Source organism: Enterobacter sp. RHBSTW-00318, from assembly GCF_014101375.1.
Lineage (GTDB): Bacteria > Pseudomonadota > Gammaproteobacteria > Enterobacterales > Enterobacteriaceae > Enterobacter > Enterobacter ludwigii.
Genome location: NZ_JABXQH010000001.1, coordinates 568,631 through 798,828 on the forward strand (window position 1 = coordinate 568,631; position 230,198 = coordinate 798,828).

Sequence of the window (230,198 nt, forward strand, 5' to 3'; positions counted from 1 at the left end):
GAACGGCTCAATCATTACCGCGTGTTTATCTGGAATAGCATCCGGAACAACCCAGGCATTTTTTGCCGGTACGACGGCATACTCACTAAAGCCTCCGTCGCGATGAACGCCCAGCACCACCAGAGAGGTACAGACATTGGGTTTGCCCACGGAGCACGGATAGCAGTGTCCGCAGCTGATCACCGGGTCAACCGAGACGCGCTCGCCCACGCGGGCCGGGTCAACTCCCTCACCAACGGCATCAATCTCACCAAAAAATTCATGGCCAATCACGCGCGGGTATCGCGCAAACGGATTATGCCCGCGGTAAATATGGCTGTCTGAACCGCAAATACCGGCCAGTTTGACGTTGACGCGCACTTCACCTGCCGCGGGTTCCGGGAGTGGACGATCTTCAATCACCAGTGCATTGGGTTGTTGAATCACTACGCTTTTCATCGTTCGCTCCTCGTTTACCAGTTCCACAACGTGCCATCTTCGAGACGGGCAACCGGAAGATAGGCAGGATCGTACGGGTATTTCGCCGCCAGTTTTTCGTCAAATTCAATACCCAGCCCGGGTTTGTCGCCCGGATGCATATAGCCATTATCAAAGCGCCAGCTGTGCGGGAAGACCTCCAGCATTTGTTCGGAGTAACCCATATATTCCTGTACACCAAAGTTTGGCACCCACAGGTCAAAATGCAGCGCGGCGGCGTGGCAAACAGGCGACAGATCCGACGGTCCATGTGAACCGGTACGCACCTGATAAAGCGAGGCGAAGTCCGCGATGCGCCGCATGCCGGTGATGCCGCCCGCGTGGGTAATGGTGGTGCGGATATAGTCGATAAGCTGCTCTTCAATAAGCTGCTTGCAGTCCCAGATGCTGTTAAACACTTCCCCAACCGCAATCGGCGTGACCGTGTGCTGACGGATCAGACGGAAGCAGGCCTGGTTTTCCGCAGGCGTAGGATCTTCCATCCAGAACATACGGAATGCTTCAATGCTCTTACCGAATCGCGCCGCCTCAATCGGGGTCAAACGGTGGTGCATGTCGTGCAAAAGATGCTCATTAAAGCCAAATTTACTGCGCACCGCATCGAACAGCTTCGGTGTGAAATCGAGGTATTTTTCAGTGGACCAGAGCTGCTCTTCCGGCCAGTCACCTTTAGTGGCGGGCTCGTAGGCCAGCCCTTTACCTTTCGACATGCCATAGGTGGTTTTCATACCCGGCACGCCGCACTGGACGCGGATTGCCTTAAAGCCCATCTCTTTATGCCGGGCGTAATCTTCCAGCACGTCATCGATGGAGTGCCCGGTGGTATGACAATAGACCATCACCCCTTCCCGGGATGCGCCGCCCAACAGCTGGTAGAGCGGCATATTGGCCGCTTTGGCTTTGATATCCCACAGTGCCATATCCACGGCGGAAATGGCCGACATGGTGACCGGACCACGACGCCAGTAGGCGCCTTTATAGAAGAACTGCCAGATATCCTCAATGCGGTGCGCATCACGGCCGATCAACTGCGGGCAAAGGTGATCTTTCAGATAAGAGGCCACCGAAAGTTCACGTCCGTTGAGGGTGGCATCACCCAGGCCGACGATGCCCTCGTCGGTGGTAATCTTAAGGGTGACAAAGTTACGCCCCGGGCAGGTAACAAAGACTTCAGCCCCGACAATCTTCATAATCCATTTCCTTACATCGCTCATTGTGATGCTGGAAACTTACTCTTCTGCACTACTACCATACAAGTATAATGATCATAAAATCAGCGAACGGTCACAAAAAAATCGGGCGCTCAGGCGCGCCCCCATCCGGCAACAATAATCAACATGCCGCACAGTGCAACCAGCGCCCCGGCCCAGTCATACGCGCTGAGCTTCACACCATCCACCACGCGTAACCACAGCAGCGCGGTACAGACATAAACCCCGCCATAAGCGGCGTAGACGCGCCCGCTGGCCGCCGGGTGCAGCGTCAACAGCCAGACAAACAGGGCCAGCGCAATGCCCGCCGGGATCAGCAGGAATACAGTTGCCCCCTTCTTCAGCCAGAGCCACGGAAGGAAGCAGCCGATGATTTCACACAGCGCGGTGGCAAAAAAAAGCAGAGTGGTTTTGAGCATATTTACGGTCATGTGATGATTTATTTAGACATCATACCTGATGATATCGTTTACTTTTCCATACCCGTGCCGCGGGTATGCCGTTATTTCTCTTTGGTGTAGAATCTGAACGGGATAACTTAATTATCTGCGCCCATTTAAAAGGAAACGCTATGACTACATTAAGCAAACGCCTTTGTCTGACAGCCCTGCTGGCGCTGTCATCGTTCGCCTTTGCCGCCTCTGCCACCGCTGAAACCAACAAACTCATTATTGAGTCTGGTGACAGCGCGCAAAGCCGTCAGAACGCCGCCATGGACAAAGAACAATGGAATGACACCCGTAGCCTTCGCCAGAAGGTGAACAAACGTGTTGAAAAAGAGTGGGACAAAGAAGATGTCGCTTTCGACGCGCGCGATAAGTGTCAGCAAAGTGCCAACGTTAACGCCTACTGGGAGCCAAATACCCTGCGCTGCCTGGATCGTCGTACTGGCCGCACGGTCGCGCCATAATGTCAGTGCATTGTGACGTTAAGCTCCGCCCGCTGGAGCGTGAAGACCTGCGCTTCGTCCACCAGCTCGACAATAACGCCAGCGTGATGCGCTACTGGTTCGAAGAGCCTTACGAGGCGTTTGTTGAGCTGTCGGATCTCTACGATAAGCACATTCACGATCAGAGCGAACGCCGTTTTGTCGTGGAGTGTGAAGGTGAAAAAGCCGGTCTGGTGGAACTGGTTGAGATCAACCACGTTCATCGTCGGGCAGAATTCCAGATTATCATTTCACCTGAGCATCAGGGGAAAGGTCTTGCCACGCGGGCGGCGAAGCTGGCGATGGATTACGGATTCAACGTCCTCAATCTCTACAAGCTTTATCTCATCGTGGATAAAGAGAACGAGAAAGCAATCCATATCTACCGCAAGCTGGGCTTTATGGTGGAAGGCGAACTGGTTCACGAGTTCTTTATCAACGGTGAATACCGCAACACCATTCGCATGTGCATCTTCCAGCATCAGCACCTGGCCGGACACAAACCGTCAGGCGCCAGCCTGCTGAAACCCACCGCGCAGTAACCTGCGCGGCTTTTTCTCAGTAGTATTCAATACTGTTCTTAATGGTGTACTTGCGCTCAACGGCGGGCTTCACGCTGTTGTCGGTGATTGTCAGATCGCAACTCACCGGATTATTGTGTCGATCGTAATCGCAGCTCTGATTGACGTTGCCCAGCGGCTTGTCATTCAGCATGCTCACGGCGGAGTAATCCATTCTTTTGCGAAGGTCTTTAGACGGCGTCGACTGGACGGATAAATGCTGGTCCCCGGAGACGGTGGTTTTCCCCAGCGGATAGCCATCCGCATCATAGCGGTACTTCACTTCCATCTCTTTGCCGTGCGCCGCCACCACAAACCCATTATCGTCGGTATCCCACGTTACGCCCGCCGACGGCAATTCAGCCAGCTGGCATTTCCCCTGCAGTTTCACTTTTCGCTGCTGGGTTTCCGCATCAAGGTAGTAATTAGCATCCAGTACCAGCGCCACGCCGGTATTGGCCTCGAGGTCGTGCAGTTCGAGGGTATCGAAACACCCTTCCGTCGACATCGTGCCGGTTACCCGTTTGGAGACTTCACCTTTGTCGTTGAACAGTGTCTGGGTAAAGTCTTTTACCGGGCCGCGCAGAGGGTCAAAATCAAATTCATTGGAGAAGCTCGCCATCTCGGGCGTAAACGACAGCGGCGCGGAAGGGTTGTCGCACCCCACCAGTGTTGCTGCCAGTAGCGTTATCGCTGCGTAGTTCTTCACATCATTTACCGAATCAGGGAGAGTATTCCCGATCATATTAGCAAATACCGTTGTTCACACGATAGCAAAATGTCAGGCGAAAAGAGACGTACAATCAATGCATTAATCTCTCTTACCCTCTGCAAAACCTCGCCAGAACGAGAAGGCGCTGTGCCCGCCGTTGAACAGGAAACACACCTGCTTTGAGCGCATGACGGATATTCTGTGACATATTAACAACATGAAAACGCCGGCAGATTGCGCCATCTAACTTTATTCTTTGATATATTAAATGTTTACCATCCCCTTTCTTCCTCTATAAGGATGCGCTACCCTCACAAATGCGTTCGCGTCCAAAACCGCCTGGAATCTCTATGCTTTCTTTATTCATGAAAAAACGTAGGCAAAACGCTGATTTTTGATTGCTCATCAAAGGTTAAAAAAATGAAAAAAACAATCCCTGCATATACGCCTGTTGACTTATCACGTTGGGCCAGAAAAGAACATTTCGAGGTATTTCAGTCCTTTGCTCAATCTACATTTAATCAAACTGTTCAAATAGACATCACCGCATTGCTCAAGGATATAAAAGAACTGGGCTGGAAATTTTATCCGACGATGATTTCCCTCCTTTCTAAAATCGTCAACAACCATTCGGAATTCCGTATGGCCATGAAGAACAATGAACTTGTCATATGGAATGAAATTCATCCAAGCTATACCATTTTCCATAATGAAACGGAGACCTTTTCTTCTTTATGGAGTCACTTCGATGGCAATATTGATCATTTCCAGAACGTTTATTCGGAAGATGTTGCTCGCTATGGTAATAGCCTTTCTTATTGGCCGAAGGAAGAGTCGCGGGAAAATGTATTTTTTGTGTCGGCGATCCCCTGGTCAAGTTTTACCAGTTTTAATATCAACGTAGCTAATATGAAGAACTTTTTTGCCCCCATGTTCACGATGGGGAAATACGACAACCAGGGTGGAAAAGTATTGTTGCCCCTCGCCGTGCAGGTCCATCATTCCGTGTGCGATGGTTTCCATGTGGCAAGATTGTTCAATGAGTTACAGGCGATGTGTGATGACTTACGGCATCACTCCGGCGAACGCCAGGTGCAGAGCAAAACGCAACGCGCTTAGCGTCGCGATGCCGGGCGGGTATCACCGCCCGCAGGACGTGTTGATGGAAATTGGGGAAAATGAGCGCAGGAAACCTGTATAAGATTGTTCAGAAAGTTATCCCCAATAACAAAAGCTTACACGAACCCTGCTAAGCTTAACCGACACACAGAGAAAAGGAGCTACAGATGAAACGGTTACCCTGGATTACCGCCCTGCTGTTAATGAGCGCTTCTACAGCGGCTCTGGCTGCCCCGGATTCCTGCGAGCGCGTAAAAAGCGATATTCAGCAGAAAATCATCAATAACGGCGTGCCCGAGTCCGGCTTTACGTTGAATATTGTGCCAAACGATCAGGCTGACCAGCCGGATGCACAGGTAGTCGGTCATTGTGCGAACGATACCTTTAAAATTCTCTATACCCGCACCGGTAGCGGTGCCGCATCAGGGATGCAGGATAATGGTCAGGGCGAACCTCAGTGATTTTAATCACTTTCTCGCGGCCAATTCCCTTTGACTTGATGAGGATTAATATTTAATACCTCCAAATAAGTAACATTCACCCCATCATTAGCCCGGTTGTAATCACGGGCGAAAATAATACGCAATTAATACGCAATTAAAATGATGGGGTGAGTTATGTCCGATGTCGAAAATCACGGCGGGATCAGCCGTCGAACGTTGGTTAAATCCACTGCAATAGGCTCTCTGGCACTTGCCGCCGGAGGGATCTCACTGCCTTTTGGCCTCAAACGCGCCGCTGCCGCGGTACAAAACGCCGTAAAGCCCGCTGAAGACAAAGTGGTCTGGGGTGCCTGCTCGGTCAACTGCGGGAGCCGTTGTGCGCTGCGTCTTCACGTCCGTGATGAAGAAGTTTACTGGGTCGAAACGGATAACACCGGTGAGGATATTTATGGCAATCATCAGGTTCGCGCCTGCCTGCGCGGGCGTTCTATTCGCCGTCGGATCAACCACCCCGATCGTCTGAACTACCCCATGAAGCGCGTAGGGAAACGCGGTGAAGGCAAATTCGAGCGTATCTCATGGGATGAAGCCCTGGACACCCTTACCCGCAGCCTGAAAGATGTCGTCGAAAAATACGGCAACGAAGCGGTCTACATTAACTACTCCTCCGGCATTGTGGGCGGCAATATCACCCGCTCCTCCCCTTATGCTTCGCTGGTCGCGCGTCTGATGAACTGCTACGGCGGCTTTTTAAGCCACTATGGCACCTACAGCACCGCGCAAATAGCCTGTGCAATGCCCTACACCTACGGCAGCAACGACGGCAACAGCACCTCAGATATTGAAAACACGAAGCTGGTAGTGATGTTCGGCAATAACCCGGCAGAGACGCGAATGAGCGGCGGCGGGATAACCTATTATCTCGAGCAGGCCCGCGAGCGCTCTCACGCGCGCATGATCGTCATCGATCCGCGGTACACCGACACCGCCGCCGGGCGCGAAGACGAGTGGATCCCGATTCGCCCGGGGACGGACGCCGCGCTGGTCGCGGGTATCGCCTGGGTACTGATCGACGAAAACCTTGTCGATCAGCCGTTCCTCGACACGTACTGCGTCGGCTATGACGAAAAAACGCTGCCGGAAGGTGCGCCTGCTAACGGGCATTACAAAGCGTATATTCTCGGTCAGGGTGACGATGGCATCGCCAAAACGCCGGAATGGGCCTCGCGCATCACAGGCATACCGGCCGAGCGCATCATCAAGCTTGCACGGGAAATTGGCAGTACCAAACCGGCCTACATCTGTCAGGGCTGGGGCCCCCAGCGCCAGGCCAACGGCGAGCTGACCTCCCGCGCCATTGCCATGTTGCCGATTTTGACCGGAAACGTCGGTATCAACGGCGGTAACAGCGGCGCACGTGAATCGACCTACACGATCACCATTGAGCGTATGCCACTGCCGGATAACCCGGTGAAAACGCAAATCTCATGCTTTAGCTGGACCGACGCCATCGCGCGCGGACCCGAAATGACCGCCCTGCGCGACGGCGTGCGGGGAAAAGAGAAGCTGGATGTGCCGATCAAATTCATCTGGAACTTCAAGGACTTGAAGCGGACCCTTAGTAGGCCTGAGGTCCTGCATTGAGTCAAGACCTTGTGTCATTCTTTGTGCCAGACTTGTGTCATTAGACGGGATGTCTAGACGGCTGGTCAGGACCCCCGGTGGCCTCGGTCTGGACTTGAGGTGGGCCTATGGGGGGAAGTCTGCTGGCTTAATGTATTAGATGGTCATTCACATTTTTCTGTCAGAAACCATCGGTCCCACTGTGAGTCCAAACCTAAGGACCTAGAAGTCCACCCACAGCCTTAGACAGAGTGTCGAACACATCCACACCGAGTCGACCAGAGAGGACCATGTAGAGACCCACAGAGAGGAACACGAGTTTATAGACCAGAGTCAGGAGGGACTTCAGGTCTGCGGAAGTCATAGACATAAAGCCCCTATCTGTTATGTTATATTATTACATTAACAACAGGTCCAGACCATTGGTCCAGACCATAGTTAGTTAATCACAGTGATAGCCCACCACCTGAAGTCCTGCTGATATTCAGTCCAGACTTACCTCTGCTCATGGTCTTACCTCCCTCGGTCTCCTGACCTTGGGTATCGACTACAGCTTGCTGAGCGTCATCTGGAGGAGCTACAGGAGGAGCTACAGGAGGCGGGACCGAAGCCCCACCTTGAGTCCCAGCACCACCTGTCAGGCCCTTGGCGATGGACCTGAAGCCTTTACTAATGCTCTTACCCATTGGTCTTACGCTTCGGTCTTGGTGAACTTCAGGCGTTTGACTACAGGCAGGACGGCAGTAGCTGAGCCAGTGCCCATCTTGACGGTCGTAGCAGCTTCAGCGACAACGAACACTTTACCGAGGATTTCCAAGTCGTGGGACTGAGAGTCGCCATCACGTGAAAGGACGACCGTAATATTCTCACCGTCGTGACGGAAGCAGCCGAAGCTCAGGGCCGTGAAGCGTTTAGCCAACATGAACACACCTTTGTCCTCACCGTTGTAATACGCGATGTCGGTACCCAGCATATCCACGATAGCGTCTTCACCAGAGAAGCCCTGCTTAGCAGCCAGACGAGAGAGAGCCTTGATGTGTGACTCATGGGCGATAATGCCATAGTCAGAAACCTCAGAACCGAAAGATGGCTCGGTGTTGTCATACAGAGCGTCCATGATAGCGTCTGCCTTAGCGGTCAGGCTACCAGTCAGGACAGGAAGCTCTACGGTCTTCAACAGTTTGGAGGACTCCAGAACGTCGACCATGCGAGCGTTGATGGTACGGACCACATTCTCACAGATGTTCATAGCGTCCTGCTGAAATGTGCCCTGAGTGAATCCGGTGGATGACTTGGCGTCCCAGAGCTTGGTCTGCTCAGAGATGAGAATAGCCTGCTCGATTGGTTCGACCACGATTTCTTGTCCAGACGGAACGGTCACGACTTCAGGTCGCTTACCACCACGGACAGGAACGACCACAGAGCGATCAGCCAGAGTGTGAGCAATGATTGGAGTAGGCAGGCTATTGCGGGTAGGCAGGACTTCTACAGGGAACGGGATGTTCTCCTGAGCAGATTTCAGCACACCATTCAGCATTGTCTTAACCAGTTTAGCCAGCTCAAAGGCGTAGACCTGAGGGTCTGCGTTAGTTGGCAAACCTTCGTTAATCTGAATGTTGTCGGTGTCGGTGATACGTACTGGCTCAATGCCGAACTGGAAAGCGTCTTTAATCGTCATAATAATCAATCTCCTGAATTAGTTTGGATACTGTGGGTCCCGACATCGGGTCAGGACCACTTGTGTGTCTGTGTCTTAGAGGCTGTCCATCCAGTTGTCCGTGGACTCAATGTCAGCGACCATAGAAGCACGGGAGCGCCCAGCGGAATGGGTAGCACTGCGGAGGTGCTCACCATAGGTCCGGCGTTCAGCTTTGACCTGTTCACGGCGCTGTAGCTCTTTCTGCCACTCTGCATCAGTCATGTTCTCTTCACGCATACGCTCAGCCTGAATGCGCTGCTCTTTAGCAATACGCTCGGCTTCGACTCGCTTGTTCTGCTGGCGGCGACCATAGGCGGTCATCAGGTCATTACTGAAGAAGTTACCAATGGTCACGCCAGCTTCAGCCAGAGCTTCCAGTAACTCCATCGCCTCGCGGCTGGTGGACGGTAAGCCTGACAGGTAGCCCGGAATCAGGGTCTTAATCGCCAGAGACAGCGGATAGGACTGACCGTCCAGACTCACAGTATTTTCATAGGGATTGATGTCGGTGACTGATAGTTTCCAGTCGTTGTTGTTGAATAACATAAGGTAGTACTCCTATTGAGAAGGTGAGAACTATCGGTATCGCAGACACAGTTATGCCTACGGGTCTCCCCGCATCGGTCATTCTCAAAAGGTGTTTAAATTAAGGTGGTTTACCAGCAGGAAAACTTTTCCGTCTGGCTCAATGCGTCGAAACTTCGGTCAGCAGACGATAGGTTTATGCGGCGGTTTTTCTGCCCCATAAGGTTCAAGACTCCAGTTCACTAGCTGCGCTAGACTTCGCAAAGGCTCGGCGTAACTGATTGTCTAAATCACGGTCCACCAACATAGCTATCAGCTCGTCTCGACTGTAGTACGGGCGTTCGGGGTCTTCGACTCCAAGTCTCAGCAGGGACAGCAGATGACGTGTAGGCAGACCACGGTAACGAAGGGTCGCTTTGCCGATAGGTGTACGAGGGTCAATCATCTTAGAGTCCCTCCACTCGGGACGCCCAGACGCTCCCTGTAGGGATGAGACTCAGCGCCATACCTTTGGTCATGTGACCAGCTTTAACAGCCTTATACAGTCGCTCAGGCTTGCGTCCGTCCGCTTTGCTAAACAGGGTAGACATCTGGTGATGGGCGTAGTCTCGGTCAGCGTTAGAGTGTCGCTCCAGTAGCTCAGCTTCGGCGTGATAGCCCAGCTCAACCATCTTGTTAACGACAACGGTCTGGACTTCAGGCATTGCCAGAACAGCTTCAAAGGCAGCGTAGACCATGTCCTCGAAATCATGAGAGACCCATCCGGCATACTTCATGGTCACTTGCTTGTCAGCCAGAATATAATCATGACCCAGCTCATTACGAGCGGACCGCATTTTTTGCGGGACGGTAGAGAAACGCTTAGCGTCTTTGGTCCTCCACTCGGAGGGAGACTTCCCGCGATGCAGCTCCAGGGTCTTCCAGATTTCGGTCAGGTTCCACATCCCGTCCTCATTCGCTTTGAATGGTTGACCATCGATGTAGATGATGTGGTTAGCGTTAAGCTTTGACATATCGTTGTACTCCTTTTGTTATGTCTCCTGAAGTCACACCCTGAAAGCCTACTCAAGCCCCCAACGATAGGGAGACTCACAGGCAACAGGAGACATACAGAAAGACTTGAGGATTGATGAGGTCGTGTGAAAACCAGAGATGACCATAGCGGCTAATAAAAGGAAATTTTCCTCTTTTGAGGACTGCTCAGTTTTGAGCGCGTTAAGTTCTTCGACCATAGAGACGAAGGTTGCAGGCCGCATGTCAGGACGAGCTGTAAGGACTCCAGATGGTGAGCGGTGATAGACTTAAGCCAATGAGACGACTAAAGAACGCTAACGAGCTGGAGGTCGATACAGGAGGTCTGACAGAGGCGGACTGCTGGCCTTGCTTACTTAGGAGAAAGACTTAATGTCGGGAGAGCTTCCGCATAACTTGACGCATCAAGACCAGAGGCGGAATGTATGGTCTCCCGATAGTGAGGGTGTAATCTTTCTAACAGTGATAGTTAAGCCCTACCACTGGTCATACATACATACCCAACCGCAAGCAACGACCCAATGTATACAGGGTCCCGATGCTTGAAGTCTGGACTGTAGGTAGTAATAGGAATTGTGTTACCACAATCATAATAATGACTTTGGATGAGCCTAAGGTACTAACTTCAGTCTGCCTCCTTAGGTCTTAACTTAAGTCTAACCTTAAGTCGGCATCTATTGGTCTGCCCCCCTACCCCCCATCGCTGGTTGGTCTGGTCTCAGTGTCTGCCCGTTCTTCCTACTAGTGAGAGTTTATTACAGGCCAGAGCAGGCGCCGCTCTCAGCCTAATGACTCACAGTTGAATAAGGTCAGACTCAGCTACCGAATGTCGCTTACCATCGGCTGTTTGCCTGTACATTTGACCAGTAGCGCGGTTTAGTCGGACGTGAGCTGGCTTACCGCCAGTCAATACCTTACCGAGGACAGGTCCAGTCTGGTACTTGATGTCCGCAGCCTTCTGGTCCTTCTCCGTCCACTCGGTCCAACCATCAAAAGCAAACTCCTTGTGATGTTCTTGACGCAGCTCCTGAAGGAAGAGAATCAGGTCGGAGACTGAAGGCGACAACCGCGTGTAGTGTCGACCGCTAAGACGAAGCATAGCCCGATATTGGTCAGCTTTGGCGTAGTAGCTAATGCCCTTAGGCAAATAGTTCTGACGCTTACCGCCGTGACTATCTGCGTTCCATCGGTTCTCCTGATACGTGCAGACCCGTAGGTTGTCAGGATGGTCATTGAGACGATTACCGTCGATGTGGTCTACCACGTACCCGTCAGGGATGCGGCCTTTACACAGGCTGTAGATGACTCTGGAGCGACGATAGGTCTTACCCAGTACATTCACATTGGCGTAGCCTTGCTCACTTACAGCGAAACTCACAGGCTCTCCGGTTGCACGCCTGGATTTGCCGTAAGGTTTCTTAACTCGGAGTAGCTCCGGTATGGTTGAGTCGAAAGTTAGATAGTCGTACAGGCGAGTGCGGAAAGTGTCGGACTCGTAGCGTTTAGACATGTGATGTCCCTCCGTGGAAAGGTTAACGATGTGATTAGATTAAGTGTGGAAGACTTCCCGCATGGACGCTCCGCAAAGGACCAGAGGCGAGGCTGTGAGCTGGCGAGCAGCTAACGTTAATCTCCTGATAGTGAGGATGTAATCCATCCTACTGTGATAGTTAAGCCCCTCCTTATAGATTCCCTTGACAAAAGCATATAAATCATGTAGAGAGACCTAAGATGACTTTTATTTCAAACACTAAGCGAGTTCAACATGGCGACAATAATTGGGCTGGGTGTCATCCTGCTAGCGTTACTTGGGCATATATGGTCCCAGACAAAAAGAATAGAAAAGCTGGAATGGAACAACTGGCGGTTATCAGCAGAAAATGAAAAGCTGAAAAGTGAGCTTACCGCTAGGGACTAAGGGTCGCCCACCTTAACGACCCATCGCTTACCGCCCACTCAAGGACTACGGGGTCGACAACGCTACAGCCAGCGCATCAGCCAGACGTCCTACCGCGTGTCCCTTCCCGTACAGGTCGTAAGTGATTGACTGCGAGCTATGACCTAAGATGCCTTGAGCGTCCACCAGATTGACTCCACGCTCTTTCATACGGGTCGCCAGCCAATGCCTCAGACTATGAAGCGAGACGTTATCAGCGTCTGGCAGGGCCTCAGTCAGGACCCTTGAGTTAAACCAGTTAGAGTAGGCGCTCGGTGTCATCCCGAAGAGAGGACCATCATCAGGCTGAGCGTCTACCCACGACAGGAAGGACGTCAGGTCAAACCCATAAGCGCCATCGGTCAGCGGTACAAGTCGGACTGAATGCTTGTTCTTTACGGACTTCCCGTCCCCATCTTCATTAATGTCGATACAGACCAGTCCATTGTCCAAGGTTACAATGTCACGTTTAGTCAGGTGGCAGACCTCAGCAGACCGAGCACCAGTGACCACAGAGACCAGAGTCGCCCACCTGCGAGCCTCAGAGGTCGTGTGAGCGGTATGTCGTGTGAACTGATACTCAGCCTCTACCCGGACAAGAAGTCTCTCCAGCTCCTCGTCAGTGAATGCTCTACGCTTGGAGTCGATATCCTTGGTCAGCTTCATCCGTTCAATAGGGTTGCGGCCCTCAAGTTGCCCATTCATCAGGCCATAATCGAGACACATCTTCGCTTTGGTCAGCAGCTTGTTGATTGTCGATGGTCTCACCTCAGAAGCCAGCATAGCGTCCCTGACAGCCAGCCACTCAGAGCGAGACATCAGGTCCATGTCTTCAGGCAGGAACCGGGAGACAGTATTTAGTGAGGACGAGAGGTCCTTGTAGCTGGAGGACTTCAGGGTCTGGACCTTCTCAGCCAGCAGTGAGGACACAAGCTCAGAAAAACTACAGATAGCGACCTCAGGTTGGCGCTCCTGCGTGAATACTTCTGGGCTGACTCCCTGCTCGTTACTCAGAATTGCCATAGAGTCGCATATAGTTGAGTAATCCGTAGGGTTATTCATCACAATATCAATCAGGCCAGAGGTATCACCAGTGTCTACCCTCTGCTGTGCTGCGGTCAGGACTTCAAGCGCTAACCTTATGCCCTTCTGCTGGTCCAGACTCAGAGCCTGCGTAGCTGCTAGCTCCTTCAGGTTCGACTTCTCGTCCACCAGAGTAGCGACCTCAAGTCCATTCCAGTAGTCATCACTAGCGTCTGTCAGGAACTGCTCAGCCATAGACCGGAGGTGGTCCGTAAGCTCCTGTAGCGAGACTTCAGGTCTATCCAACATGAAGGCCTTAGCTGTGGCTGCAAGCTCTCTCTGACGCATTTTGGCTACTCTCCTGTCTGTGCTGCGGGTCGATACTGAAAGAAACGGTGTGGTCTGTCCCTTGAGTCTGAAGCGGATAGTATATCGACCATTGGCTCTACGGACTAACTGAGGCTTAGCTACGCCGAGTAGATTGATTTGTGTCAGCCTTGTGTCAGGACTTGAGGTGTAGACTTGCTGATACAGATAGGGAGACCCAGAGAAATAACTGGATGGATATACAGTGTTATCATGATTAATGTCAGTCATATCAGGACCTTAAGTAGCATTGAGTCAACTACTTCAAGTCCATCCATCCGTCTGGCAATGGAGTTCATCTGGAACTACGCTGGCAACACCATCATCAACCAGCATTCCGACATCAACAAAACCCACGATATTCTGCAGGACGAGAGTAAATGCGAAACCATCGTGGTGATCGACAACTTTATGACCTCGTCGGCGAAATATGCTGACATCCTGCTACCCGATTTAATGACCGTTGAGCAGGAAGACATTATTCCTAACGATTATGCAGGCAACATGGGCTACCTGATTTTCCTTCAGCCCGTGACCGCGCCGAAATTTGAGCGCAAACCGATCTACTGGATCATGAGTGAAGTGGCGAAACGCCTCGGCCCGGATATTCATCAGCGATTTACCGAAGGACGTACCCAGGCGCAGTGGCTGCAGTATCTGTATGCCAAAATGCTCGACAAAGATCCGCAGTTGCCGTCCTATAACGAACTGAAAGAGAGGGGTATTTATAAGCGTAAAGATCCGGCCGGGCACTTCGTGGCCTATAAAAAATTCCGCGATGATCCGCAGGCTCATCCGCTCAACACCCCCTCGGGCAAGATTGAAATTTACTCCAGCAAGCTGGCAGAGATTGCGGCTACCTGGGAGCTCGCCGACGACGAAACCATCAGCCCGCTGCCGGTCTACGCCTCGACCTTCGACGGCTGGGACGCCCCGGAACGCCATAAATTCCCGCTGCAGCTCTTCGGCTTCCACTTCAAAGCCCGCACCCACTCCAGCTACGGCAATGTCGACGTGCTGAAAGCCGCCTGCCGTCAGGAGGTCTGGCTTAACCCCGTGGACGCGGCGCAACGCGGCATCAAAAATGGCGATACGGTGCGCGTGTTTAACGATCGCGGCGAGGTACGCATCGAAGCGAAAGTCACACCGCGCATCATGCCCGGCGTGAGCGCGATGGGCCAGGGAGCCTGGCATGACGCCAATATGAACGGCGATCGTATCGACCACGGTTCATGCATCAACACCCTGACCACGCACCGCCCGTCACCGCTGGCCAAAGGTAACCCGCAGCATACCAATCTGGTGCAGATCGAGAAGGCGTAAGGAGTAAGTGATGACCACTCAGTATGGATTTTTTATTGATTCCAGCCGCTGCACCGGGTGCAAAACCTGCGAGCTCGCCTGCAAGGATTACAAAGATTTAACCCCGGACGTCAGCTTCCGTCGTATTTACGAATACGCGGGCGGTGACTGGCAGGAAGACAACGGTGTCTGGCACCAGAACGTGTTTGCCTACTACCTGTCGATTGCCTGCAACCACTGCGAAGACCCGGCCTGCACCAAGGTCTGCCCGAGCGGAGCGATGCACAAGCGTGACGACGGGTTCGTGGTGGTGGATGAAGATGTCTGCATCGGCTGTCGCTACTGCCACATGGCCTGTCCGTACGGTGCCCCGCAGTACAACGCCGCCAAAGGGCATATGACCAAGTGCGACGGCTGCCACACTCGTGTGGCAGACGGCAAAAAGCCGATCTGCGTGGAGTCCTGCCCACTGCGCGCGCTGGATTTCGGTCCTATCGACGAGTTGCGTAAAAAACATGGTCAGCTGGCGGCCGTCGCGCCGCTGCCGTCCGCGCACTTCACGAAGCCAAGCATCGTGATTAAACCTAACGCCAACAGTCGCCCGACAGGGGATACCACCGGCTACCTGGCAAACCCGAAGGAGGTGTGAGATGGGAAGTGGATGGCATGAATGGCCGCTGGTGATCTTCACCGTCTTCGGACAGTGCGTCGCCGGGGCATTGATCGTTATGGGGCTCGTCTGGCTTACTGAAAAAGACGACGCGGTGAAAACACGCCTTGTCCGCAGTATGTTCTATCTGTGGCTGGTAATGGGCATCGGATTTTTGGCGTCCGTGCTGCACCTTGGCTCCCCGCTCCGGGCCTTTAACTCGCTCAACCGCGTGGGTGCTTCGGCGCTCAGTAACGAAATTGCCGCGGGATCCGTTTTCTTTGCCGTTGGCGGTTTCTGGTGGCTGGTATCCGTTATCGGTAAAATGCCCCCGGCACTGGGTAAAATCTGGTTGGTCGTTAGCCAGATCCTGGGCGTTGTCTTTGTCTGGGCGATGACCCGGGTTTATCAAATTGATACCGTACCGACCTGGTACACGGGTTACACCACGCTGGCCTTTTTCCTGACGCTGGTATTGGGAGGGCCGCTGTTTGCAGCCCTGTTGCTGCGCGTGGCAAACACGACATTTAAAAGCACATTCGCGGCCTCTGTCAGCGTGCTGGCACTCCTGGCCTGTGTGGCGGTCATCGTGCTGCAGAGCAATGACCTGGCGACAATCCACAGTTCCGTTCAACAGGCGAGTGCCCTGCTGCCTGACTATGGCGCACTGCAAATCTGGCGTATCGTACTGCTTGCCGCCGGACTCGGCTGCTGGTTGTGCCCGCTGATGCGTCGGCAGGAGCCTAAAGCCCTCGCTCTTTTTGCAGGCGTGATACTGGTCGTCGTGGGTGAACTGATTGGCCGTGGTCTTTTCTATGGTCTGCACATGACCGCAGGTATGGCGATTGCGGGTTAACACAGTCGCGCGGGCTACTCCGCGCGAGCAAGGAAGGTAGTCATGAAAGAAGTCTCACAGCGTGATTCGTTCGCGTTCAGCGCCCGGGTACTGGGCGCGCTGTTTTATTTTGCTCCGGATAGCGAGCAGACTGCGCCGCTGGTGCAGGCACTCACCGCAGGCGACTGGATTCAGGACTGGCCGCTGGCGCCGGAAACGCTGCAGCCCGTTGCAGATGCGTTCAAAACGCCATCAGATGAAGCGTTGAAAGATGCCTGGCAACGTCTGTTTATTGGCCCTTACGCCCTGCCGTCACCGCCATGGGGTTCCGTCTGGCTGGATCGGGAATCCGTGCTCTTCGGCGACTCCACCCTCGCGCTGCGCCAGTGGATGCGTGAAAACAACATTGCCTTCGAGATGAAGCAGAACGAACCGGAAGATCACATCGGTACCCTGCTGTTACTGGCCGCGTGGCTGGCAGAAAATGGCCGCGACGCTGAACGCGACCAGCTTCTGGCGTGGCACCTGCTGCCGTGGAGTACCCGCTTCCTGTCCGTGTTTGTTGAAAACGCCGGGCACCCGTTCTACACCGCACTGGGCAAACTCGCACAGCTGACGCTCGCGGACTGGCAGGACACGTTAATTATTCCGGTCGCGGAAAAAACGCTCTACCGCTAACGCCAGCACCTGGCTTGCTCACTGTTTCCGGGCAAGCCAGGCTCTCCAGCCACCAAATTCCGTGATATCCCGTGCCCCCTCCAGGCCATACGCCTCGCAGATAAACCCGGTCAACCACCGTCCGTCCTGCAGCTCGATTTTTCCCAGCCCCAGAGGTGCGGGGATCCCGGCGAGAAACGACCCCACTTCGCTGTGCGGTAGCTCCCAGACTTCGACCGCAATCCCGGCCCCCTGGTCTGCCACCCGAACCATTCCGGCACGTTTACCGTCCGCCAGCGCATACAGACGGTAATAAGGTGCGCTGGTGGTCGCGTCTACAAGGCGTGCTCCGCGCTCACGTAACTGAACATTGAGCGCCAGACCGTCCATATGCGCACCGCAGACCACTATCCGCAGGCGGTCATGGGTTGCGGTGCAGGTCGGCGCGTCGTCCAGCATGGCACGATTGCCCGGTAACGTTAATTTTGTGTGACGTTGTAACGCATCGGCCAGACTGAGCAGATACTGATCGGTAAACGCGCGGCCAAACAGCGTGACGCCGGATGGCAGCCCATTGTTCATTTCACCGACCGGAACCGCTACGGCGGCATAGTCGAGCAGGTTCATAAAGTTGGTATAGATGCCCAGCGCCGAGTTGCTTTTAACCGGTTCATCGGCCAGCTCAGCCAGACTCACCGGGCGGGGATACGTCGGGATTAATACGCAATCCAGGTCGGCCATCATGGCATCGCACTCGGCTTTATACCGCTGGAGTTTGTACTGCGCGTCAAACGCCGCCACCGCAGTGGCTGCAGGCGCGTTTTGCAGGACATCACGGATAACCGGCAGCACCGCGTCGGGCTGGCGTTCAATCAGCGCACCCGCGAGGTGATAACGCTCGGCGACCCACGGGCCGTCATAGAGCAGTTTCGCGGCCGCCAGAAACGGTGCAAAGTCGAGAGTCACGGGCACGCCCCCCAGCGCGATAAGCCTCGTCTTTGCGCGGTGATACAGTGCCTCGCTTTCTGCACAGCCGAGAAACTCCAGCGTCTCCGGCACGCCAAAGCGAAAGCCCGCAGCAGGGACACCAAAAGCCTGCGGGCCGTTCCACGCCGGGTTGGACCGGCTGTATTCGTCACGCGGATCCAGTCTCGCCGTGAGTGCCAGCAGCTGGCTGGCCTCTGCTGCCGTCGTGGTGAAAAACGTGACGCAGTCCAGCGTGCGGCAGGCAGGCACAACCCCTGCCGTGGAGATGAGTCCTTTGGTTGCTTTGAGGCCGACCAGATTATTCAGCGAGGCCGGTACGCGCCCGCTGCCGGCCGTGTCCGTTCCCAGTGCGAAGCTCGCCAGACCCAGGGCGACCGCCAGCGACGACCCCGCGCTGGATCCACCGGACGGGTAATCCGGATGAACGCTGTTACGACATGGGCCATACGGCGAACGCGTACCGTTTAAGCCGGTAGCGAACTGATCTAGGTTAGTTTTCCCCAGAGGAATCGCCCCCAGCGCAATCAGCTGCGAAACTATCGTTGCATCCTGTTCTGCCCGATACGCAAATGCCGGACAGGCGGCGGTGGTGTCGATACCCGCCAGATTGATATTGTCTTTGATGGCAAAGGGCACGCCGAACAGCGGCAGCGCGTCCGGCGCTACGCCCTCCAGCGCGGCAAGGTACGGCTCCAGCTCTTCAGGGGTGAGCAGATAAATAAAAGCGTTAAATGACGGGTTCAGCGCCAGCGCGCGCTCGCGTAATGCCGTTATCACCTCACGCGGGGCGATCTGGCCTTCACGGTATGCCTCTGCCAGCACAGAGAGACGTAAATCATAAAGAGGCTTCATGCTGTTTTCTCCAGAACGACCACGCACTGGCCCGCCCGCACCGACGACCCCGGCTGGACACGGACCTGACTGACCACGCCGTCCTGAGTGGCAACTAACGGGATTTCCATTTTCATCGACTCCAGCACCACCAGCACATCGCCTTCGCGCACGGTGTTGCCGACCACAACGTTCACCTGCCACAGGTTGCCGGCAACCGGGCTTTCAACACCGGATTCTCCCGACCGTAACGGCGCGTCGTCACCGTCATCCGTCGTTTCGTCGCTGCTGTCAAAATGCGCCTGCCCGCCCGCTATCCAGCGCTCACGCTCGGCATTAAACGCCGCCTGCTGATGCGCACGGAATGCCTCAATCTCAGGTGCTTCGTCAGCCAGAAACTGCTGATACTCCGCCAGTTTCAGCGTGGTGTGTTCAATACGCAGCGGATAACGCCCCAGCGGGAAATCCCGGCGGATGGTTTGCAACTCCCCGGCTGAGACCGGATAAAAACGAATTTGATCGAAGAAACGCAGCAGCCAGGGCTTGCCGCCGAAATCCTCTACCGTGCGATAGCGATTCCACATCTGCAGGGTTCGCCCTACAAACTGATACCCGCCCGGCCCTTCCATACCGTAGATGCAGAGGTATGCCCCACCAATGCCCACCGAGTTCTCCGCCGTCCAGGTGCGCGCCGGGTTGTATTTGGTGGTCACCAGACGGTGTCGCGGGTCGAGCGGCGTGGCCACCGGCGCGCCGAGGTAGACATCCCCCAGCCCCATCACCAGATAACGGGCGTCGAACACCGTTTTATACACTTCATCAATGTTAGCCAGATCGTTTATGCGACGGATAAACTCCAGGTTACTCGGGCACCACGGCGCATCGCGGCGCACGGTGGTCATGTATTTGTCGATGGCTTTCTGACACGCCGGATCGTCCCAGGAGAGCGGCAGCCAGACGATGCGCGATGGCACGTCCAGCGAGTCCTGGTCACAAACGCCCTGCCACAGCCCGGCGATCACCTCCAGCAGGCTATCCAGGCGCAGCGTTTCCGGCTGATAATGAATTTGCAGGGAGCGGATCCCCGGCGTGAGATCGATAACGCCTTTCAGCGCCCGGTCCTCCAGCGCCTGCATCAGCGCGTGGCCGCGAAAACGCAGCACCAGATCCAGCTCAGGCTCGCCAATCTCCAGCAGCAGATGGGTATCACCCGACACTCTCGCCACCAGACGTTTATCGGCCGTCCCCTGCGTCAGCACAATCGGTGAGTCCAGCCCGGCAGGTTGCCACGTGACAGGTTGCGGGGTCAGACTGGCGATTTGGCGCTCCTGCGCCTGCGCCAGCCGTCGCGCGGTGGCAATATCCACCGGCACAAAGCGAACGTAATCTCCCGCCTTCAGTTGCCCTACCGCGTGCAGATCGGCCTCGATGATGGTGACCGGACAGACAAACCCGCCCAGGCTTGGGCCATCCGGGCCGAGGATCACCGGCATATCGCCGGTAAAATCCACCGCGCCGATGGCATACGGATTGTCATGAATGTTCGACGGATGCAGGCCCGCCTCGCCGCCGCTGTCGCGAACCCATTCCGGTTTCGGGCCAATCAGGCGTACCCCCGTCCGGCTGGAGTTGAAATGCACTTCCCATTCGGTGGCGAAAAACGTCGCGATGTAATCCGGCGTGAAATACTCCGGCGCACCGTGCGGGCCGTAAATCACCCGCAGTTCGCGCACCGCGTCCAGCCTCGTGTGCAGCGCCTGCGGCAGCGGCGCGTCCGCTACTGGCTCGGTTAACGGCGCCAGGTGCAAAATGTCACCTGTGCGGAGCGCCCGTCCGGCGTGCCCCCCGAACTGCCCCAGCGTGAAGGTGCTTTTACTGCCAAGATATTCCGGCACGTTAAACCCGCCGCGCAGGCAAAGATAGCTGCGCACGCCCTCACCGCGGATCTCTCCCATACGCAGCGTCATGCCCGCACGGACGCGAAAAACGTGATTATTGGCCAGCGGTTCACCGTCCAGCGTGAGCGCAATTTCAGCGCCCGTCACCACCAGCTGCGCATCGCAGTTGAATTTCAGCGTCGGGCCGCTGAGGGTGATCTCAAGCGCGGCGGCATCGTCTTTATTGCCCAGCAGACGGTTACCCAGACGCAGCGCCAGGCTGTCCATTGGCCCGGATGGCGGAACGCCAACCGCCCAGTAGCCTGTGCGTCCCGGGTAATCCTGTACCGTGGTCTGCGTACCGGCGCTGAGCACCTCCAGCGTGGACGCCTGGTACATCAGGTGCTCAACACAGCGGGTCCAGGGCTCACCTGCGGCAAACGGCGCGAAGGTCAGGATCTGCTGCAGATAACTGCGGTTGGTTTCAACGCCATAAAGACGGGTCTCCCCCAGCGCGGAATGCAGCACGCCGATGGCGGCTTCGCGTGTCGGCTGCCAGGCGATCATTTTGGCTAACATGGGGTCAAAAAACGGCGGGACTTCGCATCCGGCCTCAACCCAACTGTCGATGCGTAGCGTAACGCGGTCATCGGGCGGGAAAGCCACGTCGGTGAGCAGTCCCGGTGAAGGCTGGAACTGGCGGCCCGGGTTCTCGGCATAGATCCTGGCCTGAATGGCATGCCCCTTCGGTTTCAGGGTGTCACGCAGTGTCGCCAGTGGCGGCAACGTTCCGGCGGCAAGTTCGATCATCCAGCGCACCAGATCCACACCCCACACCTGTTCGGTCACGCCGTGCTCCACCTGCAAACGGGTATTCACCTCAAGGAAGTAAAAGCGGGCGGCGTCGCTGTCATAGACGAATTCAACGGTGCCCGCGCTGCGGTAGTTGACCGCTTTACCCAGCGTTATCGCCGCCTCGCACAGTGCCTGCGCCATGCCCGCCGGCAGGTTTGGCGCGGGCGTCTCCTCCAGCACTTTCTGGTTACGCCGCTGCACAGAGCAGTCGCGCACGCCGAGGGCAATCACCTCGCCCTTGCCGTCGCCAAACAGCTGTACTTCCAGATGACGCGCCCGCTCAATGTACTTTTCGATAAAGACACCCGCGTCGCTGAAGTTATTTTTCCCCAGACGCACTACCGCATCGAACGCGTCACGCAGCTCTTCTGCGTCATAGCAGACGCGCATACCGATGCCGCCGCCTCCCGCTGTGCTTTTCAGCATCACCGGATATCCCACCCCGGCGGCAGCGTTGACGGCCTGGTTAACATCGGCCAGCAGGTCGGTGCCCTCCAGCATCGGAACACCGTGCGTTTTCGCCAGCGCGCGAGCGGTATGTTTTAGCCCAAACAGACGCAACTGTTCCGGCGTGGGGCCCACAAAGGCAATCCCCGCGGCGTCACACGCTTCGGCGAACGCGGCGTTTTCCGAGAGAAAACCGTAGCCCGGATGAATGGCCTGTGCGCCGCTGGCTTTCGCGGCGGCGATGATCTTCGTGCTATCCAGATAGGTGTTCGCCGCCGGGCCATCGCCCAGACTCAGCGCTTCATCGGCCTCGCGAATATGCAGGCTGCTGATATCCGCCTCGGAATAGACTGCCACACCACGAATTTTCATGGTGCGCAGGGTGCGTAAAATGCGGCAGGCTATCGCCCCGCGGTTCGCAATCAGGAGTGTCGTCAACATAGGTCAGACTCAATCGTGGCGGGTCGTCCCGCCGAAAATCGGCTCACCCATGGTCGTCCATGGGGAAAAAGCGGTTACGGCAGAATGCGTCCGGCACGGACTTCAAACAGGCGGTACAGCGCCTGGCGCAGTCGCTGCCAGCGGGTGGGCGTCAGTTCCATACCAGCACCTCAGCAGGCGTTGGGTTCCAGCCGTTGCAGGGGTTATTCAGCTGTGGACAGTTGGAGATCAAGACAATGACGTTGCACTCGGCGCGCAGGTCGACGTATTTCCCCGGCGCGGAGATGCCATCTTCAAACGTCAGCCCCCCCTCTGGCGTCACCGGCACGTTCATAAAGAAATTGATGTTGGCCGTGATGTCGCGTTTTTGCAGACGTCCATCGTGCAGACAGGCGCAGAGGAAGTTATCGCGGCAGCTGTGCATATGGCGTTTATCGAGGGCGTATCGCACAGTGTTGCTCTCCTGGGCGCAGGCCCCGCCGAGGGTATCGTGACGCCCGCAGGTATCGTCGATAATGGTCAGCAGGGGGTTACCGAGGCTGGAGTACAGGACGCTGCCACGCGTGAGATAGGCGTTGTTCTGACGGCGCAATGTGCGCTGTGCATCGTAACGTTCACGCGGGTTATCGGCATTGTAGAACAGCGTGTCGACCGCCTGGTTACCTTCCAGGTCGAGCAGGCGCAACGTCTGCCCTTGTTTCACCTCGAACAGGTACGGTTCACCTGCCGGGATCACGTGGCGAAATACCGCGTCTTGCACATGCTTTTCAGAGATCATGGTCATTTTACTGCTCCTTACAGGGCGAAAATCCGGGTATTGGTCATGGCGCGTTCGTTTTCCGGGCGCGTCAGAAGTGCGTTAACGGCCCCCTCTTCATCCTCAGCCTGTCGCCAGCTCAGCGCGACCGGTCGTGGGGCATATTCCCGGGACGGATCCATCGGATGCTGCAGCGCGGTCATCACCACAAGCGTGTCCATGGGGGCGTACAGCTCCACGTAACTGCCCGGCTGCGAATAACCGCCGTGGAAGGTGAACTGACCGCGGTCATCGACGGTGACTTTGCTGAAGAAGTTGACCACCATCAGCAGATCTTCGAGGTTGAGATCCCACTTACCCATCTCCACCAGCAGGTTGTCCGTTCCGTTTCGGTAAAACCCGTTACGCAGTTCCTGATAGCGTCCCTGGCCATACTTTTCAGTCACCTCGGCGGCGTTCAGTACGCCGCCAAACGGGTCATGCCAGCCGCAGGTATCTGCGGTGATGCCTGCCAGCACGCGTCCCATGTCGGAGTAAAAGCAGTGTCCGGCGGTCAGACGCGCGGTGTGCTGGCCTTTCAGGGTGTCGGGCAGGTTCAGACGTTCACTTTTCTCGTGCGGATTCAGCATCAGCAGGCTGACGTTTGCTCCACCTTCAATGTCGGTCATACGCAGGATCTGCCCGCGCTTAAGCACAAACGAGAGGTGACCGCCGCCGGGCAGGATCTCTTCACGTAACATGGTCATGGTATTCACGGTGTTAACCCCTTAATGCATAAACGTTATCGGGAGCCGTTCCACTCAGCGCGGAGAGCCGCGTCTCGTTGAGCGGAATGTCGTAGGTAATACGGGCACCAAAGGCGTTGGGCGCCTGCGGGTCGAGGCGCACTTTGTCGAACACCAGTAAGCGGGTGCCGAGGTTAAAGCCTTCCGAAAGATCGTGGGTGACCATAAAGACGGTCATGCGGGTCTCCCCCCACAGCTGAAGCAACAAGGCGTGCATATCTTTACGGATACCCGGGTCCAGGGCGCCAAACGGCTCATCCAGCAGCAACACGCGCGGCTGCATAATGAAGGCCTGCGCAATGGCTAAACGTTGCTGCATACCGCCGGAAAGCTGGGCCGGGTATTTGTGCATCGCATGCCCGAGACCGACTTTTTCCAGCATCCCGGTGGCCCGCTCACGCGCCGCGCGTTTCTTTGCCCCAAACAGGCGCCCGAACAGCGGCGCTTGCGGCAGTTCGAGCCCTATGGTGACGTTATCCAGCACGCTGAGATGCGGGAAAACGGAGTAGCGCTGAAACACCACGCCCCGGCTGCTGTCCGGCTCGGCGCGCAACGGTTTACCGTCGAGCGTAATGGACCCTCGGCTGGGCGCTTCCTGACCGAGCAGCAGGCGCAAAAACGTGGATTTTCCGCAGCCAGAGGCCCCCACCATTGAGCAGAACTCGCCCTCTTTCACCTGCAGATTGAGGCGCTCCAGCACCACGTGGTCGCCGTACTCCTGCCAGATATTGTTGATGGTGATAAAGCTCATGCCTTCCCTCCTTCCGCCCAGGGAAACCAGGTTTTATGTAACTGGCGCAGGGCCAGATCCATCAGCCAGGCCAGCAGCGTGATCCACAGGACGTACGGAATGATCACATCCATCGCCATATAGCGGCGCACGAGGAAAATGCGATAGCCCAGCCCGGCGGTTGAGGAGATGGCCTCCGCCGAAATGAGAAACAACCATGCCGACCCCAGCAGCAGACGCAGCGAGGTCAGCAGCCGCGATAACAGCTGCGGAAGTACCACGCGCAACACCAGCGTCCAGCTGTTGGCACCCAGCGTCTGGGCTTTGATCAGAATCTCCGGTGGGATTTCGCACGCGCGATGCTCCAGATCGCGCGCCAGCATCGGAGTGATGCCGATGACAATCAGCATCACTTTCGACAGTTCATCCAGCCCGAAAACGATAAATAGCACTGGCAGGATCGCCAGCGGCGGGATCATCGACAGCACCGTCATCAGCGGCGAGAGCGACGCGCGCCACAGTGGGAAAACACCGGCGGTGACACCAACACAGAGGCCGATGATTGAGGCGATGACCAGCCCCGTCAGCAGACGGGCAAGGCTCATCAGCGTGTCCACCCAGAACAGATAGTCACCACTGCGTTTATCCGGGGTAAACGCCATGCGTGATAGCGCGTCCAGCATCTGCTGCAGGCCAGGCAGCAGCTTATCCTGCGGGTTAGCCTCCAGCCTGACCGCGGAACCGAAAAAGTATGCGGCCAGCAGCAGGACGAAAGGCAGCATCACGAGCATCAGCCGCATGCCGGGCGTGGGATGGCGATTAATTTGTCGCATGGATGTTCCGTCCGTTATTACAGCGTGCCGGCAGCGGCCATTTTCACGAAGCTGTCGTCAAAGCGCAGCTTCACGTTGCTGGCATCGCCCTGGGTGACATTGCCCGGGAAGCGCATGCCGATGAAATCCGCGCTTTGCGCCCCATCGCCCAGCAGCCCTTTATCGAACGAAAACGTGGCCACGCGCTGCATGGTTTTCGCCAGCTCCGGCGACGTTAAAAAGGCAATATTGTCCTGCGGGGTATAGAACAGGTGGGTTGTTTTCAGCTGCGCCTGATAACCGGCCAGATCGGTACCGGAGGCGGCGGCCATTGCGTTGAGCACGGTGGCATCCTGCGCTTTCATCAGCCCCATCATCTCGTACCATGCGCCGGTCAATGCTTTGCCAAGCGCCGGGTTGTCTTTCAGGGTTTCGCTGTTGACCACCATCATGTCGATAAGCTCACCCGGTACCTGAGAGGAGCTGAACACTTCAGTCGTTTTTGGCGTGCCTTTGATGACCGACAGCTGAGGGTTCCAGGCTACCGCCGCCTGCACATTTGCCGTGCCAAAGGCGGAGACGATGTCCGCGTCAGACGTGTTTACCACGGTGACGTCTTTTTCGGCCAGGCCGGCTTTTTCCAGGCCGCGCACCAGCAGATAGTGGGAAACAGAGAGCTCAGGCAGATAGACTTTCATCCCTTTCAGGTCGTTGAGCGTTTTGCCCTCGCCCTTCATCACCACGCCGTCGTTGCCTTCTGAATAGCTGCCGAGGATCAGCGCCGTGGTATCAACGCCGCCCGCGGCCGGTATGGTCAGCGCATCCATATTGGTCATGGTGCAGCCGTCAAACTGGCCCGCAGTGTACTGGTTGATGGATTCGATATAGTCGTTGAGCTGAACAACGTTGATTTTGATGCCGTATTTATCGGCCCATTTATCGATGATTTTGCTAGTGCTGAGGGTGCCCCAGGGCATCCAGCCGGCGTAGATGGTCCAGCAGACGTTGAACTCTTTCTTCACCGCAGCAAAGGTGGGGAGACTGACCAGCATCGCCAGGGAGAGTACCAGGGTGCGGAATAATGGCGTTTTCTTCATGCTTGACCTCTGAGTGGCACAAAATTAGGGGGCAGCGCGACACCTTCAGGTGCTGCTGTCTCCCGGGCTTTTGTCCCGCCGTGTAACCTCTCAGAGGTCGCCAGCTCTTGGACCAGCCATTCACCGCAGTGAACCGGAACCCTAGCCAGCTATTTTTCAAATTGTGGTGTGCTGCCCTTCAGTGTTAAGCGTTGCAAGGGATATGCCAGAATTTTTTATGTTAATTATTAAACTGTTAAGTCTGCCTGTGCAGGCTGTTTCACCGTTTTGGTGAGACACGGCGAGTTGAGTGCACCGTGCTGGTGCTCTTTGGGATGACGCGTGGTGCTGACGGCGTTGCCCACAATACGTGTCTGCGACAGCAGGAAAGGCTCAACATGATGTGCTGGTTTTTGCCAGGTCTTTCATCATCGTCGTCGTCAGGCTGAGCTGTTCACTTCCCATTTTACGTGACAATTCCTCTCTTGCGGACTGCCATACGGGGATCACGGATGTCAGAAGCGCCCACCCCTGCGCGGTCAGGCTAAGTTGTTTTCCACGGCGTCCGCGCCCCCCCGTTGATTCAATAACCCCACGGGACTCCATAATCCGTATGTTTCGGCTCAGTGTGGTTGCATCCACCCCGGCCTTTGATGCAAGCCCTGCCACCGTTTCATTTACGCCACCGCCGATCCCCACCAGCAGGCTGAACTGTTCTGCCGTCAATTCATAAGGTCTGAAGCAGGCGTTGTAATAACGCGTAATAGCCCGTGCGGTTGCACGTGCCTGATACGCCGGACAGGTTTCGGGGATGGTTTTTAGTAACGCCAGATCAACAGTGTTCATACTTTACGCTCGACAGATACGGTGAGATAAAATAGTGTATATACACTATTAACGCTATTCAAGGTATCATGATGCCCGCATTTATCCATATCAATTTACGTGTTATCGACCCTGCACGGCAGGCCAATCTTGCACCTCGCTTCAGACTGGCACTTGAAGAGGCCGGCGGCAAAATTCTGCATTTTGGTCCTGTTGTCGAACGCCTTGAAGGCGATGAAGAACCGCTACCCTTTGCTGGCATTTTTGAGTTCCCTTCACTGCAGCAGGCGCTGGCGTTTTATCATTCGGAAAAATATGCCCCGATCAAAGCTGAACGCCAGCTGGCACAGCAGGCAAAAATGTTCGTTGTCACCACTGACTAAGCGTTTCGTTTCCTTGCCTGCGGTATCGTTTCCAGATTTCTCCACCCGTTCGCCAGAACCGGTGTAGAGTTTTTAAACACTGCATCTCTAAAAGGACACCGGCATCATGTTAAGCATCCTGGGCAAGACAACCTCGATCAACGTACGTAAAGTGCTCTGGACCTGCGAAGAAGCGGGTATCGAGTATCACCAGGAAGACTACGGCAGCGGTTTTGCCTCCACGCAAACCGCTGCGTTCCGCGCCCTGAATCCCAACGCCATGGTTCCCGTGCTGCTCGATGACGAGTTCGTCCTCTGGGAATCTAACGCAATCTGCCGTTATCTGGCACGTAAAGCCGGCCGTGAGGATCTCCTGCCAACGGAACCGCAGGCCTGCGCCAACGTCGAACGCTGGATGGACTGGCAGGCAAGCGAATTTAACAATGCCTGGCGGTATGTCTTTCCGGCACTGGGACGCAATAACCCGGACTATAACGACCCGGAGCGTATTGCCGCCGGAATTAAAGCGTGGAACCACTGCATCGCTATTCTGGAGGAGCAGTTGCAACGCACTGCAGCCTATACGGCGGGCGAGGTGTTTACCCTTGCAGACGTGGTACTTGGTCTTTCGGTGAACCGCTGGAAAATGACGCCATTTGATAAGCCTGATGTGCCGGCAATTAACGCCTGGTTCGAACGGCTTAATCAGCGACCGGCATTTTTACGTCACGGGAATAACGGTATGGTGTAAGTTTTTCAGCCCACACACATTCAGCAAGGATATTTTATTTAATTACAAAACCCTGAATGCCGTTATCAGGATTAATAATTAAGCAATATCCTGGACAGCCCCTTGCACCGCTTTGCTAGCCTGAATAGTCAGGCAAAGCTCAACCCGGAGGTATTCTTGCTGATTAAACTCAAAAAAGAACGAACGCATCAGGAGGATCGCCTGCTCGCACTCTGGCTGGCGACCTCTGCAGGCTTGCTCAACGCCATCGCCCTCGGGGCATTTGGCTTTTTTCCCTCCCATATGACCGGCAATACCTCCCAATTATCCAGCGAAGTTTCCTCTACCGATCTGAATGATATTTTGTTCTTTGGCGCCATTATTCTGTCTTTTGTTGCCGGCGCAATCATGGCCCGTATCATCGTGTTATGGGGGATTATCCATAATATCAGGCTGGTTTTTTGCCAGATACTGTTGGTCGAGGGATTATTACTGACCGGCGTTTCCTGTTACGAGATGTATTTCCATGCCCTCACGACTAACCGTGAAATTATTATCTTTCTTTGTGGTCTGATGGGGATTCATAATTCAACATCGACCCAGCTTTCCGGCGGTCGGGTAAGATCAACCCATATTACCGGCACGCTGACGGACGCGGGAATATCTCTGGCCTCGGTCCTGGTGGCGATGCTCCGCCGGGATTATTCCAAAGATACGGAAGCGCAAAAAAGTCAGCTCAAAACCCACTTAACCACCATTTTCTCGTTTATTACCGGCGGTATCGCCGGGCTGCTCCTGTTCAGGTGGATTGGGTTTAACGCCATGCTGGCGCTTGGGGTGATGCTCGTCGTTGTCGCCGCCTTTTCCATCATCAGCACCTCAGTGCGCGTTCGCCGGGTTCGCGCCGCCTTCAGCCGATAATGAGGGTCACAGGCGTGAGGAGACGCTCCCGCCATGTGACACTGTCACATTTTAAATTACGCTTTAGGACAATTCTGTCTGCCCCACAGCCAGCCCTTGCTCCATAAGGCTTAACCTAAGGTTGTCACTAATTTCATAGGGTTACTGATTTTCCCCCTTCGCTGGAACCCATCCCAAACGCTTGCTATAGGTCAACTACCCCTGCCGAAACATGGCATAACAACAGGCAACCCGTGGTTGCTATAACGCATGCGCACAGGGAGACACATCGCAATGCACCCATTACTCAAACGTTCGCTGCTTTTTGTCGGCGCCATTATTGTGGTCGTTGCCCTCCTCACCTGGGGAATTGGGCTGGATACAATTAAGGCGCGTCAGGTTGACCTGATTTACCTCGGGCAACAGCATTTAATCCTGGTATTCTCCTCCATGTTCTTTGCCCTGCTGATAGGTATTCCCAGCGGCATTTTGTTGAGCCGCCCGTCAGCACGCGGTGTCGCTGAATACGTGATGCAGATCTTTAACGTCGGTAATACCCTGCCGCCACTGGCCGTTCTGGCGCTGGCAATGGTGGTGATTGGTATCGGTGATACGCCTGCGATTATCGCCCTGTTCCTCGCCTCGCTGCTGCCGATAGTGCGAAACACCTATGCCGGACTGTGCTCGGTTCCGGCGTCGTTACTGGAAGCGGCTAATGGCATTGGGATGACGAAATGGCAGCGTCTGCGCCAGGTCGAACTTCCCAACGCCTGGCCGGTAATGCTCTCCGGGATCCGCATTGCCACCGCCATCAACGTGGGTACCGCCCCGCTGGCCTTCCTGATTGGTGCCAGCAGCTACGGCGAACTGATTTTTCCCGGTATCTACCTCAACGACTTCCCGACACTGATCCTCGGCGCGGCGACCACCGCCCTGTTTGCTCTGATCCTCGACACCCTGCTGGCTGCGCTGGGTCGCGTGATGAGTCCACATCTCGCTCGATAACAATAACAAGGAGCTTTTATGAGACTGATATCCAGCCTGACGGCGCTGTGTGCCGCGGCACTGTTCACCAGCCAGGCGATAGCGGCCCCGCTGATCCTGGCGACCAAGAGCTTTACCGAGCAGCACATTCTCTCGGCCATGACCGTCCAGTATCTGCAAAAGAAGGGGTTTCAGGTCCAGCCGCAGACCAATATTGCCACGGTCATTTCCCGCAACGCGATGATCAACAAACAAATTGATATGACCTGGGAGTACACCGGCACGTCGTTAATCATTTTTAACCACATCAACAAACGCATGTCGCCACAGGAGTCTTACGAGACGGTGAAACGCCTGGACGCGAAGCACGGTCTGGTATGGCTCAACCCCGCCGATATGAACAATACCTACGCCTTCGCCATGCAGCGTAAACGCGCCGAAGCAGAACACATCAACACCATGTCTGAAATGGTCGCAAAGATTGAGCAGATCCGTAAAACCGATCCGGATAAAAACTGGCTGCTGGGTCTGGACCTCGAATTTGCCGGACGCAGCGACGGGATGAAACCGCTGCAGGCGGCATACAACATGGAACTGGATCGCCCGCAGATCCGCCAGATGGACCCGGGCCTGGTCTATAACGCGGTGCGGGACGGTTTCGTCGATGCCGGGCTTATCTATACCACCGACGGGCGCGTAAAAGGCTTCGACCTGAAGGTGCTGGAAGATGATAAAGGCTTCTTCCCGAGCTATGCGGTCACTCCCGTGGTGCGTAAAGACACCCTTGATGCCAATCCGGGTCTGGAAGAGGCGCTGAATACTCTCTCCGCCCAGCTCAATAACGACGTTATCACCGAACTGAATAAGAAGGTGGATATCGACCATCAGTCACCGCAGCAGGTCGCCCGTGATTTCCTGCGTAGCAAACAGTTGCTGTAGGAGGCGCTATGGAGACGATTCACTACATTCTGGATAACTGGGACTATCTGCTAACCCTGACGCTGCAACACCTGTGGCTGGTGGCGCTGGCGGTTGGGCTAGCCATACTCATCGGCGTCCCTCTGGGGATTTTGATTGTCCGCCACAAATGGCTGGCGACGCCGGTGCTGGGGATTGCCACCATTGTGCTGACGATACCGTCCATTGCGCTGTTTGGCCTGATGATCCCGCTCTTTTCGCTGATCGGTCAGGGCATTGGTGCCCTGCCTGCTATCACGGCGGTGTTTCTCTACTCGTTGCTACCAATTGTGCGTAACACCCATACCGCGCTGGACAGCCTGCCGCCGGGCCTGCGTGAAGCCGGACGTGGTATCGGGATGACCTTCTGGCAGCGTTTGCGCTGGGTTGAAATCCCGATGGCACTGCCGGTGATTTTTGGCGGTATCCGCACCGCCGTCGTGATGAACATCGGCGTGATGGCCATTGCCGCAGTGATTGGCGCTGGCGGCCTTGGCCTGCTGCTGCTTAACGGCATCGGCGGTAGCGATATTCGAATGTTAATTGCGGGTGCGCTGATGATCTGTCTTTTAGCGATTGTGCTCGACTGGCTGCTGCATCGTCTGCAGGTCGTCCTGACTCCAAAGGGGATACGATAATGATAAAACTGGAAAACCTCACCAAACAATTTTCACAGAAACACGGCCAGAGCGTTAAGGCCGTCGACAACGTCAACCTCAACGTGCCTGAAGGGGAAATGTGCGTCCTGCTCGGCCCGTCAGGCTGTGGGAAAACCACCACCCTGAAGATGATTAACCGTCTGATCGCGCCAAGCAGCGGCACGATCCTGATTAACGGTGAAGACACCAGCGGGATGGATACCGTGACCCTGCGCCGCAATATTGGCTACGTTATTCAGCAGATTGGTCTGTTCCCGAACATGACCATTGAGGAGAACATCACCGTGGTGCCGCGCATGCTGGGCTGGGATAAAGCCCGATGTAAAACCCGCGCTGAAGAGCTGATGGATATGGTGGCCATGGACCCGCATAAATTTCTCAACCGCTATCCGCGTGAAATGTCCGGCGGTCAGCAGCAGCGTATCGGCGTGATCCGCGCCCTGGCGGCGGATCCTCCGGTACTGCTGATGGATGAACCGTTCGGTGCGGTGGACCCGATAAACCGCGAGGTGATCCAGAACCAGTTCCTGGAGATGCAGCGTAAACTGAAAAAGACCGTGATGCTGGTCAGCCATGACATCGACGAGGCCCTGAAGCTTGGGGATCGTATCGCCGTCTTCCGCCAGGGGCGTATTGTCCAGTGCGCCAGCCCGGACGAACTGCTGGCAAAACCGGCGAACGAGTTCGTCGGCTCGTTTGTCGGCCAGGACCGTACGCTCAAGCGTTTGCTGCTGGTATCGGCAGGTGATGTCACCGACCAGCAACCGACCCTCACCGTGCGGGGCTCTACCCTGCTTTCTGACGCCTTTGCGATCATGGATGACAACGATATTCGCGCCATTACCGTCGTGGACGATCGGGGTAAACCGCTGGGCTTTGTGAAGCGTCGGGAAGCGCGTAATGCCAGCGGCACCTGTGCCGATATCCTGCATCCGTTCCGTATGACCGGCAAAGCGGAGGATAACCTGCGCGTGGTGCTTTCACGGTTGTATGAGAGCAACACCAGCTGGATGCCGATTGTCGACGAAGAGGGCCGCTATAACGGCGAGATCTCACAGGATTATATTGCCGAGTATCTCAGCTCCGGCCGTACGCGCCGGGCGCTGAATATTCACAGCGAGAGTTAAGCGAAAACACTCCGCCGGGCGGGCCAGACGTATGGCGCTGACCTGCCCGGCAGCACGCTCCCCCACAGCGCATTTGCTCAGGCCGACACGGTTCATCGCACGCATACCTTTTGCTAACCCCGCGATTTCCCCTCACAATATTGTATCTCCCACGTTTAATTGCGGCCCATGCAACGTCTTCACGCTTATCCCGACATCCGCGCGATGTTTCGCAGACTTCTGATTGCCACCCTTATCGGCATACTGGCCGCGCTGGCCGTCGCGGTGTTCCGCCACAGCATGTATCTGCTGGAGTGGCTGTTTCTCAGTAACAACAGCGGCAGTCTGGTGAATGCCGCGGCTGCGTTATCCCCGTGGCGTCGCGCGCTGACGCCCGCGCTGGGAGGGCTGGCGGCGGGGTTACTGTTGTGGGGATGGCAGCGGCTTACGGCGCAACGTCCTCATGCGCCGACAGATTATATGGAAGCGCTGGAGACGGGTGACGGCCAGTTTGATTATGGCTCGAGCCTCGTAAAATCCCTTGCGTCAATGCTGGTTGTCTCCAGCGGGAGCGCCATCGGCCGCGAAGGTGCCATGATCCTGCTTGCGGCACTGGCCGCCTCCTTTTTCGCCCAACGCTTTACGCCGAAATCCGAATGGAAATTATGGATTGCCTGCGGAGCCGCGGCCGGGATGGCCAGCGCCTATCACGCGCCCCTGGCCGGCAGCCTGTTTATTGCCGAAATTCTGTTTGGCACGCTGATGCTGGCCTCGCTCGGGCCGGTGGTGATTGCGGCGGTGGTAGCCCTGCTTACCACGCGACTCTTAGCGCCCGGTGCCGGTACGCTCTATGACGTCCATCTGAGTGGCCTACTCAGTGCGGCAGATTATGGCCTGCTTGTCGTGACAGGCCTGCTGGCGGGCCTGTGCGGACCGCTGCTGATGTGGCTAATGGCGTTCAGCCATTCGTTATTTCTGCGTCTCAGGCTCTCGCCGCCCTGGCAACTGGCGCTCGGCGGAGCGATCGTCGGGCTGCTGTCGCTCCTGACGCCTGACGTGTGGGGGAATGGCTACAGCGTGGTTCAGGCTTTTCTGCTCGCCCCACCGCTGCTGTCCGTGATAGCAGGTGTATTTATCTGTAAATTACTGGCGGTACTGGCAAGCAGCGGTTCTGGCGCGCCGGGCGGGGTTTTCACACCGACGTTGTTTGTCGGCATGGCCACAGGAATGCTGTTTGCACAACTCTTCGGGCTGTGGTTTCCGGGATCTGAAACGGTGATTTTGCTGGGGCTGGCAGGCATGGCGACGTTACTCGCCGCGACGACCCATGCGCCCATTATGTCTGCGTTGATGGTCTGTGAAATGACCGGGCAGTATTTTTTGCTGCCCGGTTTGCTGATTGCCTGCGTGATCGCGTCCGTCTTGTCGCGGACGTTACGCCACGACTCGATCTACGGACAACATGCGACCGAGGGAAGAGAGATCGATGTACTGCGCTAATTCACGCTGTTCGGCACGCGGCAGATAAGGCAGCTCGCCCACCAACGGTCCCGGCAGTTTTTTGCTGAGCACGTCGATGATTTCAGCGTAGTGCGCCAGGCCCGGGTTGATACGGTTTGCGACCCAGCCAATCAACGGCAATCCGTCATTGGCAATCGCCTGCGCCGTCAGAAGCGCATGGTTGATGCACCCTTCCTGAATACCGACCACCATGATCACCGGCAGTTGCTCCTGCACCACCCACTCAGAAAGCGGGCGCAGATCGTTCATCAGGCTGCGCCATCCGCCGGTACCTTCCACCACGACATGGTCGGCCATCTCGCTCAGGTTCGCCAGACCGTCGGACAACAGGGTGTAATTAATCAGACCGCTGTGCGCCACGCTGCTTTCATCTTCGCTTAAGGCAATGGGATTGATCGCGTGATATGGCAGTTCCAGTGACGAGACGCTTTGTAACACCAGGGCGTCTTTATTCCGCAATCCTTCGGGCGTCTCTTTACTGCCTTTTGCGACCGGTTTGTACCCTGCAACGCGTTTACCGCTTGCTGCCAGAGCCTGTAGCAACGCGCGGGATACAACGGTCTTGCCGACAGAGGTATCTGTACCCGTAACAAAGAAACGCTTAAGCATGACTCATTCCACCTCTTGGGTATGCTTCGAAAATATAAACCAGAGAAATAATTCAGTGGGGGAAGTCTACGGGATGCGTGCGCTACCCAGCTTGAGATAGCGCAATTTTTCGTACATCTGCGGAAAAGAGTTAACCCTGTAACAGGCGGATCAGCAGCGAGCCGTTGTACATGGCGTCCTTGACCAGGGCTGCACCAGCCATGGTGCCCTGATTGGAAAACTGGGTGCTTTCCACGGCAATATTTTTGCTGTAGGCCGGGAGCGCCTGTTGATGAATACAGGCCGAGATAGCCGGGAAGAGGATTTCCGCCGCCTGACTCAGCGGTGAGCCAATCAGGATTTTTTGCGGGTTGAAGAGATTCACCATAATGGCCAGAATGCGGCCAACGTTATTCCCCACTCCGGTAATAATATCCTTTGCCAGCAGATCCCCCTGACGCGCTGCGGCGCACAGTGAATCGACGGTCAACGGTTGTCCGTGCAGCGAAGAGCTCATGGACTGGCTGAGCCTGACCTGCGCCAGCTCCAGCACGCTTTCCACGCTGGCGATGGTTTCCAGACAGCCATGGTTTCCGCAGTAACAGCGCTTGCCGTAGGGATCGACCTGCGTGTGGCCGATTTCGACCAGGCTACTGCTTCCGGCATGCAGAAGGCGTCCGTCGGTGATGACGCCCGCCCCGACGTTATGGTCAATCACCACCTGAATCACGTCCCTTGCGCCGCGGGATGCGCCAAACAGCGCCTCCGCCATCGTCCAGGCGCTGATGTCATGCTGAATATAGACCGGCACGCCGGTGTGATTTTTCAGCACCTCGCCCAGCGGCATCTCTTTGACATCGTCGTAGAACGGCATGCGGTGCACGATTCCATTTTCGGTATCAATAATACCCGGCATGGTGATCGCAATAGCCGTTAAGCGTTCAAGGCGTTGCTGATGGCGAATAAAGAAGTGATCGATATGGGTGACAATGGCATCGAGGAGCGATTGTTCAGCCTCGAGCGGCAGTTCCAGCCGGTCTTCAACCACCAGCTTGCTGCTTAAATCGCGCAGGGCAAGGAAGATCTCTCCCCGGCTAATGCGCAGTGACAGGTAGTGCCACGCTTCGGTCTCCACCACCAGGCCGACCGCCGGACGGCCGCGGCTGCCCGGCTCCTGAATTTCCGTCTCCTGGACCAGGTGGGCTTCCAGCATTTCACGAACAATCTTGGTAATACTGGCAGGTGCCAGTTGTGCCAGGCGCGAAAGATCGATACGCGAAACCGGGCCAAGCTGATCAATCAGGCGATAAACCGCGCCAGCGTTGGTCTGCTTAATCTGATCAATGTGCCCTGGCTGACTATCAGCAACCACCTCGTACTCCCTTATTTTCGAGCATCGAAATAAACTGTGGGCTATGGTGAAGCACTTCAATGGCCGTCGTCAAATATTTACTTAGCCATGTGATTTACTGCACATTTTTACCCACTTTTCCCTCTAAATATTGTCCTGCAGAGGCGCTTAACAGCTGTGCTTTAAACCGCTGCGCTGCATGGCTCTGCTCATGATGTTTAGACCATACCAGCCACATTTCCGAAACAGCATCGTCTTCGGCGATAGCAACCCAGCGCATTTCACGTAATTGTACCCGTTTAAACGAGGCCGGAAGAATAGAGACGCCCAGCCCCGCCGCGACCAGCCCAATGATGGTCATCGCTTCCCCGACTTCCTGCGTAATGATCGGGGCAAGATCGTAGCGTCGTAACAGGCCCAGAATATCGTCGTACAGACCGGTACCTACCTGCGGGTCGAAAAAAACAAACGGCTCTTTTGCCAGCTCTGCCAGCGTGACCGCCGAACGCGAGGCGAGCGGATGCTCGTGCGGGATCATTGCCATCAACGGTTCGCGCAGAATAACCTGCCACGCCAGCGTATCCGGGAGTTGGGTGTTACGCATCAGACCTAAATCAAGAGAACCTTCATTCAGCGGAGCGATTTGCTCGCGGGTATTAATTTCGCGCGTCTGAATATGCACATCCGGAAAATGCCGGCGAAACGACGACAGGGTCTGCGAAACAGCGCTGATAAACGGTGCAGACGAGGTAAACCCAATCCGCAACTCTCCGGTTTCCCCGAGATAAAGCCGCTCTGCCCGGGCTGCCGCCTCATCCACCATACTGAGAATTTGTCGGCTGTCGGCCAGAAATTGCTTCCCGGCCGCCGTCAGGCTCACGCTGCGGTTGGTCCGTGCCAGAAGGCGCGCCCCGACCTGTTGCTCAAGGATCTGGATCTGCTGGCTTAGCGGGGGTTGTGAGATATTCAGTCTTGCCGCCGCGCGGCCAAAATGAAGCTCTTCAGCGACGGCGACAAAGTAGCGCAGATGACGCAGTTCGATATTCATATTTTTAAAGTATCATTTGAGATTATTAATATATTAGACAGAATATTTACATTTTCCTACTCTGATCGTGTGGTCATACCCGTCACCCGAAACCACGGGGATGTTTAAGCAAGGACATTGTGTGAGTCGTACATCTACCATTGATATCGATCCGGCCAGAGATATTGATGATTTACCCGCAGCATCGCAGCCGGTTCAGTTCATTAAACGTGGTACCCCCCAGTTCATGCGCGTCACGCTGGCGCTTTTCTCAGCGGGTCTGGCAACCTTCGCCCTGCTCTATTGCGTTCAGCCGATCCTGCCCGTTCTTTCCCATGAATTTGGCGTATCGCCTGCCAGCAGCAGTATTTCGCTCTCCATCTCTACCGGCATGCTGGCGATTGGTCTGCTTTTCACCGGGCCACTTTCCGACGCCATTGGCCGTAAACAGGTGATGGTTACCGCCCTGATGCTGGCTTCGATTTGTACGTTACTCTCCACGATGATGACCAGCTGGCACGGTATCCTGGTGATGCGCGCGTTAATTGGGTTATCCCTGAGTGGCGTGGCGGCGGTCGGGATGACCTATCTCAGCGAAGAGATCCACCCGAGCTTTGTCGCCTTCTCTATGGGGCTGTACATCAGCGGGAACTCGATTGGCGGAATGAGTGGACGTCTGCTGAGCGGGGTGTTTACGGACTTCTTTAACTGGCGTATTGCGCTGGCGGTGATCGGCTGCTTTGCCCTTGCGTCTGCGCTGATGTTCTGGAAAATCCTTCCGGAATCACGCCATTTTCGTTCCACCTCCCTGCGCCCGAAAACGCTGTTCATCAACTTCCGTCTGCACTGGCGTGACAAAGGGTTGCCGCTGCTGTTCCTGACCGGCTTTCTGCTGATGGGCTCATTCGTTACGTTGTTTAACTATATCGGTTATCGCCTGATGCTCTCCCCGTGGCACCTGAGCCAGGCGGTGGTGGGTCTGCTCTCTGTGGCGTATCTCACCGGTACGTGGAGTTCACCTAAAGCCGGAGCGATGACGGCCCGCTTTGGACGCGGTCCGGTTATGCTGGTCTCTACGGCCGTCATGCTGCTCGGCCTGTTGATGACCCTTTTCGCCTCCCTGTGGCTTATCTTCGCCGGAATGCTGCTTTTCTCTGCCGGTTTCTTCGCCGCTCACTCGGTGGCCAGCAGCTGGATTGGGCCACGCGCTCGCCGGGCCAAAGGCCAGGCGTCGTCTTTGTATCTGTTCAGCTATTACCTCGGTTCCAGCTTTGCGGGGACGCTGGGTGGGGTGTTCTGGCATAACTATGGCTGGAACGGCGTGGGCGGTTTTATTGCGCTGATGCTCTGCGGGGCGCTGTTGGTAGGGACCCGTTTACACCAGCGTCTGCACTGATTCAGGGTTTGAAATCGAGCGTGTAGTTTTCCCCGATACGCTCATCAGGTACCACTGGGAGCACATGATCGTCACTGGCAGACTGTAAGGCCGCAATGGCGGCCTTACACAGCTCAGAATCGCTGCCTTTTACCACCTGAATGTGGGTCACATAGGCCGCGCCTTTGGGCTGGTGAATCTTTAACGAGCAGAGCTTCCCTTCATACTGCTCTGTGGTTGTCATCCTTTGTTTCACTGTTTCCACATACGCAAACGCCCATGCGTGCGCGGAGTCTTCTTCGGTGTTGAACGGAATCACCTCATGATGATGTGTCTGGCATCCCGTCAGCAACACTGCAATCCCTACACTCACAACCTTGTTCATTTTCCATCCGGCAGTCGTTTTTTTAGGGTTATAACACAGCGTTACTGAACGAAATAGCACCAAACTCTAAGGGGTAATGGCTTGGATTCAGGTGGGAATTTTGATACTACTCACTCTTCATGCCTGAAACATCGCCTTGCAAAGAGAAAACGAAATGAGCGAAAACAGCCACTACCAACAACTCACCCGCACCTTCCAGCGCCTCTCCCGTTTCTCCCACCTCTCCGCCATCGCCAGCTGGGATATGTTTACCATGATGCCGCCGGGTGGCAGTGCCGCGCGCGGTGAAGCGCTGGCCGAAATGAGCGTTCTGCAACACCAGATCCTGACCGATAAAAAGGTGGGTGAATGGCTGTCCGCCGCGGCCGGTGAGGATCTGAATGATATTGAACAAGCCAATCTGCGTGAAATGACGCGTCATTACCAGCAGGCGTCGCTGTTGCCGGAAGCGCTGGTGGAAGCCAAATCGCTGGCAGGCAGCAAATGTGAGCACGCCTGGCGTACTCAGCGCCCGGCCAATGACTGGCAGGGGTTTGCCGCCAACCTGAAAGAGGTCGTCAAACTGAGCCGTGAGGAGGCTCGCCTGCGTGCTGAAGCCAAAGGCTGCAGCCCTTACGACGCGCTGCTGGATATTTTCGAGCCGGACATGACCAGCGCGCGTCTGGACGTACTGTTCGCGGATATGAAATCCTGGCTGCCGGACCTGCTGGCAAACGTTGTGGAAAAACAGGCTCAGCAGTCGTTCGTTCCGCCGCAGGGCCCCTTCCCGACGGCAACGCAGCGTGAACTCGGGCTTGAAGCCATGAAGATGCTCGGCTTTGATTTTAACGGCGGTCGCCTGGACGTCAGTGCACACCCGTTCTGCGGTGGCGTGCCGGAAGATGTGCGCATCACCACGCGTTATGATGAGGACGAGCTGCTCAGCGCGCTGTTTGGCGTGATCCACGAAACCGGACACGCGCGCTACGAGCAAAACCTGCCGCGAACGTGGGCCGGTCAACCTGTCGCGCTGGCCCGTTCAACGGCGATCCACGAATCCCAGAGCCTGTTCTTTGAGATGCAGCTGGGGCGCAGCGACGTTTTCCTTAAACATCTCCTCCCTGCGGTTCACGCCCGTTTCGGCAGCCAGGCGGCGTTCAGTGAAGAGAACTTTATTGCCTGGAACCAGCGCGTGAAGCCGGGCTATATCCGCGTCGATGCCGACGAAGTCAGCTACCCGGCACATGTGGTGCTGCGCTATGAAATTGAACGTGCGCTGATCAATGGCGATATCGAGGTGGATGACATTCCGGCATTGTGGGATGAGAAAATGCAGGCCTGGCTCGGGTTATCAACCAAAGATAACTACCGCAACGGCTGTATGCAGGACATTCACTGGACCGACGGCGGTTTTGGCTACTTCCCGTCCTACACGCTCGGCGCGATGTACGCCGCGCAATTGTTCCATGCGGCCAAAACGGCGCTGCCGGGTCTGCAGTCCTCCATCGCTGAGGGCGATTTCTCCGCCCTGTTTGACTGGCTGCGTCAGAACATCTGGCAGCACGGTAGCCGCTTCACCACTTCGCAACTGATTACCCAGGCGACGGGTGAAGACCTGAATATCCGTTACTTCCGCGAGCATTTGACGTCCCGTTATCTGTAATCCAGCGGCCGGAGTACGCTCCGGCCGTTTTCCTTTTGCGCACCCTGTACCGCCCTTTGTACATTCCGTTACACGCCGATACCAATCACTCACGGAAACCCCGAATTTACAGGGATATAGTTCTTTCAACGGCCCCGCAGTGGGGTTAAATGAAAAACCAAATTCGAGGGTATGAACATGAAAAAAGTATTAGCTCTGGTTGTTGCCGCTGCTATGGGTCTGTCTTCTGCTGCGTTTGCTGCTGAAACCACTGCTGCACCGGCTGCTGCTGCGCCAGCTGCAACGACGACTGCTGCTCCGGCAAAAACCGTACACCACAAGAAACACCATAAAGCCGCTAAACCTGCTGCAGAGCAAAAAGCCCAGGCTGCTAAAAAACACCACAAAAAAGCCGTTAAACAAGATGCCGCTAAACCGGCTGTAGAGCAGAAAGCGCAGGCCGCTAAAAAGCACCACAAAAAAGCGACCAAACCTGCTGTAGAACAGAAAGCCCAGGCGGCTAAAAAGCATCACAAAAAAGCAGTAAAACACGAAGCTGCTAAACCAGCTGCACAGCCAGCTGCGTAAGAGTACAAGCTTAACCGTGCCTTTCGGGGCACGTTGGTAAACCGGCGCTGAACCGGAAAGGTCCAGCGCCGTTTTTTTTATCCGGAGGGCGTATGCTGCGGCGCTATCGGTTTGAGCTGATTCTTATCCTGCTTATTTTATGCGCGCTCATCGCAAGCCATTTTTATCTTTCCTGATCGTAGCACGCTGATTTTACTCCCACTTTAGCGCTGTCCCGTCTATAGTATTTTCATAGGGTTCACTTTTAATAATCATAATTGCCCCCACCAGAGTGTGATATGCGTAAATCTGTTGTGTTGTTACTGGGAACGTTTGGTCTTTTTTCTGGATTCTCACATGCGGATGATGGCGGTGATGAAACCATTAGCGCGAAAGAGCTTAAAACGCTGTTTTTCGGTCATGACGATCGTACGCGCGTCGCCGATCCTACCCAGGCACCCTGGGACGCTATCGGGCAACTGGAAACCGCCAGCGGTAATTTATGTACCGCTACGCTGATTACCCCGCAACTTGCCCTGACGGCAGGCCACTGCCTGCTGACACCGCCAGACGGCAAGCCAGACAAAGCCGTTGCCCTGCGATTTGTGTCGCAAAAAGGGATGTGGCGTTATGAAATTCACGGTATTGAGGGACGGGTTGATGCTTCTCTCGGCAAACGTCTGAAGCCCGACGGTGACGGCTGGATAGTGCCTCCGTCAGCGGCATCCTGGGATTTTGGCCTGATCATTTTGCGCTACCCGCCTTCTGGCATTACCCCGCTTCCGTTATTTGACGGAGACAAAGCCGCGCTCACTGCCGCACTGAAAGCCGCCGACCGTAAGGTGACGCAATCAGGCTACCCTGTCGATCATCTGGACGCGCTTTACACCCACACGGACTGTATTGTCACAGGATGGGCGCAAAACAGCGTGCTCTCACATCAGTGCGATACGTTACCCGGTGACAGCGGCTCGCCGCTGATGTTAAAAACGGATAACGGCTGGCAGCTGATTGGTGTTCAAAGCTCTGCGCCAGCGGCAAAAGACAGATGGCGTGCAGATAACCGGGCCTTAGCCGTGACCGGGTTTCGTGACAAGCTGGAAGCACTGGCGCAGCAGTAGCTCAGCACTGTCTGACCTGACGTAACGCCCTGATTGATTCAATCGGCATCGGCTGGCTGAACCAGAACCCCTGCAGCTGATCGCAGCCAGCCAGTCGTAACAATTTCATCTGCTTTTCGTTTTCCACCCCTTCAGCGACCACCGCCATGCCCAGGGCATTGGCGATCCTCACCGTGCCGCTCACCAGCGCCGCCGCCTGCTCATCGTTGTCCACCAGCCCGGCCAGTGATTTATCGATCTTAATGGTGTCGAAATTAAAACGCCGCAAATAGCCAATACTCGAATAGCCCGTGCCAAAATCATCCAGCGCCACCGCGGTGCCCAGCGCTTTAAGGTTGGCAATCGCCGTGCGGGCACGCTCGGGGTTTTCCAGCACATAGGTCTCCGTGACTTCGAGCTGGAGTCGCCTGGCCGGGAAACGGGTGCTTTCCAGAACCCAGGCCACTTTTTCTTCGAATTCAGGATCGCGAAACTGCGCCGGGGAGATATTAACGGAGAGCTTTAATTCGCTGTACGGCTCCAGATCCTGGCAGGCACGCTGCAAAACAAACTGGCCCAGTTTGTAAATCAGCCCGCTCGTTTCCGCAATGGAAATGAAGGTATCCGGACCGAGTTCACCTTCCGGACGACGCGGCCAGCGAACCAGCGCTTCCACACTGCTCATTTTCTGACTGCGGGCGTCAATAATCGGCTGGTACCAGACCTCAAACTCGTCTCGCTCCAGTCCGTTACGGATCTGGTTTTCAATCGCAAGCTTGCGTTCCCGGGCGTTATTCAGCGCCGCGTCATAGTGGGTGACACGCCCTTTCCCGCTAATTTTGGAATGGTACATGGCGATATCGGCGCGGCGAAACAGCTCGGAACTGGTGCATTCAATCAGGGTTCCGCTGGCAATCCCGATGCTGGCACCGATATGAATGGTGCGCTCCCCCAGACGAATGGGGGTATTGAGAAAATCCAGTACGGATTCGGCAAAGGTGGTCGCCAGCGCTTCTGCCCCTTCACCGCCGATGGTCATGGCAAACTCATCGCCTCCCATGCGCGCCAGCATCCCACCCGGTGGAACGCATTCATTCAGCGTTTTGGCGATGGTCACAATGAGATCGTCACCGACGCTGTGGCCGTAGATATCGTTGACGTCCTTGAAGCCATCCAGATCGATAAACACCACGCTTTTGACGTCAATATCGCCACGCAAACTCACGCGGTCCAGCGCTTCAATGAGTGCTCGGCGGTTCGGCAGATGGCTTAGCCAGTCCGTTCTGGCGACCAGACGCGCCTGGCTTTCTCCGCGGGCCAGTTTGTACAGGCCCACACAGCTCACCATAATAAACAGCAGGATCAGCACCGATGCCAGCACCACTATCTGCGTGATATCAGATGATGCGGCCCGGGCCGCCTGCGCGCCAGGAAGGCGTGCCTGCCAGTTGAGGTAACCCAGTAACTCCCCAGCAGAACTGCGCAGCGGCATACTCAGACTGTTGATTTTATCCGGGGTAAAGTTGAGGTTATCAATCTGAAAGGTCTGCCCCAGATCGGATAATATGCCGCTATTCAAATGGCGGGTAATCACCAGATAGCGGCGTGTACCGTCGTTAACCTGCAATCGCCCGATCATCGGTCGGATCAGCCCTATTCCGACAAACGCGACGCCGTGACGCGTTCGGGTGATCCCGGCATAAATATTCTTCTGGCTGGGTAATTCACGTCCGTGCTGCTGAATAAGCGCTTGCAGGCCTTTGCCAAAAAAGTCGAGATTCGTTTCCGCAAAAGGCTGGCTTTGAAACGATCCCCAGATGACGTTGAAATGCTCATCCAGCACGAAAGTGCCGTCATAGAGGTTATTGACTTTAAAGCCCGCTCCCCAGGTGTTGTATAACCATTCGGTATCGAGCTTTGGGCGGTAGACCTCGCGTACCGCATCGTCCCAGACGGCATTATCAATCACCAGGGTCGAGACACGGTTAACCGACGTTTGTATCGCACCCTGCACGGAAAGCGTGGTGCGGTGCTCGTCAATTTCATTGGTTTTGGTGCTGATCAGGTGCAGAGATAAATAGAGCAGCGCGACAATGGAGATGATTAAGCCGATCCCCGCCATGAAGATCATGGCAAACAATGTTCTCGCGGTGGGAATATTGCGCCAGCTTAATGTGCGATACATTAGCCATCCTCTTCAATGTTTTGCTTTTTTTAAGAGTAATACAGGCAGCGAATTTCGCTGCCTGTAAATAATGGCTTAACGTGTATCAGGCGAGTTTTATCATGATCATGCCGGCAAGCAGCAATATCAGTCCAATCCAACCTTTGTTATTTAAACGCTGACCGAACAGCACCCAGCCGGCTGCCAGGGTGGCGGCAATACCAAACCCGCCCCACAGCGCATAGGCCACGGACAGATCGATACCCTTCACCGCCTGTGACAGGGCGCTGAACGCCCCCAGTACGGCGGCAATCGACAACAGTCCGTAAATTTTACGACGAAAACCGTCAGAGAATTTTAGCAGGACGTTCGCTAAAATCTCCAGCACGATGGCAAACCCCAACCAGGCCGCGTGGATCCATTCAAACTGCTGCATGGGTCTGCTCCTTCGGCTGCTTAGTCGGTTTGCGTGTACCCGATTTAATCAGCACGATACCTGCTACCAGCGTCGTTAACCCGGCAATCTTCATTGTTGATAATGTTTCGTCAAATAATAAGACGCTGAACAGGGTGATCAACAAAATACCGATCCCTTCCCACAGCGCATAGGCCACACCCAGCGCAATTTTCTTCACTGCAAACGACAGGAAAATATAGGAAAGTGAAATCATCACCAGCATTAAAATAAAGCCGGTATTGCCATCGCTGACGCTTGCCCATTTCATAGACAGCGTGCCGGTAATTTCAGCGATAATAGCAAGGGCTAATAAAATCCAGTAAAACATGTTTTTCTCCTGCTTGAGAATATAATCCATCGTGGCCTGCTGCGTGCAGCAAACCCAAAAATATGAAATTAAATCAGACAGCTAAGCGCGTAGCGCCAGCTCAGGCAGAAGATGTGACTATAGCGCGTTGCGCCAGTGTTGCTCACCAGAAAGAAGGCAGAAGGAAGTGAAAAATACAGCGGTGTTGTTTGAAGAATACGTCCTGAACAAATTGTCCATAAAATTACAATTATCCGCGTTGTTGCTTCTCGTCTTTGCGGATGAAAATTGTCCTCGGTAGTTGAACACGCCAAATTTGTACCATAAGTAAGGCTTTTACTCAAAGTCTTTTCAATTCTTTACCCATCCCGTTTGATTTTGGTTAGTTTATTGAAACGGCTTTCGCCTTTATTATAAATAAAAATATTATTCAGGACCCCCCATGGCTAAACCCATCATTACCCTGAACGGGCTAAAAATTGTCATCATGCTGGGCATGCTGGTGATCATACTGACGGGCGTTCGTTTTGCCGCCGACATCATCGTGCCGTTTATTCTGGCCCTGTTTATTGCGGTGATCCTTAACCCGCTCATACAGCGCATGACGCGGTTCCGCATCCCGCGCGTGCTGGCAATCACGATGCTTATCAGCATCATTATTATTGCCATGGTGCTGCTGGTCGCTTATCTCGGCACCTCCCTGAATGAACTGACGCGAACGTTACCGAAATACCGCTCGTCGCTGGCGATACCGCTGTTGCAGCTTGAACCCTGGCTGCAGCGTGCGGGAATCGAAGTGTCCGTTGAGGAGTTGCTGAAGTACATTGATCCGAATGCCGCCATGACCCTCGTCACCGGCCTGCTGGCGCAGCTCTCTAACGCCATGACCTCGATTTTCCTGCTGTTTTTAACGGTGGTGTTCATGCTGCTGGAAGTGCCGCAACTGCCCGCAAAACTGCAGCAAATAATGGTCCGTCCGGTTGAAGGCATGGGAGCGATTCAACGCGCGCTGGATAGCGTCTCCCGCTATCTGGTCCTGAAAACCGCCATTAGCCTGGTCACCGGGGCCGTGGTCTGGGGAATGCTGATGGCGCTGGATGTCCGGTTTGCGTTCGTCTGGGGATTACTGGCCTTTGCGCTCAACTATATCCCCAACATCGGTTCGGTGCTGGCCGCTATTCCCCCTATTCTGCAGGTGCTGGTGTTCAGTGGGTTCTATGATGCGCTGATTCTGCTGGCCGGGTATCTGGTGATTAACCTGGTGTTCGGGAATATTCTTGAGCCACGCATGATGGGGCGCGGTCTGGGATTGTCCACGCTGGTGGTATTTCTGTCTCTTATATTTTGGGGATGGCTGCTCGGCCCGGTCGGCATGTTGCTCTCCGTTCCGCTGACCATCATTGTGAAGATTGGCCTCGAACAGACGGCGGGCGGGCAAAGTATCGCCGTGCTGCTGAGCGATATGAGCCATAAGCCAGTGGAATAACCTCCGCAGATGCCTGTCTCGTCTCCCTTACCGGGGGTGACGAGACAGGCAGGCGTTACGGCCTTCGCGCGCGGCGCCCGGCGCACAACAAAATGGCTACTCGCGCCATCCCATTGCCGGTGCAACATGCTTCAGAATGGACTCGATAACATGCGCGTTGTAATCCACCCCGAGCTGGTTCGGCACGGTGAGCAATAAGGTGTCCGCTTCGGCAATCGCTTCGTCCTGTTTCAACTGCTCAATCAGCTTTTCAGGCTCAGCGGCATAGCTGCGTCCGAAAATTGCGCGCGTTTTCTCATCAAGGTAACCCACACTATCGCTGTCGTTCCGGCTTGCGCCGAAGTACATGCGGTCACGATCGTCCATCAGCGCAAAAATACTGCGGCTGACCGAGACGCGCGGCTGACGAGTATGCCCGGCTTCCGCCCAGGCCTGTCGGTAGGCGCGGATCTGTTTTGCCTGCTGAATATGGAATGGCTCACCGGTTTCATCATCTTTCAGGGTTGAGCTTTGCAGGTTCATCCCCAGTTTTGCAGCCCATACCGCTGTCGCGTTCGACCCTGCGCCCCACCAGATGCGCTCACGTAAACCTTCGGAATGTGGCTCCAGGCGCAGCAGTCCCGGTGGATTTGGGAACATGGGTTGTGGGTTCGGTTTTGCAAACCCTTCTCCGCGCAGCACCTCAAGCAGTACCTCGGTATGTCGGCGCGCCATATCTGATTCGTTTTCCCCTTCCTGCGGGACATAACCAAAATGACGCCAGCCATCAATGACCTGCTCCGGAGAGCCCCGGCTGATCCCCAGCTGCAAACGTCCGCCGGAGATTAAATCCGCCGCGCCCGCATCTTCCGCCATGTACATCGGATTTTCATAGCGCATATCGATCACGCCAGTACCGATTTCGATGCTTTTCGTTTTGGCACCGATCGCCGCCAGTAAGGGGAACGGAGAGCTGAGTTGACGGGCAAAATGATGCACACGGAAATAGGCACCATCTGCGCCCAGCTCTTCAGCGGCGACGGCCAGGTCGATGGATTGCAACAGGGTGTCCGCCGCGGAACGCGTGCCGGACTGGGGTGACGGTGTCCAGTGACCAAATGACAAAAAACCGATCTTTTTCATAACGAGATATCCTGATGATGCTTTGCGTTATCTCTACTTTACGCATTACCCGGGGAGAATAAATGCCCTTTATTTAACGGAATAATTCAAATAAATTGACAGAATTGAGCGGATCGCAATGACGCCCCATAATGAGATATAGTGCGTCTTTCTTTTTCCCTGGCAGGTAAAACCGGCAATGGCTCTGATCCCTAAAAACTACGCGCGACTGGAAAGTGGCTACCGTGAAAAGGCATTAAAAATCTATCCCTGGGTCTGTGGACGCTGCTCACGCGAGTTCGTCTATTCAAACCTGCGCGAGCTCACGGTTCACCATATCGATCACGATCATACTAATAACCCGGAAGATGGCAGCAACTGGGAGCTGTTGTGCCTGTTTTGCCACGACCATGAACACTCGAAATACACCGAAGCAGATCAGTACGGTACTACCGTTGTGGCGGGTGAAGACGCGCAAAAAGACATGGGCGTGGCCACTTTCAACCCGTTTGCCGATCTAAAAGCGATGATGAATAAGAAAAAATAATTCCCTAATATTGCCCCTCTTCGTCATATGGGCCTCACAGTTACAGGTAAAAGGATATGGATACACTCCGTTGCTACTGGGACGTTTTTTTCAATGCTTATGGCTCACTGCTCACGAAAACCGTGCTGGTATTACTGCTGGTGTGGTGGTGTCATCAAACCCTGCAGCGCTTCAGAAAAGAAGCCCCTGACGCTACCGGCCCCATTGCCGAGGCCAATGCCAGAGAACGCTACCAGTGGCGCTACTTGCGGTGGGCTTTAAGTAGCATCCAGGGCATCCTTTCCCTGTATATTATAGGGTTGATTATTACGACGCTTTTTACGTAGCGGATACGGTTTCTGCCCTGAAGACGTCTCAGGTAGCCTCTGTATTTAACAGTCCGCATTGTCGATGATAAGCCGGGGACGCATGCGCAGACTCGATACAGTCCAGCGTCCCCCTGCGGATCACTCAACCGTCAGCGCAAAACAATTTTTCAGTACAGAGGCAATGTCATCTTCTGCCAGCTGCTGCGTTTCCACGCCCTGCGCGGTGATCGTTTTCAGCACGTTACCCAGCAAAATCTGGCGTCCTTCCGGGCGATGCTGTACGACGAGCAGCTTCTGCACAAAAATGGCGTCCGGGTGCGTGGAGTTAAGGTAGTTGGCAGGCACGAAATCAATCCACTCCTGAGGAGAGAGGTCAAAGCCGTACTGACTGGCCCATTTACCCTCCATCCGTGCCTGAAGCAGATACTCACCCTCCGCGTTACGGGTCAGCCGGAACGTGTCGAAATCCTGCCGGATATCCGTATCAAGCATGTCTAACGCCATCGGCGCACGGATGCCGTAGCTACCGAACCCGAGGTCACAAAGCCACTGACGACCGTCAATCTCAGCAATGAGTGCCATATGGGTTTTAGGCCGACGCACCGGGTAGAACATCGGGCGCGCCGCGACAAAACGCCAGCGAATGCCCAATGCCTCCAGCGCCATCGCAAATAGCCCATTCACCTCATAGCAGTAGCCGCCGCGCTTCTGCCTCAACAGCTTATCGGCAATGTCTTCGGGGACCAGCGAGACGACTTTACCCGCCTGTACATCCCCATTTTCAAAGGGTATCGAAAAGAGCTGATGGCGCATAAGCGCATGCAGGGTAGCAGTATCGGCAGCCGCCGGGCCGGTATAGTTTATGCGCCTGAAATAGGCAGAAATATCGAAATTGTCGCTGTGCATAGTGCCTCCTTGTCTGGAACATGCCGGACACTATAGATGGGGCACTTCATTGGCTGTATAGTCAGTTTTATCGAAAATTTGACTGCACAGATCCCCATGGCCGCCCCGTCCCCCCATTACCGTCGGATTGCTGAGATGCTGCGTCTTACGCTGGCTTCAGGCGCGTTGCAAATCGGCGACCGGATGATCTCTGCACGTAAACTGGCCGAGCGCGAACAGGTCAGTCTCCCGACGGCACTGGAAGCACTACGCTGCCTTGAGGCCGAAGGCCTGATCGTTGCGCGTCCGCGTTCGGGCTACTACGTCCGTCAGACCCGCCAGTCCCGATGCGTGCAGCCCACCCGTTCCCTGCCCGGCCCCGTGCCTGTGACAATGTCAGCCGTCGCGCGATCGTTATTCAGTAGTGCAGAAGCCCGGCTGGTACCGCTGGGGGCTGCCTTGCCCGACCCCGCGTGGCTACCAGGCGATACCCTGCAACGTGCGCTGCAGTCTGCAGGTCGACGTCTGGAAGCGCGTGGGCAAAGCTATAGCCTGCCTCCGGGACGGGTTGATTTGCGCAGTAAGATTGCCGCCCGGGCCGCGCAATGGGGCGGCCGTTTTGGTGCAGAGGATCTCATCATCACCGCTGGCGCAACACAGGCGCTGCGTCTGGCGTTGCGGGCTGTGTGCCAGCCTGGCGACGTGGTAGCGATAGAACAACCCGCCTATTTCGGTACGCTGTTGCTGCTGGAAGATTTGGGCCTGAAGGCGCTGGAGATCCCAACCGATCCTCAAGAAGGGTTGTTGCTGGCGCCGCTCGCCGATGCTATTCGGTGCCATCATCCAGCGGCCGTTCTGGCCTCGCCCACCGTGCAAAATCCGCTGGGCGCCAGTATGTCCGTCCCCCGCAAGCAAAAACTGGTTGCCCTGCTGGAAGATGCAGGCATCCCGTTAATTGAGGACGATGTTTATGGCGATCTGGTCGGCGAAGGGCAACGTCCTCCGGCCTGTAAAGCGTTCGACCAGAGCGGGAATGTCATTTACTGCAGTTCATTGTCTAAAACGCTTGCGCCCGGATGGCGCATCGGCTGGATTGCGGCCGGACGTTACCACGCCCAGGTCCTGCAGGCGCGTATGGCCGGAGACTGGGCAGGCGCGCCGCTGTTTGAAGCCGCAACGAGCGAAATCCTGGCCAGTGGCGACTACGATCGTCATCTGCGGCGGCTAAAGCGGCGCATCGCAGAAGGGATTGGTGCCGTCATTGCGCGCGTCAAGGCAAGCTTCCCTCCCGGCACACGCGTTAACGTGCCGGCTGCCGGTTTCCTGTTGTGGGTTGAACTTCCACACCAGGTGAATGCACTGGAGGTGCACCGCCGCGCGCTGACACTGAACATTGGCGTTAGCCCCGGGCCGCTGTTTTCCCCCCGCGCACACTTAACGAATTTCCTGCGATTAAATTGTGCCAACGAACCCACGCCCCTCCTGCTGAATGCGGTGGATCGGATTGGCGCGCTTTGTCATGAACTGGCCGGCTCCTCTGGCCCTATTCCAGAAAGTGAACATTGAGCGTTCTTTACTCCCTGCATCCGGGTTCGCGTTTTTTACTGCCGTCAGAAACGCACTCCTTTTTTTCACGGAATAATACGTGTCGCTCTTAGCTGCGAGAACAGGCTGAAAAACATCTCATCGGTTGCCTGCATTCGCGTGAACCCTGACCGGCGGAGCTTACTGCCGTCGCCAAACATGTCGTAATTCCAGCTAAAGACAAAATCGGCAAAATGCCCGTCGTTCAGCTGCAAAATATCCGCCTCCACCAACCGCTCCCCGGCAATGTCGCGCCATAACGCACGATAGTCCTTAAACAGCTGATGGAATGACAATCTGACCGGCGGCGCAGAGTCCAGTTCAAACCAGCGTGCGATGCGCGGCCACAGCTCGCTCCAGCGCCAGATGTCCCCATTATTCACGTTGAAAGCCTGGTTGTTAGCCCTACGTGATGTGGCTGCCCACAGCGTTGCCTCCGCCAGCAATCCGGCGTCAGTATGATCAACAATGCTGTGCCAGGTCTGTTCCGAACCGGGAAAACGCAGAGGTAAACCCAGAGCCTTACACAGGGACGCATACAGTGCGATGCTCAGCGCAAGGTTCATGGTATTGCCTGGCACCGAACTGCCCACCACGCCTGGCCTGATGGCATTCCAGTGCCAGCGTTTTCCCCGCTGAAAATCACGGAGCCACGCGAGCTGAGCGGCGTTAAATTCTGCCCCGGGTACGCCCGGATCGCTTTCGCGTGCCGGGGTTTTGAACGGTCCCAGGTGCGCGCCATACACTTTGTATCCCTGCATCAGGCTTACCGTCTGCAAAGGCGCCGTTTTTTCAATATTGCTGACCAGGTTACGCAACATCGTGACGTTCGGTTCAACCATTTCCGCCCAGCTCCCGGCATTCATCCAGGCGCTGTAAAAAATATGGGTGATCTCGCCAGCGGCTTGCAAAGCCCTGGCGCTATCCTCCGCATCCAGTAAATCAACGTTGATCAGCGAAATAGCATCAGGATGGGATAAGGCATGGCGGCTCAGGCCAATCACCTGCCATTTATTGTCCAGGAGCGTTTTGACGAGCTGTCTGCCTACGATCCCGCTGGCGCCAGCGACCAGCGCGACGTTTTGTGGCTGCATCTTATTCACGGTGTTTCTCCAGTTAGGGTGACAGACACAGTGTGATATATTATTTTTTCCCTACATATCCCCTGAATTCGATGGCACTTATAAGAAAAAACATTAAATGAACAATAAGCTCAACGCCATTTCCACCTTTCTGCGCGTCGCAGAAGCGGGTTCCTTTTCGGCAGCCGCTCGCCAGAGCGGAATGAAGCAGTCTGCCGTCAGCCAGCAGATTGCCGCCCTGGAACAGGAGCTCGGGGTGGTATTACTGCATCGGACAACGCGAATGATGAAGCTCACCGAGCAGGGTGAACGTTATCGCCGTGATATGCAGCTTTTGCTGGATGCCATGCAGGAAGCGGAGAGACGGTTGAATCCTGCCGATCATCAGTTTCAGGGCAGCGTCCATGTTCAGTTGCCAAGCGGTCTGGGGCAGATCGTTTTGCCCCCTCTGCTGGCGCTTCAGCGCCTGCATCCGGCGTTGCACCTGACGCTGTCCCTCGATGACCGCATCGCCGACCTGGTGAGCGAAGGGGTGGATGTCGCGCTACGCCTTAGCGCTGAGCCTCCGCAATCGCATGCGGCACGTCTTCTGATGCGGATTGAAACCGCGCTGTTCGCTGCTCCCGGCTTTCAGGCGGTACACTCCGTCAGCGAACTGGCGGCACATCCCCATGTGCGATTTAGCGGCATTCCGCGGGATGCGCCTCTACGGTTGATCGCCGGTGAGGAAGCAATTGACGTGAAAGTGCATACCGTTTTTCGTGCCAACACCAGTGACGCCCTGTTACAGGCGCTGGAGTCAGGCCTCGGGATTGGCGGTATGCAGTTGCCGCTTGCGGCAAAGGCGTTGCAAGCCGGCACGCTGGTGCCGGTATTACCGGCCTGGCGGTTACCTGACCGGTATCTCTATGCCGTCTACCCCGACGCCCGCTTTATCCCACAACGCGTCAGAAGCGTGATACAGGTGATCGAACAAATCCTGCCGTCGCTTGCCAAATAACCGGCGTCTACTTCGCTACCGGCAAATCCGCGTACCGCGTCGTATAAGCCGGTGACAACATCTCGCGCTTCATCGCCCAGGATTTCTCAATCCCCTGCCCGGCAAACCATATCTTCCCTTTCCCGGAATGATTCACGCTGTCGATCAGCGCCATCAGCGCCGCGCTGTTGGCGCGCAAACGGTTATCGTCAAATAAATTCAGCTGGGCGACGCCGCTACTGAAAAAGTCCGCCAGCATCACCCCCGCTTTCATGTAGCGATAACCGTCAAGCCATATGCGCCCCAGCGCATCGGTGGCGGCACGGATGATATCGCGCGAGTCATTGGTGGGCGTCATCAGGGTGACAGACGCCTGATTGCCGTAATAAACCTCGTTGTCCGCATGCGGGCTGGTACGCAAAAACACGCTGATAAAGCGACAATATTGATGCTCGCTGCGCAGCTTTTCCGCAGCCCGTTCAGCGTAGGCGCAAATGGCCTGGTGCATCTCCTCGTATTGCGTAATACGGTGTCCAAACGAGCGGCTACAGATAATCTGCTGCTTCGTGGGCGTGAACTCTTCCAGATCAAGACAGGGCTCGCCGCGCAGCTCGCGCGCCGTGCGCTCCAGGACAACGTTAAAATGTTTGCGGATGACCCACGAGGAAGCTTGTGCCAGATTCAGCGCCGTGGTGACGCCCATCGCATTAAGTTTTTTGGTAATGCGCCGCCCGACGCCCCACACCTCCTCTACCGGTACGCGCGCCAGCAGTTTACGCTGCCGCTCGCGATCCGATAAATCCACTACGCCTCCCGTGCTGCTCCACCGCTTTGCCGCATAGTTGGCCAGCTTCGCCAGCGTTTTCGTGGGGGCAATGCCTACGCCAACGGTTAATCCCGTATTTTTAAATACCTGCGTGCGCATATGATGACCAAACGCCTCCAGCGCCATGCAGTTGCTGACGCCAGCAACGTTCACAAACGCCTCATCAATGGAGTAAATCTCTATGGCCGGGGCGAAATCGGTCAGCGTCTGCATCACCCGGCTGCTGAGATCGGCATAAAGCGCATAGTTCGAGCTAAAGACGTAAACCCGCGCGGGAAAGCGCTTCTCTTTGAATTTGAAATACGGCTCGCCCATTTTTATATCGAACTGCTTTGCCTCCCGCGACAGCGAAATAATGCAGCCGTCGTTATTGGAGACCACCACCACGGGTTTGCCCCGCAGATCGGGCCGAAACACCGTCTCGCAGGAGGCATAAAAGCTGTTCACATCAACCAGTGCGAACATGTTTATGCGTTTTGAGTGTGTGGGTGACAACACCGAAGATCTGCAGTTCCTCTTCGGACTGAAACGTGATCGGCTGATAGCGAACGTTATGCGGCACTAACCTCAGGATCGGGCGGGTCTGCAGCTCTTTGACCGTAAACTCACCCGCGACGGATGCCACCACAATATCCCCGTGCACGGCGTTTAACGAACGATCGACGACCAGCAGATCGCCATCGCCGATCCCAACGCCGATCATCGAGTCTCCGCTCACCTTCACAAAGTAGGTCGCGCTGGGATGCCTGACGGCCAGGCGGTTAAGATCGAGACGATCTTCCACATAATCCTGTGCCGGGCTTGGAAAACCACACGCTACGCGTTCTACAAATAACGGTAATTCAAGAGGTTGCTTTGGATAATAAGAAAAGAGAGTGTCCATAAATGCCTTTCTCGTCAGATACTGTATATAAATACAGTATTACGGATTATGGACAAGGATCAAGGTCCTTTACGGGGGTCACCCCAAACGCATTGAAGTGTGAGCGGATTTAATTCAGCCGTATCCTGCGCATCGGCGAAAGAATAGCCAGATAACGCCTGCGGCAGCGACATTCAGGTTTCAAGAGGGACAAAAAAGCCCAAAGCACTGCTTTGGGCTTATGCCTGTCTGGCTTAATCCGCCAGCGAATCGAGCGTTTCCAGCGCGTCAGCCGGGAGCACCAGCTCCGCCGCCGCAAGATTTTGTCGCAGATGCGCCACGGAGGAGGTGCCGGGGATCAGCAGGATGTTCGGCGAACGTTGCAGCAACCACGCCAGCGCGACCTGCATTGCCGTTACGCCCAGCGAATCAGCGACCGCCTGCAGCCCGGATGATTGCAGGGGTGTAAAACCGCCCAGCGGGAAGAACGGCACATACGCAATCCCCTGCTGCGCCAGCGAATCCACCAGCACATCATCGCCACGGTTCACGATGTTGTACATGTTCTGCACACACACCACCTGCACCATCTTCTGCGCTTCCGCAACCTGGGTGGCCGTGACGTTGCTCAGGCCAATATGGCGCACCAAACCTTGCTGTTGTAACTCGGCCAGCGTGGCGAGAGGTTCAGCAATTGAGCCTTCTGCTGGCCCGTGTGCGCTGAACATGATGCGCAGATTAACCACGTCCAGCACATCCAGCTGCAGATTACGCAGGTTGTCATGTACCGCCTGCGTCAGTTCCTGCGCGGAGAAGGCCGGCAGCCAGGAGGCATCACTGCCGCGACGGGCACCGATCTTGGTGACGAGCGTCAGATCGTCGCGGTACGGATGAAGCGCCTCGCGGATCAGCTGGTTGGTGATATGCGGCCCGTAAAAATCGCTGGTATCAATGTGATTCACCCCAGCAGCCACCGCTTCGCGGAGCACATCCAGCGCGGCATTTTTGTCCTTTGGAGGACCAAACACGCCCGGCCCGGCAAGCTGCATCGCGCCATAGCCAAGCCGTTTAACCGTCCGCGACCCCAGTGCGTACGTCCCGCTTTTATCAATGCTGCTCATGTCGACCTTCCTCATAAAAATGATCCGGATTTACAACGAGTTCCTTAACAGACCCCGTAGTTAAGCGCGAGTTAAATTAAAGTTTAATTTCTCTACGACGATAGTATTTGTGTAACCCTGCATCTTCTCTAACGGACGACCGCTATGCTGAAAAATCTGCACGTGATTACCGGTATTATCTTTGCTCTCACCATATTCTGTCTGTTGCAAGTTGTCACGGGAGGGTTGTTCTACTCTGCCGTCAGCAACGACCGCCATAACTTCCAGAACTCCGGGGTGCTCAATGCCCAGCAGGAGAGCCTGAGCGACAGCGTGAACACGCTGATCAAAACGCGCGTCACCGTCACCCGCGTGGCGATCCGCTACCTGAAAAACCAGCGCGACCCGGCGTCCCTTGCGGCGATCAACAAACTGCTTGGCACCGCGGCTGATTCTCTGGCTAAAGCGGAAGCCTATAATAAAGAGTGGCAGAAAATGCCGCAGGTTAACGGCCAGAACGCGGCATTAACCGACGAAATGCAGAAATCATGGAGCCAGATGCATGAAGTGATGCGTCTCTCCATTGCGTATCTGCGTGCCGACAACTACCAGGCCTATGGCGATCTGGATGCCCAACAGGCCCAGGACGATATGGAAGGGGTTTATAACCGCTGGCGCGCCGAAAACAACACCCTGCTGAAAGCCGCAACCGAAGAGAACCAGAGCAGCTTTACCCAGATGCAATGGACGCTGGCAGCGATCTTCCTGGCCGTTATCGCGGTACTGGTGGTGATCTGGCAGGGTTTACAACACCTGCTGTTAAAACCGCTCCACATGATTATGAACCATATTCGCGCCATTGCGGGCGGCGATCTGACGCAGGATATCGCCCTGTCTGGCCGCAATGAGATGGGCCAGCTGGCGGCGGGTCTGCATGAGATGCAGCAGTCGCTGGTGACCACCGTCAGCGCCGTGCGTGGTAGCACCGATTCCATTTACACAGGCGCAGGTGAAATTGCCGCCGGAAGCAACGATCTGTCTGCCCGCACCGAGCAACAGGCGGCTTCGCTGGAGGAGACGGCTGCCAGCATGGAAGAGCTGACCGCAACGGTTAAACAGAACTCCGACAACGCCCGTCAGGCTACGCTACTGGCGAAGAACGCTTCAGAAACGGCGGCCCGTGGCGGTCACGTGGTGGATAACGTTGTCCGTACCATGACCGAAATCGCCGACAGCTCGCAGCAAATTGCGCACATTACCGGCGTGATTGACAGCATTGCCTTCCAGACAAACATTCTGGCGCTTAACGCGGCGGTGGAAGCCGCGCGTGCCGGGGAGCAAGGTCGTGGCTTTGCGGTCGTCGCAGGTGAAGTCCGCACGCTGGCCAGCCGCAGTGCGCAGGCGGCGAAAGAGATCAAAGGGCTGATTGAGAACTCCGTCAGCCGGGTGAATACCGGTTCAGAGCAGGTCAGCGAAGCGGGCGCAACCATGAAGGAGATTGTCGCTGCCGTCACCCGCGTGACCGATATCATGGGCGAGATTTCGTCGGCGTCCGATGAACAGAGCCGCGGCATTGAACAGGTGAGCCTGGCCGTTTCGCAGATGGACAGCGTCACACAGCAAAACGCCGCGCTGGTACAGCAATCCGCCACGGCGGCGGCGGCCCTGGAAGATCAGTCGGAACAACTGCGCCAGGCTGTGGCAGCGTTTCGCCTGAACGGAAAGGAAAAAGCCACCACGCCCCACCCGGCCACGGTGAAAACCCCACAGCTGTTACGCCCGGCAACGGCCAACACCGCCACCGACAGCAACTGGGAAACCTTCTGAGTGACAGGCGGGCGAACGTCTCGCCCGCCAGAAGCGCTTAACGGCTGCGCTTAGCGTGCCGTTCCCAGTTCTCCTGTTTCGCTTCGTCAGACTTTCGTAGCGAAACATAGCATGCTCCGCTGCCGCCGTGATGCGGCAGCGCCACGCAAAAGGCCTGCACTTCCTCGAACTCGGTTAACCAGCGCGCCAGATAGCTGCGTACCACGTTGGGATGGGCGTTCTGCTCCCGTCCTTTTCCATGAATGATCACCAGGTTACGTAATCCATCGCGTCCAGCCTGGCGGATAAAGGAAAACAGCATCTGCCGGCAACGCTCGGCGGGCTGGCGTAACAGATTTAAGCTGGCCTGGCGGGAATATTTACCCGAGCGGAGCTTATCAATAACGCCCTGTTGCACCCCTTCCCGTCTGAACGCCAGCGGCTCCTCCAGGGGCAGAAGTTCCAGGAAGCCCAGGGTCAGGAAGTTATCCAGTTGCTCGGTATCAATCTCCTGACGCGTCCGCGTGTTGCGGCTCGGCTGCCAGTGAATATCCGTGCAGCGCTTCAGGGGCTGGATACCCTCCATGGCGTCAAGAAAAAGTGATTTGTCGTCAGGGTTCATGGACATCCTCCCGCTACATCTGAGCCTGTACTATACCTGCGCCAGGCATGGGCCTCAATAACCGCTACCCCAGGATAAGGACATAAATATTAACCTGATGAATATAAAAATTATTTCTTCGCAAAAGTTAAACGCGACTTAACTTAAATTTCAGCACACATAAAACAGAAAGTTTAGGTTAAAAAAATGTGGAATCAATGATGCTAAAACATATCTTTTTGAGGGTGGGCTGTTATAATTAAATAAACCTGCTTCACGGATATAACATTCAGGATCTGCGAAGGGAAGCACTGCTGTGTGTTGTAGGGTCTGTCTGATGTCGGACAGGCTCTGTTTTTTTATTTTACTCCCCACTTCACTCCGATACTATTTTCCGCGCCTCTCTTCTGAATTGCGTAATTAACGATTCGGTCAGGGGTGTCTGACGAGAATCACGACGCTGAATTAAATAATAGGCCGCTTTAGGTAGCGATTCGACAACGGGCAGCATAACCAGACGGTGCGCCAGCAGCGGGTCACAGCCCAGTTCCTTTGGAAGGATACTTAAAAAATCACTTTGTGCAACAAGGCTAATGCAGGAAGAAAACGTTTCGCAGACAACGTCAATGCGCGGTATTTGCGAGCGATGAGTAAAAACATCTTCTAATTGCTTATAATAACTCCCGCGTGGCGTCGGCATTGTCCAGTTATAATTCAGCAATTCGGTAATGGATGTCGCGCCCGTCGCCGGATGCCCTTCCCGACAAAATACGGCGAAAGGCTTTTCAAACAATTTTTCAAACGTAAACTCATGATCGTACGGCCCCTGATAATAGGTGTTGATGGTGAAATCCAGCTCGCCCTGGCGTAATTCATTGATCATCGACACCAGTTGCCCTTCCATTATCCGGACTTTTACCTGCGGATGTTGTGCATGAAAGCGGGTGATCACCGCAGGCATAAGGCTTCGCGAAATACTGGCTCCCATTCCAATGTTAATCTGCCCGGCCAGTTCCCCCTGGCGCTGGCGGATATCATCCTGCGCCGCGCGTAACTCTTCCAGAATCAGCCTGGCGCGCGAGTAAAACCCTTCCCCACACTCGGTCAATGCGACGCCTTTACTCCTGCGCACAAAAAGCTGCGCCGCCATCCCCTCTTCCAGCTCTTTGATTGATTTGGTCAGCGCCGGTTGCGAAAGATTAAGCGTCCTGCTGGCACCGCGGATACTGCCCTGACGCGCGACTTCAACAAACGCCCGGATTTGATGAAATTTAATCTGAAATGACATAGCCCGACCGATAACCGTTGTTTATCAGAGTAAAGAAACTGTCATCTACTTTAATGGAAATGGATGTGCGAGGGTAATTCCTGAACGGTTAAAACTGTGAAAAAACGGTTAGTGATAAGTAAAAACTATCACAGCGTGAAGCAGTTCACATATTTTAATGATGACAGGAACAGATATGGAATCACTGGCGCAGTACATCCAGACATTAGCCCCACAACTGAGCGCATGGCGTCGCGATTTTCACCATTTCGCGGAGTCCGGATGGCTCGAATTTCGCACGGCGGCGAAAGTCGCGGAAATCTTAGACCAGTTGGGTTATTCGCTGGCGATGGGCCGCGACGTGGTAGACGCCGAAAGCCGTATGGGATTACCCGATGACGCCACGCTGGCGCGAGAGTTTGCCCGCGCCCGGGCGCAAGGCGCACCAGAGAAATGGCTGGCCCCGTTTGAAGGGGGATTTACCGGCATTGTGGCGACCCTGAATACCGGCCGCCCAGGCCCGACGCTGGCGTTTCGCGTGGATATGGACGCGCTGGATTTAAGCGAAGCACTCGATGACAGCCATCGCCCGTTCCGCGACGGATTTGCCTCCTGCAACCCGGGGATGATGCACGCCTGCGGTCACGATGGCCACACCACCATTGGTCTGGGGCTGGCGCACGTGCTTAAGCAGAATGAATCGCAACTCAATGGCACCATCAAACTGATCTTCCAGCCTGCCGAGGAAGGCACCCGAGGCGCTCGCGCCATGGTGGCCGCCGGGGCGCTCGACGACGCGGACTACTTCACCGCGATTCACATTGGCACCGGTGTGCCCGCCGGTGTGGTGATCTGCGGCAGCGATAACTTTATGGCCACCACCAAGTTCGATGTGCATTTTACCGGGGTTGCCGCACACGCCGGCGGTAAACCGGAGGACGGCCGGAATGCCCTGCTCGCCGCGGCTCAGGCCGCTATCGCGCTTCACAGCATTGCCCCACACAGCGAAGGTGCATCGCGGGTGAATGTCGGCGTGATGCAGGCCGGCAGCGGACGCAACGTCGTACCGGCTAACGCCCTGCTCAAGGTTGAAACCCGCGGCGTAAGCGAAGCCATTAACCAGTACGTCTTTGAACGCGCGCAGGCCGTGATTACCGGTGCGGCGGCACTCTACGGCGTGAGCGTCGAGATGCGTCTGATGGGCGCCGCCACCGCCAGTGCCCCTACACCGGCCTGGGTAGATTATCTGCGCCAGCAGGCAAGCCAGGTGACCGGCGTGGTGCAGGCCATTGACAGAGTCAACGCCCCCGCAGGTTCCGAAGACGCGACGCTGATGATGGCCCGCGTGCAACAGAACGGCGGAATGGCGTCGTATATGGTGTTCGGTACCGAGTTAAGCGCAGGTCATCACAATGAAAAATTTGATTTTGATGAGCAGGTCATGAACCTCGCTATCGAAACGCTGGCGCGCACTGCGCTTAATTTCCCGTGGACGCGAGGTGTGTAATGCAGGAGAACTACGCTTTTATTGCCGATGCCATCGACACGCGATGTCAGCTGTTAACCGACATTGCCGACGACATCTGGGATCACCCTGAAACGCGTTTTGAAGAGTTTTGGTCCGCGGAACGGATTGCCGGCGCGCTGGAAGCGGAAGGTTTCACCCTGACCCGTGAAGCCGGCGGGATTCCGAATGCCTTTATCGCCAGCTTCGGCAGCGGTAAACCCGTTATCGCCCTGCTGGGGGAATATGATGCTCTGGCCGGATTGAGCCAGCAGGCACATTGCGCGATGGCACAGTCCGCCACGCCGGGTGCCAACGGCCACGGCTGTGGCCACAATTTGCTGGGAACGGCAGCGCTGGCGGGTGCCATTGCGGTGAAAAGTTGGCTGGAGCAGCACGGGGGGAGCGGCACCGTGCGTTTCTACGGCTGTCCTGGTGAAGAAGGCGGTTCGGGGAAAACCTTTATGGTGCGCGAAGGTTTGTTTGATGACGTTGATGCCGCCGTCACCTGGCACCCTGAAGCATTTGCCGGCATGTTTAACGTCAGCACGCTGGCCAATATTCAGGCCGCCTGGCGGTTTCACGGCGTGGCGGCGCATGCTGCTAACTCGCCACATCTGGGGCGTAGCGCGCTGGATGCCGTAACGCTGATGACCACTGGCACCAATTTCCTCAACGAACACATCATTGAGAAAGCGCGCGTTCATTACGCTATCACCGATACCGGTGGAATCTCACCCAACGTGGTGCAGGCGCAGGCTGAAGTGCTGTACCTGATCCGCGCGCCGGAAATGGCCGATGCGCAGCAGATCTACGAACGTATCGAGAAAATCGCTCAGGGCGCGGCAATGATGACCGAAACCACCGTTGCGTGTCGCTTTGATAAAGCCTGCTCCAGCTACCTGCCCAACCGCACGCTCGAAGCGGCGATGTATCGCGCCCTGCAGCATTACGGCACGCCGGAGTGGACGGAAGAGGAGCGCCAGTTTGCGCAGGATATTCGTGCCACGCTAACGCCAAATGACCTGCAAAACAGCCTGAAGAACATTGCCGCGACGGGGGGAGAAGCCGGTAACGCTTTTGCGCGCCGTCAGCAGGAGATGTTACTGACAGATGAGGTCGCACCTTACGCCATTACCGATAACGTACTGGCCGGGTCAACCGATGTGGGCGATGTCAGCTGGAAAATGCCGGTGGCACAGTGTTTCAGCCCCTGCTTTACCATCGGAACGCCTTTGCATACCTGGCAACTCGTGGCTCAGGGGCGAACCTCGATTGCTCATAAGGGCATGCTGCTGGCCGGAAAAGTGATGGGCGCAACCGCGCTAAATCTGCTCCAGGATGCAACGCTGCTGCAACAATGCCGGGAAGAGTTCGAACAACAAATCACCGAAAAACCGTACGTGTGTCCGATTCCGGCAGGCGTGACACCGTCACCTTTAAAATAACAAAACACAACACAACACAACAACACAACAACAGTCCCGAGGAACGCCCATGAGTATGTCTTCCATACCTTCGCATTCCCCATCCGGTAAGCTCTATGGCTGGGTTGAAAGGATCGGCAATAAAGTGCCGCACCCTTTCCTGCTTTTTATCTGGTTGATCGTGGTTTTAATGGTGGCGACAGCGGTGCTGTCCGCCTTTGATGTCAGCGTGCGCAGTCCGGCCGATGGCAGTATGGTGGCGGTCAAGAACCTGTTGAGTGTCGAAGGGTTGCACTGGTTCTTACCGAATGTGGTTAAAAACTTCAGCGGCTTCGCCCCGCTGGGGGCCATTCTGGCGCTGGTACTGGGCGCCGGGCTTGCCGAGCGTGTCGGTCTGTTACCGGCGCTGATGGTGAAAATGGCCTCCCACGTCAGCGCACGTTACGCCAGCTACATGGTGCTGTTTATCGCCTTCTTTAGCCACATCTCCTCTGATGCCGCGCTGGTGATCATGCCGCCCATGGGCGCTCTGATTTTCCTCGCCGTCGGACGCCATCCCGTGGCGGGTCTGCTGTCGGCGATTGCGGGCGTAGGCTGCGGCTTTACCGCCAACCTGCTGATCGTGACCACCGATGTCCTGCTCTCAGGCATCAGCACGGAGGCGGCCAAAACCATCGACACCGCGATGCACGTCAGCGTCATCGACAACTGGTACTTTATGGCCAGCTCGGTGGTCCTGCTGACCCTGGTGGGCGGACTGATTACCGATAAGCTCATTGAGCCGCGTTTAGGGAAATGGGAAGGCCGAAGCGATGAGAAGCTGGAGACGCTGAGTAAAGAGCAACGCGTTGGCCTGCGCGTGGCAGGCGTGGTCTCGCTGGCGTTTATTGCCGCGGTCGCGCTGATGGTGGTACCGGAAAACGGCATCCTGCGCGATCCGGTTAAACATACCGTTCTCCCCTCGCCGTTTATTCAGGGCATTGTGCCGCTGATTATTCTGTTTTTCTTTGTCGTTTCGCTCGCCTATGGGATCGCCACCGGCAAAATTCGCCGTCAGGGCGATCTGCCGCAGCTGATGATCGAACCCATGAAAGAGATGGCGGGCTTTATTGTGATGGTGTTCCCGCTGGCGCAGTTCGTGGCGATGTTTAACTGGAGCAACATGGGCAAATTTATGGCCGTGGGTCTGACCGATGCGCTGGAAGCGGCGGGGTTAAGCGGCGTCCCGGCATTTGTCGGCCTTGCGCTGCTGTCGTCACTGCTGTGCATGTTTATCGCCAGCGGCTCGGCAATCTGGTCGATTCTGGCTCCCATCTTTGTGCCGATGTTTATGATGCTGGGGTTCCACCCGGCGTTTGCCCAGATCCTGTTCCGTATCGCAGACTCCTCCGTCATCCCGCTGGCACCGGTCTCACCGTTTGTTCCGCTGTTTTTAGGCTTCCTGCAGCGCTATAAACCAGAGGCAAAACTGGGTACCTACTATTCGCTGGTTTTACCCTATCCGCTTATCTTTTTAGGGGTATGGCTGGTGATGCTGGTGGCATGGTATCTTGTCGGTCTGCCGATTGGTCCGGGGATTTACCCAAGGCTGCACTAAAGGATTAACGATGCTGAGATTACTCGAAGATAAAATTGCCACGCCGCTTGGTCCACTGTGGGTGATTGCAGACGAGCAGTTCTGTCTGCGCGCCGTTGAATGGGAAGAACACAGCGACAGGATGGACACGTTGCTCAACGTGCACTACCGCGCGCAGGGTTATGAACGTATCAGCGCCACCAACCCCGGCGGCCTGAGCGACAAACTGACGGCGTACTTCGAGGGCGATCTCAGCATCATTGACACCCTGCCGACCGCCACGGCAGGCACACCTTTCCAGCGCGAAGTCTGGCAGGCGCTGCGCAGTATTCCGTGCGGACAGGTCATGCATTACGGCCAGCTCGCCGGGCAGCTCGGCCGTGCCGGCGCGGCCCGCGCGGTCGGCGCGGCAAATGGCGCTAACCCCGTCAGTATTGTGGTCCCCTGCCACCGCGTGATTGGCCGCAACGGCACCCTGACCGGCTATGCCGGTGGCGTGCAGCGCAAGGAGTGGTTACTGCGTCACGAGGGGTATCTCCTGCTCTAGTTTCCAGGCTTTTAGTGCTTAATTTTCTTCCGGTTAGGCTAAAAATCCATAATCAAGCTGTGGAATTTCAAGAAGATGGCAACAGGTTGCCGTCTCTTGTCCTTATTGATGGTTTGGCAGGCTTACGTACTTACCAAAAAGATGTTAAAATTGACCAATATCAATTAAGGCTTGAGCAAACCTATGATCCCGGAAAAGCGAATTATACGACGCATTCAGTCTGGCGGTTGTGCTATCCATTGCCAGGATTGCAGCATCAGCCAGCTCTGTATCCCGTTTACTCTGAATGAGCATGAACTCGATCAGCTTGATAATATCATCGAGCGCAAAAAGCCTATTCAGAAAGGGCAGACGCTGTTTAAAGCGGGAGACGAACTGAAATCGCTCTATGCTATCCGTTCTGGCACCATCAAAAGCTACACCATCACTGAACAGGGTGATGAGCAGATCACCGGCTTCCATCTGGCGGGTGACCTGGTTGGCTTTGATGCCATCGGTACTGGCCATCACCCGAGCTTTGCTCAGGCGCTGGAAACCTCAATGGTTTGCGAAATCCCGTTTGAAACGCTGGACGATCTCTCAGGCAAAATGCCCAATCTGCGTCAGCAGATGATGCGTCTGATGAGCGGTGAGATCAAAGGCGATCAGGACATGATTCTGCTGCTTTCCAAAAAGAATGCAGAAGAACGCCTGGCCGCGTTTATCTATAACCTCTCACGCCGCTTCGCGGAGCGCGGTTTCTCCCCGCGTGAATTCCGTCTGACCATGACGCGTGGCGATATCGGTAACTACCTGGGCCTGACCGTGGAAACCATCAGCCGTCTGCTGGGTCGTTTCCAGAAAAGCGGAATGCTGGCCGTTAAGGGTAAATACATTACCATCGAAAACGGTGAAGCTCTGGCCGTTCTTGCCGGTCACTCCCGCAACGTGGCATAACGCCCCCGCATGATTGATGCCAGACCGATAAATTTTTATGATTTATTGGTCTGGTACGTCACCACTTCCGTTTCACCACGTTTCCCTGGCACCGCCCCACTCAGTCCCTGAAAGGTTCTTGTTGAGGTTATGAATTGAGAGAAAGTTTATTTTTCGTTTCAGTCGTTATCGCCTCAGTGACCTTCATATTCATCTGGATCATGCTTGTCGGGCCAATGAAGGGTGAAGAAAAAACCTACGTACAGGATTCAACGACGTTTGCGATTGCGGTGATGGTACTGCTGTTGATTGCCTTTATCGCGGTAACAACAACGGTTCTTTTTCTGTGACAGATTTTCATGATTTATTGATCTGACAAAAACTTCCCCCCTGTTTCATTCAAGATATATAGGTTACTCTTTTAATTACAGACTGTGGTGACAGTAGTAAGGAGACCTGTATGGCAAAGTATCAAAACATGCTGGTGGCTATCGATCCTAACCAGGACGATCAGCCGGCATTACGACGTGCTGTGTATCTACATCAACGGATTGGTGGCAAAATCAAAGCGTTTTTGCCGATCTATGACTTCTCATATGAGATGACCACCCTTCTGTCGCCTGACGAACGCACCGCAATGCGTCAGGGAGTGATCAGCCAGCGTACCGCGTGGATCCGTGAACAGGCCAAATATTACCTGGAAGCGGGTGTTCCTATCGATATTAAAGTGGTCTGGCATAACCGACCTTTCGAAGCCATTATCCAGGAAGTGGTCGCCGGTGGGCACGACCTGTTGCTGAAAATGGCGCACCAGCACGACAAGCTGGAATCCGTGATCTTTACCCCTACCGACTGGCACCTGCTGCGTAAATGCCCTTGCCCGGTGTGGATGGTAAAAGACCAGCCGTGGCCAGAAGGCGGCAAGGCCGTCGTGGCGGTCAACCTGGCGAGCGAGGAGGATTATCACAATTCGCTCAATGAAAAGCTGGTCAAGGAGACGATCCAGCTTGCCGAGCAGGTTAACCACACTGAAGTCCATCTGGTGGGCGCTTACCCGGTAACACCGATTAATATTGCTATCGAGCTGCCTGAATTTGACCCGAGCGTGTATAACGATGCGATCCGGGGGCAGCACCTGCTGGCCATGAAGGCGTTACGCCAGAAATTCAGCATCGATGAGAAAATGACACATGTGGAAAAAGGGTTGCCTGAAGAGGTGATCCCGGATTTAGCAGAACATCTGCAGGCGGGGATTGTGGTACTGGGTACCATTGGCCGGACCGGTATTTCTGCCGCGTTCCTGGGCAATACCGCCGAACAGGTGATCGACCATCTGCGCTGTGACCTGCTGGTCATCAAGCCGGATGAGTATCAGACACCGGTTGAACTGGACGACCCGGAAGACGACTAAGTTCAGACATAAAAAAACCGCCGTTTCCGGCGGTTTTTTTTGTCGCTGATTTACAGCGATTTCAGAATCGCATCGACACTGGCTTTTGCATCGCCAAACAGCATGTGCGTGTTCTCTTTAAAGAACAGCGGGTTCTGAACCCCTGCATAACCGGTGTTCATGGAACGTTTGAAGACAATCACGTTCTGCGCCTTCCACACTTCCAGAACCGGCATACCGGCGATTGGGCTACGCGGATCGTCCTGCGCCGCCGGGTTAACGGTGTCGTTGGCACCAATAACCAGGACGGTGTCGGTATCGGTGAAATCATCGTTGATCTCATCCATCTCCAGCACGATGTCGTAAGGCACTTTCGCTTCCGCCAGCAGCACGTTCATGTGGCCTGGCAGACGCCCCGCTACCGGGTGAATGCCAAAGCGAACCTTGATACCACGCGCACGCAGTTTCTCGGTGATCTCCGCAACCGGATACTGAGCCTGCGCCACCGCCATGCCGTAGCCTGGGGTAATGATGACCGAGTGTGAGTTTTTCAGCATCTCTGCGGTATCTTCCGCGCTGATCTCACGGTGCTCACCCACTTCTTCGTCAGAACCGGTTGAGGAGCCATCAGAACCAAAGCCACCCGCGATAACGCTGATAAACGAACGGTTCATCGCCTTACACATGATGTAAGACAGGATCGCACCAGAAGAACCGACCAGCGCACCGGTGACGATCAACAGATCGTTGCTCAGCATGAAGCCAGCTGCCGCCGCGGCCCAACCGGAGTAGGAGTTCAGCATGGAGACAACCACTGGCATATCGGCACCACCAATGGAGGCCACCAGGTGCCAGCCAAAGGCCAGAGCAATCAGGGTCATCACCAGTAACGCCAGCACCTGCAGGCCCACGCTTTCAGTGCGCACGAAGACCACCAGCAGCACAAAGGACACGACCAGCGCCGCCAGGTTCAGCTTGTGACGGTTTGGCAGCATCAGCGGTTTAGAAGAGATCTTACCGCGCAGTTTGCCGAACGCGACAATTGAGCCGGTGAAGGTCACCGCACCAATGAAGATGCCGAGGAACACTTCCGTCAGATGGATGTTGACCAGAATCGGTTCCAGACCGGGTGTGTGGTACAGGTAGCTGTTGAAGCCCACCAGCACCGCCGCCAGCCCCACAAAGCTGTGCAGAATGGCCACCAGCTCCGGCATCTCGGTCATTTCAACGCGTTTCGCCAGGCGAATACCAATCGCGCCACCGATAATCATCGCCACCAGGATCCATGCAACGTTGCCGGTGTCCGGCCCGAAGATGGTGGCAATCAGCGCAATCGCCATCCCGGCGATACCAAAGTTATTTCCCTGCTGAGACGTTTCGTGTTTGGAAAGCCCCGCCAGACTGAAAATAAACAGGATTGCAGCAACAATGTATGCGGCTGTGACTAATCCTCCAGACATATGCTACCCCTTAGCCTTTACGAAACATTTTCAGCATGCGCTGAGTCACGGTGAACCCACCGAAAATATTGATACTGGCGATCAGCACCGCGATAAAGCTCAGGAAGCTTACCCAGCCGCCGTGGCCAATCTGCAGCAGCGCCCCGACCACGATAATCCCGGAGATGGCGTTAGTGACCGACATCAGTGGCGTATGCAGCGCATGGGAGACATTCCACACGACGTAGTACCCCACCACACACGAGAGCGCGAAGACGGTAAAGTGGCCGAGGAATTCTTTCGGCGCGACATCTGCCAGCCAGCCAAACAGAATAATGACCAGCGCCATGATCGCGTACTTGCGCCACGGAGAAGCCGGTTTAGCTGGCTCTTTAGGCTCAGGCGCCGCTTTCGGTGCCGCCTGAGGCTGCGCGGACACCTGAATCGGTGGCGCAGGCCAGGTGATTTCACCTTCACGCACCACCGTTACGCCACGCACAACAACATCGTCAAAATCAACGGTGATGTTGCCGTCTTTCTCTTTGCAGAGCAGTTTCAGCAGGTTAACAAGGTTGGTACCGTACAGCTGAGAAGACTGCGTTGGCAGACGGCCCGGCAAATCGGTATACCCGATCACCTTCACGCCGTTAGCAGTGGTGGTCACCTGATTTGGCACGGTGTATTCACAGTTGCCACCGTTCTGCGACGCCAGGTCGACGATCACGCTGCCCGACTTCATTGAGTCAACCATCTCACGGGTAATCAGCTTCGGCGCGGGTTTACCGGGGATAAGCGCGGTAGTGACAATGATGTCGACATCTTTGGCCTGCGCGGCGAAGAGTTCCATTTCCGCTTTGATAAAAGCTTCGGACATGACCTTCGCGTAACCGTCACCGCTGCCCGCTTCTTCCTTGAAGTCCAGCTCAAGGAATTCGGCACCCATACTTTGTACTTGTTCTTTTACTTCAGGACGGGTGTCAAAAGCGCGTACGATAGCGCCCAGGCTGTTTGCCGCGCCGATAGCCGCAAGACCCGCCACGCCCGCGCCAATCACCATCACTTTCGCCGGAGGCACTTTCCCTGCCGCGGTGATCTGACCGGTAAAGAAGCGACCAAACTCATGCGCCGCCTCAACAATCGCGCGGTAACCGGCGATATTCGCCATGGAACTTAAGGCATCCAGCGACTGCGCGCGCGAAATACGCGGCACGGAGTCCATGGCCATCACGGTCACGCCACGTGCTGCCAGCTTCTCCATCAACTCAGGATTCTGTGCAGGCCAGATGAAGCTCACCAGCGTCGTGCCAGGATTCAGCAGTTCAATCTCGCTCTCTTCCGGCGCATTAACCTTGAGAATAACGGGCGACTGCCAGACTTCAGCACCGTCCACCACTTCCGCGCCAGCCTGAATAAAGGCCTCGTCATCGAAACTCGCCAGTTTGCCCGCGCCGCGTTCAACTGCGACGGTAAAACCCAGTTTAAGCAGTTGCTCCACCGTTTTCGGTGTTGCCGCTACGCGGGTTTCATTGGCTAACCGTTCTTTTGGTACCCCAATACGCATAGTTTTCCCTTCCATCGGTTTTTGATGATGGTTTGTCGATAAATGCCCGCGGTTTGTATCAACTTTCGCCAGCAGGACAGCGACGACATATGATTAACCCCAGAAAATAAAACAGTAACAAACTTTCTATAACCTACTGAAAATAACGCCCGTGATCTACCGTCAGAAAACACTATTTCTTACTTTATCTGTGAAAAATAAGTGATCTGCGTCGCTGACAGTGATATTTACCTTAAATTCATCGCTGAGACCGATAAATAGCGCAAGCGAAGCGGTAAAAACATGATATAGCGCCAATAGAGAACAACTTATTAACATTAAATTAACTTGTAAAAGTCATAAGCTTTATCAGTTTTGCTTGTCAGACGCCTGTTTTTTCAACATATCACTAAATGTTATCAAATCAGATGATTCAGTGAGCACAGGCTGTGAAAAATGGCGCAGACAGCGACGGGTTTTAAATGCCATAATCGGGACCGTCTCAAATTAACAACAATACCAGTACATGGTTTGCGCAAGGCGAAGGATTATTTTTATGAAGCTTAAGAACACACTCCTGGCGTCCGCACTTCTCTCCGCGACCGCCCTGTCTGCGAATGCCGCGACAGAGTTAACGCCGGAGCAAGCGGCAGCGTTAAAACCTTTTGACCATACGGTCATTGTGGGTCGTTATAATTCTATTGGCGATGCCGTCGCCGCCGCATCAAAAGCCGCCGATAAAAACGGTGCGGCCTCGTTTTACGTTGTTGATCAGTCTGACTCCGGCAACAGCGGTAACCAGCGCGTGACCATTGCGCTGTATAAAGACAATGCGCCGAAAGCTGACGCACCGAAAAACCGCGTGATTAACGGCGTCGTTGAATTACCGAAAGATCAGGCGATTGAGCTGGAACCGTATGACACCGTCACCGTGCAGGGCTTCTATCGCAGCCAGCCTGAAGTGAATGATGCCATCACCAAAGCCGCAAAAGAAAAAGGCGCGTACTCTTTCTTTATCGTGCGTCAGGTCGATGCTAACCAGGGTGGCAACCAGCGCATTACTGCGTTCATCTATAAAGAAGATGCGAAGAAACGCGTTCTGCAAAGCCCGGACGCTATTCCTGCTGATTCCGAAGCGGGTCGTGCGGCAATAGCGAAAGGCGGCGAAGAAGCGAAGAAAGTGGAAATTCCGGGCGTAGCCACCTCTGCCGCACCAAGCGCTGAAGTGGGCCGTTTCTTCGAAACGCAATCCACCAAAGGTGGCCGTTACTCCGTTACCCTGCCAGATGGAACCAAAATTGAAGAGCTGAACAAAGCCACTGCAGCGCAGATGGTGCCGTTCGACAGCATTAAATTTACCGGCAACTACGGCAACATGACGGAAGTCTCTTATCAGGTCGCGAAACGTGCGGCGAAGAAAGGGGCGAAGTATTACCACATCACCCGCCAGTGGCAGGAACGTGGTAACAACGTGACCATCAGCGCCGACCTGTACAAGTAACAGAACGGTTGACCCGAGGCGGCGCAATGCCGCCTTTTTTGTTACTTTTTTTTGAAATTCGGCCCCACGTCATTGCATGCTTTCGTGACACTCCGTAAAATCCCGCGCCTTAGTGTGATCCACCATTTTTATGCGCCTGTGCGAAATAATTATTCTGGATTTGGACCTTTCATAACAGGAAGCCAATGGAAAAGAAACTAGGCCTGAGTGCTTTGACTGCACTCGTTTTGAGCTCAATGCTGGGTGCGGGCGTGTTCAGCTTACCGCAGAATATGGCGGCGGTCGCCAGCCCTGCCGCACTGCTTATAGGGTGGGGCATCACGGGGGCCGGGATTTTGCTGCTGGCGTTCGCAATGCTGCTGCTGACCCGCATCCGCCCGGATCTGGATGGGGGGATTTTCACTTACGCCCGTGAAGGTTTCGGCGAACTGATTGGCTTCTGTTCCGCATGGGGCTACTGGCTGTGTGCGGTCATCGCAAACGTCTCCTACCTGGTGATCGTCTTTTCGGCGCTCAGTTTCTTTACCGATACTCCTGAACTGCGGTTCTTTGGCGACGGCAATACCTGGCAGTCCATTGTGGGCGCCTCGGTACTGCTGTGGGTTGTTCACTGGCTGATTCTACGTGGCGTACAGACGGCGGCCAGCATTAACCTGGTGGCAACCCTGGCCAAACTGGTTCCGCTCGGCCTGTTTATCGTGCTGGCCTTTATGGCGTTCCGTCTCGATGTGTTCAGTCTCGATTTCAGCGGTGTCGCGCTGGGCGTACCGGTCTGGGAGCAGGTCAAGAACACCATGCTGATCACCCTGTGGGTCTTCATCGGTGTTGAAGGGGCCGTCGTGGTCTCTGCCCGGGCGCGGAATAAGCGCGATGTGGGTCGCGCCACGCTGCTGGCGGTACTGGCGGCGCTGGGCGTGTATCTGATGGTGACGCTGCTGTCGCTGGGGGTGGTCGCGCGTCCTGAACTGGCCGAAATGCGTAACCCGTCGATGGCGGGCCTGATGGTGAAAATGTTCGGACCGTGGGGTGACGTGGTGATTGCCGCGGGGCTGATTATCTCCGTGTGCGGCGCGTACCTGAGCTGGACCATTATGGCGGCAGAAGTGCCGTTCCTGGCCGCAACGCACAAAGCATTTCCACGCCTATTTGCTCGTCAAAACAAAAACAGCGCGCCGTCGGCCTCACTCTGGCTGACCAACATCAGCGTTCAGGTCTGTCTGGTGCTGATCTGGCTCACAGGTTCAGACTATAACACTCTGCTGACCATCGCCTCGGAGATGATTCTGGTACCCTATTTCTTAGTGGGTGCATATCTGTTAAAAATCGCCACACGTCCGGCGCACTATGTGGTGGGCGTCGGAGCCTGTATTTACGGCCTGTGGTTGTTGTATGCTTCCGGGCCTATGCATCTGCTGCTGTCGGTGGTGTTGTATGCACCGGGCCTGCTGGTGTTTATCTACGCCCGCCGCACGCATCAGTTAGAGAACGCGCTTAGACGCCGTGAGATGGCCTTAATCGGGCTGTTACTGGTTGCTGCCGTACCGGCAACCTGGATGTTAATGGGATAGAATCGCCTTTCCCATTGTTGAACTGAAAAGGAGAACACGATGGGAAACGCGCAGCAACGCCCAATACTGATTACTGGTGGAGGCCGTCGTATCGGCCTCGCCCTTGCCCATCACTTTCTCAATCTTCGCCATCCGGTCATCATCAGTTACCGCAGCGAATATCCCTCGATTGAGGGGCTACGCAAAGCCGGTGCGATCTGCATTCAGGCCGATTTCTCAACCGATGACGGTATTCTGGCCTTCGCCGATAAAGTGAAATCTACCACCCCCGGGCTGCGCGCCATTATCCATAATGCCAGCGCCTGGCTTCCCGAAAAATCCGGTACGCCACTCAGCGAAACGCTCTCCTGCATGCTGCAGATCCACGTCAATGCGCCCTATCTGCTGAACCATGCCCTGCTCGACCTGCTGCGCGGTCACGGACATGCGGCGGGTGATATTATTCATTTCACCGATTACGTCGTGGAGCGCGGCAGCGACAAGCACATCGCCTATGCGGCCAGTAAAGCTGCACTCGATAACATGACGCGCTCGTTCGCCCGTAAACTTGCCCCTGAAGTTAAGGTGAACGCCATCGCCCCGGCGATGATTTTATTCAACGAAGACGATGATGCGGAGTATCGCCAGCAGGCGCTGAATAAATCGCTGATGAAAATTGCGCCAGGTGAAAAAGAGGTTATCGATCTTATCGATTATCTGCTCACCAGTTGCTACGTCACTGGCAGAACCTTTGCCGTGGACGGCGGTCGACCGCTGCGCTAGTGAAAGCGGCTCCAGAAGAAGATAAGCACCCAGGCGCTGAGCCCCCAGCAGACAACGGCCCCGCTCAGCGCCAGGGGAAGTCGCATAAAACCGGTGAAGTACCACAGCGAAAGCAGATAAAGAAAATAAGGGATGATCGACCACATCCCGAACACGATAGTCGTACGCAATGCTTCCGTGCCTCGTTCTGAGGCGACAATATAGTGCGCTATTAACGCAAAGGTCGGGAAGAGTGGGATCAGCCCGGCAATATAATAATTCCTGGTTTTAGCCAGAACACCTATCAGTAACACCACCAGCGCACCCAACGCGGCTTTTATCACCAGCCCCATGTTTTTCCCTATAACAATCAAATAACAATATGAGCCAGAATAACGGAACTGGCGTTAATTATGAAAGATTAATGGAACGTTAAGGTTGTGCGGTGTATGTTGGCTTTTTTCGCGATAACAGACGTTGTATGAATAAGATTGTTTATGTTGAAGACGAGCCCGAAGTGGGGCAATTGATCGCCGCCTATTTGGGTAAGCATGATATGGACGTCATTGTTGAGCCTCGTGGCGATCGTGCCGAAGAGGTGGTCTTACGTGAAAACCCGGACCTGGTGCTGCTGGACATTATGCTGCCCGGCAAAGATGGCATGACGGTCTGCCGCGATCTGCGCGCCCGGTGGGAGGGCCCTATCGTGCTGCTGACCTCGCTGGACAGCGACATGAACCATATTTTGTCACTCGAAATGGGTGCAAATGACTACATTCTGAAAACCACGCCCCCTGCCGTCCTCCTTGCTCGTCTGCGCCTCCATTTACGCCAGCGTGCCAGCGTTGAACGAGAAGCGCCTGCTCAGTCGCTGACCCCGCACAAAGCGATGCGTTTTGGTACCTTGTCTATTGATCCGATTAACCGTCAGGTTCTGCTTTCTGGCGAGCTTATCGCCCTTTCCACGGCAGATTTTGACCTGCTCTGGGAACTGGCAACCCACGCGGGGCAGATCATGGACCGCGATGCATTACTGAAAAACCTGCGCGGCGTCAGCTACGACGGAATGGATCGCAGCGTTGACGTGGCTATTTCGCGCCTGCGTAAAAAACTGCAGGATAATGCCACTGAGCCGTACCGCATTAAAACCGTGCGTAACAAGGGCTATCTGTTCGCGCCTCACGCCTGGGAAACCTGATGCCGGTTCCCCGAACGACACTGTTTAAAACATTACGCAGACGAGGTCTGACAGTTGCATAAAATAAGAACACTCAGTCTGATCTGCTGTTTTGGGTTAACCGGGTGCGTTGTCGCAGATATGGATTCAAGTAATTATGACTATGTTCCGTATATTCAGACTATCCAGAATCCCAGGACCCCGGGCCATACCAATGTGCAACAACGCCGTGAGGATTTGTACGCCTGCGGCGTTGATCGAAAGTATTCGCTCAATTCATGGGACGAAAGCTTCAGTCGCAACCGCCTGCTGCCGGGCGAAACGATAGAACAGCAAGATTCCAGGATCAAAAAAATAGAAGACTGTATGAAATCAAAAGGATACGTTCTGTGGGATTACTCACAATGCGGACCCCGTAAAAAACCGAGCGGTATGTGTAACTAGTTTGGGTTTGCGTGTTTGTCTTCGACGCAGGTTGTTAACGTATTGATTTTCGGTGATATTGAATGAAAAAGCTGTTCGTACAGTTTTATCTCCTGCTGTTTGTCTGCTTCCTGGTGATGACCATGCTGGTTGGGCTGGTCTATAAATTCACCGCCGAACGTGCGGGCAGGCAGTCACTGGATGATTTAATGAAAAGCTCGCTCTACCTGATGCGCAGCGAGCTGCGTGAGATCCCGCCACACGACTGGGCCAAGACCTTAAAAGAGCTGGATCTGAACCTGTCGTTTGATCTGCGCATCGAGCCGATGAAGGATTTCGATTTAGAGCCACCCGCCATGCAGCGACTGCGTGACGGGGACATTGTGGCGCTGGATGAGAAATATACCTTTATCCAGCGCATTCCACGGAGCCATTACGTTCTGGCCGTGGGGCCGGTGCCTTATCTCTATTATCTGCACCAGATGCGCCTGCTGGACCTTGCCCTGCTGGCTTTCATTGCCATTTCGCTCGCGTTCCCGGTCTTTATCTGGATGAGGCCACACTGGCAGGACATGCTGAAACTGGAATCTGCTGCGCAACGTTTTGGTGACGGGCATTTTACCGAGCGCATTCACTTCGACAGCGGTTCCAGCTTCGAGCGTCTTGGCGTGGCGTTTAACCAGATGGCCGATAACATCAATGCGCTGATTATCAGTAAAAAACAGCTCATTGACGGAATTGCTCACGAGCTGCGTACGCCACTGGTACGCCTGCGCTATCGGCTGGAGATGAGCGAAAACCTGACGGAGGCCGAGTCTCAGGCGCTGAACCGCGACATTGGTCAGCTTGAGGGCCTCATTGAGGAGCTCCTGACCTATGCGCGCCTCGATCGCCCGCAAAACGAACTGAACCTCAGTACGCCGGACCTGCCCGGCTGGTTACAAACCCATATCGATGATGTCCAGAGCGTAAACCCGCAACGCACGCTGCTGACACACGTCACGCCCGGCGATTATGGCGCACTGGATATGCGTCTGATGGAACGCGTGCTGGATAATCTGATGAACAACGCCATGCGCTATAGCGAGAGCACGCTGCAGATTGGCTTAGATTTACAGGGTAGTCAGGCCTGTCTGACGGTTGAGGACGACGGACCGGGCATCGCCCCGGAAGCGCGTGAAACGGTGTTTGAGCCGTTTGTACGCCTCGACCCCAGCCGCGATCGTGCCACGGGGGGATGTGGCCTCGGGCTGGCAATTGTTTACTCCATTGCGCAGGCGATGGGCGGCACGGTGCATTGTGAAGAGAGCGCACTCGGCGGCGCGCGCTTCTGCTTTAGCTGGCCGGTATATCACAACATCACCCTTCCCGTCCCTGCCTGACCTTTATCGCACGCTGGCCTGACCCGGCGTGCTGTGCTATATGATAAGTATGTTGTAACTAATGAAGAGTTATCATGGCGACGTACGATCTCATCGAAAGGCTGAACAGCACGTTCCGCGACATTGAACACGAGTTACTGACTCTGACCGAACGTTTGCAGACCTGCCGTCTGTTAGCCGCGCGGGTCTTTACCCTGCCGGATGTGGTGAAAGGCGCTGAACACGACCCGCTGGAAACCATTGAGGTACAGCAGCATATCGGCAAAGCGGCGCTGGAACTGACGCTGCGGCACTACCGTCGCCTGTTTATCCAGCAGCAGTCAGAAAACCGCAGCAGTAAGGCGGCCGTTCGTCTGCCGGGCGTAATCTGCCTGCAAACCGATGCAACAACGCGAGAAGCGCTGGAAAACCAGATTGCGCATATCAACACGCTTAAGGCGACGTTTGAAAAGATCATCACTGAAGAGTCGGGTCTGGCCCCTGCCGCCCGTTTTGAATGGGTACACCGACAGCTACCGGGATTAATCACCCTGAATGCCTACCGTACGCTCACGGTACTGCGTCATCCCGCTACGCTTCGCTTCGGCTGGGCCAACAAGCACATCATTAAAAACTTCACCCGGGATGACATTCTGGCGCAGCTGGAAAAGAGTCTGAAGGCACCGCGGACTGTCGCACCGTGGTCACGCGAGCAGTGGATTGAACGGCTTGAGCAGGAGTACCACAGCATCGCCTCACTGCCGGCAGATACCCGGCTTAAGATTAAGCGTCCGGTGAAGGTGCAGCCTATCGCGCGCGTCTGGTATTCCGGCCAGCAAAAGCAGGTACAGTATGCCTGCCCGACGCCGCTGATCGCACTTTATGATGCCGATCAAGGGGCCATTGTGCCGGATATTGGCGAACTGCTGAATTACGATGCTGAAAATGTCCAGCATCGTTACAGACCTCAGGCGCAACCGCTGCAGCTGATCATTCCGCGGCTGCACCTGTATGTGGCGCAGTGATTATTTCAGGCTGCCGACCATCGATTCCGGGCGTACCCATGCATCAAACTCAGCCTCCGTCAGGTAACCCAATGCCAGAGCGGAGGCTTTCAGCGTCAGCCCCTCTTTATGCGCTTTTTTCGCAATCTCAGCGGCTTTGTCGTAGCCGATATGGGTATTCAGCGCGGTCACCAGCATCAACGACTCATTGAGCAACTGGCTGATGCGCTCGCGGTTTGGCTCAATGCCTGACGCACAGTGCTCGTTGAAACTCTCCATACCGTCCGCCAGCAGGCGTATGGACTGAAGCACGTTGTGAATCACCATCGGGCGATAGACGTTCAGCTCAAAGTTACCGGACGCGCCGCCCATGTTAACGGCAACGTCGTTACCCATTACCTGACAGCAGAGCATGGTCATGGCTTCACATTGGGTCGGGTTTACTTTGCCCGGCATGATTGAGCTACCCGGCTCGTTCTCCGGAATGCTAATTTCACCGATACCGCAACGGGGACCCGAGGCCAGCCAGCGCACATCATTGGCGATTTTCATCAACGACGCTGCCAGCCCCTTGAGGGCACCGTGGGTATGAACCAGCGCATCACAGGTGGCCAGCGCTTCAAACTTATTCGGCGCCGTGATAAACGGCTGCCCGGTGATGGCCGCCAGCTCGTCGGCAACGCGCACCGCATATTCCGGATGGGTATTTAACCCCGTACCGACCGCCGTTCCGCCCAGCGCCAGCTCTGCAAGATGCGGCAGGCTGTACTCGATGTGCTTGAGGTTATGTTCTAGCATTGCCACCCAGCCGGAAATCTCCTGGCCGAGCGTCAGCGGCGTGGCATCCTGCAGGTGAGTACGTCCTATTTTGACGATATCGCTGAAAGCCTGCGCCTTCTCGCCAAGGGTGGTTTTAAGCACGTTGAGCTGCGGGATCAGCTGTTCACGAAGCGCAATCACCGCCGCCACGTGCATCGCCGTCGGGAAGACGTCGTTCGAACTTTGGCTTTTGTTTACGTCATCGTTCGGGTGAACCTTACGCTCCATACCGCGCACGCCGCCCAGCAGTTCGCTTGCCCGGTTCGCCAGCACTTCGTTCATATTCATGTTGCTCTGGGTGCCAGAACCGGTCTGCCAGATGGCGAGGGGGAATTCATCGGGATGCTTGCCGGCCAGCACTTCATCGGCAGCAGTGATAATCGCGGTGGCCTTATCTGCCGCCAGCAGGCCTAAATCCTGATTCACTTTGGCGGCCGCACGTTTAGTGAGCGCCAGCGCCTGAATCAGCGAGACGGGCATTTTCTCGGTCGAAATACGGAAATGTTCCAGCGAACGCTGGGTTTGCGCGCCCCATAGCTTGTCAGCCGGGACATCGATCGCGCCCATAGAGTCTTTCTCACGGCGTACCGTAGTCATTACTTTCTCCTTGATAACACTGTCGGGATTGCTCACATGCTTCAGAGATAAGTATTGATTGCTTTACAGAAAAGATATGGCGCTTTGTGCGCTCTTTGATGTGCCGGGTGACGTGAACGCCACCCGGCTATAGTAGATTACTTCACACACGCCGAACATTGAGAGGACTGGATCTGCCTGAAGAAGTCGTTACCTTTGTCATCCACAAGGATAAACGCCGGGAAATCTTCCACTTCAATTTTCCAGATAGCTTCCATACCCAGTTCCGGGTATTCAATGCACTCCAGGCTCTTAATGCTGCCCTGCGCGAGTACGGCAGCCGGACCGCCGATGCTGCCCAGGTAGAAGCCACCGTGTTTATGGCAGGCATCCGTCACCTGCTGGCTACGGTTTCCTTTTGCCAGCATGATCATGCTGCCGCCGTTGGCCTGCAGCTGGTCAACATACGAGTCCATACGGCCTGCGGTGGTCGGGCCTAACGAGCCAGAGGCGTAGCCTTCTGGCGTTTTGGCCGGGCCTGCGTAGTAAATCGGGTGATCTTTGATGTACTGCGGCAGCCCTTCACCGTTGTCCAGACGCTCTTTCAGTTTCGCGTGAGCGATGTCACGACCAACGATGATGGTTCCGTTAAGAGAGAGACGGGTCGACACCGGATACTGAGACAGCTGCGCCAGAATCTCTTTCATCGGACGGTTCAGGTCAACGTGAACGGCTTCACCTTCGCCCGCTTTGCGCAACGCTTCAGGAATGTACTTCCCTGGGTTGTTCTCCAGTTTTTCGATCCAGACGCCTTCGCGGTTGATCTTCGCCTTGATGTTACGATCCGCAGAACAGGAGACCCCCATCCCGACCGGGCAGGAGGCGCCGTGGCGCGGCAGACGGATCACACGCACATCATGGGCAAAATATTTGCCGCCGAACTGCGCGCCCAGGCCGAGGTTACGCGCTTCTTCCAGCAGTTCCTGTTCGAGCTGAACATCGCGGAACGCCTGGCCGTGCTCGTTTCCTTCGGTAGGCAGGCCGTCGTAGTATTTGGTCGACGCCAGCTTCACCGTTTTCAGGGTGCTCTCTGCTGACGTACCGCCAATCACAAAGGCAATATGGTACGGCGGGCAGGCAGCGGTGCCGAGCGTGCGCATTTTCTCAACCAGATAATTCTTCAGCTTGCCCGGTGTGAGCAGTGCTTTGGTTTCCTGGTAGAGATAGGTTTTGTTCGCTGAACCGCCACCTTTGGCGATGCAGAGGAATTTGTATTCATCACCGTCCACGCTATACAGGTCAATCTGCGCAGGCAGGTTTGTGCCCGTGTTGACCTCTTTGTACATATCCAGCGCCGCGTTTTGCGAGTAGCGCAGGTTGTCTTCGGTGTAGGTGTTGTACACGCCGTGCGCCAGCGCCGCTTCGTCGCCGCCGCCGGTCCAGACGCGCTGGCCTTTTTTACCCACAATGATGGCCGTGCCGGTGTCCTGGCAGGTAGGTAAAATACCTTTCGCCGCGATATCCGAGTTACGCAGGAACTGCAGGGCGACGTATTTGTCGTTTTCGCTGGCCTGCGGGTCGCTCAGGATATCGGCAACCTGCTGCTGGTGCGCAGGGCGGAGCATAAACGAGGCGTCGTGGAAAGCCTGCTGCGCCAGTAACGTCAGCGCCTGCGGATCGACCTTGAGGATCTCCTGCCCTTCGAATTCAGAGACGGAGACGTGATCGCGGGTTAACAGGTAATATTCGGTTTGATCCTTACTGAGGGGGAAAGGATCCTGATAATGAAAGGGTTTGTTCGACATTGTTCTCTCACTTACTGCTTCAGTCTGATTATTTGGGCAGATGTTCCGCTGCCCGCTTAAAAGCGAGTCAGCTTATCCTACACAATTTTTTAACAAAAACTGAGACTAGTACGACTTTTTACATCCACAGGTTACTTCCATGTGGTTTATTGCTTTAATACCCGGAGTTAATTCCACCATTGAATCAGGGCTTGATAATGCAAAAACTCATTAACTCAGTGCAAAACTACGCCTGGGGAAGTAAAACTGCGTTAACGGATCTCTACGGTATCGCGAACCCAAACAACCTGCCAATGGCAGAACTGTGGATGGGTGCGCACCCGAAGAGCAGCTCAAAAATTGAAGACGCAAGCGGCCAGGTTCGCTCTCTGCGCGACGTGATTGATGCCGACAAAGCCACCCTGCTGGGTGACAAGGTTGCCAGCCGTTTTGGTGAGCTGCCGTTCCTGTTTAAAGTGCTGTGCGCCGACCAGCCGCTCTCGATTCAGGTGCACCCGAATAAAAAAGCCTCTGAGATGGGCTTTGCGAAAGAGAATGCGGCCGGTATTCCGTTAGATGCCGCCGAGCGTAACTACAAAGATCCTAACCACAAGCCGGAACTGGTCTTTGCGCTGACCCCCTTCCTGGCGATGAACGCGTTTCGCGAGTTCTCAGAAATTATCTCCCTGCTGCAGCCGGTGGCGGGTGCTAACAACGCTATTGCCCACTTCCTGGAAAACCCGAATGCAGAAGGCCTGAGCCAGCTTTTCGCCAGCCTGCTGAACATGCAGGGAGAAGAGAAATCTCACGCCCTGGCGGTGCTGAAAGCAGCGCTGGACAGCCAGCACGGTGAGCCGTGGGATACCATCCGCCTGATTTCTGAATTCTACCCGGACGACAGCGGCCTGTTCTCCCCTCTGCTGCTGAACGTGGTGAAGCTGAACCCGGGCGAGGCGATGTTCCTGTTTGCTGAAACCCCGCACGCCTACCTGCAGGGCGTGGCGCTGGAGGTGATGGCCAACTCAGACAACGTACTGCGTGCAGGCCTGACGCCGAAATACATTGATATCCCTGAGCTGGTTGCCAACGTGAAGTTTGAGGCGAAGCCTGCGGATCACCTGCTGACTCAGCCTGTTAAACAGGGTGCGGAGCTGGACTTCCCGATCCCGGTGGATGATTTTGCCTTCTCACTGCATGACCTGAGTCCGGCAGAAACCGCCATCGCGCAGGAGAGCGCAGCAATCCTGTTCTGCGTTGAGGGTGAAGCAACGCTGCATAAAGGTGGCGAGCGTCTGGTGCTCAAGCCAGGCGAATCGGCATTTGTAGCGGCAAACGAGTCGCCGGTGAGCGTGAGCGGTACCGGTCGTCTGGCGCGTGTTTTTAATAAGCTATAAGCACTTACTGAATTTTTTAACAACTCTTGCTAAGCTAGTTGAAGACTTTACATCACCGGGCGGTTTCTACCGCCTGGTTTCATTTTAGGGATAGTCGCAATGAAAAAATCGGTCGTAGCGGTAGGAGTGATTGTAGCGTTAGGCGTGGTCTGGACAGGTGCCTCCTGGTTTACCGGGAAACAGCTGGAAAGCCGTCTGGCTGAGATGGTGGCACAGGCTAACGGAGAGCTTAAGCGTGGCGCGCCGGAAGCAGGCGTGGAGCTTGCCTACCAGAATTATCAGCGTGGTATCTTTACCAGCCATATGCAGGTGGTGGTCAAGCCTGTTGCCGGTAATGAAAATGGCTGGCTGAAACCGGGCCAAAGCGTGGTACTGGATGAAGTGGTCAGCCACGGTCCGTTCCCGCTGGCACAGTTAACGTCTTTTAACCTGATCCCGTCGATGGCGTCTGTTCACACTGTACTGGTGAATAACGACTTAACCAAACCTCTGTTTGATCTGGCAAAGAACGAGTCACCTTTCGAGGTTAACACCCGCATCAGCTACGCCGGTGACACACGTTCCAGTATCGATCTGAAAGCACTGAACTACGAGAAAGATAACGAGAAAGTGACCTTTAGCGGGGGGAATTTCAAGGTTGATGCTGACCGCGATGGAAATGTCTTCTCCCTGACCGGTGAAGCAGAGAGCGGCCTGATCAATGCCGTCAATGAATACGGTCAAAAGGTTCAGCTGACATTCAATAATCTGAAAGCCGACGGCGACAGCAAGATGACCGATTTTAAAGAGCGTATCGGTAATCAGAAACTCTCTTTCGACAAGATTGCTATCGCGGTTGAAGGTAAAGAGATGGCCGTGCTGGAAGGCATGGAGGTGGACGGCAAATCCGACGTGTCTAAAGACGGTAAGAGCATCAATACCCAACTGGATTACGCCTTGAAGAGCCTGAAAGTGCAGAACCAGGATCTCGGGACCGGCAAACTGTCGCTGAAGATTGGCAATATCGACGGTCAGGCGTGGCATGAATTTAGCCAGAAATACAGCAAAGAGAGCCAGGCACTGCTGAGCAATGCCGCGCTGCAGCAGAATCCGGAAGTTTACCAGCAGCAGGCCATGGCGGTGCTGATGAACAACCTGCCCATCCTGCTGAAAGGCGAGCCGGTTATCACCGTGGCCCCGCTGAGCTGGAAAAACAGCAAAGGCGAAACCAACTTTAATCTGTCCCTGTTCCTGAAAGACCCGGCAACCGCAACGGGTGAACCTCAGACGCTGGCGCAGGAAGTGGATCGCAGCGTGAAGTCACTCGACAGCAAGCTGACCATCCCTGTGGATATGGCCACCGAGTTTATGACCCAGATTGCGAAGCTTGAAGGGTATGGCGATGAAGATGCCGGCAAGCTGGCGAGCCAGCAGGTGAAAGGCCTGGCGGCAATGGGCCAGATGTTCCGCATCACGAAGATGGAAGACAACACCATTTCCACCAGCCTGCAGTATGCCAACGGTCAGGTCACGCTGAACGGCGATAAAATGCCGCTGGAAGATTTTGTCGGGATGTTTGGTATGCCTGCCCTGGGGATGCCGGAACCGGCTGAACCTGCAGCGCCGGCCGTGCCTGAAGCACCTGCTGCACCTGCTGCACCCGCTGCACCCGCTGCACCACAGCAGTAATCATCAAAACCCCTCTCTGAGGGGTTTTTTATTACCGGTTGCAGGTACTCAGACTGGTGCCACGAAATACTATTTCACCGTCACTAACCGTGCCGACACAATCTGGTGCCCGGCCTGCACGTCTGCTTTTTCGATGCGCTGCATGATCCTGTCCGCCAGCGTGTAACCCATCTCCCGGGCAGGTGTGGTGGCCCAGACAATGGGCAGATCGTCCAGCGCGTTTTCACCAACGTCGGCAAATGCCCCTAACGCCACCTGGTGGCCGAAGAAGGTTTCAACGCCACCCTCGCCGCTCTGACGCCCGGCGCGGATCAGGCCAAACCAGGCCCCCATCGCAATCACCTCGTTATAGCAAATCACGGCGCTTATCGTCGGGCTACTCCGTAATAACGCGTTTATCGCTTCCGCGGCTTTCTTCTGGCTGGATTCGCATTCCACCACCCATTCGCTGTGGAACGGGAGGCCGTATTTAATCAGCGTCGCGCAGTAACCGCCTACCCGCTCGGCTCGCGTCAGGGACGAGCTTTTTCCGCCAAGCCAGGCAATGCGCTGATGCCCCCGATGAATAAGATGCTCCGTCAACATTTGTGCGGCCTGCATGTTGTCCGGTCGCAGGGTATCGGCTTCGTCCAGATAACTGGCGCGCGAGGCAAACACCAGCGGCACGCCTTTTTCGGCGGCGCGCTCGCACAAGTCATTACTCACCCCCGACGCGCCGGCGACGATCACCCCGTCGACGCCCTGCGTAAGGAGCATATCCAGACGGGAAAGGAGCTGATCGGCCTCGCGACCGCCGTGAAGCAAAAAGACCATCCGTCCCTGCGCTTCAAGCGCTTCGGTCAGGCCCGCGGTCAGTTCGGCATAAAAGGGAGAGGTCAGGTCACGCACAATCAAACCGATCACACCGCTTTGGCCGCCGCGCAGCGCTGATGCCTGGCGGTTACGTACAAAGCCCAGTTGCTCAACCGCCTCGTTAACCCGTTGCCCGGTCGCGGGAGAAATGCGTCCTTTCCCGCTGAGCACCAGTGAAACGGTGCTGACGGAAACCCCCGCCGCCAGCGCGACATCGTTGATGGTGATTTTTTTCGCTACAGCCATGTGTCGGCGTGACTCCCTGAAATGAGATCGGTAAAACGTTTTATCAATATGTAATCTTTATACTACCAGTCAAAGCCTGAGAATGTGATTCAGAGCGCACTAAAATTTGATAAAACGTTTTATCTTCTCGCAGCATTGAAGCAGATAAACTGATTTTAACAATAAAGGAGTCGTTTTATGACGGCGAAAGCAGCACAAAAAATATCGCTGTGGGAATTTTTCCAGCAACTGGGTAAAACCTTTATGCTGCCCGTGGCACTCCTCTCGTTCTGCGGGATCATGCTCGGGATCGGCAGTTCGTTGAGCAGTAAGGACGTCATCACGCTGATCCCGTTCCTCGGGACACCTGTGCTGCAGGCGATCTTTATCTGGATGAGTAAAGTTGGCTCCTTCGCCTTTAGCTTCCTGCCGGTGATGTTCTGTATTGCTATCCCGCTGGGTCTGGCACGCGAGAACAAAGGCGTGGCCGCCTTTGCCGGGTTTGTCGGTTATGCGGTAATGAACCTTGCGGTGAACTTCTGGCTGACGGCAAAAGGCATTCTGCCCACCACCGATGCCGCCGTGCTTAAAGCGAACAACATTCAGAGCGTTATCGGGATTCAGTCCATTGATACCGGGATCCTCGGCGCGGTGATCGCCGGGGTGATTATCTGGATGCTGCATGAGCGCTTCCACAATATTCGCCTGCCTGATGCGCTGGCGTTCTTCGGGGGCACCCGCTTTGTACCCATTGTAACCCTTGTGGTCATGGGTCTGTTTGGCCTTATTATTCCGCTTATCTGGCCGGTCTTTGCGCTGGGGATTAACGGGATTGGCCGCATCATCAACGGTGCGGGCGATTTTGGTCCGATGATCTTCGGAACCGGCGAACGTCTGCTGCTGCCGTTTGGTCTGCAACATATTCTGGTGGCGCTGATCCGCTTTACCGAAGCGGGCGGCACAATGGAGGTGTGCGGACACGATGTGAGCGGTGCGCTGACCATCTTCCAGGCACAGCTGAGCTGCCCGACCACGCACGGCTTCTCTGAAAGTGCAACCCGCTTCCTGTCGCAGGGTAAAATGCCGGCCTTCCTCGGCGGCTTGCCGGGTGCGGCGCTGGCCATGTATCACTGTGCTCGTCCGGAAAACCGCCATAAAATTAAAGGGCTGCTGATTTCCGGGGTCATCGCCTGCGTCGTGGGCGGTACAACGGAGCCAATCGAATTCCTGTTCCTGTTTGTCGCGCCAGTGCTGTATCTCATCCACGCGGTACTGACCGGTCTGGGCTTCACCGTGATGGCGGTGCTGGGCGTCACCATCGGGAATACCGACGGCAACGTCATCGACTTTGTGGTGTTCGGGATCCTGCACGGGTTGTCGACCAAGTGGTACCTGGTACCGGTGGTCGCCGCTATCTGGTTCGCGGTGTACTACGGCATTTTCCGCTTCGCCATCACCCGCTTTAACCTCAAAACGCCTGGGCGGGATACCGATACCGCCAGCAGCGTTGAGCAGGCAGTTGCAGGTACCGTGGGTAAGTCCGGCTATAACACCCCTGCTATTCTGGCGGCGCTAGGCGGTGCGGATAACATTACCTCTCTGGATAACTGCATCACCCGACTGCGCCTGTCGGTGGCGGATATGTCGAAAGTGGACACCAACGCCCTGAAAGCCAACCGGGCCATCGGCGTGGTACAGTTAAATCAACATAATTTGCAGGTGGTTATCGGCCCGCAGGTTCAGTCAGTGAAAGATGAGCTGGTAACCCTGATGCGTACAGTGGAAGCCTGATGCCTCACCCCCTCGCGCTGAGGGGGTTTTTCTTTAAGGACTTGAGTCATGTTCGATTTTTCAACCGTCGTGGATCGACACGGCACCTGGTGCACGCAGTGGGACTATGTCGCCGACCGCTTTGGCGCGGCCGATCTGCTGCCCTTCACCATCTCTGATATGGATTTCGCGACCGCGCCCTGCATCACCGAAGCGCTGCACCAGCGTATTCATCACGGGGTGTTTGGCTACAGCCGCTGGAAAAATGAAGAGTTTATCGCCGCTGTGGCGCACTGGTTCCGGCAACGCTTTAACAGCCACATTGATACCGAATCGCTCGTGTACGGGCCTTCCGTTATTTATATGGTATCCGAACTGATTCGCCTCTGGTCAACTCCCGGCGACGGCGTGGTGGTCCATACCCCCGCTTACGATGCGTTCTATAAGGCCATCGAGGGGAATGCCCGCCAGGTGGTCGGCGTAGCGATGGAAAAACATGCCACGGGCTGGCAGGGAAATAGGGCCGCACTTGAGGCGGCGCTGGCAAAACCGGAAAACAAAATTTTGCTGCTGTGCAGCCCGCAAAATCCCACGGGTAAAGTCTGGACCCGTGAAGAGCTGAGTCACATGGCAGAACTGTGCGCCCGTTATGACGTGGCGGTGATCAGCGATGAAATTCATATGGACATGGTGTGGGGAGGCCGTCGCCATACGCCGTGGAATGAAGTGGCACGCGGCAAATGGGCACTTCTGAGCTCTGGTTCAAAAAGTTTTAACATACCGGCGCTCACCGGTGCCTGGGGGCTGATTGGCGATGAACAGAGCCGTAACGGTTACCTCAGCGCATTAAAAGGTCGTGACGGGCTCTCTTCCCCTTCCGTACTGGCGCTGACGGCCCACATTGCTGCCTATCAGCAGGGAGAGCCATGGCTGGATGCGTTGCGGGCGTATCTGGAGGAAAATCTGGCGTACATTGCACGCGAATTACACCGCGCGTTTCCGACGCTCAACTGGCAGCCACCGGAAGCCACGTATCTGGCCTGGATCGATTTACGCCCACTCAACCTTGACGATAAAATGCTACAAAAAGTCCTGATTGAGCAGCAAAAGGTCGCCATCATGCCGGGAAACACCTACGGCGAAGAGGGTGACGGTTTTGTCCGTCTGAACGCGGGATGCCCGCGTAGCAAGCTTGAGCAAGGGGTTCAGCGGCTGATCGCTGGCATAACGACGCTCCTGTAATCAGATTGCGCAACGGAATATTCCCTTGCGCAAATAGCTTTTTACCTCGTTTTGTTTTTATAATATGACGCACTTTAACCAGAAAAGAGTGCGACCATGATTGATACACGCCTGCCACTAACTGATATTCACCGCCATCTTGACGGTAACATTCGTGCCCAAACCATCCTCGATCTTGGCCGCCAGTACAATCTCACGCTCCCTGCTCAAACGATTGAGACCCTAATCCCCCACGTTCAGGTCACCTCAAATGAACCGGATCTGGTCAGTTTCCTGAGCAAACTCGACTGGGGCGTGAAGATGCTGGCCTCGCTGGATGCCTGCCGCCGTGTTGCTTTCGAAAATATTGAAGATGCCGCCCGTAATGGCCTGCACTACGTTGAACTGCGCTTTTCGCCAGGCTATATGGCGATGACCCACAACCTGCCCGTTGCAGGTGTGGTTGAAGCGGTAATTGACGGCGTGCGCGAAGGGTGTAAAACCTTCGACGTTCAGGCTCGCCTGATTGGCATTATGAGCCGCACCTTCGGTGAAGCGGCCTGTCTGCAGGAGCTGGAAGGGTTACTGGCGCATCGTGATGCGATCGCTGCCGTTGACCTGGCGGGTGATGAACTCGGCTTCCCGGGCAGTTTGTTCCTTTCTCATTTCAACCGCGCGCGTGACGCCGGCTGGCACATTACCGTGCATGCCGGTGAAGCGGCAGGCCCTGAAAGCATCTGGCAGGCCATCCGTGAGCTGGGTGCAGAGCGTATCGGTCATGGTGTCAAAGCCGTTGAAGATCGCGCCCTGATGGATTTTCTTGCCGAGCAGCGTATTGGTATTGAATCGTGTCTGACGTCCAATATTCAGACCAGCACAGTGGCATCACTGGCGCATCACCCGCTGAAAACCTTCCTGGATCACGGTGTTCTGGCCTCACTGAACACGGACGATCCGGCAGTACAGGGCGTGGATATTATTCATGAGTACACCGTCGCCGCACCGCAGGCTGGCCTGAGTCAGGATCAGATCCGCCAGGCGCAGATTAACGGCCTGGACATCGCCTTCCTGACGCCAGCAGAGAAACAGGCGCTGCGGGATAAGGTCGCCCGCGGCTAAGCCCGTTGCCGGGTGGGCGCTTCGCCTTACCCGGCTTTGCCAGAATCACGCCAGACAGAGCGTTGCGCGGTGTTTGGCTGATTCAATCCCCAGTTCAATCAATTCCATAATCTGAATCGCCTGGCTGGCCGGAACCGGGTTATCCCCCGTCCCGTTTAGCGCATCACGGATAGCGGCATAATACGCCGGATAGTTACCCGGGATCGTCAGTAACGTTTCTTCAACCCTCTCCTCGCCTTCCACCCGCGTCACAATCCCGTCCCGCATGTCATAGCCCCAGTCTTCCTGCGGCAAACGCTCGCCGTTTTTCAGGCGTTCTTCCTGAGGATCGAGACCAAACTTCACATAGCTCCCGCGGGTACCGTGGAGGATATAACGCGCTGATTCAGCGGCTGCCACCATTGTCCCGTGCAGTACAATACGCCGCTGCGGGTAACTCAAGACGGCATGAAAGTAGTCAGTGGTTTGCGCTCCGGGTCTGAGCTGGGCCAGATCGACCGTCATGCTGACCGGCAGGCCAAACAAATTTACGGCCTGATCGAGAAGATGCGGCGCTAAATCGTACCAGATGCCGCTGCCCGGCCCGGCTTGCTCACGCCAGCGGTTTCGGACCTGAGGGCGGAACCGGTCAAAGTGCGATTCAAAAAAGAGGATTTCGCCCAGCGTACCTTCATTAAGGAGCGCTTTTACCGTCAGGAAATCACTGTCCCAGCGGCGGTTATGAAATACCGAAAGCACTCTTCCAAAACTTTTTGCCAGCGCATCCAGTTCGCGCGCCTGTGACAACGTCACCGTGAAGGGTTTATCGACAATAACGTGCTTACCGGCTTCCAGTGCGGCCTTTGCCAGCGGAAAATGCGTGTCATTGGGGGTGGGAATGACGATCAGATCAATATTAGGGTCGTTAAAAAGATGCTTAGGTTCAGAAACAACCGGCACGGAGGGCCAGTCGGCATGCACTTTCGTGGCATCGCTACTGGAAACTGCCGCCAGCGCCATGCCCGGCGTCCCGGCAATCAGAGGCGCATGAAAAGTCTTGCTCGCGTAACCGTAACCAATAAGCCCGACGCGGATGCTATCACTCATAATGTTGCCCTCTTTTATGACTATCTTATTTCACACTGGCTACTCTGACGTTCTTACAGATTAATCATGTGCCATATGACGTAAAATAGCAGGCTATGCCGGTTGTTTTTGTTACATAGATTTAACGTTCTGATTTTGTATAGGGGAACCGTTCCCAAAGCACTTGCCGCGGGGGGAACGGCGCTGTAACATTTGCAACCTGTATTTATGGATAAATTACACGTACCAGTCATGACATCAATTATTAATCGAATCATTGAATTAGCGGGATGGATTGTCCTTGGGGTATCGGTCATTTTGCTTGGTGTTGCCAGCCATATCGATAACTACCAGCCGCCGGAGCCTGTCACCGTCGCCCAACCTAAGTAACCGGTTACCGCAATAAAGAGTGACATAATATGTCAGTTACTTATTGCCAGCCCTGGTGAACACGGTTAACCTTCTCTTCCAGGCATCGTCTGATGCCTGTACTTTCAGCAAAGAAAACTCCTAATTTAGTCGCGTTATCTGAGTGGGCTGTTTACGTCTTTATTAATCCGTTTATTATTCGGACGAATTACCTTAACTGGTATTACTCACTTTTATATGGAAACTTATTAATATGACAGTTCAGGACTATTTATTAAAATTTCGCAAGATCAATTCGCTTGAGAGCCTGGAAAAACTGTTTGACCATCTGAACTACACGCTGTCGGATAATCAGGAAATCATCAATATGTATCGCGCCGCTGACCACCGCCGTGCGGAGCTGGTCTCCGGTGGCCGTTTGTTCAACGTCGGTGAAGTGCCTAAGTCTGTATGGCGCTACGTTTTATAAGAAAGTAGCCATCCGCGCGAAATGTTATATACTCTCCGCCCTGCAAACTGGCTGTACAACATTTCGCGCAGATTATGGGAGAGTTCATGACCGCAACGCCTGGAGAACGAATTGGAGGCTGGTTAATCGCCCCACTGGCATGGCTGCTGGTTGCCTTATTAAGCGCATCACTTGCGCTGCTGCTTTATACCACCGCACTGATTACACCTCATGCAATCCAGACCCTGATGTCGCAAAGTGTGCTTAATATTACGATGTGGTTTGTGTCGTTCGTTTTTGCGATCGGGATGTGGTACTACACGCTATGGCTGACCATTGCCTTCTTTAAGCGCCGTAAGGGTGTCCCTAAACACTACATTATCTGGCTGCTGATTTCGGTCCTGCTGGCGGTGAAAACCTTTGCTTTTTCGCCAGTTTCTGATGCCCTGGCCGTTCGCCAGCTGCTTTTTCCGTTACTGGCCGCGGCGCTGCTGGTGCCCTATTTCAAGCGTTCGACGCGGGTGAAGAACACCTTTGTGAACCCGTAATAACCTTACAGATAACCTGTTGTCGCCTGCGGTGGTTTGTCCGATAATAGGCGGCTTTTTTATTTCAGGCTAAATAATGACCGATTACTTACTGCTCTTTGTCGGCACTGTGCTGGTTAACAACTTCGTCCTGGTGAAGTTCCTTGGCCTGTGTCCATTTATGGGGGTTTCCAAAAAGCTGGAAACTGCAATGGGCATGGGGCTGGCCACCACCTTCGTGATGACGATGGCGTCTATCTGCGCGTGGTTGATTGATAACTGGATCCTCATCCCGCTGGATTTAATCTATCTGCGTACGCTGTCCTTTATTCTGGTCATCGCGGTGGTAGTGCAATTCACAGAAATGGTGGTGCGTAAAACCAGCCCGGCTCTCTATCGCCTGCTGGGTATCTTCCTGCCGCTGATTACCACCAACTGTGCAGTACTTGGCGTGGCGCTGCTGAACATCAACCTTGGGCATAACTTCATGCAATCGGCGCTGTACGGTTTTTCTGCCGCCGTCGGTTTCTCTCTGGTGATGGTGCTGTTCGCCTCGATTCGCGAGCGCCTGGCAGCAGCGGATATCCCTGCGCCATTCCGCGGTAACGCGATCGCCCTGGTGACAGCAGGTTTAATGTCTCTGGCCTTTATGGGCTTTAGTGGTCTGGTGAAGTTGTAATGAGTACTATCTGGATAGCCATCGCCTCTATCAGCGTGCTGGGGTTGGTGTTTGGCCTTATTCTGGGTTACGCCTCCCGCCGTTTCGCGGTAGAGGACGACCCTGTTGTAGAAAAAATCGATGAGCTTCTGCCGCAAAGCCAGTGCGGTCAGTGTGGCTATCCTGGCTGCCGTCCCTATGCCGAAGCGGTAGGCGTGCAGGGTGAAAAAATTAACCGCTGCGCACCCGGCGGTGAAGCGGTAATGCTGAAAATAGCCGCCCTGCTTAACGTTGACCCGCAACCTGTTGACGGCGATGAAGATGTGCAGGAGCCGGTTCGCGCCCTCGCCGTGATTGACGAAGCGAACTGCATCGGCTGCACAAAATGCATTCAGGCATGCCCTGTCGACGCCATCGTTGGCGCAACCCGTGCCATGCACACCGTCGTGGCGGATCTGTGCACCGGCTGTAACCTCTGCGTGGCACCCTGCCCGACGCAATGTATAACGTTGCGCCCGGTTGAACCGACTACCGAAAGCTGGAAGTGGGATCTTCAAACCATTCCGGTTCGCATCATTCCTGTGGAACAACATGCTTAAGTTATTTTCTGCTTTCAGAAAAGAGAAGATTTGGGACTTTGACGGTGGTATCCATCCACCTGAAATGAAAACCCAGTCCAACGGCACGCCGCTGCGCCAAATTCCGCTGGCGTCCCGTTACGTCATGCCGCTGAAACAGCATATCGGTGCTGAGGGTGAACTGTGCGTGAAAGAAGGCGATACCGTCCTTCGCGGCCAGCCGTTAACGTTCGGTCGCGGACGTATGCTGCCGGTCCACGCTCCGACGTCCGGTACAGTGGTGGCGATCGCCCCCCATACCGTAGCACACCCCTCTGCGCTCTCCGAACTGAGCGTCATTATTGAAGCCGACGGAGAAGACCGCTGGATAGACCGTGACGGCTGGAGCGATTACCGCAACCGGAGCCGCGAAGCGCTTATCGAGCGTATTCATCAATTCGGCGTTGCCGGCCTGGGCGGCGCGGGGTTCCCTACTGGCGTCAAACTGCACGGCGGCGGCGATAAAATTCAGACTCTGATCATCAATGCAGCAGAATGTGAACCCTACATCACCGCCGACGATCGTCTGATGCAGGACTGCGCCGCGCAGGTCGTGGAAGGGATCCGCATTCTTGCCCATATTCTGCAGCCACGCGAAGTGCTGATTGGCATTGAAGATAACAAGCCACAGGCTATTTCGATGCTGCGTGCCGTCCTCAACGGCAGCCACGATATCGGCCTGCGCGTTATTCCAACCAAGTACCCCTCTGGCGGCGCCAAACAGCTGACGCAAATTCTGACCGGCAAGCAGGTTCCGCATGGCGGACGCTCTTCGGACATCGGGGTGCTGATGCAAAACGTCGGGACAGCCTACGCCGTGAAACGTGCGGTGGTGGACGGTGAACCGCTGACCGAGCGCGTGGTTACGCTGACCGGTGAATCTGTCGCACGTCCGGGCAACGTCTGGGCGCGTCTGGGTACGCCGGTTCGTCATCTGCTGGAACAGGCTGATTTTTGCCCGGGCAGCGACCAGATGGTGATCATGGGTGGCCCGCTGATGGGCTTTACCCTGCCGTGGCTCGATGTCCCGGTAGTAAAAATCACAAACTGCCTGCTTGCCCCCTCCCCGACCGAAATGGGTGAAGAGCAGGAGGAGAAAGGCTGTATCCGCTGCAGCGCCTGTGCCGATGCCTGTCCGGCGGATTTACTTCCGCAACAGTTGTACTGGTACAGCAAAGGTCAGCTGCACGATAAAGCGCAGGCCCATAACCTGGCCGACTGCATCGAATGCGGTGCCTGCGCCTGGGTCTGCCCAAGTAACATTCCTCTGGTGCAGTACTTCCGCCAGGAGAAGGCCGAGATTTATGCCATCTCCATGGAAGAGAAACGCGCAGCCGAAGCGAAAGCGCGTTTTGAAGCGCGTCAGGCGCGTCTGGAACGTGAAAAACTGGCCCGTCAGGCGCGTCACAAACAGGCCGCAGTTCAGCCCGGCGAAAAAGACCAGGATGCGATTAATGCCGCACTGGCACGCGTGCGGGAGAAAAAAGCGACGGCAGCCCAGACCGTGGTGATCCCGGCCGGTGAAAAACCGGATAACAGCGAAGCGATTGCCGCCCGCGAAGCGCGTAAAGCGGCTGCGCGCGCCCGTCAGGCAGAAAAAGCACAGTCAGCCTCCTCTGACGCTGAGATCGATCCGCGTAAAGCCGCCGTTGAAGCCGCCATTGCCCGCGCCAAAGCCCGTAAGGCCGGCGAGCAAAACGTGGTAGTTGAACAAGACGCGGAGACCATAGATCCCCGTAAGGCGGCTGTTGAAGCGGCGATCGCGCGCGCCAAAGCGCGCAAAGTCGGCGAGCAAAACGTGGTGGTTGAGCAAGAAGTGGAGGCCGTAGATCCCCGTAAAGCGGCTGTTGAAGCGGCGATCGCGCGCGCTAAAGCGCGCAAAGCAGCGGCGCAGACTGAAACCGCTACGCCTGAAGCCCCCGTCGACCCGCGTAAAGCGGCTGTCGAAGCCGCCATTGCCCGTGCCAAAGCGCGTAAAGCGGCGGCGCAGCCTGAAGCCGCTGAACCTGAAGCACCTGTCGACCCGCGTAAGGCGGCTGTTGAAGCCGCCATTGCCCGCGCCAAGGCCCGCAAAGCAGCACAGCAGGAAGAACAGCAGCCGGCCGCAAACGACGACCCACGTAAAGCCGCAGTCGCCGCCGCCATTGCGCGCGTTCAGGCGAAGAAAGCCGCACAGCAAGCAGTTAACGAGGATTAAATGGTTTTCAGAATCGCAAGTTCCCCTTACACCCATAATCAGCGCCAGACATCACGCATCATGATACTGGTGTGCCTGGCGGCGCTGCCGGGCATTGCCGTTCAGTGCTGGTTTTTCGGCTGGGGAACGCTGTTCCAGATAGTGCTGGGTTGTGCCAGCGCCTTAGGGGCAGAAGCCCTGGTGCTTAAACTGCGTAAGCTGGCGGTTTCCCGCATCCTTGCCGATAACTCAGCACTGCTGACTGGCCTGTTGCTGGCAATCAGTATTCCACCGTTTGCTCCGTGGTGGATGGTGGTGCTCGGTACGGTGTTTGCAGTCATTATTGCCAAACAACTTTATGGTGGGCTGGGCCATAACCCGTTCAACCCGGCGATGATTGGCTACGTCGTACTGCTGATCTCCTTCCCGGTTCAGATGACCAGCTGGTTGCCGCCGCATGACATTGCCGCGACGGTACCCGGCTTTATGGATGCCCTGCACGTTATCTTTACCGGCCATACCGCGCTCGGTGCGGATATGAACGCGCTGCGTATGGGCGTGGATGGCATCAGCCAGGCCACACCACTCGATACGTTTAAAACCTCCCTGCATGCCGGGCACTCCGTCGATCAGATTATGAAATCTGCTATCTTCAGCGGCATGCTGGCGGGCGCGGGCTGGCAGTGGGTGAACCTTGCTTATTTGCTGGGCGGGCTGTTCCTGCTGCAGCAGAAAGCGATCCGCTGGCATATTCCGGTCAGCTTCCTCGTGACGCTGGCGGTCTGCGCCACACTGGGATGGGTGTTCTCGCCAGAATCGCTCGCCAGCCCACAGATGCATCTGCTCTCGGGGGCAACCATGCTGGGTGCGTTCTTTATCCTGACCGATCCGGTAACGGCATCTACCACGAACCGTGGCCGCCTGATCTTCGGTGCACTGGCCGGCTTGCTGGTGTGGCTCATCCGCAGCTTTGGCGGTTACCCGGACGGTGTGGCATTCGCGGTTCTGCTTGCAAACATCACCGTTCCGCTCATCGACTACTACACGCGTCCGCGCGTGTACGGCCACCGTTAAGGGTTTCGCGATGCTGAAAACAATGCAAAAACACGGCGTCACGCTGGCCATTTTCGCCGCGGTCCTCACCGGACTGACGGCCCTGGTGAACAACCTGACCAAATCGACCATCGACGAACAGGCGGTGAAGCAGCAAAAAGCCCTGTTCGATCAGGTGATCCCCCCTGATTTCTACGATAATGACCTGCAGAAAAGTTGCTTCGTGGTCCAGGCACCTCAGTTAGGCAAAGGCCCGCACCGCGTCTTTATTGCCCGTAAGGGGGATAACGCGGTAGGCGCGGTAATGGAAGCGACGGCGCCCGATGGCTACTCCGGGGCGATTCAACTGCTGGTCGGCAGCGATTTCTCCGGTACCGTGTTGGGTACGCGCGTGACGGAACATCATGAGACGCCAGGCCTGGGGGATAAAATTGAAACCCGTCTGAGCGACTGGATTTTGCATTTTGCCGGAAAAGTGATCCACGGCGAAGCGGATCCTGCGTTTGCTGTGAAAAAGGATGGCGGCGAGTTTGACCAGTTCACGGGGGCAACCATTACCCCACGGGCCGTGGTCAATGCCGTAAAACGAGCCGGGCTGTATGCGGAAACGCTGCCCGCGCAGATGAACAATCTTCCGGCCTGTGAGGAGTAATCATGAGCCAGGTTAAAGAGGTTATCGTCCAGGGATTGTGGAAAAACAACTCCGCGCTGGTACAGCTGCTGGGGATGTGTCCGCTGCTGGCAGTGACATCCACCGCCACCAACGCGCTGGGTCTGGGGCTGGCAACCACGCTGGTTCTCACCCTGACCAATCTGTCCATCTCTGCCCTGCGCCGCTGGACGCCATCGGAAATCCGTATTCCGATTTACGTCATGATCATCGCGTCGGTGGTGAGTATCGTCCAGATGCTGATTAACGCTTATGCGTTCGGTCTGTATCAGTCGCTCGGGATCTTTATTCCCCTCATCGTAACCAACTGTATTGTGGTCGGGCGCGCGGAAGCTTTTGCCGTAAAAAACAGCCCGGCGATGTCGGCTCTGGATGGTTTCTCTATTGGTATGGGGGCAACCGGTGCCATGTTCGTGCTCGGCTCAATGCGTGAGATCCTGGGTAACGGAACGCTGTTTGATGGCGCAGATGCGCTGCTCGGCGGCTGGGCTAAAGCGCTGCGCATCGAAGTCTTCCACACCGATACGCCGTTCCTGCTGGCCATGCTGCCGCCAGGCGCGTTTATTGGCCTCGGCATGATGCTGGCGATAAAATACCTGATTGATGAAAAACGTAAGCGCCGCGTGGCTGAGCGCAGCGTACAGGAAGGGATACCCGAGAAGGCCTCATGAATAAAGAAAAGCGCATTGCGATCCTGACCCGTCTGCGGGATGAGAACCCACATCCGACGACGGAGCTGAATTTTAACTCCCCGTTCGAGCTGTTGATCGCCGTGCTGCTCTCTGCGCAGGCTACCGACGTGAGCGTTAATAAGGCGACCGCCATGCTTTATCCGGTCGCCAACACGCCAAAGGCGATGCTGGAACTGGGCGTGGACGGGGTGAAGTCCTATATCAAAACCATCGGTCTGTTTAACAGCAAGGCTGAGAACGTGATCAAAACCTGCCGGATCCTGCTGGAACAGCACGGGGGTGAAGTGCCGGAAGATCGCGCCGCGCTGGAAGCATTACCCGGCGTGGGACGTAAGACTGCAAATGTGGTACTTAACACCGCGTTTGGCTGGCCGACTATCGCCGTTGATACCCATATTTTCCGCGTCTCTAACCGCACGAACTTCGCACCGGGTAAGAATGTCGAGCAGGTTGAAGAGAAACTGCTAAAAGTGGTTCCCGCCGAATTTAAGGTGGATTGCCATCACTGGCTCATTCTCCATGGCCGTTATACCTGTATTGCCCGTAAGCCTCGCTGTGGCTCCTGTATCATCGAAGATCTCTGCGAGTACAAAGAGAAAGTGTATCCCTGATATCTTGCGCTTTTCGTTTTCTGACGCAACGGCAATTCCTTATCAAAAGAGGGTCTACCAGAAGACCTTCTTTTGACCATAATTTATCCGCCTTCATTACCGCTTCCCTTATCACTTGTTCGAGCCTTTAACGCTCAAACAGGTTAATACTTTTTTCATAGCCGAAAATTTCTATACATATGTGATCAAGATCACCCTGATAACTTCGTGTTGAATTTTTGTTGTTAAAAGCGGCGTAAACCCTTTGCCAGACAAGATCAAACTCATCACGAGCAACACATAAGACCAGCTATTTTTCAGAATATGGGCTATATCACTGCAATAAACCTCAAATAGCAGAACATATCGCCATTGAGGGCAAATTATGGGTGAATGCCAGTCAAAAAAACTCCCTTTACAGATCGTATGAAATTTAACGCTGAATAACATTTGTATGAACCGCCGATTATAGCGGCCCAGTTATATGTAACAGATTATTACAAACGTATTGCCAGACGGTGCAGGATAGTGAACATTACCCGCCGTTTCTCCTCCCAATATAACTATAAGGCGGATGGACTACGGCCATCACGCGATGAACACCCCCGTTAATATGGGATGTAAAAAAAGAGGTATATGTGTCGACTGCAAACAATAAACCAACAGATGAAAGCGTAAGTCTTAACGCTTTTAAACAACCTAAAGCGTTCTATCTCATCTTCTCTATCGAGTTATGGGAGCGTTTTGGTTATTACGGCCTGCAAGGGATCATGGCGGTTTACCTGGTAAAACAGCTGGGTATGTCCGAAGCAGATTCCATTACGCTGTTCTCCTCTTTCAGTGCCCTGGTGTACGGTCTGGTCGCTATCGGCGGCTGGCTGGGTGATAAAGTCCTCGGGACTAAACGTGTCATTATGCTGGGTGCGATTGTCCTGGCCGTTGGCTATGCGCTGGTTGCATGGTCTGGTCACGATGCCGCTGTGGTGTATATGGGTATGGCGACTATCGCCGTCGGTAACGGTCTGTTCAAAGCGAACCCGTCTTCCCTGCTCTCTACCTGTTACAACAAAGATGACCCGCGTCTGGACGGTGCATTCACCATGTACTACATGTCCGTGAACATCGGTTCCTTCTTCTCCATGCTGGCAACCCCGTGGCTGGCCGCTAAATTCGGCTGGAGCGTTGCGTTCTCCCTGTCCGTTGTCGGTATGCTGATCACCGTGGTTAACTTTGCCTTCTGCAAACGCTGGGTTAAAGACTACGGCTCCAAACCTGACTTCGAACCGGTTCACATTGGCAAACTGCTGGCGACCATTGTCGGCGTGGTGATCCTCGCGGCAATCGCAACCTGGCTGCTGCATAACCAGGGCATCGCGCGTGCCGTTCTGGGTGTGGTTGCGCTGGGTATCGTGATCATCTTCGCGAAAGAAGCCTTCGCCATGCAGGGTGCCGCTCGTCGTAAGATGATTGTGGCCTTCATCCTGATGCTGGAAGCGATTATCTTCTTCGTTCTGTACAGCCAGATGCCAACGTCTCTGAACTTCTTCGCTATCCGTAACGTTGAACACTCAATCCTGGGTATCGCGTTCGAGCCGGAGCAGTATCAGGCCCTGAACCCGTTCTGGATCATGATTGGTAGCCCGATTCTGGCTGCTATCTATAACAAGATGGGCGACCGTCTGCCGATGCCGCACAAATTTGCTATCGGTATGCTGCTGTGTTCTGGCGCATTCCTGGTACTGCCGCTGGGTACGAAATTTGCGACTGACGCCGGTATCGTCTCCGTTAACTGGCTGATCCTGAGCTATGCGCTGCAGTCTATCGGTGAACTGATGATCTCCGGTCTGGGCCTGGCGATGGTTGCACAACTGGTTCCTCAGCGTCTGATGGGCTTCATCATGGGTAGCTGGTTCCTGACCACTGCGGGTGCCGCCATCATCGCAGGTAAAATTGCAAACCTGATGGCCGTGCCGGATAACGTGACTGACCCACTGGTCTCTCTGAACGTCTACGGTACCGTGTTCATGCAGATTGGTATTGCTACTGCGGTTATCGCGGTTCTGATGATGCTGACTGCGCCGAAGCTGAATCGCATGACTCAGGACGACGACAAGACGGCGAAAGCGACCGAAACCGCTACCGCATAATGTCACTGAGAAACGACTGATCAGAAGCCGCTAATGTATTAGCGGCTTTTTTTTTACCCGTTCGCGCACTAACATAGCTGAAACCTCAGCAAAAAGGAGTTACCGATGAAACTGTTCTACAAACCGGGCGCGTGCTCTCTTGCTTCCCACATTACCCTGCGCGAGAGCGGCAAAGATTTCACGCTGGATGGCGTTGACCTCATGAAAAAACGCCTGGAAAACGGCGATGATTTTTTTGCTATTAACCCGAAGGGACAAGTTCCGGCTCTGCTGCTGGATGACGGTACCCTGCTGACCGAAGGCGTGGCGATTATGCAGTTCCTCGCCGATAGCGTGCCCGACAGGCAATTGCTGGCACCGGTAAGCACGGTTTCTCGCTACAAAACGCTGGAGTGGATGAACTACATTGCGACCGAGCTGCACAAAGGCTTTACGCCGCTGTTCCGTCCGGAGACGCCGGAAGAGTACAAACCGACCGTACGTGCTCAGCTGGAGAAAAAACTGCAGTACGTTAACGCATCGCTGAAAGACGATCAGTGGATTGGGGGCGCGCGTTTTACGATTGCCGATGCCTATCTGTTCACCGTGCTGCGCTGGGCGCGGGCCATTAAGCTCAACATGGACGGGCTGGACCACATTGCATCGTACATGGATCGCGTAGCCGCGCGTCCTGCGGTGGCTGCAGCGCTTAAAGCAGAAGGGTTGAACTGACCGGCGCACTGTATTGCCGGGTGGCGCTGTCGCTACCCGGCCGACAGGAACGTGAACCGTTATAACCGGGTCGCGCTGAAGTAATGCTCCGGTTTCGCGATACGATCCTGTGCCGCGACCACCTGCAGTTCATACTCCTGCATCTCTTTCGTCGCCTTCATGATTTCGTACACCGCAGCAGTCACATGCTCAAGCGCATCCCGCAGCGTGGCCCCCTGAAGTAATTTCACCAGCAGCAAACCGCTTGTCACATCACCGACACCCACCGGCTGACGCATGCCGAAGTCCACCAGCGGACGGCTGATATGCCAGGCTTCGTCTTTCGTCACCAGCAGCATCTCAAAACGGTCCCTGCTCAGCCCTGCGCGCGCGAGATGTTTCACCAGGACAATCTCCGGCACCTGGGCTATTAGCTCGCGAGAAGCGCTTACCGCCTCTTCTACGCTATTCACCGGATGCTCGCAGAGAATTTCCAGCTCAATCAGGTTCGGCGCAATAATATCGCTGGCCGGCAGCGCGTGACGCACATGGAATTCAGCCACGCCGGGGGCCACGATACAGCCTTTCTCCGGATGCCCCATAACAGGATCACAAAAGTATTTCGCCGCCGGGTTTGCCGCTTTCACCTGGCGGACAATGCCCAGGATATGCTCTCCCTGCTCTGCCGAACCGAGATATCCGCTCAGTATCGCATCACAGCGTTTTAGCTGATCGATATTGGCAATGCCCTGCACAATGTCGGTGAGGTGCGAAGGCGGCATCACGCAGCCGGTCCATTGACCGTATTGTGTATGGTTTGAGAACTGCACGGTATTGAGGGGCCAGACGTTGGCACCGAGGCGGCGCATCGGAAATTCCGCGGCGCTGTTGCCAGCATGCCCAAAGACAACGTGGGACTGAATGGCGAGGATGTTCTTCATTTTTACTTACCAAACCCTGAAAAAACAAAAGGGGCGTGGTTTCCCACGCCCCTGGATACTTTTAATTATTTCCAGCAGACCAGACAGTAGTTTTTCTTACCACGACGCAGAAGCGTGTAGCGGCCATACAGACGATCGCTGTCAGCGAAGGTGTATTCCGGGTCGGCCTGTTTTTCACCGTTAATGGTGATAGCGTTCGAGGCGATGGTTTTACGCGCTTGACCGCGGGATGGCTGCAGCTCGGAGTCCACCAGCGCCTGCATCAGGTCGGCACCTTTTTCCATCTCAACCATCGGCACGCCATCCTGCGCCAGCTGTTCGAAGTCCGCTTCGCTCAGATCGCTCAGCGTCCCGTTGAACAGGCTTGCAGTAATACGTTTTGCCGCGGCCAGACCTTCTTCACCGTGAACCAGTTTGGTCACTTCATCAGCCAGTACGTACTGAGCACGTGGCGCTTTACCGCTGGTTTTGTCTTCTTCTTCCAGAGCATTGATCGCCTCAATGTCCATAAAGGTGAAGAACTTCAGGAAGCGATAAACATCGGCATCCGCCGTGTTAATCCAGAACTGGTAGAATTTGTACGGGCTGGTTTTCTTCGGATCAAGCCATACCGCGCCGCCTTCGGTTTTGCCAAATTTGGTGCCGTCGGCTTTGGTGATCAGTGGAACGGTCAGACCGAAGACCTGGTTCTGGTGCAGACGACGCGTCAGATCGATACCCGACGTGATGTTGCCCCACTGGTCAGAGCCGCCAATCTGCAGGCAGACGCCGTGCAGTTTATTCAGGCAGGCAAAGTCATAACCCTGCAGCAGGTTGTAGGAGAACTCGGTAAAGGAGATGCCCTGGTCGTCACGGTTCAGACGCTGCTTCACCGCTTCTTTGTTAATCATCTGGTTAACGGAGAAGTGTTTGCCAATGTCGCGCAGGAAGGTCAGCACGTTCATGCCGCCAAACCAGTCATAGTTGTTGGCCGCAATCGCAGAGTTGTCACCGCAGTTAAAGTCGAGGAAAGGCGCAACCTGTTTGCGGATCTTATCCACCCACTCCTGCACGGTGTCTTCGGTGTTCAGTTTACGCTCGGCAGCTTTAAAGCTTGGGTCGCCAATCAGACCGGTCGCGCCGCCAACCAGTGCGACCGGCTTGTGGCCCGCCATCTGGAAGCGTTTCAGGCATAACAATGGAACAAGATGCCCCAAATGCAAGCTGTCAGCGGTAGGATCGAAGCCGCAATAGAGCGCGATCGGGCCTTGCGCCAGTCGCTCTGCTAACGCTTCCTCGTCCGTCACCTGAGCCACAAGGCCCCGCTCTTGCAATTGTTTAATCAAGTTACTGCTTGCCATCAAATTCTCCATGTATAAACGACTGCACCTTTGCCGGTACACGACTTTTCGCCTGATGCGAAAGGTACATAGAATAAAGCGCAAGCGCGGCCTGCGCTAGCGCTTAAATCAACAAATTTCGGCGATTACGGTGCCAGCCTGTCGATTTTCCAGCCGCCATTTTCACGCTGGTATAAAAAGCGGTCATGCAGACGGTGTTCGCCGCCCTGCCAGAACTCCATCTGCTCGATCGGAATGCGGAAGCCCCCCCAGAAACTGGGCAACGGAACTTCGCCCTGCTGGAATTTCTGCTTCAATTCGAGGAATTTGCTTTCAAGCACGCCACGCGCCGAAATACGGCTGGACTGTTTTGAGACCCAGGCGCCAATCTGACTGTCACGCGGACGGCTGTGGAAATACTTCACCACTTCCAGCGTGGAAAGACGCTCTGCTTTGCCGATGACCATCACCTGACGCTCCAGCATATGCCACGGGAACAGCAGGCTGATACGAGGATTGTTTTCCAGGTGGTGTGCCTTACGACTGCCCAGGTTGGTGTAAAACACCAGGCCTTTCTCGTCATAATGTTTGAGCAGGACGATACGCTGATACGGTTGACCGTTTTCATCTACCGTTGCGACAACCATTGCCGTTGGGTCGGCGAGTTTCGCTTCGCAGGCCTGTTTCAGCCAGCGTTCAAAAAGCACGAGGGGTTCGGCGGGAAGATCCTGGCGACGCAGGCCGCCTTTGGTGTATTCACGGCGCAGATGCGCAATTTGCTGCAGTTCGTCGTTATCTGACATGGCGTTAGCTGACATTGACATTGGGTGGCGCTATTGTGCGCCGCCCCTGTAAAAATCTCAACGCTTCGGATTTTCGAGCTGGCAATTGTTCAGCACAATACGGTCGCGTTTGTAGACGGTGGCGCTGTCGCCTTTCGACCAGAAGACATAAATTCCGTCCGTGTAGCGTGCGCCGGAGGCAGAAATGCCCTGCTTGAGGGTGAGCAATTTGTTGTCGTAGACAAAACTGGCTTCCTGACGCGGATTGTTCAGCTTAACGGTCAGCGGTTTTTCATCACAGCGATACTCCAGGGTATCGGTCTGCATGCGATCAAGGAACTGGTTGTAGACGCTGCATCCTGACAGCAATAAAGGCGCGGCAATAAGAAGAAGTTTTTTCATGGGCGTATTCCGAAGACTTTCCTGGTCCTGGAGGGCATGGCTGCCCTCCTGTTTCATTCCATTCTAACGACCACACGCAGCGCTGAATTTCAGTTAACTCTGATTATGACGTGGATTCGCCGGGAAAATGGCCCCGAGGACGCTGGCCTCACGTGCGCCAGTCACCGACGGCAAATTGCCCGGTAGCCCGGCAATGGTACGCCAGGCAAGCCAGGCAAAAGCCAGCGCTTCCATATCATCGCCGCTGATGCCGGCTTCATCGGTGGTCGTCACCTCGGTACCCGGCAATAACCCGGCAAGACGTGCCATCACCAACGGGTTACGGCTGCCACCGCCGCACACCAGCAGGCGTTCGCAGCCACCGCTGAGAAGAACCTGTTCCGATATCGAAACCGCCGTTAACTCGGCGAGCGTCGCCTGGACATCCTGCGGTGCAAGCGCCGGGAACTGCGCCAGCTGACGTTCGAGCCAGCCATAGTTGAAATATTCGCGCCCCGTGCTTTTGGGCGCCGGTAGGGCGAAGTACGGATCGCTTAGCATGGACTGCAACAGCGGGATGATCACTTTGCCTTCGCTGGCCCACTGCGCGTCTTTATCATACGCCTGACCACGCTGACGCCAGATCCAGGCATCCATCAGCATGTTACCCGGGCCGGTGTCATAGCCACGTACGGGTTGATCCGGGATAAGCAGAGACAGGTTGGCGATACCGCCAATGTTCAGCACCATTCGGCGCTCTGTCGGATGGGTCAACAATGCCTGATGAAAAGCGGGCACCAGCGGCGCGCCTTGCCCGCCAAGCGCAATATCGCGACGCCGAAAATCACCGACTACGGTCACGCCCGTCTTCGCCACAATCTGGTTGTTGTCGCCGATTTGCAGGGTATGCGGTGCATCGCCGACCGGCTCATGCCAGACCGTTTGTCCGTGACAGCCGATAGCGACGACATCCTGCGGGCGAAGCTTTTCTTTATGCATCAGGGCCAGTACCGCATCGGCAAACAGCGCCCCCAGCCGCACATCAAGCTGACCAAACTGAGAAAGCGTCAGTTGCTGCCCCTGACAGACACTGAGAATGTCCTCTTTCAGCGCCAGGGGGATAGGCCAGGTCAGGCTCGCCTGCTGTGCCACCATGTTTTCATCAATAGCGGCCAGAACGACGTCTACGCCATCCAGACTGGTACCCGACATCACACCAATGTAGCGACCCGATTTCATGCGCTTTCCTTACGTTGCGTGGGCTAATGCTCTCCACTCAACCATAAACAGCGCCGCTTTGCTATCCGGCGATAATATTTTTTAACAATCTCAGACAGGTAACCTGCCGGGTGCCCGTTTATGTCTCGTTAAGTTAAATTCAAGTACAATTTTCTTATTGTTAGTGCAAAGATATGAACTATGGCCCCTTATGCCATATAATTTAGCCATAACGGATGCCCGCCATCGGGCGTTTTTGGTGAACAGGAGATTCAAATGATTTTACGTGTACTGGGCGTTTCGCTGATCGGTTTAACCCTTGCAGGCTGTGTGAATGACAGTTCACTTTCTGGCGACGTGTACAGCGCTTCTGAAGCCAAACAGGTTCAGAGCGTCACTTACGGTACCGTTGTTAACGCACGTCCTGTACAAATTCAGGGTGGCGATGACAGCAACGTGATGGGCGCCATCGGCGGTGCTGTGCTGGGTGGCTTCCTCGGTAATACCGTAGGCGGTGGCACGGGCCGTTCGCTGGCCACGGCAGCAGGTGCCGTTGCGGGTGGTGTTGCAGGCCAGGGCGTTCAGGGTGCAATGAACAAAAGCCAGGGCGTAGAACTGGAAATCCGTAAAGATGACGGCAGCACCATCATGGTAGTACAGAAACAAGGTAATACCCGTTTCTCTGCTGGCCAGCGCGTTGTTCTGGCGAGCAACGGAAGCCAGGTCACCGTTTCTCCACGCTAATTCAAACTGGATGTGGTCATCAGACCACATCCATTTAAGAAATCCATTTAGCAAATCCAGTAAACAAATCTATTTACATATAATATAATTATAAACAATATATTTACAAAAAAAATTCCCGCCATGAATCATTAAGCGCGGTATATCTTGTTCCTGCGCAAAGTATTTACTCTCCACGCCTGTTACTCTCTTTCTTACTTTACATTTTTTAATTTTATTATTCCGTCAAATCCCTATGCTTGCACTACAACGATATTTTAAGAACCCTTATATTACATTCTGTTTTGGATGCATCGTCGTCGTTGGTATATTACAAGGTCTCTTTGTAAAACTGGTCGAATTAGTCCCTTCATTCTCACCGCTGCTATTCCCGACACTTACCATATTTTTGCTGGTATTCCACCTGTTTATTGCCTGCTTCATGGTCATGAAATACTGGTGCGACAGACGGCGGTTGTACCTTATCGCCCTCGCCTCGGCCTTCGCCGGGTCGACGATGCTGATGGCCGGTACCCTGTCCAGCTTCCCGTCATGGCTGGATCTCTATCAGTTCAATGTTGTCGACTATAACGACGCCATGATCTTCTTTATGTTCCGTCATATTCTTATGGCGGTGCTGATAATAGTCTCAGCGTTACTCTATTCCATTCGGGATTATCCCCTTTCACGCCCCGCGCATATTGCCGTGGTTATCGGTACAATGCTGTTTACGGTTTCTATGGTCGCCCTGGCCTGGTTCTGCTCCAGCCACTCGGCACTGATAACGCTGGATCTGGTAGATAATGAAACCCGGCAATTTATGGTTCTCTGGAGCCAGGTCATAAATATCTTTTTGATTCTTCTCTGGGTTGTGGCATTAGCAACGTTAATGACGATTACCCGGGTGCGGAATCTTTTTTGGGTTGGCGGTAATTTCTTATGTGTCTGTTATGTCCTGACGCTCTCATTACTGTTAGCCGGCGGACATGCCGAGGACACGTCCTGGTATCACGCTCGCTTATTCGAAACCGTGGCGACGCTGATGATTATTTTTGTCCTGCTGTACGACGTCTTTAACCTGTATCGCGACTCGCACATAAAGTATCAGCAGTCTTATCAGAACTCGATCCGCGACCCGCTGACGCGCCTCTACAACCGCAGTTATTTTTACGACGCCTTAAATCAGGCACTCAACATCAGCAAAGCCAACCACCCTGTGTCGGTTATCGTCAGCGATCTCGACCGTTTTAAGCGCATCAACGACTGCTACGGCCATCTGCAGGGAGACAAAGTATTGCAGTTTGTCGCCAACCTGCTGATGGATTCCGTCCGCCCGCAGGACATTGCGGCACGTATTGGTGGGGAAGAATTTGTCCTGATGCTGACCAATACTTCGTCGGAGGCAGCGTACCAGGTGGCTGAACGCATACGGCTAAAGCTGAGCAGTTTTGATAAGGTCAGCAGCGGGGGTCAGTTACCTGAATCCATCACGATTAGCATGGGGGTATTTACCGCCACCTCTCCGACGACGACCGCTGAAGCGTGCGTGGAGAATGCTGACAAGGCGATGTATGAAGCGAAAGAGACCGGGCGTAACCGTGTCGTTGTGTCGAGGTAAAAAAGGCCTTGCTGCTGCAAGGCCTTATGATGGTGTCAGTCGCGTGACTGCAGCTCATGGATGTTCTGCTCGAGGCGTCCAATGAGGCTGATGAGCAGTTCAAGCTCTGCGGGTGAAACCCCGGAAAGGATTTCGCCGCGCGTTTTGGTGATAACGGCTTCCATTTCAGTAATGATAGGTGCCGCTTTCTCAGTGAGCTTAATCCGCTTAGCGCGACGATCGCTGGCGCAGGTTTGCCGGGAGATGAGTCCTTTCTCTTCCAGTTGGTCAAGCGTACGTACCAGTGATGGTTGCTCAATGCCGATCGCTTTTGCCAGTTGAATTTGTGACTGGTCGGGTGGCAGCTGATGAATGTTATGCAGCGTGACCCAGTGCGTCTGTGTCAATTCCAGAGGTTTCAGGCGATGGTCAATCAGAGCACGCCAGACGCGTACCAACCTTGCCAGATCAGAACCTAATGGCGATTCCAATTTCATCTCCTTATAATTAGCTTGCTAAGTTATTATACTGATTTTAGAATAGTGTGCAGCATTTGTATTGGCAAAACAAATGCAATACTGCATTCATCGAACTTAAAAGGATGACTTACACTGAATTGTGATGTTCCATCAGATTAAGACTCGCCCTCGCGGCATTTTGTTCACTGCAAAGGATCTCTGCCCGTGACGTTTTTTCAAAGCTCCGTGGGACTCCCCCTTCAGGACCTGATTTTCGGTGCGTCAGTCTACTTTCCGCCCTTGTTTAAGGCCGTCCTGGTCGGCTTTATGATTTGGCTCATAGCCCATCGCCTGCTTCGCGACTGGATGTACTCCGGCGAGATTTGGCACCCCATGTTAATGGATCTCTCCCTGTTTGCCCTTTCCGTATGCCTGGGCCTAGCTGTCTTGATTGTGTGGTGAATATGCCCCTGAAAACGCTGAAGTACTTTTCCACGCTGATTGTTCTTGCTCTGGCCCTGGTTGCCGGGTGGTGGCTCTGGAATTTTTATATGCAGTCACCCTGGACACGTGACGGCAAAGTGCGGGCTGAGCAGGTCAGCATTACCCCACAGGTTTCGGGCAGCATTACGACGCTTGTTGTGAAAGATAACCAGTACGTTAAAAAGGGTGACGTGTTATTCCGTATCGACGACACCCCCTATCATATTGCGATCCTTAACGCCCAGGCACAGCTGGCGAAGGCCCAGTCTGATTTAGCAAAAGCCAATAACGAAGCCAATCGCCGCCGGCATTTGTCGCGCAACTATATTTCCGCAGAAGATTTAGATACTGCCAATATCAACGTTAAGGCCATGCAGGCGAGCGTGAACGTCGCGGAGGCTACGCTCAAACAGGCGCAGTGGGAGCTGACACAAACCGTTATTACCGCGCCAGTCGATGGATGGATCACCAACCTGTCAGCCCGCGTGGGGAATTATGCCACCGCCGGGCAACCCGTTTTCGCCCTTGTCGACAGCCACTCGTTCTATGTGGTGGGTTATTTTGAAGAGACCAAGCTTCGCCATATTCGCGAAGGGTCTCCCGCTACCATTACGCTTTACAGCGGCTCGCAGCGGTTACAGGGTCACGTCTCCAGCATTGGCCGCGCCATTTACGATCAGAGTGTTGAAATGGATTCAGGCCTGGTACCGGACATCAAACCGAACGTGCCGTGGGTGCGTCTGGCCCAGCGCGTACCGGTTCGTGTGGAGTTTGATCGTTTACCGCAGGGCATGACGCTGGTCTCCGGCACAACCTGCACCGTCGCCATCGGGACCCGTTGATGAACCTGCAGGCCTTCTCCTGGCGAAATACGCCGTGGATGAAAGCGACACGTCCGCAGTGGCGCTATGCGCTGCGTAATGGCATTGCGATGTGTCTGGCGCTGACTGTCGCCTATTACCTCAACCTTGATCAGCCCTACTGGGCAATGACCTCTGCCGCGGTGGTGAGTTTCCCCACCGTCGGCGGGGTGATCAGCAAAAGTCTTGGACGTATTGCCGGCAGCCTGTTGGGTGCCACCGCAGCGTTAATCATTGCAGGTCATACGCTGAACGATCCGTGGCTTTTTTTGTTGAGCATGGCGATATGGCTGGGCTTTTGTACCTGGGCCTGCGCGCACTTTACGAATAATGTTGCCTATGCCTTCCAGCTGGCCGGCTATACCGCCGCCATTATCGCCTTTCCGGTGGTGAATGTGCTCGATACCACCGAGCTGTGGGACATCGCACAGGCGCGCGTCTGCGAAGTGATTGTCGGTATTCTGAGCGGCGGTTTCATGATGATGATCCTGCCGAGCACTTCCGATGGCACCGCGCTTATTACCGCCCTGAAGACCATGCATACCCGTTTACTGGAGCACGCAAGCCTGCTCTGGCAACCGGATACCAACGACGACATCCGTCTTGCGCACGAAAAGGTGATCGGCCAGATCCTGACCATGAATCTGTTACGCATTCAGGCCTTCTGGAGCCACTATCGCTTTCGTCGTCAGAACACCCTGCTGAACTATCTGTTGCATCAGCAGCTGCGTATGACCAGCTCAATCTCCAGCCTGCGCCGGATGCTGCTCAACTGGCCCACGCCCCCTGCACATACGCGCGCCGTGATTGAAACGCTGCTTGCGGCGCTTGCACGCCCGGATGCCGACATCTACACCGTCGCGAAGATTATCGCCCCGCTCGCGCCAGTAGATGAGTACGATTACCGTCACCGCGCCTTCTGGCAGCGTCTCAACTATTTTTGCCGGTTGTATCTGCGCAGCAGCCGCTGGATTAACGCCGTGGAAAATGCCACCCCGGTCACCGAGTTCGCTGTCCCCGGTAGCCCGGCGCTGGCACGACACACAGACTCGATGGAGGCACTGTGGAGCGGTTTTCGTACCTTTTGCGCGCTCACGCTGGTTGGCGCGTGGAGTATCACCACCCAGTGGGAGTCAGGCCCTGCGGCCCTGACGCTTGCTGCTATCAGCTGCGTGCTGTACTCCGTCGCCGCGTCACCGTTCAACTCCCTCACGCTGCTGCTGCGCACCCTGGTGCTGCTTTCGCTGTTTAGTTTTGCCGTGAAGTTTGGGTTGATGGTGCAGATAAGCGACCTGTGGCAGTTCCTTCTGTTCCTGTTCCCGCTGTTAACCACCATGCAGCTGCTAAAGCTGCAAATGCCCAAACTCGCGGGGCTGTGGGGACAGCTGATTGTATTTATGGGCTCGTTTATCTCCGTCACTAACCCGCCGGTTTATGACTACGCCGATTTTCTCAATGATAATCTGGCGAAGATCCTTGGCGTTGGGCTGGCGTGGCTGGCATTTGCGGTGTTACGTCCGGGTTCAGATGCGCGCAAGAGTCGCCGGCATATCCGCGAGTTACGCAGAGGTTTTGTCGATCAGTTGAGTCGAAAACCGCATTTACGTGAAAGTGAGTATGAATCGCTGGTCTATCACTATGTCAGCCAGCTCAATAACAGCCAGGACTCCCTTTCGCGCCGCTGGCTGTTGCGCTGGGGCGTGGTGCTGTTGAACTGCTCTCACGTGGTCTGGCAACTTAGGGCATGGGAAACACGGTCCGACCCGCTGTCGCAGGTTCGTGATGTCTGCATCACCCTGCTACGCGATGTCATGAGCGAACGCGGTGTCCAGCAGCGTCCACTGGAAACCACGCTTGCTGAACTTCAGCGAATTTGCGATACCCTTGCGCACCACCACTCGCCTGCAGCACGAGATTTAGCCTCGATAATCTGGCGCCTGCACTGCTCACTGTCGCAGCTGGAACAGGCACCGGCTCCGGGTACAATTGGGGATCACATCACCCCGCAGGCATAGCGAGCCCCGCCACCGCCAAGCGGTTTTGGCTGATCGGACATATTGTCGCCGCCGACATGGATCATCAGCGCCTTGCCTTTCACTTCATCCAGCTTTTTCAGCCGCGGCGCGACGACGGGATCCGTGGCTTTGCCGTCGTTATTCACCACCAGCACCGGCAAATCGCCCAGATGTCCCATACCGTCAGGACCTTCATGCTTACCGGTATGTTGTGGGTCGAGGTGGCCGCCTGCCGCCTCCGCAGCCGAGGCTTTACCCTCTTTTAATGCGGGCTGACAGCTACCGTTAGCATGGACATGGAAACCATGTTCGCCAGGAGGAAGGGCTTTGAGATTGGGCGCGAATTCCAGTCCCTTGTCGGTTTCAGTGATTTTCACCGTGCCGATGGACTGACCTACACCCTGAGAGGTGACGAGATTCATTTCCACTTCATCACTGGCCGCCTGCGCACCTGCACAGACCACCAGCGTGACGAGAGCCAGAGTAAAACGCTTCATATGACCTCCACGGGTTGTTTTTTGCCCCTTAAGTTTATACCAGGGGCAAAGATTTCACCGGAAAGTCACGTTTTACCGGTTACGGGACGTCGTAACCCAGCGCCGCTTTGCGGATGCGGAACCACTGCTGACGGGTCATCTGCAACTCTTCCGCGGCAATGGCGGCGCGTACGCGTTCAATTTTGCCCGAGCCAATGATCGGCAGTGGTTTTGACGGCAGACGCAGGATCCACGCGTACACCACCTGTTCGATGCTCCCGGCATTCAGTTCGCGGGCAATGGTCTCAAGCTCAGTGCGCAGCGGCTGGAATTCATCATCATTAAACAGACGTCCGCCGCCCAGACACGACCACGCCATCGGACGGATACGCAACTGCTGAAGCTGATCGAGCGTGCCATCCAGCAACAGCGGCTGATGAACCGGAGAAATTTCAACCTGGTTGGTGGCCAGGGTAAACGGCAGACGAGACTGCAGCAGCGCAAACTGTGCAGGGGTAAAGTTTGATACGCCGAAATGACGCACTTTGCCGCTTTGATGCAGATTCAGAAACGCTTCGGCCACCTCATCGGCATCCATCAACGGATCGGGGCGGTGGATCAGTAGCAGATCGATATGATCGGTCGCCAGGTTAACCAGCGACTGTTCGGCGCTCTTAATGATGTGCGCGCTGTCGGTAATGTAATGGCCGAGAGCATGTTCCGGTTTTGCCGTCGTGGCAATCCCGCATTTGGTGACGATCTCCATGCGTTCGCGTAACGCAGGAACCAGTTTGAGTGCCTCGCCGAACGCGGCTTCACACTGATAGCCACCGTAAATATCAGCGTGATCGACCGTGGTGATCCCTAAGTCGAGATGCTCTTCAATAAAGCTTGCCAGCTGGAGGGGGGACATATTCCAGTCCATAAGGCGCCAGTAGCCCATCACAAAGCGGGAGAATTCTGGCCCCTGGGGGGCAAGGGTAATTCGCTGAACCATAACATTTTCCTCAAGGACGTGATGTCATGAGTATACGCAATTACCGTGTTAAAACAGTGAAGGTTGCTGGGGTTCTTCGGTGTCACCGGCTTTGTTTGCGCGTATTTTGCGCAGAAGTCGCTGTCGACAGAGACGGAGCACCTCCTGTTTCTGCGTGTCGCTGAAGTGTTGCCAGTTAAAACGCTCATCGCGCGTGCGCATGCAGCCACGGCAATATCCGCGTTCATCCACCTGACAAATACCCCGGCACGGGCTCTGGATGGGGAAAAACTCCAGTTGCTCTGCCACACTCACCTCCCGATAACGACTATCACCTACAGTGAAGACGCTAAACGTCCCGCGTGCAAGGGCTTTACCACAGTTTTGTGGCATTAAGGTTTCACTAATCTTCGTTCTCTATACTCGCCCCATCATTAAAATTGCAGGTTTTCTGATCGATGTGGCTAATCAAAAAGTTACAATGTAACGACATAAAATTTACTCTGGGCTGTGCACTTTTCTTTACCGTATTAAACGCGCTGTTTATTCAGCGTAGCTGGGCTATTATCGCGCCCGCGCATATCCATGACGTCCTCTTTGCCGCGTCCGTTCCACTGGTGCTGTTTTGCGGCTGGGTCATTGTTTTTAGTCTGCTTAATATCCCGTTTATTCGTAAACCGCTGCTGATTGTCTTGACCGTCGGATGCGCCGCCGCGACCTACTTTATGTATACCTACGGCGCGGTTATCGATCAGAACATGATTGTTAACGTGTTCGAAACCAACTCTCAGGAAGCCACCGCCCTGGTGACGCCGCAGATGATCCTGTGGATTGTCGTTGCCGGTCTTGTTCCGTCCGTGGTGCTGGCCATGATCCGCATTCGCACCGGGAAATGGTGGTACGCCCTGCTGACCCGTTTTGCCGCAATGCTCGGCGCCCTGCTGGTTATCATCCTCATCGCCGCCCTGTTTTATAAAGATTACGCATCGCTGTTTCGCAATAACAAAAGCATCGTCAAAATGGTGACCCCCGCGAACTATGTCAGCGCGATGGTCAAATACAGCAAAATGCGCTGGTTTGCAGGCGATCAAACGCTGGTCCGGATCGGTGAAGATGCCCATAAAGGGCCGCTGATTACAGGCCAACAAAAGAAAACCGTTCTGGTGCTGGTCATCGGTGAAGCGTCACGCGCCGCGAACTACTCGTTGAATGGCTACGGGCGTGAAACAAACCCCGAGCTGAAAAAGCAGGATGTTATTAACTTCCCGCAGGCCTCCTCCTGCGGCACCGAAACGGCCGTCTCCGTGCCCTGCATGTTCTCCGGTATGACGCGCAGTAAATACGATGCCGACCTGGCCCATCACCAGGAAGGGTTGCTGGACGTGCTCGCCCATGCGGGGATCAATATGCTGTGGCGTGACAATGATGGCGGTTGTAAAGGCGCCTGCGATCGCGTTCCCCATACCGACATGACCCAGTGGAAACTCGATCAGTTCTGCAAAGACAACTCCTGCATTGACGATGTGAACTTCACCCGTCTGGACAATGTTCTGGATGGCCTGAAGCAGGACTCCGTACTGGTCATCCACCTGATGGGCAGCCACGGCCCGGCATACTATCGCCGTTATCCGGATAATTTCCGCAAATTTACGCCAACCTGCGATACCAATGAAATTCAGGATTGCGATCACCAGGCGCTGATGAATACCTATGACAACACCATCCTGTATACCGACAGCATGGTCAGTAAAACCATCGATGCCCTAAAAGCGCGTCAGGCGAGCATGAATACCGCCCTGATTTACCTTTCGGATCACGGGGAGTCGCTGGGCGAAAGCGGGATTTATCTGCACGGCACGCCGTATCTGCTGGCCCCAGAGCAACAAACGCACATTCCGTTTATGTTCTGGTTATCACCAGACTATGCGAAAAATTTCGGCGTCAACGCGCAGTGTTTACGTGACCATGCAGCAAAAAATGCGGTTTCGCAGGACAATTTGTTCTCTACCGTATTGGGTATGATGGACATTAAATCAAAGGTTTATCAACAGCAGCTGGATATTCTGAACGCATGTCGCCACTGAACACGCTTGCAATAGACCGAACGGTCTATTAGAGTGCGGCCATGAGCAGAAATACAGAACACGATACCCGAGAACATTTACTGGCGACCGGCGAGCGACTTTGCATGCATCGCGGGTTCACCGGTATGGGGTTGAGCGAGTTATTAAAAACCGCTGAGGTACCGAAGGGGTCGTTTTATCACTACTTCCGGTCCAAAGAGGCGTTTGGCGTGGCAATGCTGGAGCGGCACTATGCCAGCTACCATCAGCGCCTGGCAGCGCACTTTGCCACGGGCGAAGGTAATTATCGCGATCGTGTTCTGCACTTCTATCAGGAAACGCTGAACCAGTTCTGTCAGCAGGGCATCATCAGCGGTTGCCTGACGGTAAAACTTTCTGCCGAAGTGTGCGATCTTTCAGAAGATATGCGCACAGCAATGGATAAAGGGGCCCGCGGGGTTATCGCCCTCATGGCACAGGCGCTGGAGAAAGGCCGCGATGAAAAAACGCTGACTTTTCCCGGCGAACCTTTAACCCAGGCGCAGGTTTTATACGCCCTCTGGTTAGGCGCGAACCTGCAGGCCAAGATTTCTCGCAGTGCGGTGCCGCTTGAAAGCGCACTGGCACATGTAAAAAGCAGCATTACTACGCCTCGCGTATAGCAGGCGTTTTTATTTACGTAATTACTAGACGACTGGTCTACTCAGGAGCCTTTATGTCCGCTGAAAAATTATTTACCCCCTTGAAAGTGGGTGCCGTTACCGCGCCAAACCGTGTGTTCATGGCCCCGCTTACCCGTCTGCGCAGCATTGAGCCGGGTGATATCCCTACCCCGTTGATGGGTGAATATTACCGTCAGCGCGCAAGCTCTGGCCTGATCATCACCGAGGCCACTCAGATTTCTGCTCAGGCTAAGGGTTACGCTGGCGCACCAGGTCTGCACAGCCCGGAACAGATTGCCGCGTGGAAAAAAATCACGGCTGGCGTTCACGCTGAAGAGGGTCGTATTGCCGTCCAGCTGTGGCATACCGGTCGTATCTCTCACAGCAGCATCCAGCCTGGCGGTCAGGCACCGGTTTCCGCCTCTGCCCTGAGCGCGAACACCCGCACCTCTCTGCGTGATGAAAACGGCAATGCGATCCGCGTTGATACGTCTATGCCGCGCGCTCTTGAACTGGACGAGATCCCGGGGATTGTTAACGATTTCCGCCAGGCCGTGGCGAATGCGCGTGAAGCCGGTTTCGACCTGGTTGAACTGCACTCCGCGCATGGCTATCTGCTGCACCAGTTCCTGTCACCGTCCTCTAACCATCGTACCGACCAGTACGGCGGCAGCGTTGAAAACCGTGCGCGCCTGGTGCTGGAAGTGGTGGATGCCGTATGTCAGGAGTGGAGCCCGGACCGCATTGGTATCCGCGTGTCCCCGATTGGTTCTTTCCAGAACGTTGATAACGGCCCGGACGAAGAAGCGGATGCCCTTTATCTGATTGAAGAGCTGGCAAAACGGGGTATCGCGTATCTGCATATGTCCGAGCCAGACTGGGCCGGTGGTCAGCCTTACACTGAAGCCTTCCGTCAGAAAGTACGCGAACGCTTCCACGGTGTGATCATCGGTGCAGGTGCATATACCCCTGAGAAAGCTGAAGATCTGATTAGCAAAGGTTTGATCGACGCCGTTGCATTTGGTCGCGATTTTATCGCTAACCCTGATCTGGTCGCCCGTCTGCAGCAGAAAGCCGCGCTGAACCCTCAGCGTCCGGAAAGCTTCTACGGCGGCGGCGCTGAAGGTTATACCGACTACCCTACCCTGTAATCTCTTCATTGCTCATTGATAGCGGCGACCTTTCGCCGCTATACTAAAACATCGTTTCTGTTCAAATAGATATTCTATTCCATTGGTTAATGAGGAAATTATGCGCCTACTTCACACCATGCTGCGCGTTGGCGATCTGCAACGTTCTGTCGATTTCTACACTAACGTACTGGGTATGAAACTGCTGCGCACCAGCGAAAACCCGGAATATAAATACTCGCTGGCGTTTGTGGGTTACGGCCCGGAAACGGACGAAGCGGTCATCGAACTGACCTACAACTGGGGCGTGGACAGCTATGAGCTGGGCACCGCTTATGGTCATATCGCGCTGGAAGTGGACAACGCAGCCGAAGCCTGTGAACGTATTCGCAGCAACGGCGGTAACGTGACGCGCGAAGCTGGCCCGGTCAAAGGCGGCACCACCGTGATCGCGTTTGTTGAAGATCCGGACGGCTACAAAATCGAGCTGATTGAAGCCAAAGACGCTGGTCGCGGTCTGGGCAACTGATCCCGCAGGGCGCAACATGCGCCCGTACTTTTACTGCATCCCCATCCAAAATTTGCCATAATGCGCACTGCTTTTTTCCCCATGTAAGAGACCCTGATGTCCGATAACGCTCAATTTAGCGGTCTGTGCGACCGTTTTCGTGGTTTTTATCCTGTTGTGATCGATGTTGAAACAGCCGGATTTAACGCTAAAACCGATGCGCTGCTTGAAATTGCCGCCATCACGCTGAAGATGGATGAACAGGGATGGCTTACACCGGACACCACGCTGCATTTCCACGTTGAACCGTTTGAAGGGGCCAACTTACAGCCCGAGGCGCTGGCCTTTAACGGCATCGATCCGCATAACCCGCTGCGTGGTGCGGTAAGTGAATATGACGCGCTGCACGCCATTTTTAAAATGGTGCGTAAAGGTATGAAAGAGAGCAACTGCAGCCGCGCCATTATGGTGGCGCATAACGCCACGTTCGATCACACCTTTACCATGGCCGCTGCCGAGCGCGCGTCGCTCAAGCGTAACCCTTTCCACCCGTTTGTGACCTTCGATACCGCGGCACTGAGCGGTCTGGCGTTGGGACAAACGGTATTATCAAAGGCATGTATTACGGCAGGCATTGAGTTTGACGGTACGCAGGCACATTCCGCGCTTTATGACACCGAGCGGACGGCGGAACTGTTTTGCGAAATTGTGAACCGCTGGAAGCGTCTGGGCGGCTGGCCGCTGCCTATGGGTGACAGTGAAGAATAAAAAAAAGCGACCTCATGAGGTCGCTTTTTTGTCTTCGCAGATAACTTACTCCGCGTCTGGCTCTTCCGTTTTGTACTTCGCAGCCGTTTCTTTGATCAGCTGCTGCAGTTCACCGCGCTGATACATTTCGATCAGGATATCGCAACCGCCGACCAGCTCACCGTCTACCCACAGCTGTGGGAACGTCGGCCAGTTAGCGTATTTAGGCAGCTCAGCGCGGATGTCCGGGTTCTGCAGGATATCAACGTAAGCAAAACGCTCACCACAGGCAGACAGCGCCTGAACCGCTTGCGCGGAGAAGCCACAGCTTGGCAGCTTCGGAGAACCTTTCATATACAGCAGAATCGGGTTTTCAGCGATCTGGCGCTGGATTTTTTCAATAGTGGTGCTCATGTCTTGCTTCCTTTAACTTCTGTTACGGCATTCGTCTGTCATTGTAGCGGTTCAGACTGCCATCGGAAAATAACATTTTTGTCACGTCTTTCTTATTTTACCGCGAGTGATGAAAAGTTGCATTGCAAATGGTGTTTAACCCTGCGGCACTCAGGGTTTTGTTTAGGGAGTGAACAATAGTGCGACAGATTGATGAATTTTTTTGCACTTGCTAACGAAACAGGATTGTAGATTGAAAAATGCTATTAACTTATCGGGTTTTTATAGATTAGAATCGACGGGCTTTGTAAATCATTCGCGGGTATTATTGATGACCTGCATTTATCAGGGGACTGCCCAGTGGCGCGGATAAATAAAATCTCGATCACGCTCTGTGCTTTACTGTTTACAACACTCACTTTCACGCCAGTGGCGAACGCCTCTCAACAGGCGCGGCACTCTGCTGTACAAAAAACGCATCTGGCCAAAACCACAGACCGTAAGAAAAAAACCACCAGCAAGAACGACAAGAAAAAGACCACCACCCAGACTAAAAAGACCGCCTCCAGCAAGACGAAAACAAAACCTTCCCGCACTGCCCACGCAACCAAAAGCAAAGCCTCGCAAACTGCAGCTAATCTCGTGACGGAAAAATGCATCCCCCGCAAAGGTCATAAAGCGAAATGCACGAAGGTCACGAAAATAGCGGAAGTGCATAAGGTTCGCGTACAGAAAGCGCAAAAAACGGCGTTGAACAAACTGATGGGGCAGATTGGCAAACCCTATCGCTGGGGCGGCAGCTCACCGCGTACCGGTTTCGACTGCAGCGGCCTCGTCTATTACGCCTATAAAGATCTGGTGAAGTTCCGAATTCCACGTACCGCCAATGAGATGTATCACCTGCGCGACGCGTCACCGGTCAACCGCGGTGAACTGGAGAATGGCGATCTCGTCTTCTTCCGCACTCAGGGGCGCGGCACGGCTGACCACGTTGGCGTATATGTAGGCAACGGGAAATTTATCCAGTCCCCACGTAGCGGCCAGGACATCCAGATAACCTCTCTCAGTGAAGACTACTGGGTACGTCACTATGTCGGCGCACGCCGCGTGATGACGCCAAAAACCATTCGCTAACCCCTGCCCTGCCACAGCCGTGGCAGGGTAAGTTCCTCTTTTGCATACCCTTTCAATTTGCTATTCTGTCCCTGTTGTCTGTGTGGTTATTGGCAACATAAAAAACAATAAGGAGAGAAGCAATGTCGTTCGAATTACCTGCACTACCATATGCAAAAGACGCCCTGGCCCCGCACATTTCTGCGGAAACCCTGGAGTATCACTACGGCAAACATCACCAGACGTACGTCACCAATCTGAACAACCTGATCAAGGGCACCGATTTTGAAGGCAAAACGCTGGAAGAGATCGTCCGCAGTTCAGAGGGCGGTGTCTTTAACAATGCCGCTCAGGTGTGGAACCACACCTTCTACTGGCACTGCCTGGCACCGAATGCAGGCGGCGAACCTACGGGTGAACTGGCTGGCGCGATTAACGCGGCATTTGGCAGCTTTGCTGATTTTAAAGCGAAGTTTACGGATGCTGCAGTCAAGAACTTCGGTTCTGGCTGGACGTGGCTGGTGAAAGACGCGGATGGCAAACTGGCTATCGTTTCCACCTCGAACGCGGGTACGCCACTGACCACCAGCGCAACGCCGCTGATGACCGTGGACGTCTGGGAACACGCTTACTACATTGATTACCGTAACGCGCGTCCGAACTACCTGGAGCACTTCTGGGCACTGGTTAACTGGGCGTTTGTGGCGAAGAACTTCGCCGCGTAAGAGACACGCAGAAGGGGTTGCCCTTCTGCGTTTTTTAATTATTCAGCAGCGCACGCTGCTTCCGGCTGTTTACGGCCAGACATCATCACTAACAGCAGGCCGAGCGCGGCAATTATCGCCCCCATCACCGGCACAAAGCTGTATCCCAGGCCACCAGAAATGACGGCTCCACCGGCAGCGGCTCCAAGCGCATTGCCAAGGTTAAACGCGCCAATATTGACCGACGACGAGAGACCCGGTGCCTCATGGGCAACGCGCATCACGCGCATCTGCAGCGGCGGAACCACGGCAAAGGTCGCAGCCCCCCAGACAACCATCGCCATCGCCGCCCCGACCTCATTACGCGCCAGCCATGGAATGGCGATCATGATGACAATCAGCAGCGTTAAAAAGCCTTTCAGCGTCCCGCTCACGGAACGATCGGCGAATTTCCCGCCGAGATAGTTGCCTATAGAGAACCCGACACCAATCAGCACCAGCATCGCGGTCACAAAGAGAGGCGTCGCGTGGGTGATATCGTGCAACACCGGTGAAATATAGGTGTACAGGGTAAACATGGCGCCCGCCCCCAGTACGGTGGTCAACAGCGCGGAGAGCACCTGCGGGCGCATCAGTACCGACAGCTCTTTGCGGACGTCAGGACGTTCACCAGCGCTGCCTTTCGGCAAGGAGAAGTACAACGCCACCATGGCGATAACACCCAGCACGGCCGTCGCCAGGAACGACATGCGCCAGCCGATCGCCTCACCCAGCCAGGTTGCGGCAGGTACACCGCCAATGTTGGCAATCGTCAGACCCATAAACATGGTTGCCACGGCACTCGCCTGCTTGTGTTTTGGCACCACGCTTGCGGCCACAACCGATCCCAGCCCAAAGAACGCGCCGTGGTTAAGACTGGTCAGAATGCGGGACAACATCAGGGTGGTGTAATCCGGAGCAATCGCGGAGAGCACGTTGCCCAGCGTAAATATCGCCATCAGGAAAATCAGCGCATTGCGGCGCGCGCGGTGTGAAAGCAGAAGCGTCATGAGCGGTGCCCCCACCATCACGCCAATGGCGTAGGCGCTGATGAGCATCCCGGCCGCCGGGATAGAAACATCCACGCCCCGGGCGATAACAGGCAGTAACCCCATCGGGGAGAATTCAGTGGTGCCAATCCCAAAAGCGCCAATCGCCAGGGCAAGCAGGGGAAAATTGATTTTCATGCGTCAACTCCGGATGCCGTGTCATGTCGTGACACAGAACAAAGAAGCCGAAAGCATGACATCAATCACAAAAAATGAGAAGTTAACAAATTGGCAAAAGATTTTTGCCGCAGGCGTAACAATCAGGAAAACTGAGAGGGAGAGAGCTCTCCCTCCGTGTAAATCAATGCAATGCAGCCGTCAGACCCGCCGCAACAATCAGAGCCAGTACAATAACGGTGGTCACCAGCGAAAACTTCAGATCGTAGCTCATCAATTTTTCTCCTTTTAATCTCCCCACGAAAAGTGAGCCTGCTCATTTTTACACAGTTTAGTTCAAAAATCTTCCTGGATTTAAACTGATAACCACTTTAGCTCTTCCCCTTTTCATCAAGATAGGACAAAATTCCACGCTAAATTTATTAGCGTACCGGCCATTGACCCCCTCCTGACGTCCTGTGTCGTTTTCCCGGCGTGCCGCAATTCAAGATTGCGTGATAAGGGTGAGAGAAGGCAAACGTTTACCTTCAAGTTTTTCAGGAGTTTAGGATATGGTCTGGAGTGACATTTAATGGCAACAATTAAAGACGTAGCAAAACGCGCAAACGTTTCCACTACAACCGTATCACATGTAATTAACAAAACCCGCTTTGTGGCGGAAGAGACGCGCAACGCCGTCTGGGCGGCAATCAAAGAATTACACTATTCACCGAGTGCGGTGGCGCGCAGCCTCAAAGTTAATCACACCAAATCCATTGGTTTGCTGGCTACCAGCAGTGAAGCGGCCTATTTTGCCGAGATCATTGAAGCGGTCGAGAAAAACTGCTTCCAGAAAGGCTATACCCTGATTCTGGGCAACGCGTGGAACAGCATTGAAAAACAGCGCGCTTATCTCTCCATGATGGCACAAAAGCGTGTGGATGGCCTGCTGGTGATGTGTTCAGAGTATCCGGAGTCCGTGCTTTCCATGCTGGAAGAGTACCGCCATATTCCTATGGTGGTCATGGACTGGGGCGAAGCACGTGCAGACTTCACCGACTCCGTCATCGATAACGCGTTTGAAGGCGGCTATATGGCAGGCCGTTATCTGATTGAACGCGGTCACCGTGAGATTGGTGTGATCCCGGGTCCACTGGAGCGCAACACCGGAGCCGGGCGTCTGGCCGGGTTTATGAAAGCGATGGAAGAGGCGCTGATTACCGTGCCGGAAAACTGGATCGTGCAGGGTGACTTTGAACCGGAATCCGGTTACCGCGCAATGCAGCAGATTGTCTCCCAGCCGCATCGCCCGACAGCCGTTTTCTGTGGCGGTGACATTATGGCGATGGGTGCTCTCTGTGCCGCCGATGAACTGGGTTTGCGCGTGCCGCAGGACATTTCCGTGATCGGGTATGACAACGTGCGCAACGCGCGCTTCTTTACCCCGGCGCTGACCACCATCCACCAGCCAAAAGACTCGCTGGGTGAAACGGCCTTCAATATGCTGATGGACAGGATCGTCAACAAGCGTGAAGAGTCTCAGTCTATTGAAGTTCACCCGCGTCTTATCGAACGCCGTTCCGTTGCGGATGGCCCGTTCCGCGACTATCGTCGTTAATCTTTTACGGGGCCAGTTATACTGGCTCCCGTAGCCATTCCCGGTTAAGCGTCTCACTGTCTCCCAGGTAATCCAGCAGCCAGGCCATTGCGGGCGACACATCATTTTGTTGCCAGGTGAGGCAACAGGCCGCATCCGGAAAAGGATTTTCCAGCGTCAGTTCAACCCATTCACCGGTGTCGATTCGGGGCCGTGCAAAATGGCCAGGGACCATGGCAACGCACAGCCCTGCGCTGAGGCATGTTGCTGAGGATTCCCAGTCCGGCGCAACCACCCGTCGCTGGTTATCCAGCAGCCAGGTAATGCGTTTGGGCAACGAACGCGAGGTATCTTCCAGCACCAGCGAGGGCCAGTTACGGAGCGTTTCGTCGCTGAGCGGCCCGTCCATGGCCGCCAGCGGATGATCGCTTGCCACCACACATTTCCAGCTGAGCATGCCCATGTCGCGAAAGGCAAAGCGTCCCCCAACCGGGATCGCCTGCGTGGCACCGATCGCCATCTCTGCCCTGCCATCCGCCAGCGCATCCCAGACGCCGTTAAACACTTCCTGGGATACCCGCAATTCGACATCCGAGAAATGGCGATAGAAATCGACAATCATCTGCCGGGTACGTTCCGGTTTTACGATGTTATCCACGGCAATGGAAAGATGTCCTCGCCAGCCGTTAGCGATCTGCTGACACTGTTCGCGGGTGATCTGCATTTTTTTGATAACAGAACGCCCTTCTTTCAAAAACCATGCCCCGGCGGGCGTTAATTCCACATCACGGTGACGCCGTTCAAACAGCGGAACGGCCAGCCATTCTTCAAGCTGACGCACCGTATAGCTGATTGCCGAGGGGACGCGGTGCAACTCCTGCGCTGCACCGCTAAAGCTGCCGTTGCGTGCAACAGCATCGACCACTTCAAGAGAATAATCTGACCACATTTTCTGCCTGCAAAAATTTTGAATGCACTCGCCAAATATTAGCGTTTCACAAGCTGCTTTGCACTCCCTACACTCTGCGCAAACATAGACCTGCCTCCCTCAGGAGAAAAAAACAATGCAACCCAGGAAAGGATTTTTAGTCTGGCTCGGTGGTTTAAGCGTGCTGGGCTTTTTAGCCACTGATATGTACCTGCCCGCCTTCGCCGCAATGCAGGAAGATTTACAGACCCCGGCGGCAGCCATCAGCGCCAGCCTGAGCTTATTCCTCGCGGGCTTTGCCTTCGCGCAGCTGCTCTGGGGGCCTCTCTCTGACCGCTTTGGCCGTAAACCGGTGCTGTTGCTGGGGCTGGCTATCTTTGCCGTCGGCTGTCTGGGAATGTTATGGGTACGCGATGCAACCTGGCTGCTGGTACTGCGCTTCGTGCAGGCCGTTGGCGTCTGTGCTGCCGCGGTGACCTGGCAGGCGCTGGTCACCGACTACTATCCGGCCAACCGTACAAACCGCATTTTCGCCACCATTATGCCGCTGGTAGGGCTTTCGCCTGCCCTCGCCCCGCTGCTCGGGAGCTGGATCCTGGCGCATTTCGACTGGCAGGCCATTTTCGCTACGCTGTTTGCCATCACGCTGGTCCTGATGATCCCGGCATTCACACTCAAAGCGGCACATAAGAAAGAGACGCCTGCTGACACAACACCGGTGACCTTCACCTCTCTGCTGAGCACCAAAGCGTACCGCGGTAATGTCCTGATTTATGCCGCCTGCTCGGCGAGTTTCTTCGCGTGGCTGACCGGTTCGCCGTTCATTCTTCACGATATGGGTTACAGCCCGGCCGCCATCGGTCTGAGCTATGTCCCGCAGACCATCGCGTTTCTGGTCGGGGGCTATGGCTGTCGCGCGGCGCTGCAAAAATGGGAAGGTCAGCAGATGCTGCCCTGGCTGCTGGTACTCTACGCGCTGAGCGTGATCGCCACCTGGGCTGTGGGCTTTATCCCGGGCGCCGGTCTGGCAGAAATTCTGATTCCATTCTGCGTGATGGCCGTGGCGAACGGTGCGATTTACCCTATCGTCGTAGCCCAGGCGTTACGTCCGTTCCCACAGGCAACAGGTCGTGCGGCCGCGCTTCAGAATACCCTGCAGCTGGGTCTGTGCTTCCTGGCAAGCCTGGTGGTCTCTGCGCTGATTGCCACGCCGCTCCTGACCACCACCAGCGTCATGCTGGTTACGGTTGCGCTGGCCCTTCTGGGATACCGTATGCAGTCTGCGGCACAACGTGAGCAGGATGACCGCGCAGAGGTGAAAACCTCGCATGCATAATCGCGCCAGAAATTATGTTAAATATCAGTGATTAGGTTGCTAAGAATTTTCTATTGAATCACCAAATTTTGAGGCCTATACTAAATTTGGTTCGATTAAATACGATAAATATTATGTGTTAACGGGAGCCGGAGCGCTCCCGTTTTACCATGGAAGGCATTTCGGCAAGGGTTATCTCCCTTCCTCTGTTCTACGTCGGATACTAGCCTCACGGGGAAATACCGTGAGATTTCTCACAAACCATAAAAAGCGTCTACGCTGTTTGAAGGTTCTGATCACAGTAAGGTGATGGAGAAGCTATGAGTTCATCGTGTATAGAAGAAGTCAGCGTTCCGGACGATAACTGGTCCCGGATCGTCAGTGAACTGTTAGGTCGTGCAGGCATCACTATTAATGGATCTTCGCCATCCGATCCACAGGTTAAGCATCCCGACTTTTTTAAACGCGTATTGCGGGAGGGATCGTTAGGCCTGGGGGAAAGTTATATGGACGGCTGGTGGGAGTGTGAACGGCTGGATATGTTTTTCTCCAGCGTTTTACGCGCCGGTCTGGAAAACCAGCTCCCCCGCAATCTGAAAGATACATTACGTGTCGCCTCCGCCCGGCTGTTTAATCTGCAAAGCAAAAAACGGGCGTGGATCGTCGGCAAGGAGCATTACGACCTCGGTAATGACCTGTTCAGCCGCATGCTCGATCCTTTCATGCAATATTCCTGCGCCTACTGGAAAGAGGCCTCAACCCTTGAAGAAGCACAACAGGCTAAGCTACGTCTGATTTGTGAAAAACTGCAGCTACAGCCGGGCATGCGTGTGCTGGATATCGGCTGTGGATGGGGTGGTCTGGCCTATTTTATGGCGAAGCATTATGGTGCCAGCGTGGTCGGTGTGACCATTTCAGCTGAACAGCAAAAAATGGCACGGGAGCGCTGCCAGGGCCTTGATGTGGATATTCGCCTTCAGGATTATCGCGACCTGAACGAGCAGTTTGATCGCATAGTCTCCGTCGGCATGTTCGAACACGTGGGGCCGAAAAACTATGACACCTACTTCAGCGTGGTGGACCGTAACTTGAAACCTGACGGCATCTTCCTGCTGCACACCATTGGTTCTAAGCGCACCGACAATAACGTCGATCCGTGGATCAACAAATACATCTTTCCGAATGGCTGTTTGCCGTCCGTTCGCCAGATTGCTAACGCCAGTGAACCTCATTTCATTATGGAAGACTGGCATAACTTTGGCGCGGATTATGACACCACGTTGATGGCATGGCATTCACGTTTCCAGGAAGCCTGGCCAGAAATTGCGGACAACTATTCTGAACGGTTTAAACGGATGTTCAGCTATTATCTCAATGCCTGCGCAGGCGCCTTTCGCGCGCGTGATATTCAACTTTGGCAGGTTGTTTTCAGCCGAGGGATAGAACACGGTTTGCGGGTCGCACGCTAAAAAAAACCCCGGAAATCCGGGGTTCATTTTATTCTTCTTCTGCGGTCTTTATTATTGCGGCTTCTTTTGCCGCCAACAGCCGCTCAACGGTATCCACAACCGCCTGAGTCTGCGGATCGATTTCGATATTAACCCGATGCCCCAGTTTTTTCGCCCCCAGGGTTGTACGCTGGAGAGTTTCAGGAATTAAATGCACGCAGAAACGGGTCGGCGTCACTTCCCCAACCGTCAGGCTAATCCCATCAATACCAATAAATCCTTTATACAGGATGTATTTCATTAATGAAGGATCCTGCACTTTAAACCAGATTTGACGGTTATTTTCCGAGGTGACAATCTTCGCCACTTCCGCGGTGGTCATAATATGGCCTGACATCAGATGGCCGCCAATCTCATCGCTGAACCTGGCCGCACGCTCTACGTTTACGGTATCCCCTACCACCAGCTCGCCCAGGTTGGTGATGCGCAGCGTCTCTTTCATTAAATCAAAGCTAATCTGGTTCCCGTTAATTTCGGTTACCGTCAGGCAACAGCCGTTATGTGCAATCGAGGCGCCAGTTTCAATGCCATCAAGCATATATTCCGGAAGCTCAACCACATGAGTTCGGAAATTAGGTTTTTCATCAATGGACACCACTTTGGCGGTGCCCTGCACAATACCAGTAAACATGCTTACAACTCCTGTTTTTTCCGGACGGTGGTGACACCGTTTAATCCCACCACAATAACAGTTGGAAAAACAGGTTGCCAGCGGAGCGCATTTTGTGGCGATTTTTTCACTAGATAAATAGCTAAACCCCGCTACAATAGCTGGCACCCCCCTGCATTTTCTTCTTGCTGCCAGTTACGGCGGCCTTTTTAGTCTCTCAAATAACTAGAATATAAAGGTGTTCACGTGCAGAAGTACATGAATGAAGCGCGCCAGTTATTGGCACTGGCTATACCAGTGATCATCGCGCAAGTGGCCCAGACCGCAATGGGATTTGTGGATACGGTAATGGCGGGTGGCTACAGCGCCACCGATATGGCCGCCGTGGCAATAGGCACCTCGATCTGGCTTCCGGCCATCCTGTTTGGCCACGGCCTGCTGCTCGCCCTCACCCCGGTTATCGCTCAGCTAAATGGCTCAGGGCGACGTGAACGTATTGCCCATCAGGTTCGACAGGGGTTCTGGCTGGCAGGGTTTGTCTCCGTGCTGATAATGGTTGTGCTGTGGAATGCCGGTCATATCATCCGCGCCATGCATAATATTGACCCGGCTCTGGCTGACAAAGCCGTCGGCTACCTGCGGGCCCTGCTGTGGGGTGCGCCTGGCTATCTGTTCTTCCAGGTCGCGCGTAACCAGTGTGAAGGTCTGGCGAAAACCAAGCCCGGAATGGTGATGGGCTTTATCGGCTTGCTGGTGAATATTCCGGTGAACTACATCTTCATCTATGGTCACTTCGGTATGCCGGAGCTCGGCGGCGTCGGCTGCGGCGTGGCGACGGCTGCCGTCTATTGGGTGATGTTCTTCAGTATGATCTCTTATGTGAAACGTGCCCGTTCAATGCGCGATATCCGCAATGAACGTTCGTTCAGCACGCCGGACTGGAACATCATGACGCGTCTGGTGCAGTTAGGCCTGCCGATTGCACTGGCGCTGTTCTTTGAAGTGACGCTGTTTGCCGTGGTCGCCCTGCTGGTTTCTCCGCTCGGCATTGTGAACGTAGCCGGTCACCAGATTGCGCTGAACTTCAGTTCCCTGATGTTCGTATTGCCGATGTCGCTGGCCGCAGCGGTGACCATTCGCGTGGGCTTTCGTCTGGGGCAAGGTTCGACGCTGGATGCGCAAACGGCGGCCCGCACAGGGCTTGGCGTCGGTGTCTGTATGGCCATCTGTACGGCACTGTTTACCATCACGCTGCGTGAGCAAATTGCCCTGCTTTACAACGATAACCCGGAAGTGGTGGCCCTGGCCTCCCACCTGATGCTGCTAGCCGCGGTGTACCAGATCTCCGACTCCATACAGGTGATTGGCAGCGGCGTACTGCGTGGGTATAAAGATACGCGTTCGATCTTCTTTATCACCTTCATCGCTTACTGGGTGCTGGGTCTGCCGTGTGGTTATATCCTGGCGCTTACCGACCTGGTGGTTGACCGCATGGGGCCGGCAGGATTCTGGATGGGCTTTATCATCGGCTTAACCTCTGCGGCAATTATGATGATGCTGCGCATGCGCTTCCTGCAACGCCAGTCATCCTCGGTAATATTGCAACGCGCTGCACGTTAAATACGCAGTAGCCGCCAGCTGGCGGCTACTTTCTCTTCACTTTGCGCGGTAATAAAGCAATCGCGTGAAATCAGAGAGAAAAATGCATTTTCCCTCTTGCCTCAACGATGCTGTGCCGCTAATATTCGTCCCCGTTGTCACCGACAACACGTTGCGTTCATAGCTCAGTTGGTTAGAGCACCACCTTGACATGGTGGGGGTCGTTGGTTCGAGTCCAATTGAACGCACCATTCTGCGTCCGTAGCTCAGTTGGTTAGAGCACCACCTTGACATGGTGGGGGTCGGTGGTTCGAGTCCACTCGGACGCACCATTTCAGTCCTGAAATGGTGCAAATCCTCTTCTTAATGCCTGATTTTTCTTAATACCCCAATTTCATCATTATTCTCCTGCTACGCTTTTCTTATGGAAAAAAAACAGGAAGACTGTCGATGAAGAAAATCGCCATTATCGGCTCCGGCCCTACAGGGATTTACACCTTTTATTCTCTTCTTAAGAACGCGTCGCCGCTCTCTGTCTCCGTTTTTGAACAGGCAGACGAAGCTGGCGTGGGAATGCCCTACAACGACGACGATAACTCTCGCCTGATGCTGGCCAACATTGCCAGCATTGAAATCCCGCCCCTTTTTATGACCTACCTCGACTGGCTTAAGCGCCAGAGTGAAGCCCATCTGGCGCGCTTTAAGGTTGATAAAGCCACCTTGCATGACAGACAGTTTTTGCCCCGTATTCTGCTGGGCGAGCATTTTCGCGACAGTTTCCAGACGATAGTCCAGGAAGCTAAGAGGCGGGGATTTCAGGTTGAGATCCACACGTCTGCCACTGTCACCGATGTTGCCCCGTCCTCCTCCGGCGTGACGCTTTCGGTCAATGACACGCCGTTTCCGGAACGATTCGATCTCGCCGTGATCGCCACCGGGCATGTCTGGCCAGAAGAAGAGGAAGCCACTCGCGCGTATTTCCCAAGCCCGTGGTCAGGGTTGATGGATGCCCGCATCCGCCCCTGCCGCGTCGGTATTATGGGAACATCCTTAAGCGGGCTGGACGCGGCGATGGCCGTGGTCATGCAGCACGGTGAGTTTCGCGACGGCACATTCCTCCTCGATAAAGGAAGTGAAGCGTTAAAAATTGTACTCATGTCCAGGACCGGGATTCTGCCAGAGGCCGATTTTTACTGCCCTATTCCGTACGAACCGCTGTCGGTATTAACCGAATCGGTACTCGAAGCCGAAATCGCCAAAGGATCAGACGGTCTGCTTGACCGCATTTTCGCCCTGATGGTGAAAGAGCTTGAACTCGCCGACCCGGCCTGGTGTGAAAAAATATCGCTGCGCATGCAGACGGCGGACAGCCTTCGCGAAGCGTGGTTTGAGGATCGAAAACAGCACGGTCCGTTTACCTGGGCTGAAGAGAACCTGAATGAGGTCGAGCGGAACAAACGTGACCGGCGCACGGTGGCCTGGCGCTACACCGTGCTTCGGCTGCATGAAGTGGTCCAGGAGATGGTTCCTCATCTTACCGAAAAGGACGCTGAACGCTTTAAAAACGGGCTGGCACGCGTCTTTATCGACAACTATGCCGCCATTCCCCCGCAGTCCATTCGCAGGCTTCTCGCGCTTCGTGAGGCCGGCATCATTAGTGTTGTGGCGCTGGGTGATGATTACACGCTGGATATTGGCAGCGCGCAGACGGTCATCGCCACTAAAGAGACGGCCTACCGTTTCGACGTCTTTATTGATGCCCGCGGGCAAAAGCCGCTTAAAACAAAAGATCTGCCCTTCCCGACGCTGCGCAAGCAGCTACAGGCGACGGGCGATGAGATCCCGGATATTGGCGAGGATTACACGTTAAAAGCGCCGGAAACGCTTCGCGGACGCATTGCATTTGGCGCAATCCCGTGGCTGATGCACGATCACCCTTTTGTTCAGGGACTGGCGGAATGTGCGGAGATAGCAGAGGCGATGGCAAAAGCCGCAGAGAAAACCGCATCGGGTTCAAGACGGAAATTACCGTACAGTGATGACTGACAGGGCATCCGTGCCCTGCAACGCGGGATTACTCGAAGTAAACCTGCGGGTTATCGGATAAAGAGACAAAGGTTTTCGTCTCTTTATCCAGTGCAAGGATTTTGCCGCTTTCAATGTCATACACCCAGCCGTGAAGACGGATGGCGTTGTTGCGCAGGCCCACCGCCACTGACGGGTGAGTCTTAATGTTGCTCAGCTGCGCAAACACGTTTTCCTGCACCATCGCATTCACTTTATCGATTGGCTTATCCCAGGTTTTCTTCTCAACCACCGCTTTTGCCGCATCGGAATAGCGTAACCAGTGAGAAACCGCCGGCATAGGTTCGAGGTCCGCATTGTCGGCAATGGCTTTCATCGCCCCACAGTTGGAGTGGCCGCAGATAACAATATCGGTCACGCCCAGCGCAACAACCGCGTATTCAATCGTTGCGGAGACACCGCCTGGCTCAGGGCCGAACGGTGGCACGATGTTGCCAGCATTACGAATGACAAAGAGTTGTCCTGGCTCTTGCTGAGTGACCAGTTCTGGGACCAGACGGCTGTCAGAGCATGAGATGAACAGCGCTTTGGGATTCTGGCTGGACGCTAAACTGCGGAAGAGCTCTTTACGTTGCGGGAAAATCTCTTTTTGAAAGCTGAGAAAACCTTCAATGATATGTTGCATAGCAATTTCTCTTTTATCTGTTTTAGTTTAGGTATGATCGGGATCACACAAGTAAAGTTTACCCACCGGACTTTACTTCAGACAAGCAATATATTTCTGACCCGACCGCTGCACAATCTCATCCGCATTCGCCAGGATATTTTGCCCTTCAAAAGCGCCGTACAGGCGAGCGAATTTTTTCCCCACCAGCCGCCCGGTCACCTCTTCGACGCTGCGGGCGGGCAACGGCAGCATATTCGGATAGCTCCACATAAACGAGACGGCATCTTTGCCCGGCGTGACCTGTAGAATATCGCCTGCCAGCAAGACACCATCACCCTCCTGCCAGTGCAGCACCGTTCCGCCGGCGAAATGTCCTCCGAGGCGTAATAACGTTACCGCAGGGAAAATGTCCAGCGTATCGCCCTGCCAGAAGTGGAGCATCGGACTGTCGCGCATAACCCACTCGCGATCGTTCGCGTGCAGGTAAACCGGCGCATCGAAAGCCCCGGCCCACTCCTGCATTGTGGTGTAGTAGTGAGGATGTGAAATCGCGATCGCGCTGATGCCGCCGAGCGCCGTGATGATGGTTCTGGTTGCCGGGTCGAGATTCGCAATGCAATCCCAAAGGATATTGCCGTGGGGGGTACGCAGAAGCAGCGCGCGCTGGTTGATGGCAAAAGCGGGCACCGTTTTGATACTGAGCAGCCGCGGCTCAAGCTGCTGCCATTTATTGCTGTGTGTGGCCGTCACCGTCGCAAAATCACTCCACGCCTGGCCGCTGGCCGGAACATACTGGCGTTCATCCTCGCACACAGGGCATCGCACCGGCGTTGCGTCATAAGAAGTACCGCAGGTTTTACACAGTGTAATCATGAGCTCTCCTCAGCGATAAAGCACTGAGTATGGCAGGGATTATCGTTATGTGCTGCGCGGTACATTGCCGGCTCTTTTTGCCCTATACTGTGCCAGTATCAAAAACCGAACAAAGCAGGTGCCATATGGAAATTGATCTCGAAAACTTGGTCTTTAACGGGCTGGATGAAGCTGAAGAGCGTAACGCGGAACGTCTCGACGACGCTGATAAAAAAGCGCAGTCGATTATCGCCGATGACGACTGCGGTGATGCCTGCAAGATCTGATGATAAAGCACCGGAAAACCCGGTGCTTTTTTATATTATTTCTTCAGCCCGTCAATCGCCGCCTGCGCGCACGCTTCATCCAGATGACCACCCGGCGCACCGCCGATCCCTATTGCGCCGATCACCTCATCCCCCTCTTTCACCGGCAGACCACCGGCCAGCAGCAGGAAGCCCGGAATATCACGCATGTTTTGTGCGCCGGCATTGCTCTGCGCGGCTTCCATAACCTTGCCTGACGCATTTTTTGCACTCAGCGCGGTATAGGCTTTCATTTCGCTGGCTTTTACCGTGTGTGGCCCGGCATTGTCGGTACGCTGCACCGCTTTGACCACACCGGCGCGGTCCACCACGGTGACCGTCACCTGGTAGTTTTTCGCTACGCAGGCCTGAATGGCGGAGGTCGCCAGCGCGTTGGCCTGCGCCAGGGAGAGATTTTTCTGGTTCAATGCGTCGGCCTGTGCCGTCAGGCTTACGCTACCGGCGACAAGCGCGGCTGCCATCATTACTTTTTTCATCGCACGTCCTCGAATGATTGAATACCGTTCGATCGTACTCAGACGCGCGATGAAGCGTAATTCGGTTGATTACGCAATTATCCTGGTAGTTATACGGATTGTAATTTGTCGTAATCGCGGATTGCCTGCACCAGGCTGGTCACGCCAAGCTTGGCGAACGCCGCGGCCCGGTGCGCTTCAACCGTCCTGGGCGAGAGGTTCAACTGCAGGGCCACCTCTTTATTGCTGCGTCCTTCCATCAGCACCGCCAGCACCTCGTGCTCACGCGCCGTCAGTTGTTCGAAACGCGCTTTAATCCGCGACGTTTCCTGCCAGCGGGTCAGTCGTTTCTGGCTCTCTTCGAAGGCGAGCCCCACCGTTTCAATGAGCTTATCGGCATCCAGCGGCTTGATGAAAAACTCAAAGACGCCATTGCGAAAGGCGCGGCGGCAGGCATCAACGGTACCGTGTCCGGTCATGACGATAACCGGCAACAGCGGCCAGGGCCATTTGCCCTCCTCCAGCCAGGTCAGCCCGCCTTTTCCCGGCATGCGCATATCCAGCAGCAGACAGCCGACGAGCGCCGCCCGCCCACCGTGCGCTGACGTAAACGCGTCCACGCTTTCAAACCCATTGACCTGCCAGCCCATTCCCGAGAGTAAGAAGGCCAGCGACTCACGGATGGATTCATCGTCATCAATCAGCCAGACTGTGTTATCCACGCGTATTTACCTCTCCACTCGCCAGTTGTAACCGGACCTGCGCCCCGCCCTGGGGCGCATTGCCCAGCGTGATTGATCCATTCATGCGCGTCATCAACGACTCCGTTAACGTCATTCCCAGCCCTATTCCCTCCGTCCGCCCGCTGTAAAACGGCATAAAGGCGTTCTGCAAGGCCTCCGGGCTAAAGCCAGGTCCGCCATCGGTGAGGGTGATATAAATCCAGTTTTCCCGTTTCTCGCTGGTTATTTTCACCCACCCTTGCGCGCACTCTTGCTGGGCCTGAATGGCATTACTGAGCAGATTATGCAGCACCTGTTCAAGCCAGAGGCGGTCTGCCAGAACCCGCGTGGCACCTGCCGCGAACGCATGGCTCACCGCGATATGCTCAGAGCGGCGTTCATGTTCAAGGAGATCGACCACCTGCTGCCAGCACGGTTTCAGGTCGATGTCGCGCAAGGTGACTTTTTCCTGAACCACATGTTCGCGAAAGCGGGTTAAGAGCGCGCTGATACGCTGGGTTTGTACCAGCGCGGCAGCCAGCGCCTGCGATACGGCCTGCGGATTCGCCTGCTGTTGCTGACGCTGAGCACCCTGGATCCAGGTCTGAACGGCAGTCAGCGGCTGGTTAATCTCATGCACGATCCCAGCGGTGATCTCTCCCAGGGTGTTGAGCCTTGCATGCTGGTAATAGTGTGCGCGCTGTTCGGCGTGCTGGCGCTGCCGCCGTTGCCAGAGCAGCAGGCTGGCCGCGGCGATAAGCACCGCCCAGCCGAAGAACAGGAACGGATATACCCACCAGGAGACGGCCAGCCAGTGCGGCTTTGCCGTGGCCATAAGGGTAAAAGGTTGTGTGGGTTGCGTGAAGGTCCGCTGCCAGTGCCAGAAAGCCCCGGCAGGGGGCGCGTTATCTGCGTCATTGAAGCGAATGGCAAGTGCATCAAAGGTATGTTGGGTGCTGAGCAGCGGCGCAAGATCGATAAGTACGCGGATCTGACGCCAGGGATTATACAGCCAGTACTGACAATCGCGGGTCGATTCCACACGGGCAGCGTTCAGCGCACGGCCTGAGGTTTTCTCAAGGGCGAGGATGTGCGGGAATTTTTTGCGCAGAGCCGCGAGGTCTTCCTCACCGTTGAGTAACGGCAAAACAGATTCATTTTGCGTCAGCACGGCGCTAAGGGTGGAATAGCGTGTCGAAAACTCACGATCGCGTTCCCAGAACTGGCGGCGGATCTGTTCGGCATAGAGCAAAACGCCGCTGATGAGGCACACCAGCAGCCAGACAATAACCGTGCGCCTGAAAAGAGTGTTATTCATTCCGTTAACGGGTCAGGAGATTCATCCTGCCGACATTAGCAGTTAACCGTTGTCAGAACAAAATTTCGCACAGCTCATTCCAGTACATTTCGCGCGTGCGGCGCAGTTCAGCGTGACGTTTTATCATGGAACCACTCCGGATCAATGTTGGCAACGTCCACGCCATACAGGCTGGCGACAGGCAGTACGGACTCAAGAACACGTTGCGCGCTGTTCTCCGCATTCGCTGGTCGGGTCGCAAAAAACCGCCGTAACGTGTTTATCCACTTTTTCATCGTCTTTCCCCCTTTCGCTTCACTTGACCTAAGTTAAACACCCAACACCCGCACAGGGGAAATACCAAAATCCACTGTCGATGTGCAGGATTTGCAAATAGCCCTCCATTCTTTTACTCGCCATTAACACCTTGTTCACTAATGCTTTTTTGCTTATAGCAAAGAACGATTTCTTATTTGGCGAGAGCTTTCGCTTATGGGAGCGTAACGGGGTAAAACAAAAACAACGGGATGAACAATCACTATGGCAGCAAACACGAAAGGGTTTAAAAAAAGGACACTGGTGCTGGGCTTACTGGCGGCAGGCGGTCTGTTCTCAATGCAGGTGCAGGCCGATCAACTGGCGGATATTAAAGCCGCAGGCGTGGTCAAAGTTGCCACCTTTGATGCTAATCCGCCGTTTGGCTCCATCGATGCAAAGACCCATGAGATTGTCGGCTACGACGTCGATTTCGCCAGAGCGCTTGCCAGTGCACTTGGCGTGAAGCTTGAACTGGTCGCCACCAACCCGGCTAACCGCATTCCCCTCCTGCAGTCCGGTAAGGCGGATTTGATTGTGGCAGATATCACCATTACCCCGGAACGGGCGCAGGTGGTTGATTTCTCCCTTCCCTATTTCGTGACCGGCCAGCAGTTCCTGGTACCGGTAAAAGCTGCCGATACGCTTGATGCCTATAGCCGGGCGCGCATTGGCGCGGTAAAAGGCACAACGGGTGAACAGGCGCTGCACCAGCGTTTCCCGCACGCCCGCGTGCTCTCTTATGACGATATTCCGCTGGCGCTGACGGCCCTGCGCAACGGTAACGTGCAGGCTATCACTCAGGACAGTACGATTCTGGCCGGTCTGCTGGCGCAGGCGCCGGACAAGGCGAACTTCAAAATACTGCCCGATCTGCTCAGCAAAGAAGAGATTGGCGTGGGGGTAAAAAAAGGCGAAACCGCTCTGCTGAAAGCCGTCAACGACGAGCTTGTTAACCTTGAGAAGAACGGTCAGGCGGCAAAAATCTATGACGTCTGGTTCGGTCCGGATACCCCCTCCCCACAGCCTCGTGCCTTTAAAATAGAAGCTCAGTAATATGCTCTCAGCGCTTTTTTCACACTCCGCGGCCGGTGCCGCGGATTTTTCACATCTGGAACATGCCAGCGTCGAGTTTCGCGATGTGCAGAAACATTACGGTAACCATCAGGTCTTAAAGGGCATTAACCTCACCATCACGCCAGGTGAAGTGGTGGCCATTCTCGGACCTTCGGGTTCCGGTAAATCTACCCTGATCCGGCTTATCAATCAGCTTGAAACCCTGAGCGGTGGCGAGATCCTGATCGATAACAAGCCCACCGGACGGCTCTCCGGTACCGCGCTGCGTCAGTTGCGCAGCCGCGTCGGGTTTGTGTTTCAGCAGTTCAATCTTTACGCCCACCTCACCGCCAGTCAAAACATCACGCTGGCGCTGGAGCATGTTCACGGCTGGAAGGCCCAGCCAGCTCAGGCGCGGGCGCTGGCACTGCTGGAAAAGGTGGGGATGCTGGAAAAAGCACACCATTTCCCTGCCGAACTTTCCGGCGGTCAGCAACAGCGCGTGGCGATTGCCCGCGCGCTGGCCTCTTCACCGCAAATCATTTTGTTCGATGAGCCGACCTCCGCGCTTGACCCGGAGATGATTGGCGAAGTGCTGTTCGTGATGAAGGCGCTTGCGCACAGCGGGATCACCATGATTGTGGTGACGCATGAGATGCAATTTGCCCGGGAAATTGCCGACCGGATTGTGTTTATCGACGCCGGGCACGTTCTTGAAACCGCGCCACCGGAGCAATTTTTCAGGCAACCGTCGCACCCACGCGCTCAGCGATTCCTGCAAAAAGTCCTGAACCCGCTGCATCAGGAGCATCTCTAATGCCCGCACTTGACTGGCAGGGCGTGCTGACCGGACAGCCCCTGCAGTGGATCGTATCCGGATTTCTCACCACCCTGTGGGTGACGCTCGCGGGGATGCTGCTGGCAACCCTGCTCGCGCTGCTTTTTCTGCTTCTTCGCCTGACGGGTGGACGCGTCGGGAACGCGGTCGTCAGTAGCTGGGTGTCGCTGTTTCGCAATACGCCGCTGCTGGTGCAACTGCTGTTCTGGTATTTTGCCGCCTGGAACGGGTTACCGCAGGCGTTCCGGGATGCCGTGAATGCGGATCACCGCTGGTCCGTTTTGCCCGGTGACGTCTGGTGGTTTACCCCCGAGTTTTTATGTTCTGCATGGGGGTTAGGCGTATTCACCTCGGCTTTCTTGATTGAGGAAGTGGCATCGGGACTACGTTCAGTCCCTGCCGGGCAACGGGAAGCGGCGCTCGCACAAGGATTTTCCGCGTGGCGCTTGTTTCGTTACATCCTTCTGCCGCAGGGGCTGGCCAACGCCTGGCAACCCGTTGTCGGGCAGTATCTCAATCTGATGAAACTCTCATCGCTCGCCAGCGGCATTGGCTTTGCCGAACTGACCTATCAGGTGAGACAGATTGAAAGCTACAACGCCCATGCGCTGGAGGCGTTTACCGTCGGCACCGTCCTGTACCTGCTTACCGGTATGCTGATGGGGGCGGTGCTGGTGCGCCTCAGCCCAATCTCAGGGAGGGGAAACCATGCTTGCCGGACTTAATGTCATTACCGATAACCTGGATTACCTGCTCTGGGGACGTGCGGCAGTTGGTGAGCCTGGCGGGGTCTTGCTCTCATTGCTGATGGCGCTGGGCGCGGCGGCTCTCGCCCTGCCCGGTGGAATTGCTCTCGCGTGCCTGGCCTGGCGTTTTACGGGGCTTGTGCGCAAGGCGCTCTTTGTATGGGCGGAATTAATTCGCGGGATCCCGCTAATCTTTGTGATTTTCTGGATGTGGTATCTGCTGCCGCTCATCACCGGCGGCGATCTCCCGGGGGCGCTCACCGTCACGCTGGCCCTGGCCTGGTTTACCGCGGCCTCGGTTATGCATTCAGTACTGGCCGGACTCAGCGCCTTACCGTCAGGGCAGTACGAGGCCGCCCTGTCTCAGGGTTTCAGTACCCGGCAAACGCTGTCGGGCGTGCTGCTGCCGCAGGCGCTGCGCAATATTCTGCCGTCACTGGTGGGGATTTTTATCAGCCTGCTGAAGGATACGTCGCTGGCGTTTATTGTGAATGTCCCTGAGCTCACCACGGTGGCCGGCCAGGTGAACAACCGGGTGCAAATTTACCCGGCAGCCATTTTTATCTTTACGGGTGTGGTCTATTACCTGCTCTGCTGCGCCCTTGAGCAGCTTGCGAAACGCTGGCGCTTCAACCGGCCAGCGCTTTGACCACGGTTTCCATCGCCTGGGTGGTTAACTCGCTACGTTTTACGCGCTGGTTCGCCAGCGCCGTACGCAGCACCCCCGCAATGACAATATGCTTCGGCTCCTGCCCCAAATCACGCATCTCCAGAACGACCTTCCCGACCACCCGACACATCTCCTGATACAGCGCTTCGTCTTTGGTCACATTACCCATCGTCATCACTCCATTGCCCTAAACTCTCAGCTTAAATGATTCATCGCCCGGATACAAAAAAGAAGCCCGGCGAGAGTCCCGCCGGGCTTCATTCGTAAAATCAATAAATTAGTTGTTTACCGGGATCACTGCGCCTTTGTATTTGGTGCGGATCCAGTCCTGGATCGCTTTGGAGTGCAGAACGTTCACCAGCGCGACGATATCTTTCTTCTTCTCGTCACCACGATGCACGGTAATGATGTTGGCATAAGGGTTATTTTCACCACTCTCTACCGCAATCGGGTCATGTACAGGATCAAGGCCCGCATCAATCGCGTAGTTGGCGTTAATCACGACCGCGTCACCTTCGTCGTTGTTGTACATCTGTGGCAGCAGAGAGGCTTCCACGTTAGGCGTGAACTGCAGTTTTTTCGGGTTTTCCACGATATCGCTGATACGCGCGGTCACTTTGTCGATGCCCGGCTTCAGTTTGATCACCCCCTCTTTTTCGAAGATAGAGAGAATGCGGCCCTCTTCAGATACAGCATCACGCATGATGATTTTACCGCCCTGCGGCAGATCTTTCAGGGATTTGTATTTTTTGGAGTAGATCCCGATTGGCTCGATGTGGATCGCGCCCGCGCTGACAAAATCATAATCCTTATCACCGGCGTGATCTTTCAGCACGCTGTTCAGGTAAGGAATATGCTGGAAATAGTTAGCGTCAATATCATGACCCGCCAGCGCGGTGTTGGGCAGAATGTAGTCCTGGAAAGGTTTGATCTCCAGATCGATACCCTGCTTCGCCAGGATAGGCTTCGCCTGCTCCAGAATTTCGGCGTGCGGCGTGTTGGATGCCCCCACGGTCAGGGTATCAGCCCAGGTGGCAAAGCTCAGGGCGCTCAGGGTTGCTGCGGCGATCAGTGTCAGTGTTTTTTTCATGATGATGGTTCCTGTGTGTTATTAGAGATTATCGTTTATCTAACAGTGAGGTCAGGACGTCGCCGCAGAACTGGATAATGAAAACGATGATCAGAATGGTCACCGTCGCCACCAGCGTGACGTCGCCATGGTTGCGCTGGAATCCTTCCAGATAAGCCAGATTTCCCAAACCGCCTGCGCCAATCACCCCCGCCATGGCGCTGTAACTCACCAGCGCAATCAGCGTTACCGTAATACCTGATACCAGTGCAGGTGATGACTCCGGCAGTAAAACCCGAAACACCAGGGTGCTCAGCCGTGCGCCCATTGAGCGCGTGGCTTCAATAACCCCCTTGTCCACTTCACGCAGGGCAATTTCGACCAGGCGTGCGTAGAACGGTGCCGCACCGACAATCAGAGCCGGCAGCGCCGCGTTGGCGCCAAGAATGGTGCCGACAAGGGTTTTCGTGAACGGGATCAACAGCACAATCAGAATGATGAACGGGATAGAACGAAACACGTTCACCACAATTGAAATCACGCTGTAGACCGCGCGATTGTGGAACAACCCGCCGCGCGCGGTTAAAAACAGCGCCAGGCCAAGGACGATCCCAAGAACAAAGGTTGCCACGCCGGAAAGCGCAGTCATGTACAGCGTTTCCAGCGTCGCCGCCCAGAGTTGCTCCCACTTCAGATGAGGAAAAAGCGTCTCAGCCATGTTTTATTACCTCGCCTTCAATATCGCTGTGCTTCAGGTCGGCGAGGATATTGCTCAGTTGTTCATCCGATGCCACGACATGTACCCAGAGTTGCCCAAATACGCCGTGGGCCGTTTGGGTCATTTTTCCGTGCAGAATGTTAAACGGCAGGCCGTAGCGCAGAGTCAGCTCGCCCACGATCGGCTTATGGGTGCTGTGGCCCGTAAAGGTCAACCTGATGACGCTACCTTCAAGGTCAGCTGCCAGCTCCGTATTAAACGTCTCTTCCTCGGCATACTGGCTCACCTGGCGGACGAACTGCTGAGTGATAGGCTGCTGCGGACGGGTAAAGACGCTCAGCACCTCCCCCTCTTCCACCACTTTGCCGTTCTCCATCACCGCCACGCGGTCGCAAATTTTGCGCACCACGTGCATCTCGTGCGTGATCAGCACAATGGTCAGCCTGAAGCGGCGGTTAATGTCCAGCAGCAGATCGAGGATCTGATCGGTGGTCTGTGGGTCGAGGGCTGACGTGGCTTCATCGCAAAGCAATACGTCGGGGTTATTGGCCAATGCACGCGCAATCCCCACACGCTGTTTTTGCCCGCCGCTCAGCTGCGAGGGATAGGCGTTCTCGCGTCCCTTCAGCCCAACGAGATCGACCAGTTCAGCCACGCGGGCCTTAATGTTGGCTTTTGGCACACCGGCGATTTGCATTGAGAACGCGATATTCTCACTCACCGTGCGCGACCAAAGCAGATTGAAGTGCTGGAAGACCATGCTGATCTTCAGACGCGCCTGGCGCAGTGCTTCGCCCTTTGCGGCAGAAATGTCCTGTCCGTTGATGGTCACACTGCCACGAGTGGGTTTTTCCAGTCCATTCAGCAAACGAATAAGAGTACTTTTACCCGCGCCGCTGTAACCGATAATGCCGTATATCTGCCCCTGCTCTATCGTCAAATTGACGTTATCAACGGCAGTGAGTGCAACCTTCCCGTTGTCAAAAACCTTCGAAATATTGCTGAGTACAATCATTCTTATGTGTAATCCGTCCCGCGCATGGCGGTTTAGCAGTATGGATGTCCAAATGATAGTAAACAGGCGTTATCACCTTTTAAATGAACAAAAAGGAATTTGTTATAACTTGCAGGAATAAATAGCGGTTTTCGCGCCGGCAGGCATTTAGACCAATTTCAGAAATGATTATCTGGCATGTGCATATCAGCGGGTCATCACCTGATGAAAACGGTTAATTTTGCAGCATTTTTGACTGATATAGCCATCCTCACATCCAGAGCACTTTACGTCTTGCTATCCCTCCATCCAAAAACGGCATTTATATTCTTTTCTGTTCTAAAACGGAGTGAAGGATTCTTTAAGGGGTTAATTTCCCCGCCCTATCATCCTGTCATGACCTCCTGAAAGGAAAACACCATGACGATTTACCACTCCGTCACCGAACTGATTGGCCACACCCCGCTTATCCAGCTGCATAAGCTTGATACCGGTCTCTGCTCGTTGTTTCTGAAGCTGGAAAACCAGAACCCGGGCGGTTCGATTAAAGACCGCGTTGCACTGTCGATGATTAACGAAGCGGAGCGCAACGATCAGCTGCAGCCAGGCGGTACCATCATTGAGGCGACGGCGGGAAATACCGGTCTTGGCCTGGCCTTGATCGCCGCGCAGAAAGGCTATTCGCTGATCCTGGTGGTGCCAGACAAAATGAGCCGCGAGAAGATTTTCCACCTGCGGGCACTGGGGGCTCAGGTGGTACTGACCCGCTCCGATGTCAATAAGGGCCACCCTGCCTACTATCAGGATTACGCGCAACGTCTGGCGAATGAACTGCCGGGGGCGTATTACATCGATCAGTTTAATAACGAAGCCAACCCGCTGGCGCACCGCACCACCACCGCGCCTGAACTGTATGAACAGCTTGACGGTAAGATTGACGCCATCGTCGTCGGCGTGGGGTCTGGCGGGACGCTGGGTGGGCTACAGGCGTGGTTCGCTGAGCACTCACCGCAGACTGAATTTGTGCTGGCCGACCCGGCCGGTTCGGTCCTGGCCGATCAGGTAGAAACGGGACGCTATCAGGATGCGGGCTCGTGGCTGGTTGAGGGGATTGGTGAAGACTTTATTCCTCCGCTGGCACACATCGAAGGGGTGAATCGAGCCTGGCGCATCACCGATCGCGAGGCTTTCACCACCGCCCGCGAGCTGCTGAAAACGGAAGGCATCCTGGCAGGCTCCTCCAGCGGCACCCTGCTGGCGGCTGCGCTGAAATATTGCCAGGCACAGACCACCCCGAAACGGGTTGTGACCTTCGCCTGCGACAGTGGCAACAAATATCTCTCAAAGATGTTCAACGATGACTGGATGCGCCAGCAGGGTTTGATCTCCCGGCCGCCGGCTGGCGATCTCTCCGATTACATTGCCCTGCGCCACGATGAAGGCGCAACCGTCACCGCCGCGCCGGATGACACCCTCTCCACCGTACTGGCGCGGATGCGTTTGTATGACATCTCCCAGTTGCCGGTCCTGGAGAACGGTCAGGTCGTGGGCATCATCGACGAGTGGGATCTTCTGCGCCATATCGGTGGCGATGGCGACCGCTTCTCGCTTCCCGTGACCGCGGCAATGACCCGTCAGGTGGAGTTCCTCGATAAAAACGCCCCGGAAAGCGCCCTGAACGCCATTTTCGATCGCGGTCTGGTGGCGGTCATTAATGACAATGACCGCTTCCTGGGCCTGATTACGCGCAGCGATGTTCTTACCGCCTGGCGCAACCGTCTTCAGCAATAAAGGAATACATGATGAAAAATCTGGCAACCCTGAGCGTACACAGCGGTGAGTTTAACGATCGGCATGGCGCGGTCATGCCCCCGATTTACGCCACCTCCACGTTTGCGCAACCGTCACCCGGCGAGCACACCGGCTATGAATATTCGCGCAGCGGCAACCCGACCCGCCATGCGCTGGAAACCGCCATCGCCGAACTGGAAGGCGGGACCCGCGGCTATGCCTTCGCTTCCGGCCTCGCCGCCATCTCTACCGTGCTTGAACTGCTGGATAAAGACAGCCATATCGTCGCCATTGACGATGTCTACGGCGGGACCTGGCGCCTGATTGAAAATGTGCGTAAACGTAGCACCGGCCTGCAGGTGAGCTGGGTCAAGCCGGACGATTTGGCCGGTCTTGAAGCCGCCATCCGGCCGGATACGCGAATGGTATGGGTTGAAACGCCAACCAATCCGTTGCTTAAACTGGCGGATCTGGCGGCTATCGCCGACATCGCCCGTCGTCATCACGTCATCAGCGTGGCCGATAATACCTTCGCATCGCCCGTCATCCATCGTCCGCTGGAAACGGGTTTCGACATCGTCGTGCACTCTGCCACCAAATACCTGAATGGACACTCGGACGTGGTCGCCGGACTGGCAGTTGTGGGGGATAACGCCGCGCTGGCGGACAAGCTTGCCTACCTGCAGAACGCAGTCGGCGGTGTACTGGATCCGTTTAGCAGCTTCCTGACGCTGCGTGGTATTCGTACGCTGTCGCTGCGGGTAGAAAAGCACAGTACCAACGCGCTGGCCATTGCGCAATGGCTGGAGCAACAGCCACAGGTCGAAAAGGTATTTTATCCGGGGCTGGAATCACACCCGCAATATTCGCTTGCCCGCAAGCAGATGGCGCTGCCGGGCGGCATGATTTCTCTGGTGGTGAAAGGCGATGCGCAACGGGCCACAGAGGTGATCCGCTCACTGAAATTATTTACCCTCGCCGAAAGCCTGGGTGGCGTGGAAAGTCTGGTCAGCCAGCCTTACAGCATGACTCACGCTTCGATTCCGCTTGAACAGCGGCTGGCCAACGGCATCGTACCGCAGCTGATTCGCCTGTCCGTGGGCATTGAAGATGCCAAAGACCTGATTGCCGACCTCAGCCAGGCGCTGAAAAACTAAGCAAAACGCGGCAGGTCACGCACCTGCCGCGATAAGATGTCATCTAACCTTAACGCCTTGATAACAATCTCATGTGGATCTGCACAGATTATTTTTGAAACGCTGTTTTCATTTTCCTTTTATCTTAAAATCAGCGTATAATGCGCGCCTAATCCCTGGTGAATGGTTTCAGCGCTTGGAATACAAAAAACAACGTACAACTACTCCTCTCCTTCGTTGGGCTGTCACTCAGGCACACTTTCTTCTGCACGCTCATTTGATGTCTCCTATCCTTAGTGCGTGTCATATACTCTTTTGCAACACAGGTTTGACTCCGCGGCGGTGCGCCCCCGGAGCGAGATTTCCATATCCTTCCCAACTTAAAGACTAAGACTGTCATGAAAAAGACGAAAATTGTTTGTACTATCGGCCCGAAAACCGAATCTGAAGAGATGCTGAGCAAAATGCTGGACGCCGGCATGAACGTTATGCGTCTGAACTTCTCCCACGGTGACTATGCTGAACACGGTCAGCGTATCCAGAACTTGCGCAACGTGATGAGCAAGACCGGTAAAAAAGCAGCCATCCTGCTGGATACCAAAGGTCCAGAAATCCGCACCATCAAACTGGAAGGCGGTAACGACGTCTCTCTGAAAGCGGGCCAGACCTTCACCTTCACCACTGACAAGACTGTTGTCGGTAACAACGAAATCGTTGCGGTCACCTATGAAGGTTTCACCAGCGACCTGTCCGTTGGCAACACCGTGCTGGTAGACGATGGTCTGATCGGCATGGAAGTGACCGCCATCGAAGGTAACAAGGTTATCTGTAAAGTGCTGAACAACGGCGACCTGGGTGAAAACAAAGGCGTTAACCTGCCAGGCGTTTCCATCGCGCTGCCAGCCCTGGCTGAAAAAGACAAACAAGACCTGATCTTCGGTTGCGAGCAAGGCGTCGACTTCGTTGCGGCATCCTTCATCCGTAAACGTTCCGACGTGGTTGAAATCCGTGAGCACCTGAAAGCGCACGGCGGCGAGAAGATCCAGATCATCTCCAAAATCGAAAACCAGGAAGGCCTGAACAACTTCGACGAAATCCTCGAAGCATCAGACGGCATCATGGTTGCACGTGGTGACCTGGGTGTTGAAATCCCGGTTGAAGAAGTTATCTTCGCGCAGAAGATGATGATCGAGAAGTGTGTTCGCGCGCGTAAAGTGGTTATCACCGCAACGCAGATGCTGGACTCCATGATCAAAAACCCACGCCCAACCCGCGCTGAAGCTGGCGACGTGGCGAACGCCATCCTCGACGGTACCGATGCAGTCATGCTGTCCGGCGAATCCGCGAAAGGTAAATACCCGCTGGAAGCCGTTGGCATCATGGCGACCATTTGCGAACGTACTGACCGCGTGATGACCAGCCGTCTGGACTTCAACAACGACAGCCGCAAACTGCGTATTACCGAAGCAGTCTGCCGCGGTGCGGTAGAAACCGCTGAGAAACTGGAAGCGCCTCTGATTGTGGTTGCCACCCAGGGCGGTAAATCTGCTCGCGCAGTCCGTAAATACTTCCCGGACGCGACGATCCTGGCGCTGACCACCAACGAAACCACTGCCCGTCAGCTGGTGCTGAGCAAAGGCGTGGTTGCGCATCTGGTGAAAGAAATCGCGTCTACCGACGATTTCTACATTCAGGGTAAAGCGCTGGCGCTGGAAAGCGGCCTGGCACAGAAAGGCGACGTTGTGGTCATGGTTTCTGGTGCGCTGGTACCAAGCGGAACCACCAACACAGCATCTGTTCACGTGCTGTAATAATTCCCGAACGAATTAATTTTCATAAAAAGCGTCCTCCGGGACGCTTTTTTTATTTCATGCATTAGCCAAAGTCATTCAAAAAGCAAATCGGGTTTCTCTATTTAATTGCGAATTATCTAAGATGAATCCGATGAAAAATGCCTTTTTTTACAGAGCTTTTTGCCAAAAAAGGGCCGATTCGATGCTTCTTTGAGCGAACGATCAAAAATAGGCGTATTCCCATCAAAAAAATATTCTCAACCTAAAAAACTTTGTGTAATACTTGTAACGCTACATGGAGATTAACTCAATCTAGAGGGTATTAATAATGAATCGTACTAAACTGGTACTGGGCGCGGTAATCCTGGGTTCTACTCTGCTGGCTGGTTGCTCCAGCAACGCTAAAATCGATCAGCTGTCTTCTGACGTTCAGACTCTGAACGCTAAAGTTGACCAGCTGAGCAACGACGTGAACGCAATGCGTTCCGACGTTCAGGCTGCTAAAGACGACGCAGCTCGCGCTAACCAGCGTCTGGACAACCAGGCTACTAAATACCGTAAGTAATAGTACCTGTTAATAAAATGGCGCACATTGTGCGCCATTTTTTTTGTCTGCGTCAAACCCCTACTGCGTCACCTTCTCACCGTCATTTTCCGCGACCACAGCGGATGTCCGACTGTTCTGTACTGACAACACGTTCTGACGCGCTGACGCGCCGTTATCGGCCGACACGGCTACCGGGATCCCCGCGCGGCGTGACAAGGCTTTATCGATAAGCGCTTTATCACTTCCTGACTGCGAGACAAACGTCGCAAAGTCTGCGGAATGCGAAATGGGTGTCATCTGGGGGTTTTCACCCTCAACCTGCGCCAGCGGACGATGCACTTCAATATAGCGTTTACCGTCAGGCTCAACGGAGAACTTCACCGGCTCATTAATGATTTGCACCCGCGTGCCGACCCGCACCTGCTCAAACAGCGCTTTGATATCCGGCGCGTTCATGCGCATACAGCCGGAGCTGACCCGCAGGCCGACGCTGTCCGGCGCACTGGTGCCGTGGATCAGGTATTCCCCGTGCCCCACGCCTAAACGCAATGCAAAGCGTCCTAGCGGGTTATTTGGCCCGGCCGGGACCACGGGCGGTAATTTAATGCCCTGCTCCAGAGAGCGCGCTCTGATGCCCGGTGTTGGGGTCCAGGTAGGATTAGGGATCTTCTGGCTGACCCGGGTGGTGGTGACCGGCGTTTCCAGCCCCAGTTGCCCAATGCCGAGCGGGAAAACCTGAACGATGTTTTCGCCCGGCGGGAAGTAGTAAAGCCGCAGCTCCGCCAGGTTCACGACAATCCCCTCACGGGGCGTGTCGGGCAACAGCATCTGCGAAGGGATCGTGATCACCGTCCCCGGCGCAGGGTTTACCGGCGCAATGGTATTATTGGCTTCAAGGATAAGCTGTGCTGCAGTATTAAACCGGCGAGCGATGGTCTGAAGTTTATTATCCCCTTCCTGTATCGTGTAGGTTTGATTTTGCCCAATCAGACGGCTGCCTGCGGGCGGCAACGGGTAATCCATCGCGCGGGCCGAATTAAGAGCACCGAGCGAACCCAGGAGTAATAGAGTTATTAGAGACGCGCGCTTCATGCTGAGATTCCTTATTCACTGGCCGGATGCCAGAAAGCTGAAAAACCAGCGAGGCGGGAACCACCTCGCGAAACAGAATGAATGCTGTTCTGTAAGTCTAGCTAAGGATTGCAGCTTTGGCGCGGATGGCGCGAATCATCGCTTCCAGCCCCTGGGAACGGGACGGGGTGAGGTGTTGGGTCAGGGCCATTTTTTCAAACCACGGGCGGACATCAAAAGCGACAATATCCTGCGCTGACATCTGGTGATAGAGAATAAATACCACCGCAATAAGCCCTTTCACAATCGCGGCATCACTGTCGCCCTGTAATTCGATCACGCCGTCGCGCGTCTGCTCCATCACAATCCAGACCTGGCTCTGACAGCCCTGAATAATATTTTCCGGGTTGTGCGCCTCTTCGCTGAGCGGCGGTAAACGCTGGCCCAGTTCAATGATATAGAGGTACTTCTCTTCCCAGTTTGCGCAACGCCCGAAGTTACGCAGTAATTTTTCTTTATCCGGCAAATCTGCCATCTTTCGCCTCTCCGTTAGCCCAGCAACTGGTGAATGCGTTTAAGCCCCGCCACCAGCCTGTCGACCTCTTCCGTTGTGTTGTACATCACCAGCGATGCGCGGCACATCGCCGGCACCTGGTAAAACGCCATCAACGGCATAGCACAGTGGTGTCCGGTACGCACGGCCACGCCGTAATTATCGAGGAAACTGCCCACATCGTATGCATGGTGTTTACCGAGATTGAACGCAATTACCCCCTGGCGGTCCGCCGGGCCATACAGGGTCAGCGCCGGTACGCTGGCAAGCTCCTGCAGCGCGTAGTGCATCAGCAGGTGTTCGTACTCCTGAATCGCGTCAAGGCCAACAGACGTGACATAGGCGATGGCCGCCCCCAGCCCGATAATCCCGCCGGTATTCGGCGTGCCAGCTTCAAAGCGCCACGGTGCGCGTGCGTAGGTGGTCCCCTCTGAGAGACTGACGGTCGCAATCATCGAGCCACCCCCTTCCCACGGTGGCATCGCCTGCAGAATATCTTCTTTCACGTACAGCACGCCAATCCCGGTCGGCCCATAGAGCTTGTGCCCGGAGAAGACGTAGAAATCGCAGTCCAGCGCCTGGACGTCGACCGCGTGGTGCATGACCGCCTGCGCACCATCAATCAGCACCTTCGCGCCGGCCTGGTGGGCTTTCTCAATAATCGCTGCCACCGGGTTCTCGGTTCCCAGCACGTTAGAAACCTGGGTCACGGCCACCAGCCGCGTACGCGCATCCAGCAACGCGTCAAGTTGCTCAAGCTGCAGGGTGCCATCAACGTTCAATGGGATCACCCTCAGTTGCGCACCGACACGCTCACAGAGCATCTGCCACGGCACGATATTGGCATGGTGCTCCATCTGCGTGATGATGATGTTATCCCCCGCGTGGACCTGTGCGTTGCCCCAGCTGTTGGCAACAAGGTTGATCCCCTCGGTGGTACCGCGCACAAACACCAGTTCCTCTGGCGAGCGTGCATTGAGGAAAGCGGCGATTTGGGTACGCACATTTTCCATACGCTGGGTCGCCTCCGCACTCAGGGTGTGGATCCCCCGGTGCACGGCAGCATAACCGTGGCGGTAGAATTCCGCTTCCGCGTCGATCACCTGATTCGGTTTCTGCGCGCTGGCCGCACTGTCCAGATACGCCAGGGGCAGACCGTTCACTTCACGGGTCAGAACCGGAAAATCTGCCCGTACTTTCTCTACGGGAAAACTCATGCTTCGCCTCCAGGCAGACGCTGCCCGATACGGGCCAACACCTGCTGTTTTAACAGGCCATCGTGCAGCGCTTCCGTCAGTTCAGCGGCAAACGCATAGATAATCATTTGCTGCGCCGCCTGCTGGTCGATACCGCGGGAGCGTAAATAGAACATCTGTTCGTCATCAATTCGCCCGACCGTCGCGCCATGGCTGCACTTCACGTCATCAGCATAGATTTCAAGCTGTGGTTTGGTGTCCACTTCCGCCAGGCGTCCTAACAGCAGGTTGTTGTTGGTCATCTGCCCGTCGGTTTTAATCGCGTGCTGCGCCACGTTAATCAGGCCGTTAAACACCGCCCGCCCTTTGTCGCTGACAATGGTTTTGTGCAGCTGGCGACTGTTACAGTAGCCTTTGTTGTGCTCAAGCCAGGTGCGTGTATCGCACACTTGCGTTTTAACCGGCATCGCCAGGCTGTTGATGCGAAGCGTTGTATTCTCGCCGTTAAGCTGCGTGCTGGTGTTGTGGCGCAGTACCGCGCCGCCCAGCAAAAAGCTGTGGCTGTATGCCGCGGCATCTTGTCCAAGCAGCATGTCGTTATGCGCAAAGTGGTGGCTTTGCGGGTTTTCAAACGCCAGTTTGATATGGTGAAGCTGGGCATTGGCGGCAACATGCATTGTCAAACGCGCACCGGTAAAGTGCCGGGCCTCGTTGAGGCTGACGTAATGCTCAATCACCGTGGCCTCCGCCCCTTCCGCCAGCTCAAGGTGGTGGCGGTAATGAGCCGTGTTGATCTCGTCGCCGTCTGCTCCCTGAGTGATGTGCATCAACAGCAGTGGTTTTACCGGACGCTGGTTACGCTTAACGCGAATATGCGTCACGCTCCGCGCCAGGCTCTCGGTGAGATGCAGGAAGACCTCGGGCTGTACCGGGGCGCTCAGGCTCTGACGGTCATCGTTAATGGCAATCTCAAACCCACAGTCCTGGGTGCTGTCACTCAGCTCAGGGCGGAACTGACCATCGACGAAGACCAGACGCACGGCATCCACGGTCAATGCCAGGGCATCGCGCTGCGCCGGGCTGATGGCTGCCAGGCGGGTGACAAACTCGCCGTTCAGCAGGCCATCAAGCGGCGTGTACTTCCAGTTCTCCTGCTTGCGTGACGGCAAACCGAGACGCAGCATCTGCTGCAGGTGCTGTTGCGCCTGTTCCGAGCGCGTATTGCCCTGCGCTTCAAACAGACGGTGCCACTGCTGGAGCGCATTACTGCTGTTCGGTAAGCCAGCCATAACCCTGCTCCTCCAGTTGTTTAACCAGCGTGAAATCACCGGATTTCACAATACGCCCCTGGTAAAGCACATGGACGTAATCCGGCTTGATGTAATCCAGAATACGCTGGTAGTGAGTGACGATGATGAACGCGCGTTTGCCGTCGCGCAGGGAGTTCACCCCGTCGGCGACAATCTTCAGGGCATCGATATCCAGACCGGAGTCGGTCTCATCCAGAATGCACAGTTCAGGCTCAAGGACCGCCATCTGCAGAATGTCGTTACGCTTTTTCTCACCGCCTGAAAAACCGACGTTGACAGAGCGGGTCAGCAGGTCTTCCGGCATTTTCAGCAACTTAATCTTCTCTTCCATCAGGTCCTGAAAATCAAAGCGGTCCAGCGCTTCCAGTCCGCGATATTTACGTACCGCGTTCAGCGCCGTTTGCAGAAAGAACTGGTTACTCACCCCCGGGATCTCCACCGGATACTGGAAGGCCATAAAGATACCTTCACCGGCCCGCTCTTCCACCGACATCTCCAGCAAATCTTTGCCGTTAAACTCGACCGACCCGTGGGTCACTTCGTAATCTTCGCGTCCTGCCAGCGTCGCGGAGAGCGTACTTTTCCCGGAGCCATTGGGCCCCATAATGGCGTGGACTTCACCTGGTTTGACGTCAAAATTGAGACCACGCAGGATCTCTTTGTCTTCCACGCTAACCTGTAAATCTTTAATACTTAACATGTGCTTTCCTTAACCGACGCTGTGTTCAAGACTAATGGCGAGGAGTTTCTGGGCTTCAACGGCAAATTCCAGCGGCAGTTCAGAGAACACATCCTTACAGAAGCCGTTCACAATCATTGAGATGGCATCCTCCTCACTGATCCCGCGCTGCAGGCAGTAGAAGAGCTGATCTTCCCCAATACGTGACGTCGTCGCCTCGTGCTCAAGCTGGGCGGTATTGTTACGGCATTCAACGTACGGGAAGGTGTGTGCCCCGCAGTCTGCGCCAATTAACATTGAGTCACACTGGGTAAAGTTTCGGGCATTGGTGGCCGTCGGCATGATTTTGACCAGCCCACGATAGCTGTTCTGACTGTGCCCGGCGGAGATGCCTTTGGAAATAATGGTCGACCGGGTGTTTTTACCGATGTGGATCATCTTGGTACCCGTATCTGCCTGCTGATGGCCGCTGGTCAGCGCCACGGAGTAGAACTCACCGATCGAGTTATCCCCACGCAGAATACAGCTCGGGTATTTCCAGGTGATCGCAGAGCCGGTTTCCGACTGGGTCCAGGACATTTTGCTGTTTTCGCCTTCGCACAGCGCACGCTTGGTCACGAAGTTCAGAATACCGCCGGTGTTGCCATCGCCCGGGAACCAGTTCTGCACCGTGGAGTATTTCACCTCGGCATCTTTATGGATGATGACTTCAACCACCGCGGCGTGAAGCTGGTAGCTGTCACGGACCGGTGCGGAGCAGCCTTCAATGTAACTGACGTAGCTGCCTTCATCGGCCACCAGAATGGTGCGTTCGAACTGACCGGTTTTTTCGGCGTTGATGCGGAAATAGGTCGACAACTCCATCGGGCAGCGAACGCCTTTTGGCACGTAGATAAAGGTGCCATCAGACGCTACCGCCGCGTTTAGCGCGGCAAAAAAGTTATCGTTACTCGGCACCACGGTGCCGATGTACTTTTTCACCAGCTCAGGGTGCTCGTGAATCGCTTCGCCGAAGGAGCAGAAAATAATCCCCTGCTCTGCCAGTTTTTCACGGTAGGTTGTCGCCACTGAGACGGAGTCAAAAATGGCGTCCACCGCCACCTCTTTCCCTTCGCGAACGGGCACACCCAGCTGGTTAAATGCCTCTTCCACTTCTTTGCTCAGGAAGCTGTTGTCCGCACCGGTTTGCTGCACCGCGCCAGGCTGTGAGGCGCAGGTATCGTCGCAACTCCCGCAGGATGGCGCAGAGTAGTAGCTGTAATCCTGATAGTTCAGCTTGTCATAATGCGCTTTCAGCCAGTGAGGTTCTTCCATTTCCAGCCACGCCCGGAAGGCGCTCAGACGAAACTCCAGCATCCACTCAGGTTCATTACGCTTGGCCGAGATCGCCCGGACGACATCTTCATTGATGCCTTTCGCCAGTTCATCGGTCTGCAGCTGGGTAAAGAACCCCTCTTTATAATTGAGGTGGCCGCCACTCCAGGTGTTAACATCACTCGTTGCTTCAGTATTACGAGACATAGTACCGCCTATACCCCAAAGCTTTCGCCGCACCCACATTCGTTCTGGGCTTTCGGGTTATGAAATTTGAATAACTGGTTTAAACCTTCACGTACGTAGTCCACTTCCGTGCCGTCAATAAACGGCATGGCCTGCAGGGCGACATACAATTTTGCGCCGTCAGTTTCGAATACCAGATCATCCTTCTCGGGTTCTGTGACGGTATCGAGCACGTAACCGAATCCTGCGCAGCCGGTCTGTTTCACCCCCAGGCGCACGCCGAGGATCTCTGGCTTTTTCGCCACCAGTTCGTGAATATGTGCCGCCGCCGCTGGCGTGAGCGTTAAGCCACGCCAGGCGAAGTCGGCAGGATTGAAGGTTTCTGAATGCAGTTCCATAGGTCCACCTCATCTAATAAGCCCCAGGGCATAACACCATGTTAGTGATAACGATTATCACTTCAACCCTCTGTCAGCAGGGGCATTGGGCTAAATCGCCCTTTTTGCATACTTTTATTAAGCATAGACCCTGTCAGCGGATGCGGGCGGGATGGATTTAATTGTTCAATACTTTGAAAAATAATGGGTTATCGAATCAGAAAAGCGGAGTAAAGGGGAAAAGTAAAATATGCATCGGAAATACCTATTTTTAAGATAGATTTTATCCAGGGGAACGACGAGCAAAAAAAAAAGGCCTTCAAGGCCTGCGGAAATTAATGATGAAAGGAGACAACAAAACCCTGTTCACGCCAGTGGTCAAGCAGTTCCTGCTGACGCGGCGTCGGCGCTTTACCGGTCCAGACGAAAATTCTTTGCCCAGGAAAAAGCTCCGGACGAGGGGAATCAATCGGGTCGGCCAGCACGTCAATATGCCACCCCTTCTGTGCCAGACGCGCAGCCTCAAGCCACAGGTGTGTCCGGTCATCGCACTCCCAGCCTATAAGCAGAGCATCTTTACCGGCTTTCTTACGTGACTCCGCCAGGCTCGCGACAGCAAACTCTATCAGCACACCGTCAAGCAGGCTCGCCATATGACGCACCGTATTTTGATCCTGATTCATTCGCTGACGAACGGGAGAAATAATATTATCGATAAGCGCATCCATCGCGTGATCGCGGCGGAACTCGCCTATTTTGGCGCGCAGCTTTGCCGGGCTGGCATAACGCAAAACCGTCATCATCTCTTCCTGGATTGATGCCCAGTTACCCTGAGTCATCACTTCTTTGTTTTCCAGCAAGCCTTTGACTTTGCCGACCGAAACGCCGCTTTTCATCAGGCGTTTGATCTCTTCAATACGCAGGATATCTTCATCGTCAAACTGACGATGGCCCCCTTCGCTTCGCTGCGGCTTCAACAATCCATAACGGCGCTGCCAGGCACGCAGCGTAACGGGGTTGATACCGCATCGTTCGGCCACTTCGCCGATACTGTAATAGGCCATTAACTCCCTCACGCTTAGAACTTCCATACCCAACCAGACCAACCTTATCAGATTGTACAAACCATTTGTATAACTAAGGCCTCTTTTTGAGCGGGTGAAGGGTATACAAGTTCCTTCACCCGTTAATGTATTGTTGTACAAATTTTGCCGCGCGTACAGTCAAGCTTGCAGGTTTATGTACAGCTTTCTCAAAATTCAAACTTCTTCTCTGGCCACGCGATCGCCGGAATTCCCCCGTGACGCGGGCTGGCAAACAGGTGCCCCTGGAACTGGGAAATGCCTGCAGACTCCAGCCACATCCACTCTTCAGGCTTCTCAACGCCGACGGCACAGAACTGGATCTCCAGCGAGGAACAGCAGGTGATAATCGCCTGAATGATGGCCTGCCGCGGGCCGCTTTTGTGCACATTCGCGACCAGATCGCGGTTAATCTTAATTCTGTCAGGCTGGAATTGCGCCAGTAACTGCAGACCGGCAAAACCGGCACCAAAGTGATCGATGGTTACGCTGATACCGGCACTTTTTAGCTGCCTGACCGAATGGGTAAACTCTTCAAAACGGGAAATCGCTTCGCTCTCGGTGAATTCCACCACAATCTGCTCCGGCACAAAGCCATTCGCGTCAATGGCCGTCAGCAGGAAATCCACGGCGCCAGGCACGTTGACCAGCGTCATGGGCAGCAGGTTAATGGATAATGTCTGATCCTGTAATCCCAGAGCGCTCGCCATGGAGAGCGCAACCTGCTTGCTTTTCAAATCAGAGGCGTACACCTCTTCACGAGGAATTTGGGCAAAATAGGCCCCAGGCGATTCACCGGTGGGCGTGCGGATCAAGGCCTCCCAGGAGACGACCTGCTGCATAAACGGATCCACGATAGGCTGGAACGCAAAGCTGCAATCCGCGCCTTTAGCCACCACCTCCGGTTGCGCCGATAAAGGCGTCTCTTCCGGGATAAAATCCCAGGCATCTGCAGGCGGCAGTTCAAAATAGTTGGCTTTCTCCGTGGCCTCCACGAAGGTGCGGAAAAACTGCAGGGCGCGATCGCTATATGTCAGCTGATACCTACTGGTGCCTTTGTCGAGAACCTGCTGAAGCACCTCTTCCCTGTCGAACTGACGCAAGTCAAAAAGCTCCATGCCAACCTTGCCGAAGCGTCGGGAGGGGCCGTGATCGCGCATCAGCTCCACCACGTTATGGTGGCGCGTGTCCTGGCAAATCTGCTCGTAAATGGATGAAACGTTTTCCGCTGGGCCTTCGAGCAACTGAAAAAAATGCGTGCCGTTAAACAGCAAGATCCCCGTGACATTGGATTGCCGGTTTTTACTATTTGCAGCAGCTACCATGTTTTCCAGCGCTTTCACTGGAACGTCCTCGCAGATATGACTGCGGTATATGATGGTTGTAAGCATGCTTATCCTGAAGGGGGTTAGGGGTTGGCCACAAAAACACGTCGGTAAACATCTGTTATAGCATATTAATTACGTGACAAATAATTTACATCTCAACCATTTACGGCACCTAACGCATCCGTTTCCTGCGTTGTACAACTTATCCATCACCGTGCGTATTGTACAATATATTCTGTAACGGAAATGCTTCATTTTTATGACTCAACAGACTGATAAACATAGAATTTATAAAATATATCACAATTATTTTAAAAAATTGTACATTTTCTATGTACAGATTTGGAAATTGTGTATACCTTAAATGTAACGTTAGTGATTACATTTTTTTACAGGAGCGAAACATGCAGCAGAAGGATTATGTCGCAGATTCAGCAGCAGCGATCGCGCACTACTTCGAGAAGGCCGCGCTTCCTACCCAACAGGAGACGCTCGGTCAGGTCGTGGTTGAGATTCTTAGCGACGGGCGAAATCTGAATCGCAAATCGCTCTGTACCAAACTCTTAAGCCGCCTCGAAAAGGCCGATGGGCCTGAAGAGGAACAGCATTACCACATGCTGCTTGGTCTGCTTTTCGAACGGTAATGTTATGAACAGCAGTGATGCAGACCGACTGATTGACCAGCTTATCGGTGAAGCCGTTCTTTCTCTTTTGAAAGAGCGAGGCCCCGTCACAACCGAAGCTCTGGTTCAGCGTCTGCGGGATATGAAAGCGCATGAAAAGGATCCCCAGCGGCGGGAGACACTTGCGATGGTGATTGCCGATATCGGTTCAAACAACATCGCCCTGAAACGTCGCAGAACCGCGCAAGGACGAACGGATAGAGAGGGATCTCTCAACGTTAAAAGAGACAATGTAGTGCCGTTATTTGGAAATGGAAAACCGTCCGATCCCAGAAAAATACATTGACTGCAATTTTACAGCTACGGTGAGAACAAATGAGACAAAATATTCAGCTTCAACCCGAATACCATTCCGCTTTTTTAGAAAGCGCGCTGTCGGAATATTTCCGTCACGCAGGCGATCGTTTTGCTGAAGAGTCCGCTGTTTTTTCTACTGCAGTACGCTGTGTTCTGGCTTCTGAAGGACACCTGTCCAACAAAGCGATCATTTTGTGGCTGATCCAGACGCTGGAATCCACAAACGACGTTGTGCAGGCAGATGTCATTCGTAAGACCCTGGAAATCGTTGTGGGTCACACCATGGACGATCTCTAAAAACCCTCCCCTCTGTGAAGGCTAACGTGTCATCGTCAAAACTGACGATCGGGCTGACGATGACACGTTCCCTCCTCGTATAACACCCTGTAAAACCTACAAAGTAAATATGGCATGGTTCCTGCTTACTCCCGTTTACGGGACTGGGCTACCCAGTCAACTTTGCTTCATTTCTTAACAGGTCTGTTATTGATGAAAAAAATCGCCAGCGTCTGCCCCTACTGTGGTGCAGGCTGCAAATTAAACCTTGTCGTCGAAAATAACCGTATCCTCCGTGCCGAAGCGGCCGAAGGCGTAACAAACCAGGGCACCCTGTGCCTGAAAGGCTTTTATGGCTGGGACTTCCTGAACGATACGCGTCTGCTTACCCCCCGTCTGACTCAGCCCATGATCCGCTACCACAAGGGAGAGGCTTTTACCCCCGTCACCTGGGAAGAGGCGATCCGCTATACCGCCCATAAACTCAGGAGCATAAAAGAGCAGTATGGCCCGCGGTCCATCATGACCACCGGTTCCTCCCGGGGAACAGGGAATGAAACGAACTATGTGATGCAAAAATTTGCCCGTGCGGTACTGAATACCAACAACGTGGACTGCTGCGCGCGCGTCTGTCACGGCCCTTCTGTTGCCGGGTTACAGGAAACCCTCGGCAACGGTGCAATGAGCAATTCCATTAACGATATTGAAAACTCAAAATGCCTGCTGGTGTTTGGCTATAACTGCGCCGATTCACACCCCATCGTCGCCCGTCGGGTCTTAAAAGCCCGCGAAAATGGCGCGAAAATCATCGTCTGCGATCCCCGTCGCATTGAAACCGCACGCATTGCCGACCAGCACCTGCAGCTGAAAAACGGCAGTAACATGGCGCTGGTCAATGCGTTTGGCTATGTCCTTCTGGAAGAGGAGCTGTACGACAAAAACTACGTCGCGCGCTTTACCGAAGGGCTTGACGCTTATCGGGAAACGGTTAAAGACTACGCGCCCGAAAACGTCGAACATCTCACCGGCATTCCAGCCCGGGATGTGCGTCAGGCGATGCGGACGTTCGCGGCTGCGCCTTCCGCCACCGTCATGTGGGGCATGGGCGTAACGCAGTTTGGTCAGGCTGTAGACGTGGTCAAAGGTCTCTCCAGCCTGGCGCTGCTGACCGGAAATCTTGGTCGACCTGCCGTCGGCGTTGGGCCAGTACGTGGTCAAAACAACGTTCAGGGCGCGTGTGATATGGGCGTTCTGCCCAATATGTTCCCGGGGTATCAGGACGTTACGGACCCGGCGGTCCGGCAGAAATTCGCCACTGCCTGGGGAATCGATGTCGGGATTATGGACAAAGAGGTTGGAACGCGTATCACCGAAGTCCCTCACCTTGCGCTGGAAGGTAAGGTAAAAGCCTATTACATCATGGGCGAGGATCCGCTGCAGACTGAAGCCGATCTGGGGCTGGTGCGCCGCGGTTTTGAAGCACTCGATTTTGTGGTGGTTCAGGACATCTTTATGACGAAAACGGCGGAAGTGGCGGATGTTCTGTTACCTGCCACATCGTGGGGAGAACACGGGGGCGTCTTTACCTGTGCCGACCGCGGTTTCCAGCGTTTCGGTAAAGCCATTGAGGCCAGCGGCAACGTGAAACGTGACTGGGAGATCATCAGCCTGCTTGCTACCGAAATGGGCTATCCGATGCATTACGCATCCAACCAGCAGATCTGGGACGAGATGCGCGAGCTCTGTCCGCTGTTCTATGGCGTGACATATGAAAAAATGGGTGAAATGGGCCATGTGCAATGGCCGTGTCCAACGCTCGATCACCCGGGGACGCCGTATCTCTATAAAGATAACCAGTTCGATACGCCGAGCGGCAAAGGCCAGCTTTTTGCGTCTGCCTGGCGCGCGCCTGCCGAGATCCCGGACGAAACGTATCCGCTGGTGCTCTGCACCGTGCGCGAGGTCGGCCACTACTCCTGCCGTTCAATGACCGGCAATTGCGCCGCGCTGCAAAGCCTTGCCGACGAGCCAGGCCGTGTACAAATGAACCCCCTTGATGCGGACAACCTGGGCATTAAAGACGGACAGCTGGTGTGGGTGCATTCCCGTCGGGGCAAAGTCATTACCCGTGCCAGCATCAGCGAGCGCATCAACGCCGGTGCGGTTTATATGACCTACCAGTGGTGGATTGGCGCCTGTAACGAACTGACGCAGGATAACCTTGACCCGGTCTCCAAAACCCCAGAAACCAAGTATTGTGCGGTTAAGCTTGAGGCAATTGAAGATCAACGCTGGGCGGAAGACTTTGCGGCGTCGTCTTATCAGACCATGAAGACGCGGTTAATCACGGCGGTGAACGTCTGAGGAAAAAGAGGCTCGCCACGGCGAGCCTCTTTATACGTTAGCCAATGAGCAGCAGGCACGAGAGGTCGTCCCCACCGTTAATCTTATCGATAGCAAAATCCATACGGGCATCAATGGTCTGATTGTGCAGGGTCTTTTCTGAGAAGCTGGCGATAGTTTTCATGACCATCTGCTGGTCCAGTTGTTCATCCATTGATTTGACGCTCAGGAAAATTTTCAGGTAGAAAAAGTCCAGAACGATGCGATAAAACTGACGCATAATGGTGGCGGTATTCTTACCCGGGAAATAGCCGCTGTAGAGTTTGTACAACAGATAGTTGCGTAAAACGTACGGCTCTGACAGACAGGATTCCTGGCAAAGTTTCCCCCACTGCTGGTTAATCGCGTCGAATTTCTGCGCCAGACTGGCGGGATCGCTGTCATGGCTGAAATTCAAAAAGTCAGCAATTTGCCGATGCCCTTCGTTGATATACCCATCCCGTGCAGAATCTCGCGCCACGTTCGTGCCGAGGATCGACAACGCCAGATATTTCATCGCATTTGATCGCCCGACATTGCTTTCAGAGAGCAGCGATTTACCGCTCTGCAACGCTTCCAGCAAGGCTTCGTAAAAGCGTTCAACCTGCTCATACTGATTGTGCAAATCGAAGTTCACATGCTGTAAGGTCAGGATCAACTGAGCCAGCGCCATCAAATTTTCTTCAACATTCCTCGCTGGCGACTGGATTATTTTCCACGCAAGGAGATGAATGACCTGGCTGCTTTGAGGCATAGACTGACGCTGACCAATCAGATTGGTTTTATAAACGGCCAACAGTTCATCCTGCTCCTGCAATAACATCGCGTCGGGGTCGAAGAGAACCCGCCTGACCACTTCCGGACATGAAAGGGTCATGCTGTGGCGAGTTTCATCCAGATAGCGGGTTGAGCTTCGGGGATAAGTACTGCAGGTGTGCGATAAGGCACTTTCACCTAAATCACGGTGTACCATACAGAGCTTATTTTCATCGATAAACGGACACTCCCCTTTTTCATCCAGTTTAATACGGGAATAGTTTACTTTGCCTTTACGCTGCAGAATCAGATTGTCTTTGGCTATTGCAGCGATACCAGGATGCGTTGATGAAAGATATTTTTGATGTGTTTTTTTATCAATGGAAATTGTCCAGCCGCGGCAGCAGGAAATTAAACATTCCGGCCCCACACACTTGAACCTGGTCACAAAAATCGGTTTCAGGGTTTTATGAATTTGCATCGCTAATTAATCGTTATATAAAACGTAAAAATAACATGCTGCAGATGCAACTCTAAAGTTTCATAACCGAACACTTGTTTCCGTTATTCCTGTCATCAATAAAAGTGTCTTTACGCCTCCAGACAGGGGCGGTCCTGTAAACCCTGTCTCACAGAATCACGAAAAATATTGGGGGTGCCGTTTTTCTTCACCATCCTGTTGAGCAGCGCGATAAGCTCATAATCACTTCGCAGGTTAAATTTTTGCATGATCATGTACTTGTGCGCAAAAACGGTCTTATAGCCGATCTGTAACGCGTCTGCCGTCTGCATAACGGATAAGCCTTTATACAGGTTCATGACGATGCGTATTTGCTGCGGTGATAATATCTTATGCTCGCAATCGAAACAGGACGTTTTCTGCAGCACATGCCCCTTCAACTGCGTTTTACGCCACGCGCACCCTACCGTCTCGCCAATCATGTCAAGAGAGGCCCTGCGGGAGATGAAAATAATATCCTGATAACAGGATTGCGACGCCGTAGACCGTTGCTCATCGTCAACCCAGCCGATCACAATGCCTTTTTGCCGTGACTGTAATTCCGGAAAACAGGTCAGGGTTTCTCCCTGGCATAAAGAGAGGACAATAATATCCGCCGTGCTGACGTTATGCGGCGTCATTTCATAATCAAAGTGAATACAGTCATTAAAATTACGCCAAAAGAAATCCATAAAAAAATACTGCAGACCAGACTGAAATAACGAATCCGTCTCGCTAATTAAAATATTCAACATAGACCACACCGACGCGAAGCAAAAATGCGCGTGAAATCCCGCGCGACTTAATTGTATTGCAGCGTAATGACCACCACTGCGCTGAGGGTGCCGGGCGTCGCCCTGCCTCCGGTGGATATAACCGCAGCCTGCATGGCCATCTTCGCCGTCCGGTCTGAGGCAACATATTCCGTCATGCTGGAGCCGTTCCCTTTCAGTATGCCACTTCCGGCCTCGCGCATTGCTATCGCCACGTGGGTGGCCGTACCGCGGTTAATGTAATAGTCGGCGCCGGCAACAGGGTCGGGTGTACCCGTAAAGGTAGCGGTGACGCTACGCGTCCCCACCGGACATTGGGTAAATAACAGATCAAACGTAACCGGGTCTGAGGATGATCCTGGCGTCACCATATTACTCGCCTGGATATTGCCCAGATTAATATCGAGATTCGTATTGCCGTTATTAAACAGGCAGGGTGAGGCCACGATATTTCCGGTGACCCCGATATTTACGCTGTCTGCACATAGCGCTTTGCCGCACAGTAAACCCGACACAAGCAACGCCGCGGGAATTATTTTCATCATCTCACCGGTTATTGATAGGTTATCGTAAGCGTGGCTGACGCATTTGCCGAGCCTGATTCCACGGTGGTTAACGTCTGGTAATAGCGCGCGGTTAACGGGAGCGTCTCCTGTCCTCCCGCAGACTGTTTTAATAACAGGCGACCGTTCATTACCAAAGGAGAACCGTTATAAAGTAGCTGAACCCCTACCCCTTTTGCCGTACCGGCATTCCCCTGACCGGTTAATGCCATGACGCTGGTATTGGCGCTGTCCGGATTTTGCATACCGCTGAGTGACACACTGATATTGGTGCCGGCACTGCAGGTTAACCCCAGATTTTGCGTATTTTGGGCGCCGGATGGCGTGGTTCCAATAACGGAGCCAAACGATGAGGCCGGAATATCGCCTATCGGGAACGTCAACTGCGCCGTCGTTATCGTGCATGCCAGCGCATTAATTGTGCCGTCAGTTAACTGGACCGTCAGACCGTCACGATAAACACCGTCACTTCCCTGAAGCGCCACGGTTCCGATAACGCCCGGCGTTAAAGCGCCCGACGTTACCGGGCCGGTCACCACCAGCTCAACTTTTCCACCAAACCAATCCACATACGACGTCACCGCGTTATACGAAAACGTGTAAGCCGGGTTTTCAAAATAATTCCCCGAGGAAAAGCGAATACCAATACCGCTGACATTGGTGGCATAAACATGGTTACCGTAGCTGCTCAGGTTCCCATTGTTATATCGCATACTGAATCCCAGCATCAGCGGGTTAGAACATCCCGTTAAATAGGTTCCCGTTGATGAAGCAGCGCGAGAAAAAATAATGGTGCCCACGGGGGCATCACGCTGCACGTTAATCGTGCCCACAGATATCGTCGATATTTGCGGCGTGATGGTTGTACAGGTGCCGGCACGGGCGCTATTCCACCCGCTCAGTAAACAGAGCAGGATCAGAGATAAAGCAAATTTCATTTTTAACCTTCCTGGCGGCAAAGCGCGTTAACGTCGGTTATTCCGCCGTAGGTGGGTTGTGCAGGCAGGCTAAACTGCGCGCGGCACTGCTGACCGGGTTGATTTCCCCAGGTTGCCACGATTTCTCCCTGTCCGGGCAGTCCCGTTAAATAGACCTGACCACGGTCGCCCACAATAAAGCTGCTGTTGCTGTCGCCTTTGAGCGTGACGACCGCACCAAACGGAACGGCATATTGCCCGTCGGACAGGGTCATTAGCACCCGGCGCCCGATTTTAGACACATAATCGGCTTCCACTATCGCCCCGCGAGTCGGTGTTACGGTGCGCGTATTAATCTCAAGTTCCACGTCATCCGGCATAGTTTCCGGCTCAAGAGTGATGTCGTTTTTTCGGTATACCGACAGATTGTTAACCACCGTATACCCGCGGTAATCCGTACGAACCCCGGGTTGATTGCGAATATCGACACCGTGTGCACCCGGCGCTTTCACCAGGATATTGGTTTCACCGAGCGGCTGCGAAAGCGTGATGCCGTCACGGTGAGCAATGACGCCCCCCTGCAACCCGTAATTCAGGCGCTCGCTGTGTTTGTCGTAGCTGTAGCCCGCGACAATTTCGCCATAGGTGCCTTTATAGTCGCCGTTCAGGTTGCCGGTATTTCCCGTGCCCTGTGTGCCATAACCTTGCTGCACGTTCCAGTTCAGGGCACTGTTTTCCAGAGACACGCCGTTCAGCCCGACCACGTGCGTCGTGCCGTTGTGCTTACTGGCGTTCATGCCATAGATAGCCCAGGTACGCGGCAAGAATTTGTCCAACGGTACGCTGACGTTAAAGGCCAGCAACCGATCGTGGTCCGCGTTTTGCGCGCTCCCGCGTCCATTCTTGCTGTAGGTCCAGGTCAAACCGTAACTGACGTTGTTCCAGTCATTGTTGTAGCCCACGCTCCAGGAGGCCATCGCCTGACCAGAATTCCAGTAATCTTCGCGTGCGGCGCTGAGCGTCAGTGAACCCAGCGCGCCGCCCAGCGCCTGGCTCATGGTTAGTTCAGCACGGTTACGCCGCCGATCCTGCAGGGCGCTGCTGTCGCCGTAGGAATCCAGCACGTCCTGCATCCCGTAATAGCCACGGGTTGAATATCGGTATCCCGCAATTGAAAAGTTTGTCCCGGTCTTCGCCATATTTTTGCTGTAACGCGCGCGCAAGGACTGACCGGATGTTTTGTCGGTGTTATTCGGCGTTGACCAGGCCTGGGTCACGTCGGCAGAGATCGCGCCGATATCCCCCATATTTTTACCGACGCCAAACGCCACTGAACGGTATTTATCAGACCCCTGCATCCCGCCGTAAACGGTGATGCCGTGCTGAATCCCATAAATACCGGTGATTTGACCAAAGGACGTTTTCTCCACGCGGCTGTTGTAGGCGCGATACTGCCCGGCCGTCACCGCATACTTCAGTCGTCCTTCCCGCTGCAGGACCGGCAGCGAGGCATAAGGCAGCGTGAAATGCTGCTCACTCCCGTCAGCCTCTTTAATGGTCACATCCAGATCGCCTGCGCCGCCGGTGGGATACATGTCCGAGATTTCAAACGCGCCTGGCGCCACGTAGCTCTGATAAATTTGATAACCATTCTGGCGGACCACCACCTGCGCATTGGTTCGCGCGATGCCGCGGACCACGGGCGCATAACCTTTAAGAGAGTCCGGCAGCATGTCATCATCCGAGGCCAGCTGACCGCCGCGAAATGGCATACTGTCGAAAACATCCGCCGGTGCGGTACTGTCCCCAATAATCAGCTGTGCTTTCAGCGGAATGACGGCGCGCTGCGCATAGGTATATACGTTGTCCCACCGATCCTCACCGGTGGAATCCCGAGACCAGGTGGTGTAATTACGTAAGCGCCACGGCCCGATATTGACCCCGGGGCGCAGGTTGGCGTACTGGCTATCATTCTGGCTGCCGCGAGTGTTCTTCGCCCACGCGTTTGCGCCGCTCAGACTGTAATTAAGCATGGCGGCATTAATCCCCTCATCCCACATCTCTGGCGGAACCGCGTCCCTGGCTGGCAGGTCGATGGCGGCCTGAGGAATGCTGATCACCAGCCGCTGTGCGCCAAACTGAAAATCGCTACTGGCCTGCGGGATCGCCTGAAGGTTTGCGCATTCACCGTTGTTCGCCGCCAGCTGCGGGAAAAGCGTGGTTCTTACGCCCCACTGTTTTAACTGGTCAAGACTCAGGCACGGCCGGAGGACGTCATTGCCCTTTTCGTCTTTTACTGCAGTAAAGGTGATATCGCGGGTCGCCATTAGTTGGTCATCAAGAACAATATCGACGTGATAGGTGCCGGGTGCCTGCGATCCGGATTCAAATGCCGATAAATCCGTTCTCCCTCTTCCTGGATTATCAAGTTCAACCAGTTCGGCATTAAATGTCTCACCGGCAAAAAGCGCCTGCGATGAACCTGCAAGTATTAATCCGATCACTGTCGCCAGGGGTGCAGGTCGAGCCCGAAAATAGTGTATTGCCATCGCTTTTAACTCATTTATGACAGGCAATGCCCGCGTTTCACCGGTTATAAGGTTGCCTGATGCGCCCCCCCAGGGCTGCCGAAGTCATTAATCACTTTAAACGTCAGTACACTGCCGCTGGCCCCTTGCGGTAACGTGAAACGGACTGAGCCACCGGGTAAGACATACGACACGTCATCGATTTTTTTACCTCCAAGGGTGATTTCATTAAAATTGATGACATACGCGGTCGGGTTATTAACCTGAAGTTCATTCCCGGTTCTGCGCCAGCGTAATTGACTGGCCTGTTCGTCAGGCGTGGACGCGTGCAGCTCAGCGGGCCGATAAATCAGTTTGATGCGCGTTTTAACCGCAATTTGTAATGCGTTCATCTGCGTTGAGGCAGACGGAATCGCTTTAATATTCAGCCAGAATAAACTTTCCCGATCCTGAGGCAGTGCCCCCGTCATCACGATGCGCTCAACGTTTTTTTGCCCGCCATCCAGACGATACAAAGGCGGCGTAATAATAAAAGGCACCTTGCCTGACGCCCCTTCCTGCACGTCGATCCATGACTGAATTAAATACGGCGTACCATCAGGGTTATTCACACTGAGTGACGTTTCCTTTTTAGCGCCATCAAAAATAATGCGCGTACCACCAATAATGACGCCGGCATGAGCCGTTGACAGCATCAGAGATAACAACGCTGTTGCCAGTAAAGGGGTTCTGAAAAAATACATTCTGTTCCTCATTAAATTGGGGGCCGGGGCGGCCCCGACGTTCAGGCAAAAGAGCTAGTTATAAACCACCGAGAAGTTGGCGACAGAATTCGCCGGGCCCGCCGTGACGCTGGCCGTGGTCGAAATATACTGGGCATAGAAATTGAGCGTATTGTCTGCAGAGCTGCTGAGCATGTAGGTGTAACCATTGCTGCCATGCAGAGGCAGGTCGGCTTTATCCGCGGTCATCAGGTTGATCGCCACGCCCGTTGCGGCACCCGCCACGGAGGTGTCAATGGCCAGAAGATTGCTATTAGACGCATCCGGAGTACCGTCAAAGCGCACTTTGGCATTCGTGACCGAGACCGGACAGTTTTTCAAAATAATATCGAATTTCGTTGCCGCGGTTCTCGCCCCCGTCGCGGTAAACTCTGTTTTATAATAATCCCCAAGTACAACCACCTGGTTCAGCGATGCCACATCAACATCACAGGCAGAATCCAGAATATTTCCGTTAAAATTAACGGTACCTGCAGCGGCAAACGCATTGGCCATTGTCAGTACGGAACCTGCTGCGATCGTTGCCAGAAGAAGTGTTTTTTTCATCATGCTATATCCTGTATCACTTTATTTATTATTAACATTCAGACAAAAAGACGCGTCGGTTTTTTCACCCACTTAATGTTTTGTCTTTTACAGACAGCAGCAAAAAAAATGAAATAATTTTATTTCATTAAACGTCTGAAGACGCATATGACTTGCTGTCGATGAAATAAAATTTATACAACTCCGTTGACGTCGACAATCATTTTCGGAGTCTTTCCGTAGACCCGTAATTAACAAAAATAAAACATTGTAAATAAGGAATGCCTTATGCATATAACGGGCAGTCTATTAATAGACCGGAGTGTTAAGATCATTAAATTCAAAATGTTAGTCAGGATAATATTGAAAGTCTACTTTTAGACCTGTGCTGCATATTCCCGTAGTCGCTGTTTTTTAAGATAATTCTCTACGCCGGTCACCCATGATCGCAATGAAAGCAGTGGAGCACCTTATGAACACGCGAATGACAGCGGTCCTCACCGATGTAAAATCTACCGTACTGGATTTAAAGCCGTATGCCCATATTGATAAGTTAATCAGTACTGTGCTGCCTTTTACGGAAAGGCATATTCTCGCGAAAGGCGAAATTATTCAGTATCACAATAATGATGTTCGCCTCTGTTTTTTGCTGTTACACGGCAGCGTTGCGCTGCATCGTCGTGGCGATGGTATTGTTTTAAACTCAGAGTCCTCACCTTTTATTCTGGGTGTCAGCAGCCAGTTCTCCTCTGAACATCTGTACGTCAGAGCGCTTGAAACCTCAGAAATAGCGCATGTCTCTCTGGATAATTTTAATAAGATCGTGGCGGAAAAAAACTTATGGGAACATTTTTCAAAGCTACTCATCTATACCGCCTCCCGGGTATACGAGCACTGCGCGCAAATATCGCAGATGTCAGCCTATGACATTATCCGGTTTCAGCTGGTCGAACTGATGCAGGAGCCAGATGCCGTACGGAAAAACATCACGGCGGCAGCGTATATCAAGAGTCGAACCTACCTTTCACGCAGTGGGATTATGCGTATTCTCGCGGAACTGCGTACCGGAAAGTACATCACGATGGAGCGTGGCGTGCTGCTGGAAATCCGTCATTTACCACGTAAATACTGATTAGCCTCGTGTTTACGATAAGGAGTAACGCTATAATCAGGGGGGTTATCGCTACGGGTTATAGGTTATGTCCTCTACTGAAAAAACGCATCGTGGTTCTCCTTACGCGCGAGAACTGATTTCATTCCTGCAACCCTACTGTACCACGCGCAATGTCGCTCCCGGCGAACAGCTGGATCTCCAGGTTAATGGCCAGAGCGTGTGCTATTTGATCTTCGAAGGCACCGTTGCTATCTACCGCAGAAGCGACAACATGATGCTCACCACCGCACGTAGCCCGGCGCTTTTTGGCCTCGCCAATCTGACAGACATCTACTTCAATGATTATCTGAAAACCGTGACCCCCTGCCTGACGGGTATGCTTACCACCGCTCAGGTGGAAGCCGTTATCAAAGAGAATGGGTTATGGGGGTTGCTGTCTAAGCACCTGATGTTTGTTTATAACCGGCTATACAATAATGTGATGCCTCAGGGCGCGCCCACGGCCTATGAGATGATTCGCCAGCAATTGATAAAGCTGATGGATGAAGATGAGAGTTATCGCAACGCCATCACCGCAGAGCGGTATATTCGCGAAAAAACCCAGCTGTCGCGCAGCGGGGTGATGCGTATTCTGGCGGATTTGAAAACAGGCGGGTTCATTGAGATAGAAGAAGGCAGGCTCGTTAAAATCAATAAACTGCCTGCCCGGTACTGAACGTCAGATACAAAAAAGACCGCTGACGCGGCCTTTTTTTACTGTCACGATCAATGGACGTGAACGCCCAACCGCCAGGCAAAGTAGATCTCTTCTTTAAGCTCATTTGAAGAGAGCGCCAGCAAATCTGTGAACTCCAGTTCAAGCTGTTTCAGCTTTTTCAGGTACTGCGCCGGAGACAGGTTGCTTTTATCACGACGTAAATATTCAATTGCCAGCTGTGTTGGGGTTATTTCAGTATCCATGATGTCCTCGCTTATGTACAAAACCTGACCAGTATATCACAAGAGGCTGGCTAGTTTTTGACCAAAGGCAAAACATCTGAAAACTTTACACGACCGCCGTCGTCAATCTCGACGAACAGCAGAGCCGATCCTGCTCGTCAAGAATGTCAATCTGCCACACCTGATGGCGGCTACCGGCATGTAGCGCCCGACAAACGCCGCGCACCCGTCCACTTCGCACCGAGCGAATATGGTTCGCGTTCACCTCCAGCCCGACGACCTTTTGCTCCCCTTCGGTGCAAAGATAGCCCGCCACGGACCCCAGGGTTTCGGCCAACACGACGGATGCGCCGCCGTGCAATAAACCAAACGGCTGATGCGTGCGATGATCGACAGGCATCGTGGCCTCCAGTTCATCCTCGCCAATATGCGTGAACTGAATGTCCAGCAGCCCTACCATATTCCCCTCGCCCATGGCATTCAGCGCCTGCAGCGTCACGGCTCGTTTCCAGATCATCCAATTATCTCCAGTAAAGCCTGTAATGGGTGACGCACTCCGTTCCCTTCAACCCGTTTCACCTGGCTTCGGCAGGAGTAGCCCGTGGCCAGACAACGGTTCCTCGGCAAACGCTGCATCGCCTGATGCCACGACAACTCATAGATACCGAGCGAGTTCTCGTGGTTTTTCACTTCGTGCCCGTAGGTACCTGCCATGCCGCAGCAGCCCACGTTGACGCTCTCAAGCTTCGCCCCGAAGCGGGCAAAGATAGAAGCCCACTGCGCCGGGGCGCCCGGCAGTGCCGTCACTTCCGTGCAGTGGCCGAACAGATACCACGATTCACCGCTCACATCCTTCACGGTCGCCTGTTGCAGCGCCGCCGGCAGCCACTCGTGCACCAGCATGACGTGGAAATCACCGCGTTGCTCCCCCAGCGTCTGTTTATACTCATCGCGGTAGCAGAGCACCAGCGCCGGATCGACACCGACCATCGGCATCCCTAGCTGCGCCACCCGGTTGAGGAAGTCAGCGGTTTTCCGCGCCGTTTTCGCAAAACGGGTAAGGAAACCTTTAATGTGCTGCGCTTTGCCGTTTGGTGAGAACGGCAGTACCACCGGCTGATAGCCCAGTTTTTCTACCAGACGGATAAAATCGGCTACCACCTGGGCATCGTAGTAGCTGGTAAACGGATCCTGCACCACCAGCACCACCTTGGCTTTCTGCTCAGGGGTCAGCGCCTCAAGCTGCTCCAGCGTCATGTTCGCCGAGCGGTGCCCCACGAGCTGACGCTGTAGCGAAGGGACTGACAGCAGCGGCAGGTCCACCATCCCGATATGTTTTTCGGAAAGCTTTCGCACCAGCGGCTGATTGATGAAGAAGTTAAAGGTCTTCGGCGCACGCGCCATCAGCGGGGCATAGCTCTCCACCGTCGCCACCAGATGGTCACGCATTGGACGCAGATAGCGGGTATGGTAAAGCTGCAGGAAGCGTGAGCGAAACTCCGGCACATCAATCTTGATCGGACACTGGGTTGAGCAGGCTTTACAGGCCAGGCAGCCGGACATGGCCTCCTTCACCTCGTGGGAGAAATCATACTCGCCTTTGTTCGCATGCCAGCTGTTGCGGGTACGTTCAATCAGCGAGCGCAGACTGGCGCGTTTTTCCGGTAATTCCTGTTCCAGCTTCAGCGGATCAACCCCGCGGTCGGCCAGCAGACGCAGCCATTCGCGGACCAGCGTTGCGCGGCCTTTGGGCGAGTGAATGCGGTTACTGGTAATTTTCATCGACGGGCACATTGGGCTTTTCACGTCGAAGTTGAAACACAGACCGTTACCGTTACACTCCATTGCACCACGCCAGGAGGCGCGCACCGCAATCGGGATTTGTCTGTCATAGGTGCCGCGCTTGACGGCATCCACCTGCAGCATTGGGGCATCGACGCCCTCTGGCGGGCAAATTTTACCCGGGTTGAGACGGTTATCCGGATCGAATGCCGCTTTGACCTTACGCAGCTCAGCGTAGAGCGCTTCACCGAAGAACGCCGGGCTGTACTCCGCGCGGAACCCTTTCCCGTGTTCTCCCCAGAGCAGACCGCCATATTTCGCGGTCAACGCCACCACATCGTCGGAGATCTGTTTCATCAGGATCTCCTGCTGCGGATCGCACATGTCCAGCGCCGGACGCACGTGCAGCACCCCGGCATCCACGTGGCCGAACATGCCGTAGCTCAGACCGTGGCTGTCCAGCAGGGCGCGGAACTCAACGATGTAATCCGCCAGATGCTCAGGCGGGACGCAGGTGTCTTCAGCAAAGGGAATCGGTTTGGCCGCCCCCTTCGCGTTGCCCAGCAGCCCCACTGCTTTTTTACGCATCGCGTAAATACGCTCAATGCCGGAGAGTTCGCTGCAAAGCTGCCAGCCAATCACCCCACCTTCACCTGCTGCAATCAGTTCGTCCAGCCGCTGACAGAGCGTGGTGACCTGGCTTTCAATCAGCGCTTCGTCATCGCCGGCAAATTCAACGATGTTGAGACCCAACATCTCTTTATCAGGTACATCGGTGATAAGCTCACTCACCGAGTGCCAGACGATGTCTTCCCGAGCCAGATTAAGCACTTTAGAGTCGACGGTTTCCACCGACAGCGCCCGCGCGTCAACCATAAAGGGTGCATTTCGCAGGGCAGAATCGAAGGAGTTGTATTTGACGTTCACCAGCCGACGCACTTTCGGCAGCGGCGTAATGTCCAGCCGCGCCTCGGTAATAAATGCCAGCGTCCCTTCGGAGCCGGTCAGCACGCGGGTTAAATCAAACTGCGTCAGGTCATCGTTAAAGACATGACGCAGATCGTAGCCGGTTAAGAAGCGGTTCAGTTTAGGGAATTTGTCGAGGATCAGCTGGCGGTTATCGCGACAGCGCTCAAGCACGGTGCGGTAAATCCGCCCGTTGGCCGTGTTGTCTTTACCCAGCGTTTCCGCCAGTTCGACCGGCATCGGCTGGGTATCCAGGATATCGCCGCCCAGCAGCACCGCGCGCACGCCAAGAACGTGATCGGAGGTTTTACCGTAGACCAGCGACCCCTGCCCGGAGGCATCGGTGTTAATCATCCCACCGATTGTCGCACGGTTGCTGGTAGAGAGCTCGGGGGCAAAGAAGTAACCATAAGGCTTGAGGTACTGGTTAAGCTGATCTTTGATGACGCCCGCTTCGACACGCACCCATCCTTCTTCGGGATTGATCTCAATGATGCGGTTCATATAGCGCGACATATCAATGATGATGCCCTGGTTCAGCGCCTGACCATTGGTGCCGGTGCCGCCGCCGCGTGGCGTGAACACCAACGAGGTAAATCGCTCCTGCGTTGCGAGCCGCGCAATAAGCGCCACATCGGCCGTTGAACGGGGAAACACGACTGCATCGGGAAGAAGCTGGTAGATACTGTTGTCGGTCGCCATTGTCAGCCTGTCGGCATAATGTGTGGCGGTATCACCTGTAAAACCCTGTTGCTCCAGTGCCTGCAAAAAATTAAGCACCAGCTGAACGACGCCAGGTGCCTGAGAAATCTGTGGGATCATTACTGTCGACCCTAATTAGAGGTGTGAAATCGTTTGCGTGTATCGTAAAAGTTTTATCACATTTTTTTCTTATACGCTCTGCAGAATTACAGGCAGAATTCGCCTGTCAAAAATCGCTGAAATCATTAATGATTAGAGAATCGCGGTTTTCCGTTCCCGCCAGCCACGCTGGTGTTCAATTAAGGAAAGTTTCATTTATGGTCAATCTTCGCCAGCCCAGGGATGTTGCGCAAATTTTGCTGTCGGTGCTGTTCCTGGCCCTCATGATTATTGCGTGTTTGTGGATCGTTCAACCCTTCATTCTCGGCTTCGCCTGGGCTGCAACCGTTGTGGTTGCCACCTGGCCTTTACTGTTACGGTTGCAGAAACTGCTCTTCGGACGTCGTGGGCTGGCGGTCCTGGTGATGACGTTGCTGTTGTTCCTGCTGTTCATTATTCCCGTTGCGCTGCTGGTCAACAGCCTTGTCGACTCCAGCGGCCCGGTGATTCGCGCCGTGACCAGTGGCGATCTGACGCCGCCGGATCTCGCCTGGCTTAACAGCATTCCGGTTGTTGGCGCAAAACTTTACAGCGGCTGGCATGGCCTGCTGGAGATGGGTGGCAGCGCCCTGATGGCGAAAGTGCGCCCGTATATTGGCACCACCACCACCTGGTTTGTGGGTCAGGCGGCGCACATTGGCCGCTTTATGATGCACTGTACGCTGATGCTGGTCTTTAGTGCCCTGCTGTACTGGCGCGGTGAGCAGGTGGCTTTGGGCGTTCGTCATTTTGCCACTCGCCTGGCGGGCAAACGGGGTGATGCCGCGGTTCTGCTGGCGGCGCAGGCCGTGCGCGCGGTTGCGCTTGGCGTCGTGGTAACGGCGCTGGTTCAGGCGGTGCTGGGCGGTATTGGTCTTGCGATTTCTGGCGTGCCGTACGCCACCGTCTTCACCGTGGTCATGCTGATGACCTGCCTTGCGCAACTGGGTCCGTTGCTGGTGCTGGTACCCAGCATTATCTGGCTGTACTGGACCGGCGATACCACGTGGGGCACCGTTCTGCTGGTCTGGAGCTGCGTGGTCGGCACCATGGATAACGTTATTCGTCCCATCCTTATTCGCATGGGCGCAGACCTGCCGCTGATCCTTATTCTCTCAGGCGTAATTGGTGGATTGATTGCCTTTGGGATGATTGGTCTGTTTATTGGTCCGGTGCTTCTGGCCGTGACCTGGCGTCTGTTCTCCGCCTGGGTGCACGAAATCCCGCCTCCGGGAACGGACCCGGACGTGATTTTGAGCGAACTGGAAGAGCTGGAAGATAAGAACAAGCAGTAATGGACAGGCCGGGTAACGCAGTCGCGTACCCGGCCTACATATTCTCCTTTAATACTTAAACGTTGCTAAAGTATTTATTCGTTGCGCACTGGTCAGACCCGCTATTACGGCTCTAAGTCCCCTATTAACCTCAAGAAATCTTTACGTCTCTTTAACTATTGAGACGAATCTGATCGACGCTAAAAGCTGACATGCCTACTATTAGGACACGGTTATAAATCAACACCTTGATTTATAAGCATGGAAATCCCCTGAGTGAAACAACGAATTGCTGTGTGTAGTCTTTGCCCATCTCCCACGATGGGCTTTTTTTTATCCTGATTACGCGCGGCTGACGTCACAGGTGCTAAGCATCCGCCATTCCGTTGACAATACACGGGTTTCTCCAGTCACATTGACCGTCACCACCTCGCGAATATCCGCCGACGATGCACCAATCTGCAGCTCAAATTCACCCGGCTCAACGATCCGTTTGCCGTCACGACGGGTAAAGTTGAACATCTCTACGGGCAACGTAAAGGTGAGCGTGGCGGTTTCACCCGGTGAGAGCGTGACGCGCTGGAACGCCTTCAACTCCTGCAATGGCCGCACTTGCGTGGCGACGTTATCCCGGACATAGACCTGTACCACCTCGCTGCCGCTGCGCTCACCGGTATTAGTGATATCCAGGCTTACGACCACCTCGCCGTCGATCGGAACGCGGGGTTCAGCCACGCGCGCCGTTCCCCAGCTAAACTGCGTCCAGCCGAGACCGAAGCCAAAGGGATAGCGGGAGCCAAAATGGAAAGCAAACGGTGTGCCGCCACTTTTGAGCTTGTGGTTGTAGTAATAGGGCATTGCTCCCGCGCTTTTCGGCACGCTGACCACCAGACGCCCCTGCGGTTCAGCGCGGCCCGTTAATACATCCGCAATCGCCCAGCCGCCCTCCTGCCCTGGTGCCCAGGCCATCATCAGCGCGGCGACGTTATCTTCCAGCCCCTGAAGGTTGTAAGGCCTCCCGCCGGTCATGACCACGATAACCGGCTTGCCGGTGGCCACCAGCGCAGCCAGCAATTGTTGCTGTACGCCCGGCAGATCCAGAGAGTCGGTATCAGAGCCCTCACCGACGGTTCCGCTCTGGAACAGCCCGGCGAGATCGCCAACGCAGGCCACCACCACGTCACTCTCCTGTGCGGCTTTCACGGCTTCAGGGATCAGGTCGGTACGCTGCGAAACCGGAGATTGCTGCATGGGTTTACCGCCGCTGTCACCCGGAAACACCGGCGCACCCGCCATCCGTTTTTCGATAATGTGACAGCCTTTGGCATAACGTACCCGCGAGGCCCCCAGATACTGCTCGAGCGCCGCGCGCGGTGTCGTGACCTGCGAGGTCTCTTCCACCATGTCGCTAATAATTAGGTGCACCGGAAAACTGTAACCGCTGAGGAGCGCCAGCGGATCGTCTGCCGTTGGCCCGACGACCGCCACGCGAGGGTTGCCGCCGAGGGGCAAAATGCCGTTATTCTCAAGCAGCGTCAGCGAACGGGTCGCCACTTCCCTTGCAACCTGACGCGTTGCCTCATTTTGCAAATCGATGCCCTGTTCATCGGCATACGGTTTTTCAAACAAGCCAAGACGGAATTTTTCGGTCAGGACGCGTGCCACTATTTCATCGACTTTCGCCATGGAAATCAGTCCGCGCTCAACGGCTTGTGCCAGATGACGCGCGCAGTCATCTTTTGGTAGTTCGACATCCAGCCCGGCATTGAAGGCCAGCGCTGCAGATTCGGCGGCATCGTGCGAGATGCCATGATGCTGGTGCAGCAGGCTCACGCCGCCGTAGTCCGCAACGATGATCCCATCGAACCCCCACTGTTCACGCAGCACGGTTGTCATCAGGAAGTGGTCGCTGTGTCCGGGCTGGTTATCGATATCGTGATAGGCAGGCATCACCGAACCGGCATTGGCCAGCTTCACCGCCATCTCAAACGGCAGCAGGAAGATGTCGTTCAGTTCGCTAAAGCCAAGATGCACCGGCGCGTGGTTGCGTGCCCCTTCGCTGAAGGAGTGGCCCACATAATGTTTGAGCGTTGCCAGAAGATCGCGCTTATCGCCCTGCAAACCCTTCACGTATGCCGTGGCCATCACCCCCACCAGCCACGGGTCTTCTCCGAAGGTCTCTTCGGTGCGTCCCCAGCGAACGTCGCGAGAGACATCCAGCACCGGGGCCAGCCCCTGCTGGCAGCCAACGGAACGTGCTTCTTTGCCAATCTGTTCTGCCGCACGCTGCACCAGCTGCGGATCCCAGGTCGAACCGTAGTTCAGCGACGACGGGAACAGCGTGGCATCTTTGCACAACAGCCCCACCAGGCACTCTTCATGGAACAGCGCCGGAATTCCGAGGCGCGTCTCTTCCATCATCATGCGCTGCAGGCGGTTAGCGGCACGCACGCCTGTTTTCGCATCAACAATATGGGTGCCCAGTGGACGCGTGATCTGTCCCACCCCCAGTTTCAGCCGTTCGCTAAGCGCAGCCTGTTCGCTCACGCCCGCGAATTCATCGCTCAGATCGCTGCGTTCGCGGTGGTTACCGTTTTCATCGAGGATCAACCAGTAGGCATGCATCTGGGCGAACTTCTCTTCCGGGGTCATGCGTGCCAGTAGGTCGGCGACGCGTTCATGCACGGGACGTCCCGCGTCCTTATAAATCGCAGTCATGTGTTACTCCTGTATTGCGGAATGGGTGGCCGGGGTGAGTTGTCCTGTCTCGTCTCGCACCTCGCGTTTGCTGGCCAGCTCGCGGGCGATGGAATTGACGAGCTTGCTGTTGAGTTTGTAAATGGTCAGCAGCGCGACCATACAGAGGAACAGCACGCAGGGGATGAGGGTGAAGAGCGCATTAATGGTAGAGAGCACGTGCGGTGCCTGGGTTGCCTGACCGGGCGCATAATCCACCATCCCGAGAACCCAACCGACCACCGCCCCGCCCAGCGCCAGACCAAATTTGATGGCAAACAGCGCGGTAGAAAAGACCAGACCATCCAGACGACGGCCGCTGCGATGCTCCTCATAATCGACCACATCAGAGAACATGGTCCACTGCAGCGGCGTGGTCAGGTTCTGAATAAAGCTAAAGATAATGTTGAGGCCAAAAATCAGCCAGATCTGCGAAGGCGGCAGGAAGAAAATCAGCGCGCCGAAAATCACGAAGGAAATAATGGTCCACTGATAGGCGCGGACGCGGTCAAATTTCCCCAACAGACGTTCAGATAATAATGCCCCCGTTAAGGACGCCACCATCCCGGAAACAATAAAGGCAAATACCAACTCCGGGCGCAGAAGCACATATTTCACGTAATACATGGTGGCAGAACCACGCGTCACCACTGCGGTTAATAGCAAAATATTAAACAAGAAAACAATTCGCCACTGGCTATTTCCGGCCAGCAGTTTTAAATCACCGATCATCGAACCCGAGGTGTCATTACGCGGGGAATAACGCTCGCGGGTCATCAGGAAACAGCAGAAGAAGAGAATAATACCCAGCAGGCCCATCATGCTCATGGCATAGAAATAGCCTTTCTGAACGTTGCCCTGGCCTAACAGCGAGACCAGCGGTAAGGCGATCACCGTCACAATCAACCCGCCGATGAACGACAGGCCGAAGCGCCAGGACTGCAGCGAGTGACGCTCACGCGGATCCAGCGTCAGCGCCCCGGGCATAGCGCAATACGGGACGTTAATCGCGGAATAAATAAGGCTTAAGATGGCGTAAGTAACGCAGGCATAGACGATTTTCGCCGTCGGCCCGACGTCCGGTACATAGAAGGTGATAAGGCAGCTTACGCCAAATGGGATGGCAAACCACAATAGCCAGGGACGAAAGCGACCGTGCCGCGTCTGGGTGCGGTCGACCAGCGCGCCGATGCAAGGGTCGACAAAAGCATCCACCACGCGCACCACTAAAAACATGGTACCCATGATGGCCGCAGGCAAACCGAAAACATCCGTATAGAAATAGGCGAGAAATAAGGTTGCCGTTTGCCAGACCAGCGCACTGGCCATATCACCTAAGCCATAACCTATTTTATCTTTGGTACGCAATACAGAGGAGATTGTCATTGTTATTTGCCTTTTTATCAGGTTAAAACGTATTTCAACCAGTTGCGCATCAGCGAGGGAAATGCGCGGTAAGGCTCAAGTATTAGCAACGCTTTGCGCGCTAACAATTGTCTAAATTAACAGACAAATTATGATATTTGGTTTTTTACTTTATTTGTGATGGGGCGCAAATAAGGCATGAAATAAAAAAGGCGAGGAATATATCCTCGCCTTTTTCTGGTGCTGATGGCGTTACTTGTTGAGTTCGGCCAGGCTCAGCCAGGTTTGCACCACGGTGTCCGGGTTCAGGGACAGGCTGTCAATCCCCTCTTCCATCAGCCATGCGGCAAAGTCTTCATGGTCAGACGGACCCTGACCGCAAATCCCGACATATTTACCCTGTTTCTTCGCGGCGCGGATGGACATCGACAGCAGCGCTTTCACCGCCTCGTTACGCTCATCAAACAGTTCAGAGACCACGCCGGAGTCACGGTCAAGTCCGAGCGTCAGCTGCGTCATGTCGTTCGAGCCGATAGAGAAGCCGTCGAAGTACTCCAGGAACTGCTCAGCCAGCAGGGCGTTGGACGGAATTTCACACATCATGATAATCTTCAGCCCGTTTTCGCCGCGCTTCAGACCCTGACGTGCCAGCTCCTCCACCACCGCTTTCGCCTGATCCACGGTACGCACGAACGGGATCATGATCTCAACGTTGGTCAGTCCCATGTCGTTGCGCACGCGCTTCACGGCGTCACATTCCAGCGCGAAGCAGGCACGGAAGCTGTCGGAAACATAACGTCCGGCGCCACGGAAGCCGAGCATTGGGTTCTCTTCTTCTGGCTCGTAACGCTCACCCCCCACCAGATTCGCGTATTCGTTTGACTTAAAGTCGGACAGACGGACGATCACGCGCTTCGGATAAAACGCCGCGCCCAGCGTGGCGATCCCCTCGGTCAGACGACCGACGTAGAACTCTTTTGGCGAGTCGTAACCTTTCATCATCTCGCGGATTTCGTTCTGCAGCTTCGCGTCCTGGTCGTCAAATTCCAGCAGCGCGCGCGGGTGAACGCCAATCATACGGTTGATGATAAATTCCAGACGCGCCAGGCCAACGCCTTCGTTCGGCAGGCAGGCAAAGTCAAACGCACGATCCGGGTTACCAACGTTCATCATGATCTTCAGCGGCAGATCCGGCATGGTATCGACGCTTGAACTCTTCACGCTGAAGTCGAGAATATCGGCATACACGTAACCGGTATCGCCTTCCGCACAGGAGACGGTCACTTTCTGATCGTCCTTCATGCGTTCGGTCGCATCACCGCAACCGACAACGGCAGGGATCCCCAGCTCACGGGCGATGATTGCCGCGTGGCAGGTACGGCCACCGCGATTGGTGACGATGGCCGCCGCTTTCTTCATGATCGGTTCCCAGTCCGGGTCGGTCATGTCGGTCACCAGCACATCGCCTGGCTGAATGCGGTTCATCTCGCTGATGTCATGGATCACTTTGACAGGACCGGCACCGATGCGATGACCAATCGCGCGGCCTTCCGCCACGATTTTGCCCTGTGCGTGCAGGGTATAACGCTCCATCACCTGACCGCGGGAGCGGACAGTTTCCGGACGCGCCTGCACGATAAACAGCTTGCCGGTGTTGCCATCTTTGGCCCATTCGATATCCATCGGACGGCCATAGTGTTTTTCGATCTGTACCGCCTGTTTCGCCAGCTCCTGCACTTCTGCATCGGTCAGGGAGAAACGGTCACGCATTTCCTGCGGTACGTCTTCAATCTTAACCTGCTTACCATGCTCCTGCGTCGGCGCATAGATCATGCGGATTTTTTTCGAGCCCATCGTGCGGCGAACGACCGCCGGACGGTTTGCGGCCAGCGTCGGCTTATGAACGTAGAATTCGTCAGGGTTCACCGCACCCTGTACTACCATCTCACCCAGACCCCACGCCGAGGTGATGAACACCACCTGGTCGAAGCCGGATTCGGTGTCGATGGAGAACATCACGCCGGAAGAGCCCACGTCGGAGCGCACCATGCGCTGTACGCCAGCAGAAAGCGCCACGCCGCGATGGTCATAGCCCTGGTGCACGCGGTAAGAGATGGCGCGGTCATTGAACAGGGACGCGAAGACGTGCTTCACCGCCACCAGCACGGCGTCATAACCCTGAACGTTAAGGAAGGTTTCCTGCTGTCCGGCGAATGACGCATCGGGCATATCTTCCGCGGTGGCAGAAGAACGCACGGCAAACGACGCCTGGGCATCATCCGCTGATAGCTGGTTGTAGGCTTCGTGAATGGCTTTTTCCAGTTCCGGCTGGAAAGGTGTGTCGATAATCCACTGGCGGATTTGGGCACCGGCTTTCGCAAGCTCGGTCACATCATCAATATCCGTTTTATCCAGCAGGTCATAAATGCGCTGGTTTACACCGCTCTGGTCTAAAAACAGGTTAAAGGCATCGGCGGTTGTGGCAAACCCGTTCGGTACGGAGACACCCATACCCGACAGATTTGTAATCATTTCACCCAGGGAGGCATTTTTGCCCCCAACTCTGTCTACATCATTCATGCCGAGTTGGTTATACCAAAGCACCAGCGGTGACGAGCCATTGTTGGACATCGAAACAATCCTTTTGTGATATTTGATCGGAGTAAGAAACACCTGACTACGTATTTATACTGGCATAATTATTTCCGCTAAAAAAACGGTGAATCGTGTAAGCAATTTAAATTTTCAACTTTTCGGATACTTTCCCACCATCCGCTAACCCGATGATTCCTATATATTCAGCCAAAAACCCTAAAAATAAAGTCGCTAATTGAAAAATGAAATCCACTTTTCAGGAAAATCAAAAACACCGTTTCATTTATAATTAGGATAAGTTCTTTGCTGTGTAATTTACTTTTTTAATTTATGCTTTCAGACAATTACGTACGATGTTCAGGGTGGGTAAAATGGATAATGCTGTCGATCGCCACGTTTTTTATATTTCTGATGGTACGGCGATTACCGCCGAAGTGCTGGGACATGCGGTGATGTCGCAGTTCCCCGTTTCGATTAACAGCATCACGCTGCCGTTTGTGGAAAATGAGAGCCGTGCAAAGGCGGTGAAGGACCAGATTGACGCCATCTTCCAGCAGACGGGGGTCCGCCCGCTGGTCTTCTACTCCATCGTGATCCCTGAAATTCGCGCGATTATTTTGCAAAGTGAAGGGTTCTGTCAGGATATCGTCCAGGCGCTGGTGGCCCCGCTGCAGAGCGAATTGAAACTCGACCCGACGCCTATCGCCCACCGAACGCACGGGCTGAACCCCGGCAACCTCACCAAATACGATGCGCGTATCGCCGCCATTGATTACACCCTGGCGCACGACGACGGTATTTCGCTGCGTAACCTCGACCAGGCGCAGGTGATACTGCTGGGCGTCTCGCGTTGCGGGAAAACCCCGACCAGCCTTTACCTGGCGATGCAGTTCGGTATCCGCGCCGCCAACTACCCCTTTATTGCTGATGACATGGACAATCTGGTGCTGCCAGCCGCCCTTAAGCCGCTCCAGCACAAGCTGTTTGGCCTGACCATCAACCCGGAACGGCTGGCGGCAATACGTGAAGAACGCCGTGAGAACAGCCGCTACGCCTCAATGCGCCAGTGTCGAATGGAGGTTTCCGAGGTGGAAGCGCTGTACCGCAAAAACCAGATCCCGTGGCTAAACAGCACTAACTATTCGGTAGAAGAGATCGCCACCAAAATCCTCGATATCATGGGACTCAACCGCCGCATGTACTAACATGCTAGTACAATAACTCAGAATCGGGTATCATCACCACATCCTCGGCGCGCAGACGCGCCGAACTTGAATTCAGCAGGGATTGGTTTAAGGTGATGCCCATCACTTCCCGGTAGTCTGCCGATGAAGCAAAAATTTTTCTGAGACATTTCATGAATAAAACCGATGAACTCCGCACTGCGCGCATTGACAGCCTGGTCACACCGGCTGAACTGGCACAGCGGCATCCTGTTTCCGCGGGTGTAGCGGAACATGTCACGGCATCCCGCCGTCGCATTGAAAAAATCCTTAATGGCGAAGACAAACGTCTTCTGGTGGTGATTGGCCCTTGCTCCATCCACGATCTGGATGCCGCAATGGATTACGCAAAACGGCTACAGGGACTGCGGGACAAGTACCAGCATCGCCTTGAAATTGTCATGCGCACCTACTTTGAAAAACCGCGCACCGTCGTGGGCTGGAAAGGACTGATTTCCGACCCGGATCTGAACGGCAGCTACCGTGTTAATTATGGCATTGAGCTGGCGCGTAAACTGCTTTTGCAGGTCAATGAGCTGGGCGTACCGACGGCCACCGAGTTTCTCGATATGGTGACCGGACAGTTTATCGCCGATCTCATCAGCTGGGGCGCTATCGGTGCGCGTACCACGGAAAGCCAGATCCACCGTGAGATGGCCTCTGCCCTCTCCTGCCCGGTTGGTTTTAAAAATGGTACCGATGGCAACACGCGAATTGCCGTTGACGCGATCCGTGCATCGCGTGCCAGCCATATGTTCCTGTCGCCGGATAAGCGCGGTCAGATGACCATTTATCAGACCAGTGGCAACCCATACGGGCATATCATCATGCGTGGCGGGAAAAAGCCTAATTACCACGCGCAAGATATTGCTGCGGCGTGCGAAACGCTGGCCGAGTTCGACCTGCCGGAACACCTGGTGGTGGATTTCAGCCACGGCAATTGCCAGAAACAGCATCGCCGCCAGCTGGACGTGTGTGATGAGATCTGCCAGCAGATCGTCAGCGGTTCAACCGCCATCGCGGGCATTATGGCCGAAAGTTTTATTCGGGAAGGCACGCAAAAAATCGTAGCCGGACAGCCAATGGTTTACGGCCAGTCGATCACCGACCCGTGCCTGAGCTGGGAAGACAGCGAACTGCTGCTGGAGAAACTGGCGGCAGCGGTCGATTCACGTTTTTAGTCCTCACCTTACCCTCTCCTGCGGGAGAGGGTCTACGTTCGCGCACGGCCACATCCGCTTCTGTTTTGATCCCATCACAGTTTTTTCACAAAAACGCTTGCCGTGAATTTTCACTTTGTTGATAATGATTATCATTGTTACATTGATTGTTATTTATAAACATTATGTCACGTACGGATAACAACGCGGCAACGCCCGAAAACACACACACAGCACCTGCCCCAGCGCGCACCGATCGTCGGATCGACAGTAAAAGCCTGCTGGGGGACGAGGGACGCGTGATCATCGAGCATGACGGCCAGCTTTATCTGTTGCGCCAGACCCATGCCGGGAAGCTGATCCTCACCAAATAAATACCACAATACCTTCGCCAGCCACCCAGGTGATCCCCAGGCAGCCAGCGCTTTCGATTCTTTATGGAGAGTTGCTATGCCACACCTGCATTCCGCATTTTTGCGCCCGTCCTGTCTTGCACTATCCATTGTCAGCGCCCTGCCGGGCGTCGCGTTTGCGGCCACAGATGACATGACCGTTATCGCCACCGGCAACGCACGCAGCGCCTTCGAAGCCCCGATGATGGTCAGCGTGATTGACACCGCGGCCCCGGAAAACCAGACCGCCAGCTCCGCCGCCGACCTGCTGCGCTACGTCCCAGGCCTGATGCTTGACGGCACCGGGCGCACCAACGGTCAGGACGTCAACCTGCGCGGTTACGACCGTCGCGGCGTACTGGTGCTGGTGGATGGCGTGCGCCAGGGGACCGACACTGGCCACCTGAACAGCACGTTCCTCGACCCGGCTCTGATTAAACGTATCGAAGTGGTTCGCGGCCCGTCAGCCTTACTGTACGGCAGCGGCGCGCTGGGGGGCGTGATCGCGTATGAAACCGCCGATGCAAATGACCTGCTGGAACCGGGAAAAAACAGCGGCTACCGCGTGTTTGGTACGGGCGCGACGGGCGATCACAGTCTGGGCATGGGGGCCAGCGCTTACGGGCGTACCGAAACCCTGGACGGACTGGTTGCCTGGTCGAGCCGCGATCGCGGCGATCTGCGCCAGAGCGACGGTGGAACAGCACCGAATGACGAATCCATCAACAACATGCTGGCAAAAGGCCGCTGGGCCATCGACCCGGCCCAGACCCTGAGCGGATCCCTGCGCTATTACAATAACGCGGCGCAGGAGCCAAAAAACCCGCAAACCCCTGCCGCGGACGCCAGCAGCAATCCCATGACCGATCGCTCCACCATTCAGCGAGACGCTCAGCTGGGCTATCACCTGGCTCCCCAGGGCAACGACTGGCTGAATGCCGATGCGAAACTCTACTGGTCTGAAGCGCGCATTAACGCCCAGAACATTGACGGCACCGGCGAGTTTCGCAAGCAGACCACCAAAGGTGGCAAAGTGGAAAACCGCACCCGTCTGTTCAGCGACACGTTTGCCTCACATCTTCTGACCTATGGCGGCGAATACTACCGTCAGGAGCAACATCCGGGGGGCACCACCACCGGCTTCCCGGAGGCTAAAATCGATTTCAGCTCCGGCTGGCTGCAGGACGAGATCACCCTGCGCGACCTGCCGGTCACGCTTCTCGGCGGTACCCGTTACGATAATTACCGCGGGAGCAGCGAAGGATACGACGATGTGAACGCGGACAGATGGTCCTCCCGTGCCGGACTGACCGTCAGCCCGACCGACTGGCTGATGCTGTTCGGCTCTTACGCACAGGCCTTCCGTGCGCCGACCATGGGTGAAATGTATAACGACGCCAAACACTTCTCCATCGGCCGCTTTTACACTAACTACTGGGTACCGAACCCGAACCTGCGTCCGGAAACCAATGAAACGCAGGAGTTTGGCTTCGGACTGCGCTTTGACGACGTCATGCTTGCTAACGATGCGCTGGAGTTCAAGGCCAGCTACTTCGACACCAAAGCCAAAGACTACATCTCCACCAGCGTCGATTTTGCGGCTGCGACCACCATGTCCATGAACGTTCCCCACGCCAAAATCTGGGGCTGGGACGTGATGGCGAAATACACGGCCGACCTGTTCAACCTCGACGTCGCCTATAACCGCACCCGGGGAAAAGATACCGATACGGGCGAGTATATCTCCAGCATCAACCCGGATACCGTCACCAGCAAGCTGGATATCCCGGTGGCGCAAAGCGGTTTCTCCGTCGGCTGGATCGGCACCTTCGTCGATCGCTCAACCCATATCAGCAGTAGCTACAGCGAACAGCCGGGCTATGCGGTTAACGATTTCTACGTAAGTTATAAAGGCCAGGAGCAGCTCAAAGGGGTAACCACGACGCTGGTGCTGGGTAACGCGTTCGACAAGGCGTACTGGTCTCCTCAGGGCATTCCTCAGGACGGACGCAACGGTAAGATTTTTGTGAGTTACCAGTGGTAATCCCCATGCCCCGGCCTGCCGGGGCCCTTATTCGAAAGGAAGAGACAATGAATCACTACACACGCTGGCTTGCGCTGAAAGAAGAAAATCCGGGTCAATACGCACGTGACATCGCAGGCTTAATGAACATCAGCGAAGCAGAGCTGACCTTCGCCCGCGTGGGCCACGACGCCTGGCGCCTGCACGGCGACATCCGCGAAATCATCGGCGCGCTGGAAGCCGTGGGCGAGACCAAATGCATCTGTCGTAACGACTATGCAGTTCACGAGCAGGTGGGCGCGTTTACGCATCAACACCTTGGCGGCCACGCCGGGCTGGTACTGAATCCGCGGGCGCTGGATCTGCGCCTGTTTCTCAACCAGTGGGCGAGCGCGTTCCACATCAGTGAAACCACCGCCCGCGGTGAGCGTCAGAGCATTCAGTTCTTCGACCTTCAGGGCGATGCCCTGCTGAAAGTTTACACGACCGATAACACCGATATTTCTGCCTGGGGCGACCTGCTTACGCGCTTTATCTTTGCCGATAATCCGCCACTGGCGCTGAAGCATGCCGATGTCCCTGCCCACAACGAAAAGGCTGATGCCGCCCTCGTTGATCAGGAGTGGCGCGCCATGACCGACGTGCATCAGTTCTTCGGCCTGCTGAAGCGCCACAATCTGAGCCGCCAGCAGGCGTTTCGTCTGGTGGGCGACGATCTGGCCTGCAGGGTAGACAACACTGCTCTGGCACAGCTGCTGGAAACGGTCCGCCTGGAGGGGAATGAAATGATGATCTTCGTCGGCAACCGCGGCTGCGTGCAGATCTTTACCGGCGTGGTGGAAAACGTCGTCCTGATGAAAGGCTGGCTCAACATCTTCAACCCAACCTTTACCCTGCATCTGCAGGATACGTCCATCGCCGAAACATGGGTGACGCGTAAACCCACCGCTGACGGGCACGTCACCAGCCTGGAGCTCTTTGCCGCCGACGGGACGCAAATCGCTCAGCTGTACGGTCAACGCAGCGAAGGTGAACCAGAGCAGCGTCAGTGGCGCAGCCAGGTCGACGCCCTGACCCGAAAAGGGCTGGCCGCATGAAAAAATGGCTCTCCCTGCTCTGCGCCCTGCCGCTGGTGACGTTCGCGGCCACACCGCAGAAAATTGTCGCCCTGGGGGGTGACGTGACTGAGATTGTTTATGCCCTTGGCGCGGGATCGTCACTGGTTGCCCGCGACAGCACCAGCCAGTGGCCGCAGGCGGCGAACGCCCTGCCCGACGTCGGCTATTTGCGCCAGCTTAACGCGGAGGGGATTTTATCCATGCGCCCGACGCTGGTGCTGGCCAGTGCCCAGGCGCAGCCCTCGCTGGCGTTAAAACAGGTCGAGCAAAGTCACGTCAGGGTCGTCACCGTTCCCGACAGTCATGACCTGAGCGTGATTGACGAAAAGGTGCGAGTCATTGCCGAAGCGACGCATCGCGAAGCACAGGGTGACGCATTGCGCGCCAGGCTGCGCCAGGCGCTGGCAGCCCTGCCCACCTCGCCACTCGACAAACGGGTACTGTTTATCCTCAACCACGGCGGGATGACCGCGATGGCTGCCGGACAACAGACCGCCGCGGATGCAGCCATTCGCGCAGCGGGTTTGCAAAACGCGATGCAGGGCTTTACCCGTTATCAGCCGCTGTCCCAGGAAGGCGTGATTGCCAGCCAGCCTGACCTTGTCGTGATTTCACAGGATGGCGTAAAGGCATTGGGTGGCGAAGCGAATGTGTGGACACTTCCCGGCCTGGCGCAAACGCCGGCGGGACGGAACAGGCAGGTGCTGGCCATCGACGATATGGCGCTGCTGGGCTTTAGCGTGCGCACGCCGCAGGCCATACAGCAATTGCGCACCCGGGCGGAGCAACTGCCCTGATGTCCCGACGGATCGCGTTGTCGCTGTGGATGCTGGCCGCCATCCTGACGATCATGACGCTGGCGGCCTCCGGGGCTGGCGCACTGCATCTGCCGGTCAGTCTGCTGTGGCGCGGCAGTGATGAAACCCTGCGTCAGATCTGGCTGACCATTCGTCTCCCCCGGGTTCTGCTGGCGCTGGTCACCGGCGGCTCGCTGGCGCTGGCAGGCTGCGTAATGCAGGGGCTTTTTCGTAATCCGCTGGCGGATCCGGGGCTGCTTGGGATCAGCAGCGGCGCGGCGCTGGCCGTGGCGCTGTGGGTGGTCATTCCCCTCTCGCTCCCCGCGCTGATGATGCTTTACGCTCCCATGATCGCGGCATTTGGGGGTGCGCTGGCGGCCACTTTCGTCATTTTCGTCCTAAGCCAGCAGCGTAACAGCACACTTTCACGGCTGTTACTGGTGGGCATTGCCCTCAATGCCCTGTGCGGTGCGGCAGTCGGCGTACTGTCATGGCTCAGCAATGATGCCCAGCTTCGCCAGCTCTCCCTCTGGGGCATGGGCAGCCTGGGTCAGGCGCAGTGGTCTACGCTGCTGGCCGTCACCTCGCTGATGGTGCCAGGCGTTCTGATGATCTGGCATCTTGCCTGCGCGCTCAATTTACTGCAGCTGGGTGAAGAAGAAGCGCACTACCTTGGCGTGGCGGTAGTGAAGGTACAGCGGATCCTGTTGCTGTGCAGCTCCTTACTGGTTGCCGCCGCGGTTGCCGTCAGCGGGGTGATTGGTTTTGTCGGTCTGGTGGTGCCGCACCTGATACGGATGTGGCTGGGCGCCGATCACCGGGCCGTGATCCCCGGCTCCGTACTGGCCGGGGCGTCGCTGCTGCTGGTTGCCGATACGGTGGCGCGCACGCTGGTCGCACCGGCTGAAATGCCGGTCGGTTTACTGACCAGTCTCTTCGGCGCGCCGTGGTTCCTGTGGCTCATTTTTCGTCGTGGAGGCGCACATGGCTGAACGCTACTGCGCGGAACGTCTTGTTTATCAGGTCGGGCAACGGACACTTATCAACGACGTGTCGCTGGCGTTATCTCCGGGGGAAATGGTGGCGTTGATTGGGCCTAACGGTGCCGGAAAATCGACGTTACTGCGCCTGCTCACAGGCTATCTCACGCCTTCTGGTGGGCAATGCAGCCTGGCGGGTACGCCGCTTGAGGTGTGGCACCCGCAAAAGCTCTCACGCCGCCGGGCAGTGATGCGCCAGAATACGCAGCTCGGTTTCGACTGGCCGGTCGACGCGGTGGTGGGTATGGGCCGCGCGCCCTGGACGCGCTACCCTGAAGCCCCGGTTGTCGAAGCCGTAATGGCAATAACGGGCTGCCTGCCCCTCGCAGACCGACACTTTTCGGCCCTCTCCGGTGGCGAGCAACAACGGATCCAGCTCGCCCGCGCCCTGGCGCAGCTCTGGCATGACGGCGGTCCGCGCGGCTGGCTGTTTCTCGATGAACCCACTTCCGCGCTGGATCTTTACCACCAGCAGCATCTGCTGCGGTTGTTGAAATCCCTGACCCGTCAGGGCGATTTTCACGTGTGCGTGGTGCTGCACGACCTCAATCTGGCAGCGCTGTGGGCGGACCGGATCCTGCTGCTGCATAACGGCACGCTGGTTTCTCAGGGCACGCCGGAAACGGTTTTACAGGCCGACGCGCTGGCCCGGTGGTATGGCGCGCAGGTATACGTTGGCCCACATCCGGTTCACGCCTCGCCGCAGGTGTTTCTCGCCCCCTGACCGGGCTGATAAAAATCTTTCAGCGTCTCAAGCAGGGCATGCGCCGCTTTTGAAAGCTGCGTGTGCCCGGGGTGGATCACGCCGATGCATTTTTCAATCGGCGGGTTATCGAGTGGAATACAGACCGCGCCTAACGAGGTCATCTGCGCCTCGCACAGTGCCGGGACCGCACTGCCGCCCAGGCCGCTGGCGACCATTCTGCCTACCGTCACCAGCTGATGGCTCTCCAGCGCCACATCCAGTTTACGACCGCTGCGGGCCAGCTCTTCTTCCATCATCAGACGAACGGCCGAAGGGCGCTGCAGGGTAATGAAATCCAGCGTCAGTAGCGCTTCCCATGAAAGGCGTTTTTTGGCTGCCAGAGCGGACGATTTCGGCACAATGGCGACAAATCGATCGAGACCCAGCGGCGTAAAAAGCAGGTTATGGGTCGGCGCCGGTTCAAACGCGATCCCCATCTCGACCCGCCCTTCCCGCACCATTTCAATTACCTGCTCGTTGATAACATCATGGACGGTGACATTGATCCCGGCGTGGCGATCGCGAAATGCCTTGAGCACCTCCGGCAGGACATTCGCCGCAAATGACGGCATCGCCGCGACTGAGATTTTGCCGCGCTGCAGCGTAAAGCACTGATGCATGGCCTCTTCGGCGTTATCCCAGTCCGCCAGCAGCTGGCGCGCCATCGGTAAAAAGGTCTCCCCCTCCTGCGTCAGCGCCACCTTGCGGGTGCTGCGCTGCAACAGCGGTCCCCCCAGCGCCTCCTCCAGGCCTTTAATCGTCAGGCTGAGCGCCGGCTGGGAAAGATTCAGCCGTTCACTGGCATGCGCGAAATTCAGAGTGTGAGCTACCGCTAAAAACGCGCGTAACTGTTTGACACTCATTCTCATTTTTCACCTTGTTAACTAATTGAAAAAATTTAGTTAACAGGAAATTAATAAAAAAACCAAATGAGTGGGTCACAAATACAAAATTAACAAATGAGTCGCCGCCCTTAATGATACCGGCACGGATAACGGGAGGGATGATTATGGCGGGACTGGATAAGCGCGTCGGCAGCTATGCGCAGGCGCTGGACGGGCTGACGGACGGAATGACATTGCTGGCGGGCGGCTTCGGCCTGTGCGGCATTCCTGAGAACCTGATTGCCGAAGTCAGACGCCGTCAGGTGCAGGGGCTGACGGTGGTTTCAAACAACTGCGGCGTCGATGGTTTTGGTCTCGGGATACTCCTTGAGACGCGCCAGGTACGAAAAGTGGTGGCGTCGTACGTGGGCGAAAACGCGCTGTTCGAGCAACAGGTGTTGAGCGGCGAGCTGGAAGTGGAACTCACCCCACAGGGAACCCTGGCAGAAAAGGTTCGCGCTGGCGGAGCGGGTATTCCGGCGTTTTACACGGCCACCGGCTATGGCACCCCCGTGGCTGCTGGCAAGGAAGTTCGCCAGTTTGCCGGCAAGCATTATGTCCTCGAAGAGGCCATCACCGGCGATTTTGCGCTGATCAAGGGCTGGAAAGCGGACTGGTACGGCAACGTTATCTATCGCCATACCGCGCAAAACTTTAACCCGCTGATGGCCACCGCGGGCCGGATAACGGTAGTGGAAGTGGAAGAGATCGTCGCCCCGGGCGAACTGCCCCCGTCGGCCATTCATACCCCGGGGATCTACGTCGACAGGCTGATTGTCGGCCAGTTCGAGAAACGCATTGAACAGCGCACGCTGCGCGCAGAGGGAGTCTGAAGATGTTAACCCGTGAACAGATGGCCATGCGCGTCGCCCGAGAACTGCGCGACGGTTACTACGTCAACCTGGGGATAGGGATCCCGACCCTTGTGGCGAACTATATTCCGGCGGGAATGGACGTGATGCTCCAGTCTGAAAACGGCCTGCTGGGGATGGGAGCCTTTCCGGATGAGCAGAGCCTTGACGCCGACATGATCAACGCCGGTAAGCAGACCGTCACCGCGAGGATCGGTGCAGCCATTTTCGACTCGGCCCAGTCGTTCGCCATGATCCGGGGCGGTCATGTTGACCTGACCGTACTCGGGGCGTTCGAAGTGGATGTCGAAGGCAACATCGCCTCGTGGATGATCCCGGGCAAGATGGTGAAAGGGATGGGAGGCGCGATGGATCTGGTCGCCGGGGCGCAGAACATCATTGTGGTGATGACCCATGCCGCAAAAAACGGAGAGTCAAAACTGCTGCCGCGCTGCACGCTGCCGTTGACCGGCGCTGGCTGTATCCGTCGGGTGTTAACCGACCTTGCGTTGCTGGAGATTGAAGACGGCGCGTTCATTCTGCGGGAATACGCCCCCGGCGTCAGTATTGACGACATCGTCAGTAAAACAGCCGGGAAAATCATCGTGGCGGACGACGTGCGCGAGATGCGTGTCAACTGAGGAGTGAACATGAATGAGGTCATGATTGTCGGGGCCACGCGAACCCCTGTAGGCAGTTTTCGCGGATCGCTCTCCTCCCTTTCCGCGGTTGAACTGGGTGCCGTAGCGGTTCGTCGCCTGCTTGAGAACAGCCGGCTGTGCGCAGATCAGGTAGACGAACTGATTTTCGGTCAGGTGCTGACGGCAGGGTGCGGACAAAACCCCGCCCGTCAGACCGCTCTCACGGCCGGATTGCCCGTCAGTACGCCCGCGACAACCGTCAATCTGGTGTGCGGTGCCGGCTTAAAAGCGGTGCAGCTCGCCGCGCAGGCTATCCGCTGCGGCGATGCCGACGTGGTTATCGCTGGCGGCCAGGAGAGCATGAGCAATGCCCCTTACCTGCTGGACGGTGCGCGGTCAGGGTTGCGTTTTGGTCATACAGGATTGCAGGACAGCATGATAACGGACGGCCTGTGGGACGCATTTAACGATTATCACATGGGCATCACCGCGGAAAACGTTGCCCGCCAGTATGGTATCTCCCGCGAGCAGCAGGACGCTTTTGCCGCCCGGTCGCAGCAAAAAGCGGCGTCGGCCATTGCGCGCGGTCTGTTTGACGCGGAGATGGCTCCGGTCACGGTAAGCGAGGGTAAAAAGCCGCCGAGCCTGGTCAGCAGTGATGAACAACCCCGGCCGGGAACCACCGCTGAGCAACTCGCTCAGTTGCGCCCTGCCTTTCGTCGTGAAGATGGAACGGTCACGGCGGGTAATGCCTCAACCCTGAACGATGGTGCCGCTGCGGTGCTGTTAATGAGCGGTGAAAAAGCGCGGGAAAGCGGATTACCGATCCTGGGACGGGTCGTGAGTTATGCCGTGACCAGCGTTGATCCATCGGTGATGGGCATCGGGCCGGTCAGCGCCTGCCAGACGGCTCTGGCCCGGGCTGGCTGGGCGTTGGATGAGGTGGACGTCATTGAAGCAAATGAAGCCTTTGCCGCGCAGGCGCTGGCCGTTGGCAAACTGCTCGGCTGGGATGAACGTAAGGTGAACGTTAACGGTGGTGCGATTGCGCTTGGCCACCCCATCGGCGCCTCTGGCTGTCGGATCCTCGTCACGCTGCTGCATGAGATGCAACGCCGCGACGCGAAAAAAGGGCTCGTCACCCTGTGTGTGGGAGGTGGGCAAGGCATTGCATTAACCCTTGCGCGCTAACCGCGCCCGGACATCTCGTTGGTACCCGAATATAACAATGATAGTGAGGAGTCATAATGAGTGTGTTGATTGCCCTGGCGGCGCTGGCATTGCTGATGCTCGCGGCCTATCGCGGATACAGCGTTATTCTGTTTGCCCCCATCGCGGCGCTGGGTGCCGTGCTGCTGACCGATCCGGGGGCCGTCGGCCCGACGTTTACCGGTCTGTTTATGGAAAAGATGGTCGGCTTCGTCAAGCTCTACTTCCCGGTGTTCCTGCTGGGTGCCGTGTTTGGCAAGCTGATTGAGCTTTCCGGTTTCTCACGCGCTATCGTCGCTGCAGCGATCCAGATCCTCGGGCGCCGCCATGCGATTCCGGTCATTGTGCTGGTGTGTGCATTGTTAACGTACGGCGGCGTTTCGCTCTTCGTGGTGGCGTTTGCCGTCTATCCTTTTGCCGCCGAACTGTTCCGCCAGAGCGGCATCCCCAAACGTCTTATCCCGGCGACCGTCGCTCTGGGTGCGTTCTCGTTTACCATGGACGCCCTGCCCGGTACGCCGCAGATCCAGAACATTATCCCCACCAGCTTCTTTGGCACTAACGCCTGGGCCGCGCCGTGGCTTGGGCTGATTGGCTCGCTGTTTATCCTCTGTTTTGGCCTGCTCTGGCTGGAGCGTCAGCGGCGAAAGGCGCTCAACAACAATGAGGGTTACGGTTCCGATCTGAAAAATGAACCTGAAACGCCGGACAACATTAATCTGCCCCATCCGCTGATCGCCATTTCCCCTCTGCTGCTGGTCGGGATCCTCAACCTGCTGTTTACCCGCTGGATCCCCGGCTGGTATGGGACGCGCCATGAGCTTATCCTGCCCGGGCTGGCGAAGCCGATTGTCACCGAGGTCAGCAAAATCACCGCCATCTGGGCCGTGGAAGCGGCGCTGATCGCGGGTATTGTCATGGTACTGCTTTTTGGATTTCGCAATATCCGGGGACGGCTGGCAGAAGGCAGCCGGACGGCGGTCAGCGGCGCCATTCTGGCGGCAATGAATACCGCGTCTGAATACGGTTTCGGGGCGGTGATCGCTGCGCTGCCCGGTTTTCTGATCTTATCCAAAGCGCTCGCCGCTATCCCGAACCCGTTGCTCAACGAAGCCATCAGCGTGACCGTGCTTGCCGGGATCACCGGTTCGGCGTCGGGCGGGATGAGCATCGCCCTTGCGGCCATGGCCGATACGTTTGTCGCGGCCGCCCACGCAGCCAATATCCCTCTGGAGGTTCTCCACCGCGTGGCCTCGATGGCCAGCGGCGGCATGGATACGCTTCCCCATAACGGGGCCGTGATAACGTTGCTTGCCATTACGGGTCTGAGCCATCGTCAGGCGTATGGCGGCATTTTCGCTATCACTCTCATCAAAAGTCTGGCGGTGCTTTTTGTCATTGCCGTGTTCTATCTCACCGGCATTGTGTAAGGAGAATAAAATGAATCTGAACGGTAAAACCGCACTGGTGACCGGCTCGACCAGTGGTATTGGACTTGGGATCGCTGGCGTGCTGGCGAAGGCCGGCGCGCAGTTGATTCTTAACGGTTTCGGCGACAGTGAATCGGCAAGAGACGAAATCGCGAAACGGGGTAAAACGCCGGGCTATCACGATGCGGACCTGCGTGACGTCCAGCAGATTGAAGCCATGATGCACTACGCCGAAACCCGGTATGGCGGAGTCGATATTCTGATCAACAACGCCGGTATACAGCACGTCGCACCTGTTGATGCGTTCCCGGTGGAGAAATGGAACGACATTATCGCCATCAACCTCTCTTCCGTCTTTCACACCAGCCGGCTGGCGCTGCCTGCGATGCAGGCGAAAAACTGGGGGCGCATCATTAATATCGCCTCCGTGCATGGGTTGGTCGCGTCGAAAGAGAAATCCGCCTATGTTGCCGCCAAGCATGGCGTGGTGGGCTTTACCAAATCCCTGGCGCTGGAGACCGCCCGCACCGGTATTACCGCCAATGCTATCTGTCCGGGCTGGGTGCTGACCCCGCTGGTGCAGCAGCAAATCGACAGACGTATTGCCGATGGCGTCGCACCGGATGTCGCTCGTGAGCAACTGCTGGCAGAGAAACAGCCCGCCGGTGAGTTTGTTACGCCGGAACAGCTAGGCGAGCTGGCGTTGTTTTTGTGCAGTGACAGCGCAGTACAGGTCCGCGGCGCCGCCTGGAATATGGATGGCGGATGGGTCGCACAGTGACCGCGGTATCGGCATAAAAAAACCTGGCACCGCAAGGTGTCAGGTTTTGTCCGCCCGGGCTAGCTCGAACAGCTCACTTCCAGGCGTTTCCCCCAGTCCGGCGGACGGCTGACATAGTCGTCATCACGGTCAGCAAACGGCGTACGCAGAGCCACATGCAGGCGATGTAGTTCGTCATACTCCCCCTGCTCTGCCTGTTCAATAGCCCGCTGCGCCAGCCAGTTGCGCAAAACCATCGCCGGGTTCGCCGCGTTCATTTGCGCCTGCCGGGTTGCGTCGTCGACCTGCTCTTGCTGCAACCGCGCGCGGTAAAGCGCAAACCAGTCGTCAAAGCCCTGCCTGTCAATGAACTCGTCGCGCAGCGGTGAGGCACAACTGTGTTGCTCAGTCTGGCTCAGCATCCGGAAGGTGCGGGTGTAATCGCTGCCTTCACGTTCCATGAGGGCAAACAGAGCGTTCAGGATGTCGTTATCGCCCCTCTCCTGCGTCACCAGCCCCAGCTTGTTGCGCATCAGCACGCCGTATTCGCGCAGTAAAATGTCCTGGTAGCTGTCGAGCGCATCATTCAGGGCATCAACGTCGATAAACGGCGACAGAGTTTGCGCAAGGCGCTGCAGGTTCCACAGGCCAACAGCCGGCTGATTGTCGAAACTGTAACGTCCCTGATAGTCAGAATGGTTGCAGATGTACCCCGGCTGATAGTCATCAAGGAAGCCAAACGGACCGTAATCAAAGGTCAACCCGAGAAGCGACATGTTGTCCGTGTTCATCACCCCATGGGCAAACCCGACCGTCTGCCAGCGGGCAATCATAGTTGCGGTACGGGCTACCACATCGCGGAACCAGAGAATGTATTTATCGGCCTCGTCCTGGAAATGAGACCAGTGATGACGAAGGGCATAATCCGCAAGCTGGCGGACTTTTTCCGGCTCACGACGATAATAAAAGTGTTCAAAGTGGCCAAAACGCAGATGGCTTTGCGCAACGCGCATGAGCATCGCCCCTTTTTCCATCGTTTCACGTGCCACCGGGGTGTCACTGGTTACAATCGACAGTGCGCGGGTGGTGGGGATCCCCAGCGCATGCATCGCTTCGGATGCCAGACATTCGCGAATAGTCGAACGCAATACCGCGCGCCCGTCGCCCATTCGCGAGTAAGGGGTCAGGCCGGCACCCTTCAGGTGCCAGTCCACCGTCTCCCCGTTGGGCAGCCGTTGTTCGCCCAGCAGGATCCCCCGGCCATCGCCCAGTTGTCCTGCCCAGACGCCAAACTGATGTCCGCTATAGACCTGAGCCAGAGGCTGCATACCGGCAAGCAGCGTTTCGCCTCCCCAGACGCCAGCGCCGTCGGCGGGCTGAAACATCTCAGGTGGAACAGCCAGCTCATCTGCCAGCCGATCGTTATGCCAGATAAGACGGGAATTTTGTAACGGTGTGGGTTTGAGTGCGGTATAAAAACCCGGCAACTCGTCATGCCAGTGAGCAGTAAAAGACAGGGTCATAGGTCCTCCTGCTTTTAGTGTAGAGGGTTTACCCGGACTTAAACACGGGCGAAAGAGAGGGTTATCACTGAACGAGCGTGGTGACGTGCTCTGCAGAGACGGCTGGCCAGAGCGCCCCCTGCATTGCGCCAAAGTTAAAGGACAAGACGCGCTGCAATAAACCATGGTCATCAATGCCGCCGACGAGCACGGACTGACAGTGAGGCGTTATTTGCCAGAGGATTGCGCGCATAAAAGGCTCAAAAGAGAGTTCAGAAGCACGCTGCTGGATAAATCCCTTGTCGAGAATGACCCGTTTAAACAATCCATCATAAACGGCTTTCAACGACGCTGCGCCTGCGCCAAAGTTTGCCAGCACCAGCGGAAAATGGATTGCCATTCTCGCCAGTTGCAGATCGTCCTTCCCGTTATTTAAACCTGGATAATTCTCATTAACAGTAAACTCAAGAAACGGATAACGCTCAAGTATTGAAACAGCGTTCCCATTACTTAATAAAAATTCAACAATTACAGGTGTAATATTGATCCATGCAATTAACTGATGCTGAATAAAAAACAGTTTACAGGTATCAAGCAATTGCAATTTCTCGTTAAACAACGCTAACTCTTCTTCAGCCGAAAGCCGCGGGATAACGAGTTCGGTGGGGATCCGAACGTGGGTACCGACGCCAGTAAAGTTAACCAGAACCTCTAAACCTTTAAGCTCGCCGGCGCTATTACGGGCAGGCAGAAGCATCAGTTCAGACTGGTAAGCATTATCTAGCGTAATAATCATTGCACTCGCCCCGCATTAAAGATGAGAGAGGACATCCTGGAGCAATTGCCGACACAATTCCACTGTCTTGATTTTAATAAGATTAATTTCATTAGTTCCGTATTATTTTTCAGATTTATCCCTGAATCTAAAATAATCTTATCCTGGTTGCTCAGTAATAGCCAGTTTTAGATAAAACAGACTCCTGAGGAGATAAGTCATTTTTCGTAAATTTAACTTTAAAACTCTTATTTGAGAAAAAATGGCATGATTTATTAGTTATCATGCCATCATAAGAGACTGCTCTTTGACAGACTAAATACGTCGTGCCTGCCAGAAGTTTTTACGCCAGTAAACATTATCGAGCGACGAGCGCATCACCCCACGACTGGTCGAGGCGTGAATAAACTGATTATCGGTATCATAAATACCGACGTGAAGCCCACTGTCACCCGAGCCGGTTTTGAAAAAAACCAGGTCGCCGGGCAGCAAATCATCTTTATCGATTTCCGTGCCAATTTCCGCCTGTTTGCGCGTTTCGCGCGGAAGCTGTAAATCAAACTTATCGCGAAACGTCATCAGAACAAAGCCAGAACAATCTACGCCCCCACGGCTCATGCCGCCATAACGATAGGGCGTGCCGCGCCAGTTGCTCAGCTGATCGTTAAGGCTGGCAATGACGGTAATAGAATCTGAAAGCCGCGGGTTAGGCGGCGGCGCACGATGGCTACTGCATCCCGCAAGAAATAACGCGGCCATCAGGAGAAACCAGAATCGCATTTTCAGACGAATCCTCTGCTTTTTTTGTTCTTTTCGTAATTTAGCGTGCAACGGCGTTAACAGGCAAGAAACGGTTACGCCTGCACGGTAGAAATCAGCATCTTATGCCCTTCTATATCCAGCCTGCGGAAAGACATATTGTACGCGCGGGCAAGATTTGGCGGCGTCAATACCGCATCGCGCGTGCCGCTGGCAATCATCTTTCCTCGCGCCAACAGCCACACCCGGTGGGCGTGACGCAGCGTATGGTTCAGGTCATGACTGCTCATGACCACGCCGATCCCTTTTCTGCTCAGGGAGCTTAACAGGGTGTCCAGCGCGGCCTGCTGTGCCACATCCAGACCGCTCATCGGTTCATCCAGAAGCAGCAGTCTGCCATGTGGATTGCCGGCCGGGTGAATTTGCAAAATGACGGCCGCCAGACGCACGCGCTGCCACTCGCCCCCGGAAAGCTGGCTGGCATGCCGGGACAGTTTATCTTCTAGCCCTAATCCCGCCGCCACCTCAGTGAGCAGCGACGTATGCTGTTTATCATGCAGATGCAGCATCAGGTAGTGCCAGACGGGCATCGCAAAGGGCGGGACCTGCTGCTGCACCAGATAGCTGCGCCTGTGCGCCAGTGAGACTGGCGACCAGTCAGCAAGGTTATGCTCCAGCAGGGTTATCTCCCCCGAGCCGGCGGTCAGCCCCGCCATGCGCGCCAGTAAGGTGCTCTTTCCTGCGCCGTTCGGCCCGACAAGATGCAGGATTTCGCCTGCATTGATGGCACCGGTTATCGGCTCCAGACGCCCCGTATCGGCGACGTCCGTGAGCTGCATCAGCAACGTCATTATTTCGCCAGCGCCAGCTTGATAGACTCCATCACAATCGGATCTTCAGGCGTCATGTCCGGTGAAAAACGCTGCACCACCTGTCCGTCACGACCAACAAGGAATTTTTCAAAATTCCACAGGATATCGTCCGGATAGAGCGGCGCGCGTCCTTTACTGGCCATGCGCTCATAAAAACCGCTGCCTTCCGGCGCAACGGCGGTCGGTGCGGCCGCCACCAGCTTCGCATACAGGGGATGGCGATGTTCACCGTTAACGTCGATTTTGCTGAACATCGGGAACGTCACACCGTAGGTGGTGCTGCAAAACGTTTTGATTTCGTCTTCGCTGCCCGGCTCCTGGCCCAGGAACTGGTTGCACGGGAAGCCCAGTACGGTGAAACCGTTTTTCTCCCAGGCTTTTTGAATGTTTTCCAGCTGCTCGTACTGTGGCGTCAGGCCACATTTGGAGGCCACATTCACGATGAGCAGCACGTTGCCTTTATAGCTTTCCAGCGTGGTTTTCTCACCCTCAATGGTGGTCACTTCGGTATTCAAAATATCAGACTGCATAGCATTCCCTCAGGTTATCATACGGGTAGTGATTTAACGTCCGGATTTTAATAGTAGCCAGATAAATACCGGCGCGCCCAGCGTGGCGGTCACCACGCCTATTGGCAGCTCAGCGGCTGTCAGGGCGAGCCGGGCGATGATATCCGCCACCAGCAGCGTTACCGCCCCGGCAACCGCCGAGGCCGGCAGTAAGGTTCGATGGTCGGTGATACCGCACAGACGCAGCATGTGCGGGATCACCAGCCCAATAAAGCCAATCGCCCCGGCTAGTGCCACGCTCACACCAACCAGCCAGCCAATGGCAATGACCAGCACGTTACGCCAGAAGCCTATCGGCATGCCAAGCTGGCGGGCCGAGGTTTCCCCCAGCGCGAGAATATTCAGCGGCTGTGCCTGCAGGCCTGCCCACAGCAAGACCGGTATCAGCAGTGCCATCAGCCAGCCCTGGCGCCAGTCTACGCCCCCGAAGCCGCCCATCATCCAGTACATCAACTGACGCAAGTCAAAGGACGTGGAGAAGTACACCGCCCAGGTCATCAGTGCGCTACAGATGATCCCCAGAGCCACCCCGGCAAGCAGCAGCCGGCTGGTTGATAAGTGCCGTCTGGCAAAGCGCAAAAGGATTACCGTTATCAGCAACGCGCCGATAATGGCGCTGAGGCTAATCCCCCATGAGGAGAGTTCCCCCCCGCCCAACATCACCGCCGCCACCAGCCCTACGCCCGCGCCATTCGATACGCCGAGCAGCCCGGGCTCCGCCAGCGGGTTATCAAATAATGCCTGCATAATGGTGCCGCACAGTGCCAGCGCGGCGCCCACCAGGATCACCGCCAGCGTGCGCGGCAGACGGATTTGCCAGACGAAAAGCTGCCCCTCAGGCTCAAACCAGTGTTCAGGCCCTATCCACTGTTCCCCGGCGCACAGGCTAACGCCTGCGGTAACAATGAGCAGCAGCACGAGCAAAAGCAGGTGTCGTTGATCTAAACGGTGCTGGCGATGGGCATAATCAAGCATGGACATGGTTTTAGTAGCGTGTGATGTAATTGATTTTACGGCGGGTTTGCCAGAGAGCGCAAAGAAAAAAGGCCGCGTGAGCGGCCTTTTTAGTTAGTTCATATTACTCTGCTTTGGGCGTTGCGTTTTCGACACGGCTTTTTAACTTCTGGCCGGGTCTGAAGGTCACCACGCGGCGGGCTGTAATCGGAATATCTTCCCCCGTCTTTGGGTTACGGCCCGGACGTTGGTTTTTGTCACGCAAATCAAAATTGCCAAAACCGGAGAGTTTTACCTGCTCACCATTTTCCAGAGCACGACGGATCTCTTCGAAAAACAGCTCTACCAGCTCTTTGGCATCTCGTTTGCTAAGCCCAAGCTTATCAAACAGATATTCTGACATTTCAGCTTTTGTAAGCGCCATAGGTTCAATCCCTCAATGATGCCTGGAATCGCTCTTTTAATGCCTCTACACATTTGGCGACGGTAGCGGCAATCTCCTCTTCTTCGAGTGTACGGCTGGTATCCTGAAGGATAAGGCTAATAGCGAGGCTCTTGAAACCTTCTGCTACGCCCTTGCCGCGGTACACGTCAAATAAGTTTACGCCAACTACCTGATTTACGCCAACTTTCTTACATTCGGCCAAAATATCTGCTGCGGGCACATTTTCCGCGACCACAACCGCGATATCACGGCGGTTTGCCGGGAAGCGTGAGACGTCGCGGGCCTGAGGAATGACGCGGTCTGCAACCGGGCTCCATTCCAGCTCGAACACGATGGTACGGCCGTTCAGGTCCAGCTTGCGCTCCAGCTCAGGATGAACAACGCCAATGAAACCAATGCGTTTGCCGTCTAAATAGATAGCCGCGCTCTGGCCTGGATGCAGCGCAGGGATCGCTTCTGCACGGAATTCAATTTCAGATAATTTACCGGTCAGATCGAGAATTGCTTCCAGATCTCCCTTCATATCGTAGAAATCAACCGTGCCTTTTGCCAGGTCCCAGTGCTCTTCGTAACGGTTACCGCTGATGGCACCAGCCAGCATGAGATCCTGACGGATGCCTAAATTTGCCTGATTATCCGGTACAAAGCGTAAACCACTTTCGAAAATTCGCACGCGGTTTTGCTGACGATTCTGGTTGTAAACGATAGTCCCCAGCAGACCGGTCCACAGGGACAGGCGCATCGCGGACATTTCGCTGGAGATTGGGCTTGGCAGAATCAGCGCTTCCTGGCCCGGATGGATCATCTGCTGCAGTTTTGGATCAACAAAGCTGTAGGTGATCACTTCCTGATAGCCTTTGTCGTTCAGCATGGTTTTCACACGCTTAAGAGACAAATCTGCTTCACGGTGGCTTCCCATCACCAGACCCGCCTGAACAGGCTCATCCGGGATGTTGTTGTAGCCATATACGCGAGCCACTTCTTCCACCAGATCTTCTTCGATCTCCATGTCGAAACGCCAGGATGGCGCAACGGCTTTCCACTCGTCCTGCCCTTCGGTCACGTCACAACCCAGGCGGCGAAGGATATCGCTGACCTGTGCGTCAGCAACATGGTGACCAATCAGACGATCCAGCTTGCTACGACGCAGGGTAATGGTCGCACGCTTCGGCAACGTCGCTTCGTGGGTGACGTCGATAACCGGGCCCGCTTCACCGCCGCAGATGTCGATCAGCAGACGCGTCGCACGCTCCATCGCTTTGTGCTGCAGCGCCGGATCGACGCCACGCTCATAACGGTGAGAGGCATCGGTATGCAGGCCGTGACGACGTGCGCGACCGGTGATAGAGAGCGGGCTGAAAAACGCACATTCCAGCAGAACGTTTTGCGTTTCATCGTTTACACCGGAGTGTTCGCCACCGAAGATACCGCCCATCGCCAGCGCTTTAACGTGGTCCGCGATCACCAGCGTATCAGCATTCAGTTTTGCTTCGCTGCCGTCGAGCAGAACCAGGGTTTCGCCCTCTTTCGCCATACGCACCACAATACCGCCTTCGATACGATCTTTATCGAACGCGTGCATCGGCTGACCCAGCTCCAGCAGAACATAGTTGGTCACGTCAACGACGGCGTCGATAGAACGAATACCACAGCGACGCAGCTTCTCTTTCATCCACAGCGGGGTTGGCGCTTTTACGTTGATGCCTTTCACCACACGACCAAGGTAGCGTGGGCACGCCTCAGCGGCTTCAACCTGAATCGGCAGTGTGTCACTGATGGTAGCGTCAACCGGTACGATTTCCGGTACGTTCAGTTCAGTCTGGTTCAGCACGGCCACATCGCGGGCCACGCCGATAATGCCTAAGCAGTCCGCACGGTTTGGCGTCACGCTGATTTCAATGGTGTTGTCATCAAGTTTCAGGTATTCGCGGATGTCGATACCAATAGGCGCATCAAGCGGCAGCTCAATGATGCCATTGTGATCGTCGGAAATACCCAGCTCAGAGAACGAACACAACATGCCTTCAGACGGCTCACCGCGCAGTTTCGCTGCTTTAATTTTAAAATCGCCCGGCAGTACAGCCCCCACGGTCGCCACGGCCACTTTCAGGCCCTGACGGCAGTTTGGCGCGCCGCAGACGATATCCAGCAGGCGATCGCCGCCTACGTTAATTTTTGTCACACGCAGCTTGTCAGCGTTAGGGTGCTGACCGCACTCAACCACTTCGCCCACAACGACGCCATTGAAAGCGCCAGAAACCGGCTCAACACCGTCAACTTCCAGACCCGCCATGGTGATCTGGTTGGAAAGCGCTTCGCTATCAAGCGTGGTGTTCACCCATTCGCGTAACCACAGTTCACTGAATTTCATTGTTCTGTCCTGCCCTTATTTAAACTGTTTGAGGAAACGCAGATCGTTTTCGAAGAATGCACGCAAATCGGTCACGCCATAGCGCAGCATTGTCAGACGCTCCATGCCCATACCGAACGCAAAGCCGGAGTAGACTTCTGGATCGATACCCACGTTGCGCAGAACGTTTGGATGCACCATGCCGCAGCCCAGCACTTCCAGCCATTTGCCGTTTTTACCCATCACGTCAACTTCCGCAGACGGTTCAGTGAACGGGAAGTAGGACGGACGGAAACGAACCTGCAGGTCTTCCTCAAAGAAGTTGTTCAGGAAATCGTGCAGCGTACCTTTCAGGTTGGTAAAGCTGATGTTCTTATCAACAATCAGGCCTTCCATCTGATGGAACATCGGGGTATGGGTCTGATCGTAGTCGTTACGGTACACGCGGCCCGGTGCGATAATGCGGATCGGGGGTTCCTGTTCCTTCATGGTACGGATCTGAACGCCCGAGGTCTGAGTACGCAGCAGACGGGTGGCGTCGAACCAGAAAGTGTCGTGGTCAGCACGTGCCGGATGATGGCCTGGAATGTTGAGGGCGTCGAAGTTGTGGTAATCATCTTCGATTTCCGGGCCAGTCGCCACGGTAAAGCCGAGCTCACCGAAGAAACTTTCAATGCGATCAATGGTGCGGGTAACCGGATGCAGGCCACCGTTTTCAATACGGCGACCCGGCAGGGAGACATCGATAGTCTCTGCCGCCAGACGCGCATTCAGCACCGCGCTTTCCAGCTCAGCTTTGCGCGCGTTCAGTGCCTGTTGCACCTGCTCTTTGGCTTCGTTAATGACCGCACCCGCTGCCGGGCGTTCCTCTGGCGGCAGTTCACGCAGGGTTGTCATTTGAAGGGTCAAATGCCCTTTCTTACCGAGATATTCGACGCGGACATTGTCTAACGCGGCAACATCTGAGGCCTGATTAATGGCGGCTGTTGCACTGGCAACCAGCTCTGCGAGATGTGACATGATTTTCCTCATTATGTCGGTGCAGACACCGATTTGGTGGAGTTATTCTCTCGAATTTAGACACAAAAAAAGCCTCCATCAGGAGGCTTATCTGGCGCTGTTTTTCGTTTCATCTTTCACGCGCTAGCCTCCTGAATTCAGGTGCTAAAGTAAAAGAAGAAGCGGAAAATAGCAGCATTCATGCTTGCGTTACCTTGTGTGGTAAAAAACCGTTAAGACCTTATTGAAAAGGTTGCACGGGTAAAAGTCAATCTTCTGATGGTGTTAAATGAAAAGAGGGAGCGAAGCCCCCTCTTTCAACTGGCTTATGCCAGTGCTGCTTTCGCTTTTTCGACCAGAGCGGTGAACGCTACTTTGTCGAATACTGCGATGTCAGCCAGGATCTTACGGTCGATTTCAACAGAGGCTTTTTTCAGGCCGTTGATGAATTTGCTGTAAGAAATACCGTTCTGACGTGCTGCTGCGTTGATACGCGCAATCCACAGTTGACGGAACTGACGCTTACGTTGACGACGGTCACGGTAAGCGTACTGACCTGCTTTGATAACAGCCTGGAAGGCAACGCGGTATACGCGTGAACGCGCACCGTAGTAGCCTTTAGCTTGTTTCAAAATTTTCTTGTGACGTGCACGTGCAATTACACCACGTTTTACGCGAGCCATATGTGCTCTCCTGTATCTATATTCTTAGTAAAAAATTAAACGTTAACGGCTTATGCGTACGGCAGGCACGCGATAACCAGACCCAGATCGCCTTTAGAAACAAGGCCTTTTGGACGCAGGTGACGTTTACGCTTAGTAGATTTTTTGGTCAGAATATGACGCAGGTTTGCGTGCTTACGCTTAAATCCACCACCACCGGTTTTTTTGAAGCGCTTAGCAGCACCGCGTACGGTCTTAATTTTTGGCATCTTAATTACTTCCACTTCGCATTGTTAAATAAACGAAACATAGGCGAACAAAACCTATGAGACCCGAAGGCTCCACAGGTTTTGCTGCTTGAAGGCCTTACTGTTTCTTCTTAGGAGCGAGCACCATGATCATCTGGCGGCCTTCGATCTTCGTAGGGAAGGATTCGACTACTGCCAGTTCACTCAGATCGTCACGGACGCGGTTAAGCACTTCCATACCAATCTGTTGGTGGGCCATCTCACGACCGCGGAAACGCAGTGTGATCTTGGCCTTATCGCCATCTTCCAGAAAGCGAATCAGGCTGCGGAGTTTTACCTGATAATCGCCATCGTCGGTACCAGGACGGAATTTAATTTCCTTAACCTGGATAACTTTTTGCTTTTTCTTCTGTTCCTTAGAAGACTTACTCTTTTCATAAAGGAACTTGCCGTAGTCCATGATACGACAAACTGGCGGTTCGGCGTTAGGGCTGATTTCAACTAAATCTACTCCAGCTTCTTCAGCCTTTTCGATCGCTTCTCTCAGACTCACAATCCCCAGCTGCTCGCCTTCCAGACCTGTTAAGCGAACTTCCTGGGCGCGAATCTCGCCATTGATACGATTCGGACGTGCCGTTTGAACTCGTTTTCCGCCTTTAATACCTTATTCCTCCAGTTGTTGAAGACTGCGGCTGCGAATCTCTTGTTGCAGCTTCTCAATCACTTCACTTACGTCCAGGCTCCCCAGGTCTTTACCACGGCGGGTGCGAACGGCAACTTTGCCTGCTTCCACCTCTTTATCACCACAGACCAACATATACGGGACACGACGTAAAGTGTGCTCGCGGATTTTAAAGCCAATCTTCTCATTTCTCAAGTCTGCTTTTACGCGAATGCCCGCATTTTGTAGTTTCTGCGTCAATTCTTTAACGTATTCAGCCTGAGAATCGGTAATGTTCATCACCACGACCTGCACTGGCGCAAGCCAGGTTGGGAAGAAGCCGGCAAACTCTTCAGTCAGGATGCCGATGAAGCGCTCCAGAGAACCGAGGATTGCACGGTGAATCATAACCGGTACCTGACGTTCGTTATCTTCGCCAACATAAGAGGCGCTTAAACGCTGCGGCAGGGAGAAGTCCAGCTGTACAGTACCGCACTGCCATGCGCGATCGAGGCAGTCATACAGGGTAAATTCAATTTTCGGACCGTAGAATGCGCCCTCGCCCAGCTGGTATTCAAACGGAATGCCGTTCTCTTCCAGCGCCACGGCGAGATCCGCTTCTGCGCGATCCCAGGTCTCATCGCTACCGATACGTTTTTCCGGACGCGTTGAGAGTTTGACGACGATCTTCTCGAAGCCAAAGGTGCTGTACATATCGTAGACCATACGAATACAGGCGTTAACTTCATCACGAACCTGATCTTCAGTACAGAAGATATGCGCATCATCCTGAGTAAAGCCACGAACACGCATCAGACCGTGCAGTGCACCTGATGGCTCGTTACGGTGGCAGCTACCGAACTCTGCCATACGCAGCGGCAGATCGCGGTAGGATTTCAGACCCTGGTTGAAGATCTGAACGTGGCCAGGGCAGTTCATTGGCTTAATGCAGTATTCACGGTTCTCAGAAGAGGTGGTGAACATTGCATCTTTGTAGTTGTCCCAGTGGCCGGTTTTTTCCCACAGCACACGGTCCATCATGAACGGGCCTTTCACTTCCTGATACTGGTACTCTTTCAGCTTAGAGCGTACGAACGTTTCCAGCTCACGGAAGATAGTCCAGCCGTCATTGTGCCAGAACACCATACCCGGCGCTTCTTCCTGCATGTGGTACAGATCAAGCTGCTTACCGATTTTACGATGGTCACGTTTAGCCGCCTCTTCCAGGCGCTGCAGGTAGGCGTTAAGGGCTTTTTTATCGGCCCACGCGGTACCATAGATACGCTGCAACATCTTGTTGTTGCTATCGCCACGCCAGTAGGCGCCCGCGATTTTCATCAGCTTAAAGTGATGACAGAAGCGCATGTTCGGCACGTGCGGACCACGGCACATGTCGACGTATTCTTCGTGATGGTACAAGCCAGGCTTGTCATCATGAGAGATGTTTTCATCAAGAATAGAGACTTTATAGCTCTCGCCACGCTTCACGAAGGTTTCACGCGCTTCGTGCCAGCTGACTTTCTTCTTAATGACGTCATAGTTAGTTTCGGCGAGCTCGTGCATACGTTTTTCGAGCGCGTCGATATCTTCCTGAGTCAGGGTATGGTCAAGATCAACGTCATAGTAGAAACCGTTGTCGATAACCGGGCCGATCGCCATTTTGGTGTTCGGCCACAGCTGTTTGATCGCATGACCTAACAGGTGCGCGCAGGAGTGACGAATGATCTCCAGACCTTCTTCGTCTTTCGCTGTGATGATAGACAGCTGCGCATCGCTTTCAATCAGGTCAGATGCATCAACCAGCTCACCATTAACACGGCCAGCGATGGTTGCTTTCGCGAGTCCAGGACCAATGTCCAGGGCAACATCCATTGGGCTTACAGCGTGGTCGTAATGGCGTTGGCTGCCATCAGGAAGAGTAATTACAGGCATTTTATATCCTTATTTGCAGTGATGCCCCACACATAAGAGCATATACAAAGAAAATAATCGTGATTTGACAATAGATTACGACACCATCTGACCAACAATCGTCAAATTGGCTCGCGATCATTCACTCGCCGAAAATCAGATAAATGCGGATTTACGGCAAGCCCTGCAATGGTAACACTAACAAAAGAGAGATTGCACCCTTTGCGGGCAGATTGCTGCGCTGGCACTTTCGCATGAATTTGCAGGGCGCATATCTCCGGTGCTCGCATTCCAGAGATGCTGGGCTACTCTTGAACAAGTCTTTAAACCCAAAGGTGCATACCATGAACGTATCAAGTAGAACGGTTGTGATATTGAACATCCTTTCAGCCACCGGTTTATTGTTGATTCTTGCAGAACGATTCCACTGGTTCTAACCGAACCGGAAGCAGGCATAACCTGATTCACCACTGGAGAAGGGGCATTTCCCCGCCCTGTTTGGTAGACTGTTCGCATCAACTTACAAGGATCAGGTTATGCCAACAAAACGATTTGCCGTAAAACACTGGAAAATGGTACTGGTGCTGATTGCCATCTGCGGCGCGATGCTGCTTCTGCGTTGGGCGGCAATGATTTGGGGCTGAACGTGAATATAAATAACTGCGCAGGGAATAACATCGTTATCCGTAATACCCTTTTGCGGGTATTCACCGCCAGGACGAAATACGGACGATAGGTTTACGTCAAATAGGTTTACCGCGAAAAAACCGGTACCACAAAATCCGGTTTTTTTGGCGCGTTGAATTAGCGTTTAAACGTCAATAACAACTCGGCAAAACCCATCAGGACCATTCACCTGCAACCAGTTTATGGACGTCAAAAGCATCATTCATAGACTGACCGGTGGACTGAGAGGCTGGCGCGATGTTAGACCCGGCTTCAACGTCAGCGGCTTTCGCAATGCCGATTTGGCTGTGGGTGTCAGTGGCTGTCGGGGTGGTTTCATCAGCAGCAAATACGCCAAAAGACAGTGCGGAAAGCACCATCGCTGCTGCGGCAGTTTTGATTTTTTTCATAATGTTTTTTCTCTTTCTACATTTAATACTAATAATGCTAAATACCTTAAGGCCGAATTCTGCCCGTGCTAAGAGTGTAGATCCAGATCACACTTTTGCCTAGCCTGTTACGTTATCAATTCGTGTCAAATAAGCCGCAAATTAATGAAAGCGCATTATGAAGAAATTATGGAGATATCAGCAGACCAGATATTTCAAAACAGTGTTTAATATAAAACAGCACAGTTTCAAAAAATAAAAAACGGGCCGATAGCGTAATCGGCCCGAGAATATTACATTTTATAACCCAGTGAAACCGTGGTTCTGCGGTCGGTATGATCCGGAGCAGAATCAGGAGGAGAAGAGTTCCAGGTGACGTTGTAGGCCACTTTCAGGCCAAAGTGTTCGTTGATGGCCACGTTCAGCGCTGTTTCTGAGTTCAGCGTCGTATCGTCGGCACCAAACACAGAAACCCCCTGGGTAAATTTGGTGTTGTCAGTCATCTGCCAAGCATAGGTGCCAGAAGCGTAACCGAGCGGTTGAGTTTTGGTTTCGCCGTCGGTGTACTCGTCGTAGCGCACGCCTGGACCGAATTCAAAACGTAAACTGTGTACCGGTCCGTTCAGGAACTGACGACCGTAACCGGCAGTGAACACATCACGCTGGCGATAGCCGTTGTAACGGTCAGTTAACCAGCTGGCCTGACCAAACAGGTAGTCAAAGTCGGTCATGTTGTAACGGCTACGTCCGCCAACCGCATATTTCTCGGAAGAGCGTTCGTCATTCGCAGAGGTGTTACTGGCATTTCCCCACAGAGACCAGGCGGTGGTATTACCGTACCAGGTCAGCGTACTGTCCGCCGTGAGAGAGGAGCTTTTCGTGTTACCGGATTGTGCAAGATAGCCAGCGTTCAGGTTACCTTCAAACGGTTTTTGCGCGGTGGCTGGATCGTCCATGACAGTAAAAACGGAATCATCTGCGGTCGCGTTCATTGCAGCAAACACGCCACCCGCCAGCATCAGTGCAGCGGGTACTGTCTTCAAAAGCTTCATTTTATTAAGGAGTCCGTACAACAAAAAAAGAGACCACACGGTCCCGGAAACTTTCTTGAGGATCAATGACAAGGCGTCCAGAGAAAGGTAACAAATTATAAAAAGCCGCAAATAACATAGCAATGATTTCTTATTTCATTTTTTGAATAAGAACGATCTCAAAAAGCGTTTTATTTTATATAAGCCGCAGCAGATTTTATGTCAGTATTCATATTTAAAATCATACTGTTATTTACATTGCCTTCCTGACAAATGGTGCCAGACTAAAAGGAACCCACGCTAAAAGGAGGTAATGATGGTTTCTATCTACACCCTGACGCTCTCCCCTTCCCTCGACTCCGCCACCCTGACGCCCCAGATTTACCCGGAAGGTAAATTGCGCTGCAGCGCCCCGGTGTTTGAGCCCGGCGGCGGCGGTATCAATGTGGCGCGAGCCATAACGCACCTGGGTGGAAAGGCGACAGCAATTTTCCCCGCAGGCGGCGCGACCGGTGAGCACCTGGTCTCTCTGCTGGCCGATGAACAGGTGGCCTCGCAGACCGTCGAGTCCAAAGACTGGACGCGGCAAAACCTGCATGTGCACGTGGAGTCCAGCGGCGAGCAATACCGTTTCGTCATGCCGGGTGCAAAACTCAGTGAAGATGAGTTTCGTCAGCTTGAAGAGAAGGTGCTGGCCATTGAGAGCGGTGCTCTGCTGGTGATAAGCGGCAGCCTGCCGCCCGGTGTCAGCACGGAAAAACTGACGGCGCTGATTCGGGCCGCGCAGCAACGCGGTATCCGCTGCATTGTCGACAGCAGCGGCGAGGCGCTGCAGGCAGCCCTGACGCCGGGCAATCTTGAGCTGGTTAAACCCAATCAGAAAGAGTTAAGCGCGCTGGTGAACCGCGAGCTGAACCAGCCGGACGATGTCCTCACCGCCGCGCAGGAATTGGTTCACAGCGGCAAAGCGCGACGGGTCGTGGTCTCCCTTGGCCCGCAGGGTGCCCTGGCCGTGGACGAAACGGGGTCCGTTCAGGTTGTCCCGCCGCCGATGAAAAGCCAGAGTACCGTGGGCGCAGGTGATAGCATGGTTGGAGCGATGACCCTGAAACTGGCCCAGGGTGCTTCATTACTGGAGATGACACGCTACGGCGTCGCAGCGGGTAGCGCTGCCACCATCAACCAGGGCACACGTCTCTGTTCGCTTAGCGACACGCAAAAAATCGTCGATTACCTGTCCCGACATTAATCCTCCTTTTCCCCTTCTCTGTGAAGGGGAAATACGCGGCATAGTCGCCAAACGCAGCCTATCGACTATGCTAAGAAAACTTCCAAGATAACAATGAGGTGAATTATGAGCAGTGGTGACATCACCCGCTACGTCGTTACCATCAACATTCATCAAGCGTCGCTGACCGAGCTTAATGAGCTCAACAACGCCTTTACCCGAGCCAATTTCCTGCTCACACTCACGGATGACGAGGGCAATATCCATGATTTAGGCACCCTGACGTTTGGCCTGATCAGCGCCCTGAGTAAAGAAGAGGTTCACGCTCTGGCGGCCAGTCTGGTCGAAAGCGTGACCGACAAAGCGGCAGAAATTGATCTTGATACCTGGGAAAGCTGGCAGAAAAAAGAACAATAAGTGCCCTGCATGAATTTAAACCGCTCAGGTGTGCGTTAGTTCGTATTTTTTTACCGCAATTATGCGCTAACTTTATGATCTGGCAGACAACATGGGAGAGACAACATGTGGCAGGCTATCAGTCATCTTTTAAGTGAGCAACTGGGTGAAGGTGAAATTGAACTGCGGAACGAACTGCCAGGCGGAGAAATCCACGCCGCATGGCACTTACGCTACGCCGGGCGCGATCTCTTTGTTAAATGCGATGAGCGAGAGCTGCTTCCGATTTTCACCGCCGAAGCCGACCAGCTGGAACTGTTGTCGCGCAGTAAAACGGTGACGGTCCCGCAGGTCTGGGCCGTGGGCAGCGACCGCGACTACAGTTTTCTGGTCATGGAATTTCTTCCTGCCCGCCCGTTAGACGCCCATAACGCCTTCATTCTCGGCCAACAGTTAGCGCGACTGCATCAATGGAGCGACCAGCCGCAGTTTGGTCTCGATTTTGACAACGACCTCTCCACCACTCCACAACCTAATGCCTGGCAACGACGCTGGTCGACATTCTTTGCTGAGCAACGCATTGGCTGGCAGCTGGAACTGGCTGCGGAGAAAGGTCTGGAGTTTGGCAATATCGATGCCATCGTCGAACACATTCAGCAGCGTCTGGCATCCCACCAGCCTCAGCCGTCTCTGCTGCACGGTGATTTGTGGTCAGATAACTGCGCGCTGGGTCCTGACGGCCCCTATATCTTCGACCCGGCCTGTTACTGGGGCGACAGGGAGTGTGACCTGGCGATGCTGCCACTGCACCCTGAGCAACCGCCGCAAATTTACGACGGGTACCAGTCCGTGCTGCCTCTGCCGCAGGGTTTTCTTGAGCGCCAGCCGGTGTATCAGCTCTACACACTGATGAACCGCGCCATTCTGTTTGGCGGAGAGCATCTGGTCAATGCCCAGAGGGCACTTGAACGTGTGCTTGCCGCGTAATGGCGGGACGGGTGGCTATATCGCCACCCTTATCGGTTACAGGAATCCCAACAGCGAAAAGAAGAAGTAACCCGCCACGATGATAATGACTGGCAGGATATACAGCGGGAAAATTTGCAGGAAAATGGTGTGACGCGGCACAACAATGCGGGACTCAATCTGCTCGCGGCTCATCCCTTCCGGGCCTTTCGCCTGTTCGAGAATCATCTGGTCTTCCACACCTTCGCGTAAAAAACGCGTCTGACGGCTCATGCGTGCGCCAGAGGCCTGCAACGCCATACCAATAAAGATCAGCGCGTAGATCACCCAAAACCCGAGATTCAACTGCTGATGAAAATTCGGCGTCGGCGAATTGAACCAAAAGATATTCAGAAACGGCGTGTTAAAACGCATCATTTCAATCATGACATGAGCAAAATCAAGCATTACCGCATTAATACCTGGCTGTTTTTCACTGTGATCGTACATAAATTTAAGCACAGAGATCAGCGTCGAAATGACGGCTGGAATAAAAATTACCCAGCCAGCAATACGTTTTAAGACAGCAATGCGTCCAGCTTGTTGATACGTCATCAGTTCCCCTTCATAAAGACGCGTTATTTCTGCCTAAGTCTACCTGCTGACCATCATTTTCGCCCGCTCTTTAAAGGCAATATGCTAAATTGCAGAGTGCACTTAGCATTTATCGTCTGTCGTACACCCTGGATAAGGAGACGTTGTGATGTCGACACCGCGCCAGATTCTTGCCGCAATTTTTGACATGGATGGATTACTGATCGATTCCGAACCGTTGTGGGATCGAGCCGAACTGGACGTTATCGCCAGCCTGGGCGTTGATATCAGCCGCCGTAGTGAACTTCCGGATACGCTTGGTCTGCGCATCGATATGGTGGTGGACCTGTGGTATGCCCAGCAGCCGTGGGTGGGACCCGATCGCGACGAAGTGACCGCGCGCATTATCAGCCGCGCCATCTCACTGGTGGAAGAGAGCAAGCCCCTGCTGCCCGGCGTGCGTGAAGCCGTCGCGCTGTGTAAAGCGCAGGGGTTGAAAGTTGGCCTGGCGTCAGCTTCACCGCTGCATATGCTGGAAAAAGTACTGACCATGTTTGAGCTGCGCGACAGCTTCGACGCGCTGGCCTCAGCGGAAACGTTGCCATACAGCAAGCCGCACCCGCAGGTCTATCTCGACTGCGCCGCTAAACTCGGTCTTGATCCTCTCTGCTGCGTCGCGCTGGAAGATTCCGTTAACGGAATGGTGGCCTCGAAGGCCGCGCGCATGCGCTCGATTGTTGTTCCCGCGGAGGAAGGCCGACACGATCCCCGTTTTGCCCTTGCCGACGTGAAGCTGAACTCACTGGTTGAGCTGACGGCGCAGCACCTGCGCGGCGAGTAACCCCCCCTTTCAGGCAGCGTCAGGCTGCCTGCTTTAAAAACAAAACATCGTTTCATTTTGTTTGCTTTTCTTATCCCCCGCTTCTATCCTTAGCGTCAGAATGACAATAACCTTACTTCTGAGGCGCGTATGATACTGGATAACTTCACTCTGTCAGGAAAAGTGGCCATCGTCACCGGATGCGATACCGGTCTGGGACAAGCCATGGCCATTGCGCTGGCGCAGGCGGGATGCGACATCGTGGGTGTTAACCGCAAAGCGCCGGAGGAAACGGCTGCCTGCATTAGCGCACTCGGAAGGCGGTTCAGGGCGATTCGGGCCGACCTCAGTCAGCAGGAGAGTCTTCAGAACGTTGTTGACAGCGCGGTTGCTGAGATGGGGCGAGTCGATATTCTGGTGAACAATGCCGGGACCATACGCCGTGAAGATGCTCTCGCGTTCAGCGAAAAGGACTGGGACGACGTCATCAACCTGAATCTGAAATCGCTTTTTTTCCTCTCCCAGGCCGTGGCTAAACAGTTTATTGCGCAGGGCCAGGGCGGGAAAATCATTAATATCGCCTCGATGCTCTCATTCCAGGGCGGCATCCGCGTGCCCTCTTACACCGCGTCCAAAAGCGGCGTGTTGGGGATCACGCGTCTGCTGGCCAATGAATGGGCGACACACGGCATCAATGTTAATGCCATCGCGCCGGGCTATATGGCGACCAACAACACTCAGCAACTGCGAGATGATCAGCAGCGCAGCCAGGAGATCCTCGACCGGATACCTGCCGGGCGCTGGGGAGTTCCGGAAGACCTGCAGGGACCGGTGGTCTTTTTAGCCTCCGCCGCCTCGGATTACGTGAACGGTCATACGTTAGCCGTCGACGGGGGCTGGCTGGCGCGCTAGGCGCGTTTGTGACATACAGTTACACCGTCACCTCTTTCGTCTACTGTATAAAAACCCTATACTGTATGAATTGACAGTTTTGTGGGTTTTATCATGACGGCGGAAGGCCATCTGCTTTTTTCCATTGCGTGCGCAGTTTTTGCCAAAAACGCTGAACTTACCCCTGTGCTCGCACAGGGGGACTGGTGGCATATTGTCCCGTCCGCCGTGCTGACCTGTCTGCTGCCCGATATCGACCATCCAAAGTCATTCCTGGGACAGCGGCTAAAGTGGATATCAAAACCCATCGCCCGCGCGTTTGGTCACCGTGGGTTTACCCACAGCCTGCTGGCCGTATTCGGCCTGCTCACCCTTTTCTATTTAAAAGTCCCTGATAGCTGGATAGTGCCCGCCGATGCTATCCAGGGAATGGTGCTGGGTTATTTAAGCCATATCCTTGCCGATATGCTGACGCCTGCGGGCGTGCCGCTGCTCTGGCCATGCCGCTGGCGTTTCCGTTTGCCCATTCTTGCGCCGCAGAAAGGTAATCAGCTTGAGCGTGTGTTGTGTATGGCGCTCTTTGCCTACGCCGTCTGGATGCCGCAAACCTTGCCCGAAAACAGTGCAGTGCGCTGGTCATCCCAGATGATCAATTCGCTGCAATTTCAGTTCAATCGTTTCATTAATCACCAGATTGAACATTAAGCACACAAATTATTTCCATTTGTCATAACCCATTCCATTTGGATATAAGCGCCACATCACACTTCTGATAACCTTGCGCCAACAGGATCGGTAAAAACCGACCGTATAATAAATCAGGAGAACGGGGATGAATTTTCCACTCATCGCGAACATTGTAGTGTTCGTTGTATTGCTATTGCTTCTCGCGCAGGCGCGCCACAAACAGTGGAGCCTCGCGAAGAAAGTGCTGGTTGGTCTGGCCATGGGTGTCGTGTTTGGTCTGGCGTTGCAGGCTATTTACGGCTCCGATAATCCAGTTCTGAAAGATTCTATTCAGTGGTTCAACATCGTCGGTAACGGCTATGTCCAGCTGCTGCAGATGATCGTTATGCCGCTGGTGTTTGCCTCTATTCTGAGCGCCGTTGCCCGTCTGCATAACGCCACCCAGTTGGGTAAAATCAGCTTCCTGACCATCGGTACGCTGCTGTTTACCACGCTGATTGCAGCTCTGGTCGGTGTGCTGGTCACCAACCTGTTCGGGCTGACCGCTGAAGGTCTGGTCCAGGGTACGGCTGAAACGGCGCGTCTTACCGCGATTCAGACCAACTACGTGGGTAAAGTCGCTGACCTGACGGTGCCACAGATGGTGCTCTCTTTCGTGCCGAAGAACCCGTTTGCTGACCTGACCGGTGCCAGCCCAACCTCCATTATCAGCGTGGTGATCTTTGCGGCCTTCCTCGGTGTGGCGGCGCTGAAGCTGCTGAAAGACGACGCGCCGAAAGGCGAGCGCGTGCTGGTGGCTATCGATACCCTGCAAAGCTGGGTAATGAAGCTGGTCCGTCTGGTGATGCAGTTGACCCCTTACGGTGTTCTGGCGCTGATGACCAAAGTGGTTGCCGGCTCTAACCTGCAGGACATCATTAAGCTGGGTAGCTTCGTCGTCGCCTCTTATCTGGGTCTGGGCATTATGTTCGTGGTGCACGGTATCCTGCTGGGCGTCAATGGCGTTAGCCCGCTGAAATACTTCCGTAAAGTGTGGCCGGTACTGACCTTTGCGTTCACCAGCCGTTCCAGCGCCGCGTCTATTCCGCTGAACGTTGAAGCGCAGACCCGTCGTCTGGGCGTACCGGAATCTATTGCCAGCTTCTCTGCCTCCTTTGGTGCCACCATTGGTCAGAACGGTTGCGCAGGTCTCTACCCTGCAATGCTGGCGGTAATGGTTGCTCCGACCGTGGGTATTAACCCACTGGATCCCGTTTGGATTGCCACGCTGGTCGGGATTGTCACCATCAGCTCCGCAGGCGTTGCGGGTGTTGGCGGTGGCGCAACCTTCGCCGCGCTGATTGTCCTGCCGGCCCTGGGTCTGCCGGTGACGCTAGTTGCCCTGCTGATCTCCGTTGAGCCGCTGATCGATATGGGTCGTACTGCGCTGAACGTGAGCGGTTCCATGACCGCCGGTACGTTGACCAGCCAGTGGCTGAAGCAGACCGATAAAACCCTTCTGGAAAGTGAAGACGACGCTGAACTGGCGCACCGTTAATCACGGATGAATAAAAAAAACCGCCTGATGGCGGTTTTTTTTGGCTGTTACTCTTCAATCTCTTCATCCTGGCGGACCTGGTTCGCCCATCGCTGGGCCGACTCCGGCCCCGAAAACGCGGGCGAACGGCGGAAGTGTTCTCCCACCAGAACAAACGCTACGTATTTACCGCGCAGTTGCCAGACATCACGAAAACCATCCACCTTCAGGGCGTGTTCGGGCGGCGCGGGTTCGACGCGAGGCACGTAGCTAATGACAGGGCGGTTTTGTTGACGAAAAGGTTTCATAAGCGACGGGTTCACTAAAGCACATTCTGGAAGCAGGAAAATTCTATGATAGCCGATCCTCCCCCCACGCGTCGCGCCCTGCATCGCGCTGATAGCGCATTCCTTAACCAGGTCATCTGAAAACTCTTAGTTCGCCCGCCCTTTCGCCACATTGTTCTATAGTTAACAAGGTTTTTAGCAATGGATAAAGGAGAAGCGTGCAATGTCGAACAAAGATAAAACACATCAATCACCCATTCATGGCACTGAAGAATCTCAACCAGGCATGGACTCTCTGGCCCCAGCGGACGGCTCTCACCGCCCGTCCCCCGGCCCTTCCGCACCTGGCGAACAGCCTACCGCGCCGGGAAGTATGAAATCTCCGGATACCGGAAACGAGAAGCTGAAATCCCTTGAGTCCCACCGTAAAGGCGGCGAAGGTTTTGCACTTACCACCAACCAGGGCGTGCGCATTGCTGACGATCAAAACTCGCTGCGTGCGGGAACGCGCGGACCAACCCTGCTGGAAGACTTTATTCTGCGGGAAAAAATCACCCATTTTGACCATGAACGTATACCTGAGCGCATCGTTCACGCGCGTGGCTCCGCGGCACACGGCTACTTCCAGCCCTACAAAAGCCTCAAAGAGATAACCAAAGCGGATTTCCTTTCCGATCCGGACAAAATCACACCGGTCTTTGTCCGCTTTTCAACCGTACAGGGCGGCGCGGGTTCGGCAGATACCGTGCGTGATATCCGCGGCTTCGCCACCAAATTTTATACCGAAGAGGGTATTTTCGATCTCGTCGGCAATAACACCCCGGTGTTCTTCATTCAGGATGCGCATAAATTTCCTGACTTTGTCCATGCGGTAAAACCGGAGCCCCACTGGGCCATACCGCAGGGACAAAGTGCGCATGACACCTTCTGGGATTATGTCTCACTGCAGCCAGAAACGTTACACAACGTGATGTGGGCGATGTCAGACCGGGGCATTCCGCGCAGCTACCGCACGATGGAAGGGTTTGGTATTCATACCTTCAGGATGATCAACGCGGACGGGAAAGCCACATTCGTACGCTTCCACTGGAAGCCTGTGGCGGGCAAAGCCTCGCTGGTGTGGGATGAAGCCCAGAAGCTGACCGGGCGCGATCCGGACTTCCACCGTCGTGAGCTGTGGGAGTCGATTGAAGCCGGTGACTTCCCGGAATATGAACTGGGGTTACAGCTGATCCCGGAAGAGGATGAGTTTAACTTCGATTTCGACCTTCTTGACCCGACTAAGCTGATCCCAGAGGAGCTGGTGCCGGTTCAGCTGGTGGGTAAAATGGTGCTCAACCGTAACCCGGACAATTTCTTTGCCGAAAATGAGCAGGTCGCGTTCCACCCGGGGCATATTGTTCCGGGGCTGGATTTCACGAACGATCCCCTCCTGCAGGGGCGGTTGTTCTCCTATACCGATACGCAGATCAGTCGCCTTGGCGGGCCCAACTTCCACGAAATTCCGATTAACCGTCCAACCTGCCCGTACCACAATTTCCAGCGCGACGGGATGCATCGCCAGGATATCGATACCAATCCGGCTAACTATGAGCCGAACTCCATCAACGATAACTGGCCGCGCGAAACGCCGCCGGGACCGAAACGCGGTGGTTTTGAGTCGTACCAGGAGCGCATCGATGGCAATAAAATCCGCGAGCGTAGCCCGTCATTCGGCGAGTATTATGCCCAACCTCGCCTGTTCTGGAACAGCCAGACGCCGATCGAGCAACAGCACATTATCGGCGGCTTTAGCTTTGAACTGAGCAAAGTGGTGCGGACTTACATCCGCGAGCGCGTGGTCGATCAGCTCGCCCATATCGATATTCAGCTTGCCCAGAGCGTGGCGGATAACCTTGGCATTACGCTGACGGATGAGCAACGCAATGCGGCCCCACCGAAAGACGTTAACGGCCTCAAGAAAGATCCGTCCCTGAGTCTGTATGCGGTGCCGGGTGGCTCGATAAAAGGCCGGGTAGTGGCCATTCTGCTGAATGACAAAACCCGTGCCAGCGACGTGCTGGGGATTATGCAGGCGCTGAAAACCAAAGGCGTTCACGCCAAACTGCTCTATTCCCGCATGGGGGAAGTGACCGCCGACGACGGTTCAGTGCTGCCGGTTGCGGCCACCTTTGCCGGAGCACCATCGCTCACCGTTGATGCGGTGATTGTGCCGTGCGGCGACATCGACAGTCTGCTGAACAATGGCGATGCGATTTATTATCTGCTGGAAGCCTATAAGCACCTGAAGCCGATCGCCCTTTCCGGCGATGCGCGACAGTTTAAAGCGCACCTGAAGGTGGCTGAGCAAGGCGAAGATGGCATTGTCGAAGGCGATAACGTCGATGATGCGTTTATGACGAAGCTGTTCGATCTGCTCGCAGCGCACCGTGTGTGGTCACGCAGCAGTAAGATTGATCGTATACCGGCATAAAAGAAAAGCCGGGTCTGGCTTTGCCCGACCCGGCGCTGATTGACATCGTTTACTCAGCCCGGCAGGCACCGCGCCTCCGGGCTATTTTCATACATCCTCAAAGGTGCCCAGACGGTACCCACGCTCGGCAATGGCGTATTTCAGCGATGCCGACGTCAGCACATCCAGTTCCGCCAGTCGCGGCCAGCAGTAGGCACTTTTACGCACAATGTTATCGACAAATGCAGGGTGTGCCATCACTTCCAGCGACCGTTCCCCGCGCGTGGCGGACTCATCCAGCACCTGCAGAAACAGCGCTTCGCTAATCTCGTCGCCGTAGAACGCGCTACTGAACCCGTCCGTTGTGGGCACAGAAGACAATGACAGCCCGTGCAGCGCCTGCACCTCACGATCCACGCGCATTGCCACGCCTTTGCGCTGTGCAAATTCCGCCACTGACGGGAAAAGTGCCGGGATCATATGCACGTGATGATGGCTGTCAATATGCGTGGGTTCACGGCCAAAGAGATCGACGAAACGGTTGAACTGACAGTCCAGCTCGCGGGTAATCTCCTCGAGCGGCAGCGTGCCCTGCTCTGCCTGCTCCCAAATCCATTTGCCCAGCTGTCCGTCCCGCGTCAGTCCTGGCATCGGTGAAAGCGGCATCCCGAGCGTCAATACAAAGTGCATGCCGACGCCCAGCGCTGGCACCTCGCGGCTGAGCTGCGCGGCGTGTTCAACCGCGTCACCATTAACCAGTGCTGTTGTTGAGGTCACCACACCCCGGCGGCAGGCTTCAATAATGCCGTAGTTTTGACCTTTTGAGAGACCAAAATCATCAGCATTGACGATCAGCAGGTTTTCCATCACACATCCTCTCAGTGCTGTTTGAATTTCAGCTTCTCAATCGTGGCGGCAAAATTAGGCAACCATTTTTCATGCGCCAGAATCATTTCGCTGGCCAGTTGCTCGGCATCGCGATCGGAATGGACCAGCGGGCTGAGATTGAGTGCCAGAAGAACGTCATTGAGTTCACCGCTCAGCGCCGCATTGCTGGCTGCCACTTCAAACCCTTTGATGGTGTGGATCAACCCCATCACTTTGTCGTCAAAGTGGGTAATCCGTGGATGCGGCCTGGCGCCATCACGTCCCAGAATGCAGGTCATCTCAACGGCCCAGTCAGCCGGGATGTTGTCGATATGGCCGTGATGCGGCACATTGACGTAGTGCTCGGCCTGCTTGTCGTTGTAAATGGCGTTGATCACTTCACACGCCGCATCGGAATAATACGCTCCGCCGCGCAGCTCAAGCTCTTTCGGTTTCACGTTCAGGTTCGGATCTTTATACAAATCAAACAGCTGCTTTTCAACTTTCTGCACCACCTGAGCGCGTGCGCCACCCTTATAGTACTCACCCATCTCGATGGCCAGCATCTCTTTCTGTTTGAAGTAGTAAAGCAGATATGAGCAAGGCAGCAGATTAAGCGAGCGGATCAGCCCTTCGCTGAACGGCAGGTCAAAGATGTTTTTCACTGACGCAGCGGTCAGGCGTCCGGAGGCTACGCCGTCAAGCAGTTCGCTAAAGCGAGACTGACCATTCACGATGACATCTTTGATAAACACCATGTGGTTCAGGCCAAAGAGATCGATAGAAAGATCGTCGGTATCGGTCAACTCCAGCACATCGCTGATGAACATCTTCATGCCAATCGGAATATTACAGACGCCGATAAAGCGTTTGAAACCGGTGTGGCGATAGACCGCCTCGGTCACCATCCCGGCCGGGTTGGTGAAGTTAATCACCCACGCGTTGGGGCAGATCGCTTCCACATCGTTGATGATGTCAAAAATGACCGGAATGGTACGCAGCCCCTTGAACAGGCCGCCCGCACCGTTGGTCTCCTGCCCCAGATAGCCGTGGCTCAGTGGAATACGTTCATCCATTTCACGCGCTTTGAGCTGGCCGACGCGCAGCTGGGTCGTCACGAAGTCGGCATCCTGCAGCGCCAGGCGACGGTCGAGGGTTTTATGCACGGTCAATGGCACACCGGCTTTCGCGACCATCCGCTTGCAGAGCTCAAAAATGATATTCAGTTTCTCCTGACCTTCCTCAACGTCCACCAGCCATAATTCGCTGACCGGTAATTCATGATAACGTTTCAGGAAACCTTCGAGTAATTCCGGGGTATAACTGCTGCCGCCGCCAATGGTTACGACTTTTAATTTCTTCTGCATAATATCTCCCTTAGCATATCAGGTTAATCGCCTGCAAGGTGTAGCGTACTCTTCCCGCTCTGTGGGCAAGCAATCAAGGCAATATTTGTGGCGGGTAAATCCGCCGAAATTTAATTAATTACCGTCAGGTTCTTCCGGTAACTGTTCGGTGTGAACGAAGTCAATTTCTTAAAGGTCTTAATAAACAAGCTGGGGCTACTGTAGCCTGACTCATAAGCAATATCGGTAACCGAGTAGTTGGTTATTTCCAGCTGTTTTTTAGCAAAATTAATGCGGATTTCATTAATAATTTGCACTGGGGTTTTACGATAATAACGCTGAGTTGCTCGGGTCAGATATTCCTGTGATTTACCGGATAAAGCGACCATATTTTCCAGCGCATTTTCGCTGAATTGCCCTTTATCGTGCATCAGTTCAACCGTACTGCGCAGCCACTGCGGAATATCATCGCTTACCTGCTGCTCTTCACGATGATGGCGCAGACGGTTCATCACATAAAACGTCACCGTTTCAATAAACTCATCAAATTCATTCTCGCGAAAGTTAAGCGAGGCGATAACCGTTTCAATCCAGGTCATGAATTCGTTTTTGATGCGATAAACCTGCGAGGCCACAAAGCAGAACGGCACCAGCGGCAGATAGTGTTTCTCAAAGAAGCGTCTGCTGACACCTACGTTAAGAATGCGGGTTGCACCAAATTCATAAAAGCTCTGGTGATGGGACCCCATCGGCAGGAAGACGAAATCTCCCCGCTCAAGCAGGACGCGCTTGCCGTTGATTTCCTGGTAGTAGCGACCGGTCAGAACAATCGTGAACTCATAGTAGTCATGCTGATGCAGACCGCTCGCGCTCTCCGTCTTGTTGTAAATAATCACGTGAAAATTTTTGCCATTAAACAGTTGCTGTTCAAGTGCGGTTTTTATTTCCATCGCGCTGACCTCCTGCTGCAAAATCTGCCTTACTGCATCTTCTCGTGAAGCTCAATTAACTCGGCCACCAGTTCACGTGCCAGCATCGACGTCATCAGATGATCCTGCGCATGCACCAGCACCAGACTGACCTTCATCTTGCCTTCACCCTGGTCGCTTTCGATAAGCTTTGTCTGCACCAGGTGCGCTTCGTTCAGCGCCGTACGGGACTGTTCCATCATGGTTTTCGCGGCTGCGAAATCACCCTGCTTGGCCTGCTTGAGCGCGGCATACGCCAGGCTACGCGCCTGCCCGGAATTGATAATAAGCCCCATCACCACCTCTTCCAGATCGTTCTCTGCGGTTTCTTCTGCGACAATACTGTCCAAATCTAACATTTTTAAGCTCCTTTTGGCTGGCGCGGGTTGCCCCGCGCCGTGCAATTTTAGAATTTCAGTGCGAGGGCGATATCCTCTTCGCTCTCTTCTTCATCGATAACGGTTGCAGCTTTGTTTGCTATCGCCACGAATGGCATATAGAGCAGTGTTGCAATCCCGAGGTTGAATATCGCCAGCAGGAAGGCAGTCACGCTACCGTTGGTGTTGAAGAACGCCCCCAGACCCGCCGGCATGGTCCACGGCGCAATGTTGGTGACGGGCGGGATAATGCCCAGGTAATAGGCCGTCAGGGTAATGGCCGCCAGCAGCGGCTGAACCAGAATGAACGGAATGAACATTACCGGGTTCATGATGATTGGCAGACCAAACAGAATCGGCTCGTTAATCTGGAAGATGCCTGACGGCAGTGCCAGCTTCGCAACCTGACGATGGTCAGCGCGACGAGAAACAATAAAGACCGCGATGATCAGACCCAGCGTCGCCCCGGTACCCCCCAGGAAGATATAAGAGTCGAGCATCGGCTTCGCCCACACATGGAAGGTTTTACCGGCTGCCAGCGCCGCGTCAACGGAGCCGTACTGCTGGTAAAGTGCAACGTTTTCCAGTGCCCATGGGGTCATAATACCGCTGTCCAGCGCCGCCAGTGCCAGTGAACCATGCACGCCAAAGAACCACAGCAGGGAGGTGAAAATCACATACGCCCAACCGACCACGCTACCCATTGACGCCAGCGGCGTTGAGATAGAGTCCATAATGATCTGGTGGAAGTTAGTGCCGCAATGAGAGAGCGCCCAGGCGATAATCCCCATGATGGAGAGAATAATGAAGCCTGGAATCAACGCGGAAAATGAACGAGAAACGGACGCCGGCACGCTATCCGGTAAACGGATAACCCAGTTGCGACGAATAATAAAGGTGAACATCTCCGCAACCACCAGACCGATTACGATACCGGAGATGATATTAGCGCCTCCCAGCCAGTTGGCCCCTACGGCATAGGCCTCACCGACGCTGTATGGCGTCACGGTCATAAAGGCGGCAATGGATAATAAACCTGCGGCCAGCGGATCCACTTTCCGTTCTTCCGCCAGTGCCATGCCAATAAAGAAAGGAGCCATCAGCGACATAATACCTAACGTACCGTTATATACGTTGCCGCCGATGGCTTTTAAACCATTAAGGGTTTCAATTGTGGAAGCGTCTAATCGAATTCCTAATGAATAAAAAAAGGAACCTTCACCAAAGCTCAGAAAAACGTTGTTAATTAAAACGAACATTGCCCCAGCCAGCGTCAACGGCATTAATCTAATAAAACCGTTTTTGATGGCATTAACGTGAGGCTGCTTTCCTATTTTAACAGCAAAAGGAAGGAGTACCTTTTCAAGTGAAGCGATGACTTTACTCATAGGAAAATACCCTTAAATGCCGCAACGCGGGTTACGGCGTATTGTGTGTGAAATAACTCTTTGACGGGAAAAATAAAAATTAATTAGCAGCTTTTTTAATTGCTGCAACAGCAGCTTTCAATACACCTAAACCATCAATCTTGCCGTACAATCCCGAATCGATCACTTCGACCGGTTTATTGGGTAACAGACGTTGAATTTCGGGCAACATATAGGCAATTTGCGGCCCCAGTAAAACGACGTCGGCTGTCTGGCCCTTTTCGCCCGCCAGCGTCTCCGGAAACGCTTCGATTACCACCGGGACTTCATACTTCTCAGCCTGAGCACGCATCTTTGACACCAGAAGCGAGGTTGACATGCCTGCTGAGCAGAACAGATAGATATGTTTCTTTTCCATAGTAACTTCCCTCTCGTATGACTACCTGCCATCGCGCTATCACTCGACTCGCTATCCTGGCAGACAGGTAGTTTGCTTACTGTTGTTTGTCGTTGGAGTGAGTATACGCAATGGTACAGACAGGAGATAATTCTGCACAGGGGCAAATTGTCTCTCATTGACCTGGTGTGTTGACTACCTTCACATTTCAGGCAAATAATTCGCGAGAAGAAATAAGATTTACGTATGTATAAAAAAACCGGCCCAACGGCCGGTTTGTTAACATACTCAGGCAAGAAGGGTTACTGCGCCTTAGGTGCCTGCGGATCGGTATCGTATTCAGTACAGGTCTGGTAACCGGAGTTGATCACATGACCGGTCTCATCCAACGCAACGAAGTAGGTCTCTGCCTTACCATCACGTTGACCCAGGATATAGGTCTGGCAGGTACCGCGTGCATGAATCATTGTCACTTCCGAAGAAGGCTTGCCGGCAATCGCAGCCACTTGCGAACGGGTCATGCCTTTTTTGACATCTTTCACTACGGGCTGTGTAAACTGATCTTTGGTGCGGTCGTAGGCCGTACACCCTGCCAGCATAGTCAGTACCGCCGCTGCGCTAAGAATTCCTGCTACGTTCTTGTTCATATTCCGTCCTCTTGTTTATCAGCGTGTTATCTAAGCATGGAATAAAAAGTACTATTGTTCAACTTTGTGAATTCCGCCAGACGAATTTCGGAAAATTCTAATAAAACAACGATAACCTGCTAAATCGCCGCAATTTAACGCACTCGAAACTGTGAGCCTTGTCGTTTCTCGTTCAAAGGGTTAGTTTTAACAGTTAACACAATCTGTTTATGTTCTGCATATGGAGGGCGTGATGGCTCTGCAACAAGAGATTATTCAGGCGCTGGGCGCAAAGCCCGCGGTAGACGCACAAGAAGAGATCCGCCGCAGCGTGGATTTTTTAAAGTCTTATTTAAAAACTCACTCGTTCCTGAAATCCCTGGTGCTGGGCATCAGCGGCGGTCAGGACTCTACCCTGGCCGGTAAACTCTGCCAGATGGCAATTTCAGAGCTCCGCGAAGAGACGGGTGATGACGCGCTGCAGTTTATTGCCGTGCGTCTTCCCTATGGCGTGCAGGCCGATGAACAGGATTGCCAGGATGCCATCGCCTTCATCCAGCCCGATCGCGTACTCACCGTCAATATCAAAGGATCGGTGCTGGCCAGCGAGCAGGCGCTTCGCGAAGCAGGCATTGAGTTGAGCGATTTTGTCCGCGGCAACGAAAAAGCCCGTGAACGTATGAAAGCGCAATACAGCATTGCCGGGATGACCAAAGGCGTTGTGGTCGGTACCGACCATGCGGCAGAAGCCATCACGGGTTTCTTCACCAAGTATGGCGACGGCGGTACCGATATTAACCCGCTCTTCCGTCTGAACAAACGTCAGGGTAAGCAGCTGCTTGCCGCGCTGGGTTGCCCGGAGCACCTTTACAAGAAAGCGCCAACGGCAGATCTGGAAGACGATCGCCCCTCCCTGCCGGATGAAGCGGCCCTGGGTGTCACCTATGACAATATTGATGATTATCTGGAAGGCAAAAAACTGGATGAAGGTACCGCGAAGATCATTGAAAGCTGGTATCTGAAAACCGAGCACAAGCGTCGCCCACCGATCACCGTGTTCGATGATTTCTGGAAAAAGTAACACTCTGGCACCCTCTCTCTGGGGAGAGGGTGTTCGCCCGCACCGTCCGTTGCGCCATCCGGCTCTTTTTTAACCAAACCGGCTCTGCTACACTGTATGCCTGAACAGTATATGGAGTAGTATGTGAGCAGGCGTCAATCCGCCCCGCGTCTTGAGTTTGAAGCGGCGGCTATCTACGAATATCCCGAACATCTTCGCCCCTGGCTTGAGGAACTGCCTAAACAGCCGGGCGTGTATATCTTTCACGGTGAGAGTGACACCCTTCCGCTCTACATTGGCAAAAGCGTAAATATTCGCAGCCGGGTCATGTCTCATCTGCGTACGCCAGACGAGGCGGCAATGCTGCGCCAGTCGCGACGCATCACCTGGTTTCGTACCGCCGGAGAGATGGGCGCGCTCTTACTGGAAGCCCGGCTGATCAAAGAGCAACAGCCGCTGTTCAATAAGCGCCTGCGCCGCAACCGGCAGCTCTGCTCCCTGCAGATAAACGCCGGTAAGCCGCAGGTTGTCTACGCACGGGAAGTCGATTTTTCTCACGCCCCCAATCTCTACGGGCTGTTCGCTAACAAACGGGCGGCTCTGCAGGCTCTGCAAACGCTGGCCGATGAGTTACAGCTGTGCTACAGCCTGCTAGGCCTCGAAGCAACCACCCGCGGGCGGGCCTGTTTCCGCTCAGCGTTAAAGCGCTGCGCAGGGGCCTGCTGCGGGAAAGAAAGCATTGAGGAACACCACGCCCGGCTCCTCGCAGGGCTGGCGGCGCTTAGCGTTAACTGCTGGCCGTGGGAGGGTGCCGTTGCGCTAAAAGAAGTTGGTGACGCGATGACCCAGTATCACATCATCAACAACTGGCTCTGGCTGGGTGCTGTTGACGATGTAAACGATGCGGCAACCTTGCTGCGCACACCCGCCGGTTTCGACCACGATGGCTACAAAATTCTCTGCAAGCCCGTGTTAACCGGCAAGTATGAGGTCATTGAGCTTAGTGCCCCGGCAGCCAGTTAATTTCGCTGAATAATAAGGTGCCCTGAGCCTCCAGCAGGCGGAGAGTATGGACGCCCTCCTCCCAGCTGGCGCCCTGATCGGCCGTCAGCAACTTATCGCCAAGCTGCCACGCCCCGCTTAACACGAACGCGACGCCCCCGCGGGAGCCGAACGTGGTAAAGGTGCGGTCAGCGACACGCACTTTCGCCTGACAACGGTCACGCCGGGTCATGATGTTGAAATCCATCGACATCCGTCCTTCGGAAAGCAGCGCTTTCACCGGCTGATCGCCGGAAAAATGGTATGGCTGATGATGTTTCAGGGTATGGCAGAACGCCTGACCGGCATCCAGCGTTACCTCACCCCCTTCAAGCAAGGTAATCACCCGATCGACACCGGGAAAAGAGGAGAATTCGCCATTGCTGGCGATGGTCGCGATACTGGCACGCCAGTAAAAATCGCGCGTTGCGGGCGGAAAACAACAAATTTCCCGCGTCTCGCCTGCGCCATTGCGCCAGAGGCTGACCGGCATCTTACGGATATCAAAGAACTCCATCACCACTCCTGAAAGGCACAACCTGTGCCAGGGCAAGGATATCGCTATCGTTGCTGTCTTGTTTGTTATCGTTGGGTTTTCACAGACACAGTATCGGCAGCAGAGCGGGCAGGCCTTAGCGGAACGTTAATAAAAATTATAACGCCATGACTCTGCAAACATTCTCTGAAGCGACTACAGGAGAATACCGCTCTGGCGGCGGCAGACAAGAGGGCAGGAAAGAAAAACCGCCGGTCCTGTCCACAGCGTTAGCGCTTTTGTGGACAGGATCCCGGCGGTCTTAAGATGTTGAACCGATTATTCGGTTGGTGCTGGCATTTTACCTTCCATTGCTGGACGTTCTGTCAGACGCTTCTCAAAATTGGCATTAAATTGTTTTTTCTGTTCCGGCGTCAGAATGTTGTAGATCTTGTTCTGGGTTTCCATATGCGCCAGCATGCGGGCTTTATGCTGCTCAGCCATTTTGTCGATCTGCGCTTCGGCTTTTGCTTTATCGAAGCTGTCGCTGGCGATGATGTCATGCATCGCGCGGCGTTCGTCCAGTGACGGACGTTTCATCTGGTCGCGCTGGCTTTTCATGATGTCGCGGACCTGCTGTTTCTGTGCATCCGTCAGGTTCAGATCTTTAAACATCATCATCTCGTGGTGCATACCCGGCTTGCCTTTATGATGCATCATCATTTTGCCTTCGACAGGCGCGGCAGTGGTGGTGGTCGCGGTATCTGCAGCGAACGCCATGCTGGTAGCGCCCAGAGCCAGGGTAGAAGCAACAAACAGTGCAGTAAACTTACGCATAATTTATTTCCTTACTTTCAGTTATTCTTCGGCGCTATGCCGTGTTGACGAGATTAACTTTACGGGGTTTATCGTCAATTAATCAGAGCAACAGTAAAACAATGAAAGTGTAAAAAACAAATTATCGCCAAATGTGGAGGAATTAAGGATAAAGGATGGAGAGTTGCAACGAAAATATTCAAAATGATGATTTTCAAAGCAATTTAAAAAAGTATAGCGAAGTGAAGACCAATAATAAAGCAATTCACCAGGAATATTCTGCAATAGTTGTCATTGCGTTTTAATCGCTAAGAAAAATAATTTGACGTTCCCCTCTCAGGCAATGAGAGGGGAAATGTTCAGGACACTTTTTCCAGCATCAGCCCGGCACGCAGGCCAAACGCTACTGATGGATTAGGGAACAGAACATATTCAGTGGTTTTCTGCACCTCGTAGCGCTCGTCGCCATCTTCCGCCAGCAGAACGCCTTTGCGAAAAGGGGTGAAGTTCAGCGTGTGGGCGGCCATATGCAGCCGGAAGGCCTCGCTGCGGCGAGTGATCTGCTGTACGACCCGATAACGCACGACAGTCTGTTGCGTTGGCTCGGGTGCCAATCCTCCAAG

At 54.8% G+C, this 230,198-nt stretch carries 228 protein-coding genes, 2 tRNA genes, 1 other RNA gene, 2 pseudogenes, 1 riboswitch and 1 other annotated feature (2 of these 235 running past the window's edge); of the genes and pseudogenes, 118 read left to right on the forward strand and 115 right to left on the reverse strand.

Features of this window, described 5'->3' with window-relative positions; genetic code table 11:
* From HV157_RS02770 to HV157_RS02780, 3 genes are all read right to left on the reverse strand, one after another.
* Positions 1-438, reverse strand: the beginning of a protein-coding gene (locus HV157_RS02770) for a Zn-dependent oxidoreductase (protein WP_025204304.1). The gene continues 582 nt to the left of window position 1, outside the view; the window shows 438 of its 1,020 coding nt (coding positions 1-438); the start codon lies at positions 436-438; its stop codon lies beyond the left edge, outside the window.
* A gap of 14 nt (positions 439-452) precedes the next feature.
* Complete coding sequence (rspA, locus tag HV157_RS02775) at positions 453-1,667, reverse strand: starvation-sensing protein RspA (protein WP_020884262.1); 1,215 nt, start codon at positions 1,665-1,667, stop codon at positions 453-455.
* Between the two features lie 113 nt (positions 1,668-1,780).
* The gene (locus HV157_RS02780) at positions 1,781-2,107 is read right to left on the reverse strand and encodes a YnfA family protein (RefSeq protein WP_025204305.1); all 327 of its coding nucleotides are present in this window, start codon (positions 2,105-2,107) and stop codon (positions 1,781-1,783) included.
* Between the two features lie 152 nt (positions 2,108-2,259).
* On the opposite strand from HV157_RS02780, the gene HV157_RS02785 reads away from it, so the two are divergent.
* Positions 2,260-2,598 (forward strand): DUF1283 family protein, encoded by a 339-nt coding sequence (locus HV157_RS02785; protein WP_182268537.1) that lies wholly within the window; start codon positions 2,260-2,262, stop codon positions 2,596-2,598.
* Positions 2,598-3,158, forward strand: a complete 561-nt coding sequence (gene speG / locus HV157_RS02790) for a spermidine N1-acetyltransferase (RefSeq protein WP_014169885.1) — start codon at positions 2,598-2,600, stop codon at positions 3,156-3,158. The genes HV157_RS02785 and speG overlap by 1 nt, the downstream gene beginning before the upstream one ends.
* Before the next feature lie 16 nt (positions 3,159-3,174).
* Here the strand turns inward: speG and HV157_RS02795 are convergent, their stop codons facing one another.
* A complete protein-coding gene (locus tag HV157_RS02795) occupies positions 3,175-3,921 on the reverse strand; it encodes a YnfC family lipoprotein (protein WP_032670404.1) in 747 nt (248 codons plus the stop codon).
* A gap of 387 nt (positions 3,922-4,308) precedes the next feature.
* Between HV157_RS02795 and catA the strand changes: the two genes are divergently transcribed.
* The 3 genes and pseudogenes from catA to HV157_RS02810 form a co-directional block, all read left to right on the forward strand.
* Positions 4,309-5,007, forward strand: coding sequence for a type A chloramphenicol O-acetyltransferase (gene catA, locus HV157_RS02800; protein ID WP_182268536.1), 699 nt, complete (start codon positions 4,309-4,311; stop codon positions 5,005-5,007).
* Positions 5,008-5,174: 167 nt separating this feature from the next.
* Entirely contained in the window at positions 5,175-5,468 is a 294-nt protein-coding gene (locus HV157_RS02805; protein WP_014169881.1) for a DUF1161 domain-containing protein, read from the forward strand.
* A 156-nt stretch (positions 5,469-5,624) separates the two neighbouring features.
* Positions 5,625-7,049, forward strand: a pseudogene (locus HV157_RS02810) (molybdopterin-dependent oxidoreductase); the annotation flags it as partial.
* 715 nt (positions 7,050-7,764) lie between these two features.
* On the opposite strand, the gene HV157_RS02815 reads toward HV157_RS02810, so the two are convergent.
* The 6 genes from HV157_RS02815 to HV157_RS02835 all read right to left on the reverse strand — a co-directional run bounded on the left by HV157_RS02815 (position 7,765) and on the right by HV157_RS02835 (position 13,885).
* A complete protein-coding gene (locus tag HV157_RS02815; protein WP_182268664.1) occupies positions 7,765-8,754 on the reverse strand; it encodes a hypothetical protein in 990 nt (329 codons plus the stop codon).
* Between the two features lie 72 nt (positions 8,755-8,826).
* Complete coding sequence (locus tag HV157_RS02820; RefSeq protein ID WP_182268534.1) at positions 8,827-9,318, reverse strand: hypothetical protein; 492 nt, start codon at positions 9,316-9,318, stop codon at positions 8,827-8,829.
* A gap of 205 nt (positions 9,319-9,523) precedes the next feature.
* Positions 9,524-9,742: a hypothetical protein gene (locus HV157_RS26210; RefSeq protein WP_024184170.1), complete on the reverse strand. Its 219-nt coding sequence runs from the start codon at positions 9,740-9,742 to the stop codon at positions 9,524-9,526.
* A 1-nt stretch (position 9,743) separates the two neighbouring features.
* A complete protein-coding gene (locus HV157_RS02825) occupies positions 9,744-10,310 on the reverse strand; it encodes a hypothetical protein (protein WP_079934165.1) in 567 nt (188 codons plus the stop codon).
* An 812-nt stretch (positions 10,311-11,122) separates the two neighbouring features.
* The gene (locus tag HV157_RS02830; RefSeq protein WP_052686864.1) at positions 11,123-11,839 is read right to left on the reverse strand and encodes an HNH endonuclease; all 717 of its coding nucleotides are present in this window, start codon (positions 11,837-11,839) and stop codon (positions 11,123-11,125) included.
* A 453-nt stretch (positions 11,840-12,292) separates the two neighbouring features.
* Positions 12,293-13,885 carry a site-specific integrase gene (locus tag HV157_RS02835; protein WP_182378395.1) on the reverse strand — a complete coding sequence of 531 codons (1,593 nt, stop codon included), beginning with the start codon at positions 13,883-13,885 and terminating at the stop codon, positions 12,293-12,295.
* A gap of 57 nt (positions 13,886-13,942) precedes the next feature.
* Between HV157_RS02835 and HV157_RS02840 the strand changes: the two are divergent.
* From HV157_RS02840 to dmsD, 4 genes and pseudogenes are all read left to right on the forward strand, one after another.
* Positions 13,943-14,977: pseudogene (locus HV157_RS02840) on the forward strand (molybdopterin dinucleotide binding domain-containing protein); the annotation flags it as partial.
* Between the two features lie 10 nt (positions 14,978-14,987).
* Positions 14,988-15,605: a DMSO/selenate family reductase complex B subunit gene (locus tag HV157_RS02845; RefSeq protein WP_014169373.1), complete on the forward strand. Its 618-nt coding sequence runs from the start codon at positions 14,988-14,990 to the stop codon at positions 15,603-15,605.
* Between the two features lies 1 nt (position 15,606).
* A complete protein-coding gene (locus tag HV157_RS02850; protein ID WP_182268531.1) occupies positions 15,607-16,461 on the forward strand; it encodes a dimethyl sulfoxide reductase anchor subunit family protein in 855 nt (284 codons plus the stop codon).
* Between the two features lie 42 nt (positions 16,462-16,503).
* Positions 16,504-17,118 carry a Tat proofreading chaperone DmsD gene (gene dmsD, locus HV157_RS02855; RefSeq protein ID WP_020884270.1) on the forward strand — a complete coding sequence of 205 codons (615 nt, stop codon included), beginning with the start codon at positions 16,504-16,506 and terminating at the stop codon, positions 17,116-17,118.
* Positions 17,119-17,136: 18 nt separating this feature from the next.
* Here dmsD and atzF read toward each other — a convergent pair whose 3' ends face one another.
* The 8 genes from atzF to HV157_RS02895 form a co-directional block, all read right to left on the reverse strand.
* The gene (atzF, locus tag HV157_RS02860; RefSeq protein ID WP_182268530.1) at positions 17,137-18,936 is read right to left on the reverse strand and encodes an allophanate hydrolase; all 1,800 of its coding nucleotides are present in this window, start codon (positions 18,934-18,936) and stop codon (positions 17,137-17,139) included.
* Entirely contained in the window at positions 18,933-22,535 is a 3,603-nt protein-coding gene (uca, locus tag HV157_RS02865; protein WP_182268529.1) for an urea carboxylase, read from the reverse strand. The genes atzF and uca overlap by 4 nt, the downstream gene beginning before the upstream one ends.
* Before the next feature lie 151 nt (positions 22,536-22,686).
* The gene (locus tag HV157_RS02870; RefSeq protein ID WP_025204312.1) at positions 22,687-23,319 is read right to left on the reverse strand and encodes an urea amidolyase associated protein UAAP2; all 633 of its coding nucleotides are present in this window, start codon (positions 23,317-23,319) and stop codon (positions 22,687-22,689) included.
* An 11-nt stretch (positions 23,320-23,330) separates the two neighbouring features.
* Positions 23,331-24,038, reverse strand: coding sequence for an urea amidolyase associated protein UAAP1 (locus HV157_RS02875; protein WP_182268663.1), 708 nt, complete (start codon positions 24,036-24,038; stop codon positions 23,331-23,333).
* A 13-nt stretch (positions 24,039-24,051) separates the two neighbouring features.
* Entirely contained in the window at positions 24,052-24,828 is a 777-nt protein-coding gene (locus tag HV157_RS02880) for an ABC transporter ATP-binding protein (protein WP_014169870.1), read from the reverse strand.
* Positions 24,825-25,640, reverse strand: a complete 816-nt coding sequence (locus tag HV157_RS02885) for an ABC transporter permease subunit (RefSeq protein ID WP_182268528.1) — start codon at positions 25,638-25,640, stop codon at positions 24,825-24,827. Before HV157_RS02885 ends, HV157_RS02880 begins: the two co-directional genes overlap by 4 nt.
* 17 nt (positions 25,641-25,657) lie before the next feature.
* Positions 25,658-26,716 carry a putative urea ABC transporter substrate-binding protein gene (locus HV157_RS02890; RefSeq protein ID WP_014169868.1) on the reverse strand — a complete coding sequence of 353 codons (1,059 nt, stop codon included), beginning with the start codon at positions 26,714-26,716 and terminating at the stop codon, positions 25,658-25,660.
* 57 nt (positions 26,717-26,773) lie between these two features.
* A riboswitch (guanidine-I (ykkC/yxkD leader) is annotated at positions 26,774-26,872 on the reverse strand.
* Between the two features lie 216 nt (positions 26,873-27,088).
* Positions 27,089-27,541 (reverse strand): MarR family winged helix-turn-helix transcriptional regulator, encoded by a 453-nt coding sequence (locus HV157_RS02895; RefSeq protein WP_106504010.1) that lies wholly within the window; start codon positions 27,539-27,541, stop codon positions 27,089-27,091.
* 71 nt (positions 27,542-27,612) lie between these two features.
* Here HV157_RS02895 and HV157_RS02900 point away from each other — a divergent pair, with 71 nt between their 5' ends.
* From HV157_RS02900 to clcB, 8 genes are all read left to right on the forward strand, one after another.
* Positions 27,613-27,903 (forward strand): DUF1330 domain-containing protein, encoded by a 291-nt coding sequence (locus tag HV157_RS02900; protein WP_025204316.1) that lies wholly within the window; start codon positions 27,613-27,615, stop codon positions 27,901-27,903.
* 106 nt (positions 27,904-28,009) lie between these two features.
* A complete protein-coding gene (locus HV157_RS02905; protein ID WP_014169864.1) occupies positions 28,010-28,633 on the forward strand; it encodes a glutathione S-transferase in 624 nt (207 codons plus the stop codon).
* 156 nt (positions 28,634-28,789) lie between these two features.
* Positions 28,790-29,533 carry a YoaK family protein gene (locus HV157_RS02910; protein WP_182268527.1) on the forward strand — a complete coding sequence of 248 codons (744 nt, stop codon included), beginning with the start codon at positions 28,790-28,792 and terminating at the stop codon, positions 29,531-29,533.
* Positions 29,534-29,806: 273 nt separating this feature from the next.
* Positions 29,807-30,517 (forward strand): osmoprotectant ABC transporter permease OsmY, encoded by a 711-nt coding sequence (gene osmY, locus HV157_RS02915; RefSeq protein WP_182268526.1) that lies wholly within the window; start codon positions 29,807-29,809, stop codon positions 30,515-30,517.
* Between the two features lie 18 nt (positions 30,518-30,535).
* Entirely contained in the window at positions 30,536-31,435 is a 900-nt protein-coding gene (osmX, locus tag HV157_RS02920; protein WP_079231099.1) for an osmoprotectant ABC transporter substrate-binding protein OsmX, read from the forward strand.
* A gap of 8 nt (positions 31,436-31,443) precedes the next feature.
* Positions 31,444-32,091 carry an osmoprotectant ABC transporter permease OsmW gene (gene osmW, locus HV157_RS02925; protein ID WP_014169860.1) on the forward strand — a complete coding sequence of 216 codons (648 nt, stop codon included), beginning with the start codon at positions 31,444-31,446 and terminating at the stop codon, positions 32,089-32,091.
* Entirely contained in the window at positions 32,091-33,239 is a 1,149-nt protein-coding gene (gene osmV, locus HV157_RS02930) for an osmoprotectant ABC transporter ATP-binding protein OsmV (protein ID WP_014169859.1), read from the forward strand. The genes osmW and osmV overlap by 1 nt, the downstream gene beginning before the upstream one ends.
* A 168-nt stretch (positions 33,240-33,407) precedes the next feature.
* Positions 33,408-34,718, forward strand: coding sequence for a voltage-gated ClC-type chloride channel ClcB (clcB, locus tag HV157_RS02935; RefSeq protein ID WP_182268525.1), 1,311 nt, complete (start codon positions 33,408-33,410; stop codon positions 34,716-34,718).
* Here clcB and bioD read toward each other — a convergent pair.
* The 3 genes from bioD to HV157_RS02950 all read right to left on the reverse strand — a co-directional run bounded on the left by bioD (position 34,653) and on the right by HV157_RS02950 (position 37,726).
* Positions 34,653-35,348, reverse strand: a complete 696-nt coding sequence (bioD, locus tag HV157_RS02940; protein WP_014169857.1) for a dethiobiotin synthase — start codon at positions 35,346-35,348, stop codon at positions 34,653-34,655. The genes clcB and bioD overlap by 66 nt on opposite strands.
* A 130-nt stretch (positions 35,349-35,478) precedes the next feature.
* Positions 35,479-36,699, reverse strand: coding sequence for a sugar metabolism global transcriptional regulator Mlc (gene mlc / locus HV157_RS02945; RefSeq protein WP_040017347.1), 1,221 nt, complete (start codon positions 36,697-36,699; stop codon positions 35,479-35,481).
* A 94-nt stretch (positions 36,700-36,793) separates the two neighbouring features.
* Complete coding sequence (locus HV157_RS02950; protein ID WP_182268524.1) at positions 36,794-37,726, reverse strand: LysR family transcriptional regulator; 933 nt, start codon at positions 37,724-37,726, stop codon at positions 36,794-36,796.
* 121 nt (positions 37,727-37,847) lie between these two features.
* On the opposite strand from HV157_RS02950, the gene HV157_RS02955 reads away from it, so the two are divergent.
* Positions 37,848-39,101, forward strand: a complete 1,254-nt coding sequence (locus HV157_RS02955) for an MFS transporter (RefSeq protein ID WP_032681138.1) — start codon at positions 37,848-37,850, stop codon at positions 39,099-39,101.
* A gap of 1 nt (position 39,102) precedes the next feature.
* On the opposite strand, the gene HV157_RS02960 is transcribed toward HV157_RS02955, so the two are convergent.
* The gene (locus HV157_RS02960) at positions 39,103-39,465 is read right to left on the reverse strand and encodes a cell envelope integrity protein TolA (RefSeq protein WP_047955523.1); all 363 of its coding nucleotides are present in this window, start codon (positions 39,463-39,465) and stop codon (positions 39,103-39,105) included.
* A 154-nt stretch (positions 39,466-39,619) separates the two neighbouring features.
* Between HV157_RS02960 and HV157_RS02965 the strand changes: the two genes are divergently transcribed.
* The 3 genes from HV157_RS02965 (at position 39,620) to HV157_RS02975 (ending at position 42,774) form a co-directional block, all read left to right on the forward strand.
* Entirely contained in the window at positions 39,620-41,107 is a 1,488-nt protein-coding gene (locus HV157_RS02965; RefSeq protein ID WP_182268523.1) for a carboxypeptidase M32, read from the forward strand.
* 177 nt (positions 41,108-41,284) lie between these two features.
* Positions 41,285-41,674 carry an acid resistance repetitive basic protein Asr gene (gene asr / locus HV157_RS02970; RefSeq protein ID WP_032670412.1) on the forward strand — a complete coding sequence of 130 codons (390 nt, stop codon included), beginning with the start codon at positions 41,285-41,287 and terminating at the stop codon, positions 41,672-41,674.
* 278 nt (positions 41,675-41,952) lie between these two features.
* Positions 41,953-42,774, forward strand: a complete 822-nt coding sequence (locus tag HV157_RS02975; protein ID WP_020884292.1) for a serine protease — start codon at positions 41,953-41,955, stop codon at positions 42,772-42,774.
* 1 nt (position 42,775) lies between these two features.
* Here HV157_RS02975 and HV157_RS02980 read toward each other — a convergent pair whose 3' ends face one another.
* From HV157_RS02980 to mdtJ, 3 genes are all read right to left on the reverse strand, one after another.
* The gene (locus HV157_RS02980) at positions 42,776-44,938 is read right to left on the reverse strand and encodes a bifunctional diguanylate cyclase/phosphodiesterase (RefSeq protein ID WP_020884293.1); all 2,163 of its coding nucleotides are present in this window, start codon (positions 44,936-44,938) and stop codon (positions 42,776-42,778) included.
* An 85-nt stretch (positions 44,939-45,023) separates the two neighbouring features.
* Positions 45,024-45,353, reverse strand: a complete 330-nt coding sequence (gene mdtI, locus HV157_RS02985; RefSeq protein WP_014169849.1) for a multidrug/spermidine efflux SMR transporter subunit MdtI — start codon at positions 45,351-45,353, stop codon at positions 45,024-45,026.
* Positions 45,340-45,702, reverse strand: coding sequence for a multidrug/spermidine efflux SMR transporter subunit MdtJ (gene mdtJ, locus HV157_RS02990; RefSeq protein WP_025204323.1), 363 nt, complete (start codon positions 45,700-45,702; stop codon positions 45,340-45,342). Before mdtJ ends, mdtI begins: the two co-directional genes overlap by 14 nt.
* Positions 45,703-46,123: 421 nt before the next feature.
* Between mdtJ and HV157_RS02995 the strand changes: the two genes are divergently transcribed.
* Positions 46,124-47,167, forward strand: coding sequence for an AI-2E family transporter (locus HV157_RS02995; protein WP_014169847.1), 1,044 nt, complete (start codon positions 46,124-46,126; stop codon positions 47,165-47,167).
* 96 nt (positions 47,168-47,263) lie between these two features.
* On the opposite strand, the gene HV157_RS03000 is transcribed toward HV157_RS02995, so the two are convergent.
* Entirely contained in the window at positions 47,264-48,289 is a 1,026-nt protein-coding gene (locus HV157_RS03000; protein ID WP_014169846.1) for an LLM class flavin-dependent oxidoreductase, read from the reverse strand.
* Positions 48,290-48,467: 178 nt separating this feature from the next.
* On the opposite strand from HV157_RS03000, the gene yajD reads away from it, so the two are divergent.
* The gene (gene yajD / locus HV157_RS03005) at positions 48,468-48,815 is read left to right on the forward strand and encodes an HNH nuclease YajD (protein ID WP_014169845.1); all 348 of its coding nucleotides are present in this window, start codon (positions 48,468-48,470) and stop codon (positions 48,813-48,815) included.
* Positions 48,816-48,871: 56 nt separating this feature from the next.
* On the forward strand, positions 48,872-49,141 hold the full coding sequence (locus HV157_RS03010; protein ID WP_014169844.1) for a hypothetical protein: 270 nt from the start codon (positions 48,872-48,874) through the stop codon (positions 49,139-49,141).
* A gap of 120 nt (positions 49,142-49,261) precedes the next feature.
* On the opposite strand, the gene HV157_RS03015 is transcribed toward HV157_RS03010, so the two are convergent.
* Positions 49,262-50,029, reverse strand: coding sequence for an arylamine N-acetyltransferase (locus HV157_RS03015; RefSeq protein ID WP_113656719.1), 768 nt, complete (start codon positions 50,027-50,029; stop codon positions 49,262-49,264).
* Between the two features lie 36 nt (positions 50,030-50,065).
* On the opposite strand from HV157_RS03015, the gene HV157_RS03020 reads away from it, so the two are divergent.
* Positions 50,066-51,574: a PLP-dependent aminotransferase family protein gene (locus HV157_RS03020; protein WP_182268522.1), complete on the forward strand. Its 1,509-nt coding sequence runs from the start codon at positions 50,066-50,068 to the stop codon at positions 51,572-51,574.
* Between the two features lie 65 nt (positions 51,575-51,639).
* Here the strand turns inward: HV157_RS03020 and HV157_RS03025 are convergent, their stop codons facing one another.
* On the reverse strand, positions 51,640-52,695 hold the full coding sequence (locus tag HV157_RS03025; RefSeq protein WP_182268521.1) for an SDR family oxidoreductase: 1,056 nt from the start codon (positions 52,693-52,695) through the stop codon (positions 51,640-51,642).
* A gap of 97 nt (positions 52,696-52,792) precedes the next feature.
* On the opposite strand from HV157_RS03025, the gene HV157_RS03030 reads away from it, so the two are divergent.
* A complete protein-coding gene (locus HV157_RS03030) occupies positions 52,793-53,674 on the forward strand; it encodes a LysR family transcriptional regulator (RefSeq protein ID WP_113656716.1) in 882 nt (293 codons plus the stop codon).
* Between the two features lie 7 nt (positions 53,675-53,681).
* On the opposite strand, the gene umuC is transcribed toward HV157_RS03030, so the two are convergent.
* From umuC to HV157_RS03045, 3 genes are all read right to left on the reverse strand, one after another.
* Positions 53,682-54,944: a translesion error-prone DNA polymerase V subunit UmuC gene (gene umuC / locus HV157_RS03035; RefSeq protein ID WP_182268520.1), complete on the reverse strand. Its 1,263-nt coding sequence runs from the start codon at positions 54,942-54,944 to the stop codon at positions 53,682-53,684.
* A complete protein-coding gene (gene umuD / locus HV157_RS03040; RefSeq protein ID WP_044866940.1) occupies positions 54,928-55,362 on the reverse strand; it encodes a translesion error-prone DNA polymerase V autoproteolytic subunit in 435 nt (144 codons plus the stop codon). Before umuD ends, umuC begins: the two co-directional genes overlap by 17 nt.
* A 233-nt stretch (positions 55,363-55,595) precedes the next feature.
* Positions 55,596-56,462 carry an aldo/keto reductase family oxidoreductase gene (locus tag HV157_RS03045; RefSeq protein ID WP_068794557.1) on the reverse strand — a complete coding sequence of 289 codons (867 nt, stop codon included), beginning with the start codon at positions 56,460-56,462 and terminating at the stop codon, positions 55,596-55,598.
* Between the two features lie 144 nt (positions 56,463-56,606).
* Here HV157_RS03045 and HV157_RS03050 point away from each other — a divergent pair, with 144 nt between their 5' ends.
* Complete coding sequence (locus HV157_RS03050; protein WP_182268519.1) at positions 56,607-58,268, forward strand: methyl-accepting chemotaxis protein; 1,662 nt, start codon at positions 56,607-56,609, stop codon at positions 58,266-58,268.
* A 37-nt stretch (positions 58,269-58,305) separates the two neighbouring features.
* On the opposite strand, the gene smrA is transcribed toward HV157_RS03050, so the two are convergent.
* Both smrA and HV157_RS03060 read right to left on the reverse strand, forming a co-directional pair.
* On the reverse strand, positions 58,306-58,869 hold the full coding sequence (smrA, locus tag HV157_RS03055) for a DNA endonuclease SmrA (RefSeq protein WP_020884302.1): 564 nt from the start codon (positions 58,867-58,869) through the stop codon (positions 58,306-58,308).
* Positions 58,870-59,224: 355 nt separating this feature from the next.
* Positions 59,225-60,136 (reverse strand): LysR family transcriptional regulator, encoded by a 912-nt coding sequence (locus HV157_RS03060; RefSeq protein ID WP_014169834.1) that lies wholly within the window; start codon positions 60,134-60,136, stop codon positions 59,225-59,227.
* A gap of 175 nt (positions 60,137-60,311) precedes the next feature.
* Between HV157_RS03060 and HV157_RS03065 the strand changes: the two genes are divergently transcribed.
* The 7 genes from HV157_RS03065 to uspE all read left to right on the forward strand — a co-directional run bounded on the left by HV157_RS03065 (position 60,312) and on the right by uspE (position 67,495).
* Positions 60,312-61,622, forward strand: a complete 1,311-nt coding sequence (locus HV157_RS03065) for a M20 family metallo-hydrolase (RefSeq protein WP_025204331.1) — start codon at positions 60,312-60,314, stop codon at positions 61,620-61,622.
* Complete coding sequence (locus tag HV157_RS03070) at positions 61,622-63,067, forward strand: M20 family metallopeptidase (RefSeq protein ID WP_182268518.1); 1,446 nt, start codon at positions 61,622-61,624, stop codon at positions 63,065-63,067. Before HV157_RS03065 ends, HV157_RS03070 begins: the two co-directional genes overlap by 1 nt.
* A 49-nt stretch (positions 63,068-63,116) precedes the next feature.
* Positions 63,117-64,643, forward strand: coding sequence for a p-aminobenzoyl-glutamate transporter (gene abgT, locus HV157_RS03075; protein WP_020884305.1), 1,527 nt, complete (start codon positions 63,117-63,119; stop codon positions 64,641-64,643).
* Positions 64,644-64,653: 10 nt separating this feature from the next.
* Positions 64,654-65,169, forward strand: a complete 516-nt coding sequence (gene ogt, locus HV157_RS03080) for a methylated-DNA--[protein]-cysteine S-methyltransferase (RefSeq protein ID WP_020884306.1) — start codon at positions 64,654-64,656, stop codon at positions 65,167-65,169.
* 183 nt (positions 65,170-65,352) lie between these two features.
* Positions 65,353-66,105, forward strand: coding sequence for a fumarate/nitrate reduction transcriptional regulator Fnr (gene fnr, locus HV157_RS03085; protein WP_014070017.1), 753 nt, complete (start codon positions 65,353-65,355; stop codon positions 66,103-66,105).
* A 176-nt stretch (positions 66,106-66,281) separates the two neighbouring features.
* On the forward strand, positions 66,282-66,434 hold the full coding sequence (locus HV157_RS03090) for a hypothetical protein (protein ID WP_223398027.1): 153 nt from the start codon (positions 66,282-66,284) through the stop codon (positions 66,432-66,434).
* Between the two features lie 110 nt (positions 66,435-66,544).
* Positions 66,545-67,495: a universal stress protein UspE gene (gene uspE / locus HV157_RS03095; RefSeq protein WP_014169827.1), complete on the forward strand. Its 951-nt coding sequence runs from the start codon at positions 66,545-66,547 to the stop codon at positions 67,493-67,495.
* A 50-nt stretch (positions 67,496-67,545) separates the two neighbouring features.
* On the opposite strand, the gene pntB is transcribed toward uspE, so the two are convergent.
* Positions 67,546-68,934, reverse strand: a complete 1,389-nt coding sequence (gene pntB, locus HV157_RS03100) for a Re/Si-specific NAD(P)(+) transhydrogenase subunit beta (protein ID WP_014169826.1) — start codon at positions 68,932-68,934, stop codon at positions 67,546-67,548.
* A 10-nt stretch (positions 68,935-68,944) separates the two neighbouring features.
* On the reverse strand, positions 68,945-70,474 hold the full coding sequence (pntA, locus tag HV157_RS03105) for a Re/Si-specific NAD(P)(+) transhydrogenase subunit alpha (RefSeq protein WP_020884308.1): 1,530 nt from the start codon (positions 70,472-70,474) through the stop codon (positions 68,945-68,947).
* Between the two features lie 535 nt (positions 70,475-71,009).
* Here pntA and ydgH point away from each other — a divergent pair.
* From ydgH to folM, 3 genes are all read left to right on the forward strand, one after another.
* Entirely contained in the window at positions 71,010-71,954 is a 945-nt protein-coding gene (ydgH, locus tag HV157_RS03110) for a DUF1471 family protein YdgH (protein ID WP_020884309.1), read from the forward strand.
* A 185-nt stretch (positions 71,955-72,139) separates the two neighbouring features.
* Entirely contained in the window at positions 72,140-73,522 is a 1,383-nt protein-coding gene (locus HV157_RS03115; protein WP_020884310.1) for an amino acid permease, read from the forward strand.
* Between the two features lie 39 nt (positions 73,523-73,561).
* On the forward strand, positions 73,562-74,284 hold the full coding sequence (gene folM, locus HV157_RS03120) for a dihydromonapterin reductase (protein ID WP_020884311.1): 723 nt from the start codon (positions 73,562-73,564) through the stop codon (positions 74,282-74,284).
* Here the strand turns inward: folM and HV157_RS03125 are convergent.
* On the reverse strand, positions 74,281-74,616 hold the full coding sequence (locus tag HV157_RS03125) for a GlpM family protein (protein ID WP_025204336.1): 336 nt from the start codon (positions 74,614-74,616) through the stop codon (positions 74,281-74,283). The genes folM and HV157_RS03125 overlap by 4 nt on opposite strands.
* Positions 74,617-74,744: 128 nt before the next feature.
* On the opposite strand from HV157_RS03125, the gene rstA reads away from it, so the two are divergent.
* The 3 genes from rstA to tus all read left to right on the forward strand — a co-directional run bounded on the left by rstA (position 74,745) and on the right by tus (position 78,249).
* Positions 74,745-75,461, forward strand: coding sequence for a two-component system response regulator RstA (gene rstA / locus HV157_RS03130; RefSeq protein ID WP_025204337.1), 717 nt, complete (start codon positions 74,745-74,747; stop codon positions 75,459-75,461).
* 485 nt (positions 75,462-75,946) lie between these two features.
* Complete coding sequence (gene rstB, locus HV157_RS03135; RefSeq protein WP_014169816.1) at positions 75,947-77,245, forward strand: two-component system sensor histidine kinase RstB; 1,299 nt, start codon at positions 75,947-75,949, stop codon at positions 77,243-77,245.
* Between the two features lie 74 nt (positions 77,246-77,319).
* A complete protein-coding gene (gene tus / locus HV157_RS03140; RefSeq protein ID WP_014169815.1) occupies positions 77,320-78,249 on the forward strand; it encodes a DNA replication terminus site-binding protein in 930 nt (309 codons plus the stop codon).
* Here the strand turns inward: tus and fumC are convergent, their stop codons facing one another.
* Together fumC and fumA are read right to left on the reverse strand one after the other, a co-directional pair.
* Positions 78,250-79,644, reverse strand: coding sequence for a class II fumarate hydratase (gene fumC, locus HV157_RS03145; RefSeq protein WP_020884315.1), 1,395 nt, complete (start codon positions 79,642-79,644; stop codon positions 78,250-78,252). It abuts the gene before it with no gap.
* Positions 79,645-79,781: 137 nt separating this feature from the next.
* Positions 79,782-81,428 carry a class I fumarate hydratase FumA gene (gene fumA, locus HV157_RS03150; protein WP_025204339.1) on the reverse strand — a complete coding sequence of 549 codons (1,647 nt, stop codon included), beginning with the start codon at positions 81,426-81,428 and terminating at the stop codon, positions 79,782-79,784.
* A gap of 197 nt (positions 81,429-81,625) precedes the next feature.
* On the opposite strand from fumA, the gene manA reads away from it, so the two are divergent.
* The gene (gene manA, locus HV157_RS03155; RefSeq protein WP_020884317.1) at positions 81,626-82,801 is read left to right on the forward strand and encodes a mannose-6-phosphate isomerase; all 1,176 of its coding nucleotides are present in this window, start codon (positions 81,626-81,628) and stop codon (positions 82,799-82,801) included.
* Between the two features lie 99 nt (positions 82,802-82,900).
* On the forward strand, positions 82,901-84,469 hold the full coding sequence (locus HV157_RS03160) for a YdgA family protein (protein ID WP_032678031.1): 1,569 nt from the start codon (positions 82,901-82,903) through the stop codon (positions 84,467-84,469).
* Positions 84,470-84,538: 69 nt separating this feature from the next.
* Here HV157_RS03160 and HV157_RS03165 read toward each other — a convergent pair whose 3' ends face one another.
* Positions 84,539-85,567 carry a Mal regulon transcriptional regulator MalI gene (locus HV157_RS03165; protein ID WP_014169810.1) on the reverse strand — a complete coding sequence of 343 codons (1,029 nt, stop codon included), beginning with the start codon at positions 85,565-85,567 and terminating at the stop codon, positions 84,539-84,541.
* A 177-nt stretch (positions 85,568-85,744) separates the two neighbouring features.
* Here HV157_RS03165 and malX point away from each other — a divergent pair, with 177 nt between their 5' ends.
* From malX to add, 3 genes are all read left to right on the forward strand, one after another.
* Complete coding sequence (gene malX / locus HV157_RS03170; RefSeq protein WP_182268517.1) at positions 85,745-87,337, forward strand: maltose/glucose-specific PTS transporter subunit IIBC; 1,593 nt, start codon at positions 85,745-85,747, stop codon at positions 87,335-87,337.
* Positions 87,338-87,385: 48 nt separating this feature from the next.
* A complete protein-coding gene (locus tag HV157_RS03175; protein ID WP_182268516.1) occupies positions 87,386-88,558 on the forward strand; it encodes a MalY/PatB family protein in 1,173 nt (390 codons plus the stop codon).
* 96 nt (positions 88,559-88,654) lie between these two features.
* Positions 88,655-89,656, forward strand: coding sequence for an adenosine deaminase (gene add / locus HV157_RS03180; RefSeq protein WP_182268515.1), 1,002 nt, complete (start codon positions 88,655-88,657; stop codon positions 89,654-89,656).
* A 45-nt stretch (positions 89,657-89,701) separates the two neighbouring features.
* Here the strand turns inward: add and HV157_RS03185 are convergent, their stop codons facing one another.
* Complete coding sequence (locus HV157_RS03185; protein WP_182268514.1) at positions 89,702-90,742, reverse strand: oxidoreductase; 1,041 nt, start codon at positions 90,740-90,742, stop codon at positions 89,702-89,704.
* Positions 90,743-90,985: 243 nt separating this feature from the next.
* Between HV157_RS03185 and blr the strand changes: the two genes are divergently transcribed.
* The 12 genes from blr (at position 90,986) to gstA (ending at position 101,379) form a co-directional block, all read left to right on the forward strand.
* A complete protein-coding gene (gene blr, locus HV157_RS03190; protein ID WP_168112406.1) occupies positions 90,986-91,111 on the forward strand; it encodes a division septum protein Blr in 126 nt (41 codons plus the stop codon).
* 232 nt (positions 91,112-91,343) lie between these two features.
* Positions 91,344-91,559 carry a transcription modulator YdgT gene (gene ydgT, locus HV157_RS03195; RefSeq protein ID WP_006174966.1) on the forward strand — a complete coding sequence of 72 codons (216 nt, stop codon included), beginning with the start codon at positions 91,344-91,346 and terminating at the stop codon, positions 91,557-91,559.
* 86 nt (positions 91,560-91,645) lie between these two features.
* A complete protein-coding gene (locus tag HV157_RS03200) occupies positions 91,646-92,086 on the forward strand; it encodes a DUF2569 domain-containing protein (RefSeq protein WP_182268513.1) in 441 nt (146 codons plus the stop codon).
* A 76-nt stretch (positions 92,087-92,162) separates the two neighbouring features.
* Entirely contained in the window at positions 92,163-92,744 is a 582-nt protein-coding gene (gene rsxA, locus HV157_RS03205) for an electron transport complex subunit RsxA (RefSeq protein ID WP_014169803.1), read from the forward strand.
* Positions 92,744-93,322: an electron transport complex subunit RsxB gene (gene rsxB, locus HV157_RS03210; protein WP_014169802.1), complete on the forward strand. Its 579-nt coding sequence runs from the start codon at positions 92,744-92,746 to the stop codon at positions 93,320-93,322. Before rsxA ends, rsxB begins: the two co-directional genes overlap by 1 nt.
* Positions 93,315-95,537 carry an electron transport complex subunit RsxC gene (gene rsxC / locus HV157_RS03215; protein WP_182268512.1) on the forward strand — a complete coding sequence of 741 codons (2,223 nt, stop codon included), beginning with the start codon at positions 93,315-93,317 and terminating at the stop codon, positions 95,535-95,537. Before rsxB ends, rsxC begins: the two co-directional genes overlap by 8 nt.
* Entirely contained in the window at positions 95,538-96,590 is a 1,053-nt protein-coding gene (gene rsxD, locus HV157_RS03220; protein ID WP_049023474.1) for an electron transport complex subunit RsxD, read from the forward strand.
* A gap of 10 nt (positions 96,591-96,600) precedes the next feature.
* Positions 96,601-97,221, forward strand: a complete 621-nt coding sequence (gene rsxG / locus HV157_RS03225; protein WP_020884325.1) for an electron transport complex subunit RsxG — start codon at positions 96,601-96,603, stop codon at positions 97,219-97,221.
* A gap of 2 nt (positions 97,222-97,223) precedes the next feature.
* The gene (locus tag HV157_RS03230; protein ID WP_014169798.1) at positions 97,224-97,910 is read left to right on the forward strand and encodes an electron transport complex subunit E; all 687 of its coding nucleotides are present in this window, start codon (positions 97,224-97,226) and stop codon (positions 97,908-97,910) included.
* Entirely contained in the window at positions 97,907-98,542 is a 636-nt protein-coding gene (nth, locus tag HV157_RS03235) for an endonuclease III (protein WP_182268511.1), read from the forward strand. Before HV157_RS03230 ends, nth begins: the two co-directional genes overlap by 4 nt.
* 617 nt (positions 98,543-99,159) lie before the next feature.
* Positions 99,160-100,668 carry a dipeptide/tripeptide permease DtpA gene (gene dtpA, locus HV157_RS03240; protein WP_014169796.1) on the forward strand — a complete coding sequence of 503 codons (1,509 nt, stop codon included), beginning with the start codon at positions 99,160-99,162 and terminating at the stop codon, positions 100,666-100,668.
* Positions 100,669-100,773: 105 nt separating this feature from the next.
* Positions 100,774-101,379: a glutathione transferase GstA gene (gene gstA / locus HV157_RS03245; RefSeq protein WP_014169795.1), complete on the forward strand. Its 606-nt coding sequence runs from the start codon at positions 100,774-100,776 to the stop codon at positions 101,377-101,379.
* Positions 101,380-101,438: 59 nt separating this feature from the next.
* Here gstA and pdxY read toward each other — a convergent pair whose 3' ends face one another.
* The 5 genes from pdxY to anmK all read right to left on the reverse strand — a co-directional run bounded on the left by pdxY (position 101,439) and on the right by anmK (position 106,020).
* Positions 101,439-102,299: a pyridoxal kinase PdxY gene (gene pdxY / locus HV157_RS03250; RefSeq protein WP_182268510.1), complete on the reverse strand. Its 861-nt coding sequence runs from the start codon at positions 102,297-102,299 to the stop codon at positions 101,439-101,441.
* Between the two features lie 65 nt (positions 102,300-102,364).
* Positions 102,365-103,639, reverse strand: a complete 1,275-nt coding sequence (tyrS, locus tag HV157_RS03255; protein WP_025204348.1) for a tyrosine--tRNA ligase — start codon at positions 103,637-103,639, stop codon at positions 102,365-102,367.
* Between the two features lie 125 nt (positions 103,640-103,764).
* Positions 103,765-104,421 (reverse strand): pyridoxamine 5'-phosphate oxidase, encoded by a 657-nt coding sequence (pdxH, locus tag HV157_RS03260; protein ID WP_182268509.1) that lies wholly within the window; start codon positions 104,419-104,421, stop codon positions 103,765-103,767.
* A gap of 57 nt (positions 104,422-104,478) precedes the next feature.
* Positions 104,479-104,802, reverse strand: a complete 324-nt coding sequence (mliC, locus tag HV157_RS03265; RefSeq protein WP_020884329.1) for a C-type lysozyme inhibitor — start codon at positions 104,800-104,802, stop codon at positions 104,479-104,481.
* A 93-nt stretch (positions 104,803-104,895) separates the two neighbouring features.
* A complete protein-coding gene (gene anmK, locus HV157_RS03270) occupies positions 104,896-106,020 on the reverse strand; it encodes an anhydro-N-acetylmuramic acid kinase (protein ID WP_079231116.1) in 1,125 nt (374 codons plus the stop codon).
* 255 nt (positions 106,021-106,275) lie between these two features.
* On the opposite strand from anmK, the gene slyB reads away from it, so the two are divergent.
* Both slyB and HV157_RS03280 read left to right on the forward strand, forming a co-directional pair.
* Entirely contained in the window at positions 106,276-106,743 is a 468-nt protein-coding gene (gene slyB, locus HV157_RS03275) for an outer membrane lipoprotein SlyB (protein ID WP_014169789.1), read from the forward strand.
* A 235-nt stretch (positions 106,744-106,978) separates the two neighbouring features.
* A complete protein-coding gene (locus tag HV157_RS03280) occupies positions 106,979-108,340 on the forward strand; it encodes a GGDEF domain-containing protein (RefSeq protein WP_182268508.1) in 1,362 nt (453 codons plus the stop codon).
* 35 nt (positions 108,341-108,375) lie between these two features.
* Here the strand turns inward: HV157_RS03280 and slyA are convergent, their stop codons facing one another.
* Complete coding sequence (gene slyA, locus HV157_RS03285) at positions 108,376-108,816, reverse strand: transcriptional regulator SlyA (RefSeq protein WP_014169785.1); 441 nt, start codon at positions 108,814-108,816, stop codon at positions 108,376-108,378.
* Positions 108,817-109,002: 186 nt separating this feature from the next.
* Between slyA and HV157_RS03290 the strand changes: the two genes are divergently transcribed.
* The 3 genes from HV157_RS03290 to HV157_RS03300 are packed head-to-tail and all read left to right on the forward strand — an operon-like array spanning position 109,003 to position 112,135.
* Positions 109,003-109,239 carry a DUF1656 domain-containing protein gene (locus HV157_RS03290; protein ID WP_020884333.1) on the forward strand — a complete coding sequence of 79 codons (237 nt, stop codon included), beginning with the start codon at positions 109,003-109,005 and terminating at the stop codon, positions 109,237-109,239.
* Between the two features lie 2 nt (positions 109,240-109,241).
* Complete coding sequence (locus HV157_RS03295) at positions 109,242-110,102, forward strand: HlyD family secretion protein (RefSeq protein ID WP_182268662.1); 861 nt, start codon at positions 109,242-109,244, stop codon at positions 110,100-110,102.
* Positions 110,102-112,135 carry an FUSC family protein gene (locus tag HV157_RS03300; protein ID WP_047366454.1) on the forward strand — a complete coding sequence of 678 codons (2,034 nt, stop codon included), beginning with the start codon at positions 110,102-110,104 and terminating at the stop codon, positions 112,133-112,135. The genes HV157_RS03295 and HV157_RS03300 overlap by 1 nt, the downstream gene beginning before the upstream one ends.
* Here the strand turns inward: HV157_RS03300 and sodC are convergent.
* The 3 genes from sodC to HV157_RS03315 all read right to left on the reverse strand — a co-directional run bounded on the left by sodC (position 112,114) and on the right by HV157_RS03315 (position 113,896).
* Positions 112,114-112,632 (reverse strand): superoxide dismutase [Cu-Zn] SodC, encoded by a 519-nt coding sequence (gene sodC, locus HV157_RS03305; protein WP_020884336.1) that lies wholly within the window; start codon positions 112,630-112,632, stop codon positions 112,114-112,116. The genes HV157_RS03300 and sodC overlap by 22 nt on opposite strands.
* Before the next feature lie 79 nt (positions 112,633-112,711).
* Positions 112,712-113,608, reverse strand: a complete 897-nt coding sequence (locus HV157_RS03310) for an aldo/keto reductase family oxidoreductase (RefSeq protein WP_014169781.1) — start codon at positions 113,606-113,608, stop codon at positions 112,712-112,714.
* Positions 113,609-113,656: 48 nt separating this feature from the next.
* Complete coding sequence (locus HV157_RS03315; protein WP_020884337.1) at positions 113,657-113,896, reverse strand: DUF1289 domain-containing protein; 240 nt, start codon at positions 113,894-113,896, stop codon at positions 113,657-113,659.
* 149 nt (positions 113,897-114,045) lie between these two features.
* Between HV157_RS03315 and eptA the strand changes: the two genes are divergently transcribed.
* The 5 genes from eptA (at position 114,046) to rnt (ending at position 118,718) form a co-directional block, all read left to right on the forward strand.
* Complete coding sequence (eptA, locus tag HV157_RS03320) at positions 114,046-115,671, forward strand: phosphoethanolamine transferase EptA (protein WP_182268507.1); 1,626 nt, start codon at positions 114,046-114,048, stop codon at positions 115,669-115,671.
* Positions 115,672-115,712: 41 nt separating this feature from the next.
* Entirely contained in the window at positions 115,713-116,312 is a 600-nt protein-coding gene (locus HV157_RS03325) for a TetR/AcrR family transcriptional regulator (RefSeq protein ID WP_014169778.1), read from the forward strand.
* A gap of 53 nt (positions 116,313-116,365) precedes the next feature.
* Positions 116,366-117,463, forward strand: coding sequence for an alkene reductase (locus HV157_RS03330; protein ID WP_020884339.1), 1,098 nt, complete (start codon positions 116,366-116,368; stop codon positions 117,461-117,463).
* Between the two features lie 100 nt (positions 117,464-117,563).
* On the forward strand, positions 117,564-117,971 hold the full coding sequence (gene gloA / locus HV157_RS03335) for a lactoylglutathione lyase (RefSeq protein ID WP_020884340.1): 408 nt from the start codon (positions 117,564-117,566) through the stop codon (positions 117,969-117,971).
* A gap of 96 nt (positions 117,972-118,067) precedes the next feature.
* The gene (gene rnt / locus HV157_RS03340) at positions 118,068-118,718 is read left to right on the forward strand and encodes a ribonuclease T (RefSeq protein WP_014169774.1); all 651 of its coding nucleotides are present in this window, start codon (positions 118,068-118,070) and stop codon (positions 118,716-118,718) included.
* Between the two features lie 45 nt (positions 118,719-118,763).
* Here the strand turns inward: rnt and grxD are convergent, their stop codons facing one another.
* Complete coding sequence (gene grxD, locus HV157_RS03345; protein WP_003832760.1) at positions 118,764-119,111, reverse strand: monothiol glutaredoxin 4; 348 nt, start codon at positions 119,109-119,111, stop codon at positions 118,764-118,766.
* A gap of 339 nt (positions 119,112-119,450) precedes the next feature.
* Here grxD and HV157_RS03350 point away from each other — a divergent pair, with 339 nt between their 5' ends.
* Positions 119,451-120,224 (forward strand): C40 family peptidase, encoded by a 774-nt coding sequence (locus HV157_RS03350; protein WP_014169773.1) that lies wholly within the window; start codon positions 119,451-119,453, stop codon positions 120,222-120,224.
* 122 nt (positions 120,225-120,346) lie between these two features.
* Positions 120,347-120,928, forward strand: a complete 582-nt coding sequence (sodB, locus tag HV157_RS03355; RefSeq protein ID WP_020884341.1) for a superoxide dismutase [Fe] — start codon at positions 120,347-120,349, stop codon at positions 120,926-120,928.
* 38 nt (positions 120,929-120,966) lie between these two features.
* On the opposite strand, the gene HV157_RS03360 is transcribed toward sodB, so the two are convergent.
* A complete protein-coding gene (locus tag HV157_RS03360; RefSeq protein WP_014169771.1) occupies positions 120,967-122,133 on the reverse strand; it encodes an MFS transporter in 1,167 nt (388 codons plus the stop codon).
* Between the two features lie 163 nt (positions 122,134-122,296).
* The gene (locus HV157_RS03365; RefSeq protein ID WP_032670423.1) at positions 122,297-122,386 is read right to left on the reverse strand and encodes a YnhF family membrane protein; all 90 of its coding nucleotides are present in this window, start codon (positions 122,384-122,386) and stop codon (positions 122,297-122,299) included.
* Positions 122,387-122,683: 297 nt separating this feature from the next.
* On the opposite strand from HV157_RS03365, the gene purR reads away from it, so the two are divergent.
* A complete protein-coding gene (gene purR / locus HV157_RS03370; protein WP_010430302.1) occupies positions 122,684-123,709 on the forward strand; it encodes an HTH-type transcriptional repressor PurR in 1,026 nt (341 codons plus the stop codon).
* A gap of 16 nt (positions 123,710-123,725) precedes the next feature.
* On the opposite strand, the gene punR is transcribed toward purR, so the two are convergent.
* Positions 123,726-124,637 carry a DNA-binding transcriptional activator PunR gene (punR, locus tag HV157_RS03375; protein WP_044857172.1) on the reverse strand — a complete coding sequence of 304 codons (912 nt, stop codon included), beginning with the start codon at positions 124,635-124,637 and terminating at the stop codon, positions 123,726-123,728.
* A gap of 115 nt (positions 124,638-124,752) precedes the next feature.
* On the opposite strand from punR, the gene punC reads away from it, so the two are divergent.
* Both punC and cfa read left to right on the forward strand, forming a co-directional pair.
* On the forward strand, positions 124,753-125,952 hold the full coding sequence (punC, locus tag HV157_RS03380) for a purine nucleoside transporter PunC (RefSeq protein WP_014169767.1): 1,200 nt from the start codon (positions 124,753-124,755) through the stop codon (positions 125,950-125,952).
* Positions 125,953-126,251: 299 nt separating this feature from the next.
* On the forward strand, positions 126,252-127,400 hold the full coding sequence (cfa, locus tag HV157_RS03385; protein WP_014169766.1) for a cyclopropane fatty acyl phospholipid synthase: 1,149 nt from the start codon (positions 126,252-126,254) through the stop codon (positions 127,398-127,400).
* Between the two features lie 28 nt (positions 127,401-127,428).
* Here the strand turns inward: cfa and HV157_RS03390 are convergent, their stop codons facing one another.
* The gene (locus HV157_RS03390; RefSeq protein WP_020884345.1) at positions 127,429-128,070 is read right to left on the reverse strand and encodes a riboflavin synthase; all 642 of its coding nucleotides are present in this window, start codon (positions 128,068-128,070) and stop codon (positions 127,429-127,431) included.
* A 225-nt stretch (positions 128,071-128,295) separates the two neighbouring features.
* Here HV157_RS03390 and mdtK point away from each other — a divergent pair, with 225 nt between their 5' ends.
* The 4 genes from mdtK (at position 128,296) to HV157_RS03410 (ending at position 131,694) form a co-directional block, all read left to right on the forward strand.
* Positions 128,296-129,669 carry an MdtK family multidrug efflux MATE transporter gene (mdtK, locus tag HV157_RS03395; protein WP_014169764.1) on the forward strand — a complete coding sequence of 458 codons (1,374 nt, stop codon included), beginning with the start codon at positions 128,296-128,298 and terminating at the stop codon, positions 129,667-129,669.
* A 153-nt stretch (positions 129,670-129,822) separates the two neighbouring features.
* A tRNA-Val gene (locus HV157_RS03400) sits at positions 129,823-129,899 on the forward strand.
* 4 nt (positions 129,900-129,903) lie between these two features.
* Positions 129,904-129,980, forward strand: a tRNA-Val gene (locus HV157_RS03405).
* 118 nt (positions 129,981-130,098) lie between these two features.
* The gene (locus tag HV157_RS03410; protein WP_182268506.1) at positions 130,099-131,694 is read left to right on the forward strand and encodes an FAD-NAD(P)-binding protein; all 1,596 of its coding nucleotides are present in this window, start codon (positions 130,099-130,101) and stop codon (positions 131,692-131,694) included.
* Between the two features lie 28 nt (positions 131,695-131,722).
* On the opposite strand, the gene HV157_RS03415 is transcribed toward HV157_RS03410, so the two are convergent.
* Entirely contained in the window at positions 131,723-132,358 is a 636-nt protein-coding gene (locus tag HV157_RS03415; protein WP_014169762.1) for a carbonic anhydrase, read from the reverse strand.
* Positions 132,359-132,430: 72 nt separating this feature from the next.
* Positions 132,431-133,213, reverse strand: coding sequence for an MBL fold metallo-hydrolase (locus HV157_RS03420; RefSeq protein WP_182268505.1), 783 nt, complete (start codon positions 133,211-133,213; stop codon positions 132,431-132,433).
* A gap of 125 nt (positions 133,214-133,338) precedes the next feature.
* On the opposite strand from HV157_RS03420, the gene HV157_RS03425 reads away from it, so the two are divergent.
* Positions 133,339-133,479, forward strand: coding sequence for a hypothetical protein (locus HV157_RS03425; RefSeq protein ID WP_020884349.1), 141 nt, complete (start codon positions 133,339-133,341; stop codon positions 133,477-133,479).
* 35 nt (positions 133,480-133,514) lie between these two features.
* Here the strand turns inward: HV157_RS03425 and HV157_RS03430 are convergent, their stop codons facing one another.
* The 4 genes from HV157_RS03430 to HV157_RS03445 form a co-directional block, all read right to left on the reverse strand.
* A complete protein-coding gene (locus HV157_RS03430) occupies positions 133,515-133,994 on the reverse strand; it encodes a heme-binding protein (RefSeq protein ID WP_020884350.1) in 480 nt (159 codons plus the stop codon).
* An 89-nt stretch (positions 133,995-134,083) separates the two neighbouring features.
* Positions 134,084-134,695 carry a LuxR C-terminal-related transcriptional regulator gene (locus HV157_RS03435; RefSeq protein WP_182268504.1) on the reverse strand — a complete coding sequence of 204 codons (612 nt, stop codon included), beginning with the start codon at positions 134,693-134,695 and terminating at the stop codon, positions 134,084-134,086.
* Positions 134,688-136,013 carry an ATP-binding protein gene (locus HV157_RS03440; protein WP_182268503.1) on the reverse strand — a complete coding sequence of 442 codons (1,326 nt, stop codon included), beginning with the start codon at positions 136,011-136,013 and terminating at the stop codon, positions 134,688-134,690. Before HV157_RS03440 ends, HV157_RS03435 begins: the two co-directional genes overlap by 8 nt.
* Positions 136,014-136,120: 107 nt before the next feature.
* Positions 136,121-136,288: a hypothetical protein gene (locus HV157_RS03445; protein WP_014169756.1), complete on the reverse strand. Its 168-nt coding sequence runs from the start codon at positions 136,286-136,288 to the stop codon at positions 136,121-136,123.
* 244 nt (positions 136,289-136,532) lie between these two features.
* Here HV157_RS03445 and HV157_RS03450 point away from each other — a divergent pair, with 244 nt between their 5' ends.
* The 4 genes from HV157_RS03450 to HV157_RS03465 are packed head-to-tail and all read left to right on the forward strand — an operon-like array spanning position 136,533 to position 139,596.
* Positions 136,533-137,363 (forward strand): ABC transporter substrate-binding protein, encoded by an 831-nt coding sequence (locus HV157_RS03450; RefSeq protein WP_049022388.1) that lies wholly within the window; start codon positions 136,533-136,535, stop codon positions 137,361-137,363.
* A gap of 1 nt (position 137,364) precedes the next feature.
* Positions 137,365-138,180, forward strand: a complete 816-nt coding sequence (locus HV157_RS03455; protein WP_014169754.1) for an amino acid ABC transporter ATP-binding protein — start codon at positions 137,365-137,367, stop codon at positions 138,178-138,180.
* Entirely contained in the window at positions 138,180-138,926 is a 747-nt protein-coding gene (locus HV157_RS03460; RefSeq protein WP_182268502.1) for an amino acid ABC transporter permease, read from the forward strand. The genes HV157_RS03455 and HV157_RS03460 overlap by 1 nt, the downstream gene beginning before the upstream one ends.
* On the forward strand, positions 138,910-139,596 hold the full coding sequence (locus HV157_RS03465; RefSeq protein ID WP_182268501.1) for an ABC transporter permease subunit: 687 nt from the start codon (positions 138,910-138,912) through the stop codon (positions 139,594-139,596). The genes HV157_RS03460 and HV157_RS03465 overlap by 17 nt, the downstream gene beginning before the upstream one ends.
* On the opposite strand, the gene fumD is transcribed toward HV157_RS03465, so the two are convergent.
* The 4 genes from fumD to HV157_RS03485 form a co-directional block, all read right to left on the reverse strand.
* A complete protein-coding gene (fumD, locus tag HV157_RS03470) occupies positions 139,577-139,786 on the reverse strand; it encodes a fumarate hydratase FumD (protein WP_014831602.1) in 210 nt (69 codons plus the stop codon). The two genes, HV157_RS03465 and fumD, sit on opposite strands and share 20 nt — an antisense overlap.
* A gap of 108 nt (positions 139,787-139,894) precedes the next feature.
* Positions 139,895-140,707, reverse strand: coding sequence for a MetQ/NlpA family ABC transporter substrate-binding protein (locus HV157_RS03475; RefSeq protein WP_014169750.1), 813 nt, complete (start codon positions 140,705-140,707; stop codon positions 139,895-139,897).
* A gap of 28 nt (positions 140,708-140,735) precedes the next feature.
* Positions 140,736-141,404 (reverse strand): methionine ABC transporter permease, encoded by a 669-nt coding sequence (locus tag HV157_RS03480; protein ID WP_025204366.1) that lies wholly within the window; start codon positions 141,402-141,404, stop codon positions 140,736-140,738.
* The gene (locus tag HV157_RS03485; protein ID WP_020884357.1) at positions 141,397-142,419 is read right to left on the reverse strand and encodes an ATP-binding cassette domain-containing protein; all 1,023 of its coding nucleotides are present in this window, start codon (positions 142,417-142,419) and stop codon (positions 141,397-141,399) included. Before HV157_RS03485 ends, HV157_RS03480 begins: the two co-directional genes overlap by 8 nt.
* Positions 142,420-142,818: 399 nt before the next feature.
* Here HV157_RS03485 and HV157_RS03490 point away from each other — a divergent pair, with 399 nt between their 5' ends.
* From HV157_RS03490 to lpp, 4 genes are all read left to right on the forward strand, one after another.
* The gene (locus HV157_RS03490) at positions 142,819-144,189 is read left to right on the forward strand and encodes a pyridoxal-phosphate dependent enzyme (RefSeq protein WP_182268500.1); all 1,371 of its coding nucleotides are present in this window, start codon (positions 142,819-142,821) and stop codon (positions 144,187-144,189) included.
* An 11-nt stretch (positions 144,190-144,200) separates the two neighbouring features.
* Positions 144,201-145,346: a PLP-dependent aspartate aminotransferase family protein gene (locus HV157_RS03495; RefSeq protein ID WP_182268499.1), complete on the forward strand. Its 1,146-nt coding sequence runs from the start codon at positions 144,201-144,203 to the stop codon at positions 145,344-145,346.
* 377 nt (positions 145,347-145,723) lie between these two features.
* Entirely contained in the window at positions 145,724-147,136 is a 1,413-nt protein-coding gene (gene pykF, locus HV157_RS03500) for a pyruvate kinase PykF (RefSeq protein ID WP_014169744.1), read from the forward strand.
* 310 nt (positions 147,137-147,446) lie between these two features.
* Positions 147,447-147,683, forward strand: coding sequence for a murein lipoprotein Lpp (gene lpp, locus HV157_RS03505; RefSeq protein WP_001082307.1), 237 nt, complete (start codon positions 147,447-147,449; stop codon positions 147,681-147,683).
* Positions 147,684-147,743: 60 nt separating this feature from the next.
* On the opposite strand, the gene HV157_RS03510 is transcribed toward lpp, so the two are convergent.
* From HV157_RS03510 to HV157_RS03550, 9 genes are all read right to left on the reverse strand, one after another.
* Entirely contained in the window at positions 147,744-148,757 is a 1,014-nt protein-coding gene (locus HV157_RS03510; RefSeq protein WP_014169743.1) for a L,D-transpeptidase family protein, read from the reverse strand.
* Positions 148,758-148,854: 97 nt separating this feature from the next.
* The gene (sufE, locus tag HV157_RS03515) at positions 148,855-149,271 is read right to left on the reverse strand and encodes a cysteine desulfuration protein SufE (protein ID WP_025204370.1); all 417 of its coding nucleotides are present in this window, start codon (positions 149,269-149,271) and stop codon (positions 148,855-148,857) included.
* A 14-nt stretch (positions 149,272-149,285) separates the two neighbouring features.
* Entirely contained in the window at positions 149,286-150,506 is a 1,221-nt protein-coding gene (sufS, locus tag HV157_RS03520; protein WP_073396626.1) for a cysteine desulfurase SufS, read from the reverse strand.
* Positions 150,503-151,774, reverse strand: a complete 1,272-nt coding sequence (gene sufD / locus HV157_RS03525; protein ID WP_182268498.1) for a Fe-S cluster assembly protein SufD — start codon at positions 151,772-151,774, stop codon at positions 150,503-150,505. The genes sufS and sufD overlap by 4 nt, the downstream gene beginning before the upstream one ends.
* Entirely contained in the window at positions 151,749-152,495 is a 747-nt protein-coding gene (gene sufC, locus HV157_RS03530; RefSeq protein ID WP_020884365.1) for a Fe-S cluster assembly ATPase SufC, read from the reverse strand. The genes sufD and sufC overlap by 26 nt, the downstream gene beginning before the upstream one ends.
* Positions 152,496-152,504: 9 nt before the next feature.
* On the reverse strand, positions 152,505-153,995 hold the full coding sequence (gene sufB, locus HV157_RS03535; protein WP_020884366.1) for a Fe-S cluster assembly protein SufB: 1,491 nt from the start codon (positions 153,993-153,995) through the stop codon (positions 152,505-152,507).
* An 8-nt stretch (positions 153,996-154,003) separates the two neighbouring features.
* Positions 154,004-154,372, reverse strand: coding sequence for a Fe-S cluster assembly scaffold SufA (sufA, locus tag HV157_RS03540; RefSeq protein ID WP_008500631.1), 369 nt, complete (start codon positions 154,370-154,372; stop codon positions 154,004-154,006).
* 314 nt (positions 154,373-154,686) lie between these two features.
* The gene (locus HV157_RS03545; protein WP_020884367.1) at positions 154,687-155,415 is read right to left on the reverse strand and encodes a MerR family transcriptional regulator; all 729 of its coding nucleotides are present in this window, start codon (positions 155,413-155,415) and stop codon (positions 154,687-154,689) included.
* A 188-nt stretch (positions 155,416-155,603) separates the two neighbouring features.
* Entirely contained in the window at positions 155,604-156,824 is a 1,221-nt protein-coding gene (locus HV157_RS03550) for a diguanylate phosphodiesterase (RefSeq protein ID WP_025204373.1), read from the reverse strand.
* A 341-nt stretch (positions 156,825-157,165) separates the two neighbouring features.
* Between HV157_RS03550 and ycgZ the strand changes: the two genes are divergently transcribed.
* From ycgZ to fdhF, 4 genes are all read left to right on the forward strand, one after another.
* The gene (ycgZ, locus tag HV157_RS03555) at positions 157,166-157,405 is read left to right on the forward strand and encodes a regulatory protein YcgZ (protein WP_020884368.1); all 240 of its coding nucleotides are present in this window, start codon (positions 157,166-157,168) and stop codon (positions 157,403-157,405) included.
* Between the two features lie 4 nt (positions 157,406-157,409).
* On the forward strand, positions 157,410-157,730 hold the full coding sequence (locus tag HV157_RS03560; protein WP_020884369.1) for a hypothetical protein: 321 nt from the start codon (positions 157,410-157,412) through the stop codon (positions 157,728-157,730).
* 29 nt (positions 157,731-157,759) lie between these two features.
* The gene (locus tag HV157_RS03565) at positions 157,760-158,038 is read left to right on the forward strand and encodes a biofilm development regulator YmgB/AriR family protein (RefSeq protein ID WP_014169732.1); all 279 of its coding nucleotides are present in this window, start codon (positions 157,760-157,762) and stop codon (positions 158,036-158,038) included.
* Between the two features lie 192 nt (positions 158,039-158,230).
* On the forward strand, positions 158,231-160,381 hold the full coding sequence (gene fdhF / locus HV157_RS03570) for a formate dehydrogenase subunit alpha (protein ID WP_040017283.1): 2,151 nt from the start codon (positions 158,231-158,233) through the stop codon (positions 160,379-160,381).
* A gap of 37 nt (positions 160,382-160,418) precedes the next feature.
* Here the strand turns inward: fdhF and fliB are convergent, their stop codons facing one another.
* The 7 genes from fliB to HV157_RS03605 form a co-directional block, all read right to left on the reverse strand.
* Positions 160,419-161,636: a flagellin lysine-N-methylase gene (gene fliB, locus HV157_RS03575; RefSeq protein WP_040017282.1), complete on the reverse strand. Its 1,218-nt coding sequence runs from the start codon at positions 161,634-161,636 to the stop codon at positions 160,419-160,421.
* A gap of 110 nt (positions 161,637-161,746) precedes the next feature.
* Positions 161,747-162,409 (reverse strand): LuxR C-terminal-related transcriptional regulator, encoded by a 663-nt coding sequence (locus HV157_RS03580; RefSeq protein WP_040017281.1) that lies wholly within the window; start codon positions 162,407-162,409, stop codon positions 161,747-161,749.
* Between the two features lie 47 nt (positions 162,410-162,456).
* Positions 162,457-162,969 carry a fimbrial protein gene (locus HV157_RS03585; RefSeq protein WP_025204376.1) on the reverse strand — a complete coding sequence of 171 codons (513 nt, stop codon included), beginning with the start codon at positions 162,967-162,969 and terminating at the stop codon, positions 162,457-162,459.
* Between the two features lie 11 nt (positions 162,970-162,980).
* The gene (locus tag HV157_RS03590; protein ID WP_020884374.1) at positions 162,981-163,928 is read right to left on the reverse strand and encodes a fimbrial protein; all 948 of its coding nucleotides are present in this window, start codon (positions 163,926-163,928) and stop codon (positions 162,981-162,983) included.
* A gap of 2 nt (positions 163,929-163,930) precedes the next feature.
* Positions 163,931-166,456, reverse strand: coding sequence for a fimbria/pilus outer membrane usher protein (locus HV157_RS03595; protein ID WP_182268497.1), 2,526 nt, complete (start codon positions 166,454-166,456; stop codon positions 163,931-163,933).
* Positions 166,457-166,500: 44 nt separating this feature from the next.
* Positions 166,501-167,178, reverse strand: coding sequence for a molecular chaperone (locus HV157_RS03600; RefSeq protein WP_020884376.1), 678 nt, complete (start codon positions 167,176-167,178; stop codon positions 166,501-166,503).
* Positions 167,179-167,232: 54 nt separating this feature from the next.
* Entirely contained in the window at positions 167,233-167,763 is a 531-nt protein-coding gene (locus tag HV157_RS03605) for a fimbrial protein (RefSeq protein WP_025204380.1), read from the reverse strand.
* A 451-nt stretch (positions 167,764-168,214) separates the two neighbouring features.
* On the opposite strand from HV157_RS03605, the gene HV157_RS03610 reads away from it, so the two are divergent.
* Together HV157_RS03610 and HV157_RS03615 are read left to right on the forward strand one after the other, a co-directional pair.
* Positions 168,215-168,874 carry a winged helix-turn-helix transcriptional regulator gene (locus tag HV157_RS03610; RefSeq protein WP_025204381.1) on the forward strand — a complete coding sequence of 220 codons (660 nt, stop codon included), beginning with the start codon at positions 168,215-168,217 and terminating at the stop codon, positions 168,872-168,874.
* A gap of 67 nt (positions 168,875-168,941) precedes the next feature.
* Complete coding sequence (locus HV157_RS03615; RefSeq protein WP_040017278.1) at positions 168,942-169,571, forward strand: winged helix-turn-helix transcriptional regulator; 630 nt, start codon at positions 168,942-168,944, stop codon at positions 169,569-169,571.
* A gap of 50 nt (positions 169,572-169,621) precedes the next feature.
* Here HV157_RS03615 and HV157_RS03620 read toward each other — a convergent pair whose 3' ends face one another.
* From HV157_RS03620 to HV157_RS03630, 3 genes are all read right to left on the reverse strand, one after another.
* Complete coding sequence (locus HV157_RS03620) at positions 169,622-169,816, reverse strand: YdiH family protein (protein WP_003857766.1); 195 nt, start codon at positions 169,814-169,816, stop codon at positions 169,622-169,624.
* An 85-nt stretch (positions 169,817-169,901) separates the two neighbouring features.
* Entirely contained in the window at positions 169,902-170,312 is a 411-nt protein-coding gene (gene menI / locus HV157_RS03625) for a 1,4-dihydroxy-2-naphthoyl-CoA hydrolase (RefSeq protein WP_040017277.1), read from the reverse strand.
* Positions 170,309-173,365, reverse strand: a complete 3,057-nt coding sequence (locus HV157_RS03630; RefSeq protein ID WP_040017276.1) for an FAD-binding and (Fe-S)-binding domain-containing protein — start codon at positions 173,363-173,365, stop codon at positions 170,309-170,311. The genes menI and HV157_RS03630 overlap by 4 nt, the downstream gene beginning before the upstream one ends.
* Before the next feature lie 197 nt (positions 173,366-173,562).
* Between HV157_RS03630 and ydiK the strand changes: the two genes are divergently transcribed.
* A complete protein-coding gene (gene ydiK / locus HV157_RS03635) occupies positions 173,563-174,678 on the forward strand; it encodes an AI-2E family transporter YdiK (protein WP_020884383.1) in 1,116 nt (371 codons plus the stop codon).
* A 208-nt stretch (positions 174,679-174,886) separates the two neighbouring features.
* An RNA gene (gene rprA, locus HV157_RS03640) (antisense sRNA RprA) lies at positions 174,887-174,994 on the forward strand.
* 5 nt (positions 174,995-174,999) lie between these two features.
* Here rprA and HV157_RS03645 read toward each other — a convergent pair.
* The 3 genes from HV157_RS03645 to ppsA form a co-directional block, all read right to left on the reverse strand.
* Positions 175,000-177,375 carry a glycoside hydrolase family 3 N-terminal domain-containing protein gene (locus HV157_RS03645; RefSeq protein ID WP_040017274.1) on the reverse strand — a complete coding sequence of 792 codons (2,376 nt, stop codon included), beginning with the start codon at positions 177,373-177,375 and terminating at the stop codon, positions 175,000-175,002.
* Between the two features lie 3 nt (positions 177,376-177,378).
* Positions 177,379-178,779 carry an MFS transporter gene (locus HV157_RS03650; RefSeq protein WP_020884385.1) on the reverse strand — a complete coding sequence of 467 codons (1,401 nt, stop codon included), beginning with the start codon at positions 178,777-178,779 and terminating at the stop codon, positions 177,379-177,381.
* A gap of 231 nt (positions 178,780-179,010) precedes the next feature.
* Positions 179,011-181,389 carry a phosphoenolpyruvate synthase gene (gene ppsA / locus HV157_RS03655; protein WP_020884386.1) on the reverse strand — a complete coding sequence of 793 codons (2,379 nt, stop codon included), beginning with the start codon at positions 181,387-181,389 and terminating at the stop codon, positions 179,011-179,013.
* 335 nt (positions 181,390-181,724) lie between these two features.
* Here ppsA and ppsR point away from each other — a divergent pair, with 335 nt between their 5' ends.
* The 8 genes from ppsR to HV157_RS03695 all read left to right on the forward strand — a co-directional run bounded on the left by ppsR (position 181,725) and on the right by HV157_RS03695 (position 189,830).
* Positions 181,725-182,558 (forward strand): posphoenolpyruvate synthetase regulatory kinase/phosphorylase PpsR, encoded by an 834-nt coding sequence (gene ppsR / locus HV157_RS03660; RefSeq protein ID WP_020884387.1) that lies wholly within the window; start codon positions 181,725-181,727, stop codon positions 182,556-182,558.
* 152 nt (positions 182,559-182,710) lie between these two features.
* Complete coding sequence (aroH, locus tag HV157_RS03665; RefSeq protein WP_025204385.1) at positions 182,711-183,757, forward strand: 3-deoxy-7-phosphoheptulonate synthase AroH; 1,047 nt, start codon at positions 182,711-182,713, stop codon at positions 183,755-183,757.
* Positions 183,758-183,921: 164 nt separating this feature from the next.
* Positions 183,922-184,110 carry a hemin uptake protein HemP gene (gene hemP, locus HV157_RS03670; protein ID WP_020884389.1) on the forward strand — a complete coding sequence of 63 codons (189 nt, stop codon included), beginning with the start codon at positions 183,922-183,924 and terminating at the stop codon, positions 184,108-184,110.
* Positions 184,111-184,186: 76 nt separating this feature from the next.
* Positions 184,187-186,172 (forward strand): TonB-dependent hemoglobin/transferrin/lactoferrin family receptor, encoded by a 1,986-nt coding sequence (locus HV157_RS03675; RefSeq protein WP_040017272.1) that lies wholly within the window; start codon positions 184,187-184,189, stop codon positions 186,170-186,172.
* A gap of 47 nt (positions 186,173-186,219) precedes the next feature.
* Positions 186,220-187,248, forward strand: coding sequence for a hemin-degrading factor (locus HV157_RS03680; protein WP_040017271.1), 1,029 nt, complete (start codon positions 186,220-186,222; stop codon positions 187,246-187,248).
* Positions 187,245-188,066 carry a hemin ABC transporter substrate-binding protein gene (locus tag HV157_RS03685; RefSeq protein WP_040017270.1) on the forward strand — a complete coding sequence of 274 codons (822 nt, stop codon included), beginning with the start codon at positions 187,245-187,247 and terminating at the stop codon, positions 188,064-188,066. The genes HV157_RS03680 and HV157_RS03685 overlap by 4 nt, the downstream gene beginning before the upstream one ends.
* The gene (locus tag HV157_RS03690) at positions 188,066-189,058 is read left to right on the forward strand and encodes an iron ABC transporter permease (protein ID WP_182268496.1); all 993 of its coding nucleotides are present in this window, start codon (positions 188,066-188,068) and stop codon (positions 189,056-189,058) included. Before HV157_RS03685 ends, HV157_RS03690 begins: the two co-directional genes overlap by 1 nt.
* Positions 189,051-189,830: a heme ABC transporter ATP-binding protein gene (locus HV157_RS03695; protein ID WP_063925061.1), complete on the forward strand. Its 780-nt coding sequence runs from the start codon at positions 189,051-189,053 to the stop codon at positions 189,828-189,830. Before HV157_RS03690 ends, HV157_RS03695 begins: the two co-directional genes overlap by 8 nt.
* Here HV157_RS03695 and HV157_RS03700 read toward each other — a convergent pair.
* The gene (locus HV157_RS03700) at positions 189,797-190,720 is read right to left on the reverse strand and encodes a LysR family transcriptional regulator (protein WP_020884395.1); all 924 of its coding nucleotides are present in this window, start codon (positions 190,718-190,720) and stop codon (positions 189,797-189,799) included. The genes HV157_RS03695 and HV157_RS03700 overlap by 34 nt on opposite strands.
* 140 nt (positions 190,721-190,860) lie before the next feature.
* On the opposite strand from HV157_RS03700, the gene HV157_RS03705 reads away from it, so the two are divergent.
* The 5 genes from HV157_RS03705 to HV157_RS03725 are packed head-to-tail and all read left to right on the forward strand — an operon-like array spanning position 190,861 to position 195,647.
* Positions 190,861-191,568, forward strand: a complete 708-nt coding sequence (locus tag HV157_RS03705; RefSeq protein WP_032677981.1) for a CoA transferase subunit A — start codon at positions 190,861-190,863, stop codon at positions 191,566-191,568.
* 2 nt (positions 191,569-191,570) lie between these two features.
* Positions 191,571-192,227 carry a 3-oxoacid CoA-transferase subunit B gene (locus HV157_RS03710; protein WP_182268495.1) on the forward strand — a complete coding sequence of 219 codons (657 nt, stop codon included), beginning with the start codon at positions 191,571-191,573 and terminating at the stop codon, positions 192,225-192,227.
* Positions 192,228-192,236: 9 nt separating this feature from the next.
* Entirely contained in the window at positions 192,237-193,418 is a 1,182-nt protein-coding gene (locus HV157_RS03715; protein ID WP_182268494.1) for an acetyl-CoA C-acetyltransferase, read from the forward strand.
* A gap of 53 nt (positions 193,419-193,471) precedes the next feature.
* Positions 193,472-194,866: a GntP family permease gene (locus HV157_RS03720; protein ID WP_220471079.1), complete on the forward strand. Its 1,395-nt coding sequence runs from the start codon at positions 193,472-193,474 to the stop codon at positions 194,864-194,866.
* 10 nt (positions 194,867-194,876) lie between these two features.
* Positions 194,877-195,647 carry a 3-hydroxybutyrate dehydrogenase gene (locus tag HV157_RS03725; RefSeq protein WP_032681201.1) on the forward strand — a complete coding sequence of 257 codons (771 nt, stop codon included), beginning with the start codon at positions 194,877-194,879 and terminating at the stop codon, positions 195,645-195,647.
* Positions 195,648-195,706: 59 nt separating this feature from the next.
* On the opposite strand, the gene selO is transcribed toward HV157_RS03725, so the two are convergent.
* The 14 genes from selO to thrS all read right to left on the reverse strand — a co-directional run bounded on the left by selO (position 195,707) and on the right by thrS (position 208,354).
* Entirely contained in the window at positions 195,707-197,149 is a 1,443-nt protein-coding gene (selO, locus tag HV157_RS03730; protein WP_047366441.1) for a protein adenylyltransferase SelO, read from the reverse strand.
* Between the two features lie 64 nt (positions 197,150-197,213).
* Positions 197,214-197,924: an EAL domain-containing protein gene (locus HV157_RS03735; protein ID WP_020884402.1), complete on the reverse strand. Its 711-nt coding sequence runs from the start codon at positions 197,922-197,924 to the stop codon at positions 197,214-197,216.
* A 294-nt stretch (positions 197,925-198,218) separates the two neighbouring features.
* Positions 198,219-198,683 (reverse strand): NlpC/P60 family protein, encoded by a 465-nt coding sequence (locus HV157_RS03740; protein ID WP_020884403.1) that lies wholly within the window; start codon positions 198,681-198,683, stop codon positions 198,219-198,221.
* A gap of 74 nt (positions 198,684-198,757) precedes the next feature.
* Positions 198,758-199,513, reverse strand: a complete 756-nt coding sequence (gene btuD / locus HV157_RS03745) for a vitamin B12 ABC transporter ATP-binding protein BtuD (protein WP_182268492.1) — start codon at positions 199,511-199,513, stop codon at positions 198,758-198,760.
* Positions 199,513-200,064, reverse strand: coding sequence for a glutathione peroxidase (locus HV157_RS03750; protein WP_182268491.1), 552 nt, complete (start codon positions 200,062-200,064; stop codon positions 199,513-199,515). Before HV157_RS03750 ends, btuD begins: the two co-directional genes overlap by 1 nt.
* A gap of 33 nt (positions 200,065-200,097) precedes the next feature.
* Entirely contained in the window at positions 200,098-201,078 is a 981-nt protein-coding gene (gene btuC / locus HV157_RS03755) for a vitamin B12 ABC transporter permease BtuC (protein WP_025204397.1), read from the reverse strand.
* A 103-nt stretch (positions 201,079-201,181) separates the two neighbouring features.
* Positions 201,182-201,481 (reverse strand): integration host factor subunit alpha, encoded by a 300-nt coding sequence (gene ihfA / locus HV157_RS03760; protein WP_003857805.1) that lies wholly within the window; start codon positions 201,479-201,481, stop codon positions 201,182-201,184.
* Between the two features lie 4 nt (positions 201,482-201,485).
* Entirely contained in the window at positions 201,486-203,873 is a 2,388-nt protein-coding gene (gene pheT / locus HV157_RS03765) for a phenylalanine--tRNA ligase subunit beta (RefSeq protein WP_182268490.1), read from the reverse strand.
* A gap of 15 nt (positions 203,874-203,888) precedes the next feature.
* The gene (pheS, locus tag HV157_RS03770) at positions 203,889-204,872 is read right to left on the reverse strand and encodes a phenylalanine--tRNA ligase subunit alpha (protein ID WP_020884406.1); all 984 of its coding nucleotides are present in this window, start codon (positions 204,870-204,872) and stop codon (positions 203,889-203,891) included.
* A gap of 62 nt (positions 204,873-204,934) precedes the next feature.
* Positions 204,935-205,059, reverse strand: a sequence feature (Phe leader region).
* Positions 205,010-205,054 carry a pheST operon leader peptide PheM gene (pheM, locus tag HV157_RS03775; protein ID WP_001386830.1) on the reverse strand — a complete coding sequence of 15 codons (45 nt, stop codon included), beginning with the start codon at positions 205,052-205,054 and terminating at the stop codon, positions 205,010-205,012. It overlaps the preceding feature by 45 nt.
* 118 nt (positions 205,060-205,177) lie before the next feature.
* Positions 205,178-205,534: a 50S ribosomal protein L20 gene (gene rplT / locus HV157_RS03780; protein ID WP_000124850.1), complete on the reverse strand. Its 357-nt coding sequence runs from the start codon at positions 205,532-205,534 to the stop codon at positions 205,178-205,180.
* 50 nt (positions 205,535-205,584) lie between these two features.
* On the reverse strand, positions 205,585-205,782 hold the full coding sequence (gene rpmI / locus HV157_RS03785) for a 50S ribosomal protein L35 (RefSeq protein WP_003030583.1): 198 nt from the start codon (positions 205,780-205,782) through the stop codon (positions 205,585-205,587).
* A 97-nt stretch (positions 205,783-205,879) separates the two neighbouring features.
* Positions 205,880-206,422, reverse strand: coding sequence for a translation initiation factor IF-3 (gene infC / locus HV157_RS03790; protein WP_023616141.1), 543 nt, complete (start codon positions 206,420-206,422; stop codon positions 205,880-205,882).
* Positions 206,423-206,425: 3 nt separating this feature from the next.
* Positions 206,426-208,354, reverse strand: a complete 1,929-nt coding sequence (gene thrS, locus HV157_RS03795) for a threonine--tRNA ligase (protein ID WP_014169692.1) — start codon at positions 208,352-208,354, stop codon at positions 206,426-206,428.
* A 323-nt stretch (positions 208,355-208,677) separates the two neighbouring features.
* Between thrS and yncL the strand changes: the two genes are divergently transcribed.
* Both yncL and yniD read left to right on the forward strand, forming a co-directional pair.
* Entirely contained in the window at positions 208,678-208,770 is a 93-nt protein-coding gene (gene yncL / locus HV157_RS03800; protein WP_021241082.1) for a stress response membrane protein YncL, read from the forward strand.
* 99 nt (positions 208,771-208,869) lie between these two features.
* Positions 208,870-208,977: a small membrane protein YniD gene (yniD, locus tag HV157_RS03805; RefSeq protein WP_008500658.1), complete on the forward strand. Its 108-nt coding sequence runs from the start codon at positions 208,870-208,872 to the stop codon at positions 208,975-208,977.
* A 198-nt stretch (positions 208,978-209,175) separates the two neighbouring features.
* Here yniD and HV157_RS03810 read toward each other — a convergent pair whose 3' ends face one another.
* Both HV157_RS03810 and HV157_RS03815 read right to left on the reverse strand, forming a co-directional pair.
* Positions 209,176-209,409 carry a hypothetical protein gene (locus tag HV157_RS03810; protein ID WP_182268489.1) on the reverse strand — a complete coding sequence of 78 codons (234 nt, stop codon included), beginning with the start codon at positions 209,407-209,409 and terminating at the stop codon, positions 209,176-209,178.
* A 272-nt stretch (positions 209,410-209,681) separates the two neighbouring features.
* Positions 209,682-210,440, reverse strand: a complete 759-nt coding sequence (locus HV157_RS03815) for a YdiY family protein (protein ID WP_025204400.1) — start codon at positions 210,438-210,440, stop codon at positions 209,682-209,684.
* Positions 210,441-210,735: 295 nt separating this feature from the next.
* Here HV157_RS03815 and pfkB point away from each other — a divergent pair, with 295 nt between their 5' ends.
* The 3 genes from pfkB (at position 210,736) to HV157_RS03830 (ending at position 213,030) form a co-directional block, all read left to right on the forward strand.
* Positions 210,736-211,668 (forward strand): 6-phosphofructokinase II, encoded by a 933-nt coding sequence (gene pfkB, locus HV157_RS03820; protein WP_041162547.1) that lies wholly within the window; start codon positions 210,736-210,738, stop codon positions 211,666-211,668.
* A gap of 105 nt (positions 211,669-211,773) precedes the next feature.
* A complete protein-coding gene (gene ghoS / locus HV157_RS03825; protein WP_014169688.1) occupies positions 211,774-212,064 on the forward strand; it encodes a type V toxin-antitoxin system endoribonuclease antitoxin GhoS in 291 nt (96 codons plus the stop codon).
* A 105-nt stretch (positions 212,065-212,169) separates the two neighbouring features.
* Positions 212,170-213,030: a fructosamine kinase family protein gene (locus tag HV157_RS03830; protein ID WP_014169687.1), complete on the forward strand. Its 861-nt coding sequence runs from the start codon at positions 212,170-212,172 to the stop codon at positions 213,028-213,030.
* 36 nt (positions 213,031-213,066) lie between these two features.
* Here HV157_RS03830 and HV157_RS03835 read toward each other — a convergent pair whose 3' ends face one another.
* Positions 213,067-213,603, reverse strand: coding sequence for a YniB family protein (locus HV157_RS03835; protein ID WP_138613791.1), 537 nt, complete (start codon positions 213,601-213,603; stop codon positions 213,067-213,069).
* 148 nt (positions 213,604-213,751) lie between these two features.
* Here HV157_RS03835 and hxpB point away from each other — a divergent pair, with 148 nt between their 5' ends.
* The 4 genes from hxpB (at position 213,752) to HV157_RS03855 (ending at position 217,517) form a co-directional block, all read left to right on the forward strand.
* Positions 213,752-214,423: a hexitol phosphatase HxpB gene (gene hxpB / locus HV157_RS03840; protein ID WP_040017250.1), complete on the forward strand. Its 672-nt coding sequence runs from the start codon at positions 213,752-213,754 to the stop codon at positions 214,421-214,423.
* Positions 214,424-214,552: 129 nt separating this feature from the next.
* Positions 214,553-215,314 carry a 2-dehydro-3-deoxy-D-gluconate 5-dehydrogenase KduD gene (gene kduD / locus HV157_RS03845; RefSeq protein ID WP_014169683.1) on the forward strand — a complete coding sequence of 254 codons (762 nt, stop codon included), beginning with the start codon at positions 214,553-214,555 and terminating at the stop codon, positions 215,312-215,314.
* A gap of 93 nt (positions 215,315-215,407) precedes the next feature.
* On the forward strand, positions 215,408-215,998 hold the full coding sequence (locus tag HV157_RS03850; RefSeq protein ID WP_032681210.1) for a metal-dependent hydrolase: 591 nt from the start codon (positions 215,408-215,410) through the stop codon (positions 215,996-215,998).
* Between the two features lie 127 nt (positions 215,999-216,125).
* Positions 216,126-217,517, forward strand: a complete 1,392-nt coding sequence (locus HV157_RS03855; RefSeq protein ID WP_182268488.1) for an L-cystine transporter — start codon at positions 216,126-216,128, stop codon at positions 217,515-217,517.
* 47 nt (positions 217,518-217,564) lie between these two features.
* On the opposite strand, the gene cedA is transcribed toward HV157_RS03855, so the two are convergent.
* On the reverse strand, positions 217,565-217,804 hold the full coding sequence (cedA, locus tag HV157_RS03860) for a cell division activator CedA (protein WP_233100370.1): 240 nt from the start codon (positions 217,802-217,804) through the stop codon (positions 217,565-217,567).
* A gap of 202 nt (positions 217,805-218,006) precedes the next feature.
* Between cedA and katE the strand changes: the two genes are divergently transcribed.
* Positions 218,007-220,256 carry a catalase HPII gene (katE, locus tag HV157_RS03865; protein ID WP_020884413.1) on the forward strand — a complete coding sequence of 750 codons (2,250 nt, stop codon included), beginning with the start codon at positions 218,007-218,009 and terminating at the stop codon, positions 220,254-220,256.
* Positions 220,257-220,343: 87 nt separating this feature from the next.
* On the opposite strand, the gene chbG is transcribed toward katE, so the two are convergent.
* The 7 genes from chbG to osmE form a co-directional block, all read right to left on the reverse strand.
* A complete protein-coding gene (gene chbG / locus HV157_RS03870) occupies positions 220,344-221,102 on the reverse strand; it encodes a chitin disaccharide deacetylase (protein ID WP_059305970.1) in 759 nt (252 codons plus the stop codon).
* Between the two features lie 11 nt (positions 221,103-221,113).
* Positions 221,114-222,469: a 6-phospho-beta-glucosidase gene (locus tag HV157_RS03875; RefSeq protein WP_025204406.1), complete on the reverse strand. Its 1,356-nt coding sequence runs from the start codon at positions 222,467-222,469 to the stop codon at positions 221,114-221,116.
* Positions 222,470-222,579: 110 nt separating this feature from the next.
* Positions 222,580-223,422, reverse strand: coding sequence for a transcriptional regulator ChbR (chbR, locus tag HV157_RS03880; RefSeq protein WP_127341458.1), 843 nt, complete (start codon positions 223,420-223,422; stop codon positions 222,580-222,582).
* 5 nt (positions 223,423-223,427) lie between these two features.
* Positions 223,428-223,775, reverse strand: coding sequence for a PTS N,N'-diacetylchitobiose transporter subunit IIA (gene chbA / locus HV157_RS03885; protein WP_020884417.1), 348 nt, complete (start codon positions 223,773-223,775; stop codon positions 223,428-223,430).
* Between the two features lie 47 nt (positions 223,776-223,822).
* Positions 223,823-225,181 carry a PTS N,N'-diacetylchitobiose transporter subunit IIC gene (gene chbC / locus HV157_RS03890; RefSeq protein WP_182268485.1) on the reverse strand — a complete coding sequence of 453 codons (1,359 nt, stop codon included), beginning with the start codon at positions 225,179-225,181 and terminating at the stop codon, positions 223,823-223,825.
* A 79-nt stretch (positions 225,182-225,260) separates the two neighbouring features.
* A complete protein-coding gene (gene chbB, locus HV157_RS03895) occupies positions 225,261-225,578 on the reverse strand; it encodes a PTS N,N'-diacetylchitobiose transporter subunit IIB (protein WP_008500676.1) in 318 nt (105 codons plus the stop codon).
* 281 nt (positions 225,579-225,859) lie between these two features.
* Positions 225,860-226,204 carry an osmotically-inducible lipoprotein OsmE gene (gene osmE, locus HV157_RS03900; RefSeq protein WP_014169673.1) on the reverse strand — a complete coding sequence of 115 codons (345 nt, stop codon included), beginning with the start codon at positions 226,202-226,204 and terminating at the stop codon, positions 225,860-225,862.
* Positions 226,205-226,436: 232 nt separating this feature from the next.
* Here osmE and nadE point away from each other — a divergent pair, with 232 nt between their 5' ends.
* Together nadE and cho are read left to right on the forward strand one after the other, a co-directional pair.
* Positions 226,437-227,264: an ammonia-dependent NAD(+) synthetase gene (gene nadE / locus HV157_RS03905; protein WP_020884418.1), complete on the forward strand. Its 828-nt coding sequence runs from the start codon at positions 226,437-226,439 to the stop codon at positions 227,262-227,264.
* 123 nt (positions 227,265-227,387) lie between these two features.
* Positions 227,388-228,266 carry an excinuclease Cho gene (gene cho, locus HV157_RS03910; protein ID WP_014169671.1) on the forward strand — a complete coding sequence of 293 codons (879 nt, stop codon included), beginning with the start codon at positions 227,388-227,390 and terminating at the stop codon, positions 228,264-228,266.
* Here cho and ves read toward each other — a convergent pair.
* The 3 genes from ves to astE form a co-directional block, all read right to left on the reverse strand.
* A complete protein-coding gene (gene ves / locus HV157_RS03915) occupies positions 228,244-228,801 on the reverse strand; it encodes an environmental stress-induced protein Ves (RefSeq protein WP_020884419.1) in 558 nt (185 codons plus the stop codon). The two genes, cho and ves, sit on opposite strands and share 23 nt — an antisense overlap.
* Positions 228,802-229,098: 297 nt before the next feature.
* Positions 229,099-229,596, reverse strand: coding sequence for an ATP-independent periplasmic protein-refolding chaperone Spy (spy, locus tag HV157_RS03920; RefSeq protein WP_020884420.1), 498 nt, complete (start codon positions 229,594-229,596; stop codon positions 229,099-229,101).
* Between the two features lie 338 nt (positions 229,597-229,934).
* A protein-coding gene (gene astE, locus HV157_RS03925; protein ID WP_182268484.1) for a succinylglutamate desuccinylase crosses the window boundary here: on the reverse strand, positions 229,935-230,198 show its 3' end. The gene runs 702 nt beyond the window's last position; the window shows 264 of its 966 coding nt (coding positions 703-966); the start codon falls outside the window, past its right edge; it ends in the stop codon at positions 229,935-229,937.

Coding starts and splice junctions, on each gene's coding strand:
- rspA (WP_020884262.1), bottom strand. CDS start 1,667: ATGAAGATTGTCGGGGCTGAAGTCTTTGTTACCTGCCCGGGGCGTAAC.
- HV157_RS02780 (WP_025204305.1), bottom strand. CDS start 2,107: ATGCTCAAAACCACTCTGCTTTTTTTTGCCACCGCGCTGTGTGAAATC.
- HV157_RS02785 (WP_182268537.1), top strand. CDS start 2,260: ATGACTACATTAAGCAAACGCCTTTGTCTGACAGCCCTGCTGGCGCTG.
- speG (WP_014169885.1), top strand. CDS start 2,598: ATGTCAGTGCATTGTGACGTTAAGCTCCGCCCGCTGGAGCGTGAAGAC.
- HV157_RS02795 (WP_032670404.1), bottom strand. CDS start 3,921: ATGATCGGGAATACTCTCCCTGATTCGGTAAATGATGTGAAGAACTAC.
- catA (WP_182268536.1), top strand. CDS start 4,309: ATGAAAAAAACAATCCCTGCATATACGCCTGTTGACTTATCACGTTGG.
- HV157_RS02805 (WP_014169881.1), top strand. CDS start 5,175: ATGAAACGGTTACCCTGGATTACCGCCCTGCTGTTAATGAGCGCTTCT.
- HV157_RS02820 (WP_182268534.1), bottom strand. CDS start 9,318: ATGTTATTCAACAACAACGACTGGAAACTATCAGTCACCGACATCAAT.
- HV157_RS26210 (WP_024184170.1), bottom strand. CDS start 9,742: ATGATTGACCCTCGTACACCTATCGGCAAAGCGACCCTTCGTTACCGT.
- HV157_RS02825 (WP_079934165.1), bottom strand. CDS start 10,310: ATGTCAAAGCTTAACGCTAACCACATCATCTACATCGATGGTCAACCA.
- HV157_RS02830 (WP_052686864.1), bottom strand. CDS start 11,839: ATGTCTAAACGCTACGAGTCCGACACTTTCCGCACTCGCCTGTACGAC.
- HV157_RS02835 (WP_182378395.1), bottom strand. CDS start 13,885: ATGACTGACATTAATCATGATAACACTGTATATCCATCCAGTTATTTC.
- HV157_RS02845 (WP_014169373.1), top strand. CDS start 14,988: ATGACCACTCAGTATGGATTTTTTATTGATTCCAGCCGCTGCACCGGG.
- HV157_RS02850 (WP_182268531.1), top strand. CDS start 15,607: ATGGGAAGTGGATGGCATGAATGGCCGCTGGTGATCTTCACCGTCTTC.
- dmsD (WP_020884270.1), top strand. CDS start 16,504: ATGAAAGAAGTCTCACAGCGTGATTCGTTCGCGTTCAGCGCCCGGGTA.
- atzF (WP_182268530.1), bottom strand. CDS start 18,936: ATGAAGCCTCTTTATGATTTACGTCTCTCTGTGCTGGCAGAGGCATAC.
- uca (WP_182268529.1), bottom strand. CDS start 22,535: ATGTTGACGACACTCCTGATTGCGAACCGCGGGGCGATAGCCTGCCGC.
- HV157_RS02870 (WP_025204312.1), bottom strand. CDS start 23,319: ATGACCATGATCTCTGAAAAGCATGTGCAAGACGCGGTATTTCGCCAC.
- HV157_RS02875 (WP_182268663.1), bottom strand. CDS start 24,038: ATGACCATGTTACGTGAAGAGATCCTGCCCGGCGGCGGTCACCTCTCG.
- HV157_RS02880 (WP_014169870.1), bottom strand. CDS start 24,828: ATGAGCTTTATCACCATCAACAATATCTGGCAGGAGTACGGCGACCAC.
- HV157_RS02885 (WP_182268528.1), bottom strand. CDS start 25,640: ATGCGACAAATTAATCGCCATCCCACGCCCGGCATGCGGCTGATGCTC.
- HV157_RS02890 (WP_014169868.1), bottom strand. CDS start 26,716: ATGAAGAAAACGCCATTATTCCGCACCCTGGTACTCTCCCTGGCGATG.
- HV157_RS02895 (WP_106504010.1), bottom strand. CDS start 27,541: ATGAACACTGTTGATCTGGCGTTACTAAAAACCATCCCCGAAACCTGT.
- HV157_RS02900 (WP_025204316.1), top strand. CDS start 27,613: ATGCCCGCATTTATCCATATCAATTTACGTGTTATCGACCCTGCACGG.
- HV157_RS02905 (WP_014169864.1), top strand. CDS start 28,010: ATGTTAAGCATCCTGGGCAAGACAACCTCGATCAACGTACGTAAAGTG.
- osmY (WP_182268526.1), top strand. CDS start 29,807: ATGCACCCATTACTCAAACGTTCGCTGCTTTTTGTCGGCGCCATTATT.
- osmX (WP_079231099.1), top strand. CDS start 30,536: ATGAGACTGATATCCAGCCTGACGGCGCTGTGTGCCGCGGCACTGTTC.
- osmW (WP_014169860.1), top strand. CDS start 31,444: ATGGAGACGATTCACTACATTCTGGATAACTGGGACTATCTGCTAACC.
- osmV (WP_014169859.1), top strand. CDS start 32,091: ATGATAAAACTGGAAAACCTCACCAAACAATTTTCACAGAAACACGGC.
- clcB (WP_182268525.1), top strand. CDS start 33,408: ATGCAACGTCTTCACGCTTATCCCGACATCCGCGCGATGTTTCGCAGA.
- bioD (WP_014169857.1), bottom strand. CDS start 35,348: ATGCTTAAGCGTTTCTTTGTTACGGGTACAGATACCTCTGTCGGCAAG.
- HV157_RS02950 (WP_182268524.1), bottom strand. CDS start 37,726: ATGAATATCGAACTGCGTCATCTGCGCTACTTTGTCGCCGTCGCTGAA.
- HV157_RS02960 (WP_047955523.1), bottom strand. CDS start 39,465: ATGAACAAGGTTGTGAGTGTAGGGATTGCAGTGTTGCTGACGGGATGC.
- HV157_RS02965 (WP_182268523.1), top strand. CDS start 39,620: ATGAGCGAAAACAGCCACTACCAACAACTCACCCGCACCTTCCAGCGC.
- asr (WP_032670412.1), top strand. CDS start 41,285: ATGAAAAAAGTATTAGCTCTGGTTGTTGCCGCTGCTATGGGTCTGTCT.
- HV157_RS02975 (WP_020884292.1), top strand. CDS start 41,953: ATGCGTAAATCTGTTGTGTTGTTACTGGGAACGTTTGGTCTTTTTTCT.
- HV157_RS02980 (WP_020884293.1), bottom strand. CDS start 44,938: ATGTATCGCACATTAAGCTGGCGCAATATTCCCACCGCGAGAACATTG.
- mdtI (WP_014169849.1), bottom strand. CDS start 45,353: ATGCAGCAGTTTGAATGGATCCACGCGGCCTGGTTGGGGTTTGCCATC.
- mdtJ (WP_025204323.1), bottom strand. CDS start 45,702: ATGTTTTACTGGATTTTATTAGCCCTTGCTATTATCGCTGAAATTACC.
- HV157_RS02995 (WP_014169847.1), top strand. CDS start 46,124: ATGGCTAAACCCATCATTACCCTGAACGGGCTAAAAATTGTCATCATG.
- HV157_RS03000 (WP_014169846.1), bottom strand. CDS start 48,289: ATGAAAAAGATCGGTTTTTTGTCATTTGGTCACTGGACACCGTCACCC.
- yajD (WP_014169845.1), top strand. CDS start 48,468: ATGGCTCTGATCCCTAAAAACTACGCGCGACTGGAAAGTGGCTACCGT.
- HV157_RS03010 (WP_014169844.1), top strand. CDS start 48,872: ATGGATACACTCCGTTGCTACTGGGACGTTTTTTTCAATGCTTATGGC.
- HV157_RS03015 (WP_113656719.1), bottom strand. CDS start 50,029: ATGCACAGCGACAATTTCGATATTTCTGCCTATTTCAGGCGCATAAAC.
- HV157_RS03020 (WP_182268522.1), top strand. CDS start 50,066: ATGGGGCACTTCATTGGCTGTATAGTCAGTTTTATCGAAAATTTGACT.
- HV157_RS03030 (WP_113656716.1), top strand. CDS start 52,793: ATGAACAATAAGCTCAACGCCATTTCCACCTTTCTGCGCGTCGCAGAA.
- umuC (WP_182268520.1), bottom strand. CDS start 54,944: ATGTTCGCACTGGTTGATGTGAACAGCTTTTATGCCTCCTGCGAGACG.
- umuD (WP_044866940.1), bottom strand. CDS start 55,362: ATGGACACTCTCTTTTCTTATTATCCAAAGCAACCTCTTGAATTACCG.
- HV157_RS03045 (WP_068794557.1), bottom strand. CDS start 56,462: ATGAGCAGCATTGATAAAAGCGGGACGTACGCACTGGGGTCGCGGACG.
- HV157_RS03050 (WP_182268519.1), top strand. CDS start 56,607: ATGCTGAAAAATCTGCACGTGATTACCGGTATTATCTTTGCTCTCACC.
- smrA (WP_020884302.1), bottom strand. CDS start 58,869: ATGAACCCTGACGACAAATCACTTTTTCTTGACGCCATGGAGGGTATC.
- HV157_RS03060 (WP_014169834.1), bottom strand. CDS start 60,136: ATGTCATTTCAGATTAAATTTCATCAAATCCGGGCGTTTGTTGAAGTC.
- HV157_RS03065 (WP_025204331.1), top strand. CDS start 60,312: ATGGAATCACTGGCGCAGTACATCCAGACATTAGCCCCACAACTGAGC.
- HV157_RS03070 (WP_182268518.1), top strand. CDS start 61,622: ATGCAGGAGAACTACGCTTTTATTGCCGATGCCATCGACACGCGATGT.
- abgT (WP_020884305.1), top strand. CDS start 63,117: ATGAGTATGTCTTCCATACCTTCGCATTCCCCATCCGGTAAGCTCTAT.
- ogt (WP_020884306.1), top strand. CDS start 64,654: ATGCTGAGATTACTCGAAGATAAAATTGCCACGCCGCTTGGTCCACTG.
- fnr (WP_014070017.1), top strand. CDS start 65,353: ATGATCCCGGAAAAGCGAATTATACGACGCATTCAGTCTGGCGGTTGT.
- uspE (WP_014169827.1), top strand. CDS start 66,545: ATGGCAAAGTATCAAAACATGCTGGTGGCTATCGATCCTAACCAGGAC.
- pntB (WP_014169826.1), bottom strand. CDS start 68,934: ATGTCTGGAGGATTAGTCACAGCCGCATACATTGTTGCTGCAATCCTG.
- pntA (WP_020884308.1), bottom strand. CDS start 70,474: ATGCGTATTGGGGTACCAAAAGAACGGTTAGCCAATGAAACCCGCGTA.
- ydgH (WP_020884309.1), top strand. CDS start 71,010: ATGAAGCTTAAGAACACACTCCTGGCGTCCGCACTTCTCTCCGCGACC.
- HV157_RS03115 (WP_020884310.1), top strand. CDS start 72,140: ATGGAAAAGAAACTAGGCCTGAGTGCTTTGACTGCACTCGTTTTGAGC.
- folM (WP_020884311.1), top strand. CDS start 73,562: ATGGGAAACGCGCAGCAACGCCCAATACTGATTACTGGTGGAGGCCGT.
- HV157_RS03125 (WP_025204336.1), bottom strand. CDS start 74,616: ATGGGGCTGGTGATAAAAGCCGCGTTGGGTGCGCTGGTGGTGTTACTG.
- rstA (WP_025204337.1), top strand. CDS start 74,745: ATGAATAAGATTGTTTATGTTGAAGACGAGCCCGAAGTGGGGCAATTG.
- rstB (WP_014169816.1), top strand. CDS start 75,947: ATGAAAAAGCTGTTCGTACAGTTTTATCTCCTGCTGTTTGTCTGCTTC.
- tus (WP_014169815.1), top strand. CDS start 77,320: ATGGCGACGTACGATCTCATCGAAAGGCTGAACAGCACGTTCCGCGAC.
- fumC (WP_020884315.1), bottom strand. CDS start 79,644: ATGACTACGGTACGCCGTGAGAAAGACTCTATGGGCGCGATCGATGTC.
- fumA (WP_025204339.1), bottom strand. CDS start 81,428: ATGTCGAACAAACCCTTTCATTATCAGGATCCTTTCCCCCTCAGTAAG.
- manA (WP_020884317.1), top strand. CDS start 81,626: ATGCAAAAACTCATTAACTCAGTGCAAAACTACGCCTGGGGAAGTAAA.
- HV157_RS03160 (WP_032678031.1), top strand. CDS start 82,901: ATGAAAAAATCGGTCGTAGCGGTAGGAGTGATTGTAGCGTTAGGCGTG.
- HV157_RS03165 (WP_014169810.1), bottom strand. CDS start 85,567: ATGGCTGTAGCGAAAAAAATCACCATCAACGATGTCGCGCTGGCGGCG.
- malX (WP_182268517.1), top strand. CDS start 85,745: ATGACGGCGAAAGCAGCACAAAAAATATCGCTGTGGGAATTTTTCCAG.
- HV157_RS03175 (WP_182268516.1), top strand. CDS start 87,386: ATGTTCGATTTTTCAACCGTCGTGGATCGACACGGCACCTGGTGCACG.
- add (WP_182268515.1), top strand. CDS start 88,655: ATGATTGATACACGCCTGCCACTAACTGATATTCACCGCCATCTTGAC.
- HV157_RS03185 (WP_182268514.1), bottom strand. CDS start 90,742: ATGAGTGATAGCATCCGCGTCGGGCTTATTGGTTACGGTTACGCGAGC.
- ydgT (WP_006174966.1), top strand. CDS start 91,344: ATGACAGTTCAGGACTATTTATTAAAATTTCGCAAGATCAATTCGCTT.
- HV157_RS03200 (WP_182268513.1), top strand. CDS start 91,646: ATGACCGCAACGCCTGGAGAACGAATTGGAGGCTGGTTAATCGCCCCA.
- rsxA (WP_014169803.1), top strand. CDS start 92,163: ATGACCGATTACTTACTGCTCTTTGTCGGCACTGTGCTGGTTAACAAC.
- rsxB (WP_014169802.1), top strand. CDS start 92,744: ATGAGTACTATCTGGATAGCCATCGCCTCTATCAGCGTGCTGGGGTTG.
- rsxC (WP_182268512.1), top strand. CDS start 93,315: ATGCTTAAGTTATTTTCTGCTTTCAGAAAAGAGAAGATTTGGGACTTT.
- rsxD (WP_049023474.1), top strand. CDS start 95,538: ATGGTTTTCAGAATCGCAAGTTCCCCTTACACCCATAATCAGCGCCAG.
- rsxG (WP_020884325.1), top strand. CDS start 96,601: ATGCTGAAAACAATGCAAAAACACGGCGTCACGCTGGCCATTTTCGCC.
- HV157_RS03230 (WP_014169798.1), top strand. CDS start 97,224: ATGAGCCAGGTTAAAGAGGTTATCGTCCAGGGATTGTGGAAAAACAAC.
- nth (WP_182268511.1), top strand. CDS start 97,907: ATGAATAAAGAAAAGCGCATTGCGATCCTGACCCGTCTGCGGGATGAG.
- gstA (WP_014169795.1), top strand. CDS start 100,774: ATGAAACTGTTCTACAAACCGGGCGCGTGCTCTCTTGCTTCCCACATT.
- pdxY (WP_182268510.1), bottom strand. CDS start 102,299: ATGAAGAACATCCTCGCCATTCAGTCCCACGTTGTCTTTGGGCATGCT.
- tyrS (WP_025204348.1), bottom strand. CDS start 103,639: ATGGCAAGCAGTAACTTGATTAAACAATTGCAAGAGCGGGGCCTTGTG.
- pdxH (WP_182268509.1), bottom strand. CDS start 104,421: ATGTCAGATAACGACGAACTGCAGCAAATTGCGCATCTGCGCCGTGAA.
- mliC (WP_020884329.1), bottom strand. CDS start 104,802: ATGAAAAAACTTCTTCTTATTGCCGCGCCTTTATTGCTGTCAGGATGC.
- anmK (WP_079231116.1), bottom strand. CDS start 106,020: ATGAAATCGGGTCGCTACATTGGTGTGATGTCGGGTACCAGTCTGGAT.
- slyB (WP_014169789.1), top strand. CDS start 106,276: ATGATTTTACGTGTACTGGGCGTTTCGCTGATCGGTTTAACCCTTGCA.
- HV157_RS03280 (WP_182268508.1), top strand. CDS start 106,979: ATGCTTGCACTACAACGATATTTTAAGAACCCTTATATTACATTCTGT.
- slyA (WP_014169785.1), bottom strand. CDS start 108,816: ATGAAATTGGAATCGCCATTAGGTTCTGATCTGGCAAGGTTGGTACGC.
- HV157_RS03295 (WP_182268662.1), top strand. CDS start 109,242: ATGCCCCTGAAAACGCTGAAGTACTTTTCCACGCTGATTGTTCTTGCT.
- HV157_RS03300 (WP_047366454.1), top strand. CDS start 110,102: ATGAACCTGCAGGCCTTCTCCTGGCGAAATACGCCGTGGATGAAAGCG.
- sodC (WP_020884336.1), bottom strand. CDS start 112,632: ATGAAGCGTTTTACTCTGGCTCTCGTCACGCTGGTGGTCTGTGCAGGT.
- HV157_RS03310 (WP_014169781.1), bottom strand. CDS start 113,608: ATGGTTCAGCGAATTACCCTTGCCCCCCAGGGGCCAGAATTCTCCCGC.
- eptA (WP_182268507.1), top strand. CDS start 114,046: ATGTGGCTAATCAAAAAGTTACAATGTAACGACATAAAATTTACTCTG.
- HV157_RS03325 (WP_014169778.1), top strand. CDS start 115,713: ATGAGCAGAAATACAGAACACGATACCCGAGAACATTTACTGGCGACC.
- HV157_RS03330 (WP_020884339.1), top strand. CDS start 116,366: ATGTCCGCTGAAAAATTATTTACCCCCTTGAAAGTGGGTGCCGTTACC.
- gloA (WP_020884340.1), top strand. CDS start 117,564: ATGCGCCTACTTCACACCATGCTGCGCGTTGGCGATCTGCAACGTTCT.
- rnt (WP_014169774.1), top strand. CDS start 118,068: ATGTCCGATAACGCTCAATTTAGCGGTCTGTGCGACCGTTTTCGTGGT.
- grxD (WP_003832760.1), bottom strand. CDS start 119,111: ATGAGCACCACTATTGAAAAAATCCAGCGCCAGATCGCTGAAAACCCG.
- sodB (WP_020884341.1), top strand. CDS start 120,347: ATGTCGTTCGAATTACCTGCACTACCATATGCAAAAGACGCCCTGGCC.
- HV157_RS03360 (WP_014169771.1), bottom strand. CDS start 122,133: ATGAAAATCAATTTTCCCCTGCTTGCCCTGGCGATTGGCGCTTTTGGG.
- HV157_RS03365 (WP_032670423.1), bottom strand. CDS start 122,386: ATGAGCTACGATCTGAAGTTTTCGCTGGTGACCACCGTTATTGTACTG.
- purR (WP_010430302.1), top strand. CDS start 122,684: ATGGCAACAATTAAAGACGTAGCAAAACGCGCAAACGTTTCCACTACA.
- punR (WP_044857172.1), bottom strand. CDS start 124,637: ATGTGGTCAGATTATTCTCTTGAAGTGGTCGATGCTGTTGCACGCAAC.
- punC (WP_014169767.1), top strand. CDS start 124,753: ATGCAACCCAGGAAAGGATTTTTAGTCTGGCTCGGTGGTTTAAGCGTG.
- cfa (WP_014169766.1), top strand. CDS start 126,252: ATGAGTTCATCGTGTATAGAAGAAGTCAGCGTTCCGGACGATAACTGG.
- HV157_RS03390 (WP_020884345.1), bottom strand. CDS start 128,070: ATGTTTACTGGTATTGTGCAGGGCACCGCCAAAGTGGTGTCCATTGAT.
- HV157_RS03410 (WP_182268506.1), top strand. CDS start 130,099: ATGAAGAAAATCGCCATTATCGGCTCCGGCCCTACAGGGATTTACACC.
- HV157_RS03415 (WP_014169762.1), bottom strand. CDS start 132,358: ATGCAACATATCATTGAAGGTTTTCTCAGCTTTCAAAAAGAGATTTTC.
- HV157_RS03420 (WP_182268505.1), bottom strand. CDS start 133,213: ATGATTACACTGTGTAAAACCTGCGGTACTTCTTATGACGCAACGCCG.
- HV157_RS03425 (WP_020884349.1), top strand. CDS start 133,339: ATGGAAATTGATCTCGAAAACTTGGTCTTTAACGGGCTGGATGAAGCT.
- HV157_RS03430 (WP_020884350.1), bottom strand. CDS start 133,994: ATGAAAAAAGTAATGATGGCAGCCGCGCTTGTCGCCGGTAGCGTAAGC.
- HV157_RS03440 (WP_182268503.1), bottom strand. CDS start 136,013: ATGAATAACACTCTTTTCAGGCGCACGGTTATTGTCTGGCTGCTGGTG.
- HV157_RS03445 (WP_014169756.1), bottom strand. CDS start 136,288: ATGAAAAAGTGGATAAACACGTTACGGCGGTTTTTTGCGACCCGACCA.
- HV157_RS03450 (WP_049022388.1), top strand. CDS start 136,533: ATGGCAGCAAACACGAAAGGGTTTAAAAAAAGGACACTGGTGCTGGGC.
- HV157_RS03455 (WP_014169754.1), top strand. CDS start 137,365: ATGCTCTCAGCGCTTTTTTCACACTCCGCGGCCGGTGCCGCGGATTTT.
- HV157_RS03460 (WP_182268502.1), top strand. CDS start 138,180: ATGCCCGCACTTGACTGGCAGGGCGTGCTGACCGGACAGCCCCTGCAG.
- HV157_RS03465 (WP_182268501.1), top strand. CDS start 138,910: ATGCTTGCCGGACTTAATGTCATTACCGATAACCTGGATTACCTGCTC.
- fumD (WP_014831602.1), bottom strand. CDS start 139,786: ATGGGTAATGTGACCAAAGACGAAGCGCTGTATCAGGAGATGTGTCGG.
- HV157_RS03475 (WP_014169750.1), bottom strand. CDS start 140,707: ATGAAAAAAACACTGACACTGATCGCCGCAGCAACCCTGAGCGCCCTG.
- HV157_RS03480 (WP_025204366.1), bottom strand. CDS start 141,404: ATGGCTGAGACGCTTTTTCCTCATCTGAAGTGGGAGCAACTCTGGGCG.
- HV157_RS03485 (WP_020884357.1), bottom strand. CDS start 142,419: ATGATTGTACTCAGCAATATTTCGAAGGTTTTTGACAACGGGAAGGTT.
- HV157_RS03490 (WP_182268500.1), top strand. CDS start 142,819: ATGACGATTTACCACTCCGTCACCGAACTGATTGGCCACACCCCGCTT.
- HV157_RS03495 (WP_182268499.1), top strand. CDS start 144,201: ATGAAAAATCTGGCAACCCTGAGCGTACACAGCGGTGAGTTTAACGAT.
- pykF (WP_014169744.1), top strand. CDS start 145,724: ATGAAAAAGACGAAAATTGTTTGTACTATCGGCCCGAAAACCGAATCT.
- lpp (WP_001082307.1), top strand. CDS start 147,447: ATGAATCGTACTAAACTGGTACTGGGCGCGGTAATCCTGGGTTCTACT.
- HV157_RS03510 (WP_014169743.1), bottom strand. CDS start 148,757: ATGAAGCGCGCGTCTCTAATAACTCTATTACTCCTGGGTTCGCTCGGT.
- sufE (WP_025204370.1), bottom strand. CDS start 149,271: ATGGCAGATTTGCCGGATAAAGAAAAATTACTGCGTAACTTCGGGCGT.
- sufS (WP_073396626.1), bottom strand. CDS start 150,506: ATGAGTTTTCCCGTAGAGAAAGTACGGGCAGATTTTCCGGTTCTGACC.
- sufD (WP_182268498.1), bottom strand. CDS start 151,774: ATGGCTGGCTTACCGAACAGCAGTAATGCGCTCCAGCAGTGGCACCGT.
- sufC (WP_020884365.1), bottom strand. CDS start 152,495: ATGTTAAGTATTAAAGATTTACAGGTTAGCGTGGAAGACAAAGAGATC.
- sufB (WP_020884366.1), bottom strand. CDS start 153,995: ATGTCTCGTAATACTGAAGCAACGAGTGATGTTAACACCTGGAGTGGC.
- sufA (WP_008500631.1), bottom strand. CDS start 154,372: ATGGAACTGCATTCAGAAACCTTCAATCCTGCCGACTTCGCCTGGCGT.
- HV157_RS03545 (WP_020884367.1), bottom strand. CDS start 155,415: ATGGCCTATTACAGTATCGGCGAAGTGGCCGAACGATGCGGTATCAAC.
- HV157_RS03550 (WP_025204373.1), bottom strand. CDS start 156,824: ATGCTTACAACCATCATATACCGCAGTCATATCTGCGAGGACGTTCCA.
- ycgZ (WP_020884368.1), top strand. CDS start 157,166: ATGCAGCAGAAGGATTATGTCGCAGATTCAGCAGCAGCGATCGCGCAC.
- HV157_RS03560 (WP_020884369.1), top strand. CDS start 157,410: ATGAACAGCAGTGATGCAGACCGACTGATTGACCAGCTTATCGGTGAA.
- HV157_RS03565 (WP_014169732.1), top strand. CDS start 157,760: ATGAGACAAAATATTCAGCTTCAACCCGAATACCATTCCGCTTTTTTA.
- fdhF (WP_040017283.1), top strand. CDS start 158,231: ATGAAAAAAATCGCCAGCGTCTGCCCCTACTGTGGTGCAGGCTGCAAA.
- fliB (WP_040017282.1), bottom strand. CDS start 161,636: ATGCAAATTCATAAAACCCTGAAACCGATTTTTGTGACCAGGTTCAAG.
- HV157_RS03580 (WP_040017281.1), bottom strand. CDS start 162,409: ATGTTGAATATTTTAATTAGCGAGACGGATTCGTTATTTCAGTCTGGT.
- HV157_RS03585 (WP_025204376.1), bottom strand. CDS start 162,969: ATGAAAATAATTCCCGCGGCGTTGCTTGTGTCGGGTTTACTGTGCGGC.
- HV157_RS03590 (WP_020884374.1), bottom strand. CDS start 163,928: ATGAAATTTGCTTTATCTCTGATCCTGCTCTGTTTACTGAGCGGGTGG.
- HV157_RS03595 (WP_182268497.1), bottom strand. CDS start 166,456: ATGGCAATACACTATTTTCGGGCTCGACCTGCACCCCTGGCGACAGTG.
- HV157_RS03600 (WP_020884376.1), bottom strand. CDS start 167,178: ATGTATTTTTTCAGAACCCCTTTACTGGCAACAGCGTTGTTATCTCTG.
- HV157_RS03605 (WP_025204380.1), bottom strand. CDS start 167,763: ATGAAAAAAACACTTCTTCTGGCAACGATCGCAGCAGGTTCCGTACTG.
- HV157_RS03610 (WP_025204381.1), top strand. CDS start 168,215: ATGAACACGCGAATGACAGCGGTCCTCACCGATGTAAAATCTACCGTA.
- HV157_RS03615 (WP_040017278.1), top strand. CDS start 168,942: ATGTCCTCTACTGAAAAAACGCATCGTGGTTCTCCTTACGCGCGAGAA.
- HV157_RS03620 (WP_003857766.1), bottom strand. CDS start 169,816: ATGGATACTGAAATAACCCCAACACAGCTGGCAATTGAATATTTACGT.
- menI (WP_040017277.1), bottom strand. CDS start 170,312: ATGATCTGGAAACGAGCCGTGACGCTGCAGGCGCTGAATGCCATGGGC.
- HV157_RS03630 (WP_040017276.1), bottom strand. CDS start 173,365: ATGATCCCACAGATTTCTCAGGCACCTGGCGTCGTTCAGCTGGTGCTT.
- ydiK (WP_020884383.1), top strand. CDS start 173,563: ATGGTCAATCTTCGCCAGCCCAGGGATGTTGCGCAAATTTTGCTGTCG.
- HV157_RS03645 (WP_040017274.1), bottom strand. CDS start 177,375: ATGACTGCGATTTATAAGGACGCGGGACGTCCCGTGCATGAACGCGTC.
- HV157_RS03650 (WP_020884385.1), bottom strand. CDS start 178,779: ATGACAATCTCCTCTGTATTGCGTACCAAAGATAAAATAGGTTATGGC.
- ppsA (WP_020884386.1), bottom strand. CDS start 181,389: ATGTCCAACAATGGCTCGTCACCGCTGGTGCTTTGGTATAACCAACTC.
- ppsR (WP_020884387.1), top strand. CDS start 181,725: ATGGATAATGCTGTCGATCGCCACGTTTTTTATATTTCTGATGGTACG.
- aroH (WP_025204385.1), top strand. CDS start 182,711: ATGAATAAAACCGATGAACTCCGCACTGCGCGCATTGACAGCCTGGTC.
- hemP (WP_020884389.1), top strand. CDS start 183,922: ATGTCACGTACGGATAACAACGCGGCAACGCCCGAAAACACACACACA.
- HV157_RS03675 (WP_040017272.1), top strand. CDS start 184,187: ATGCCACACCTGCATTCCGCATTTTTGCGCCCGTCCTGTCTTGCACTA.
- HV157_RS03680 (WP_040017271.1), top strand. CDS start 186,220: ATGAATCACTACACACGCTGGCTTGCGCTGAAAGAAGAAAATCCGGGT.
- HV157_RS03685 (WP_040017270.1), top strand. CDS start 187,245: ATGAAAAAATGGCTCTCCCTGCTCTGCGCCCTGCCGCTGGTGACGTTC.
- HV157_RS03690 (WP_182268496.1), top strand. CDS start 188,066: ATGTCCCGACGGATCGCGTTGTCGCTGTGGATGCTGGCCGCCATCCTG.
- HV157_RS03695 (WP_063925061.1), top strand. CDS start 189,051: ATGGCTGAACGCTACTGCGCGGAACGTCTTGTTTATCAGGTCGGGCAA.
- HV157_RS03700 (WP_020884395.1), bottom strand. CDS start 190,720: ATGAGAATGAGTGTCAAACAGTTACGCGCGTTTTTAGCGGTAGCTCAC.
- HV157_RS03705 (WP_032677981.1), top strand. CDS start 190,861: ATGGCGGGACTGGATAAGCGCGTCGGCAGCTATGCGCAGGCGCTGGAC.
- HV157_RS03710 (WP_182268495.1), top strand. CDS start 191,571: ATGTTAACCCGTGAACAGATGGCCATGCGCGTCGCCCGAGAACTGCGC.
- HV157_RS03715 (WP_182268494.1), top strand. CDS start 192,237: ATGAATGAGGTCATGATTGTCGGGGCCACGCGAACCCCTGTAGGCAGT.
- HV157_RS03725 (WP_032681201.1), top strand. CDS start 194,877: ATGAATCTGAACGGTAAAACCGCACTGGTGACCGGCTCGACCAGTGGT.
- selO (WP_047366441.1), bottom strand. CDS start 197,149: ATGACCCTGTCTTTTACTGCTCACTGGCATGACGAGTTGCCGGGTTTT.
- HV157_RS03735 (WP_020884402.1), bottom strand. CDS start 197,924: ATGATTATTACGCTAGATAATGCTTACCAGTCTGAACTGATGCTTCTG.
- HV157_RS03740 (WP_020884403.1), bottom strand. CDS start 198,683: ATGCGATTCTGGTTTCTCCTGATGGCCGCGTTATTTCTTGCGGGATGC.
- btuD (WP_182268492.1), bottom strand. CDS start 199,513: ATGACGTTGCTGATGCAGCTCACGGACGTCGCCGATACGGGGCGTCTG.
- HV157_RS03750 (WP_182268491.1), bottom strand. CDS start 200,064: ATGCAGTCTGATATTTTGAATACCGAAGTGACCACCATTGAGGGTGAG.
- btuC (WP_025204397.1), bottom strand. CDS start 201,078: ATGCTTGATTATGCCCATCGCCAGCACCGTTTAGATCAACGACACCTG.
- ihfA (WP_003857805.1), bottom strand. CDS start 201,481: ATGGCGCTTACAAAAGCTGAAATGTCAGAATATCTGTTTGATAAGCTT.
- pheT (WP_182268490.1), bottom strand. CDS start 203,873: ATGAAATTCAGTGAACTGTGGTTACGCGAATGGGTGAACACCACGCTT.
- pheS (WP_020884406.1), bottom strand. CDS start 204,872: ATGTCACATCTCGCAGAGCTGGTTGCCAGTGCAACAGCCGCCATTAAT.
- rplT (WP_000124850.1), bottom strand. CDS start 205,534: ATGGCTCGCGTAAAACGTGGTGTAATTGCACGTGCACGTCACAAGAAA.
- rpmI (WP_003030583.1), bottom strand. CDS start 205,782: ATGCCAAAAATTAAGACCGTACGCGGTGCTGCTAAGCGCTTCAAAAAA.
- thrS (WP_014169692.1), bottom strand. CDS start 208,354: ATGCCTGTAATTACTCTTCCTGATGGCAGCCAACGCCATTACGACCAC.
- yncL (WP_021241082.1), top strand. CDS start 208,678: ATGAACGTATCAAGTAGAACGGTTGTGATATTGAACATCCTTTCAGCC.
- yniD (WP_008500658.1), top strand. CDS start 208,870: ATGCCAACAAAACGATTTGCCGTAAAACACTGGAAAATGGTACTGGTG.
- HV157_RS03810 (WP_182268489.1), bottom strand. CDS start 209,409: ATGAAAAAAATCAAAACTGCCGCAGCAGCGATGGTGCTTTCCGCACTG.
- HV157_RS03815 (WP_025204400.1), bottom strand. CDS start 210,440: ATGAAGCTTTTGAAGACAGTACCCGCTGCACTGATGCTGGCGGGTGGC.
- pfkB (WP_041162547.1), top strand. CDS start 210,736: ATGGTTTCTATCTACACCCTGACGCTCTCCCCTTCCCTCGACTCCGCC.
- ghoS (WP_014169688.1), top strand. CDS start 211,774: ATGAGCAGTGGTGACATCACCCGCTACGTCGTTACCATCAACATTCAT.
- HV157_RS03830 (WP_014169687.1), top strand. CDS start 212,170: ATGTGGCAGGCTATCAGTCATCTTTTAAGTGAGCAACTGGGTGAAGGT.
- HV157_RS03835 (WP_138613791.1), bottom strand. CDS start 213,603: ATGACGTATCAACAAGCTGGACGCATTGCTGTCTTAAAACGTATTGCT.
- hxpB (WP_040017250.1), top strand. CDS start 213,752: ATGTCGACACCGCGCCAGATTCTTGCCGCAATTTTTGACATGGATGGA.
- kduD (WP_014169683.1), top strand. CDS start 214,553: ATGATACTGGATAACTTCACTCTGTCAGGAAAAGTGGCCATCGTCACC.
- HV157_RS03850 (WP_032681210.1), top strand. CDS start 215,408: ATGACGGCGGAAGGCCATCTGCTTTTTTCCATTGCGTGCGCAGTTTTT.
- HV157_RS03855 (WP_182268488.1), top strand. CDS start 216,126: ATGAATTTTCCACTCATCGCGAACATTGTAGTGTTCGTTGTATTGCTA.
- cedA (WP_233100370.1), bottom strand. CDS start 217,804: ATGAAACCTTTTCGTCAACAAAACCGCCCTGTCATTAGCTACGTGCCT.
- katE (WP_020884413.1), top strand. CDS start 218,007: ATGTCGAACAAAGATAAAACACATCAATCACCCATTCATGGCACTGAA.
- chbG (WP_059305970.1), bottom strand. CDS start 221,102: ATGGAAAACCTGCTGATCGTCAATGCTGATGATTTTGGTCTCTCAAAA.
- HV157_RS03875 (WP_025204406.1), bottom strand. CDS start 222,469: ATGCAGAAGAAATTAAAAGTCGTAACCATTGGCGGCGGCAGCAGTTAT.
- chbA (WP_020884417.1), bottom strand. CDS start 223,775: ATGTTAGATTTGGACAGTATTGTCGCAGAAGAAACCGCAGAGAACGAT.
- chbC (WP_182268485.1), bottom strand. CDS start 225,181: ATGAGTAAAGTCATCGCTTCACTTGAAAAGGTACTCCTTCCTTTTGCT.
- chbB (WP_008500676.1), bottom strand. CDS start 225,578: ATGGAAAAGAAACATATCTATCTGTTCTGCTCAGCAGGCATGTCAACC.
- osmE (WP_014169673.1), bottom strand. CDS start 226,204: ATGAACAAGAACGTAGCAGGAATTCTTAGCGCAGCGGCGGTACTGACT.
- nadE (WP_020884418.1), top strand. CDS start 226,437: ATGGCTCTGCAACAAGAGATTATTCAGGCGCTGGGCGCAAAGCCCGCG.
- ves (WP_020884419.1), bottom strand. CDS start 228,801: ATGGAGTTCTTTGATATCCGTAAGATGCCGGTCAGCCTCTGGCGCAAT.
- spy (WP_020884420.1), bottom strand. CDS start 229,596: ATGCGTAAGTTTACTGCACTGTTTGTTGCTTCTACCCTGGCTCTGGGC.